Origin of the sequence: Marinoscillum luteum (assembly GCF_044005705.1) — a bacterium.
GTDB lineage: Bacteria > Bacteroidota > Bacteroidia > Cytophagales > Cyclobacteriaceae > Marinoscillum > Marinoscillum luteum.
Map to the genome: position 1 here is coordinate 225,857 of NZ_JBIPKE010000017.1, position 230,686 is coordinate 456,542.

Genomic DNA, 230,686 nt, shown 5'->3' on the forward strand with positions numbered 1-230,686 from the left:
TTACCTTTTGCATGGATTATCAAAAGGATAAGCTCGATGGGTTGAGGGATTTTCTACAGCGAGACTTTCAGCTGCTATATAATGAAGGGCTGCAGCTAGCTACCATTAAAAACTATCAGGAAGGTTCTTTTAGTTTTTTACCTGAGACCACAGAGGTGATTTTGGAGCAAAAGACCAGAAACAATTATCAGGTACTTTACCGGCCTATAGAAAAAGTTTGAGCGTACGCCGGATGCCAGTGAGGTAGGAGGGGCCAAAAAGGTTCACATGCACCAGCATGGGATACAGATTGTACAGGTCAGCCCGTTCTTCGAATCCTGGCTCCAGGGGATACTGCTGGTCATACGCTTCGTAAAAGTCGGGTTCGAACCCCCCAAAAAGGCGTGTAAATGCCAGATCCATTTCACGGTGGCCATAATAGACTGCCGGATCGTAGATATAGGGCTCTCCGCCTGGTCCCGACATGAAATTTCCACCCCACAAATCACCATGGAGCAAAGAAGCTGGCTCTGCGGGAATAAGGCTTTCCAACTGTCCGTATAATTTCTCAAAACTCCCAAGGAGGTCCGTGGTGATCAAACCTTTTTCGTGTGCCAGCCGAATCTGTACCTCCAGGCGGTTTTCAATAAAGAAATCAATCCAATCGGAAGTGGGTTGATTCATCTGAGGAAGTCGCCCGATGTGGTTGTCATGATCCAGGCCATAGTAGTCTGCCGTATGCTGGTGCAGCCTGGCGATGGATTGGCCAAAGCTTTCCCAGAAATGATCCTTTTGAGGAGCGGGGTGGAGGTATTCCAATACCAAGTACCTGCGATCGCCGATCTGGCCATGCTTGAACGCTTGCGGTACACCCACACACCCGCACTCCCGGAGGAGGGATAAGCCGTGCAATTCCCTTTCAAACAGATTTTCCGAATAGGTATTCCATTTGACGAAGTAGGTATGTTGGTCAGTGGTTACTTTCAGGGCTTCGTTAATGTCACCGCCAGAGATGGGTCGTATTTCTCTGATGAGGTGGTTTGTTCCTGTGGATTGAAAGAGAACTGCTGCCAGAAAGAGGTTTTCGGACCCTGACATGGTTAGAGATGGTGTTTTTCCACAAGGAAGTCCAAAAAAGCATCTATCGAACGATCAAGTATCTGGAAAACCTTCTCGAAACCATCTTCACCACCATAGTAGGGGTCGGGTACGTCCCCGCCTTGGCCATCTGGGTCAAAGTCACGCATCAGAAACAACCCCTCAGGGCGATCTGATGTGGCGTGAATAATGTCACGATGGTTGGAGGCATCCATAGCCAGGATATAGTCAAAAGTAGCAGCGTCTTTGAAATGATACTGTCGCCCTTTGTGCGCGATGGGAACACCATGCTTCACCGCTACTTGTATGCTGCGGGAGTCAGGGTCTTCACCGATGTGATAGCTGGCAGTACCTGCAGAATCAGCTTTGATGGACTGATTTAGTCCGCGCTCTTTCACTTTCTGATTGAAAATAGCTTCGGCCAAAGGGGACCTGCAAATGTTACCTAGACAGACAAAAAGAATATTTAACATTTTTTTATTCTGGGTTGGTTACCTTTTATAAAGATAAAGTATATACGAATGCATAACACAAATTTTATATTCATACACCTGTTTGACATCTTTGAAGAGTCCCGATTTTATCGGGACTTTTCTTTTTTACCGGTAGGGAATCAGCGCCGGCTTGTATTTGAAGATGTTGTCAAACGAGATGGGAATAGAGGTGGATAGTGAAAACACTGTTTTCTTGGCTCCCGGGGGGCTTTTAGGGAAATGTGTCAACCTCACCTCTAGTGTGTTGAATACCAAACTTTCGTTTCTGATCCTGATCCCACCACCTGCACCCTGATAGCCATAGCTTGTTTTTTGATTAGGCCTGTAGTCCCAAACCTCGCCCACGTTGTAATAAAAAAACGGAGCAAATCTAAATCCATAGAAATACCAGGGTGTGAATAGAATGGACTCCACACCAAGCGCAAGAATGTTGTTGCCCGAAATGCGTTCTCCTTCGATATCTCTGATTCTGCCTTCCAGCGAGATGGTTTCCTGCGGGGGCTGATCGATTCCCTTGGTGAACGACATTTTCATGAAATTCCGAATATGGTACCTGCCAGAGGAGAGCAAAGGACTGAAGTAACTGGCCCTTACTTTCACCACGCCTTCATTGATCCCCGTCCGGTCAAAAGCGCCTATTTCCTGATTGAGCAGGAGGTACCCGAAATTCTTGATATAAGAACTCCAGAAAAGCTGGAATCCGAGATAATTTTGCTGGTAAAATTCATTGAAATCACGGCCGGTAATGAATGAAACCCTGTAGCCCAGTGGGATATCCTCTGAGATACCGAAAGCTGCTATGTAGTTACTCTTGAGAAATTTCCGGCTGGAGAGGCTGACTTCACCCATTAAAAGTTTCCGGTTGTAGTAGAGAAAATTACTGTCCTCAGCAACAAACGGTCGGCTGGCGAAGGAGTTATTGAGTAATCGGGCTGCTACGATCAGATTTTTGCGTTCGTAGCTGGAGGGTAGGGCAAATGACCGCCCCGCCCAAAAATCCTGGTAGTGGAGGTGGTAGTATTGGTGGTCAGACTCTTCACCATCCAGGGTTATGGTGGAGTCTCGGATGGTGCGAATGTCCAGGCCACCGCCGTACTTAATCCCCGGTGCCACAAATTCCTTCTGGAGGTCTATGCCCCAGGACTCCCTATCCCCGATATTGGTATGATTGAGCTCCCAGTTGGTGATGGCCTTGTCAATGTTTTGACCACCCGTGCGTATTTCATAGCCGGATGCCGGAATGCTCTGGGTATCAAAAAACCAGGTAGCTGATGCGTACTTACCCCAGCCAGCTATGTTCCTGTTGAAGAGGGCCAGGTTAAATTCATCGAAATCAGTGATGTTGAGAGCGGTACCCCAGGAAAAGCGGTCTTTTACCGCTACGATCACTTCTGCGTAGCCATCTGGAAGGGGTCTCACATATATTCTTACGTCTTCAATGAAGCGCAGGCGCCTGAGGATTCGTTCATTGTCCGCCATCAGATAGGGGTCTATCTCTTCGTTTTTATCAATCAGCAGGTTATTTCTGATCACGGTGTTCCAGGTGTTTATGTGGACCTTATTGACCATGATACTCAGTGGGGAGGACGCTTGCCGCAAGGTATCATTGACGCTTCCTTCCAGCAGGTCGATGTGTTTTATCCGTATGTTTCGGATCCGCATACCCTCATAAGGCATAAAAGGCGTGTTGGAGGTACGACTGTTTTTAGAAGGAGCCAGTTCGGATCTGGCGTTGGGACTTACATATAGCAGATCAAATAGCTGAGCCGTCACTTTATTTTGCCCGGTTTTCTCTCGCATTTTTTGATAGAAGTCTTGAGAAGACTTATAGGGGTTGCTTCTGACCCGATATTTTTCAGCGTCCACGAAGTATACGGTGTCTTTGTCGGGGGCGAAAATGGTATCTCTCAGGATGAGAATCTCGTTTTTTGAAACCCGCACAGTATCAGTAAAGGCCAGGGCCTTTACTGAGGTGAGCAATACGATGAGTAGCAGGAGAGTTCTCATGGAACGGGTAAACATAAAAAAAGCGGACTAAAGCCCGCTTTTTCTAAAAAGAAGTTTTCTGAATATTATCTGATACTGATTCCAAACCCGGCAGTAAGCGTGTTGTACTTCTGCACGGCGTATTCTGCATGGAAGGTGAAGATTAACAGCTTCAAACGTGCTCCCACATTGGCCCTCAAGCCACCATTTTTATACTCAATGTCGATTGGGTCTACTTCAGGTATACCGTCGTAAGTTCCCTTCATCTTAAAGTTTACCTTGCTGGTGGAGAAGCCCACACCTCCGTACACAGTAAGGACTGATAGTTTTTTGGAGATGATACCCTGGAGCGTAGTACCAGATACATTGAACTCACCAATTTGATCTGGTACATCAGCGTTGATTTCCATCGAGTTTTTCATGGTGTTGAACGCGAAGAATCCAGAAAGATCAAACGGGAGATTTTTGATTCCCGGGATCCACTGCTTTACATCGTGAAGTACCCCAAGACCGAACATTTTGGTCGTGAATTGTTCACCTGGATCACCGAATGTCTGCTCTGGCAACAACCTAAGCTTCAGCTCGGTATTTTTGATCAGGCCAATCCCAATCTGTACAGAGGGCGCCGGTACAAAATTGCTTCCAATGGATTCTTCCATACCCAGTCCGGTAGGTGCTGTGATGCGAATTTCATCTTCTGTACCTTCGTCGAAAACCAAATAAGGGATGTCATCAGCTTCCAGATTAGGCCCCATGATAGTAGGATAGCTTGTCTGACCATTCTCAGCAGGTGCTGTGGTCATGTTGTTGTAGTCAGCAGGATTGATCTTAAAAAATTGAGCATCCTGTGGTACATAAGCCAGGTTGGCGTTGATCGTGAGGTCAAATCCAGCCACCTTGTGAGGTTTTCCTGTGTTATACCAGCCGCTGTTCAGGGCATATCCGAAACCAACGAAAGCCGGTTCCAGGTATCCTTCCAAGAGTTTTTCTCCATTCTCAGCACCTCCTTCAAGAAATTTATCCAAATCCTGAGCATTGGAGGATGTAATGAATGCTCCAAGAATAAATATTAGTATGATTTTTTTCATGATTCTAAAGTTATCGGTTAGGCGGATTATAGGTCTCTTACTTTGGCTACTACATCAAAGTACAGCACGAATTCAAAATTAACATCTTCGTTAGGTACTTCGCCAAAGTCGAAGATTACATCTGTGGTGATGTCTTCCTGATTAGCAAGTGCCGATTCCAGCGCAGCAAGACCTGCTGAATTGGAGATTGAAGTTTTGGTAACATTTGACAGTTGAGGAGTGGTCACAGAGATTTGTGCTATGGTGGCTCCCGATTGAGCAACCAAATCGATTTCAATACCATCCAAATCAAATTTTTCGAAATCGTCAACACCTGTGATTTCAAAGGATAGACCAATCACTTCTACTGCATCCAGAGCATCCAGATCGTCGTATCCGGCTCCTGCCAGGGAATATTCTTCAGATCTTTTAACCGGAGGCGGATCACCTGGTATAGTTCCAATCAATTCGGGAGTACCATTTGGTAAGTCCACCGGAATAGATACAGGGAATTCCTTTCCAATATTGAAACCAACTCCGGCTTCTCCACAGGAGAAGGCCAGAAAGGCCAGAGCAGCGATAGAAATATAATTTCTCATTGTAATTGTTTGTTTGAGTTTAAAACAAAAATAGGGATAAATACCTGTTATTTTCATTGACCTCAAAGGTAATTAACTCGGAGACCGCACCATATACCGTATTCTCGGTATTCTTTTCAGAAATTTTTGGGCAGTTCGGTTGGTTGTTTTAACTTCGCACTCAAATAGGAATAATTCTCATTTAAAAGTGATTAGCAATTCATATCAGCGAATAAAGGAACTTTTGGTGGAGTCGGGCTTAAAAGCCACACATCCCAGAATAGCCGTACTGCATGAGCTGACGAAGGATGAGCACCCCAGTGCAGAGCAGCTTCATGAGAAAATCAGGGAGCAGAATCCGAGCATCTCGCTGGGTAGTGTCCATAGGATCCTGGAGAAGTTGGTAGAGGCTAATCTGGCCTATCGTGTGGCTACCAGAAGTGGAACCAAACGATATGACGCGAACCTTGAGCCTCATAGCCATATCTACAGTGTGAATACTGAGGAGATACAAGACTATCACGATCCTGAGTTGAATGAACTGATCCGAGATTATTTCGAGAAAAAGCAGGTTGGCAATTTCAAGATTACAGACATCAAGCTCCAGATTAACGGAGAAAAAGCTGACCCAGATCAACAAGTAACAATTTTATAAATCATAAAAGACAAATCAACAATTATGTCATTAGTAGGTAAAAAAGCGCCTTTATTTAATGCTCCGGCAGTAATCAACGGAGAAGAAATCGTAGAAAATTTCTCACTGGAAGAATTTGTAGGGAAGAAAGAAGTGATGTTCTTTTTCTATCCTAAGGACTTCACTTTTGTATGTCCTACAGAGATTCATGCTTTTCAGGAAAAACTCGCTGAGTTTGAGAAAAGAGGCGTGCAGGTAGTGGGAGCGTCATGTGACACAGAAGAGACTCACCTGGCGTGGTTGATGACAGACCGTGACAAAGGTGGAATTGCAGGTGTAACTTATCCATTGGTAGCGGATAGTTCAAAAACAGTAGCTAATAACTACGGTGTATTGGCTGGAGACTGGAACTACAACGATGAAGGTCAGTTGGTGTTTGAAGGAGCACCTGTAGCATATCGTGGTACATTCTTCATCGACAAGACCGGTGTGGTGAGACATGAGACTATCAATGACCTTCCATTGGGTAGAAACATCGACGAAATGCTCAGAATAGTGGATGCATGGCAGCATGTGGAGAAGCATGGAGAAGTATGTCCTGCTAACTGGGAAGAAGGAAAAGATGCAATGCAGGCTACAAGAGACGGAGTGTCTTCTTACCTGGCGTCACACTAAGAAATAGTTAAATATCCAGTACTGAGAAGAGGCCACCATTGCGTGGCCTTTTTTCTTATATTCATATTTTCCATGAAAATATTCATATTTGCGGCTGTAACTTTTATAGCCTAAAATATGAAACTACTCACTACTTTATTCTTCTTGACCTTTACAATGGTCAATACCGCTTTTGCACAAATACAACTCAAGGAGAAATTATCCAAAAAAGCCAATCAGGAGATTGATAAATTCCTTTTTGGCAACAAGAACAAGAACCAATCGGATGACACCAATACCAATACAGATGATGAAGTGTTGGATACTTACGAGCCTTCCGATAGCTCTGATCCGCTTGGAGGCTACCGGAGAGAATCGGTAAACTATGGCACCATGAGCCCCTCAGAAGTGGTGGGTTTTCGTGACCTGATCAATTTTTTGCCGGATGAGCTGGGAGATTACCGCATTGCTGAAAAGCCAGAAGGCTCTACCACCCGGTATGGGGAGTACCGATATAGTTTCGGTAGCAAGTCATACAGCAAGGGTGACGAAGAACTCAAGGCCAGCATTTTCGATTATGCCCAAACGGCTTCATTGCTCGGACTCTATGCCAATCAGTACGAACATGAGTCTACGGACGGTGTGATGAGATCGATAGAAGTAAACGGTAATCCTGGCTGGTATTCGGCTAATTACGACAGCAACGAAACGAACCTGGCCCTGGTGGTGAATGGGCGGTTTCTGATCACCATCAGTGGAAATGGCCTGGAGGAAGCTACTCTTAAGCGCTATACGGCAGGTATGGACCTGGATCAACTGCCCGAGGCACCCCCTGCTCCCGAGGAAGAAGATTGAGTATTTAAGGATTGTTTGCCTACATTAGCGCATACCGTAATTACCATGAAACGGTACAGAAGTTCTCTGCCGTTCAAAACGAAATAGTATGTATAGGCTAACAATACTTATCCTATGGCTAGGCCTGGGCTCCTGCGATCTTGGTTTAGACTCTCCCAATGACGTAAGCGGGGATTACTATAATAGTGATTTGATGATCTCTTTTAGAGATTCATCGGGACAGGACTTACTTGATCCGGATACGCGAGGTTATTACGATACAGCTCAGATGAGCTTGTTTTATGAGGTTGACGGTGAGTTGGAGGAGGTTTATCTGGAAAACAATGATCTACCTAAACAATTTACGCTTCTTGAAAATGTACCACAGAATGAGGAGCCATTTAGGCTTTATGTAAGTGCGGATCTGCGATTGACTTCTGGTAACGCGATGACCTATTTGCAACTTTCTCCTGCGGATATGGACACCATAGTGTGCGAATATGAAGCGGGGAGTGGTAAAAATGAGAATTACAGCTATATCATAAATGTCTGGTATAATGGTGAGCATGTGTTCCCAATTAATGATAGTGACATTGCTTATTTCACTATTGAGAAATAATTTCTCCTTCCGTCTTGAATGATGCATTAAGCATTTAGAGGATTGATTGTCTACATTCGCTTATGCTGTTATTGTACAGAATGAGCGTGTGGCTCTATGCCCTGATCGTCAGGGTGATTGCCCCATTTCATCGTCGGGCGGGGCAATTTATCAGCCAGCGCAAGGGAATTTTTGAGCGTCTGGAGTCGGACTTCAGGAATCACGAGGGTAAGTTGATCTGGATCCACTGTGCTTCGCTGGGTGAATATGAGCAGGCCAAACCTATTCTGGGCCTGCTTCAGGAGAGAAGACCATCGGTGAAAGTGCTACTTACTTTTTTCTCACCTTCCGGCCTTTTAGCATTTAAAGATCAAGAGTTGGTCGATTACCTGCATTACCTGCCATTAGATGCTCGCGGCAATGCTTCCAGGTTTTTGGAGACTGTGCGTCCGAATTTGGCCATTTTTATCAAATATGAGTTGTGGTACTATTACCTGATGGCGCTGAATGCGAGAAACATTCCGCTTTTGTTGGTTTCGGGTATTTTCAGGCGCTCGCAGATTTTCTTTCATCCTATGGGAAAGTTTTATCTGAGGGCACTGAGCACTGTCAATCATTTCTTTTTGCAGGATGATTACTCCGCTGCCTTGTTGCGGTCCAGGAGCATTCGGGCGTATACTGTGGCCGGTGATACCCGGTTTGATCGTGTCCTTGAGGTGTCCAATGCGGCCGGTGAGGCTCCTCATGTCGAAGCATTCAAAGGAAATGAAAAACTCATTGTGATGGGGAGTGTCTGGCCATCTGATATGAAATATCTACTGCCCATTGTTGAAGCTAATCATGATCGTTTTAAATTTATCATTGCCCCTCATCAGGTAGGAGATCTCCGTATTTATCAGAAAATTCATGCGTCCGCAAAGTACTCCGAGTTGAATAAAGGCAGTGCTTCCACTCTGCGAGTGCTGATTATCGACAATTACGGGATGTTGTCAAAGCTTTACCGCTATGCGGACTATGCCATAGTGGGTGGAGCATTCAGAGGTGCGCTGCACAATGTACTGGAACCTGCTGTTTATGGTATTCCCGTGTTTTTTGGAGCGGATGCTTCCAATGAAAAATTCATAGAGGCCATTGAGCTGGTGAAACATGGCGGAGGGTTTACTTATGAAAATTCTGCCGACCTACAATCAAAATTGGATGAAATGACCAATGATGCCGATCTTTATCAGGAAGTTTGCAGGCTGTCACGTGCGTATGTCTCGGCCCGCACCGGAGCCTCTGGGCAGGTGATGAAGAAAATAGAAGAACTGATATGAAAGGATTGGTGATTAAATCCACCGGATCGTGGTATAGAGTGAGAACGACCAATGGAGAAGAGGTTAACGCTCGTTTGAGAGGGAAATTTAAGCTGGACAACAAGAAAATCACCAACCCGATTGCTGTAGGAGATGAGGTAGTGATGGAATCGCAGCAGGATGAGTGGGTGATCAACGAAATAGAGGAGCGTAAAAACTATATCATTCGAAAATCACCTAAGAAAAAGCATTTTGACCACCTGATTGCTGCCAACGTGGATCAGGCACTGATGATTGCTACCTTGAAGGAGCCCCGCACTTCATTAGGATTTATAGATCGTTTTCTGGTGACTTTGGAGGCCTATAGAATTCCCGGTGTGATTGTCTTCAATAAGGTGGATTTGCTGGATGCGGAAGGACTGGAAGAAGCTGATTATCTCAGTTTTATTTATGAGAAAAAGGTGGGCTATCCTTGTATCAAGACTTCCTTTATTGGCGGCAAGGTACCTGAGGAGCTTTCAGCATTGCTTCGGGGAAAGCGAACCCTGTTGTCGGGGCACTCCGGGTCAGGGAAATCTACACTCATCAATCTGCTCCTGCCAGAGATCAGTCAGAAGACCTCTGAGATTTCTTCGTTTAGTGAGAAGGGTACCCATACCACCACTTTTGCTGAGATGTTCTTTTTGGATGGTGAAACAGCCATCATTGATACACCCGGTATCAAGGAGCTGGGTCTTTCAGAGATAGAAGGAGGAGAACTGGGTCACTACTTTCCTGAAATCAGGGAAGTCATGAATGATTGCAGGTTTCATAATTGCCAGCACGTGAATGAACCAGGATGCGCGGTGAAGAAGGCACTCGAGGAAGGCGGTATCACTCAGGAGCGCTACTATAGCTACCTCTCCATGCTGGAGAGCGATGACAACCGGCGCTGAGTTTGCCCAATGAGTTTGCCGTATTTCAGGATCAACTCAAAATTGAAAGTTTTCACGCATTGTTTGATTTCATATCGGCACCTACGGATGAGGGCCTTGTCTTCAGAAACACTCTGATTGAGGTTAAATATTTTCTCGCACACCTGGTAGGTAGAGGCCAGATGCCTGCTACGGAAGCCAAATTGGCGGGTGGAGAGTGAGTTTTTTACCACTCTTTTTTTCACCAGTGGGGCAGGGTTGAATAGGTATTCGTAGGTTCTTCCAGACCTGATCCAGAAGTCAAAGTCCTCATAGCTCAGGTTTTCGTCATACCCTCCCAGGTCGTCAAAGACCTTTCGTCTGGTCATCATGGATGGTGGACATATAAAATATTTACGGATGAGGTTTTCGTAAACATTTCCAGACGGGATTTTCGCTCGCATGCCTCCGTCCTGATTTCTGGGATAATGAGTATTGAGCACGTTGCCAGACTCATCGGTGATGAAGGCATCAGAGAAATGTACACCTGCCTGTGCCGGTCCGTTGGTAAAGTCATTAATGCCCAGCTCCACCCTGGTGGGCAGGAGCAGATCATCTGCTGCCAGATCGATGAGGTATTCACCTTTGCTGGCCCGATAGCCCACATTGAAAGCGGCGCAGTTGCCAATGTTTTTTGGGAGGTCAATGAACTGAATGGAGGTGTCTTTGATGATTGCTGAAATTTCTTCTTTGCTACCATCCGTGCTGCCATCATCCACCACGATGATCTCCAGGTTCTGGTATGTTTGAGCCAGCGCAGACCGGATAGCCGGGCCCACAAAAGCTTTTTGATTATAACAGAGGCAGATTATTGAAACTAAAGGCAGAGAATCCATAAATTTCCGTTCTGATCACAAATATGAGAAGAATAAAACTAGCCAGAACACTTCAGCGTATTTCGGATTTTCTACCCAGAAAATATCCGGTCAAAAGTAGGGCAGGCCTGGCTGAGCAACCTTTTTTCGTCTTAGGGTCAGGGAGAAACGGGAGCACACTCCTCAATAGAATGCTGAACCAGCATAGTGAGCTTTTTTTACCATCTGAACAGTATTTTCTGGGAAACAGCATCATTAAGTACAAGCTTTATAATTTCCTGATATGGCGGGACCTCATGAAGGTAATTGCCGGAGAGTTGATGAAGGTGACCGGTAGTCACACCTGGGATTTCAGTGCAGAGGAGATCTTTGATGTACTCAACACGACAGATGATAAGAGTTTGCAAAGTGTTTTGGAGGTTATTTTCAGAACCTATGGGTTAAAGAACAAGCCGACATTTAGTCAATGGGGAGATACCACGCCCCTCAATACATACTATGTGCCGGAGTTGCTGAGTGTTTTTCCAAAGGCGCGATACCTGTTCCTGCTAAGAGACGGCCGGGATGTGGTGGCTTCCTACAAGCGTGGAGGCGAAGCCTACCTGGGGAAGTTGGCTCAGCCACAGCAAGCTGCCATTCACTGGGTGCACGCTCTGGAGCAATATCAAATGCTGCGGAAAAAGAGTGAGGTTTTACTGATTAGATATGAAGATTTGGTCACTCAACCTGAAGTGGAATTGATGAAAGTTTGTGATCACCTGAAGGTGGATTATGAGGATAGAATGCTGACGTACCACCAGACAATCCCCACCGCACCCATGTATCAGGAGCCACAGCATGCTAAAATTGTGAAACCTGTGGACACGTCTTCTATTGGAAACTGGCAGAAAGTTCTGAGTGAGGAGGATTTGCAGAGTTGTATCATCATGGACCCCTGGCTTGCTAAATTTGATTATCGATGAATGTCTTCGTGATACCTTCTTGGTACCCTTCTGAGCAATATCCCTCCACCGGAATCTTCTTCCGGGAGCAGTCGCGCCTCCTGGCGACACACCGTCCCAACTGGAACGTTGGGATCAGTCTTTGGGGGTCTCATGAACCTAAGCTGTGGCTGAAAGCCTACGCGCCATTGGGCGGCTTCATCAAATACAATTCCAAGCCGCCTATTCGTAAATATGAGAATCAACTGGAATACAATTGCGTGGAGTTTTTCACCCCGGCTTTCACGTGGACCCGAAAGTTTCGCAATGGCAATATCCGCGGGATCATTGCGGCCAATCGACAAAACTTCGAGCGCTTTACTACACACTTCGGAAGGCCCGATGTAATCCACGCACATGTATCCTATCCTGCGGGAGCCATCGCCAGGGCTCTATCTGAGGCCTATCAGGTACCTTATGTGATCACCGAGCATATGAGTCCTTTTCCTATGGCTTCTTTCAAGAAGGACATTCAAAAAACCGTACTTCCGCCCTTGCGTGCAGCCGGTCAGGTACTTGCTGTGAGTCAGGCACTGATCAAGAGGCTCAGTGAATTCGGGGTAAGGGCTGATCGTATTTCCAACTTTCTGGACGATCGTTTTTTTACACCAGGAAGTGCTCAAACGGGGCGGTTTACGCTTGTGGCCGTTGGCCGATTGGAGGCACAGAAGAATTATGAGGCGCTGCTGGAATCCATCGCGCATGTGCAGAAGACTGGTGTGGATTTTGCACTGAAGGTCATTGGCACAGGCTCCAGGGAAAAACACCTGCGAAATCAATGTAGTCAGCTTCACCTTGACGGAAATGTGGAGTGGCTGGGAGAATGTAATCAGAATGAGGTACGCCAGGCCTTAAGGTCGGCCAATTTGATGGTGAATACAAGTAGGCACGAAAATCAGCCGGTGGCCATCCTGGAGGCGATGGCCTGCGGAGTACCCGTGCTTACTTTCGATTGGGATGGGGCGGATGAGCTGGTTTTTGGGGATGCTGGAGAGGTATTGCCATCTGACCCCATTCTGCTGGCTGAAAAAGTGAAGTCTTTGGCTCAGAAAAATCCATATGATCCTCAAAAGGTAAGAGCCACTTTCGAAGATCACTTTGGCACTGTTGCTCAGGTACAAAAGCTGGAACAGTATTACCAAAGGCTATTGGAGTGATTTGATGAAAGTGCTTCTGGTGGTTCTGATACCACCCATTCTTTCTTTGAAGGTGATCAGGCTCTTTTGAGGCGCGGTATTGACAGACGAAATGCCAAGGTCGATGAATTGAAACCCACGCTCCTGATAGTACTGGTACAGGTAAGCTATGAGGTGAACCATCGGGCTTTCTGTTTTATAGGCTGGGGCAGTGGCTGGTAGGAAATAATAGGTGATTCCTTCAATAGGAATCACCATAATAGCGGCAGCAAGCAGCGTCCCATTTCTTTCGGCAGTGAAAATCTGATAGCGATCCGGGAATGTCCGGAACAGTCGCTCTAAGATTTCAAAATCCATATTGATTTCCAGACCCTGATTTTTTCGGCATTGTGCGATGAAGTCGTAAACAGACCGCAACTCTGATACATTGACCAGCGATAGATCAAAAGTGGGAGTTTGCTTGAGTTTTCTCTGTTGCATAGTGTGGATTTTTTCCCACAACGGCCCATTGATGGGAATGTAATGAGCAATTTCACTGACCCGCTCAGAAAAACCGAGCTGCTCCAGCCAGCTTCTATCCGGAACCCCCGTATAATAGTGGGGCGGAAGTGTGATTTCCAATGAGGAAATACCGTTTTGAGTAAGTGACTTTTCTGATTTTTCGTAAAATTGTAAGAAATCTGATTTCCGGCCGTTAAAACATGTAAATCCACCAATGGGGCTTTTGGGAAGACAAATGGCCTTATTATCGATACACTCAACACAAAAAACTATATGGTCAGAATGAAATCGGTGATAACTTTGAAAGTGCTGTACCTTCGCGTAATCTTCATGACAATAAAGCATAAACCCCAAATCCTTATTCATAGACCATCTATTCTTACATTCATTGTGTCCCTAAAGTTAGTCAGGTGATCGTTTCCAGTTCTACCCGGCTTGCTTTAAATTACCCTTCATTTTGTACAATTAAATCTACTTTTAGCACAAATTGAAAACAGTAATCATCGCCACATTACTATTTATTTGTCAGGTATCTTATGCCCAGCTGTTCGATAATCCTGTCAATATGCAACTGGTACAGAAAGGCGTATACTTCATTTACAATGTAGAGGAGGACTCTGCCGATGTGTACATTGAAAAAGTAGAAGCCAGACTCCCTAAACATCCCACTGTGCCAATGATGCGTGCCCTCAAGGTGCTCTGGGCTAATATACCCCTTGTGACTGTAGATTCGGTATTTAAGGTATTTAGCGGGCATCTCAGGGAGACCATCCGGTTGGCGGCTTACCTGGATGGCGGCCGACAGACACACCCGGAGGCCATATTTTTTGAAATGGCGGCCCGGGGACTCCTGGCAGAATACTTCGCCGATGATGGGCACTACATGAAAGCCCTGAGTGAGGCAAGCAAGGCTTATGATCTTATCAAAAAAGGATTTGACCTCTCTGAGGAGATTCCCGAGTTTCTTCTTACCACCGGGGTATACAACTACTTTCGCGAAAAATATCCTGAAAAATACCCTGTGTACAGACCGCTGCTCTGGTTTTTCAGAAGTGGAGATGTGGAGTTGGGGATTCAGCAAATCAATGAAGCCACCCAAAAGGCAGTGCTGACCAGGGTGGAGGCCTATGTCTACATGTCCTATATCTATCTCCGCTACGAATATCAGCCTCAGAAAGCCCAGTCGTATTTGTGGGAGCTGACCAAAGCGTACCCCAATAACCTTTATATCAAGGCCAAACTTCTGGAGTCACTTACTCCAAAGAATGATTTTGTGCAGGCTCCCGTGCCGGTGATTAAGGAGTTGTCCAACTCTGACCGGCCCTACTATCAGATGGCAGGCGCATCCTTCATGGGCATCTATCACGAGAAGGTAAAAGGGCAGCCAGATAAGGCTTTGAATGATTATCAAAAGGCTCTGAGGGTAGGTCAGGAAATACCCGGGCACGGGACTTATTATCGTACCCTGGCTTACCTGGGTTTGGGCAGGGTATATGCCAAGAAAGGAATGAAAGGGCAGGCTGAGTATAATCTAAGGAAGGTGTTGGAGTCGGGTGAGTCTGAGGATCTTCTCAGCGAGGCGCGGGACTTGCTGGATCAGCTTTAAGCATTTTAACCTAATCTGACTTTCTTTGCGCCGTGATCAACGAGTTTCAGACCATTGTCCATCCCACTGAAGGTTTCTACAAGGAGAAGGGGAGTAAGTTTTTGTCATTTGCCTACCATGTGAAAACCGAAGATGATATCAAGGCACACCTTGAGGCTTTGCGCAAGCAGTACTACGATGCCCGTCACCATTGCTATGCGTATATCATCGGGCTCAAAGAGCAGGCCTATCGAGCCAATGATGATGGAGAACCCAACCATTCAGCCGGAGATCCCATTCTGGGACAGATCAGATCCAAAGAGCTAACCAACTGCATGGTGGTGGTAGTACGGTATTTTGGTGGGACCAAATTGGGTGTGGGCGGGCTCATCAGTGCCTATAAGATAGCTGCCGAAGATGCCCTCAATAAGGTGGAGGTGGTGAAGATTTATAGCCAAACGCGCTTTTCTATCAGTTTTGGCTATGAGCAGACCTCAGAGGTGGAGGGTGCGCTGGCTGAGTTTGATGTGGATTATGAGGATAAGGTGTACACAGCAGACTGCCAGTTTGTGGGGTTGCTCCGGGATGAGGATGTACCCGTGCTTGCTGAGAAGGTGAGCCTGCTAAAGGGAGTAGACTTTCAAGTATTACAGGGGTCTATATGACGCCCTTGTCCATCAGCATCCGGTAGATTTTGATACACACCCAGGCATCAGTGGCCGCGTAGGAGAGCTGACCCGGACTGAGCTCCTTGGTCTCCCAATTAGACGTTTGCTGGCTTTTAGAAATCCTCGCTTTTAGAAAAATGCCCGTTAGGCTCTTCATCCCGATCTGGGTGATTCCTAATTCTTTAGCTACTTCATTAAGGTCCAGAAATCCACCAGCCTTGAATGCCCTCATTGCTTTCAACTCTTTGATGTCATCACGGATACTAATCCCCACTTTCAGAATGCCCTGATCTTCAAGAATGTCTTTGAGCTGATCAGGAATGCCAATTTCGCTAATGCGAATGATGAATGCGTCGGTCATGGTGGAGAGCTGGATGATCGCAGTATGGTTATAGTCTCCTTTGGTAAAAGTGGGCTTGGTCTCTGTATCAAACCCCATGATTTCCTGAGTGCGGATGATTTTCAGGGCCTCATCAAGGGCTTCCATAGTTTCCACAGTGTGGATAGTTCCCTCAAATTTGATGAGGGGTAAGTGCTTGATGTCTTCTTTTGGTATCGAACTTGCAAACATTAGGTTTATTTAGCGGGATTTAGTTTTTTGATTTTATACCCCAGATATCCAACCAGAATGGACATAAAGGGGCTGATGATATTGAAAAAGCAAAAAGGCGCATAGACCAGCGTGGACACACCCAGTACACTTGAGTGGTAGGCTCCACAGGTGTTCCAGGGGATGAGTACCGAAGTTACCGTACCGGAGTCCTCCAGCGTTCTGCTGAGGTTTTCGGGGGCAAGTCCTTTCCTTTTGTAAATGTCTGCATACATACGGCCAGGTACTACGATGGCCAGGTATTGGTCAGATGCCGTGACATTAAAAAACACACAGGTACCTACTGTAGCTGTGATCAAAGCCCCTGTGGAGTTGACCAGACTGATCAGGGCTTTGGCAATTCTTTTGAGCATTCCGGAGCTTTCCATTACCCCACCGAAAATCATAGCCGAGAGGATCAGCCAGATGGTACCCAGCATGCCTGCCATACCGCCAGAGCTCAGGAGTTCGTTGACCATGTCGTTGCTGGTGGCGATGGATATATCGCCATAAAGGGACTTCATCGTGCCTATGAACATGCCTGATGCTGTAAAGCCTTCACCTACTTCTGCCACCAGTTGTGGCTGAAAGAAGAGTGCGAAAACGGAACCCAGCAGGGTGCCAATAAGCAAAGCCGGAATGGCTGGCATTTTTCGTACGATAAGTACGACCACCACTACGGGGACTATGAACAACCAGCCAGAAATGTAGAATTTATCGTCTATGGCATTAAGTATGGCCTGTGTATCCACCACAGAGGTACTCGTTTCATTGGTGAAGCCCAGCACCAGAAAAATCGTGAGGGCGATACTGATAGAAGGAACAGTGGTAATGGCCATGTACCTGATGTGTGTGAAAAGGTCAGTGCCCGCCATGGCCGGGGCCAGGTTGGTCGTGTCGGAGAGGGGAGACATCTTATCTCCAAAATAGGCGCCTGAGAGGATGGCCCCTGCCACCATTCCCTCAGAGATTCCAAGGGCCTTACCTATCCCAATGAGGGCGATGCCCACGGTGGCTGCGGTGGTCCAGGAGCTTCCTGTAGCCACAGAGACTATGGAGCACACAATGCACGCAGCAACAAGAAATATGGTGGGATTAAGAATCTGCAAACCATAGTAGATCATGGCAGGCACGATGCCACTAAGCAGCCAGGTACCAGCCAGGGAGCCAATGAGCAGAAGAATAAGCAGAGAGGTCATGGCTGAGCTAATACTTCTGACGATTCCATCCTGAATTTCATCCCATCGATAACCCAACCTGATGGCCACGATGGCAGCAACGCCCGCTGATAGGATGAGGACGATCTGATTGGATCCATCCAGTGCAGCATCACCAAAGATGCCCACATTAAAAGAAAGAAGAATAATTAGAAAAAGTACAGGTATAAAGGACTCTAAAAGTGTAGGGTCTCGCTTAATCGCCATCAGTTGTTTTTTTGCCAAAACGAAAAGATAATACAATTTTCAAAAACCATCCCTAACTATCCGCTCTGCCAGTTCTTCACCCAGAAGGCTGCCAAGGGCCACACCCATGCCACCAAGTCTTACCCCCAGGTATATTCCGGGTTGTACCTTTTGCAGAATAGGCTCTTTGGTTTGGCCAAAGGCCATTATTCCGGACCATTTGAGGTCCACAGTGTAGGCGTTGCCCGGTAGGATGATTTCTTTCAAAATTTGATGCAACTTTTGCTCGATTTTTTCATTGAATCCAAACTCCGTGGTGGTCTCCTCTTCAAACGCCAGATTCCTACCGCCTCCGAAAATGATTTTATCTTCAAAATCGCGGAAGTAGTAGTACCCCTCGTCGTAGTGAAAAGTCCCGGAAATAGTGGAAGGACGCTGCGGAGAAATGACCATGACCATGCCGCGTCCAGGGGTGAGATCCAGTGGTGTTTGGATCAGCTCTTTGGTGAATGCGTTGGTACACACGGCTACAGCACCCGCCCTGAATGCATAGTTCTTGGTTTGCACAGTCACTTGTTGACCCTGGGAGTGTAGTGCAGTCACTTCTGTGCCGGTAATGATCTGGATGCCTGATTGCGCACAGTACTGCCAGAGTGATCGGATGAGCTTGCCGGTATGGAGTTGACCTTCGTATTGATTAAAAATAAGGTGCTTTGTCCCTGCAAAACCAAAAGTACCGATGGCTTCATCTGCCTGAGAGAAAACAGGCTGGTCAAAAACCGGGCGGAGTAGTTCATTCAGCGACTCCATATCGTCCAGGTAGTGGCTATTGGCTTCTGTCAGGAGCTCGTAACCCCCCTTTTGCAAAAAACCGATTTGGTCCCTGCCCAGGCGCTGGATGGTTTTCTGCAGGCCATCCCAACGCCGTTTCACCAGCCTGGTCATGCCTTCATCGCCCAGTGCCTTCCGGTCCTGAGCCAGTTCGGAGATGCTACCGAAGCACGCAAAGCCTGCATTTTTGGTACTGGCACCCGTAGGTAGCGATCCCCGCTCAATGACCAGTATGTTCAGATTTGGGGATTTTTCCTTAAGGGAAGCTGCGGTGGAGAGACCTGTGATACCTGCCCCAATTACGATGACATCATAGGACAATAAAGATTGCTGCTCCCAAAAACTTACCATGCGTTATCATTGTTATCTTCTACAAAACCCCAAAAGTAATGAGGAAAATAGATCAGCTACTGACAGAGTATGGTGAAAGTCATCAAAATCAGACTAATAAGCTTATTCATTGGATTTGTGTTCCGTTGATATTTTTGAGTATTGTGGGGCTGCTATGGTCAGTTCCATCTGACAACCTAAGGTTTGTGCTGGGTACCGGACCTTTTAACAACTGGGCCACTATTGCGCTCTTCGTCACGGTATTATACTACATGAGGATTTCCTTCCCGCTGTCCATCGGGATGGCGGCTTTCTCGATGTTTTGCCTCTGGTCTGTCAGGCTGATCGAAATGAATGTGGCTTTGCCCGTGTGGCAGGTAAGCCTGATCATTTTTGCACTGGCCTGGATAGGCCAGTTTTACGGTCACAAAGTGGAAGGCAAGAAACCATCTTTCTTCAAAGACCTTCAGTTTTTGCTGGTGGGGCCTGCCTGGCTAATGCATTTCATCTACAAAAAACTAGGTCTCAGGTATTAAAATCGGTTTTTATACCTTTTCGTACCCCTTTTCTATCCGCTTCACTGTATTCTCCCATGTAAGCTTAAGGGCTTCCTTCAGGCAGTTTTCTGTGACCTCCTGTCTGTATTGGTCTTCAGTCATCAGCCGGACGATCAGCTTATTGTAACTGTAGTGATCCCATCTGTCTACCTGAGGCATACTGGGGATAAACTCACCCACCCCAGATCCTGTGGCAGCAGCTACCGGAATTTTCTTCATGATCGCCTCCAGCGCCACCAGCCCAAAAGGCTCGGATGCAGAGGGCATCACCAGGAGATCCATTTCATTCAACTTTTGCAGCAGACGAGTTCTTTCCAGAAAGCCGGTGAAAGTGACCCGGTCAGAGAAATTGGATGACTGCACCTTTTCTTCCAATTCGGCACGCAGATAGCCATCTCCCATAATGAAGTAGTGGAAATCGTAGCCCAGGGATGTCAGCTCTCTGGCAATGTCCAGAAAAGTAATAGGGCTCTTCTGGGGAGTGAGCCTGCCCACAAATGCGATATTCATGGGTGTTCTTTTGACGGGATGTTCTGGGGCACTCAGCGTGAGGGCATTGGGAGCCACTGTGATTTTCCTGGCGGCAATACCGTATTGAGTGATGATGGTATTTTTTAATTTTTCGCTTACGCAAAAGATGTGATCACAGGCCTGAAAACCCAGCTGTTCTTCTTCCAGAATAAAGGGCTGCGCATAAGATCCGTTCCGGTCATATTCGGTACTGTGTACATGCAGACAAAGCTTCTTTTTGAGTAGCGATTTGATCATTCGCCCGGCACGAAAGGTGATCCAGTCGTGGGCGTGAATCATCTTTGGCTTCTCTTTGATGGCCACTTGTACAGACAGCATGGCATATTTGATGAGCTCATCATTGAGCTGACCTTCGTACTCCCCTGTGAGGCGGATGCGCTCTAGCAGCTCGGATTCTTCTGTTGGTTCCAGCACCACTTTCTTGACTTTGGTTTCTTTCACCTGCTGGAAGGCCTGAGCGGGTAGGTAAGGGAGTACCCTTTCTCCCATTTCCACATCTTTGATGATTTGCTCGTAGGTTTTTTTCTCTTTCCAATAGTCCAGGTCGGGTGTGAGCGCTGAAGCGTCTACCAGCTTCACGAGTTTACTTACCTGGTTTTTGGTTTTTTTGGGTAGGAGAAAGGTGACTTTATGACCTGCTTTGGCCATCGCTTCCGAAAGTCCCTGACTGGCCACTCCCAGCCCTCCTGATATCTTGGGAGGAAATTCCCAGCCCAACATGAGTATTGTCATAGTTGATTTCTTTTGAAGCAATAATTTAGGAATAAAATCAGGTATCCGTTGACCAATGCGGAGCTATTTGCAGGTAGAATGATAAAACTTTTTGATTGGAGGTAAAGTCACGAAAATATAGGGGAGACTCACTGATACTTTACCCTGAGGATATCGGCTTTGATGTTGTGCGTATTGAAGAAGTCGATCCAGAAGAGCTGCTGAGCAGACAGGTGATCGTTGGGTGATTTGATTTCATAAAAGTGATAATCTTCCTGTGTCCAGATGAAGAGGTCCGGGAATCCGGAGCTGTTGTCTTTTACGTTTTTGGCCATTTCCATGAGGATATTGAAAAGGCTCTCCAGTGGCAGGTGATGAACACAGGCCGTCACCGTAGGGAGGAGGCTCTCGTGCCAACCCACCAGTGAGTTATTGATGTGTTGTTTTTGTCTGTGAATTTCCTCTAAGTAGGCTTGTAATTTTTTCTTGGTTTTGAAGGCGTTCACTTTTTCCTGCAAAAGCGGTGCCCGGTTCTCAAAGAAGGTGTCGCTGTGCAGGTCACTCGGCATACGCTGCAGCGGATGGTGAAAGGAGGCGTGCTCAGCGGCGAAAAGTTCATCCCAGAAAAACAAACCAAACAGCCCACGCCAGAGGTAGTTTTCCGTATGTATCCCTTCATAGCCCTGCTTAGCAAAATAGGCCAGGGCATGGGCTTCCACGCGTGGTCCCTCAGGATTTTCAATGATGATTTCCGGGCTCAGGTTGGCTTTGGCCGTTGTGCTTCGGTAGTTTCGTTTACTTTTTTTGGACAGATAATCCTGGGCAAAAATCTTCTCTGAGGCATTGTATGGACTGTCAAAAGCCACCTCGGCAATTTCGCGGGCAGCATCCGGATCATCCATCTTTTCCAGAATTCGGATTCTCCGCTCACGCGCCGGATGTTTGCGTGCCAGACTGTAGTAGTCCAGTGCCTCGGTGAGGAGGCCGCATTTCTCAAAATATTCTCCGAGGTGGAGCATGAATTTGTCCCCGATTTTTCTGGCTTTGGGGTGTTGCAGAAAATTGCTCCAGTTGACCGGGGCGATGAGCTCCAAAATCTCCTCCGGCAGCAGTATGTGCATGGCTTTTTTGACGAGCCGGTTCCATCCATGGAGTTCGAATACTGCTCTGGCCTCCGCCTGGGTCTCAAACCAGGGAGTAAACTCATGGTCATCCAAATTTTCCAGCTTGATATTGCCAATGTCCCTGATGACAAACTCCGTCATCATCCCATGGGTGTGGCCAAAGAAGAGCATTTTCAGGTACTCCACCTGCTCTTGTGCCAGGAAGTGGAGTATGGTATAAGCTGATCTGAGGGTTTGAAAATCTTCGGGATGGTTTTCTTCTGCTAACTCTTCCAGCACCTCTTCTTTTCGACGCTTGTTAAAACCCCTGTCCGGATAGAGTTGGTGGAGCTCCGCTTTGGTGAATAGCCCAAAGAGCAAAAAGTCATCAGGAGGATCAAGAGAAGCAAGACCAGATGCTACCAGCTCCTCAGCGGCTTGCGGAATGCTTCCAATTTCCTCATAAGCCAACTTATCCAGTCGAAAGTAGGCACCCTTGCGATTCATCATGCGCACCATCAGACATTGCGCATCTTCGGAGAGGGCTTCGAATAGCTGAATGAAAATGACGTCATCTGCACTCAGCAGGTGCGATGAACCCTTTTGGATAAACGCCAGCAGGTCCCTGAAGTAGTCCAGATAGTATTTGGGGGGAAGTATGATTTTATCAGATTCAGGCATTCCTTCACGAGCGGGTTTCCGGGGCAAATGAAAACATTTTTTAGGTTTATCAGATTCGCTGGTTGTATTTTGCTACTTTCATTTCGATCGACTCATTTAATAACCTCAACACATTGTCCAGGGTTTCCATTATTGTCACGGTTTATAACAGGGTGGCCTTTCTCAGAGCTGCGCTGACCTCCGCCCTTGCACAGTCACTGCCTCCCTGTGAAGTGCTGGTGATAGATGATGGATCCGATACAGAGCAAGCTGCCGAGATCGCAGCAATTGTGGCTGAATTTGATCAGGTGAAGCTCACAAGATTGGAAAGAAATGGGGGAGTGTCTGCTGCCAGGAACTATGGGGTAGGTTTGGCTACTGGTGATTACCTGCTGTTTCTGGATGACGATGATTTGCTGGAAGAGCACTTTTTGAAAGGCGCTGTTTCATACCTTGAGCAACACTCCACGGTGGATGTCTTTATTTCCAAAACTACACTGTTTGCCGAACGTTCATCTGCCCGATTTGAAAGGTTGAGACGCTACTACACTTATATTCAGCAGAGAGATCATTTGAAGTCAGCGAGTCACCCTGCATATTTTTTGATCTATTGCCCTGCCATACATTCCATGGTTTTCCGAAAGGGCACTTTTCAGCAGCGCAGATTTCCTGAAGACCTCACCTATGGAGAGGACAGGTATTTGCTCATGCATATGCGGAGCGAAGGAGTGACTTTCCATTCAGCGGATGTGGTGGGTGGCAAGTATCGCATACATGAGCAGGAGCCCCCGCTGGTTGCTCGTCAGCTGACTTTTATCCAAAAGCTGGAGCGATCTGGTTGGCTCAGAAGCCCTTTTGAAAAGGCTTATCTGCATTTACTCGAGGCTTATTTTTTGATGAAGGCGGGCCAATGGTTCAAAGCACTGGGGGCCGGTTTATATGTTTTGCGAAGCCCGAGGGTGATGGGCAAGGCTGTGATCGCATTTGTCCGATCCAGGTTTTAAGGTGTATCAGAAAAGGACAGTATTGACCGTATTCGGTCACTCTCTGCAATAGGGAATCTTCTCCTATGGCCCTGTAGGGCATTTTTTTGCTTACGGCACAAAAATTGGCACGATGTGCTCATATCACAAAACAATAACCTATGAAATACTTAGCTATCCTGGTTGGTGTCATGTTTGGGCTCCTTGGAAACCTCCATGCACAGACCGTGACCATTGACGATGTAAATCCTGAAAATCTTGAGATCAAAGCATTTAACCTATCTAAGAGTGCAACTGTGAAAATTAGTGGTTCTGGTGGCGTTTTCAGAGATGATTACAGGTTGCTCTTGTACTATGGCTGGATTTTGGACGCTGACACCCGCGAGGTGGTTTGGCATTTGTTTGACGAGATGAAGGACGATGAGTTTCGCAAGAGTGATGGGGTGTATGACTTCTCAGTGGAGTTGCCATTGAAGCAGGGTAACTACGAGCTCTATTTTACAGGAGCGTATGATACTCGTGGGTGGGGCAACAACTTCACCATGAGCGACTGGACCATCGATAGTTTTGATGCCCTGGTGGATGAAATTTTTGACTCCAGAGATAAGGAAAAGTTCAGAAGAAGCCTGCAGGACGATTTGATGATCTCTGTAAGTGGAACAGGGGTGTCCTCAGTGAGTGTGGATGCACTCTTTGATGCGAAGGTGAAAAAAGCTCCGGTTTATTTTTTGAAAGCTGAAAACAAAGAGCGCTTTGAGCAAGGTTTTACGCTCACAGCTTCTACAGATATTCGTATTTATGCTTTAGGCGAGGGCCGCAAGGACGAGATCTTTGACTATGTATGGATCTACAACGCAGCCTCCAGAGAGCGGGTCTTCGAGATGAATTATAAAAACACAGACTTTGCAGGTGGAGCAGATAAAAACCTCAGGGTAGATGAGCAGATCACCTTGCCAGCAGGGAGCTATATCGTGAGCTACCGCACGGATGATTCTCACTCTTTTGAGAAATGGAATGCCTTGCCGCCAGACGATCCTCAGTTTTGGGGAGTGGCGCTTTTTCCGGCCACGGAAGCTGATCGTAAAAACTTTGCCACGTTTAAGGCTCCTAAATCTATGCAACCTGTAGCGGAGTTGGTGAAGGTGCGCAATCATGCCCTGGTCTCCAAAGGCTTTTCCCTGAACAAAGAGATGGATGTGCGGGTGCTTTGCCTGGGTGAGAGCTCCAGCTATGATGACATGGCTGACTATGGGTGGATTGTGGATGCCAATACCCGAAAGACCGTATGGAAAATGCGTGGATATAAAACGGAGCATGCCGGAGGCGCCAGCAAAAACAGAAGGTTTGAGGATGTGCTGACGCTTGATAAGGGTGACTACATCGCCTATTACACCACGGACGGATCTCATGCATACAACTCATGGAATGCAGCCAGCCCACATGAAGAAGACCGGTGGGGGATGACCCTCTGGGCCACTAATGATAACGAAGTAGGGCTGGTAACGACTTTTGAGGTGGAGGACTTTGTAACCAAGAACCTGATTGCTGAGCTCTTAATGCCCAGTGATAATGCCTATCTCAAAAAGATTTTTGTTCTGGATAAGGATACCAAGGTAACCATAATGGCCATAGGCGAAGGCTCCGACAACCGGATGTACGACTATGGCTGGATCAAAAACATGAACACCGGCGAGGTGGTTTGGGAAATGGACTACTACGACACGGATCACGCAGGGGGTGCCCGCAAGAACCGAATGGTTGTGGAGAACCTCAGACTTCCAAAAGGTGAATACCGCTTGAATTATGAGACCGATGGGTCGCATTCATTTAACGACTGGAATGCGGATCCCCCAAACGACCCTCAGAGCTACGGTATCAGAGTATTAATAGCTGAGTAGTAGAATAACAAAAGCTGTTTTGTGTGAAGGGCACGGAGTGATCCGTGTCCTTTTTTAGTTTTCAGGCCGGAGATACTTAGGCAATCTCCTCTATCACTGATTCGCCCTTTTCTCCGCCATCATTCCACTGCCAGGCTTCATGGAGTTGAATACGGCCATCTTCCAGTATTTCAGGCCGGGAGATACACTTCCCACTGCGAATATCACCCTCAGTATTCACATGCTGATAGGCAAACTCCAGCGAGCCGTCCGTTTTCACCAGGCCCGTGATGGTGCCCAGTTTGATGCTGCTGCCCTGATAGACTGCCCATAGTACGTCACCTTCCTGTGAGTAATGAAAGATGGTTTGTGGGTCTACTTCGCCGTGTTCACTATTGGTTACGGCCTTAAAACGTTTCTTGTGATAATTAATCTTCAATGATTCTCAATTTTGCAAAACTCAATAATAATGTCTTCTCTCCCGCGGTATCAAATTCCACTTTTGCTTTTTTATTGGCCCCCTCAGCATCTATGACGGTCACTTTGCCAAAGCCAAATTTGGCGTGCTCCACTCGCATCCCTTCCTGCAGGCCACTCGTGTCGCTGGGCTGAAAATCCGGACTGGGCTTGTGCTGAGGAGCTGAGGCAAACTTTCGGTTGCTCTGGTCCTTTTTCAGGTTATTTACAAAGTTTTTGGTGACATAGCTCTCCGCGCTGGACAGTGCAGCCCTGCTTCCAAATTTCTTGTTGACTTTGATGAACCGGGGGTCTATTTCCTCCAGAAATCTACTTGGCTCACAATTTTTCAGCCTCCCAAAGCGGTACCTGTTGAGGGCGTAACTCAGGGTGAGCTTCTTTTTGGCCCTGGTGATGGCCACATAAAACAATCTGCGCTCCTCCTCTAGGTCGGCGCGGCTGCTTAGCATCATCTGAGAAGGGAAGAGGTCTTCTTCCATACCCACGATGTACACGTGATTAAACTCCAGCCCTTTGGCCATGTGAATGGTCATGAGGGTGACAGCTTCTTCATTAGAGTCACTTCGGTCCTCATCTGTGAGCAGGGTGACCTCCTGTAGGAAAGCACTCAGACTCTTGTCTTCACGCTCCTTGTCGTCCGTAAATTCCTTGATGGCGTTGAGTAGTTCCTGTACGTTTTCGTACCGGCTCATGCCCTCTATGGTCTTGTCCGCATAGAGTTCCTTTAGCAGACCTGAGTTTTTGGCTACCAGAGCCGCTGTGTCGTAGGCGTCTTTTTTCTCCGCAGTGAGTCTGAAACTCTTGATCAATGTCACGTACTCATCTACCTGATTGCCACCGCGTCCGCCCAGATAGCTCTTGGCATTTTCCATCACATTCCAGAGGGGCTGGTTCTCCTCTGAGGCTACTACCACCAGCTTTTCGATGGTGCCTGGCCCTATCCCTCTTTTGGGCAGGTTGATGCTTCGCCGCATGGCCTGCTCGTCATTGGGGTTCACGATAAACCGCAGGTAGGCGATCAGGTCCTTGATTTCTTTTCTTTGGTAAAATGACAGCCCGCCGACTACCCTGTACTTGAGGTTGTTTCTGCGGAGGGCTTCCTCCATGGCCCTGGACTGGCTGTTGGTTCGGTACAAAATGGCAAACTCGGCGTTGCTCGACTGGGTTTGCATTTTGGTTTCAAAAATGGCTGACGCGATGAGCTTACCCTCTTCATTGTCGGACGTGGCTTTGATCAGTTCGATCAGGTCACCTTCGTCGTTGTCCGTCCACACATTCTTTTGCAGCTGGGCAGTGTTTTTATTGATGACCGAATTTGCTGCATTGACAATGGTCTTAGTGGAGCGGTAGTTTTGCTCCAGCTTAATGACTTTAAGGTCCGGGTAGTCCCGCTCAAAGTTGAGAATGTTTTGTATGTCTGCTCCACGAAAAGCATAGATACTTTGGGCGTCATCTCCCACTACCGCAATATTTTGACGCACTGCGGCCAGTCTTTTAGCGATGAGGTACTGAGAGATGTTGGTATCCTGAAACTCGTCGATGAGCAGGTATTTGAATCGCTGCTGGTATTTGTTCAGTACATCCGGATGCTCCTGAAAAAGCACATTGGTATTGAAGAGCAAATCATCAAAGTCCATGGCATCTGCGCTGAAGCAGCGCATCACGTAGGTCTGATAGAGTTTCCCCATTTCAGGGCGCATATTGTCTGCGTCATCCTGTGCATAGATGGGATTGTTGAGGTAATCCTGCCATGAAACCAGCCGGTTTTTGGCTGCTGAGATCCGGTTGAGCACCACATTGGCCTTGTAGAGCTTGTCGTCCAGTTTCATTTGTTTTACGATCTGCCGAATGAGTGTCTTGGAGTCGTCAGTATCGTAGATGGTAAAGTTGCTGGGAAAACCAAGTCTGGAAGCTTCAGACCGAAGGATACGGGCAAACACCGAGTGAAAAGTGCCCATATAGAGGTTTCTCGCTTCATTGCCCACGATTTTTTCAATACGCTCGCGCATTTCCTTAGCGGCCTTGTTGGTAAAGGTAAGCGCCATGATGCTGAAGGGCTCTACATGGTGATGTTGGATAAGGTGCGCGATCCGATAGGTGAGTACACGCGTTTTGCCCGATCCTGCGCCTGCTATCAGCATGGTGGGTCCTTCTGTGTTTACTACGCCTTCTCGTTGGGGGGGATTGAGCTCGTTGAGATAGTCTGCCTGCACTTCACTTGCCATTCGGCAAATCTAATTTAAACCCTCAAACTTCGGGGTTGGAAAGTGAAAAATGACGCACCCTTTTTTGGTGATTAACTGTATGAAGGATCAGAGGAGAAACCTGAAGAAGTAGTTGAGAACTACGATGGCCAGAAACCCAATCACCAGCCCGATCTCGATCATCAGAATGATATTTTTCCAGTTATTTTTGCCCTTCCTCACAAGGTTTTCGGTAGTAGAATCCAAATTTTTCAAAATGTATGGGGCACCCACATGGAGTGATCGGCTAAAATAATAAAACATTATTCAAATATTACGGCAACATTACTCAAAGAGTGGCTGGGAAAATGAAGAAAAGTCAGTTGGTACCAAAACCTTAATTTCGCTAGATGGACACTGAGCAGGAGATTTACTTTCATGTCGGGCTGGGTAAGGTAGCCTCCACTTACCTACAGCAGGCGGTTTTCCCCAGACTGCAGGGTGTGCATTATATTTCTACCCATAGTTACCGCAAGTCCAAGGCGATCATACCCAGGCTAAGTGCAGAGAAGGTTCTGGTTTCCCGGGAGTTTGATCGTCAGCTGGAAGAGGAGGTGCGCTGGTTCACCAGTACCTATCCGCATGCGCGGGTGATTATCCTTCTGCGGCAGCATGCCGACTGGATCGTTTCACAGTATAAGCGACATGTGAAGAACGGGTGGTTTGGAAGTTTTGAAGCGTTTTTGGATTTGGAAAATGATGCCGGGTACTGGAAGCAAAAAGACCTGTGCTATGCCCCAATGCTGCAGGTGATCTCTGAATGCTGCACGCATCCGCCCTTGGTGTTGTTTTACGACGATTTAAAAGCGAATCCGGAGGCATTTCTGAACTCACTGGCGGGCTTTATGGGCGTGCCTGCGCCCCAGGTGACGGACAAGATCATTCATCCTTCTTTCAGTGAAAAGCAGCTCAAAGTGCTGCGCACGTTTTGTAGAAAAGTGGTACGCCGTGTTCCGGTCAATTATCAGCATAAGTGGAAACACTGGCTCCTTTACCGGCCCGTTTGGGCATTTTATCATCTGGTGCTGTATGGTGCTGCCCTTCTTCCCGACAGATGGGTGGGTGAGGAGCCATTGATTGATCCTGCTCTATTGGAAGAAGTGAACAGGAGATTCGAATCGGACTGGAAGGCAGTAAGGGAATGGTGATCCGTCTGATTTTGTTTTTATACCAGGGTCAGTTATGTTTGAAAAAACGGATAATAGAGCAATTCAGGAGTAAACTGGAACTAGATATGAAGGTATTTTTATTACTGTTTTTGCTTGGTTTGCTCGTGTCATGTGAAAGGTATGAGGATCAGGTTCAGATCTTTGAAATCCAGAATATCACTGATCACCATGTCTATCTGGAGTATTTTAGATCAGGAAGGTTTAAACAAACAGCAGAGGTCGGATACGGTGGGGACAATATTGTATTCGAGGTAGAGTCATTGCGTGGACCTAGAGGAATTGCTGAGGGGATTAACGCTGATTCAATGCTGATTATCTTCGATAGCACCATGGTTTCATACCATGTATTCAATCCTGGAAGGGGATATTGGAGTCCTCACTCGGGAAACATTCTCGATGATCGGTCCTATGCGGAAGACCCGGAACACTACTTTACCTATCTCATCAGGGAGCAGGAGTACGAGCGGGCGGTTCCATTGGAGGATTGAATAGGTAAGGTATTTGAGCAAAGGACGCCCCAATGGCTTCAAAATACCGGCGATGAAAGAGTTCAATTTTTTCACTTAGAATAGCTATATTTCTCCATCAACTAACCTTAGAAATTATGGATATTTCATCATTGAACTGGCTGGCTGTGATCGCATCAGCAGTTATGACTTTTGTAGTAGGCGGCATCTGGTATGGCTCACTTTTCGGGCAGACCTGGATGGACGAGATGGGCTTCACCGAAGAAGAGCTCAAAGAAGCGAATATGGTTAAAATCTACGGGATAGCCTTTGTGCTCGAGTTGATTATGGCGATAAACCTGGCGATGTTCATCGGAGAGGCCAGCGTGAGCGAAGGGGCTTTGTACGGCTTTCTGACAGGCTTTGGTTGGGTGGCTCTGGCCATGGGGGTGAATGCGCTGTTTTCCAGAAGCTCCTTCAAGCTGTGGTTTATCAACTCTTTCTATTTCGTGATCACCTTCACATTGATGGGTGTGATCCTGACTGCCTGGAGGTAGGGAATGGGGCCTTGAACTCCATTGGTTCAAGGCCTTGTCTTTTATTCCTTCACCCTCACAAAGACCGGCCCTTGTTGATAGGTAGAGTCTGAGGTCAGCCTGCTGATGTTGCCGGTTTCGTATTCCATCAGGTAGATGTCAAAATCCCTGTCACCTTCATATTCCCTTGGGTATCCATCAAAGGTGATCCATTGCCCGTCAGGAGACCAGGCATGCCATGCTGCATACAGTGTGTCCGGGGTGATTCTTTTGGGTTCTTTGCCAGCTGGGTCTGTCATGAAGAGGCTGCTATAGCCGTCCTGCACCGAATTGTAAGTAATGATGTTGCGAGTTGGCTCCCAGAAGGGCGGTCCGGCATGATACTGATACCACTCAGATAGGGTGTCATTCTTAGGGTACTCAGTGATTTTTCTCAGGCCGCTTCCATCTGCCCCGATGATATAGAGCTCATCTAGATAACCACTTTCCTTCTTGAATTTTTTTGTAGCCCCACGAAAGACCACTTCACTACCATCCGGCGAAAAGAAGGGGTCGTTGTAATAGACCAGGTTGGTGTATAGTTTGGATACCAGTTTTCCATTCAGGTCAATGATGTGAAAAGCACTGTCTTCAGGTACTCTGGGATCTACGATCAGTTCTGAACCATTTTTTCTGGAGCTGAGCCAGCTATCGTTGAGTCTTTGGTCAGATACTTTGCGCAGGTTCTGTCCGAAAGCATCCATTTCATAAAGAAAATACATCCTGTGGGTGGTATCCCGGTCAGAGATGAAATAGACTTTGTGATCATAGGCGTAATACACCCAGTCCACGCCTTCCCAGTTGGAAATATTCCGACGGTCTGTGCCATCGGGTTTCATGCTGAATACTTCGTAATCATCGTTTTCCCGATCGTGCCATACATTGTACACAATGCGATAGGTCTCCTTAGAAGTCGTTTTTTCGGCGGACTGACAGGCCGTCAGGCCCAGCAAACCAAGTATGATTAGGTTTCTCATCTCCATATGCCCAGGATAAATCCGATTAAAGTAAAATAGACAGTAATATACCCTCCGTTGATTAAAATATATCGCCATGATTTGAACTCATACATGGCAATGATGGCAAAAATGATGGCTGCCCAGCCGAATCCGGCCAAAAATCCGGCGGTGGTCCCCCATATCCAGTCTGTTTTCGCATCACCCAGGAAGAAGGCCAGGTTGTAGCAGATGATTAGTGAAAGAAGTGTGGAGATTCCATACAATTTGACCGGATTGACGGTCTTCAGTTGATCATCTGTCAGTTGGTTTTCTGATTTCCAGGCTTTGTAAAACAAGACTGGTGAATACCAGATGGCTCCAACAACTAAATTGGCCAGGGCGGCGACTATCACAGCCCAGTGATTGATTATCATGTCTTCCATTTCGTTTTTTGATTTCAAATATAGAGTGGCACCTGAAGGCTGTATTGTAAAAAATTTACCTGACCGGTATATAATTCAGGAAGTCCCCTTTTTGAGAAAGATATTGCTCCGGGCTGAAGCCAGAGAAATTCTTGAATTCTTTGATGAAATGTGCCTGGTCATAGTAGCCACAGTCCAAAGCCAGCCTGGTCCAGTCGATACTGCCATAGGTTTCGATTTCCCGTATGACCCGCTGAAACCTCATTACTTTCAGAAACTCCTTTGGTGACATACCTGCATGTTTTTTGAAGAGACTAATGAAATGTTTGTGGCTGTAGCCTGATTGGTCTGCGAGAAGTTTAATAGAAGTATTGGAGGGGGAGTGTACCAATTGGTGAAAGGCAAATGTGACTACCGGAGGCAAATCAATTACACCTACACATCTCGCGAAGATAAAATCTTCCATGATCTGAATTTTGGTCTCCACAAAGTGCGCTTCCAGGATTTTTGTACGAAGGTCCTCAAAAGGGCTTCCAAGGATCAGATCTGCTTCATAGACCTTATCGGTGAGTTCCTCCTGTGGAATATTGAAGATGTTGTAGGCGGCCCCGAATTTGAGGCGAACGATCATCATGCTGTCATTTTGGCCACCAGCATCTATGGATAGTAATTTTTTTCTTGCCCCGGAGAGCCATCCCTTTTTGAATGTATCATTGACTTTGAGGGTGGTATTGTCAAAGGTATGTTTGGGCGCCTCTGTCAGGTTCACAATAAAGTCCGCATGTCCATCTGGCAAGAGTCTCTCGGCAAAGTGCTCCACCGAATAGTTAGAATAGTAGGTGATGCTTTCTACGAGCTGATTGATAGGGTATGTGGGAATATGGACCGTGAGAAACATTTGGCTTTTATTTGATCATTAACCTGATCAGCTCCTCCGGGTCTTCCGAGATGGTGAGTTCATTGCGTTGTTTGGCGGACAGGAATCCTTCTTCCACCATGTGATCAATAAAGCCGAACAGCTTATCGTAGTAGCCATCGGTATTGAGGAAGCCACAGCGCTTGTTGTGATACCCGATCTGGTGCCAGGTGAATACTTCTATGATTTCTTCGATGGTGCCAATGCCACCAGGGAGAGCGATAAAACCATCTGATAGCTCTGCCATGATTGCCTTGCGCTCATGCATGGTGGCTACTACGCGCAGTTCTGTAAGCCCCGTATGTCCCACTTCCCTGGTCATCAACTTTTCGGGGATCACCCCGATCACTTCTCCACCATGGGCCAGGGCAGCATCGGCCACCACTCCCATCAGGCCTATTTTACCACCTCCATAGACCACCCCTATTCCTTGCTCACTCATAAGCTTACCCACGGTACTGGCTGCCTGGGAATAGCTGATGTTTTTTCCGGTACTGGAACCACAAAATACGGCGAGTCGTTTGGTCATGGGGATGAGGGATTTTTGGTGCAGGCTAAAAATAGGTAAACTATCTCTGAACCCCGAAATCTTTAACCCGCAAGACTTTCATTTTTCGAAGGGAGGGTAGAAATTGCCGACGAACAATTTTCGGAGTTATTCATTCAGTACGCTAAAACACAAAGGCCCATGCAATATCGAATTTTAGGAAAAACAGGTCTCAAAATTTCAGAAATCTCCCTGGGCACCTGGCAGGTAGGAGGCGGCTGGGGTGGTGAGTTTGATCAAAAGGCTGCCGAAAGCATCATCAGCACTGCTATAGAAAACGGGGTGAATTTTCTGGATACTGCAGATGTGTATGATGATCAGCAAAGCGAACGTGCCGTGGCAGGGTTTGTCAAGGAAAACCGGGATAAACTGATCATAGCCACCAAAATTGGCCGAAGGCTGAACCCCCACGTGGCGGATGCTTATACACCAGAAGCCATGGAGGCTTTCGTGGATGAGGCATTGAAAAATACCGGGCTTCAATACCTGGACCTGGTGCAGCTTCACTGTCCTCCTACACCCGTTTATCAATTTGATGACGTGTTTGCCAGGTTGGAGAAGATCAAAGCTTCAGGCCGGGTACGGCATTTTGGAGTGAGTGTGGAGAAAGTGAAGGAAGCGAGGATGGCAGCGGATTATGATGTGGTGGAGAGTGTTCAGATCATCTTCAATATGTTTCGCCAGAAGCCCGCCGAGGATTGTTTTAAGCTATTGAGTGAGCGCAATATTGGCATCATAGCCAGGGTGCCACTGGCCAGTGGGCTACTGAGTGGCAAGATGTCTGCCGATCGGGAGTTTGACAAAAACGATCACCGGGCTTTCAATAGAAATGGTGAAGTATTCGATAAGGGCGAAACCTTTTCAGGCGTGCCATTAGATCAGGGACTTCAGGCGGTCAGTAAGTTAAAGTCTGTTTTTGGACAGGAGGCCCTGTATCAATATGCCTTGAAGTGGATTTTACAATTTCCAGAAGTGAGCACGGTGATACCCGGTGCCAGCAGACCCGAGCAAGTGATCTCCAATTTGAAGGTGGGTGATTTGCCAGCGTTGGATGATGAGCAGATGACAGCTGTGAAAGATATCTATGATGAATACATCCGAGCGGAGGTACATCACCTGTGGTAGACGAAAAAAATTACGCACCAAAAAGGTGCGTAATCTGAAGAGGATTGATGAAGTATGTACGCTACTCAATCGTTTTACTAAGGTCGGCAAAAGCTGGGCCAATCACAATACCATTTATGAGGTATTTGCTCTCCCTACTTTTTGAGTTTGATATTGTAAAGATCAAGCCTTCTGTCCTTTAGGTTTCTTACACTGCCAAACTCGTGGAGCTCCTTGAGCAGCTCCAAATCCAGATCCCCAATCACCGTCATCTCGGTGTTTGGCGTAGCTTCTGCCTTGATGGCATTGGTGGGGAATGCAAAGTCAGAAGGAGTGAAGATGGCACTTTGGGCATACTGGATGTCCATGTTGTTCACCTTGGGCAAATTGCCCACGCATCCCGCGATGGCCACATAACACTCATTTTCTATCGCCCGGGCCTGTGCACAGTAGCGCACCCTGTTGTATCCATTCTGTGTGTCTGTAAGGAAGGGGACAAACAGGATTTGCATGCCTTGCTCTGCATATAACCTGGAGATTTCCGGAAACTCCGAATCGTAGCAAATGGTGATTCCGATTTTTCCGGCATCTGTATCGAAGACCTTTACTTTGTCACCGCCTGTCATTCCCCAGGAGTTTTGCTCTGAGGGTGTGATGTGAATTTTCTTGTAGCTGTCCCATGAGCCATCACGTCGGCAGAGATAAGAGACATTGTAGAGTTTTTCATTCTCTATCTCCGGCATGGAGCCTGTGATGATGTTCACATTGTAAGAGATGGCAAACTCGGTAAACTTTTCGCGCAAAGCGTGGGTATACTTGGCCAGTCCTCTGATGGCTTCCGGCTCTCCCAGGTGGTTAAACTCCGCCATGAGTGGAGCATTGAAGAGCTCCGGGAAAAGGATGAAATCTGACTGGTAATCGCCAAACGCATCAATGAAGTACTCCATCTGCTCCACGAGTGACTCCAGGTCTTTGAAAGGACGCATTTGCCACTGCACCAGACCTACACGCACGTAGGTTCTGGGAGCGTTGATGAGCTTTTCCGTCTCAGCGTAATAGATATTGTTCCACTCCAGCAGGGTAGCATAGTCTTTGGATTTGCTGTCTCCGGGCAGGTAGTTTTTGAGAATCTTCTTCACGTGAAAGTCGTTCCCAATCTGAAAGTTCAGGATCGGGTCATTGATTTCACGATTCTTCACCGCGTCTATGTATTGACGGGGCGTCATGTCCTTGGCATACTTCTCATAGTTGGGGATGCGGCCGCCGGCTACTATGGACTTGAGGTTCAGGTTTTCGCAAAGCTCCTTTCGGCTATCATATAGTCTACGGCCCAGCCTGAGCCCGCGGTAGTCAGGATGCACAAATACGTCTATTCCATACAGGACATTTCCAGCATCGTCATGCGTGCTGAAGGAGTCATTGCCCACGATTTGCTTATAAGTGTGGTTGTCACCAAATTTCTTATAATCCACTATGATGGCTAGCGCTGCAGCCACCATTTTGCCATCCACCTCTACACAGAGCTGCCCTTCCGGGAAAATTTTGAGCAACCGCTTGATGTCCATTCTTTCCCAATAGGGCTCATCAATCCCCTTATAGGCGAGTTCCATGATTTCGCGCAGCTCGGGATAGTCAGAGAGTTGCAAGTGTCTGAGTTGTACATTGAGTTCTCCAGAGAGAACGGGTTCCTTTTTATTCGTCATATCTATATGAATTAACCAGCATACGACAGTTTTGATTGAAAGTTCTTGAAAAAGAATCTTTTACTTCAGGCTGCGCGTTTCCTTATTCCATAAATTTGCGCAAAATAAACAACAGACACACATGCGATACTACAATACGCTGATAGAAACCATTGGGAACACGCCCCTTGTGAAGCTCAACCGGGTGAATAAGGGCATCAAGGGGACTATACTGGTGAAGGTAGAATATTTTAATCCGGGCAATTCTGTAAAAGACAGGATTGCGCTCAAGATGATTGAGGATGCAGAGAAATCAGGGCAGCTAAAGCCTGGTGGCACCATCATCGAGGGTACTTCGGGCAATACAGGGATGGGACTGGCACTGGTGGCTCAGGCCAAAGGCTACAAATGTATTTTCACCTTGGCTGATAAACAGTCGCAGGAAAAAATGGACATCCTACGGGCTGTGGGCGCGGAGGTGATCGTTTGCCCCACCAACGTCTCACCAGATGATCCCAGGTCATATTACTCCGTTGCCAAAAAACTCAATGAGGACATTCCGAACTCGATTTACCCCAATCAGTACGACAACCCCTCCAATACACTCGCCCACTACGAGTCTACCGGGCCTGAAATATGGAATGACACGGATGGAAAAATTACCCACTATGCAGCTGGAATGGGCACCGGAGGAACCATTTGCGGGACTTCCAAATACCTGAAAGAGCAGAAAAAGGAGGTAGTGTCGGTTGCCATTGATTCTTATGGTTCGGTTTTTAAGAAATATAAGGAGACAGGCATTTTTGATGAAAAAGAGATTTACCCTTATCTCACTGAAGGGATCGGCGAGGACATCCTGCCAAAGAATGTGGATTTTGACATGATCGATCACATCGTGAAAGTGACAGATAAGGATGGAGCAGTGATGGCCAGAAGGCTGTCCAGAGAAGAAGGCCTGTTTTGTGGTTGGTCTTGTGGTTCTGCAGTGCATGGAGCCCTGGAGTTTGCCAGAGATCACTTGAAAGAAGATGATGTGATGGTCATCCTGTTGCCTGACCATGGCACACGTTACCTGGGCAAGGTCTACAACGACAACTGGATGAAGGATCATGGTTTTCTGGAGACCAGGAAGTTTGCCACTGCCAAGGATATCATCAGCAGCCGTAGCGGAAGTTCTGGCCTGAAGACCATCGATAAAAACCTGAAAGTGGGAGAAGCCATTCTCACCATGAACCAATACGGGATAGATCAGGTGCCGGTGGTGGATGGCGATGAGTTTGTGGGCAGCCTGAATGATACCCATGTCCTTAAGAGTCTACTGCAAAACCCGGATATCAAAAATCAGCCGGTCAGCGACATTATGGATTCTCCGTTCCAGTTTGTGGGGATGGACAATACCATCGATGTGCTGTCGTCATTGATTCAGAAAGAGAATAAAGCGTTGCTGGTAAGGGATCATCAGAATGAGGTACACATTGTCACTCAGAGTGATCTGCTGATGGCCATTAGCGAATAGGCTGGCATTCATTTTTGAATCACTAAAGGATTTTCTACCTTTAGGTTATTATAAAATAAATACTAACTCTTTGCTTGCAGTCCCTCATCTGATAATGATGAGGGATTTTTTTGTTAAGAGGAGTTTATACACCCATCACTTCTTTGATCGCTGCCTCCAGCATCATGGCCGATTGTACCTCAGATTTGCTGATGTACCGGCTGATAGGAATTGCGGTATTCCGTGGTTGGTTCAGGTGTCCTGAGATCACGATGACCTTTGGTGGTACATCCAGGGTTTCCAGTGCTTCAAACCCATCCAGATAGGGCATTTCCAAATCGAGCAGCAGTACATCGGGTTTGGATTTCACAGTGGCCATCATACCCTCTACCGGATTGTTGTAGGTGGCAATTAGTTCTGCAGACTTGATGTCGTTGAACAGCACCATGAGCATTTTCAGGAAAAGCGGATCGTCATCAATAGCCAGGCATTTGATCATCTTGATGTTTTTTCTTCAATATTAGAGAATTTATGGCAATGTCAGGGAGAAACCCATAAGTCAATTTCAGGATCTTACCCGAATCGTTTTATGCACTGGGAATCTCAAACCCCATGAGCATCATCATTCGGCGAAATTCGTCTGGAAAGCCGGCCTTGATGGTGACAGGTACACTGCTCTGCGGGTGGATAAATGTAAGTTCATGAGCATGCAACATCATTTCCATCAGATCCCATTTTTCTTTGAAAAGTTTGTTCTGCTTGTTACACCCATGTGGTCGATCGCCGATAATGGGGTGGAGGATGTGCGCAAAGTGTTTCCTGATTTGATGCATTCGGCCGGTTTCAGGTTTCACTTTCACAAGCGAATAACGCGAGGTGGCATGTTTGCCAAAAGGAACATCCAATTCGGCTTTGGCCACACATTCAAAATGAGTCACGGCCTCTTGCTCCTTGCCATCTTCCCGCTTCAGTGGATAGTCTATGGTGCCTGCATCCGGGATGAATCCGCGTACGATGGCATAGTAGGTTTTGCTCACGGTCTTTTCAGCAAACTGGAGGTTCAGGGCGCGGTGAATGTCTTTTTCCAAAGCAAAGAGCAATACCCCGGAGGTCTTTCTGTCCAGCCTGTGGGCCGGATACACGTGCATTTCCAGCTGATCACGGAGCAGCTGCACCGCAAACTCTTCAGCATCTTTGGCTATGGGCGATCTGTGAACCAATAACCCGGGAGGTTTGTTGATCCCGACCAGGTGATCATCTTGATAAAGTATCTCTAACACGCTCTAAATTCTATATGAATTGCAAATCTTCAAATATATTTTGTGGTAATGCCCTTCCGCCTTTAGTTTTCACACTTCTTAGTTAACTTTGCACTTTAAATATACCATGACCCACTCAGCCAACATCACGTTATACCAACCCCTGCTGCAATCTATTGCATTCAAAATGCTGGGCTGCATGCACGATGCGGAGGATATGGTGCAGGATGCTTTTTTGAAGTACCTGGCGGTGGATCCTAAGAAAATAGAGAATACCAAGGCTTACCTGATTCGCTCGGTGACCAATAACTGCCTCAATCATCTCAATAGCTTGAAGCAAAAGAAAAAGGAGTACCTCGAATCAGTGAAACTGCCGGAGCTTTTTGAGAAAATAGACTTCTCCAGCCTGGATTTCAGACAGGAGCTGGATGCCATGCTGAGTGTGCTGCATAAAAAATTGGGGCCTTTGGAGCGTGGATTGTACCTGCTCAGAGAGGGTTTCGATTTTGAGTACGATGAGCTACAGCAGATATTCAATAAGAAGAAGGATCATTGTCGCCAGATGGTGTGCCGTGCTAAGGAAAAACTAGCCCGGGAGACTGAAAAGTTCACCTATTCTTTCGACTCTGAAAAATACTTTTCTGCTTTTCAAAAAGCCTGTTCTGATGGAAATTTCGATGATTTGATCAATCATCTGAATGATGAGCAAAAGGAAATAAAATAATTTCGAAAATATTTTTCGGATTTCTGTCACAAACCAGCCACGACTTTGTCTTTACTAATGACTGAGGGAAAGAACCCCTTCACAAAACAGAAGTAAAACAAATTAAATGGCAGTAATTATCACCTTTTTCATAGCGCACTGGTATTTGTCGCTATTCTTTCAAACGTTTTTCCTGCATAGATACGCAGCGCACAAAGCGTTCACTATGAGTCCTTTCATGGAGAAAGTATTCTTCGTATTGACCTGGTTATTTCAGGGCTCCAATTACCTGAGTCCTTATGGGTATGGTGTGATGCACAGAATGCACCACGCTTTTGCAGATACGGAAAATGACCCACACTCACCGAAGTACGATGAGACCATCTTTAAGATGATGTGGAAGACCAAAAGCATCTATTCAGACATCACTAATAAAAAAGTAGAAGTAGACAAGCGATTTACCGAGGGTGTGCCGGAGTGGCATGCATTTGATAAATTCGCCCGCTCATGGGTTTCCAGATTATTCTGGGCCACTTCATACTTCATGGTATATTGGTTTTATGCCGATGTATGGTGGTTGTGGTTGTTGTTGCCAGCACAGTGGTTGTTGTCTCCTATCCACGGAGCCATCATCAACTGGTTTGCACACATCTACGGATACAGAAACTTTGAAGTGGGAGATACTTCCAAAAACTTCCTGCCTTTGGACTTCCTGATGATGGGCGAGAGTTATCACAACAATCACCACAAGCATGGCTCAAGACCAAACTTTGGTGGCGTGAGATGGCATGAGATTGATCCTACCTATCAGGTGATCAAAGTGCTGAACGCTGTGGGAGTCATCCAGGTAGCGAAGCAAAAAACCGTGAAATTGGAAAAAACAGAAAAGAAAGCTGCAGCGTAGAGTTGCAGGTTTGAATATATTAAAGCCTGACTTGATCTTTCAAGTCAGGCTTTTGTGTAAATAGCCCTTTCATGATCAACATACTCCTCATTGCCCTTTTGTTGCTCACACCCAATGAAGTGAAGTTGGAAATAAGTGGGATTAAAAAGCCTATCGGGAATATGCTCATCGCCGCATACAACACACGCGAGAATTATCTGGATGAGTCCCAGATGACCCAGGGTTATGTCATTCAGGTGAGAGAGAGCGGTACTCTGACTTTCATGATAGATTTACCCGAAGGGGAATATGCTCTTGCGGTCATGCACGATGTGAATGAAGATGGCAAGCTCAATAAAAACTTTTTTGGCATCCCAACGGAACGCTATGGATTCTCCAATAACACCCGGGGTACCTTTGGGCCACCTTCATTTGACGATGCAAAGGTCTTTTTGACCAATGGCGATACCCTGAGGATAGCGCTACAGTAGCATCTAGTTGGCATCTTCGGGGTGCTCTATAAAGGCACGCAGATGCTCCAGCTGCCTGTCAGACATCTTTTCCAGGGTGTAATGTGGCATGTATTCCTTATGGCCATACTCCGCATAGGTACCCTTTCTGATGATTTCATAAATCGACAATTCTGAGTTGTCAGGAATGTGCTTTTTCAGCCACTTATAGGTAAGGTTACTGTTATCAAACACTACATCACTTTCCCCTTCAGGTCTGTGACAGTGCTGACATCCCAGTTCATAGATGCCCTTCCCTAGTTTGGGGTCTCCTTCATAAGGATATCCTTTTTTCTTGTTATCGGGCGGGTTCACAAAGGTGGCCGGGGATTTTTGCAGATATCGGGACTTGATCAGGGCTATTTTCTCTTCGTCGGTGAGGGTGGGTCCTGCCAGTTGTTTCTTTTCCGAATCGGAAAGGTTTAAATCTCCGATTTGCATCTGTAATGACCAGAAATAGGCCAATACACTTTGCATTTCCCAGTCTTCCAGTGGTCTTCCCTGAGCACAGACTGTCGCGCAAAGGTGTACAGACTCTTTGAGGCTTTTTTCTGCTTTCCGAACCAGATCACCATATTTCAGCACATAGTCATCGTTGTACCAGGTCTCACGATTCACCATCCCCCAGAAGGTAGATCCCTGGAGGTATGGGATGTTATTGGTCATGGCATACTCCAGTCGGGCATCCTGATCTACCACAGTCAGGTTCGGATCTTCACGTACCACATTGTGGCAGCTGGTGCAGGTGTAGTACTTACTTACGTAGCTGCTTTGTGAGCCATTGGGCGCTATGGTCCTGCCCAGTTTCACGATCTCTTCTCCACGCAGGATCGCTTCCGTGGTAGGTGCTTCTATAAAGTGCTCAGGCTTTACCTCTCCCAGGTCGAAAAGGAGGGTCGCAATGGGAGTGGAGGCATCCAGAGAACGTTGAAAGCCTGCTGGTATCATAGCTATGCTGAAGATGAGCAGCGATCCGAAAATGGTTAGGTGCTTTTTCATCTGACTCTCCTGCCTTTTACTGTGAAGTCACGGGTGATGTTGAAACCAAAATGGATGTCTCCCTTTTGCCATTTACCACCAGTCTCCGCCACAAAAAATTTCTCAATCATACCACGACTGTTGCCAAAGTGCAGCTGAAAAACGTGTCCTTTGGTGTCTATCTGCACCCCTAGCGCCATGGATTGAGAATACTCGGGACTAGCCCCCGACCCGTCGGGGAGCGCACTTCCGGGGGTGGCATAGTATTCCATGGAGAGGCTCCAGTTTTTAGACAGCTGGTATTGTCCGGCAAAACCAAGAGACAAAATATCATTTTGTTCGTCATCCTCCACCAGGTTGCGATGCAGGTAGGTGGGCATGAGCTGTGCGCTAAATCTGGGGCCAAATTTTCTGCTGATAAGCAGCTGTGATGTGTAGGAGAGCTTTTGCTGAAACGTCAGGTCAATCCCGTCAAACCTTTTGAGGGTTTTGAGGGCGGTGGTGCCCAGTAGGGTAATGGTAACGGGGACTGTCCGGTCACCACTTGATTGAGCCAGGAGCCTATATTTCAGGTAACCGTCTGCGGTTTTCTCAAAAGTGCTTCGCCCAATACCAATCATGAGGTTGTTGGTGAGGCCGTAGTCCAGCCCCATCCGCATGGTGGCATTGTCTAAGCCCCAGACTTCATAGGCACCCCGGTTGAGGGTGCCGAAGCGGTGCGAAATGATAAATGTGAGAACACCTTCCAGGTTGGTTTCAACCGAATGACCATTTACAACCCGGGTATCATCAAAGGTTTCGTAGGCATATTCTGTTTGAGAAAAGACCACTGAGGTCCACAGAGTTAAAAGAATGAGTAGGATTGGTCTCATAAATAAGTGTTTGTACATGAATAAATATAAGGATTATTCGAAAGACAACATTCGGGACTTACGGATATCGTTTGGTTAGGTACTTACGACCGGTCATTGTTATATGGATGCGCTTATAAAAGAATAGTGTCTTTGAAATCGCTGATCCCCGTATATTTAAAAACCACCAAATCCTGACAAATATGTTCTGGAACTACCTAAAAGTCACTTATCGATCCTTTCTCCGACAGAAGGTTTACTCACTCATCAATATCACCGGACTTGCGATAGGCCTGGCATGCTTTATTCTCATTTTTCTTTACATCCGGGATGAGATGAGTTATGATCGGTTTCATTCCAAATCTGACCGGACTTACCGAGTGATCGAGCACTTTGAAAGTGAAGGCATAGGGGAGCACTCCGCTTCTCAGCCTTTTCCTACTGGCCCCACCCTGGTGAATGACTTTGGCCGGCAGATTGTGCATCAGGTCCGACTTTTTAACTTTCAGAGCCCCAGTCTTGCGCTGGCCTATCGTGAAAAAGATAAAGCATTCAATGAGTCGCGAATCTTCTTTGCGGACTCCACCTTTTTTGATGTATTTGACTTTGAACTAAAAACAGGAGATAAGCAGACTGCCCTGGATGAGCCCAACTCCATTCTGCTCACAGAGGAGATGGCGCGGAAATATTTCGATGATGAAGATCCGATGGGAAAGGTGCTGGAGTTTCAGGGGAATCAGCATTTGCAGGTGACTGGTATATTGGCAAATGCGCCAAGGAATGCTCATTTTCAGTTTGACTTTATCGGTTCTTTTTCCACTCTGAAGCAATCTTTCGGGGGCAACTACCCCCGCACGTGGTACTGGAACCCCTGCTGGACTTATGTGGTGCTGGCAGAGGGGGTGGGAAAGGAGGAAATGGAGGCCTTCTTTCCGGACTTTGTCCAAAAGTATTTCCCCAAGTTTGTGGTGGATGATATCACCCTGGAGCTGCAGCCACTGGTGGATATCCATCTCCATTCCCGTCTGGACTATGAGATTCAGGCCAACAGCACCGCTGAAAACCTCAAGATTTTCGGGCTGGTGGCCATTTTTGTGTTGTTGATCGCAGCCATCAATTTTATCAACCTATCCACGGCCCGTGCCAGCAAACGAGCAAAGGAAGTAGGCGTGAGAAAGTCACTTGGGAGTGAGAAGCGGCAGCTGGTACGTCAGTTCGTTTTTGAATCGGTACTGTTAACATTCTTTGCAGTGATCATTGCCTTGGTGTTTGTGTGGTTGGCCATTCCGGCCTTCAATGAGCTCACTGAAAAATCGATTTCCATTGCCAGTTTGGTCAATCCTATGGATGTGGGCGGCCTCTTGGGGCTCACACTTCTGGTGGGGGTACTTTCAGGTTTTTACCCCGCATTTGTCTTGTCGTCTTTCAATACCGTGCTGGTCCTGAAAAATGCTTATCAGAAAGTCAGTGGGTTTAATTTCAGAAGGGTACTTGTGACCATCCAGTTTGCCATTTCCATCATGCTGATCATCGGTACCATAGTGGCTGTGAGTCAGCTTCAGCTCCTACAAAATGATGATCTTGGCTTTGATAAGGAGCATGTGATGATGATTCCCGTCATTCGTTCTCCCATGGGGCAGCACTATGAATCCTTTAAGAACGCTGCGCTTCAGAGCACCGTGATCCGATCCGTCACTGCGGTGGAGGAGATCGTGGGCAGCAAGCATCAGGTCAATAATTACCAGTTTGAGGGGATGGATCAGTCCAAACCTTTTCCTCATTTTCATGTTCGCCATGACTTCAGTGAGACCATGGAGCTGGAGATGGTTGCAGGCCGGGACTTTAGTTATGAGGTGCAGACGGATGACTCGTTGGCACTGATAGTGAACGAAACACTGGTCAGGAGTATGCAATGGGGCACTCCGGAGGAGGCACTCAACAAGCGATATTACTTTGGTGGAGAGCTTCGCGGAAAGGTGATAGGCGTGGTGAAAGATTATAATTTTGTTTCCAAACATCACCCCATAGCCCCACTGGTGATCACGCTCAATACTTTTCCGGGTGCATTTAATTTATTTATCAAGTATGTGGCGGTAAAAGTGGATGGCAACAACACGGAGCAAGCCATAGCCGATTTGGAAGCGGCCTGGAGAGGGGTGATGCCCACCCGACCGTTTGATTACTTCTTTTTGGACGATCGGCTGAACGATTCCTACAAGGCCGAAAGAAAACTCAGTACTGTAACCCTTATTTTTTCGGGCCTGGCCATTGTGGTGGCCTGTCTCGGTTTGTTTGGCCTGGCCACTTATTCGGTGGAGCAGCGAAAAAAGGAAATAGGAGTGAGGAAAGTCCTTGGCATCTCTTCGATGCAAATTCTGATGCTTTTGTCCAGGGAGTTTGTGCTGCTGATTGGGGTGGCCTTTGTGGTGGCCATTCCGCTCGCCTATTTGCTATTGGATGCCTGGCTCAATGGGTTTGCGTTCAGGGTGAGTATTGCGGCATGGCCATTCATCTTGTCCGGTGTGGTGGTTTTTGTGGTAGCGATGCTCACTATTGGTTTTCACGCATATAGAGCCACCCTCATCAATCCTTCCGATACCCTGAAATATGAATAATTTTGATTCAGACAATCAGAAAACTGATTGTCTGAATTTTCTTCTGGAAAACTTCTCAATCGTTAGGTATGGTCAATCCTGCGTTTTACCTTGAAAACACAAGCGTGTTGTATTTCTGGATTTGTTCGGCGAAAAAATGGATGCATTAATCAGGAAATCAACTATTTTAAGCTTTTATTACTAACCAAACCTAACTATAGCATGATTACTACCCTGAGGAGGATTGTATATTTTGGTGGGCTCTTCATTGCATTGATGGCCATTGTTCTGATTATGATTAAAAATGACATTGGCTACATACCCGAATATTTAAGCGTTTTTATGCTGAGTCTGATTTTTATCATGGGCGTGTTGCTCATATTTTTGATTGCTAAACGAGGCTTGGGAGGTTAAAAAGCGTTTGCGCGGATGTCAGAACTGATAAAAATCCTTTATGTAGATGATGAGCGGGGCAATATTGATTACTTCAGGTCTGTTTTCAGGCGGGAGTATGAGATTGTTACCGCCAATTCCGGTGAAGAAGGGCTGGATTTACTTTTTGAAAATCAGGACATCCCGGTTATTCTCACGGATCAGCGAATGCCTCGAATGAGTGGTGTGGAGTTTCTCCGACGATCCATTAATATCTCTCGTGACAGTATACGGATCCTGGTGACAGGATATGCTGATATGGAGACGGTGATCAACGCGGTGAACCTGGGCCATATTTACTACTATATTTCAAAGCCCTGGACCTACGATGAGATGAAAATCATCATCAAGAGGGCCATAGAAACCTATCGACTCAGGCTAATCAATAAGGAACTATTGATTAAATCTGAGCGGGTGGAAAAGGAGCGGGTGGTTGCCCAGCTGGAAAATCTCCGCAATCAGGTCAATCCGCACTTTTTATTTAATTGCTTAAATACACTCCATGCACTGGTGCATGACAATAGTCAGGCGCGTGATTTTGTGAAGAATCTTGCTAATACGTACCGATACCTGTTGGAGCATAATGATAACCTGGTGTCGTTGGAATCCGAAATGAACTTTGTGGAGAACTACATCTACCTCCAGAAGGTCCGATTCAAGGACGCACTCATGTTTACCCACAGTGTGAGTGAGCACCACAAGTACTTTAAGCTACCCAGTGCTTCACTTCAGCTATTGGTGGAAAATACCCTCAAACACAACATAGTCACCCGGGAAAACCCCCTGAAAGTGGAGGTTTTTATAGAAGGTGAATGGTTGATTGTGAAAAACAACTATCAACCGAAAGATGCCAGACAGGAGTCTACCGGCATTGGCCAGGACAACCTGAAGAAACGATTGTCCTATTTGTCATTGAGTAGCCCCGAGTTTTATCTGGAAGGAGAATTTTATTTTGCTAAAATTCCATTATTGCTGGATAAGTCTTAACTTTTAAAAAATGGATACTTATGTTAAGCGTCGCGATTATTGAAGATGAGCCTCTAGCTGCCGAAGATTTGGAGAAAACACTCATGGAGGTTTATAACGATGCCAGGGTGGTGGTGAAGTTGGATAGTGTGCATACCGCGGTGCAGTGGCTGGATGTAAATGAGGTGGACCTGATTCTGTCGGATATAGAGCTGGGAGATGGATTGAGTTTTGATATTTTCGACAAGGTGCGAAATAATACACCGATCATCATCACCACTGCTTATGATCAGTATGCCATCCGGGCGTTCAAGGAAAATAGCATAGACTACCTGCTCAAACCTATAGACAAAACCGAGCTGGAGACGGCCATCAAGAAATACCGAAACTGGAAGCAGAAAGGTCAGGAATTTGACGTTGATAACTTATTGGAAGCCTTGCGGCCGTACTCTGATCAAAAGTATCAGGAGCGCTTTCTGGTCACCCTGGGGGAAAAGATTAACTCCATACCGTCGGCAGATGTAGCTTATTTTTTCAGTGAAGACCGTTACACTTTTTTGGTGACCAAGAAGGGCACACAACACATCATCAATATGAATCTCGGAGATTTGGAAGGGAGCCTGGATCCTAAGAAATTTTACCGGATTAACAGGAAATTTATCATTTCTTATCAGAGCATTCAGAACATGGTGGCGTACTCTAAAAGTAGGGTCAAAATAGACCTGATACCGCCACCCCCCAATGCCATGGATGTGATCGTAAGTGTGGAACGCTCCGGGCCTTTTAAGAAATGGCTGAATGATTGAGCTCGGGAGTTGAACTTTTTTAAAACCAATCGTCGTTATATTCTTACTTCAGTAAGGTTAAGTTTTTTTGAGTTTTTGATGAAGCCCTGGTCAGTCTGGTCAGGGCTTTTTCATTTGGTTTTGCCAAAACCTCCAGCGCCTTTTGTAGTTAACTAAAATAAAAATAAACGAGATGTCACAATCGCAAGCCACCCTCGCGGATCCTGCTCTGGACTACCTGAAGAGGTTCAAAAGCATAAGAAAGCAAACCCTGAATCTGGTGGAGCCATTGGAGACAGAGGATTTGGTGGTTCAGCCGGTTTCAGACGTGAGTCCTCCAAAATGGCATTTGGCACATACCACATGGTTTTTCGAGGTGTTTTTGCTGGTACCCCATCTGGATGGTTACGAGCTTTTCCATAAAGATTTCCCTTTTCTTTTCAATAGTTACTATGTGGCAGCGGGTGATCGATGGGCCAGGGCTTCCCGTGGACACCTGACCCGACCTACCGTGCAGGAAGTGCTGGCCTATCGCACTCATGTGGAGGAGCACATGGAGCGGTTGCTTCTGCAGCAGCCCTTGAGCCCTGAGCTGACACACGTGATAGAGATAGGTTTGCAGCATGAACAGCAGCACCAGGAGCTTCTGCTCTATGACATCAAATATATCCTTGGACACAATCCACTTTTTCCACCTTATAAAGAAGAGCCTAACGAGGGTGATGATGGGAGTAGTCCATTAGAATGGTTGGCCGTGAACAAGGGCAACTACCATGTGGGCCATCAGGGAGAAGGTTTTTGTTTTGACAATGAACAGGGGCGTCATGAAGTGCACCTGGAGGCCTTTGAGATTGCCAGCCGAACGGTTACCAATGGTGAGTATTTGGAGTTTATGGAGGATGGTGGCTATACCAATCATCAATACTGGCTGTCAGATGGCTGGGACTGGCTGGGTAATCAGGCCGTGAAGGCACCAATGTATTGGATCAACGAAGAGGGCCATTGGCTGCATTACACCCTATATGGCCTGAAACCCATCGACCTGAATGCGCCAGTAATGCATTTGTCATACTATGAGGCTAATGCCTACGCCTCGTGGAAAGGTTGTCGGCTGCCTACAGAGTTTGAGTGGGAGGTGGCTGTAGGGATACATCAGCCGGATATTCCTGAGAATGGTAATTTCGTGGAAAGTGGTTTTCTGGCCCCGAAGGCCCAATCGGATCCTGGCTTCATGGGAAATCTGTGGGAATGGACCTCCAGCGCCTATTTGCCCTATCCATTTTACAAGGCTCCTGATGGAGCACTTGGCGAATACAACGGCAAGTTTATGATCAACCAAATGGTGCTGAGGGGCGGTTCGTTTGCTACCCCCAAAGCGCACATCCGCGCCACATATCGAAATTTCTTCGCCCCTCAATGTCAATGGCTTTTTTCAGGCTTGCGGCTGGCAAGACATCAATAAACGTTAAGAATCTATCATCACTAAAACAATCACAGTGCCATTGAATCAATTTGCCAGGGATGTAAAGGAAGGTCTGTCATCCAGCCCTAAGCGTCTGTCTTCTAAGTATTTTTATGATGCCCGTGGGGATAAGCTCTTTCAGCAGATCATGCATTTGGATGAGTACTATCTCTCCAGAGCGGAGCTTGAAATTTTTCAGACGCATAAGGAGGCGCTCCTCACCATCATGGATCATGGTGTCCCGTTTAGATTGGTGGAACTTGGTGCAGGAGATGGCTTGAAGACTAAAGTGCTTTTGAAGCACTTCCTTCAGCAAGGAGTCGACTTTTCCTATGCACCGGTGGATATTTCTCCCGATGTTTTGGAGCATCTGCAGGAAAATCTCTTAAATGAAATGCCAACCTTGAAAATCGAGCCGCTGGCAGGCGATTACTTCAAGGTTTTGGCAGACCTGAAGTTCAAAAATCACACCCATTCAGTAGCGTTTTTTTTAGGGTCCAATATTGGTAATTTCCTGAGTGATACGGCCATTGCTTTTCTGTCCAGCATTCATGATAACCTGCAGAAGGGAGATTATTTGATGATCGGTTTTGATCTGAAGAAAGACCCCAAAAGGATATTGAATGCTTACAATGATGCCGCCGGGGTGACTCGGGCGTTCAATATGAACCTGCTGGATCGCATCAATCGTGAGCTGGACGCTAATTTCGATACCTCCATGTTCGATCATAACCCTATCTATGATCCCATGACCGGGCAGTGTCGGAGCTATCTGATCAGCAAGCAAGCGCTGGAGGTGCATGTGGGAGCTCTCAATGAGACTTTTTCTTTCAGAGAATGGGAGCCTATTTTCATGGAAGTGTCCAAAAAATACGACCTGGAGGAAATCCAAGAGCTGGCCGGGAAAACCGGATTCAGACTTGTTCAGAACTTTTTTGATCAGGAGCATTTATTCTGCGATTCTGTCTGGGAAGTAATCTGATAAATTCTAAAGATTGGTGCTTCCATTTTAAATTATCCGGCTAAATTTGCCGTCGCATCTGCCCAGGTGCTGAAATTGGTAGACAGGCATGGTTGAGGGCCATGTGTTCGTTAGGACGTGGGGGTTCGACTCCCCCTCTGGGCACTTAAGGTCAAAATGATTATCATATTCGTTGCTTTTTTGGCAAAAAATAAGTCTTTCATGGAGATCATTTTCAGTGTTAAAATCTTTGAAGTCCGGTTGATACAGCCGGACTTTTTTTGTTAAATTCCAAATTATGAAGGTAGACGTAAAATTGTTGAAAGCCATCTGTGAGGCTCCCGGTGCACCGGGTTTCGAAAATCCCGTTCGTCAGTTGATCATCAAGGAGATACAGGCCCATGTGGATGAATATAGCATTGATAATATGGGGAATCTGATTGCCATAAAGAAAGGGGTAAAAAACCCTGAAGGCAAGAAGGTGATGGTGGCCGCTCACATGGATGAGATTGGTTTTTTGGTTTCGCACATAGATGACAATGGTTTTATCAGGTTTCAGACCCTGGGTGGTTTTGATCCGAAAACCCTCACCGCACAGCGTGTAATTATTCATGGACGTGAGGAAGTGATTGGGGTGATGGGTAGTAAGCCCATCCATGTGATGAAGGCAGAGGAGCGCAACAAGCCAGCGAAGATCGAAGAGTATTTTATCGACTGTGGGATGTCCAAAGAGGAAGTAGAAAAACGGGTAACCATTGGTGACCCAATTACCCGTCAGCGGGAGCTGATAGAAATGGGCAACTGTGTGAACTGCAAGTCCATCGACAACAGGGTGTCTGTGTATATATTGATTGAGGCCCTTAAGCAGATTAAAAATCCGGCTTTTGATTTCTATGGTGTGTTTACCGTACAGGAAGAGGTGGGTATAAGAGGAGCCAATGTGGCTTCACACACCCTCAACCCTGATTTTGGGATCGCTCTGGATACCACCATTGCTTATGACCTTCCTGGGGCTCAGGCGCACGAAAAAGTTACAGAGCTAGGCAAGGGTACAGCCATCAAAATCATGGATGCCATGACGATCTGTGACAGCCGAATGGTGAAATTCTTAAAGAAGACCGCAGACAGCCACCAGATAGAATGGCAGCCTGAAATTCTGGCCGCCGGTGGCACAGATACAGCGGGTGTGCAGCGCATGGGAAAAAACGGCTCCATTGCCGGGGCGATTTCCATTCCCACACGTCATTTGCATCAGGTAATAGAGATGGCACACAAAGATGATATCATTGCGTCAATTAATTTGCTCGTTTATGCGTTAGAAGAGATAGATACTGCCAGCTGGGAATATTGAAAACCAAATAAAGGGATCATGAAGACACTACTGCTGTTTTTCGGATTGATGTTATCCAATGTGCTTTTGGCTCAGGATTTCCTAAGATTTTCAGGAGTGGTGCTCGACAGAGAGCAGATCACGCCGATTGATGGCACCTATATTTTCAATCTTTCCGGAAACCATGAAGCAGTGACCGACAGTCTTGGTCTGTTTAGTATTGAAGCCCGGTCAGGAGATACTCTTGTCTTTCGTGATTTGAGATATCAGCCATCTACACTGGTCGTGCCATCTGTACTCCAGGCGTCGGATTATGGGATCATTCAGCTTCTACAGCCTTCTGCCGTATTGCTGAATGAGGTGAAGGTTTTCTCCTTTCCCAGTGAAGAGGAATTCAGAGAGGCTTTCCTGAAAGTGTCGCCAAAAACGGACATGGAAAGTCGCGCCCTGGAAGCCAAACGAGACCTCATGAAGCTGCTCAAGGATTCTTATAAGAATGACATTTACTACTATGATATGTGGGCTGATCGCCGGTTGTATGAGCTGACCGGGGTGGTGCAGCCTAATCATTTTCTGGATCCATTCCGATGGACAGAGCTCATTCGATCATTTGGCGCGAAGGACAAGTAGTGTTGGACTTTGAGCTCAATGTAAAAAACTAAAGCCGCCGCGATATCTATCGCGGCGGCTTTAGTTTTTAGTGTTTATTATTTTTTAATGATCCTCGTCGCCAAACTTCACGGCAGCAGCATGTCCATGCTTATAGCTGTGAGTGATTTTTTCTGTCTGCGCCAGTAGAAGGGCAGAGATGATGAAGACCATGTGAATAACGATTTCAATAATGATCCCTTCAGCTCCGGCTTTTTGCTCCGCTTCCCGGTAATCAATGAAAGTTTTAAGTAACTGAACCCCGGAGATTGATGCCAGCGAAGTAGCCAGCTTAATTTTCAACTGTCCTGCATCCAGATCCTCCAGCCAAAGCGGCTTGTCTTCGTGTGAGTCCACATCTATTCTACTGGTGAAAATAGAGTAACCACCTATTGTTACCATGACCACAAGGTTCATTACCATGGAGATATCCACCAAGCCCAGAATACGAAGCATCATCTCAGTTTCGTGAAGAGATGTGGTTTGTTGAAAAGTATGATAGAGTTCCTGAAAGAATTTAACCAGATAAAGGAAGGCTCCTATAGTAAGTCCTGTATAAAGTGGCGCTTGCACCCATCTACTCCAGAACATGAAACCCTCGAAGAAATTTTCAAATCTTTTAATACCAGAATCTTGTGCCATTTTGAATTGCTAATAGTTACAAAGGCGAAAGATACGATATTCTATAGTTTCCATTCGAATGAATAAATGAAAAATCAGTCAGTGGGAGAAAAAATAACGGAAGTTTTCATCACCAGATCATGGAGGCTTTTTTTCTGAGGGTGCAGTACAATGGTGAGGTAACCGATGAAAAGTGTGAGCACGGAGAAGGCTTTTACAAAGGCCCTCAGGGCGGACTTCCAGAGAGAGACTGGTGTCAGGTCATCATTGGTCACTTTTATTTTCATCATTTTCTTACCCAGGGTGCCACCCCAGGAGCTGGCGATGGCCATTACTTCATATAGATAAGTGACTACCAGACATAGCCAAATGAGGATCTGGTTTGAATCGATGAAGAAGCTCATCAGATAATAGACTGGTAGCATAACTATCAGGTCTATATTGTGCGCCATCAATCTCGTCCAAAATCCAACAGGATGCATCGTGCTTCTCTTAATTTTCCGCTATATTGAAAAAACTCAATCACAATCTCAAAGATGAAAGCAATTAAAATCGTAGGAATCATTCTGATGATTCTTGCCACGGTAGTGCTCATAACTATTTATTTGCTACCGGATAATGCTCACATGGAGCGTAAGATATTAATTGAAAGCCAACCTGAGGCGGTGTATACGGAGTTGATATCTTTCAGGACCTTTAACGAATGGTCGCCATGGGCCACAAAGGATCCTTTGGCAGAGTATCTGTGGGATGGACCGGTGATTGGTGTGGGAGCCAGAATTTCATGGAAGAGTACTGTGGTGGGCAATGGGTCTATGCAGATCGTTGAGGTGATGGAAAATCGCAAGGTGGTGAACCTGATGAAGTTTGATGAATACGAAAGTGACCCAACAGCGGCCTTTATTCTGAATCCCGTAGTGGGGGGCACTGAGGTGGTCTGGACCTATGACGAATCCGATGTGCAGGGATTGGCCAAAATTTTCATGCTGGGTATCGATGGATTTCTGGGAGAAGATTATGAGCAGGGACTGCTGGCCTTGAAAGAGCGGGTGGAGTCGGCGCCAGATTTCGATTTTCCCATGAATTTAAGAACCATAGCGCCTTTTCAGTATCTGGGCATCAGAGACTCTACGGTGAATGACCCGGCACTGGTATCTTCCATGATGGCGCAGAACTATGGAGAACTGGTCACTTATATGTCTATCCGCGGAGTGGAGGCCACCGGCAATCCCCTGGCTGTCTTCACGGATTTTGGTTATGCTGATCTATCCTTCATTTGCGGATATCCAGTGGCCGATCCGTTGAGCGGTAGCGGGCGGATTGAGCTGTTTAGCCAGGATGGTGGGCCGGCTATAGTCCTGAACTGCCAGGGTGGATATGAAAATCTGGACAAAGGGTATGACCAAATCATGGAGTTTGCAGCTTTTTATAACTATGATCTGGTAGATGATCCCTGGGAAGAATACATCACAGACCCTGAGACCAACCCGGATACAGCCACTTGGACTGCCAATATTTACTATCCGGTACAATAAAATTTGCATTTCTCTATATACCCCAAAAGAATGTGTAGGTAAACCGGCTTAAAATGAATTTTTGGACGGTTTTTCATGTAATCATTAGAATGTTTACATGAATGATAAAAATAATACAATGCAATCGGTCATCATAGGAGCTAAATGATCACATTTTCAATGAAATCGTTTTTGCATTACGCAAAGTGTAAATATTTATTATTTGACTATTAATTCATTCAATAAAAACATCATTTACTTGCGAATGATATTAGAATCTATTCAACTTTGTAATGTAATTCATAACGAAAAATGAATAGAACTATGAAACATTCAATCAAACACGTACTTGCACTATTAACAGTTTTTAGTGCATCAGTAGCCTACTCAGCAGACTCTGCTTACATGGCTACCATCTGTAAGGTTGTGGCCGAAGAGGATAAGTTATACAAAGTAATTTATCAGGCTGCAAATGAAGAGAATGTGACCATCCAGCTTTTCGACGAGAAACAACACTTAGTTTATAAAGAAAATTTAAAGTCAGCAGGTTTCTCCAAAAAGTTTGATCTCACGAACCTCCCCGACGGGGATTACCAGATCCAGGTAAAGTCAAGCGGATACGTTTTCAGTGAAGATCTGAAGATTGGAGATATCTCCAGCTTTGTGTTTTCATTTGATCAGAAAGCTGACCGTAAGATCGCCATGGTAGGGGCTAAAGAGCAAGGTAAGTCACTGACTCTCTACATCCTGGATGAAGCCAGAGATGTGGTATACAAAGAATCATTCGATCAGGACAATCAGGTGCACAAGAGCTTCAACTTCCAAAGCCTGAAGAGTGGAGATGTGACTTTCCTCCTGTATCACGACAGCAAATTGATCAAAGAAGAAAAGTTTGCTTTTTAAAATCTGAAACTCAAAAGAACTAATAATGGGGATGTCAGTTTTGACATCCCTTTTTTGTTGTATTAATTAAATCATTTAAATACTTTTGCCATCCGTTTATCGGCAGGGTCTGTGAAAACCCTGATGGAATTCAGTTCCAAAGAAGCCTGAGTGGCGGAACTGGTAGACGCGCACGACTCAAACTCGTGTTCCGCAAGGAGTGCCGGTTCGATTCCGGCCTCAGGTACAAAAACCCTTCTCCAAAAGAGAAGGGTTTTTTGTTTTGGGTGAGGGGGTTATTAATGATTCAATGAGGGTAGAACGAGTGTATCCGGGAGCGGTTAAAACTGGCAAATTCAATGGGTATGTTTTATTCACCGAATGTAGTGCTTTGTACTCTTCGTATACATAAATGTATAGTTAGTGGACAGTCTGGCAATTCTTTTAAAATGACTTCCTCAGTATGACTTGGGTTGAGTTAGGCTCTTGGGTCATATTGCCATTAGAGATCATATCTGCTGCATGAGTACCCATCAGTTTGAAATCTGTGCTGATGACTGTGATTCCTCCTTCCAACACTTCTTTAACATGAGTGTCATTGTAGCTAATTAGCCCGATCTCCTCTCCTAGGGTAAAATTGTTTTCTCGCGTGAGTTTAATCACTTCTACCAGATCACGATCGTAAGCATCAATGGTGATGTAAAGATTTTTTCTCTGAAATAGAGGCCGACCTACATGCTCTACCTCAATTAGCCGCAAGTTGTTCTTTTGGCAGAAAGTTTCCAGTCCATGTCTCACACTTTCACCATGAGGTGCTGTTTTGTGATTGACGAAAATGATTTGATCATACTTGTTTACTTTCTCCAGATTTTTTGACAAAAGGGTTAAGATATCCCTTTCAAAGTCCTGGTAGATCATCCCGTATTCTCCCTCAAGCCCAAATTCTGCCTTATCTAGTATGATTCTTTTATTTGCAGGTATTTGATTTAAGATCTCCGCAATATCTTCAGAGGGGTCGAGATAGGTTACAATGACGAAATGTGTGTAGTTTTTGAGATTTTGAAGAATTAGTGACTTGAATAAATCAATGTTTTGATGGTGAAAGAATAAATCTACTTTCGCCTTTGGGCTTAAGCCAGCAAGCACCGAGTTAAATAAGTCCTCTTTAAAAGACGTGAACTTATCCATCATGAAAAATACCTTGTACTCGGTTTCGGTGGCTGTATCGTTGACGAAATATCCGATTTTATCAACTGAACGAACGATTCCTTTTTCGCTTAGAAAATTCAGTGCTTTGAAGACAGTCTCACGGCTAAAATCTAAATCTTTAGACATTTTGTTGACTGAAGGAAGCTTTTGATCCAGGGTCAATTCTCCATCTTCAATTTTCTGTATAATGCTGTCAGCTAATTTTATGTACTTGGGGATTTTACCCTGATTACTTAAATGGAAATTTACTTCCTTCAAAATCTACTTTTTAACTGTCTTTGATTCGCAACATATGATCGTTACCTGATCGATCAAAAAAAATCATGAGTAATTTATAAACAATTCACTAGATGGATGAACACCTTTTTCCTTGCTTTACAAAATAGGCGAAAAGTGTGTTTTAACTTTAAATTGTTCATCTCAATGGTGAAATCATTTTCTTTTAGTTGTTGGGTTTGGATGGCTTGAGGTAATCCTGGCACTTATAGCGATTGAGCAAAACCTTGGTGACTTAAGGGTAGATATTGACTTTAACATGCTCATGAGCCGGTCGGGTGGTTCCGGATAATTATTGATCGCGCAGCAAAGTAGCCTCAAAAAAATAAATACGCTAAAAATTAGGCTTTATCGGAACCCGTAATTACATTTACCACAAGCAACCATACTAGACCATACCAGACCAATATCTGTAACAAGTCGAATGATCAATGGTGGTGCTATCGAAACATAGTTTATGAAGAGTATTTATATCGTTTTTTTTATTTCACTATCTGTGACCGCTTGGTCACAGAAAAATGTATCTGGGCGAGTGACTGATGCTGAAAGTGGGGAAGCAATTATTGGTGCCACGGTTTTGGTGGATGGCACTACTAAGGGCACCATTACTGATTTTGACGGCAACTATAAATTGAGTTTGGCCGAAAATGAGAATAGGCTTGTTTTCTCTTTTGTTGGTTATGAAAAAGAGATGGTAGATGTTGGGAATAAATCAATATTGAATGTCTCGCTCAACTTCGATTCAAAATTGATGTCTGAAGTTGTTGTGGTGGGTTACGGCGTGCAGAAGAAGGAGAACCTTACCGGAGCAATAGAAAATATTCAGCTGGATGATGTAGAAAATCGTGCAATTACGAATTCTGGTCAAATACTGCAGGGTAAAGTATCAGGTGTTCAGATCACTCAGAATTCGGGCCAACCAGGGGAAGATGGCGTGACCATAAGAATAAGAGGTGTTTCGTCGATTAATAATAATAATGATCCCCTGGTAATAATTGATGGTGTACAAGGCTCCTTGCAGGACATCAATCCAAATGATATTGCAACGATGACGGTTCTCAAAGATGCATCTGCAGCTGCGATATATGGAGCCAGGGCATCTGCTGGCGTAATCCTGATAAAAACGAAAGAACAAAAAAGTGAGCTGAGAATAAGCTACAATGGGACCTTTTCTTTTCAGGATGGAACCGCTTTACCAAATACTGTCAATTCCGCGACATATGCAGAAAGGTATAATGAGGCGCGTGTAAATACTGGATTCCCTGAGAGGTTTTCAGACGAGGATATTGAGCGCTATAGAGCCGGTGACGACCCTAGATTTCCAAATACTGACTGGTATGATTTGATGTTTGATGAGGGGGCTTTTATGCAAAACCACTATTTGACAATTGGCGGAGGGCAAGAGAATTACAATTTCACAATCTCCGCAGGTCATTTGGATCAGGATGGTATCCTGTTAGGAACGTCAAGTGAAAAACTCACCTATCGGACGAGGTTTAACTCCAAGTTTTTTGAAAACAAATTCAGAATCAACGCAATGCTAACGGGCTATAATAAGGTGGATGACGAGCTTTCGAGTTCTACACCTTCGGTATTGAGCAGTCTGGCTTTGAGAAGCCCTCTAGCTATATTCAGAGCCGTTGATTCTACAGGTGTAGAAGGTCTCTATGGGGGAGGAGCCCAGTATTTTGCTTTCCAGGAAGCAGGGGGTGGTATTACCAGAAAAACAGATAATCTTAAATATCAGGTTGAATTGGAGGTAGAGCCTATCGAGGGCCTTATAGGTTCATTGTTATACAGTAGGAATACGACTCATTTAGATTATGAAAGGTTAGTTCCATCAGTCAGCTTAGCCGGTAATGTATTCGATGATGTGGGCAGCATAACCCGATCACAGTTAAGCTCCATTTTGACTAATAACGTCACTGATCAAACGTCGCTGACTATCCGGTATAGTAAGACGTTGAATAAGCACAATATCAACATTTTGATAGGAGGTGAGCGACTCAAGCAATCATATGAGGATATGAGAGCGGAAATCTATGATTTGTCTGCAAATCAGCCGGTTTTTTCGTTGGGAGATCCTTCTACCTATTATTTGACAGGTTCGGCAAAAGCGAGAGCATTGCTGTCTTCATTCGGGAGGATCAACTATAATTTTGATGATAAGTATTTATTCGAAGCTAACATCAGGAGGGATGGCTCATCACGATTCACCAAAGGCAGTCAGTATGGCGTCTTTCCTAGCTTCTCAGTGGGATGGCGTATAGATAAAGAGTCGTTCTTTGAAAATGAGCTGATTTCAGACTTGAAGCTTAGAGCTTCATGGGGTCTTCTGGGTAATGAGTTTATAGGTGACTATTATCCACAGTACAGCAAGCTCACCCCAAATCAGAATTATTCTTTTGGTGGGACTATAGTACCAGGAACAGCCATTACTGAATTGGCCGCAAATAATGTAACGTGGGAGAAAGTACAGCAACTCAATCTTGGGCTGGATATGACCATACGTGACCGTTTTGATTTGCTGGTTAACTATTTCGAAAAAAGAACTTACGATAATCTGATAGCCATCACGGTACCGAAATCCCTTGGTATCAATGTAGATCCATTTCAGAATATAGGAGAAATGCAGAACAAGGGGCTGGAATTGAGCATGGAGTATCGCAGCGATCCAGCCAAGAAGTTTATTTATTCGGCCAATCTAAATGGAGCTTATATTGTCAATGAAGTAACAGATTTGGGATTTGTTGATTTCGTAAATCACTCTGATTTTATCACCGGGTATGCACCTGATCCTACCACAATCCGGTCTGTTGTAGGTCAACCGTTTGCTAATTATTATGGATATATAGCAGATGGAATTTATCAAATTGATGATTTCATATGGCAGGATGAAAGCAATCCGGAGATTGCTCACGACGAACGCAACTATCAGCTTAAGGAATCTATGCCGGATCCGTCTGGGCTTTTTGCAACACCAGCTCCAGGTGACATCAAATTTCGAGATGTTGATGAAAATGGAGTTTTAACTGCTGAGGACAAGCAAATCATCGGTAACTCTCAGCCCAAACTCACTTATTCGTTCACCTTTAACGCAAGCTATTCCAATTTTGATATCAGCCTTTTGGCTCAGGGAGTGGGCAATACTGATGCTTACCTCACCGGAGGATTAATTGCGCCGTTCTGGAATGGCTCGGGAAATATCTCTCAGGACTTAGCTGATAATAGATGGACATTTGAGAATCAGAGTACTGAATATCAAAGGCTTCATGTAGATGCTCAGAGATCAAACATTATCTCCTCATACTACATACAGAATGCAGCATACCTGAGGCTGAAAAACATACAAGTTGGCTACAAGGTGCCTGAGGAATTGATATCAAAAATGTCCCTGAGTTCATTGCGCTTTTTTGCAAGCATCGAAAATATTCTGACGATCACCAAATGCAAAGGTTTCGACCCTGAAAGAGCCTTCAATAAAATAACAGGTGATTTTCATCCGCTCATGAGGGTATATTCATTTGGTGTACAAGCAAGATTCTGAAACTGCTGAATTATGAAATTTAAGACTAAAATATATCTACTCCTGTTTCTAACGGCATTATGTTATATAGGCTGTGACGATGATCTGCTTGATCAGAAACCCATTGATTTTGTTTCGCCAGATGCATTTGCCACTGCCAGAGATCTGGAGCAGGCCCTCAACGGAGCCTATAAGTCACTTACCATGGCCGGAATTTATGAAAGTAATACATGGCCGATCTATACTGATTTTATGGTTGATAATGGATTTATGGATAAAACCTGGTCTGGAGAGGTGGAGTTTTGGGATCAATCACATAATCCCAATTCGCTGTATTCGGATAGGAAATGGACTCGCAATTACAACGGAATTCTCAGGGCAAATACGGTGCTTACATACATCGATCAGGTGAAAGATAATGATGAGTTGCAGCGTAGATTAAAGGGAGAGGCACTTTTTCTGAGAGCCTTGTACTATTATGATCTAACCGAATTTTATGGAGATGTTCCTTTTCGTGTAAAAGTCGATGGAATTGAGAATAAGGATATCCCAAGAACCGGTAAAGGGGTAATTATTGATCACATGCTGGTAGATCTCGATTCTGCAATAACAATACTACCAGAGGTATACGATGGTTCAAACAAAGGACGTGCAACTAAAGGGGCCGCAATGACCTTAAAGGCTCGTTATTATCTTAATAATCATCGTTACCAGGAGGCGGCAAAGGCATGCCAGGATGTTATTGACCTGGGGATTTATAGCCTCCATCCAGATTTTAGGGAGTTGTTTCAACTATCAGGAGAAAATACAACCCAAGAGGTCATCTTCGACATTCAATTCATCACCAACTCAGGTAATGATAATCTAACTGGAACTTGGTGGACGTACTTCTTCGCTTGGAGTTCTTATATGGCGACTGCAAATCTAGAGCACAATTACTACATGGCAAATGGACTGTCCATAGAGGACCCATCCTCTGGATATGACTCTCAGAAACCTTGGGTTAATCGAGACCCTAGGCTTGAAAACACCTTAGTACTTCCATTTACATTTAATGGGTACGATAAGAATGGAGGGGTAAAAATATACGATCCAAGTGCGGTTGGAGCTTCGAATTTTACAGGTCTGAGAATAAGAAAATATACCGATTACCTTGAGACTGACAATGATTACACTCATCGGAACTCTGGCGTAAATAATATACTCATGAGATACGCCGACGTTCTTTTGATGAGAGCAGAAGCCCTTGTAATGTCCGGATCCTATGTTGAGTCTGAAGTAGCCGGATTGATCAATCAGGTCAGACAGAGACCTACAGTGAATATGCCCACTGTAGAATCAGTAGAGGGGACAGGTCTTTCGGCCGAGGAGCTTTTGGAGATTATTAAGCATGAGCGACGTGTGGAGTTTGCTTTTGAGGGCCTGAGAATCCATGATATCAAGAGATGGCAAGAGGGCCGGGCAGCTTATTCTGACGGTATGGGGTACAAGCCGGAACTTCTGACAACTGCGTCATACCGATTAATACAACATTCTTTTGACAGTTTGCTCGCAAATGGTTTGCCAGCAGAGCACATAGATGCAATAAAGAATCTGAAGGATGTGAAATACACATCACAGAGTGCATACTTCAATTCAATTAGTAACCAAATAGGTCAAGAGGATTTGGAGTTGTATAGTGATCTTTTTCTTAAATATTCTTATCCCGCATATTATGAGACCTACACATTTAGAACTAGGCAATTCAATGAAAATAAAGGCTATTTATGGCCTATACCAATAGAGGAAACTTCCTCAAACCTAATGCTTGGTGAAAATAATCCCGGGTATTAATAATTCAAATAAACATTTTTCAGACTAAAGGCTATTATGATGAAATTTTACAAGCAATTCTTACTGCTTTCAGCAGTGGTCACTTCGTTTGCTGTTCATTCTCAAACGATTAATCCTACCACAAATGGATATGTACAAGAGTCTGATGGGGCTTATAAGGTAGAACAAATATATCTACGTACTGCCGGTGGATTTAACAGAACAGGTTTCGTTGTGTTCCCAATTAAAGATATAGGAGCTGTGTATAGTGCATCGTTGAATCTCGTGGTGAAGAATTTTCGCGAGGATTTGGGAAACCCAATTGCTGTGGATTTTCATATCGCATTAGGAGACTTAGTCAGTCCCTTAGCCAATGAAGCCAATGCGTATACCAGTGCGCCCGATACATCTGTAATGAGTTTAGCACATACGATGACATTTGATGGTACAAAAGATACAGATGACATTGTTTCTGTTGATATATCAAAAACCCTCAATGAACTGAATGCTGATGGCGCTGCAGAGTATGTTACGATCCGAATTAACTCCGATAGCAGCAATGCTTTCTTGCAGTTCTATTCTAATGCAGAAAGCGATCAAAGTAGATGGCCTTCTCTGGAGGTGGTATCTGAAGAGGATGTTGTGATTACTACTCCAGTAGCAGATGGTTTTTTACAAAAAGGTAAAGACTTTGTGACTTCCGATTTATACGTGAGAGGACAGGGCACCATTGAGGCATCATTTCATCGTGAAGGATATGTAGTTCTGGCACAAAACGAACAATTTGGAATACTGGATGCAAAGCTTAAATTAACCGCTCGAGTTGATGCAAAAGCCAATCCAGCACCTGACTCAATTCCACAATTTATAGTGAGCATTGCCGAAGGAGATCTGATATCGGGTATCCTGAATGATGGAACAACAGACTGGGATCAGAGACCAGCTGAGAGTAACTTTTCGGTGCTGGATACCTTGATTTTGAATGGGGTTTTGGCAGGAGAAACTGTCGAGATTGATCTGACAGATAAAATTAACAGCTTCATAGAGGGCGGTGCTGTGGATAAATACACTATTAGAATGATGGATACCACTGCCCATAAAGTATTGGCTAGATTCCATACAAGTAGTGACGCAGATGAAGCGAAGCGACCAAAGCTTGTGGTGATTGCATCTTGTGCGGCAGAGTTGGTAGAAATAGATACGATCGTATGTAGTACGTCCGTCCCGTTTACCCTAGTTGCAGAGGAGGCTGCCAATAATGTGAGCGTATCCGAAAATGGTGTGTATGACGTGTTATTCAAGACACCTTGTGGAGCGGACTTGACTAGACGATATACGGTTGATATTATTGATAGCGGAGATTTTACTGAAAACCCCGAAATTTGTGCAGGGGAGGAGTTTCTAGGTAGAACTGCAAGTGAGACATTTGTGATCGAAAAAGTAAGTAGCGATGCCTCATGCACTGAGAAGATTACTTACAATCTGACAGTGAATCCACTACCTGAACCAGATCTTGGTCAGGACTCTACCACCATTCTTGATGATGAATCAATTGTTCTGGACGCTGGTTCGTGGGAAAGCTACTCTTGGTCTACCGGCGAAACTACGCAAACCATCACAGTGGAGCTGGCTTCTGATCATTTTGTACTTGGGCACAATGCTGTTTCAGTGGATGTCACAGATGCCAAGGGATGTGTCGGGTCAGATGAGGTAGTTGTGGAAATCAAGGATCTATCACTATTCACGACCACCAAAGTTCCAACACTTAGGGAAGATAAGGATGGGTTTTTTGACTTAGGCACTCGAATCGAAATTAAAAATGATCTCTATGGAGACACTCAGACACCTGCGGGAGAAGGTCCATTTTATAACAGAATTATTTTGATGGAGTTTGACGCCTCGCCTATGACCGAAGTAATAGGAGAAGGAGTACTCACCTCAGCCTGGGTGCAGATGTATAATTATGGAAATGATGAGCTTCCACATAATGCTGATCTAATCCACGATACAAATGTGGAAGTGGGAGCGGCTGTTCAGCCAGTAGACGAAAATTGGACCTGGGAATCGCAACCGGTGCAAGGGGATTACCCTATTCAAGATGTCGCTTTGATAAAAGAAGAAAGTGTCCCAAGCTTTTACACCTGGGATCTCACAGATTTTCTATCGGAAGCTGTGATTGGAGCCAATGAAAATGTGTTCTCATTGAGATTCTCCGCAAGGGAAGATACTGCAAGCACTTTGATCAAATTTAGAAGCCCATCGCACAGCATTACAGAGGAGCAGCCTCGATTGATCTATGAATTTAGTGATAAAGAGGTTCTTTACACTGGAGAACTTAAGCCGAAGTTAATGGTATATCCAAATCCAAGTTATGATGAAATTAGACTTAACGCGGAGTTTTCGGTTTACAGTTACTCTATCGTGGATATGAATGGAAGGGTTATTCAGCAGAGCAAAATCAATGCTGATGATGTTAAGATTTCTGTGTCACATTTAGAAAGAGGTATCTATATCCTCCATCTGAAAACAGCAGAAGGAACAAAATCCTCCAGGTTTATTAAGAAGTAACGGTGGACTAGCGTGGGCTGACCATTTGTAGCCAGTCCATGCTTTCCAACCTTTTTATTTTGATGCTAAGCCAAATCAAATTGGGCCGGTCCCAATAGTTTGATTATTGCATAACATGAAGTAATACCAATACGATCAGAGGGTAAGCGCACTTCGATGATCTATCAGAAAATTGATTGCGAAAATAGTAAGTTCATTCACAACGATTAAATCACTATGAGTATGAATAAGTCCCTTATACTGTCCTTTCACAAAGAATCAATGTAAGTATGGAGTTTCTGGACTACATGTATATTGGATTATTTTCTATGATCATTCTCATTGCGGGACTGTCGTTCAGCAAGAGTGGATCTGATATGAAGTCCTTTTTTGCTGCTGGAGGTGGGGTTCACTGGTCTGTAAGTGGATTATCCTTATTTATGAGTTTTTTTTCGGCTGGCACCTTTGTGGTATGGGGGTCTATAGCCTATGAATCAGGCTTGGTAGCTGTGGCTATTCAATTAACCATGTGCGTGGCGGGATTACTTGTCGCTTTACTCATAGCTCCGGCATGGCGCAAAACAGGAGCGTTGACAGCTGCGGAGTTCATCAGAAACCGACTCGGTAAGCGTGTTCAAAAGTTTTATACCATTCTCATCCTATTTCTTTCTCTGGCTTACATGGGAGCTTTCTTATATCCCGTGGCGAAGATTGTAAATATATCCACCGGCTTTTCAATCGAATGGTCAGTGATTTTCATTGGCCTTTTGGTAATGGCCTACACTGTAGTAGGGGGCCTTTGGGCGGTAATCGTCACGGATGTTCTGCAGTTTGTCATTCTTACAGCTGCTGTATTGATGGTGGTGCCCTTAGGACTCGAAAACGTGGGCGGGTTTGCCAGGTTTACAGAGTTAGCACCAGAGGACTTTTTTAGTTGGGTGAATGAAGAATACTCCATCGTGTTTTTGTTTGCCTTCGGTATTTATAACACCATATTTATTGGCGGTAACTGGGCTTATGTCCAGCGTTACACCAGTGTGTCTACACCAAAAGATGCTCGTAAAGTTGGCTTATTGTTCAGTGGATTATATGTGATCAGTCCGATTATTTGGATGTTACCACCCATGATCTATCGAGTGGTCAATACGGATCTGGGTGGCTTGGAAAACGAGGGCGCATATTTACTCGCCTGCAAGGCTTGGCTTCCTGTGGGGATGTTGGGGCTGATGATCGGAGGAATGATTTTCGCCACCGCCAGTTCTGTCAATACGAACCTAAATCTGAGCGCTGCAGTATTTACCAATGACGTTTACAAATTATTTAGACCCAATGCTACCAATAAGCAAACGATGTGGGTGGCCAGGTTTTCAACCTTCCTTTTCGGAATAGGAACGATCATAGTTGCTTTAATGGTGCCTGCTCTTGGGGGTATAGTAGAGGTAGTGCTTACCGTTGGCGCGGTTACCGGCTGTTCACTATACGGTCCACCTATCTGGGCTATCTTTTCTAAGCGACACACAGGCAATTCCATTTTGGCTTGTACGCTAATAGGTTTGTCTATCAATCTGATTTTTAAATTCATCACGCCTTTTTTTGGCTTGGCTTTGGACCGTTCGTATGAGATGCTGGCTGGAGCAATTATACCGCTGGCTTTATTGCTCGCATACGAAATCTGGGCAAAAGTGACATCTCCAGAGACCAAAGTTATGGGCTATTCTAGTCCTGAAGTGAAGACAGATGATCAGGCGGATGACGATGGTACGGCCGAGCAGAATAGCTATGGGATGAAAGTACTATCGATTACCATGGTCATCATCGGATTGCTAGTGCTATCAATTAGCATTTTCTCACCCTCAGAAAGACCTCTGGTAATAGGCATGGGTGCTTTTATATCAACAGTCGCAATTTTAATACACCCGCGAGTTTCAATTTTAAAAAGATTAAGTAATAATGATTGAGGAGAATTTTAATAGATCGAGGCTACCGAAGCAAGAAAATATAGATACTGACCTAGTGGTAGTAGGGGGAGGTATAGCCGGGGTTTGTACCGCCATTACTGCAGCTCGGTCTGGTATTAAGGTTGTGCTGGTGCAAGACAGACCAGTGCTTGGAGGAAACTCTTCCAGTGAAGTAAGACTTTGGGTTCTTGGTGCCACATCCCATATGGGGAACAATAATCGCTGGGCACGTGAGGGAGGAGTTATAGATGAGATTTTAATTGAAAATACCTATCGAAATAAGGAAGGTAATCCTGTGATTTGGGACACCATTCTTCTTGATAAAGTATATAATGAACCAAACATTACACTACTTCTCAATACAGTAGTGCATGAGGTAGAAAAGAAGAATGATCATGAAATAGAAAAAGTATCTGCCTTTTGCAGTCAGACTTCTATTCAATATTATTTGAGCGCCAAATTTTTCAGTGATTGTTCTGGCGATGGAATAGTCAGTTTTCTAGCTGGCGCCTCCTTTCGAATGGGCGCCGAAAGTGCTGAGGAATTTGGAGAATTGGCAGCCCCTAACATCAAGGATTACGGAGAATTACTTGGTCATTCTATTTTCTTTTATACCAAGGATGTTGGGAAGTCTGTAAAATTTCGGGCTCCATCTTATGCCATGAAAAATCCCGCTGATTTGCCCAAAATACGCAATTTCAAATTGCAAGATCAGGGCTGCCGAATGTGGTGGGTCGAGTATGGAGGAAGGTTGGATACTATTCACCAGACAGAAGAGATCAAGATGGAGCTATGGAAAGTCCTCTATGGTATTTGGGATCATGTGAAGAATAGTGGCGACTATCCAGAAGCAGACACACTAACACTGGAATGGATAGGTACCATACCTGGTAAAAGGGAGAGCCGTAGGTTCATTGGCGACTACTTCATGATACAGCAGGACATTGTCGAAAGACGAAGACACGAAGATGCCGTAGCTTTCGGCGGGTGGGCGATTGATTTGCATCCTGCTGATGGAGTGCACAGCGAGAAGAAGGGATGTACGCAATATCACGCTAAAGGCGCATATCAAATACCATATCGTTGCTATTACAGTAAGGAAATAAACAACCTCTTTTTTGGAGGAAGGATCATAAGCGTTTCTCATGTGGCATTCGGATCCACACGTGTCATGGCTACTTGTGGTCATGGGGGACAAGCTGTAGGTATAGCAGCGTCATTGGCCGTCAAACATGGTTTAAAACCAAGAGATCTTTCCAAAGGGCCACATCTCAAAATGCTTCAAAGGGAATTGAGCAAAATAGGGCAGAGCATTCCTCATATACCTATCAGGGATGAAGCCAACCTCGTCAACTCAGCGAAAATCACTGCTTCTTCTACATTACAGCTCTCTAGTCTACCCACTGATGGTGATTGGATAGGGTTGGAATTTTCAGCAGCTCAGATGATCCCGATGCTGGTAGGTACTAATTATAAGGTGAAACTTAGGGTGAAAGCGAGTAGAAACACGACTTTGATCGCACAGCTACGAGCGCCTTCATGTGAGCACTACACACCTGATATTACCCATGAGGAGCTAAGTTTCGAGCTAAGGGTAGGTGAGCAGGACATCGAGCTAGACTTTGGCACTTCCGTGCCAAAAGATCAATATGGATTTGTGACACTCATGAAGAACGAAGCTGTTGCCGTTAAGAGTTCGAAAAGGCTTCTTCCCGGAATATTATCTGTTTACAACAAAATCAATCCGGCAGTTTCTAATTTCGGCAAGCAGGAACCAGAAGGAGATATTGGTATCGAAACCTTTGAATTCTGGTGTCCCAATCGACGACCAGATGGTAATAATTTTGCGTTTGAGGTTAGCCCTACTTTGGACAGGTTCAATCCATCAAATCTGAACCAGGGATTTGTCCGACCCACACCAGAGGGTGTGAATGCCTGGGTACCGGATGAAAATGACACTCATCCTGCCATTACTCTTGAATGGCCAAAACCACAAGAGATCAACATGATTAGGTTGTTTTTCGATGGGGATTTTGATCATCCGATGGAGTCTGTTTTGATGGGGCACTATGAGGATGTAATGCCACTCTGCGTGAGAAATTACACCATCAAAGATTCCAAAGGTGAGGTAGTGTTTACACAAGAAGGAAATTATCAATCAGTGAATACTATCGAACTGGAAAAGCCAATATCCACTGCCAAGCTCACCATTGAGCTAGAAAACCCTCCGGGACAATCAGCTGTGCTTTATGAAGTGCTCTGTTATTAAGGATTTGGAATGAATAGTCAACAACACCATAACTGTAATAATTAAGGAAAAATGTCTGATATCATCAATGTGTTTTTTAGATACCTAGTGGTTGCAAGCGTATTGCTACAGTTGGTTAGCTGTGGGAAAAATGAGGGTAGTGCTGGGTTCACTGTTCGAGATGAAAAGATAGTAATTTCTTCAGGGGACCAGGAGTATATCTTTTCGCCGAAGTTTACAGTATTGTATCGTGCGGATGACCCCAAGCTGGCCATGCGAAAGTCCGGAATCGACGGAGTTTCATACAATGTCATTACCTGGCTTACTCACGAGGGAGAAAAAGGGGACCTTGCGGATATAGAGCGAGATGAGAGCCAGGCAGGTGATGGTTTCGACCCCAGTGTCTTAGATGCTAAAAAAGAAAATCGCACACCAAATTTCTATAAATCAGGACAGTATATCATCCAAGAGGCATCTGAAGTTTTAGAGAGAGGAGACAGTGTTGTTTTTCAATTCGAAGAGCATGATTTGTTTGCGTTGAAAGCCTCGGTAACTTATTCCGATAATGGATATCCATTACTTGGCTATTCATTGATACCAAAGGTCGCTGGCTACTTTTCAGTAGGTTACTCTGGTGCACCTACTTTTAATGTGGACAAGGTTGAAGAAATCTGGCAGCCGCTTATCTGGCAGGAAAAACGCTTTCCTACCAGTTCGTATATGACCTTGGCGCTCAGGTGTCCAATACCAACTACAATGGTCAATGACGGCCAAAATACCATAGGGGTTTTAGCTGCTCCAGAGGAGTTTCCTTTTGATCCATTACCATTGGTTGATAACAGTCGTTTTGGTATTGTACTGCGTGATTTTGATGGAAAGGCTAAACCACAGCTATTTGCTCCGGTGCTGGGTGGTCAGGAGTCTCAGATGAAGCCTGGAGATGTCTTTTCGTTCTCTTCATACTTACTGGTAGAGCAGCAGTCCATTACAGGCACTTATGAAAAAATTGCAAGACAGTTTTTTGATTTTAGAGATTACCGGCACAATGAATTCGCTTCGCTCAATGAGACTTTTGAAAACATAGTGGAGTACTCCAAGTCTGATTATTCGCGCTATGTGGATTCGCTCAAAGGATTCGCCTATTCCACAGATGTTCCCGGAGCTGTGAAAAATGTATCAAGTCTTAATCCACTGGAAATCGCTTTGGTCACTGATGATCAGGAGGTATTTGATACCAAGGCCTATCCAATGATGGAATATATGATGTCAAGAGAGAAATTTCTTTTCAGCCTCGATCCAGAACAAAAAATCCAACACCCATCCAGAAAACTTACAGGGCCTATTGCTCCTATCTCTGAGCTAGTGGCTTTGTATAATATTTTTGGGCAGTCAAATGATTTTCTTGCCGAATTGGCCAAGACGGAATTGACCAAAGCTCGGGTACGTAATCTAGATGTAGCAGAAACAGGTGAAAACTGGATGAATTATATGCATCTCTATAGTGCGACAGGGGACAAGCAGCACATTGATAAAGCGGTAGAAGGTGCTAAAGCATACTTAGAGCGTAGAGTAGACAAGCGGCAAGGTGATTTTAAGGACCCATTATCGGGAGGTCCTTTCTTTTGGACTGGGTTTACCAATCGTTGGATAGAGCTGACCCAACTGTATGAGATCACAAAGGACGAAGCATTTCTCAATGCAGCGAGAGATGGGGCCCGGCATTATGCCATGTTTATCTGGATGTCTCCAAGGATTCCCGATACGAATATTTTAGTGAACGAAGGTGGGAAAGCTCCATTGTACTGGTACCTGCGTTCCAAAGGACATGAACAAATGTATTATCCTGAAGAGCGTGTTGAGGCTTGGCGATTGTCTGAAATAGGTCTTACACCCGAATCGTCTGGAACGAGCAATGGTCATCGTGCTATCTTCATGGCCAATTACGCCCCGTGGATGCTCCGACTTGGATATTATACCAATGATGTCTTCTTAAAGGAAATCGCTAAATCTGCTATTATTGGACGCTATCGCAATTTCCCAGGTTATCATATCAATACTGCCAGGACTACAGCTTATGAGAAAGAGGACTATCCCTATCATGAGCATAAGGAATTGAGTGTAAACTCTTTTCATTACAACCACATTATGCCGATGGCCTCCATGCTTTTAGATTATCTGGTTACAGATGTATTTGTCCGCTCGAAAGGAGCGATCCATTTTCCGGCCGAATACATCGAAGGCTATGCTTACCTGCGAAATAAGTTTTATGGAGCTAAAGAAGGGGAGTTTTACGGAGAAAAAGGAGTGCAATTGTGGATGCCCAGGAAGCTATTGACCGTAGATAATGTTGAGTTAAACTACATAACGGCACGCAAAGACGGTAAGTTGTACATCGCTTTTACCAACCAAAGCAGCCAGGCAGAACAAGCACAGGTAACATTGAATCCTGAATATGTTGAGAAAACCAGTTTCACTGGAAAAATTTGGAAGGATAATGTTGATGAAGGTGTATTTTCTGCATCAGGTTCTTTTGATGTGGAGGTTTCCCCAGATGGCATCACAGCGATAGTTATTGATGGGGTTGAACTAAAGAAGGGGTTTCAGCAGTCAGTATTGGCAAGTACAAAAGAGATTAAAAATAGCTACAAAGAACTGGCTTTTGGAAATACCAGAGCCATGGTCTTTAACCTCGGTGAGTACGCACAAAGTGCCTATATCTATCTGCAGGATGATGATTCAGTCTGGTCCCGTGTTTCATTGACTTACAAGGATGCCGATGGTGGTGAAAAGACTATTTCAGATCAAGATTATCCATTTGAATTCACCATTCCGCTAGATAGATCCAAATTAGAATTCCGAGTTGAAGGCAAAAGTATAAATGGCCCTGTTTCCAAAAGCGAATGGGAGATTTTAGGTGAATGAACGGAACTAAGGCAGCTATTTGAAAGGGGTAGCAACGGACGGCCTCAGGGGTCGCCCTTCTATAACTTTTGAATTCACTACTCTATTTGAGAATGATCAAAGTGGACTTTTGCTGGGGCTTTCAGAAGAAAATAGAATGACAAGAACAATAAACATGAGGATGAGAATTGAATGCGAAAGCAGGTCTAGATTCTCACATAAAAAAAGCTAATATGCTAAGAACTACTTCCATAATATTCTACTTGTTAATCTCATTCATGACCCAGGCACAGGTCAGTGATAGAGAGCTTTGGTATCGGTTTCCGGCTCGTGAATGGGAAGAGGCTTTGCCTGTAGGAAATGGTCGAATGGGGGGGATGGTTTTTGGAGGAATAGACCGAGAGCGAATTTCGCTTAACGAAGAAACGATCTGGAGTTTCCCATTTAAGCCGGTTAAGGCAACCTCAAAGACTCAGCTGTTGATTGAAAAACAAAGAGAGTTGATTTTTCAAGGGAAATATGCCGAGGCAGATCGACTTTCCCTCGAAGACTTGGAGATTCCTGAGGGTTTTGAGTTGGTAGAAAAGGAGATCGAAGGCATGTATACTGGACGGAGTATTTATAAACCGCTAGCTGACCTGTATTTGCACTTTGGTTCCTCTGAGTCTATTCCTTATGATTATAAACGATCACTTGACATAACCAATGCTGTCGCTACTGTTACTTACAAAGTTGATGATGTAACATTCAAAAGAGAGATTATTGCTAGTTATCCTGATCAAGCGATTATAGTGCGACTTACTGCTGACAAGCCAGGTAAGATATCAGTTTCGAGCAAAATGACGCGACGTGTTGATGTCAAGGATGATATGTATCGGTATGATGCAGAATTGGGAGCCAAGGTGGCGAGTATCACCCGGCCCCCGGATCCAATCATTAAGGTCTTAGGAGAGGATCATTTTAGCTTTAGCGGAAAAGCGGACCCTGAAGGGGTAAACTTTGTATCTCATTTTAAACTCGTCAATGAAGGAGGCAAGAAGATACCTATTGAAGGTGGGTTCAAAGTGGAGAGAGCAAATGCCGTGACCATATTTATTACTGCTGCTACAGACTATAATCATTTAAAGCCTGACTTAGTCGCGAGAGAGCAATTAGTGCGAGTATCATCCTATTCTTATCAAGAAATTTACGATCGACATGTAGCTGACTATCAATCACTATACAGCAGAGTAAAATTTGAAATGGAAAAGACAAAGAATTCCTCCATGTCTACTGATAGAAGGATCATAGCTCATCAGCAAGGTATCAAAGATCCGAGAGTCCAGCCAGGGACTCCACGTGATAATGATTTGTATGCGCTCTATTTTCAATACAGTAGGTATCTGATGATCGCTTCTTCAAGGGCAGGTACCCTTCCACCTTCGTTGCAAGGAATTTGGAATGATAGTCTGTTACCACCGTGGTTTGGTCACTACACCACAGATATCAACATTGAAATGAACTATTGGCCGGCTGAAGTATGCAATCTGTCCGAGTCACATGAGGTGCTCCTGGACTTTATACTTCCTGATATGGATAAGTTAAAGGAGGTGTCAAAAATTTCTTATGGATCACGCGGAATAGCTTACAATAGCATGTCTCCCTGGGGCCCGAGAAGTACATATAGCAAATGGAATGGCTATACGGGGTGGCTTGGGCAACATTTTTGGGAACACTATGCATTCACGCTGGATGAAGAATTTTTAGCGGAGAAGGCATATCCCTATATCAGAGAGGCAGCTCTGTTTTATGTGGATCATATGGTGGAATACCCAGGTCGGGGATATTTGGTTTCGGGCCCTGAATACTCTCCTGAGAATGCTTTTTATCTATCCGATGATCCCGAAAAGGAGAAAATCCATATTAGTTTGGGAACAACCATGTCACGAGCAATTGCCTTTGAAGTATTGGACAATGCTATCAAAGCATCAGAGATTCTAGGAGTAGATAAAGAACTTCGAAAGGAGTTTGTATATACAAGAGATCTATTGTCTCCTTATCAGGTAGGTAAGCACGGGCAACTACAAGAATGGTTAGAAGACTTTGAGGAAGTAAATCCAGGACATAGGCATTTGTCTCATCTCTATGGGCTGTTTCCAGGCAATGAAATCACTGAGGATTCTGATTCTGAAATTTTTGAAGCGGCTAGAAAGTCAGTTGAAAGAAGGTTGGATAACGATGGGGGATGGACAGGTTGGAGCAGAGCTTGGTTGATCGGGTTGGCCGCAAGACTGCAGGATGGCGAGTTGGCCAGAGAGCAATTGGAGCTGCTATTGGAGCGAACAACACTTCATAATCTCTTTGATACGCATCCTCGGATGGGAGGCAATACTACTTGCTTTCAAATAGAGGGAAATATGGGCGCCACGGCCGGGATGGCTGAAATGCTTATGCAGAGTCATCAAGGTTATATAGAACTATTACCTGCCAAGCCGAATAATTGGGAAAAAGGTCAGGTGAAAGGTCTTCGTGCCAGAGGAGCTTTCGAAGTGGATATAGAGTGGGACGAAGGTCAACTAAAAAGTACAATCATTTACTCTGAAAAGGGAGGCACTTGTAAACTTAAGTACAGGGACAGGCTGATCGAGATTGAAACCAAACCTGGTGAGAGATATTCATTAGATAGTGCACTTGAATTGATCAAGGGTTGAGTGAACAATATTCTCCAAAAGTCACATGGCAGATTTTAGGAGAATGAACGGAACTAAGGCAGCTACTTGTAAAAGGGTAGCAATGGGCGGCCCCAGGGGTCGCCCTTATTTGACCTTTTGAAGTAGTTAAGTGATGATAATTAAGAGGATCAACAGAGAACTTGACATTTGATTCTAATATGGATTGTGTGTCAAACCTCCGCTATTGAGCAACCGAATTGAAATTAATATCTAACTAAATATAAGAAGATGGAAGCAAAAAATTATTGCCCTTGGTTCAAGGGAACCACTGACTTATTCAATAAGCTTGGGTTGGCACCTTCAATAGGCAGGTACTTGGCAGCGCTATTTATTTTTTCTTATGGAACTGCTTTTGGTCAGGGATACCCGACCTTTTCAATTAGTGAATCAGGAGGAACAATCAATGTATCAGCTTATGGTGCTTATCCAGATGATGGTATCGATGATGAGGACGAAATCCAGGCAGCTATTGATGCAGCTGGCAACAATACGGTAGTTGTATTTGCAGCTGGGACATATAATTTTTCGGCCCCAGATGATTCATCTCGGGCGAGTACTTTGACCGGAGCAGAGGCTCACATTAGAGTCTCTGGGAAAACAAATATCACGCTAAGGGGAGCGGTTGATGGAACAACGGGTGAGCCTACAACGATTTTTGATAGAGACCTATTGTTTTATCCCAATCAGTCGATATCAGGTTCATATGATAGAGTTTCAATCCTTGATGCAAGGAACAATAGCGGAGTTAAAATTGAGAATGTTGCCTTCAAGAATAAGCTTCATTACACGGTTGGTAAGGTGCTTTCTATCAACAGCACTACAATTACGGTTGAGATTGTAGATGGCTATCCAGTGGAAGGTGGATGTCCTGTGGCATCGGCCAATGTGTGGACCTGGGATGAAGTTAATGAGGGAGAAGAGATTTTGAAGATCGGTGAACCATCTGTCACTTATGGTGACAATGCTGGTCATTACTTTACAGTACTGGATGCCGGGGCCAGAACGATGCAGTGTGTGAAAACGGGTAACGCATTTTATGGCAAAGCTTCGGTAGGTGATTACGTTTCATGGCACTATGGTTGGAATGCAAGAGGCACAGTCTACTTGACAGGTAATACAAATGTTCACCTTGAAAATGTACATATCTATACTGCACTTAGGTCTGCATTATTCATTTCTTATAACCACAACTTATACTTTAATGAACTTGAAATTCGACCTGAGAATGATCGCTTTTCCATGAGTCCACGCGATGGAGTCCATGCTTCAAGAAACACAGGTGAGTTCGTGTCTGAGAATATGTATATAAAAGGTGCTCGCTTGGATGGATACGTGGTGACAGGCACAGCTGCGGACGTTTACTCATTAACTGACTCCAGGAATTTTCAATACCTAACAGATCAGAGTGTGGGATCCTTTAATTCCACAAATGAGCCCATGTATTTTTATGATGACAATGTAAGGCATAAGGTAGAGGTACAAAGTGCTTCTTATGTAAGTCATAGCTCCGCAGGAAGTATATACAGTGTAGTTACATCCGAGGATATTCCATCTTTTGTAAATACAAGCACGAATTTGGTTCCGGGAGGTTTGAGCCCCGATACAGTGATTGTCCGAAATAGTACTTTCAAGAGTATAGGTGGAGCATCGGAGCTCTACTTCTGTGACAATGTGTTTTCTTCTAATAATTATCACGAAAACATCATGTATTCTCCAGTCCGCTTGGGAGCCAATCCTTCACGAAATCATACTGGCGGAAATCTAACGTTCTCAGGTAATGAATATGTCGACTGTGCTTGGGAAGGTAACTACTACAAAAGCAACCAATATGGCTACATAAGTGCATTCAATATTAGTAATGACTTCTCAAATATGTATTTGACGAACCTGGTGATTGAAGATAACGAATTCACCAGTACTACATCTGCTACCAATTTGCCACCCATTGAATTGGACGAGGTAGGTAATGCGCTAATCAGGAATAATACTTACAATGGTTTCTCACAGTTCGTCAAACTATGGGATGTGTATAATGTAACTAATGAAGACGCTGATTCTGTTTACCGTCTGAAAAATAAAGATTTTGGTAATTTCCTTAGAGGCTATGACCCTACTTCATCCAATACCAGTGGTGATCATGCCAATGTGACCCACGAAGCTTTAAATACGACTTCTCCTGATCAACAGTCGTGGGAGTTTTCACCTGTTTCTACACAGTTAGGCTACTATTACATCAGGAATATTGATAGCAATAGAGCGCTGCGGGCATATGATGTAAATAACTCCCCCACATCAGGTGACGGAGTGCCAGTTACAGTCTATCCAGTTACTGCGTGGGGTTCTATGATGTGGAAACCGATTCCAGTTTCCGGAGACTCAAATACCTATTTTTTGAAGAGTTTTAGTGGTGGTTATTTTCTGAAAGGAGCTTCAGTAAATGCTTCCTACGCGACATTAGAGACGGACTCTACCTCTACTGGTACGCAATGGGTACTCTATGATTTATCTGGCCCACTTCCAGATACATCTACTTCAACCTCGTATATCATCGCTCCTTCAGCGGATGCTTATGTGAAAGGAGGAACCGATGCTAATAACAATTATGGAACTGCCGCTACGTTGGCAATCAAGGAATCCAGCAATGCCAACTACGACAGGATGAGCTTTCTGAAATTTGATCTCAGTGGGATCTCAGGGACTGTATCTACGGCCACAATAAGGTTAAAAGTGAGCGCTGATGACGCTGGAGCAAGCCATAGCCTGCATTCCGTAGCTACCGATACCTGGACAGAATCAGGGATCACCTGGAACAATAAACCTTCGGCTTCCAGTCTCATCAGCACCCAAGCAGTCCCTTCTGCAAGTGGGTGGATTGTGTTTGATGTGACATCCCTAGTAAACAATGAGACGGATGGTACACTAAGTGTGCAGGTATCAGATGCAAATGCTGCAGAACATTATGTACAGTACCATTCCCTGGAAGCAACAAATACCGATGATAGGCCACAGTTAGTATATCAGCTAAGCACTACTCCTGATCCTTTGGTACCTACAGCAGATGCTTACGTAAAAGGAGGAACCGACGCTAATAACAATTTTGGAACTGCGACTGCATTGGGGATCAAGGAGTCAAGTAATGCCAATTATGATAGGATGAGCTTCTTGAAGTTTGACCTCAGTCCGATTTCAGGAGCAGTATCTACAGCTACAATTAGGTTAAAAGTGAGCACCGATGACGCTGGAGCAAGCCATAGCTTGCATTCCGTAGCTACCGATAGCTGGACAGAATCAGGGATCACCTGGAACAATAAACCATCAGCTTCCAGCCTCATCAGTACCCAAACAGTGCCTTCTGCAGGTGGGTGGATTGAGTTTGACGTGACATCCTTAGTAAACAATGAAACTGATGGCATCTTGAGCCTAAGAGTATCAGATGCCAACGCTGCAGAGCATTACGTTCTATATCATTCCAAAGAGACTTCAAATGCAGAAGACAGACCGCAGCTGGAGTATGCCCTGGATACAAGTAGTTCTCGACTATTGACCTCCAACAATATCGAAGCAGAAGACATGGTAGACAATAAAGGTGCTTTCACGTTTTACCCGAACCCAGCTCGAGATCAAATTAACATTGTTGGGTCCGGTCTAAATGGAGCAATAGTTGAGCTTACAGATCTTTCAGGTAAAAGCGTATTGAAAACACGATTGACTGAGGATACTTCTTCAATTCTGAAACTCAAGCAGGTGGAGAATGGAGTATATTTTTTCAAAATAACTAAGCTTGGTGGCGAGATAATTTCTCGGAAACTGATTGTCGAGTAATAAACTAAGATGGGTCCCATTGGTGGGAGCAATTGGGCGATCCATAGGATCGCCCTTTCTTTGAATTTAAGGTTCTTAAGGAACTCCTCCTTTCATTTGGATGAATGTTTAAATATCGTGAGGTACCAAACCCGATGAAAAATAAAACCAAACGATCAAATGAGGTCAAAAAATTCTTGATTCTTACTATTATCTTGGGTTGCTGGATCACCGCTATCAAAGCACAAGAGAAGGACATTTCAGAGATAAAGTCAGGCGTCCATTGGCTGGATTCTAAAGGAGAGCGAATTAACGCACATGGTGGTTGTGTTATTTTCCATCAAGGAATTTACTACTGGTATGGAGAAGAGAAAGTAAAAGGACTTTCCGAAAAGGAACACGCCGATGGTGGTATTCATTGCTATGCTTCAAAAAATCTTGTTGATTGGCATGATCAAGGAATGATTTTAAATCTTGATAGGCAAGATACTTTGAGTGACCTATCATTCGATTGCAATCAGGATCGACCCAAAGTAGTCTATAACAGTACGACCAAGAAGTTTGTCCTTTTTTTCAAACTATATCTTCGTAGAATGGGACATGCGGTGGCCTATGTAGGAGTGGCAGTATCAGATAGTCCATCTGGACCTTTTGAATATCAGCACAAGTTCTTAGGCGCAAACTCGCCAAATGGAACTGGGGATTTTGCCATGTTCAAAGATGATAATGGCGACCTCTATCACCTTACGGTCAGAAAACCTGACAAGGCTTTTGTAATCGGCAAGATGAGAGAAGATTACTTACTACCAGAGGGATTGTATCAAGTTGGGGATGGTATTACAAAAAATACAGAAGCTCCTGCTCTATTTAAAAAGGATGGTCTATACCACATGCTATCGTCTGGCTCTACAGGTTGGGCACCAAATGCTGCGAGATATTTTACTAGTCAATCGTTATATGGTCCTTGGGAATATCATGGAAACCCCTGCAAGGGAATAAATCCTTATAATGAGTTAGGTCCTGATAAAACGTACGGAGGTCAGTCCACATATGTGGTGAAAGTAGAAGGACTCAAAGATGCATATATTGCCTTTTTTGATATCAACAAGCCAGATCATCCTTATGATAATTTATACATCTGGCTACCTATCAATTTTATTAATGATAGGATATCCATTACATGGAAGGATTCATGGAATTTAGACTATTTCAAAAAACAATAATCAGTATCTAAACTGTGTAATTAATCGAATGGTGAAAAAGATATATTCACTTTTAATCATATACTCATATGCACTGAGCGTAAGTGCACTTGCATTGCCTCTGCTAGATCAGCAGCGCCATGAGCTGAAATTACCGAGCATTTTTGGAGACAGTATGGTAGTCCAACAAAAGGACAGTGTGGCTTTTTTTGGTAAGGCTGTATCAGGTCAAAAGGTTATCGTAGAAACATTGTGGGGTGCGGCAGATAGTACCTACGCCACCAGTGATGGATCATGGAAGCTAAGAATCCAAACACCAACCGCATCTTTCGATCCACAGACGGTATGTGTGCGCACAAGCACTGATACGATTCTATTTAAAGATGTGCTGGTAGGTGAAGTGTGGCTGCTTTCTGGACAGTCTAATATGGCATTCCGTTTAAGGTTTGACGATAATGGGGTATCAGAAATAGCCAATGCTAGTACCCCTTCCTTGAGATTATTCAAAGTACCATCAATTACTGCTGCAGAACCCAGAGAGAATATCCAACAGGTACAGTGGCAAGCTTGCTCGTCCTTATCAGTAAAAGACTTTTCAGCCGTGGCTTATTATTATGGAAGAGCATTAAGTACGTCACTTCCCAACACTCCGATTGGCCTAATTAGTGCAGCCTTCGGCAGTGCGACCATTGAGGCTTTTATGAGTAAGGAGGCATTACTGTCCAAAGGGTTCTTGGCGGATCATTACTACAACTACACCAACAAGAAAGAATCTAAAAATCCAGCATGGTGCTATAACGCGATGATTTACCCCTTGCAACCTTATACCATTAGGGGGGTGGTCTGGTATCAGGGAGAGTCCAATTGTGTGAGAGCTAGTCAATATGCTGAAGCACTTGAAACAATGATTCACTCATATAGGGCAGGGTTTGAAAATCCAGATATGCCTTTTTACATAGTTCAACTACCACCTTACAACTACAGCACACCGCAGCAAGAATCTGGAGATGAATACAGTGCAGCTATAGTTCGTGAAGCACAATTGCAGATTACCAACAACATTGAAAATACAGGCCTTGTAGTGACAACTGATGTCGGCGATGTAGATGACATACACCCGACCAATAAAAAGCCCGTGGGTGAAAGGCTTGCCAATCTGGCTCTTTATCAATGTTATGGGCAGCAGGATAAGGTATTTTCTGGCCCGAAATACAAAAGTCATAGTATCGAAGGGAATACCATTCGGTTAGCCTTCGATTTTGTACTGAACGGAATTAGAGATAATTATAAAGAACTGAGTTGGTTCACGATCGCAGGCAGTGATAAGAAGTTTTATCAGGGAAATGCATTTGTCAATGGCAACGATGTAGTAGTCAGCTCACCGTTTGTAAAAGAACCACAAGCGGTAAGGTTTGCATGGCATAATGCCGCAGAACCCAATTTTTTCAACAGTGAAGGATTACCTGCATCAGCTTTTAAAACAGATAACTGGACTGATTTCACTTATGCAGATGGCATTACTTCGTGGAGTAATTTTCCGGATATCAGAAATGTTCCCTTTGATCTGAAAGTACCAGAACTTACGGAAGAACAGCCAGCCGCAGGTAGGCGGGTAAAGCAAATTCTCCCTGAATATGCTGAAACTGACGTTTACCACACACTTTACTTGCCATCAAACTGGGAGGTGGGCAAGGAGTATCCTGTCATAGTTGAATACCCTGGAAATGGGCCATATCTCAATAAATATGGTGATGCTAATTCAGGAAAACCTGATGATGCAAGCCTGGGATATGGTATTTGTGGAGGTGAAGATTTTATTTGGGTCGTATTACCGTTTGTGAGTAATGATGGTCAGGTGAACCAGCTCAACTGGTGGGGGGATGTGGAGGCCTCAGTTAACTACACCATCAAAACCGTAAAGGATATTTGTGAAAAATATGGTGGAGATAGAGAAAAAGTAGTTGTTACTGGTTTTTCTCGTGGCGCTATTGCATGTAATTATATCGGGCTTCACAACGACCAAATTGCTAACCTCTGGAGTGGGGCAATTCCATTTAGTCATTATGATGGGGTACGTGAGTGGGGTTACCCAAACAGTGACAATACTTCTGCGCTATCCAGGCTGGATAGATTGAACGGAAAACCACAGCTGATCATTCAGGAAAATGGAGGTCCAGCTGCAACTAAAGCTTACATTGAAAAAGCAGGGATCGGTGGAGATATCACATATTTGACCATTCCATACCGAAATCACGATGCGAGATGGGTTTTGCAAAACATTCCAGAAAGAGGTGTGCTGCGTGATTGGGTAAATGCAGTAATTGGCAGGGATTAATATGTACTGACTCGTCCTAATTCGAAGAGTACTATAACTCCATTTGAAAATAAAAATATCTGTCAATGATAAAGTCATTTATTCTGTTGAGTATTTCCATCTTATTGGTATGCTGTATCCAAAAGAGGCAAATGAATTATACAATATTAGGCTTGGGAGACTCCATTACTGAAGGGAAGGGAGACAATAGGAGCTATTTACTTCCACTCAAGCACAAATTAGATTCTGCAGGTTATGCCATTGAATTTATCGGACCGAATGCTCATCAAAGTGATTCCGCGTATATCATGAATGCAGGTTTCAGTGGAAAAAATGCCGAATATTTAGATACTCAAATCGATAGTATTTACTCACTATATACTGCGGATATAGTTTTACTTCATGCAGGGCATAATCATTTTGCGAGTGAGCATCCGATAGAAGGAATCATAACCGCACACAAATCCATGATCCTGAAAATCACTGAAATGAACCCAAGAGTGAAAATTTTTGTCGCTCAGGTAATTACAGCAGGGAAGCTACCCAAGTACTCTTATATTCCAGCATTGAATGAGCAAATTCGATCATTAGGAGCTCAGATGAAGGAACGAGGGTTACCTGTAACCCTTGTCGATCAAGCCAAAGATTTTAACTGGGAGATACACTGCTTACTTGATAAAGTACACCCAAAAGATGAAGGAGCTGAATTGATGGCGACCGAATGGTTTATGGCCATAGATCAGGAATTGAAAAATGCGCAATGAAATTCAGAAACGCGTGGACGTTAACGAGGACTGGAAGTTTTGAATATGCCGAAATTCACTGTTCAGCCTTCTCAATATTTGAAATCTTTTAAACAAAAAAGCCCCGGAATTTTCCGAGGCTTTTTTGTGCAGCCTAAATCACCTGGTACAGGTAATCTGGGGCTAACTGTTATTTGGATTTTTACTTGCTCGCTACGATGTTCACCGTCAGTTCAAAGTCATCATAGATGGTTTTATCCCCCAGGTCATCAAAGAAGCTGCCTGATCCATATCTTACGTCAAATTTTGACCTGTCAATGGTCAAAGAAGCTGTGCCAGTCACCTTGCCATCTTTTTCTTCCAAAGTAGCCGGGAATTGAATTTCTTCAGTTTTGCCTTTGATGGTGATGTTACCAACCACTTTGTATTTGCCTGGCCCCTGTGGTACCGCTTTGGTAATGGTGAAAACGGAAGTAGGATACTTGGCTACACCAAAGAAATCGTCAGATTTCAGGTGACCTTCCAGCTTGTCTTTATATTCGCCTGTCATGTCAGAGTCTACTATAGTGGTCATGTCCACAGTGAAAGTACCCCCTGTCAGTACCCCATCTTTAAATTCAAATGAGCCTTCCTTCAGGTTGACCAGTCCATTGTGCTGTCCGGTCACCTTTTTGCCCAACCACTCTACAGTGCTGGCTTTTGTGTCTACTTTGTAATTTGCCTCAGTCCCTTCACCTGAAGATACCAACATGGCTAATGATAAAACGATTGATTGTAACATGGTTTGTTTTGTGTTTCTTTAGTTAATTTTAATGTACATACATATATGTAAGTACAAGGATAACGCGAGAATGGTTAAAAGGGTTTGGATTTTCAGAAAAAAATATTTCTAATCAATTTGAACTGGCATTGGAATACCTTTGTGGAGTTAACAAGAAGGCATGATACAGATAGATCAAACACTCATTTCAGACGATATCAAGGAGCAATTTTTCGTTTGCGACCTTGACAAATGCAAGGGTGCCTGCTGCGTGGAGGGCGACCTGGGCGCTCCTCTGGATAAAGATGAGCTGGCTGATATGGAGGAAGTTATTGACGTGGTAAAGCCCTACCTGTCTGCTCAGGCAATCGCCGCTTTGGAGGCCAATGGTGCCTATTTGTTGGATGAAGAAGGGGATTTTAGTACCACCACCATCGATAATAAGGAGTGTGCCTTTGCCTTCTATGATGAGAAGGAAATATTGAAATGCAGCATAGAGCAAGCCTGGCGGGATGGGAAGACCTCTATTCAGAAGCCGATCTCTTGCCACCTGTACCCCATAAGAGTAGCCAAACTTCACGATTTTCTGGCATTGAATTATGACCGCTGGCACATTTGCTCCCCTGCCTGCGAACTGGGCGAAAAACTCTCGGTGCCGGTATACAAGTTTCTGAAGGACCCACTGATCAGAAGATTTGGTCAGGATTGGTATCAACGGCTGTGCGAGGAGATTGAGCATACTCAGGCATAATCATGGGTTGTATGGGCCCATTGAACGATATGATCATAGATGAGGCTTTGCTAATAAACTAGCTAGGGTGTTGCTATTTTATTACTGAATGCAATCAAATGATTCTGATTTAATAATCATTCGTCCCCTCCTTTGTCCAGTTCATAATGGAATTATTCGGGATAGGTCTAATTGTGGTGTAATTGTCCGCTAAAATGTCTTCTTTTATAAATGAGCAACCAGCAACTTGCTCCATGTGAAAATACAAGCTTTTAGGTATGAACTTTAATTTGACCATCAGGAGGAAGATGATGATTTTTATAGTGGGGGTTACGGTCCTTGTCTATATCATTTCATTGGGGTATATAAGTTTTCAATTGAGAGCCAATGCCATAGACGAGGCACAGAAACTGGCCGACTCCTACGCTCAGCAGAAGGCTAATGAGATCAAGGCAATATTGGATGAAGACATGGCCGTAGCTCGCAGCATGGCAGACATCATCAAAGACTACACTTCGATGAAGCGGCCGATTCGTGATACGCTCCGTAAAAAGCTGATGGTAAATATCCTGAAACAGTACCCTAAATATGATGCTACCTGGATGAGTTGGCAGCTATGGGCCATAGAGGACGGGTATGACAAGCCATACGGGCGAGAGCGGAAAAACTTTTACATGCGAGATGGCAAACTGAACTCTTCGGGTGAGCTTGCCAACCTTGATGGAGATCCAACATCGGGAGTTTACTGGTTTCTAAAATACAATCGTGATCACAGCGAAAAACTTTCAGAACCATACTGGTATCTGGATTACGACTATTCGTCTGGGGCTACGGACTCACTGCTGGGAATATCTCCTACAGTCAGCATAGAGGTTGATGGCAAGTTTGTCGGCGTTATCGGTACTGATATGACGGTAGATGATTTCAAGGGGGTAACTGAGGTAGATTATTACGACAATGGATTTGCTTTTCTCCTTTCCAATCAGGGTGTTATTATCTCTCATAAAAATGAGAGTCTGTTTAGCCAATCGATGGATACCTTAAGTATCGTGAAGAAAAGCCCTTACAACGTGAGGGAGAGAATTAAAAATGGAGATTCTTTTTCTTATACGGTGTATGATGAAGATCTGGGCGAGCAGGTGTACGTTTCCTTTGCAGCTATTCCCATTGGCAGATCTTCCTTTCCCTGGTCTACAGGCTTTGTGGTTCCCGTTTCAGAGATTACTGCCCAGTTCAATGCGGTATTTATGGTTACCCTGATTGTTGGGTTGGCAGGTCTCATCGTACTGGTGATTATTACCTATAAGATCTCCGCTGCCATTGCTCAGTCTCTTGAAAAATCGAGTTTCTTGCTTACCAAGCTGGCTGAGGGGGATCTGTCCTCCGAAAACCGACTGAATATTCAATCCAGAGATGAGCTCGGGGTATTGGCAGCTGCTGCCAACGAACTGATGGATGACCTGATCCGAAAGGCCGAATTTTCTCATTTGATTGGGAAGGGTAATCTGGATACCGAATTTGCCAGCTCGGGCAAGAACGATATGCTTGGAATCTCCCTTTTGCGCATGCGCGAAAACCTACGAACCGTAAGTCGGGAAACTCGCGAGGTGATCCAGAATGCTGGTGAGAACGGAGAACTGATGACTGCCAGGATGAAGACCGACTGGGAAGATGGTGCATGGAAAGAGTTGAGTGATTCAGTAAATAACCTGTTGGACTCCATTTCACTACCCTTTAATAAGATCAACAACATGGTGGATGCAATGGCTGCAGGTGATCTCACAGTGCGATATGACGAAGAGGCCAAAGGAGATGTGCAGATAATGGCTTCTAGTTTCAACAAAGCGCTGGATAATATCAATGAGTTGATCGAAAACATAGCCGGGATGGCCACCATAGTGAATGAGTCTTCAGTAGAGATGCGAACGGTGAGTGAGGAGATGACCTATAATACCCGGGAGATTGCTTCATCCATCTCTGAAATGAGCAATGGAGCTCAAAATCAGGTGGTAAAAGTAGATGAATCCTCAGGCCTGGTAGAAGGAATTTTGCGGTCTTCCAATGAAATGGGTGAGCAGGCAGAAAACATAAATGAAGCCGCACAAGGCGGGGTGGAGAATAGTGAAAAAGGTCAGAGCCTTGTGAAAAAGGTAGGCTTCAGTATGCGTGACATTGCCGCATTTTCATCTGATACACATGATTCTATTCAGGTATTGACCAGGCGCTCCAATGAAATATCACGTGCGCTCGGAGTGATTACTGAAATAGCTTCTCAAACCAACCTGTTGGCATTGAATGCCGCCATCGAGGCAGCCCAGGCAGGAGATGCCGGAAGAGGGTTTGCTGTGGTGGCCGAGGAGATCAGGAAGCTGGCAGAAGATTCTAAAAAATCTGCACGTGAAATCGAGCAGCTGGTAAACGACGTACAGAATGACGTAAGCACCGCGGCATCCGCCATAGAAATGATGAAAGCCAGTGTGAAGAGTGGTGAGGATGCCACCAACTTCGCCTCAGAGGCCTTCAATGAAATCACAAGCTCTTCTAATCATACTTTACTCATGTCTGAAGAGATTCGCAAGCGTGTGAAGCAGCAGATTGAGTCCATCAAGAATGTGGTGACCATTACGGAATCAGTGGTGGTAATTGCCGAAGAAACGGCTGCTGGCACCGAACAAGTGGCCAGTTCTGCGACAGAATTATCAGCAGGGATGGAGAGCTACGTGCAGAAATCTCAGAGTTTATCAGACGTGGCGGCTGAGCTTATAGAGCGGGTGAGTAAATTTCGTTTGAGAGGATAAGTTTTTCCTTAAATATTTAGGTTTTTTAGCAGGTGAAATTTATCATTTTGCTATTTTACGAATGTTTGAATAGTGTGGTTTGAGCCAAATATTATTTTTTAATATCAAAAAATATGGAAATAATAGGTCACTCAAAGTATTGGGTTTCCATGGGACAAGCCATTTGAGATTTGAATTAATGTGGTCCTGGTGAACACATCCCTATAGACAAGATTTTAACACAGCGAAATGGTGGACGGAGACTCTACAAAGTCACATGGCATTGCTCAGCCAGAAAAGAGTTGGGTAGAAGCAGCCGCTTTAGGTAAGCTCAATCAGGAGATTTCAGAGACTGGAGCGGTGGAAAAAAACGAAGTACTCGTGGTTTTCCCGGTAGGGCGTGAGCGCTACGCACTTCCCATTGAAAAAGTGCGTGAAGTGGTGAAGGCTCCCAAAATTGCGCCCGTACCTCAGGCCCCGGATTACATACTTGGTGTAGGCAATGTAAGGGGTAATGTTCTCGCCGTAATTGACCTTGAAAAAAGGATCAATCCAAAGGCCCCGGCAATGGAGGGTTTGGAGGAGGCGTTCATCATTGTGATCAAGGATGATACTTATCAGGCTGGCCTCATTGTACGGCAGGTACCTGATACCCTCCTTGTGCAATCTTCACAAATCAATACCAGTGCCGCTGTGATCAATAACCTCGCACCCGAAGATCACTTCATCAAAGGCATTGTCAAAAAGGACAAGTCAATGATCATATTGGTCGATATTTTGGAGATGATTGAGGTGAAAACCGAATAGCGTCATAGGTGAATTGTAAAGATCAGTTTCCCCATGTTTTGAATTCAACCCAACCCAACAGATGATAGAATTATTAAAGATTACAGGCTTTGTAGGTGCTATTTTGCTAGCGAGCGCTTTGGCTATTTACTTCAATTTTAAAGGATCTTTTCTTTTTAGAATTTGTATTTTTTTCGTGGCACTTTCCGCTGAGTTATGCATAGTCTCCTATGCATCCGGCATGTACGGGATTGCCTATTTTCTGTACGCTTCACCCATTATCATCCTGCAGTTTTACTTGGGGATGAGGTTTATCTTTAGGTATGTCCATTATCCGCTTTACAGGATTATCAAACGAATTAATATGATGTCTGATGGTAATCTGGACATTGATTTTCGGGAATTGAAAACAGAGAACAGGAAGGATGAAATTGGTCATATCTCCAGAGCACTTGATAGCCACCTGGTGTTTTTGAAAAATACCGCCGGACTGGCCAATGAGATCAGAGAGGGAAACCTGAATTCGGAGTTTAGTCTGAAAAGCAACAATGACCTATTGGGACAGTCATTGCTGGACATGAGAGACAACCTGCGCACTATGCTCGGTGGTGTGGATGAGGTAGTGAGTATGGCCGGAGATGAGGGCAAGCTGGATGTGAGGATTGACAATCAAAACAAATCCGGTATTTGGCTCCAGTTGGGCAACTCTATTAATGAGCTGTTGGAAAATGTTTCAAGGCCATTCTATTCCATCAATAAGATCGTCAATGCCATGGCTTCCGGTGACCTCACTCATCGATACAAGGAGGAGGCCAAGGGAGATATTCTGAAAATCACCAATAATCTCAATCTGGCACTAGATAACCTCGATGGGCTGCTTCATCAGATTTCACAAAATGTCCTCACCATTGAGGAGTCTACAAGTGAAATGCGAGTGACCGGTGAGGAGATGAATTCCAACACCAACGAAATTGCTTCTGCCATTGCGCAAATGAGTAGCGGAGCTCAAAACCAGCTGGCCAAAGTAGATGAGTCATCCAGCCTGGTTGAAGAAATCCTTCAGGCCTCTCAGCGGATGGTGCAGAAGGCTGAAGCCATCAACAACGCCGCAAAGATCGGTGCTGAAAGCAGTGAGAAGGGAATTGGTATAGTGAATGGCGTGGTGAGCAGCATGGTAGAGATTTCGGAGTACTCCACCAAAACAAACCAATCAATTCAGGTGCTCACCCAGAGGTCTCAGGATATCTCCAGAACGCTGAGCGTGATCACCGAAATTGCCTCACAAACGAACCTGCTGGCACTAAATGCGGCCATCGAAGCAGCACAGGCGGGCGATGCTGGTCGCGGGTTTGCAGTGGTAGCCGAAGAAATCCGCAAACTGGCCGAGGATTCCCGAAAGTCGGCCAAGGAAATAGAGATATTAGTTGGTGACGTGCAGACAGACACCGAAGTGGCTGCCAAAGTGATGTCCAATATGAATATGGTAGTGAAAAGTGGTGAGGAAACTTCCAGATCCGCCGCTGAGTCCTTTAAGGAAATTCTCGATTCCTCCACCGAAACACTGCGATTCTCAGAAGAAATTCTCAATGCCGCCCAGAATCAGATTCAGAGTATTAACAATGTGGTTTCCATCACCGAAAGCATCGTGGTGATAGCGGAGCAGACCGCAGCGGGCACCGAAGAGGTGGCCAGTTCGGCCACTGAGCTTTCATCCGGTATGGGCAGTTACAATGATAAGACCCAAAACCTGGCGCAAATCGCCATGGAATTCAAAGAGGGTATCAGCATGGTGAGGCTCTCCGGCCAGGCCAAGGAGAATAACGCCCTCTTTCAGATGCGTGAGGCCTACGAAAAGGAGAAAAGTCTTTTGGATGCGTTGCTCTCCAATATTCCCGATTTTATCTACTTCAAAGACAGAGAGAGTAAATTCATCCGCAACAGCCTTTCTCATGTCAAGAGGTTTGGAATGGAAGACCCTAAGCAATTAATTGGCAAGAGTGATTTTGATTTTCATGGAGAACATGCAAGGGTATCTTATGAGGATGAGCAGAAGATCATGGAGACAGGCATCCCAATGATTAACAGTATTCAAAGAGCTGACCTTAAAAACGGCGAATTCAAGTATGTATCTACGACTAAAATGCCGTTGAAAGATGTGGATGGAAACATCATAGGCACTTTCGGAATTTCAAGAGACATTACCGAAATGAGGATTGCCCAGCTCAAATTCGAAGAGGAGAATAGGCTGTTGGCGACATTACTCGATAACATGCCTGATTTTATATACTTCAAAGATACTCAGGGACACTTCCTCAGAGTGAGCGAATCCATGGCTCCTAATTTTGGTGTAAAAGATGTCAGTGAGATTACCGGAAAAACAGATTTTGACTTCTTTGGAGACCATGCTAAGAAAGCATTTAACGACGAACAAACCATCATCAAGACAGGAGTGCCTTTACTGAATCAAATAGAGAGAGAAGACAAAAAGGATGGCACTACCACCTTTGTATCCACTACCAAGCTGCCACTGAAAGATCAGGATGGAAAGATCGTTGGCACCTTTGGGATATCCAGAGACATCACGGATCTGAAGTTGGCCCAGATCAAATCTGAGGAACAGGAGGCTGAGCTTGAAAATTTACAGAGACTGGTGAAGTCAGGTAAGGGAGACAATTCAAAGCTATTCAAACAGCAGAAGGCTTTTTTCGGTGAGGTACTGAAGCATGTTAATGATACCGTGCTGGTGAAAACGCCGGATGGTAAAAAATACCTGACAAGCGCCAATGGCACAAAAGTATCCAGTGAAGATTGGGCTGATGAAGTACAGATAATTAAGGATAGAAAGGCCGTGCAACGACTCGTGAAAGTGAAAACATCAAATGGTGACTCCTATCAGCTAGACAAGAAGGCTCCAATCTATCTTCCGGAGATTGAAGATTGGGGAATTTTGGATATTCAAAGTGAAATAGGTATTAATATTGAGGATAACGTAAAGCTTCTTGCAGATATTAAGAAGAAGTACCCCGAGATTTTGGCAGATATCGACTAATTTCTTTGTAGATTAAAAATGGTGAGCAATCAGAATACAATATGACAGCAGGACGCAACCTTAAGAAAAAAAGCGCCCACCCTTCTACGGAAGATAAGGGGAAGAAAGCCAAAAAAGGCGCTGAAAAAGTGGAGTCAGCGGATCAGTCCTGGTTTCTTACTCAGGAGGAGCTGGCCCGCAGGTCTGAGCTTCATAAGCGATTCAAAGAAGAGATCGATTCCCTCAAAGGCAAGCACGTACACCTCATTGTGTTTCAGCTTGGACAGGAGTCATTCGCCATGGAAATATCCAAAGTCAACGAAGTAGTGCCCAGCGTCCCCATTACTAAGATGCCTCAAACGCCCAAATACATCAAAGGGATCGCCACCATTCGCGGAAAGGGCATTATTATTTTGGACCTGGCCGATAAGCTCGGCCTGGTTGATGCGAGTGAAGACATCAAGACCCGCTCAGCCTATACCATGGTAGTGAGTACGGAGCGGTTTACCGTGGGGATTTTGGTGCCTGAGGTCCCGTCCAATCAGAAGGTTTCCGGAGATACCATTCAGTCTACTATTGACAATCTGTCCGAAACCTCTCTGGATGAAACCTACATAAAAGGACTAGTAAAGGTTCAGGGTGAGATGGTCTATTTCATCGACATTGATGAACTGATTGAGGGCGATAGATTGAGGGCCAGAATGAAAACCAGCTAAGCATTTGACAGGGAAGATAAAAATATTGGTAGTGGACGATTCAGCATTCATGAGATTGCTGATCTCAGATTTGTTGTCCAAAGACAAGGAACTGGAAGTCATAGGTTCGGCCTCCAATGGCAAGGAAGCAGTGGAGAAGGCCCGTGAGCTTAAGCCAGATGTCATACTCATGGACATCAATATGGACGAGTATGACGGATTGTATGCTGTGGAGCATATCATGAAAGCTAATCCCATTCCTATTGTGATTTTGAGTTCGGTGGGAAACACTAACCTCGATGTGGTTTTTGATGCACTGCGACTCGGAGCAGTTGATTATATTAACAAACCCCAGAAAGGGGGATCCAAAATCCGCGAGATCAATGTTGAGATTTTGGCCATGGTCAAGCGGGTGGCTCGGGCCAAGCCCCGACCTACACCGATTGAAAGTGATGGGTTGAGTAAGCTGCCTCACACTTTTGATAGTGAGGCGAGGTTCCATGTGATCGTTATTGGCGCATCTACCGGCGGGCCCTCCGCTTTGGAGAAAGTAATCACCTCCCTTCCTGCCAACCTGAACGTTCCGGTACTTATTTGTCAGCACATGCCACCTAATTTCATTTTGTCCTTTGCGGACAGACTGGATGCCCTCAGTTCGCTCAAAGTGGTGGTGGGTAAGCGGGGTATGGTTCCCCAGCCAGGCATGGTCATTATCGCACCAGGCAATGCCAACATGGTAGTGATGAAGGATGGAAAGGGAGAAAAAGTGAAAATTGGTTTCTCAAAAGAGGAATATAAGGAATATAACAACCCATCCATTAATGCCTTGATGGAATCTGTGGCTGAGTGCTATGGTGAAAAGGCCATAGGGGTGCTCCTCACAGGGATGGGGCGCGATGGGGTGAAGGGTATGAAAATGATTAGAAATAATGGCGGCATTACCATAGCACAGGATGAGTCATCCAGTATTATCTACGGTATGCCGAAAATAGCATTCGAAACTGGAGCGGCCGAAAAGGTCATGCATATAAAAGAAATTGGTGGATACTTGGTTAACTGTTTATAGACATTGAAATCTAAGGAATCAGAATATAAGGAACTCTTTCTCATAGAAGCGAAAGACCAGATAGAAGAGCTGGACAAGCTTTTCGTGGAGCTGGAAAAAGATCAGTCCAATCAGGATGCCATTGATGGCATTTTTCGGATTACCCATACGTTGAAAGGTAATGCCATGGGCCTGGGCCTGGATGGTGTGTCCGAACTTTCACATGCTATGGAGGACGTGATGATTGCCATCCGAAATAAGCAAATCACACTGAGTAAAAAGCTTTTTGAAATCCTTTTCAGAGCCAACGACAAACTCACCCAAGTGGTGCGGGCCCTCGAGACCAACCAAAAGGTCAGCTACCTCGGGATCAAAACCAGCCTTTCAATATTCCTAAAAAATGAATTAGATAAGGGAGCCCCTGCAGCACCCAAAGAAGAAGAGATAGACCATCAGGAAGAGGAAACCACCAAACAGGAAGGCCAGGCCCAGGTGATGTTTTCGGATGTCATTCAGATCCCCGTTAAGAAAATGGATGATTTGCTCAATGAGGTGGGGCAGCTCATCATAGAGCGCGACAGATTGATCGCCTTCAGTCAGGATATTGGGTTGGCTACTGCAGAGTTTGAGCGACTGAAGCGAATCAGTTCCAACCTCCAGTATAGCATTATGAATGCCCGAATGATTCAGGTGGGGTTTCTCTTCAATAAGTTCCATCGGGTAGTTCGGGATGCTGCGGCCATAGAGGTGAAAAATGTGGCTTTGGTGCTCAAAGGCACTGAGATAGAAATAGATCGCAACGTGCTCAAGGTAATCAGTGACTCTCTGGTTCATCTCGTCCGAAATGCCGTGAGTCACGGTATAGAGCCGGAAGCCAAAAGGGTAGAAAACGGTAAGCCTCCTGAAGGGTCCATTACACTGGATGCGCGCTACGAGCGAGATCGGGTGATTATCGTGGTGAAGGATGATGGCGCCGGTATCGATCATGAAGTAATCCGTAAGAAAATTGTTCAAAAAGGAATGGTGGCCGACGCTGTGGCCAAGGATCTCACAAAGGATGAAGTACTGCGGTATATTTTTGAGTCAGGCTTTTCCAACTCCGATAAAGTAAATGAAATTTCCGGGCGTGGTGTGGGAATGGACGTGGTGAAGAAAGCCGTAGAGTCTATTGGCGGTCAGGTGCGTATAGAGACAGAGGTGGGTACAGGCACCACTGTCAACCTCCACGTACCATCTTCACTGGCACTCAAGGGCACCTTGCTTTTCGATGTAGGGGGGCAAGAGTATGCCATGGCGCTTTCATACACAGAGGCCGTGGTGACCATTGCCCGGAGTGAAATCTACAAACTCAGTGGCGGGCTCATGGCCAAATATCAGGATGAAGCGATCTCCATTGTTTTCTTGAAAGATATCCTGGAAATGAAGAGTTTGGATGAGCTAGGCCAACGTGGCAGTCTTCAGAAGAGTTTCGAATTGAGTACTGACGATGATGATTTTAATGTGATCATTGTATCGTATATGGGACAGACCACGGGTGTGATTGTAGATAAAGTCCTTCAGCAGAAGGAGATCATCGAAAAACCTCTGGCCAAACCCATTAACAAAACTAAATTGCTAAGTGGCACCACCATACTGGGAAGTGGTAACGTATGCCCGGTAATAGATATAGCAGCTCTCACCGACCTGATTCATCTAAAAGTCCTCCAATCAAAATAATTCTAAATGAAGGAATCAGTGAGTATTTTCTCCGGTGAAGCAAAGCCCCTTGAGTTGATAACGGACGAAGAAATGAATGCCCTGATGGTGGCCATCAAAAACCGCTATGGGCTGGATTTCACCAACTACGAGAAGGCATCTTTGAAAAGAGGGGTGAATCGATTAATGATGAAGCATCACATGGATTCTTCCCTTGACCTCTGGGGACGGATACTTAAAGACCATGATTTCTTCATGAGCGCCATAGATGATCTGCTGGTGAACCTTACGGAGCTTTTTAGAAACCCTGATGTATGGATTAAGCTTCGAGACGAGATTCTCGAACGATTCAAGGGAGAATCACTCAAAATATGGCACGCCGGCTGCTCTACCGGAGAGGAGGTTTACACCATGGCCATCGTGTTGGAGGAAAAAGGGCTTTTGGGTAGGACAAAAATTGCTGCCTCCGATTTGAGTACCAAGGCACTGAAAAAGGCAAAAGATGGAGAGTACTCACTGGAGGTGATCAAGCCGTATCTAACTCCCTTTTTGAAATTTTTCCCGGATCGTAAGCTGGAGGACTATTTTGAGTTCCACGACAAGCATGCGGCCATTAAGCCTCACTACAAGCGCAGTGTTACCTTCGAAAGGCACAATCTTGTTCATGATCCGGTCACTGGAGAATACGATATCATCTTTTGTAGAAACGTGATGATCTATTTTGATGAGCAGCTCAAGCTAAAAGTCCTCAACCTGTTTTATAAAAGTCTGAAGCCCAATGGCTACCTGATTATTGGGTACTATGACATCATGCCAGATGCGGGAAAATTACTGTTTCAAGTAGAGGACATCAGGACAAGAGTCTACCGGAAAAAAGAAGAGAAAGGGAGTACACAAAAACCAAAATTTGAGAAAAGATGAGCAAGACCATACTCATAGTTGACGATTCTGGATACTCCAGATCTACCATCAAAGGAATTTTAGTGAACGCCGGCTATCAGGTCATTGGAGAGGCAAAGGACGGTGTGGAGGCCCTGGACAAAATAGTAGAGTTAGATCCGGATTTAGTAACACTCGATAATATACTGCCGGATATGACGGGTTTGGAAATCTTGCGAGCGCTAAAAGAACAGGGCATCTCACGTACCGTTATTATGGTGAGTGCCGTGGGACAACAATCTGCCATTCAGGAGGGGTTAGATCTTGGAATTAAGGCTTATATTACCAAACCGTTTGATCCGAAGGAGTTATTGGAGGAAGTGAAAAAATCTTTCGCTATCTCTGATTAAAATAGGTATAGGTAGGTTAGATTGGTAAGGTTACTGCACCAATCAACTGATTCAACGACTAATTAAGCCGTTCGATCAAAGAGACCTTGAACATTAAGAATAAATTAAACAGATTGCTATAGATAATTTTAATTTTGATGTTGGATAAACTGAACGAAAACGAACTGGAAATAGCCTCAAAGCTGGTCTTTGATGGGCTATCGATGGCAAAGAAATCGATGGAGCAGATTTTACAAAGCCCCATTTCCATAGAGAAGATCGACTACAGCAGTAGTGTGGATGTTCCCCTTCCCAAATTTGAGGACCTGGATGGCCAAAGTGTACATGTGATCAAAACCAAGCTGATTGGTGAGCTCAAGGGTACCAGCCATTTAATTTTCAGAGAAGATGAGGTGGCCAAAGTCTTTAAAGCCTGCCTACCTGCCAAATTGATAGACAGTGATACGCCAGAAAGCAGGATGATGAAAATTGGTTTCCTGACCGAAATCGATAATATGATGGCGGCCGCAGTGATCACAGAATTTTCAAATTTTTTAGGCTTGGAAATATACGGTCATGTACCTTCGCTGAATGTTGTGAAATCTACTGAGGTCAACAGCTATTTGGAGAAGGAAGCGGGTGAATTTGACGCAATTATTCGTTTCAAGGCCATTTTCCACGGTGTTGAATTAGATATTTCGCCTGATTTCGTTTGGATTTTTCAGGAGGAATTTGTGGATAAAATCAGAGATTTAGTTTGATTAAACAGGGTAAAATATCATGAGTAAGAGAGTACTAATAGTAGACGATTCAATTTATATGCGGTCTTTGATCCGCACAGCTTTAGAAGAAGCCGGGATGGAGATTGTGGGCGAAGCAAAAGACGGAGAGGGAGCTATCGATATAGCTCTGGAGCAGCAGCCAGATCTAATTACCCTGGATAACATCCTCCCTGACATGATGGGCTTTGAGATATTGAAAGTCCTCAGAGATGAGGGACTGGAGTCAAAAGTGATTATGATCAGTGCTGTAGGTCAGCAAACAGTTGTGAACAAAGGTAAAGAATTGGGAGCGGCTGACTATATTGTTAAACCATTTACGTCAGAAGAGCTGATAGCAGTGGTTAACAGAATAATGTAAAAAGTATGAGAATACTTTATGATCTTCCAATCAGGACCAAGTTTGCAGTGGTTTTGGTCCCTCTTATTGTCATCATCATTTGCTTTGATTACATACAAATCAAGCATAACTATTTGGATTATGACGATTCGCAGAGGCTGAACAAAACCATATTGCTGGGCGTGGAAATCAACCACGCCGTTCATGAGCTGCAAAAGGAGCGAAGCATTTCCGTTGGTTTTTTAACCAATGATGGTGAGGACTTTTCACAAGCCCTCTTGCATCAGAGGCATGTGACAGATAGTACCCTGGAGCGCTTCTACGAGGAGTTGGACCGGTTAGATCTCAAAGGCATTTTTGCCATTCATGCTAACGATGTAGAGTTGTTGAACTCAAATTTCTCTACGATCAACAGTATCCGTCAGAAAGTAGATCGTCGGGTATTGGATCCGATCCAGATTCTTGAGTATTTCTCAGATATCGATGAGGTAGCATTGAATACCGTTGATCAATTGATCAATGAAACACGGGATAAAGATATAGCGCAGCAGGTGCATGCGCTTATTTATTTCTTGAAAGCCAAAGAACGAGCCAGTATTGAGCGAGCCATTGGTACACATGCGTTTTCCATTAGTGAGATTGATGACGAGACTTACAGCTCGTTCACCGCGTTGGTCGCAGAGCAGGAGGCTTATACAGATGCTTTTCTCATCATTGCAGATGAAGCATCAAAAGGAGTATACAATAACCTGGTCACTGGTCATGATGTGAATGAAGTAGATCGACTCAGGTCTGTTTTGCATCTTAGGGATAATTTTAATCAGGATCCAGGCTACTGGTACGAAATGACCACCAGCAAGATCAATGCCCTTAAAAGGGTGGAGGATAGTATCTCTCAGAGACTACTTTCTCGTACGGAATACCTTGCCCGCACAGCCTTTCAGAAATTTTGGACGTTCATTGTACTGGATATCATCATTGGTATACTGGCTATGTGGCTAATGTCCATTATTGTGACCAACCTGCTGGCCAATGTGAAAATACTGGAACGCTTTACCATCAGGATTTCTAAAGGAGACCTGTCAAAGAAAGTGTTCATTGCTACCAAGGATGAAATTGGACAGTACGCCAAGACTTTCAATGTGATGGTGGATGAGATTGTGAAGTCCCATAACATCCTGAGAAAAGAGCGAGATAAGGCCAAATTCCTGTATAACAATATCTATCGAGTATCCCTTGTTGTATTTCAAAATATCCATCAGGGGATTTTCCTGTTAGATAGGAATTTCAAAATGAGCAAGCTTTATTCCAAATCCATGGAAAAGATCTTTGGGCTTTCTAAGATCTCCGGGGAGAACTTCGCCAACTTCATGAGACCATTGATTATCCCTCGCGATCTGGAGGCACTGGAGATGTTCATGCGTCATCTGTTCAATGAGGATATGGACGAGGATGTGGTCAATCAGCTCAACCCGATCGAGCAGGTAAAAATATACAGCGAGACCGATGGTATAGTTACCACCAAATACATTCGGGTCAATTTCACCAGAATCTGGAGAAGAGATCGTATCGCTAACATTATGGTGACGGTATCCGACGAAACGGAATCAGTGTTGCTCCAGAAACATCTGGAAGACGCGGAGAAGAAGAAAAAGCAGGAAACCGAACAGGTATTGAGCATTTTGAAAATAGATCCGTCATTGATCAGGGGCTTCCTGTATAATGCCAAACGCACCCTCAAAGGCATCTCGGAGCGCTATGAGGCCAATAAAGACAGAGACTTGAAGGCGTTGCTTGATTTCACCTTCGAAACCATCCACAACCTGAAAGGGAATGCCGTGGTGATTGGCCTTGACATCATGAGCGAAAAATTCCATGAGGTAGAGGAAGCCATTGAAAGTCTAAAGCTCAAGGAAGTGACTGGTAAGGATTTCCTCACCATCCTCTATGAGATTGATGATGCCGATAAGATGATCGATGAAATGAGCTCTATGCTCCGAAAGGTGGCAGATATCTATCGTAAGTACCCATCTGGTGGTCATGTGGTTTCCAATATCATGCTCATTGACAATCTGGAGCGATCAGTTAAGTTGCTGTCTGATAAAATGGACAAGCCGGTGGACTTTTTCTTTAAGAATGAAAGCAATCTGGTGCTTCCAAATGAGCACATTGATGCTTTTAGGGACATCATGATTCAACTGATTAGAAATTCCGTAAAGCATGGAATAGAGGATCGTGAAACCCGAACGTCACTTGGAAAATTGATCAGAGGAACCATTTCTATTGAGCTGGATCAGCCAAAGGATCAGCGATTCGAGATATGCTATATGGATGACGGCAGGGGACTCGATGTGATCAGAGTAAAGCAAAGGGCAGTTCAAAGTGGCATACTTACTGAATTTGAGGCTGAGAAACTCACACATGATCAGGTGATCAACCTCATTTATGAAAAAGGATTTTCAACCGCTACGGAAGTGGATGAAAACGCAGGTCGTGGAAGAGGCATGAATTTAGTGAAGACACTGATAGAGGAGATGAATGGAACATTTACCACCACTTTTGAGGAAGGTAAGTATTTCAAACTAATCATAAATTTACCCATCAGTGGTATTGTAGAAGACCAATCAAAAGAGCATGAGACTACTGATAGTTGATGATTCATCAATTATGCGTCGCATAATTGAGAAAAATCTGAAAGATTACGATATTGAGATCATAGGTATGGCTCCTGATGGGGCGAGTGCTGTGAAGATTGTTAAGGAAGAAAAACCAGACGTGGTAACGCTGGATATTACCATGCCGGGAATGGACGGTTTGGCTTGCCTGGATGAAATCATGCTTATGCACCCAAAATGCAAGGTTATGATCATCACGGCTCTATCAGATAAATTAACCGGCCTGAGAGCATTGGATAAAGGCGCACGTGGTTTTCTTTATAAGCCTGTGAATGCCGATGATCTCGCCAAAGCTTTTGACCGATTACTAAAGAGAAATGAAAACAAGCAAAGCGGAGTTTGATGCCACCTGTAGTCTGTTCATTAACTCAGTCAACAATTACTTCAGGCACCTGACGGAGATTGATTCCGAACTGAACGTACCTTATATCAAGCAATCCGAAGGTCTGATGTTGAAGGACTATACCGGAATGATAGGAATATCTGGAAATCGGAAGGGATTTGTTTATATTTCAGCTAACCGAATTATGTATGAGGATCTGATTAAGATTTTCATTGGGATAGATGATCCTTCGGAGGAGGATATCCTGGATATGGCTGGCGAAATCTCGAACGTGGTGGCCGGAAACGTCCGTGCGAACCTGGGAGCCAACTTTATGATTTCTGTGCCTGTCGTGTTTCAGGGGATGCCTTCCAAGTTGAAAATACCCGAAGATGTCTCCATATACGTAATTCCGATAGTTTGGAACAACCACGAAGCATTTGTGGTTATTGGTTTGCAGTAAAATTTCAGCATGCTTGATCAGGAACGCACGTACTATAACCTTGGAGTTTCGTCTTTAGAGGATGTAACAAAGAAGAACTATTTTTCTTTGTTTCCTGAGGAGGTCGTGGCAAGTTTTCTGGATGCTTTCATTATCAATCTCCCAATGAGTGGCAAGGTAGGGGGGGATGGCTTCTGGATTTTCAAAGACGGGGAAGATCTTTTCATTGCGCTCTTTGACTGTATGGGGCATGGCCACCTGGCCAGTATGATGACTCGCGTGTACAAGCAATCACTCCAGCGGGTGATGGAGTCCTATGAGACCCGTGATCCCGGAACTATTCTAAGATACCTTCATCACAAAATTGCCACTAAGTTTAGCGATAGAGAAAAACTCCAGGTGGGTACCGGTGCTGATGTGGGACTGCTTAAAATCAATTTAGCCATCAGGCATGTAGAATTCGCAGGTGCCAAAGTAGACTTAATGCATGTGAAGAAGGGTAAGATGGAGATCATCAAAGCCGATAGAATGCAGATTGGTGAAATGTTTGAAATGCAGCATACCTATCAGACCAGCACCATTGTGATGGAAGAAGGAGTGAAGTCTAACCTCTATCTATCCAGTGATGGCTTTCGTGACCTGATGGGTGGCGATAAGAATAAGAAGTTGGGAAGGAAAATGGTGGCTGAAGCCATTTTGGAGAATGCTGATAAACCAATTTTAGATCAAAAGACTTTGCTGACTACATTCATCGATCAATGGAAAGGCTCCAATGATCAGCCTGATGATGTCCTCATCATGGGATTTGCACTTTGATTCAACCCTGAATCACTCAACCTTCTGAAGTATTCAATTTTAGAATCCTCAAAAAATTATCGTCGAGTATCCAGATAAAAAAAGGAGCAACATTAACAGCAACTCCTTCCAGTACGGATTTGACATGAAAGGCTGTTTTATGAACCTTATTTTCCTTTTCAAAAAACTCGTTGATCAGATTGCCAGACATAATTTGGATCTGAGGCACCCTGAGTTCCAATTGCACGCCCAGATACTCAGATATTTCTTTCATAGACAAGGCTGCTATCACATTTTCGATTTCTGACATGAATCCATGCTTCATCAGCTTGGTTTCCGTGCGCTTGTCCGACTTGAATTCGGGTGGCAGGCAGACAGTATTGATCAGATCTACCTCATGATCCAGGATGACGAAATAGAAAGCCCCACGGATATCGCCACTGAATACCAGCTTGACCAGGTGCGCCTTGAATCGACCTAACAGGTCTAACTCTGGAATGGGGGTCAGTGGGCCTACACCATAGGTGATATGGCTGGCATTTACTCTTATTTTGAGCATTTGTTCCATAGACTGTACCGCTTTCTTAATCGCGTTGCCTATAAGCTCCGAAATAAGTTCCCTCTGTTCTTCTGTAAGGCGATTGTTTGGATGAGTAGCTGACAAAATGTGTTTGTTTGCCCAGTTAACGGCTGATATCAAAGATAGTATAAAACCTATGGTCTTTTGAACCTTTATACGGCATTATTACGAGCTTTTCTTGGATAGTTTTTAGGGAAAAGTGACCTATATCAAGCCCGATCCACCTCTAACTCAGCACTATCTGCAACCCTCATGAGGACTTTTCTGGTCTGTTTTACAGGCCAGAAAAGTCAAAGTCATCCAGAAATTTAGTGGTGAATTTTCCGGATTTGAAAACCGGGTCATCCATCAATCTGATATGGAACGGAATGGTGGTTTTCACCCCTTCTATGACCATTTCCTGCAGAGCTCTCTTCATACGTACGATGGCCTCTTCTCTGGTTTGCCCTGAGACGATCAGCTTGCCAATCATAGAGTCATAAAATGGTGGAATCACATATCCGGCATAGACGTGGCTGTCTACGCGAACACCATGACCACCTGGGAAATGTAGATTGGTGATCTTTCCGGGGCTAGGTCTGAAGCCATTGGCCGGATCTTCGGCATTGATACGGCACTCTATAGAGTGTAGCTGTGGATAGTAGTTCCTACCAGAAACCTCCACCCCAGCGGCTACCTTGATTTGTTCTTTGATCAGGTCAAAATCCGTTACTTCTTCAGTAATAGGATGCTCGACCTGAATACGTGTATTCATCTCCATGAAGAAGAAATCACCATATTTATCCACCAGGAATTCTACGGTACCAGCTCCTTCATATCCGATGGCCTCAGCCCCTTTGATGGCCGCCTGTCCCATTTTCTCACGCAGTTCCTGCGTTACGATCGGAGAGGGCGTCTCTTCTATGAGTTTTTGATGTCTTCTCTGGATGGAGCAGTCTCTTTCCGAGAGGTGACATGCCCGTCCTCTGCTATCACCTACTATTTGTATTTCGATGTGTCTAGGCTCTTCTACGAATTTTTCAAGGTACAGACCGTCGTTGCCAAACGAAGCGCCAGCTTCCTGGCGGGCATCATCCCATGCTTTCTTGAATCCGCTTTTGTCCTTCACGTAGCGCATGCCTTTACCACCTCCACCAGCGGTAGCTTTTAGCATTACAGGGTAGCCGGCTTCTTCAGCCAGTTTCATCCCTTGCTCCATTGACTCTAGCAACCCGTCTGATCCCGGTATGGTAGGTACTCCGGCTGCTTTCATGGTGGCCTTGGCGGTAGCCTTGTCACCCATGGCATTGATCATGTCTGCAGAAGCACCTATGAATTTAATGCCATACTCTTCACAAACTTTAGAGAATTCAGCATTTTCAGCCAGGAAACCATACCCAGGATGTATCGCATCTGCATTGGTGATTTCTGCCGCAGAGATGATCTGTGGTATTTTCAAATAAGAATCTTTACTGGCAGGAGGGCCTATGCAGACGGCCTCATCGGCAAACCTTACATGTAAACTGTCGGCATCAGCGGTAGAATAGACGGCCACAGTTTTGATGCCCATCTCTTTACAAGTACGTATAATACGAAGAGCGATCTCTCCGCGATTAGCTATGAGAATCTTATCAAACACGATTTTTTATTTTTTGGATTAAGAGGGGTCTACAAGGAATAAAGGCTGATCGTACTCAACTGGTTGAGCATCTTCCACGAGTACCTTCACTATTTTGCCAGATATTTCAGATTCTATTTCATTGAAAAGCTTCATGGCTTCAATGATACAAACCGGATCTCCCTGTTTAACAGCATCACCTACATTCACGAAAGCTGGTGATTCAGGATTGGCTGATCGGTAAAATGTACCAATCATTGGTGACTTGATGGTGATGAGGTGTGCATCGCTGGCAGGTGCGGGAGCAGCTGGTGCAGCTTTGGGAGCTTCACTGGCAGCAGCTGGTGCTGGTGCCGGAGCCGGTGCTGCTGGGGCAGCAGGCGCTGGTGCTGCAGCCACAGTTACCTGAGGTGAAGATCTTTTCACATTGATCTTGAACTCCTCTGTTTCTATGTTTACCTCTTCAAGGCCTGAGCCTGAAATAAAATCTATTAAATCACGAATTTCTTTTGCTTTCATTATTTAGCATTTTTGGTTGTCTATCAAAATGGGCGCAATAAGCACTTAAGATCGATTTTACTCTGGCGGTAAATAAAGGTAATTATTTTATTTAACTCGTTCCACGTAGGAATTTGTTTGTGTATTCACCTTGATGACTTCATCCTGGTTCACAAACAAAGGCACCTGAATGGTGGCTCCTGTCTCCAATTCGGCAGGTTTGGTAGTGTTGGTGGCAGTATCCCCCTTCAGACCGGGCTCGGTATACACCACTTTGAGAATCACGTGTTGTGGTAATTCTACTCCGAGTACCCTTTCCTCTTCAGCATGGAAAAGCACATCTACTTCTTGTCCGTCTTTCAGGAGTGCAGGTGCGTTGATCAATGAATCGGATATGGGGAGTTGCTCAAAGGTGGTGCTATCCATAAAATGGAAGCCCATGTCATCTTTGTACAGGAACTGGTATGCTCTTCTTTCCACCCGGGCGGTAGTCACCTTGTGGCCGGAAGTGAAAGTGTTGTCGATCACTCGGCCGGTCGAAAGGCTCTTGAGCTTGGTACGCACAAATGCGGGACCTTTTCCGGGTTTTACATGCTGAAATTCAATGATGGTGAAAAGGTCATGATTAAACTCGATAACAAGACCATTACGAAAATCTGCAGTTGTTGCCATGGTAAGTTTTTTGTGAAATTATTTTGGATCGTAGGCCCATTTAAGCCACGTTGCTCCCCAGGTAAATCCACCTCCGAAAGCAGCAAGAATAATATTATCTCCTTTTTTGAGCTGAGGCTCATAATCCCAAAGGCACAATGGTAAAGTCCCAGCCGTGGTGTTGCCGTATCGCTGAATGTTCAGCATCACTTTGTCATCTCCTACACCCATTCTGCGGGCAGTAGCATCAATGATGCGTTTGTTTGCCTGATGAGGTACCAGCCAGCTGATATCGTCGCTGGTCAGGTTGTTTTTTTCCATGACCTCTGCTGCCACATCTGCCATATTGGTGACCGCAAATTTGAAAACCGTAGAGCCCTCCTGGAAAGCAAAGTGCTCACGCTGTGCTACAGTTTCTACCGTGGCTGGTTTGCGGCTTCCACCTGCTTTCATGTGCAGATACGGTGCTCCAGAGCCATCAGACTTCAAAATGGAATCCATCACACCCAGGTCTTCTTCAGTGGGCTCTAACATCACGGCCCCACCTCCGTCACCAAAAATAATGCAGGTGGCCCGGTCAGTGTAATCTATAATGGACGACATCTTGTCAGCGCCAATGATCACCACCTTCTTGTAGGTGCCGGACTGTATGAACTGTGCTCCTGTGGCCAGTGCGTAGAGAAATCCTGAACACGCGGCACTAAGGTCATAACCAAAAGCATTTTTAGCACCGACCATATCCGCTACTATATTGGCTGTAGCCGGGAAAGGCATATCAGGCGTTACAGTGGCACAAATAATCAAGTCAACTTCTTCTGCTTTTGTGTTCGTCTTGGCCAAAAGGCCCTTAACTGCTTCAGCACCGATCACAGAGGTTCCCTGACCTTCGCCTTTGAGAATCCTACGTTCTTCGATGCCCGTTCTGCTCCTGATCCATTCGTCGTTCGTGTCGACCATGGTTTCCAACTCATGGTTGGTAAGCACATAGTCTGGAACGTACCCATGAACCCCGGTAATTGCCGCGCGGATTTTTGTCATGCTATATTGATTGTTTGGCTGTATTAAGCCAGAACTTCTTTTTCCATAACCACTTTACCTTTGTAGTAAAGCTTGCCTTCATGCCAGAATGCTCTGTGCGGAAGGTGTGGTTCACCAGTGGTTTGGCATATTACGTAGCTCTTTGGAGTAGCTTTCACATGCGTTCTTCTCTTGTCCCTTCTGGTTCTGGAAATTTTTCTCTTAGGGTGTGCCATCTTATTTTTCTATTTTTTTCCTTTAAGTTTTTTCAATGCTTCCCATCGTGGATCCACTTCACCGTTCTCTCGGTCCGTATCCTCATCTTCGGAAGTATATATCAAATCTGGCTCGTCATCTTCTGTCTCCTCATAACGTGGATGAAGCTTCTTCAGAGGCACCGCCAGGGTGATAAATTCATAAATAAACTCACTTACATCGATGGTGGCTGTGTCATCTTTGATCACAATCACATCATCGCTGAGTGAGTAATTGTCCTCACCAAATTTGATGATGAGTGATTCTTCAAGCTTAATTGGATAGTCAAAACTATCCAGGCTACGGTCGCAGATGAGTTCCACTTTCACATCAATATGAAAGTGAAGGTTCATCATGGTTTCGGATTTCTCCAGGCTGAGTTTACAAATACCACTGCCTTTTTCCACCAAACTGTGCTCATACATCCTCAGTAGACGGTTATCAATCTGAAATTCAAACTCGTGAAGCTTGTAGCCTAAATTGAAAATATCTATCTGAAATTCCCTGAGCCCTTTCATGCGCTTTCCTTCTGTCCGCTTAAAGAACCGCAAATTTAGGAATAAACCACATATAAAAAAACAAATTTCGTGGGGGATTGTCTATTGGTGCTCTGATCTGTTTTTGAATATATCTGCGGCCATATAGATGGCGTTTCTCATAGAGGTCTCGCTGGCCTCTCCTTTACCGGCGATTGGGAAGCCGGTGCCATGGTCCGGAGAGGTTCTGATGAAGGAAAGCCCTGCAGTGAAATTTACGCCCGTATCGAAGGCCATGTTCTTGAAAGGGATCAAGCCCTGATCATGGTACATGGCTAATATCCCGTCAAAACTTCTGAATTGATTGGTGCCAAAAAAGCCATCAGCAGGGTACGGACCAAACACGAGGTTACCCTTGTCTTTAAAGGTTTTGATAGACGGGCTGATAATTTTTTCTTCCTCTTCACCTAAAAGGCCATTTTCACCAGCGTGGGGGTTGAGCCCTAGCACGGCAATCCTGGGCTTTTTGATTCCGAAGTCCTTCTTCAAGGACTTAATCATCAAATTCAGTTTGGCTTCAATACGCTCCTGTGTGACTGCCTGAGCCACTTTTTTCAATGGAATGTGACCAGTAACCACACCCACTCTCAGGCCTTCTGCTACCAAAAACATGAGACTATCTTTAGCTCCATCTTCTTGCGTGAGGAATTCCGTATGCCCGGGAAATTTGAAATCATCGGACTGTACCATCTCCTTGCTCAATGGAGCAGTGGCAATGGCGTTTATTTTTCCTGTTTTCAGGTCTTCAAGCGCTCTTCGGAGCGAGGAAATGGCATATTCCCCACCGGATTTCCCAGGCTCACCTGGGGTTATTTCAATTTCCTGCTCGTTCAGGTTCAAAACATTTACCTTCCGCTGATGAATGCTCTCTATGCTTTTAGTCTGATTGTAAGTGAAGTTCTGGAGGTCGAGTTGTTTTCTGTAAAAGGAGATGACTCGTCCATCGGCATAGATCACAGGCGTGAGATGCCTCAGTATCCTGTTATCATTAAGGGCTTTGATGACCACCTCTGGCCCAATACCATTAAAATCTCCAATGGAAATACCTATTATTGGTTTATTCTCTCTGTTTTGAGAAGTATCACTCATATTTTGTCAAATTTACAGCGCCGAAAAGTTAATTCATTTTAAAATAATCAGACCCTTTGAAACAGGTAACTCCCAAAAAGCATTTAGGTCAGCACTTTCTGAAAGATGAAAACATCGCCAGGAAAATTGTGAACGGACTGGACCCAGGAAAGATGTCAACTTTGATAGAAGTGGGGCCGGGCACGGGAGTATTGACCAAGTATTTGTTGGATGAATTTCCAGATTTCATGGCGTTCGATGTAGATACTGAATCTGTGGCTTATTTGAAAGATCATTTTCCTGAACACGCTACTAAATTTTTGCATCAGGATTTCCTCAAATACAATCTGGCCGAAATGAATGGGCCTATAGGCGTCATTGGCAATTTCCCATATAACATCTCCTCCCAGCTATTTTTTAAAATATGGGATCATAGAGATGCCGTGAGCGAAGTGGTCTGCATGATCCAAAAGGAGGTGGCTGACCGCATCGTTTCAAAAGAAGGCAACAAGACCTATGGGATACTGAGTGTATTGCTGCAGGCTTTTTATGATATCGAATACCTCTTCACCGTACCGCCGCAGGTGTTCAATCCCCCACCCAAAGTACAATCCGCAGTGATCAGGCTTACCAGAAACGAAATTGCCCGGCTTGAATGTGATGAAGCCCTGTTTAAACGGGTGGTGAAAGCCGGATTTGGAAAAAGAAGGAAGACGTTGCGCAACGCTCTAAAAGACTTAAATTTGGATTTTGCTACTGATACCGAAGTTTTTGGCCAGCGAGCTGAACAATTGTCGGTGAGTGAGTTTATACAGTTGACAAAATACATTTCCGAATGACCACCGAATCCATCATGGAGTTTGCGCTGAGCAAAGAGTTTTTGGAGCGCTTCCAGCAAGCACTGGATGAGAAAGATGAGGCTTTCATCAGGCAGTCGCTTGAAGGAGTCAATCCGGCTGATATCACCGCGCTGCTTTATGAGTTCGACTCGGAAGAGTGCCACTATGTGTTTGGGCTTCTGCCCAAAGAGGTGGATGCGGCCATCCTGAACGATTTGGAGGAAGATGTGAGGGTGGATTTCATTGCGGAGTTCACTCCTGAGGAGCTGGCTAAGTACATCGAGTATCTGGATTCTGATGATGGAGCTGATATCCTTTATCAGATGTCTCTCAAGAAGCGGGAGGAAGTTATCCGATTCATAGACAACGAAGAAAAGGCTAGCTATATTCTTGATCTACTCAGGTATGAAGAGGATGTGGCTGGAGGATTGATGGCCAAGGAATTGATCAAAGCCAATATCAACTGGACCATCAAGCAGTGTATAGAAGAGATACGCAAGCAGGCGGAGAATGTGCAGAAGATCTACTCTGTATATGTGGTGGATGACCTTGGCAAACTGGTGGGGAAGGTGTCGCTGAAGCGGATCATTCTGGCAGAAGACAGTGCTAAAATCGCCGATATATATGATGATAATGTGGTTTCTGTGGAGACCTATATGGATGAGGAAGAGGTAGCCATCATCATGAGGAAATACGATTTGGAAGCAGCTCCGGTGGTAAATGCACGTGGAAAGCTGGTAGGTAGAATCACCATTGATGACATTGTGGATGTGATCACTGAAATGGCTGAAGAGGAACGTCAGATGATGGCTGGTATCAGTGCTGATGTGGAAGAAGACGATACGGTATGGATGCTTTCCAAGGCCAGATTGCCATGGTTGATTGTCGGTATGGTAGGGGGGTTGTTGGGCGCCCAGTTTATGGGGCTTTTCAGAGGCGATATTGTGCTCATTCCTGCGCTGGCATTTTTTATCCCACTCATTACGGCCACAGGTGGTAATGTGGGCATACAATCCTCGTCCATTGTTGTACAAAGTCTGGCTAATCCCAATGTATTTGCAGGAGGCATCGTGCAGCGACTGATGAAAGTGCTTTTTGTAGCAGTGGTCAATGGCGTGATTCTCGCTCTGATGGTATTTGGTGTGGTCATGATGGTGAATAGAAACGAACCCCTGGCTGCCACGGTGTCCATTGCGCTGTTTAGCGTAGTGCTCCTGGCTTCTTTCATGGGCACTATCACCCCACTGATTCTGGATAGGTTTGGGATCAATCCGGCACTTGCATCAGGTCCATTCATCACTACAGCGAACGATTTGCTGGGATTAGCCGTTTATTTTTCTGTCGCCCATTTGCTTTACAATTTATGAATGAAGAAGGTTTAAAGGTGCTCATCGTGGATGATATGCACGAGAGTATCACATCACTATTTGAGAATGCCGGCTTTGTTCCGGACTACCGGCCTCTGATCAGGCCTGAGGAAGTACGTGAGATTATTCATGAGTACCACGGTCTGGTGATTCGCAGCAAGATGAGTGTAGACCGTGAACTGATTGATCGGGCCGTGAATTTGAAATTTGTGGCACGGGCTGGTGCAGGACTCGACAAAGTAGATTACACCTATGTGTCTTCAAAAGGGATCAAATTGATCAATGCCCCGGAGGGCAATAGGGATGCCCTGGCTGAGCACACTGTGGGGATGTTACTCACTATTTTCAATAAGCTCAATACGGGCACTGAAGAAGTGAAAAGTGGGGTGTGGAACCGGGAGGCCAATCGGGGATGGGAGCTCATGGGACGAACAGTAGGGGTTTACGGATATGGCTATATGGGTGCAGCATTTGCTCAGCGGTTGAAGGGTTTTTCGTGCAGAGTAGTGGCCTATGATAAGTATAAGAGTGGGTTTTCCACTGACTATCTGGAAGAGGTGAGTTTACAGGAGTTTTTTGATGAAGTGGAGATTCTTAGTATTCACGTACCGCTTACTTCAGAGACCAGGTTTCTTTTTGATGAGAAGTATTTTGCTCGTTTTAAAAACCTAAAATTCTTACTCAATACCAGCAGGGGTGAAGTGGTGAAGTTGTCAGCGGTGAATGATTTACTGAAAAGAGGCGTGCTACTAGGGGCTGGTCTGGATGTATTGGAAAATGAAAAACTGGATAAATTAACGGAGGCACAGCGGGCAGATTTTGAAGAATTGATCAGCTATCCCAATGTGATCCTGACACCTCATGTGGCAGGATGGACGTTTGAATCTTACCGTAAAATCAATGAGGTGTTGATAAGGAAGCTTCAGGCGGGAGACCTTGCACAGTTAAGCTGAAATTGTAAATCATCCTCAAAAAAATTATATTTGCCTCTTTAGTAAGAGAAATAAAGAAACTATCGATACGAAGGCGGTCCTTATGGGGCCGTTCTTTTTTGTTTTAGTAGGTTAAAGAATAAAGGTATGTCAGCATTAAATTATTACACAAAAGAAGGTTTGGATCGTCTCAAGAATGAGTTGAACGAGCTTAAAACCAAAGGAAGAGCGGCCATGTCTAAGCAGATTGCTGAGGCACGTGACAAGGGAGATTTGAGTGAAAATGCCGAGTATGATGCTGCTAAGGACGCTCAGGGTTTGCTGGAATTAAAGATTTCCAAGCTTGAAGCGGTTGTAGGAAATGCCCGTGTGATTGATGAGTCCAGTTTGGATGCATCCAAAGTAGGCATCTTGTCTTTCGTGAAGATAAAGAATAAGAAGACGGGAATGGAGATGAAATATCAGTTGGTAGCAGAAGAGGAAGCTGACCTAAAGCAGAATAAGATTTCTATAAAATCCCCGATAGGCAGCGGGTTACTGGGTAAAAAGCCCGGAGATACGGCCAAAATCAATGTGCCGGCAGGGGAGATTGAATTTGAAATCATTGATATCTCCATCTGATGTCAAGTATTTTCTCCAGGATCGTAGCAAGAGAAATCCCCGCTCATATAGTGGCGGAGGATGAGAATTTTCTTGCTTTTCTAGATATCAATCCACTGGTGCAAGGACATACCTTAGTTATACCCAAGCAAGAGGTGGATTACATATTTGATCTGGATGATGAGGTATTGGCTGGGCTCCACATTTTTGCCAAGAAGGTGGCCAGGGCTATAGAAGCTGTGGTGACTTGTGAAAGGATTGGTGTGACTGTGATTGGGTTGGAAGTGCCTCATGCGCATGTTCATCTGATCCCGATCAATGCGGTAAATGATATGAACTTCGGGAAAGAAAAACTTTCTCTGGGTAAAGAAGACCTGATGGAAGTGGCAGAGAAGATTAAGGCCGCCTTTACGTTGGCGAAGTAGTTAGCCACGAGTATCCAAGAAATAAAAAGCACCCTGGAAAGATCTCCAGGGTGCTTTTTTTTATCGCTTGCTGATTTTGAACTGATACCTGAACTCGCCAGAGGAGTCATGTAAGATTAAGAAGTAGGTGCCCACTTCAAGGTGTGACAAGTCCAAACTCAGCTTATGTGCACCCAGTTCATCTTCCAGTTCCTGACTTAATAAGGTCGCTCCGGATATGGAAATTAGCGCAAGGCGAAGCTGATTGACAGACCGGTTAACCAAATATTCAGCGGTGAGTTGGTGATCACTTGGGTTGGGATAAATTTTCACATTGCGCAGATAGGGCAGAGGAGCTCCCAGAACCTCAGTGGACTCAACGAATATTCCATCCTCGGTGATCAGCGCAAATACTTCAAATTTCTGACTACTACCATCATCTCTGATAATGAACTCTATTTCAGCGCTGGGGTCCATTGGTACGCCCGGATACTCTATATTTAGTCTGTAAGTACCTGGTTCAATACCCGAGAAGTTGAATCGTCCTTCATCATCGGACTCTACATACGCGTATAAAATATACTCTCCATCCTGATCAGTTCTTCCTGCACGAACAAACCTCCTCATTGAGCAGCCGGCCTTTTTCACTTTCCTTCTGGCATTGACCCGAGCTTCTTCGTCACCTATTTCGGTTTCGTTCAGATCACTTTGCAGCTCTCCGGAAAGAGAGGCACCGATCTCCACGGGTGGTTCCACATAAAAGACCATTTGAATATCCACACCCTCCATTCTTTCTCTGACTTCCAGCACCGTTGCGTCTTCATAGCTTTCGGCCTGTTTGTAATACGTCTGAATGGTGCTAGGGAAGATGGCTCTATTGGGTTGGGTGAGAATGATGAAATCTCCCAGAACCAAATCAGTAAAGCTAAACTTACCAGATGCATCTACCTGAGCCGTGTCTTCCGGGATAAAAGGACCATCCTTCAATCGATAGATAATCACGTCACCATCGGTGAGTAGTGTGTTGTTATCGTCTGCATAAACTGTACCGAAGAGATCGGTTTTGGCCATAATGTTCACGTTCCTGCTGCTAATGGTCAGGCTTGGGGCTTGCGGATGCGTAGCCGTTAGTCTATAAGTCCCTTGCTTGCTCGCATTGATGTTCTCTATTTCATACACAGAATTTGTAGCTCCTGTGATGGGAGATACATTGTTGTTATAAGGCTGACCCGGTATCAGAGGTCCAAAATTCCATTGGTACACTGTGCCTTCGCCAAGATCCTGAATACTGACAACTCTGGTTTCTCCTGCAGGAATGGTGTCATAAACGGTTTCCCCAAACCTTTTTTGGGGGGTGTAGGTGAAGTTGGCTACAAAAGTATTGGGCACTATGTCTGCAAAAGTGAGTCGGTTTCCACTAAGATTGAGCGATGTAAGACTGGTGCCCGAGAGGTCAGGAAAGCTTCTGAGATCGTTGCTCGAGACATTGACATTCTCTAGTGAAGTCAGTCCGCTGAGTGTCGCAGGAACACTTCCCTGTAGTTCATTGACCGACAAGTCCAGTGTTTTTAATCCTGCAAGATTTCCCAGACTTTCTATGAGTGATCCGGCTAGCCCGTTGGTGGGGAGGGAAAGTTCGGAAACCCTTTTGGTCTCATCTATCTTCACTCCATGCCAGGTGTCTGCATTACCAGTCAGCCAGTTGGTTTTGTTATTCCAGTTATCGCCATCCAGGTTATTATAGAAATCTACCAGTACCAATGAGTCGGATTCTACAATCGTATTGGTCGCTCCTGATTTTTCTATATTTACGGATATGCCGGTTGCGCTCATTGTAGCAAATAATTCCCAAATGCCGCCAATATCCGTTTCAGCGATTTCAAATCCCACAGATGAACTTTCGTCCATGGGTATTCCCGGGTACTGTACATCCAGCTGATATGAGCCCACATCCAGTAGCCCAAAGTCGAAATGACCCGCTGCATCCGTGGATATGTAAATGTATGGTTCCGACACAGAATTGATTGACTTACTCAGATTAATAGCCAGATTTTCCAGATCTACATCTATGCCTGACACAGCTACATTACCTGCTACGCTCACACCTTCCGATATTTGAGGCGGTGCAGGAGCGTCCAGGAGGGTGATGTCCAGATTGGAGGAAGTTTGATTCAAGAAAATGGTATCGGCAGCAGACCAATTGTGGGTGTTGCCATAGTAAGTGTGAGTACTACCGGGACTTTGCGAAAGGTCTGGGTGGGCCAATACCATGAATTCACCAAGTATCAGTCCGGTAAAGGCGTAACCTCCAGTCTCGTTGGTAGTGGTAGTAGCCGCTAAAAAATAAGGCCCTTCCAGCACCCTGAATAAATCCACTTGAGCTTTACCTGATACCATACCGGTGATGTCTGCCTCGCCATACAGGGTGACTCTTTCGCTGGTGAGTGTAAGAAGGGGAGCATCAGGATGAGTAGCTTTCAGTTCATAAAATCCCTGATCTCCAATACTCATTCCAGCAATATTATAACTTTGAGAAGTGGCCCCTTCAATGGGGATAGGGGTTTCATTTATGGGGGTATCAAAGGTGTATGTGCTCATACTCCACTGGTATTGTGTGCCAACGCCCAGGTCTCCCCAGTCAAGAGTGTAGCTGGAGCCTCCGGGAATGGTATCTGTGGTGGCCATGCCCAGATTAGCCTGAGGACTGTAAGTGAAGGAAGAAATGGGAGCATTCGGAACGATACTCCCAAAGGTTAGGTGATTGTTTTCCAGCTTCAAAGTAGTGAGTGGTGTGATCCCTGAGAGGTCAGGGAATCCACTGAGTTGATTGCCTGAAACATCGATGTGTTCTGCATTTACCAGTTGGTCAAGCGGAGAGGCTGTTCCAGTCAGATTATTTCCTTCCAAAGAGAGAGATGTGAGTTCTGTGAGCAGGGCGAGTTCTTCGGGGATTTCACCCGTGAGCTCATTTGATGACAGAGCTAATTCGATTACCCGCTTGTTGTCAAGGTTGAGTGTCACTCCAAACCACTCACTCGCTTTTTCTACTTTCCAACCAACCTTTTGGATCCAGTTGTCACCGTCCAACTGATCGAAAATAGCCACCAGTGCCAGAGAATCCGAAGTAGTGATGGTGTTGCTGGTCGTTGGTGTATTCGTGGTGTTGAGTATCAGCCTGTTGCCTACATAATACTCCAAGGAGAAAATATCCATATCTCCGTCGTTATCTATGTCCCCTGCCACAGGGTGGTAGGAGCGGGTTCCCACTGTTCCGAGCAGGGTGAAGCCTCCAGAGCCATCACCAGCCCAAATCTCATCTTCATAATCTTCACCACCACCAAGGTATAGATCAAGATCACCATCCAGATCAAAGTCCTGAATCAGTACGCCTGCATAATTGGAGCTGGCAATATCCAATATGGAGCTTTCAAAAGTGGCGTCACCATTGTTGGAAAGTATATAATGATACTGTCCAGAGCTGATATAGTCATTCAGCGCGATAATGTCTGTGTCTCCATCACCATCAAGGTCGGCAAGTCCCAGGTTATCAAACCCTCCTGCATCAGCCAGGTAAACCGTGGGAGAGGCGATGGTTCCCGCCTCGTTGACAAAAATAATGACACCTGAATATCCACCGGAAATGATGTCCATATCCCCGTCACTGTCCAGATCTGCTGCCAGCAGTACATCGTCTATTTCATAGGAAACATTTAAAGTCTGATCGATGGTGAAATTTCCGGCCCCGTCATTGTTAAAAGTGATTAATAGATAGCCATTGTTATACCAGGTGCTTGTAACCAGATCCATATCCCCATCAATGTCAATGTCAATCGCAATGGCCTGTTCCAGGTCAGGATAGGGTGCAGTTTCCAGGGTAGAGGCCTGAGTAAATGATCCTGTGCCGTCATTGGTCCAGAGTACCAGTTCATCCGCATAGGAATTAGAGAAAACCACATCGATATCCCCATCTCCATCAAAGTCGCCGGTAGCCATGGCATAGCTAATGAAATTGGATTCTCTGGCTATGTTTTGTTTGATGGAAAGGTTGCCTGATCCATCATTTTCGATGATCATGGTGGTTCCGGAAATGATTATATCCAGATCATCGTCGTTATCTATATCTACCATTTCAGATTCGAAACCATAAACCACCTCCACCAGATCTTCATCCAGCAGGATAAAGTTTTGATTTCCATCGTTTGCGAATACCACAATATCAAAGTAATTGGATACCACCAGGTCCATGTCCAGATCACCGTCAACATCTAAGCCAAGCAGCGCTTCAGCTTCTCCAATATTTGGCTGGATGTTACCCAGAGAGGATTGGGTGAATGATCCGGATGTGTTGGTGAGCAGAAGATGACTTTGATGGTAGGTGTAGTCATTTCTATTTTCATAGTCAGATTCTATTAATAGGTCCAAATCACCGTCTCCGTCTATGTCGATAACCTCCGAAAGATAATAGCGTTGATATATCCCATCCAGATTGGTGTTGGAAAGAATGTGTTCTGTAGCTCCCAGTGAGATCATCGATACGCCGTTGAAGTCGTCAAAGACAATGTCAAGATTTTCATCACCGTTGAAATCACCAGATCTGGCTTCATTGAAGTTGAAGGGTACACTCTCTGATATGGTATAGGTTTCGTTGGCAAAGACGCCTCCTTCGTTGTTGAATATTTTTAGGTAATAATTCTCCACTGCTATGTCCACATCTCCATCATTGTTAAAGTCTCCTGTGACAAACCGACTACTCCCCAGCAGGTCCTCGGTTATGGTGAAGAGCCCGGTCCCATCGTTCGACAAAATACTAACTGCATTGCCATTGCCGGTGAGATAAGTGCCAGCCAGGAGATCCATATCTCCATCTCCATCTATATCCTGTAGTTCAATATCATCATCCAGCTGTACCCCTTGGAAGAGCTGGGAAGACTCTGTGAAGGTATTGTCCCCATTGTTTGCTAGGAGGTAAATACGGGTATTGGTGCTGCTTCCGTCGGCAATGCCATAACTATCTCCAATTAAGATATCCAAGTCCCCATCTCCATCCAGGTCTGCTACAAGCAGTTTACTGGGATCCATTGTTTGAGCGATATTGATAGGAGCACCAAAGTGTCCAGTACCATCATTTGGCAAAATACGAAGAGGCCCGTAATAAGAGGCAACCAGTAGGTCCTGATCCCCGTCTCCATCGAAATCTCCGAAATGCCGAACGCCATCACCAATGAGTGGGTCTCCCAGAAAGTCCTGTGGCTCGAAAAGACTGACGGTGGCCCCAGACCTAAATTTTGAACCAGAGCTTCGACGGGTAGTGTTTTCTTTAACGTCTTTTTTGAGGTGCAATTTTTCTTCCTTTGACTTTCGACCATCCTGGGCTGATGAAGCCACAGTGATAAAGCCAAGGGCAAGTGCCATAGCCCAATGTTTAAGCTTGGGATTTGATTTTAAACCCAACCGCAACTCTAGTTGCTTGAGCTTTTCAATCAGGTGACGTTTCTGTTTTTTAGTTTTGTTTTGAAGACTCCAGTTTTGAGACCTTTGATGAACCTGAATTTGAGTTTTCGATAGGTCGATTCTCGTCTCTGCTTTAGTACTTGTTCAATATTACGCATGGCGGTTGGTTGGGTTTTGTGCCTCGTTTGATTTGCGGATTCACAAGAGAGTTATCATCGTAATGGATGTCCCAAATCAAAAACACACTGAAAATACGAGAGTTAATCGGAAAATTCAATAGCGGATCTCAAAATACCCCTTTGTAGGTACTACCCGCGGCAACAAGGAAATGATCATTTAATCCTACCGGGATTTTCCGAAAGGAAAGCTTTCCAGCTTTTAGAGGACTGCTGGGGCTTTCCTCCCTGGTAATGATGACAAAGTGCGACTGCCAGGGCGTCAGTTGCATCCAGGAGTTTGGGTGCATCATTAAACTTGAGGAGCGTTTTGAGCATAGCCGCCACCTGTTCTTTGGAGGCATTGCCATTTCCGGTGACTGATTGTTTCACTTTCTTAGGAGCATACTCCGTGATGGGGATTTCTCTGGAGAGTGCAGCGGCCATGGCCACACCCTGAGCACGGCCCAGCTTTAGCATAGATTGCACGTTTTTGCCAAAGAAGGGAGCTTCAAGAGCTACCTCATCCGGGTGGTAGTCATCGATAATGCCAATGATGCGTTCAAATATTTTTTTGAGTTTTAGCTCATGACTGGAGTATTTACTAAGATGGATCACACCAAATTGCAAGAGTTTAATATCCTGCTTCTTAACTTTGATGAGTCCGTATCCCATTACACTTGTGCCGGGATCCAGCCCCAAAATGATCTTTTCTAATGAAGTATCTTTTGACATCAATGCAAATTAACCATTACACAGAGAGATATAAAAAATCACTGGAGTGGACTGTGAAGATAATTGTCACAGGTCTTTGCATTTATTTTATCAGTACGCGGGTGGATCTGTCTGATATTAGTCTCAAGGAGGCTTTTGATAAACCTGATGGCATAATTATCTACATGATAGTGTTGATGCTCATGCCACTCAACTGGGTGTTGGAGGCAGAAAAATGGCGTGTATCAATCCCCCATGAGACGAGTTCATTTCAAGAAGCGTGGCGGAGAGTGCTGGCTGGTTTGGCCCTCAACTGGGTGATTCCGTTCACTCTTGGGGATGTGGGGGGCAGACTACTGAATGTGCAAAATGCTAAAAAATCAGCGGGGGCACTCCTGATTAACCGAACCATCCTTTTATTGATCACCCTGCTTTATGGTGGGATTTCAGTGCTTTATTATTTTGACTGGTATAATCACTGGATGTTGGCCATCCCTTTTTTGGTGGTGGGAGTTGGGCTGCTGGTATTGAGTAGTCGGGGTAATGGCTCTATGTGGATACAGGTGTTGGCTTTATCACTTCTGCGTTATGTCATTTTCACTTTTCAATTTTATCTTGTTCTGAGTCTTTTTCTCCCAGAACTGGCATGGTATCTAATCCTCTTGGGTATTGGCTGGATCTTTCTTTTCAGGTCAGTTATCCCCTCTTTTTTTGGAAATTTCGGGGTGCGTGAAGCCAGCGCAATTGTTTTCTTTCAGGCTTATGTGCCCGATGTAAGCATTGTTTTGATTCCTTGTTTGATCATTTGGATGATAAATACTGTCATCCCTTCTATCCTGGGTACAGTCTATGTTTTTAAATTAAAACTTAACATTGCGCAATGATTATTTTCATTGCGTTTTCATTGATCTATTGCGGCTTTTTGTTGTGGGCCAGGTATCACTGGTGCCGGATAGATACCTCGGTGGAAGCGGATGATGGAGGGTTGTTGACCTTTTCTGTCATTATTCCGGTACGCAATGAGGTCGCAAACATTGCCTCCATACTCGCTGACCTGCAAGCTCAGGAATATCCTGCGGATTTGTATGAGGTTCTCGTCATAGATGATGACTCTGATGACAGGACACTGGAAATAGCCGCAGAAGTACTGCAAAAATCTTCCATGAAATACCATTTGGTTCGCTTGAAGGATTATGGGATGAAGGGGAAAAAACAGGCCATTTCCAAAGCATTGGAGCTGGCTAAAAATGAGATTATACTAGCCACGGATGGGGATTGCAGGGTAGGATCAATGTGGATTCGGGTGTATGCCCACAAATACACCAAGGACATTCAAATGATCACTGGACCAGTGCGGATGGTGGAGCATGATTTTTTCACCCATCTTCAGTCACTGGAATTTGCCGGTTTGATAGGACTGGGTGCAGCAAGCCTGCAATCTGGTAACCCGGGGATGTGCAATGGGGCCAACCTGTCCTATCGTAAGTCCGCTTTTCACGAGGTTTCCGGGTACGAGGGCAATCAGGAGATTGCCTCCGGGGATGATGAGTTTTTATTACAAAAAATATTCAGAGCTTATCCCAATGGTGTGTTGTTTCTAAAAGATAAACGAGCCATTGTTTCAACTCCGGCTAAAGACACTCTGGGCGAGCTGATCAATCAGCGCAAGAGATGGAGCAGTAAATGGAAATTTCACAAGAGCTATTACGTCAAGCTCATGGCTATTGCGGTCTTTTTTAACTACCTCGTATTTGCTTACATGCTCGTTGAAGGTCTTACTAATGAAGCGTCATTTGTAATATTCACATCTTTTTTCTTGCTCAGAGCCCTTGTTCTTAGTCTTTATATCAGGTCAGTGGCGATTTTTCTTGGAGTGCGAAATGTCATTTGGGCGTCTTTCGTGATGGAGATAATTTACCCTTTCCTCGTGCTATTCTTGGGAATAGCGTCTATTTTTGGACATTATTCATGGAAAGGCAGATACTATTCATGACCGACGAGGAGTTTGATGTTTTAGATGAGCTTTATTTTGTTACCCCTTTCGGAGTGCTCCGGGAGACTATAGGCTGGGCACCGGCCAAGTTGATTCCTGTGTTGGATAGTATTTACAGGAAAGGGTGGATCAAAATCATGAAGACCATCGATGACGAACTGCCTGAAGGACAGATCGATTTGAATAATCACGCAGACGAGTACTTCTTCCTTGCCACCAAAAGTGGTCTGCTCGCACATAATTCATAATATAAAAAATGCCGAACGGCCTGGACATAAAAGACCTGGAGCTCAATGCGCTTCTGGAGATCACTCAAGCAATCAACAACAACCTTGCTGAAGAGGATCTATTCAGGATTTACAAGTTTACACTGCTTGCGGATCTGAAGGTGCAGCGCCTTGCTCTTTATGTGAAGGATGACAACTGGGACTGTAAAGTTCATTTTGGAACCCAGACGGATTGGAATAAAGTGTTTTTGCCTCAGTTTTTCTGGGACTTGCGTGAGGTGCGGGAACTTGCTGATTGCGATGAGGAGTTTCAGGCATTTGAGTTAGCTATTCCGGTGACTCACAAGGATCGCTTGCTGGCCATTGTTTTTGTGGGTGGCAATGAGCGATCGGGCAAAAAGAGTAATACCACCTTTTTAAAGGCACTCACTAATATCATCATAGTGGCTGTAGAGAATAAGAAGCTGGCCAGAAAGCAGCTTCAGCAGGAGGCTTATAGAAAAGAGCTGGAAATTGCCAAAAAGGTTCAGAATTTCCTCTTTCCGAAAGAATTACCTAAGACCCACCGCCTGAAGATAGAGGCCGTCTATCTACCCCATCAGGATGTGGGAGGCGATTATTATGATTATCTGGCCATTGACAATGATCGCTTTTTGGTCTGTGTGGCAGATGTGAGTGGTAAAGGAGTGCCGGCGGCTTTGCTGATGTCCAATTTTCAGGCTTCGCTCCGCACACTCGTGCGTAAGACGCAGGATCCTAAAGAGATCGTGGCAGAGCTCAATCACATCATCACCGATAGTGGCAATGCTGAGAACTTCATCACTTTCTTCCTGGGTATTTATGACTTTCATGACAAGTCTTTCGAATATGTAAACTGTGGGCATAATCCCCTCTATTTGGTCACTAATGATGGTATTCAGGAGCTCAATGACGGGACAACTATCCTTGGGATGTTTGATCCATTGCCATTTTTGAAGACCGTTCGGATTGAAAACCTGAGCGATTTCTTCTTTTTTGGATACACTGATGGTCTCACTGAGACTTTCAATGCTGCAGATGACCAATATGGTGAGGAGCGTCTGAAGGCATTTTTAGAAGGAGGAATCCCCACAGATATTAATAAACTGCACCTCGATATTTTCAAAAGCCTTGATGAGTTCAGGGTAGATGTGCCCTATCGGGATGACATCACCATGCTATCTTGCCTGGTCAAGAATCCATGAGAAATTATTTTTTCCAAAACCCATTTTGGATGCGCTGGCTGTATCTGGGAGCTGTCTGGAAAGTCAGGACCAACAAAAAGGAGTTGTTCTTGACTTTTGATGACGGGCCGCACCCAGTAGTCACACCATATGTATTGGCACAGCTGAGAACCTATCAGGCCAAGGCTACTTTTTTTTGCCTGGGCTCGGCTATGGAGGCCAATCAGGAAGTGGTTAAGCAGATCAATGATGATGGCCATCTCATTGGCAATCATACTCAAAGTCATTTGAATGGTTGGGCCACGAATACACGCCGGTATATGGCCGATGTGCTGGCATGTCAAACCCTGCAGGATGAATATTCTAATAATCGTCTTTTCAGATCCCCCTATGGGAACCTGAAGCTCGGTCAGCTCAGAGCTCTGAAAAAGGCGGGTTATCGAATCATTATGTGGTCTCACTTATCCGGTGATTTTGATCGGGAATTGGACCGCAAACAATCATTGAATTACATGAAAAAGGCTGATCCCGGTTCTATTTTAGTTTTTCATGACAGTGAAAAAGCTTTTAAAAACCTGAAAGAAATGTTGCCCAAGGTGTTGGAACATTTTTCTACTTTGGGTTATTCATTTAAAACACTTAGCAACTTATGATTCTGGTAGACTCACATGCACACATCTATACAAAAGAGTTTAAGGCCGATATTGAGGAGGTGATTTCAAGGGCCCGAGAAGCGGGGGTAGATCGCATTTATATGCCCAACATTGACCATGAGTCGATTGAGGATATGCTTGAGTTGGCACTGAAGTACCCGGGTTTCTGTGTTCCCATGATGGGTTTGCATCCATGCTCGGTGAAAAAAGATTTTGAAAAACAACTCTATGAAGTGGAAGAATTTCTCTCCAAAGGGGGCTTTTGCGCAGTAGGTGAAATGGGAACAGATCTCTATTGGGACAAGACCTTATTTGAAGAGCAAAAGGAGGCTTTTCGCATCCAATGTGAGCTGGCCATAAGGCATCAATTACCCATAGTCATTCACTGTAGAGAATCCATTGATGAGACCATTGCTCTGGTGAAACCTTATGCAGATAGGGGGCTTACTGGCGTATTTCACTGTTTTACCGGAACTTTGGAGCAAGCCAATGAAGTGATTGACTTGAATTTTAAGTTGGGGCTGGGAGGAGTCGCCACCTTCAAAAATGGAGGAATGGAACCGGTGATCAGAGGGGTTGCTTTGGAACATATATTACTGGAAACGGATAGTCCGTATCTTGCCCCGACCCCTCACCGTGGCAAACGTAACGAGCCCGCCTATACAAAAATTGTGGCCCAAAAAATCGCGGAGATACTTGATAGAGAAGTCGCAGAAATTGGAGAAATTACCTCCCAAAACAGCAAAACCTTATTTCGTTAATGAATTACAAAATAGTCAACATAAGGACTACCGCCTCTGTAGACCCTGTTGATTCCATATTGATTATATACACTGGGGGTACTTTTGGTATGGCTTATGATGAGTCTGGCGCCCTTGCGCCATTCAATTTTGGTAGGGTCATAGACCGTATCCCCGAATTGAAAGGACTGGAACTGAGGCTTACCGTCATCTCTTTTCCCGAACCCCGTGACTCATCCAATATTAATTCACAGGACTGGCAGGATATGGCCTACATCATTTACGAGAATTATGCTCAGTATGATGGTTTTGTGATTTTGCATGGCACTGACACCATGGCTTACAGTGCGTCTGCGCTTAGTTATATGCTGCAGGGGCTAAACAAACCGGTGATTCTCACAGGAGCGCAAATTCCAATAGGATCTATCAGATCAGATGCGCGGGAGAACCTAATCACCGCTCTGGAGATTGCATCTGCCAAAAATGACAAAGGCCCGATCGTCAATGAGGTATGTATTTATTTCAATTACTATCTCCTGAAAGGAAATCGGTCACAGAAAATACGGAGTAGCACGTTTGCAGCGTTTCAGTCTCAGAACTACCCTTATCTGGCCGAGTCTGGTATTGATATAGAGTACAGGCTGAACTACATGTGGCCTCACAATGCCCGCAGTAAGCTGAAGATCAAGAAGGAGTTTGACGAAAATGTGGCCATTTTGAAGATTTTTCCAGGGATTAACCAACAGACTGTGGAAAGTATCTTTAATATTAAGGGATTGAGAGGGGTAGTGCTTGAGACCTACGGTTCTGGCAACACTATGAACTTCCCGTGGTTTATTAAGTCATTGCAAAAAGCGATTAAGAAAGAGATCATCATTTACAATGTGAGTCAGTGTAGTGGGGGAGAGGTGATCCAGGGACGATACGAGACGAGTAAGCGTTTAAACGATATAGGAGTTTTAAGTGGAGGTGACATTACGACAGAAGCCGCTATCACCAAGTTAATGTTCCTTTTGGGGACAGAAAAGAGCCTGGATGAAGTGCGCAAAAAGTTGGTCATTCCATTAAATGGCGAAATGGATAATTGAATATCTGCTAATTGCATTTAAAATTTGCATAAGCTTAATTTTCTTGATTTATTTGTTGCCCTGTATAAAAAATTCAAGTGAATTTAGGAGAGGTGGCCGAGTGGTTGAAGGCGCACGCCTGGAAAGTGTGTATACTCTTCACGGGGTATCGAGGGTTCGAATCCCTCTCTCTCCGCGAGTTCTTGAATAATTAATATATTTACGGATTGAAAAATAAATAAAACTTAACCGAAGACGACCACACAGATTATGAAACAGTTATTTACTCTTTTGATGTTAGCAGGTGTTTTCACCTTTTCTTCAGTGAATGCATTCGCACAAGATAGCCCCGATGTAGCATCGGATACTATAGCGGCTGAAGCTGATTCCGTTGAGGCTCCTGTAGAGGAAGAGCCAGTGGCGGCTGTTGTTGAAGAAATTGTTGAACCTGAAGAAGAGGCTGACGCAACCTTCCACCAAGTAGTGAAGGAACAATTTATCGATGGTGGACCAGAGTTCATGGGGATCGTATTGCTTTGTTTGATCCTCGGATTGGCTGTTGCAATCGAAAGAATCATTCACCTCAACCTGGCCACTACCAATGTTAAAAAATTGCTGACCAGCGTAGAGAGTGCGTTGTCTTCAGGTGGTGTAGAGGCAGCCAAGGAGGTTTGCAGAAACACCAGAGGGCCTGTAGCGTCGATCTTTGTACAAGGAATGATGAGAATGTCAGAGGGTATCGAAATGGTTGAAAAATCAATCATTGCTTACGGTTCTGTAGAGATGGGTAAATTAGAAAGAGGAATGGTTTGGATTTCCCTTTTCATCTCACTAGCTCCTATGCTTGGTTTCATGGGAACGGTAATAGGTATGATTGGTGCTTTTGATGCCATCGCAGAGGCTGGAGACGTATCTCCTTCACTTGTGGCCGGAGGTATTAAAGTAGCCCTTTTGACTACTGTTGCTGGTTTGATCGTAGCTGTAATCCTTCAGCTTTTCTACAACTACCTGGTGTCTAAAATCGATTCTTTGGTAAATAGTATGGAAGATGCTTCTATATCTCTGGTAGATATCTTGGTGAAGCATAATCTTTCTAAATAATATTTAAACTGACAGACACATGGATATCATAGATGTAGGGCTATACGCCAGTTATATTTTAATCGTGCTCTGTGCTTTGGCTGCAATAATCATTCCTTTGGCTCAGTCCTTAGGTGATCCACAGTCACTCATAAAGTCAGGGATCGGACTAGGCGCACTGATAGTGGTGTTTTTAATCGGATACATTATTGCGGGCTCAGATACAGGCTCTGCAGACATCACTGAAAGCACTTCGAAGCTGGTAGGTGGAGGAATCATATCAATGTATATATTCTTCTTTATTGCGCTGGCAGGGATTGTTTATACTGAAATCTCAAAATTGATTAAGTAATGCCAAGAGGTAAAAAACGACCACTACCTGAGGTTAGCTCAGGGTCTATGGCGGACATAGCGTTTCTCTTGCTCATTTTCTTTTTGGTAACAACTACCATAGCAAATGACAAGGGGATTACGCTCTTGCTTCCACCAAAACCAGACCCTAATGAGCCACCACCAGAGGTGACGAAGAACGATAAGAATATCTATAAGATCCTTGCCAACTCCAGCGACCAGTTATTGGTGGAAGATGAGCCATACAAGGGGACTATGGAAGATCTGAAGAGAGAGGTTAAAGAGTTCGTTTTGAACTTTGGTGACCCAACAGAAGAAGGGATAATAGTTTACAATAGCTTGCCATCACCCATGAAGGCGGAGGTGAATAGATTCGGTAAGAGACTCGACTCATCAGATGACCCCACTGAGTGTGTGGTATCATTCAAAGCTGCTCGAGGTACAAGCTATGAGCTATATATCAATGTACTTGATGCCATCAACGGAGCCTACAATGAAATCTACGCTCAGAGAGTAGGGATTTCTGTAGAGGAGTGGTTGGCATTAGATAAGGATGACGATATTCAAAAGGATATGTATAATCGGGCAAGATCTAATATCCCCCGTGCGATATCAATTGCTGAACCTGATAAATAATTTGAAGCATGTCTAAATTTAAGAAGAGTTCGAACACGCAACAGGAAATTCCTACTGCCGCTCTGCCTGATATTATTTTCATGCTCTTGTTTTTCTTCATGGTAACCACCGTGATGAGAGAGACTGATATCATGGTGAAGCAGCAGCTTCCTCGAGCTACACAGTTGACCAAAATTGAAAGAAAGTCCTTAGTAAGCTATATCTACATCGGTGAGCCGAAAAATACTGCTCAGTATGGTAATGAACCTAAGATTCAAACCAATGATGTTTTTGTAGAGGCTAATGAAATCGTTCAGTTTGTGAGTCAGGAGAAAGACAAGCTGTCAGAAGTGGAGCGCGATCAGATCACTATGTCTATGAAAGTGGATGTAGAGGTGAAGATGGGAATTGTTTCTGATGTGCAGCAAGAATTAAGAGAAGCCAATGCAAGAAAGGTGCTCTATAGTTCTGTGAAGAAAGCTGAAATTTAAGAAGAGTATTTACTTAAGAATATCAAAACCTGAAGGGACACCTTCAGGTTTTTTTTATTTCTTCTGTTTTTCAAGCCAGTCGTTAAACTCATTGCGGATATTGTCCAGTTGCTTTCCGGCATCTTCATAAACTCCTTTGGCTTCCTTACTCACTCGTTTGAGGTCTTTTTCAGAGGCGTTTTTTACTTTTTTGATCATTCTGCGCACTTTGATCCTTTCTGCCTGAAGTTTTTCCACGGCTTTGTAAGTTTGAAACCGCGCGTCTTCGGCGAGTTCACCAGCTCCTTCCTGGAGTTCGGCTATTTTCTTCTCAAGATCATCTTTAGTTTCTTCCAGATTTTTCTCAAGGGCCTGCTTCGAGAGGGTTTCTTCTGAGCTGGATTCTGTGGTTTGGCAGGAGAAACACAGAACAAGGGCAGAGAGGAGTAGTGATGTTTTTAATAGCTTCATGGGATTGGTTTTGTTGATACTGTAGTACGAACCTACAAAGATTGAGCGATTTATTCTTTTTATGTACGGCTAGGCGATTGCCTTTCTTTCCAGATAGGGTATCCAGTCCTCTCTGAGGCTCTTGGTGGTAGATCTTAAGAACATCACATAGGAGGGCCTCACAGGCTTACTGGTGAGCTTCAGTCCGACATCCTCTGGTCGGTAGTCGCCCTTGCGGGCATTACAGTTCTTACAGGCTGTGACCAGGTTAGTCCATGATGACTTCCCACCCTTGGATTTCGGTATCAGATGATCCAATGTGAGGTCTTTGCTGGCACCACAGTACTGACAGGAAAATTGATCCCTTTTGAATACATTGTGGCGGGTGAGTATGACCCCTTTGTAAGGGACATTCACATACTTATGAATCTTGATCACTGAAGGGTAAGGATATTCCCGTGAAACGCTCCTTAGGGTTTTTTCCTTCACTTGGCTAAGCGTATCAGCTTTTTGGAGATAGACCAGCAAAAATGCGCGCTCCACAGAGCATACTGTGAGGGGACTGAAATCCGCATTTAATACCAGTACAGTACTCATTTCAAATTTTTAACCGTTTGAGTTCCCTATCCTGATCTTTCTTTTTGATACTATCCCTCTTGTCAAAAAGTTTTTTACCTCTCGCCACAGCAATTTCCACCTTGGCAAAGCCCCGACTATTGATATACATCTTCGTCGGCACGATGGTCAATCCCTTTTCTTCGGTTTTTGTCTTAATTTTTTCTACCTCTTTTTTCTTAAGAAGCAGTTTACGATCCCGTGTGATCTCGTGATTAGCAAAGGAGCTATTCGAATAGGGAGAGATGTTCATACTCTTGATAAAAACCTCGTCATTCTTCAGGTAACAATAGGCTTCCTGCACACTTGCCTTACCCTCACGAATGGACTTGATTTCCGTTCCCTTCAATACAATGCCCGCTTCATATTTGTCTATGAATTCATATTCATAACTGGCCTTTCGATTTTTGATCGAAATGTTATTAGAAAAACGTGAGGTGTCTTTTGCCATGGTTTTTACTTGGTCAATTTTAAAAATAATGAAGTTGGAGGTCTAATGGAAAGTATTTGACTAGGAAAATGACATTCTCGGCTGAGGGCTGTCCCGGAGCGTACCGGTTTTACCTGCTTTCAAGTGGTAATAGCCTGCCGTGGCTATCATGGCCGCATTATCCGTACAGTACTCAAATTTGGGAATAAAAACCTTCCATCCATATTTATCAGCATCTGAGAGCAACCGATTTCTCAGGCCGCTGTTAGCTGAAACACCTCCGGCGATGGCTATGTTTTTTATTTTTTCTCTTTTTGCTGCCAGTTTGAGTTTCACAAAGAGCATATCGATGAGGGTGCCTTGCAGGCTTGCCGCCAGGTCGTTGATGTTTTCGTTGATGAACTGATCGTTCTTTTTCATGCCATCCCTCAGGAAATACATGAAGGCAGTTTTGATACCGGAAAACGAATAATCCAGGTCGGGAATGTCACTATGCGGAAAAGTGAACCTTTTAGCATCTCCTGTCTTGGCCAGTTGATCAATTTTTGGTCCGCCTGGGTATCCCACACCCAATAATTTCGCACACTTATCAAAAGCTTCACCAACAGCGTCATCTTTGCTCTGGCCGATGATGGACATATCCAGGTGGCTGTTTACCCTTACGATCTGTGTATGCCCTCCGCTAACCGTGAGGCATAGAAAGGGGAACTCCGGCATAGGATCTTCGATAAAGTGTGCAAGTACATGAGCCTGCATGTGATTGATAGGGATAATGGGTATGCCCAGCGCCATGGCTGCTGTTTTAGCAAAGGAGCTTCCCACAAGGAGCGCCCCAAGTAGCCCTGGCCCTTGGGTGTAGGCAATGGCATCTAAATCTGACATTTTTATATCGGCAGCCACCAATGCTTCGTTAATCACCGGAATGAGATTCTTTTGATGTGCACGTGATGCCAGTTCAGGGACTACCCCGCCGTAACTTTCATGGATGGATTGAGTTGCAATTATGTTATTGATTATTTTTCCATCTTTGCACACAGCAGCGGCGGTTTCATCGCAAGATGACTCTATACCTAATATCGTGGTACTCATCAGAACAGAATTTTACGGGATTTGAAGGGAAAGATTACATTTAGAAGTGCGGTTGTTTTGCTCAGAAAGCTGATTTTCTGGAGCATCACTGGCATTGCTATTTTTCTCGTCATCTTGATTTTGCTATTGCAAACCCCCTTCTTACAAAATTATCTTGCCAATGAGGTGCTGTCATTAATCAATGCAAACACCCGGCAAACCGCAAAGTTTACAAACATTAAGATCAAATGGTTTGATTTTGTGGAAATAAAAGGGCTGGAAGTGAAAGATTATCAGGACAATGTGATGATTTCGGCCAGTACCATTCAGGTGGATTATCAATTGGATCATTTGCTGGTAGAGGGGGATTTGTGGTTTGATCAGATTTATTTGAGAGACGGTGCCTTGCATATGAAAAAATATGAGGACACACTCAACCTCAACCTTATTGAGTTTATTAATGACCTAAGGGCGCTGGCCCCCAAAAAGCAGGATACCGTGTCCAAAGCTTCCGCGCCAAAGTTGTCTCTCGGCAAGATCCGACTCGATCAATTTCAGTTTTCATACGACAATCGATTGAATGATAGCCTACCTCAGGGGAAGTTTGATTACGGGCATTTCTTGCTGGAGATACCAGGAGCTACGTTTGCTGATTTCACGATAATACGTGATACCATTCAGGCCGAAATCAGATCCCTGGCTGCGAGAGATCCCGCTACAGGTCTGACAGTGGAAAAGTTGCAAACCATGTTTATGCTGAATAGTCATGAGATTGATTTGAGTGATTTGGTACTGGAGACTCGTCATTCTATTATAAGGGATCATTTTGGCTTAAAGTATTCAGATTTTTCAGCGCTTTCAGACTTCACCAATAGCGTAGCACTTGATGTGAATTTGGTGGATGCTCGCATTTCGAAGCATGACCTTGCTTTTTTCGTTGATTTGCCCACTGATGATTTTGAAGTGAATATATCCACTCAGATTTCTGGTCCCGTTCCCAGGCTTTCATTGAGTAACCTCCAATTGGATTTTGGAATAGGAACACACCTGGAGGGAAGTTTTGATTTTATGGGACTGCCGGCCATAGAGGAGACGTTTATTGACGCCAGGGTGAAGGAGGCGTTGATTTATCCACAGGATGTGCAGGTCTTCACTACTGCTTCGCTGAAGGAATTGGAAGAATTGGGTGAAATTAGTTTTTCCGGGAGATTCTTGGGATTTACCAACGATTTTGTTGCGAACGCCACTTTTGATACAAATGAAGGCAAGGTCTATTCCGATTTAAACCTGAAATTCCCAAAGGGATGGGAAGAAGCCAGCTATTCGGGAAAGCTGAAACTCGATCACTTTAATGTGGGCAAAGTCATTGGAGATACAATGCTGGTGGGGAGGGTGAACCTGGAAGGCAAAATAGATGGACAGGGCCTGACCCAGAAGAATGCCAAGTTCTATTTGGATGCAGAAGTGTTTAGATCTGAAATTTTCGGGTACGAGTATGAACATATCAAAGCCAATGGCCAGTTCTCTTCGCAGTTTTTTGAAGGGAAGTTGGAGATTACCGATCCTAACTGTAAGGTACTGACCGAAGGTAGTGTGGATTTGAAGCAGGCTCCTGAAAGGGTAAAAATCTACTCAGAGATAGATACACTTGACTTGTTCGCTTTGGGCTTTACCAGGACAAAATGGAGAATCAATGGAAGGGTGGATGCGGATCTTAGCGGGCTTAATCTGGATAGCCTGCAGGGTAGTGTGAGAATAGACGATTTAGGTTTGGTATGGTCGGATGATTCACTGAAACTTGATTCGGTGAAGCTCAACTCTTCCTTGATAGGGCGGCAGAGACGGATTGAATTGATCCTACCAGAACTGGATGTCCAGTTGGAGGGGGATTTTTACTTCTCACAGATATCTTCGGATATTGAAACAATGGCCTCTGAATTAGAGGCCTATTTCAGCCCTGATTACTCCAAAGATGTTGAGAAAGTTTCTGCGGAGCAGACCGTGAATAGCTACTCTATTGATTTTGAGGTCAGGTACCATGACATCTCCAGATATACCAATTTGATTTTCGATAAGGATCTCTACTTGTCTCCCAAAGGCATGTTCGAAGGAACTTATTACCAAAGGAAAAATGCCACGTTGTCCATCTTTTCAGAAATAGATTCAGTCTATTTCAATGGCTTTTCTTTTAATCAGAATACGATTGATGTGAACCTGTCAAAAGACCTGGATTCAGCCGGGATCATTGCCTCAGTCTTTATCGACTCACAAAAGCAAGCGTGGAAAGATAATCCACCTACCAAGAATTTGTCCATTGAAGCTGTATGGTTTGATGATAAGATCAATTTCTATACCAGCATTGCGCAACCGGAGAATAATAGTTCGGCCGACATCAATGGTGAAATGAAATTATCAGACGACCGACTTACCTTCAATTTCCTCCCATCAAAATTAGTAGCCTTTGGCGAACGCTGGTATTTTAACCCCTACAACAAGATCACCCTGACCGAGAAGGAATTGGTGTTTGATAGGATGGAGTTGTACCAAAATGATCAATCCATACTGCTAAAAGGCATCTATACAGACAGTGCCGCCACCAACCTGAATTTATCTTTTAAAAACTTTGATCTAAAGGCCCTGGGAGCACTACTCCCCGTCAGTCTGGGCGGTGTATTGGATGCCACAGTTGACCTCCTAAGAGAAGACATGGAAAGTCCATTTATTCTTGATAGTGACCTGAATGTAAATGCGTTCGAATTGAACGAATTTGTGGTGGGGAATGTAGCCGGGAGATCCAAATGGAACCCAGGTAGACGTGGGTTGGAAATTGATTTTGGAGTGCAGAGAGAAGCCATTAACACCATTACCATCGCTGGCATGTACATTCCCGGGGACTCTCTGGAGCAGCTGGATATTAAGGCAGAATTTAATCAAGCGAACTTGCAGTTGTTGGATCCATTCCTGCAGGGTTTGTTTTCGGATATAGGTGGGTTTGCGGATGGTGAGATTGCAATCACGGGATCTACCAGGTATCCTGTCCTGAACGGCTCCAGTAGCGTTTCCAATGGGCGATTTACTTTTGATTATCTGGGAACTACCTACTCTTTCGACGGGGATTTGTCTTTCGATAACAAGGCCATTAATTTCAATGGAATCAAGCTGAGAGATCGTGACGATGACAGGGCCACTTTGAGTGGCGCCATCTATCATCGAGGATTCCGCGAACTGGAAGTGGATATCAATATGGCCGTGAGGGATTTTCAGCTCTTGAATACCACGGCCTCTGAAAATAGTTTGTATTATGGTACCGCCAACGCGACCGGGGATATCAGTATCGCAGGACCTGTGGAGGATCTGATCATCAAGGCGAAAGCTACTACAGAGAAAGGGACCAAACTATTTATACCCCTTTCCGAAAGTAGTGAGATTACCCAAAAGGATTACATCTCATTCGTCGATTTCTCTGATACCACCAACACTTTTAATATTGATGAAATCGTCAAAAACAGCATTTCAGGCATTCGATTGGATTTTGAAATAGATGTGACTCCTGATGCATATGTGGAGCTGATTTTTGATATCAGAACAGGAGACATTATTCGGGGCAGGGGCAATGGTAACCTCAAAATGTTTTTGGATACCAATGGAGAATTCGAGCTGTTTGGCGACCTCAGCATTACTGAAGGGGCCTATAATTTCACCATTCCAGCCCTTGGTATCAACAAGGAATTCACGGTATCTGCCGGGAGTACCATTTCTTGGTATGGAGATCCCTATTCCGGTATTCTAAACCTCAATGCGAACTACAGACAATTGGCTTCTTTTGATGAGTTTGATGGAACTGCTGATGCGAGTGCAGTCAGTCAAAAGTATCCGGTGCTGGTAGTGTTGAAGTTGCAGGGTGAAATGCTTTCTCCACGTATCGACTTTGAAATCAAGCTGGAAGATTCTCAGTCTTCCCCTACCTCCGACGTGCAGCGCGCGCTGAGTGTTATGAATAACAATGAGCAGGAACTCAAGCGACAGGTATTTAGCTTACTTATTCTGCGTAAGTTTTACAGGCAGTCTAGCTTCAATGTGGGCGGTAGCGATGTGGGCGGTAGTCTCAGCGAGTTTCTTTCCAATCAGTTTTCTTACTTCATCAGTCAGGTAGATGAAAACCTGGAGGTAGATGTAGACCTCTCTTCTCTTGATGCCAACGCTTTCAATACGTTTCAGCTTCGGCTGTCATACACCTTCATGGATGGACGCTTGCGTGTAAGTGGAGGTGGGGCCATACCGAGTAGTGGAGCGGATGATCCCAGCACAAATGATGTGATTGGCGATTGGTCCATCCGGTATTTGTTAACGCCAGATGGTCACTTTAGGGTGAAGGCCTTTAGTAAGACCGAACAAATAGCGAACGATTTGCAGCGGGAAACCGGGGTGAGCTTTCAGTACATCAAGTCCTTTGATGACCTGAGGGAATTGCTCACACGCACCCGGGAAGCTGCCATCTCCAGCAAGCCTAAAGATATGAGCAAGGAACGGGCTGCCAATGAGGAGGGATAATCCTTCATTCCTAAACTATTCCAGCTGGTTCAGGTTTTTATTCCATGGCTAAGATTAACATTTTCTGGCATCGCAGAGACCTGAGGGGTCATGACAACACTGGGCTCCAATATGCTTTGACAGCCGGGCTTCCTGTTTTGCCCGTCTTTATTTTTGATACCAATATCTTGGATGAGCTCGAGGACAGAAAGGATCCAAGGATCACATTCATTCATGATCAGGTCACTCGACTGAACACCTACTATCGGGAGCATGGAGGTGCTCTGGATGTCTATCATGGCACTCCTCATCAGGCCTTTGAAGCTATCCTTGAAAATTATGAGGTGAATGGTGTTTTCACCAATCGGGACTATGAACCGTACGCCACAGCCCGAGATTCAGCTTTGGAGAATAGTATGAAGGCTAAAGGGGTGGATTTCTTCACTTTTAAAGATCAGGTCATTTTTGAAGCAGGTGAAATTCTTACAAAAGAAGGGGAGCCCTACAAGGTTTTTACTCCTTACAAGAATAGGTGGCTTGAGAAATTCAATCAGTTAGGTGTCTCAAAGCACGATAGTGAAGCGAATTTGAAAACCCTGGTGCCCGCGAGAGGTAGGGAAATACCTTCCCTCGCGGAGATGAATTTTGAACGTACGGAGATCGACTTACCCCCGGCTGAGATAAGTGATGCTCTGATATCCCAGTATGCGGCCAGAAGAGACTTCCCTGCTGAGCATGGTACTTCTAAGCTTGGTGTCCATTTGCGTTTTGGTACAGTGAGCATCAGGGATTTGGTACGCAGAGCACACGGCTTATCTGACACATGGCTCAGTGAGTTGATTTGGAGGGAGTTTTACATGATGATTCTGGCTCACTACCCCAGGGTAATAGATCAGGCATTCAAGCCACAGTATGATCGTATTCCTTGGATCAATGATGAGACTCAGTTTGAAAAGTGGTGCAACGGGATGACAGGTTATCCGTTGGTAGATGCAGGTATGCGAGAGTTGAATGCTACAGGGTATATGCACAATAGGGTGAGAATGGTGGTGGCTAGTTTCCTAACCAAGCATCTGTTGATCGATTGGAGGTGGGGAGAGCGTTATTTTGCCAGTAGACTTTTGGATTTCGAGTTGAGTAGCAACAACGGTGGCTGGCAATGGGCGGCAGGTACGGGTACAGATGCACAGCCTTATTTCCGGGTCTTTAACCCCTACAGTCAGCAGGAGAAATTTGATCCGAAACTAAAGTATGTGAGACGTTGGGTGCCAGAGTATGGAAGTCCTGACTATCCTGAACCGATTGTTTCTCATAAAGAAGCGCGCCTTCGGGCTATAGAAACCTACAAGCTGGCACTTTCTCAGAACTGATTTTTTTGTATATTTCCATAACCAAAAAACATCATGGACTTTAAAGATTTTAGTAAAAGATTTGCCGATAAAATTGGTGGAGAGTATCAGGAATATGATGATAACCATTCAATTTTTGTAATTCCGCTAAAGGATGATCGATTCCAGACTGTGATAGCCCGGCTGGTGGATCACGAAAAATACAACCGGAAGACTGTACAGGTGACCTCCAAGGTATGCAGTGTGGATCATCCTATAGACTACCCGGCTGTATTGGAAGCAAGCAAGGATTTTGTACATACCAATTTCATTGTGGAAGATGGCTTTCTGAAGGTGGATACTTCTATATTTTTAGATCATACCGATGAGAATCTTATCGAAGAGATGATCACAGAGGTAGCGTATACTGCCGATGAGTGGGAGTTTAAAATTACTGGTCAGGATGTCTTCTGATTTATCTATTTTTGCGTCATTGCAAGTCGGCTCATCGCTCTGATTCCATCATTACAGGAGTCAGAGAGGAAAGTCCGGGCAGCGTAGAGCGCCGCACTTCCTAACAGGAAGGAGCCTATTCAGGAATGGATAGGCGACAGATAGTGCCACAGAAAACAAACTTCCCTTTTGATTTTTCAGATGGGTAAAGGTGAAAAGGTGAGGTAAGAGCTCACCGGCTCTTGTGTGAGCAAGAGTGCATGGTAAACCTTGCGGGCTGAAAGGCCAAATAGGTTCTGCTCTAAGGGTTGCTCGCCCAAATGCAGAATGGGTAGGCTGATGGATCCTGATGGTGACGTCAGGACTAGATAAATGATGAGCATTCTGCTGCGGTGATTATCGGAGCGGGATACAGGACCCGGCTTACAGACTTGCTTTTTTTATTTTAACTCATTTACATGTCTCATATATTGATTGTTGACGATGAGAAAACTATTCGTCAGGCCCTGAAAGATATCCTCGAGGATGAATCTTATGAAGTGAGTGAAGCTCCTGATGGTGAAGCAGCCTGGGCACTGCTGGAGGAGCAAACGTATGATGTGGTACTCTGCGATATCAAGATGCCCAAAATGGATGGAGTAGAGCTCCTCTCCAAAGCAATGGAGAGTGGCATGGATGTTCCTTTCATTATGATTTCCGCACATGGGACTATAGAGACCGCAGTAGACGCTACTAAGAAAGGAGCCTTTGACTTCATTCAGAAGCCACCGGATCTGAACAGACTACTACTCACCGTCAGAAATGCGCTCAGCAACTCCACCTTACAGACAGAGACCAAACGGCTGAAGAAAAAAATCAACAGCCGATATGATATTGTGGGGGAATCTGCAGGTATTGTTGAGATCAAAGAGACCATCGAAAAGGTGGCGCCTACGGAGGCGAGAGTGCTCATCACCGGAGAAAATGGCACGGGGAAAGAGCTTGTGGCCAGGTGGCTCCATGAGAAGAGTCATCGAAGTGCCAGTCCGATGATCGAAGTGAATTGCGCCGCTATTCCGTCAGAGCTTATTGAGAGTGAACTCTTCGGTCACGAAAAGGGATCTTTCACCTCCGCACACAAGCAAAGGAGCGGAAAATTCGAGCAAGCTCAGGGTGGAACACTTTTTTTGGATGAAATTGGTGACATGAGCTTGTCGGCTCAAGCTAAGGTGCTTCGTGCACTGCAGGAGAACCAGATCACTCGCGTTGGTGGGGATAAAAACATCAAGGTGGACGTCAGGGTATTGGCGGCTACCAACAAGGATCTGAGGAAAGAGATTGAAGCAGGAAGGTTTAGGGAAGACTTATATCACAGGCTGAGTGTGATGATCATCCATGTACCTGCATTGAGAGATCGAAGCGATGACATTCCGTTGCTTGTTGACCATTTCCTCAATCAGGTGTCTCAGGAGTACGGTACTGCACCTAAAAAAATCACATCTGAGGCTATAGAATTGCTTCAGAAATACAAATGGACAGGAAACATACGAGAACTGCGTAATATCGTGGAGCGACTGATTATTATGTCAAATGCTCAGATTACGAAGGAGGATGTGATAAAATACGTAGAGATTTAGGGCTTATACCTTGGCCGCTTCTTCAACAGGCTGCTGCTCAACATCTACGTTAGCGTATGTTGGGCAGGTCTTTTGGGTACAGGCTGAAAAACCTAATATTACGAGTGCGATAATTACAAATTTCAATTTCATGAGCGGCTTTATTTTTCTAAAAGGATAGAACACTCTGGTTGGTTACCTTTCTCAAAAATATCACTTACTTTAGTTCTAAACAAAAAAAAACACTTAATTGTCGGCATTAATATTATTATACCAAGAGGTTGCAACCCCTTATATCTGAGTTGTCAAAGCGGCCAAGTACCTCAAAATGACCCGTTTTACTCTCCAGGCCGAGATCTTTTGTTTCCACAAATGCACATGAATTTATATTGGCAAGATCCACAATGTTGAGACCTCCGGTCCGCCCGACGGGTAGAAAACTGAATGGATCATTGATATCTCTCACCAGCGCCCTGGCCCATGGCGGAAAGGCGAACTGCCCTCCCATGGCGTAAGCCTGAGAAGTGAGCTCGGTCATTCCATATTCGGAGTGAATGTGCTCCACCGCGAAATTTTTCATCAATACCTCGTGCAGCTCAGTACGGATCATTTCTTTCCTGCGCCCCTTCATGCCACCGGTTTCCATCACAATCAGATTATCCGCAGATAAGCTCAATGCATCTGCCATGTCCAGTAACGCATAAGTTACGCCGATCAGCAATTTTTTACGCTCGGATGATGTGATGGCTTTTTGAAGGGATGTATGATCCCCTAGATAGTAGGCGCTGGCGGGATGAGCCTGACTCATGAAGTGGTCCACCATGCTAATGAGGGAAGAGTCCCCTTGTTCCAGATAGGAAGGCAAGAGCGCCATAATCTCTATGGACTGAAGGGCGCCATAAAGCCTTTCAAAAGTCACCTGAGCGATCTTGTGGTAGAAGCCCAGGTCACGTACATGGTGCTCACTTCTTTGCATTCCTGTAGTGCCGCTGCTCATGAAAACCTTCTCCGATTTCCATTTTCCGGTCATTACCTGGTGCGTTTTGAAGAACTCAATGGGTAAAAAAGGAATATCTTGTAATGAGTGAACGTTATCCGGAGATTTTCCCAAATGCTGGCAGTAAATTTGATAGGTAGGATTGTGGAGGTACTGATAGACAAAGACCTCCAGTGCGTAGGTCTGAAAATTTTCGGGCTGAATAGAAAATATTTTGGATTTGAAATTTTCGTAATCAAACATCGGTTATATCCACAATAAGGGAAAGAAATAATAGTTTTGTCTTTAACGAGTATGAACCTGAGAAAAGCTCAAATATCTATAATTTTAGTCACACTGCTGGTCAGTGGATGTTTTCCTCCACCAGAATTTCCAGATGTTCCGAACATTCGCTTTAGCAGCCTACAGTACATTGATTATGAGACTGCCAGAGACTCCATGGTGTTGAAATTTGAGTTTGAGGATGGGGATGGAGATATTGGACTCACTGCAGATGAAATTCGCACTCCTTATCATCCTTTTAACATTGTCATTGACTCCAGGGATTCTATCGTGCGATATTCAGACCCCGATGTAGTACCACCTCTTTACCTGGTAGATCCTCTTGGAAATGTCACTCCATTTAGTGAAACAGATAACAGGCCTCCTTTCAACTGTAGTAGTTATCAGGTGGGAAACTTTACAGATATAGGAACCGATACTTTTTACATTCAAAAGAATCCTTATCACAACAATCTCCATATTCAGTTTTTGAGGAAGAAAAATGGTGCATATACGAAAATAGATTTTGCTTCCGAATTTGGTAATGCTAGTTGTGATGTAGTGGATTTTAACGGACGTATTCCCATTTTTGACCGGGAGAATATAGGTCGATCGCTCAGCGGCACCATTAGTTATGCGATGCTCTCAGCGGGCTTTCCGATTATTCTCCGATCGGATACTTTCAAGGTCAAATTCTACATCTACGACCGGGATCTCAACAAAAGCAATGAGGTAGAATCACCAGATCTTACCCTGAGTAAAATCACACTCAGCCGGGACTAGAAGAGGTAAAAGATAACTACAAAATAGCCTTATATCGCTCAGGGTTTATCTCGTGCATCAAAGCATAGATTTTCTCGAAGACATCTTCTGTGCTGGGTTTGGAGAAGTAATCGCCATCCGTACCATATGCAGGCCTGTGTTCCTGAGCGGTGATGGTGATTGGTTTTGAGTCCAGATGGAAGAATCCGCCATCGCGCTCCAGTACATTTTGCATCATAAAGGCCGAAGCACCTCCCGGTACATCTTCATCAATGAAGGCAATTTTGTTCGTCTTCTTCAGTGATTCCACTATGTCCTTGTTTCGGTCAAAGGGGAGAAGTGTCTGTACGTCGATGATCTCACATGAGATATCAAATTCACTGAGTTGCTGGGCGGCATCCATCACGATGCGGCACATGCTGCCATAGGTGACCAATGTGATGTCGGTGCCCTCACGCAGGGTTTCGGGAATTCCTAGCGGCACCTTGATCTCACCAATGTTTTGTGGCATTTTTTCCTTCAGACGGTAGCCATTGAGCGACTCGATGATCAAAGCCGGATCATCGGAATCCATCAAAGTGTTGTAAAAACCAGCCGCCTGGGTCATGTTTCTAGGCACCAGTACGTGTATGCCACGTAGCGAATTGATAATCATACCCATGGGAGAGCCACTGTGCCATACGCCTTCCAGTCTATGTCCTCTGGTGCGTATGATGAGTGGTGCCTTTTGGCCTCCTTTCATTCGGTAATGAAGACTGGCAAGGTCATCTGATAGGGTCTGGAGGGCGTAAATCAAATAGTCGAGGTACTGGATTTCAGCAATTGGCCTCAGCCCCCTCAGAGAGGCGCCGATGCCTTGCCCGATGATGGTGAGTTCGCGAATTCCAGTGTCGGTAATCCTGATTTCTCCGTATTTCTCCTGTAGGCCTGCAAATCCCTGATTCACGTCGCCTATCCTCCCTACATCTTCTCCAAAGGCGATTACCCTTGGGTCTCGCTCAAAAAGGGCGTCGAAGCAGGCCTGAACCACCTCACGACCATCTACCAGTTTGGAGTCTTCTCCAAAGACGGGAGCTACAGCTTCGGTGTTTAATGGCGATTCGGCAGACTGACTATACAGATGGGAATTGTATTCATCCCTGTATTTCTCCTGTTTCTCTTTCAGCCAGTTCTGAAGTCGCTTCTTTTCTTCAGAGTCATTGTCAGTCAGGTACCTGAGGCTCTTTCTTACAGCCTTTGCAATATCGGCCTTCAGCGCATTCAGAGAGCTTTTCAGGTCATTTTTTATTTGCTGAAGAATCTTATTGTTATTAGAAGTCAGGGCAGCTTTACCTATCAGTTCTATCGCCTGATTTAGGTCCTCCTTGATTTCACTCATGTAATCTTTCCAGGCGTTTTCACGTGCCTTTTTGGCCTTGGCCCTGGCTTCTTTTTCCAAAGCGTCCAACTCGGCAGGGGTTGCTATCCCTTCTTCCTCCATCCACTTCCTCATCTTCAGTAGGCAATCATGGCCCTTTTCCCACTCCAATCGGTCTTTGGGCTTATAGCGCTCATGTGAACCGGATGTGGAATGTCCCTGAGGTTGGGTGAGTTCTTCCACATGTACCAGACAGGGTATATGTTCTTCCCTGGCTAGTTTCACGGCCTTGCGGTAGGTTTCTACCAGCGCCGGATAATCCCATCCTTTTACGGTAAATATCTCTATGCCGGCTTGGTTTTCTGTACGCTGAAAGCCAGCCAGTGCCTTGGAAATAGATTCCTTGGTAGTGTGGTATTTCTGCGGTACTGAGATGCCGTAGCCATCATCCCATACCGACATGACCATGGGGATTTGTAGCACCCCGGCCGCATTCATGGCCTCAAAAAAGTGTCCTTCAGAGGTAGAGGCATTCCCGATCGTGCCAAAAGCCACCTCATTTCCATTGATGGAAAAATCTTTAAAATCTTTAAGGTTTGGGTTATTCCTGTAAAGCTTGGAAGCCCACCCGAGCCCAATCAGACGAGGCATTTGTGCGGCAGTAGGAGAGATATCCGAACTACTGTTTTTGATATCTGTCAAGGTGCGCCACTCACCTTTAGCGTTAATGGATCGGGTACCGAAGTGACCGTTCATCATCCGCCCGGCAGAAGCCGGCTCTGCAGCTACATCCGTATGTGCATAGAGTTGAGCAAAAAACTGCTGAGAGGTCACCTGGCCTATGGCCATGACGAACGTTTGATCGCGGTAATATCCCGATCTCCAGTCTCCATTTTGAAAGAATTTGGCAGCGGCTATTTGTGCGAGTTCTTTTCCATCACCGAAGATTCCAAATTTGGCTTTCCCCATAAAGACCTCCTTGCGCCCAATCAAACTATCCTCACGGCTTTCAATAGCCAGTGCATAATCTGCGAGTATTTCTGCTTTTTTCAGGTTGGTCTTCTTGCTGGTTTTCACGGCACTCATAGTGAGAATTTAGGTAAAAATGAGAATGAAAAAGAACTATCACAAATTTAATAAATTAGCGGGAATTTTCTTTGAAATAACGATAGAAAGTTACTGAAAGGAGGAGTTTAATCGTTTTCATAAAATATAATATTCCGAATTGTGAGATTAAACAGAATATTATTTCAATAAAGAATGTAAGCGTGATTGCTTCTATCGAATTTCAAAACGGCTAATTATTTGTGATTTGGGCCATTTATCTTTGCTTAAATAAACACCCAAATTTGACTCAAAATTATGATTATCGGCGTTCCAAAGGAGATTAAAAACAACGAAAACAGAGTGGCTGTGACCCCTGCAGGTGTCATTGAGCTTTCAAAAAACGGACATCAAATATATGTACAATCTACTGCCGGTTTGGGGAGTGGATTTGCAGATGAGCAATATGAGGAGGCAGGAGCCACCATACTCCCTACCATAGAGGAGACTTATGCCATCGCTGAGATGATCATGAAAGTAAAGGAGCCGATAGAGCCCGAGTATAAGCTCATAAAGAAGGATCAATTGGTATTCACCTATTTTCACTTTGCTTCATATGAACCCCTGACTAAGGCCATGATGGCGAGTGGAGCGGTTTGTCTTGCTTATGAGACTGTAGAGAAACCAGACAGGTCATTGCCCCTTTTGGTGCCCATGTCTGAGGTAGCCGGAAGGATGTCTATTCAGGAAGGTGCCAAATACCTGGAGAAGCCTATGGGCGGAAGGGGTATTTTGCTGGGAGGTGTACCTGGTGTTCGTCCGGCCAAGGTGTTGATCCTCGGTGGTGGAGTAGTAGGTACCAATGCGGCTAAAATGGCAGCTGGTATGGGCGCCGATGTGACCATCATGGATGTGAGCCTGCCGAGATTGCGATACCTGGATGATGTGATGCCTGCCAATGTGAATACCTTCATGTCCAATGAGTTCAACATTCGTGAACTGATCAGGAACCATGACCTCATCGTAGGTGCGGTATTGATACCAGGTGCAAAAGCCCCTCACCTGATCACGCGAGATATGCTGAAAGAGATGAATCCAGGTACGGTGTTGGTAGATGTGGCTGTAGATCAGGGTGGCTGTATCGAAACCTGCCGACCCACCACACACCAGGATCCTACCTATGTGATTGATGGTATCCTGCACTACTGTGTGGCGAACATGCCGGGTGCTGTGCCTTATACTTCTACTTTGGCGCTGACCAACGCTACACTTCCTTACGCCATTCAGCTGGCCAATAAAGGATGGAAGAAAGCATGTCAGGATAATAGAGAGTTGCTCCTGGGACTGAATGTAATCAATGGAGAGATTGTATACGAAGGGGTAGCAAAAGCCTTTAACCTCCCTTTTGCTCCAGCTGAGAAGTTTTTATAGAAATAAAGCTTTGGTTAATAGAAGAGAAGGGTGCCTGCAGGCACCTTTTTTTGTTTATACGAATTTCGGAAATTCTTTGAGCTGATAATACTTATTCTCGTCGCTCCTGTATTCCCATATGAAATGAACCATTCCGTTGGTTAGCGCCACATACCGGGCCTTTAACTCTTTGTTGTAAACACTCACCTGATTGAGCGCCTTACGATCTATTTTCACGTCAGCAGCTTTGCACTCTACCAGCAAAAAATTACTTCCTTCTCGATCGCAAAGCATGATATCACTTCGCTTGGCAGATTTGAAATAAGCCAGGCCGGTTTCCACTTTTATCAGGGACTTGGGGTAGGCCAGATGATTCACCATCAGGTGAATAAAATGTTGTCTGACCCACTCTTCAGGGGTGAGCACCAGATACTTTTTTCTGACGATATCAAAAATAAACTGATTACCCTCCTCGCTTTTCAACTTGAAGTCACTAGGTGGTAGGTTAAGTTTTTGCATGCTGGTTTTTGGGCATTTTCACAAAGATCAAGAGCAAAAAACCAATGACAAAATAAGAAGCAAGAGCGAGTGTACTATTTCTCATGCTTCCGGTGATCTGCTCGATAAAGCCATAGCTAAAGGTGCCAAGGACTACGCTGATGTGGAAGGTCACATCGAAGAAAGAGAAATATGAAGCATGATCCATGGTGTCAGTAGGGATCAGTTTGGAAAATGTGGCCCTCGAAAGTGCCTGAATTCCCCCCATCACCAAACCAACGAGCACGGCAACAATATAAAATTCATTGACCGAGGTAATGGTGTATGCAAATACGCAAATGCCAACCCAGATAAAGATCATCAGACTGAGTGAGAAAATATTCCCCTTTCTATCGGATATTCTGGCAAAGAGCGTCGCTCCTCCTATGGCCACAAACTGAATGATCAAGATCACTGGAATGAGCTCACCGGATCCGAGTTTCAGCTCTTTTGTACCAAAAAGTGTGGCCAGAAGCATGATCGTTTGCACGCCCATATTGAAGAAAAAGAAGGAGAGAAGGTACTTCTTGATATTGGGCTGGTGCTTCAGGGCCAAAAAGACTTTTTTGAGTTCCAGGTAGCCATTGAGAAGGATTCTTCCGGTGGGCTTTCGATTAAAAACGTTGGCAGGCAGGTGCTTGAGTGGAATCTGTGCAAACCCAATCCACCACAGCCCTACAAGCAAAAATACCGTACGTGTGGCGTCACCCTTATTGGTAAAACCAAAAGACTCATAGAAAGTAATGAGAATAAGACTGAGGATAAGCATGAGCGCACTGCCCGCATACCCAAAGGAATAGCCCCGGGCACTGATCCGGTCTGTCATGCTGGCTGGAGCTATCTCTGGCAGGTAGGCATCGTAAAATACCAAACCTGAGCTATAACCCAAACTGGCCAGAAGCACACAGATAATACCCCACTCCAGGGTATCGGAGGTAAAAAAGAACATGCCCATGCAGGCGATGGCACCGAGCGTGGTGAAAATCCGCAGGTACTTCTTCTTCTCTCCAGTATAGTCAGCTATCCCTGAGAGTAGGGGAAGAATGAGAGCCGATAGCAGGTAAGAAAGAGAGAGTGCATAGCTATAAAGGACGGAATTGATCATTTCAAACCCGAAGAAGCTCACCTTGTCAGAGTTGGCTTCATTGGCCGTGACCGCCGTGTAGTAAATGGGGAAAATAGAGGTGTTGATCACCAGGTTGTATACCGAGTTGGCCCAGTCATACATACACCAGGAATTCACTACTTTTTTACTGCTTTCCATGTCTGAAAATTATTTTAAAAATATCATCATTCCGGGTGTCCATTCTTCTATGAATCTCGTTGTAATTTTGCGTGTTTAATAATGGCAAGGTTAATAAGATTTAACCTGATCTGATTAATAAAACAAAAGGCAAAGTGGAAGAATTGACCGAAGCACCCGTTCAAAGAAGGAATAAAATCACTGAAAGAATACCATGGACGGACATGACCCGCGTGGTGATCATAGGAGGAGGCTTTGCGGGTATCGAGCTGGTACGGAAACTGAGCAAGCAAAAAGTGCAGATCGTGATGGTAGATAAGCACAACCATCACACCTTTATCCCGCTGCTCTATCAGGTAGCCACGGCGGGACTAAGTCCCGGGGACATCTCCAGCCCGCTCAGGGAGTTTCTTCAGGATCACAAAAACTTCCATTTCCGAATGGCCAAGGTTACTCAGATCCATGCGGATGAAAAGAAGATAGAAACCAATCTCGGGTTTTTAAAATATGACATTCTGGTAATTGCTTCCGGTGCCACCACCAATTTCTTTGGTAATAAACTCCTGGAGAAAAAGGCCTTCAAACTCCGTGAGATGAGTGATGCCATTGAGCTGAGAACCAAACTCATTGCCAACTTTGAAGAAGCGCTGCAATTGGACGAAGCGGAGGACGAGGCCTTGGAAAAGTTTATGAACATCGTGATAGTGGGTGCGGGTCCTACGGGGGTGGAGCTGGCCGGGGCCATCGGTGAGCTTCAGAAGCACGTGTTGCCTTTGGACTACCCGGAGATTGATTTCACAAAAATGAAAATACACCTCATAGAAGGTGCGGACAGGGTATTGCCACCCATGTCTGATAAGTCTGGACGAAAGGCTGCCAAATACCTCACTCATTTTGGGGTGAATGTACAGTATGGGAAGCTGGTGGAGAAGTATGATGGCGAAACAGCCTACCTCAGTGATGGCACCAGCATCAAGACCAACTGCTTAATATGGGCAGCGGGTGTCAAAGGGAACACCATCCCCGGATTGAGGGAAGGTGCCGTGGAGAAAGGACGTATCCTGGTGGATAAATTCAACCTGGTGAAAGGACATGAATTTATCTATGCGGTGGGAGATGTGGCCATGCAGGTAGATGAAGAATATCCGAAAGGGCTGCCTCAACTGGCCCCCGTAGCGATCCAGCAGGCTCACCTTCTGGGTGAAAACCTGAAGCGGTTATTCAATAAAGAGCCGATGAAGCCTTTCAAGTATGTGGATAAAGGCACCATGGCTACCGTAGGGCGAAATAGAGCAGTGGTAGATGCTCCTTTGAACATTACGTTTGGAGGTTTTTTCGGGTGGTTTGTCTGGATGTTCGTACACCTGTTCTCCATTATTGGGTTGAGAAGAAAATTTTTGGTTTTCTTAAATTGGGTATGGAATTATTTTACTTACAACCGAGGAAACCGGTTGATTATCAATAAGGATTTAGAAGACGTTTAAAGCGTTGATCAAAAACCCCGAATTGGATGCCAGGACTTTAAGTTTGGACATCCACGCACAGCCCAACGACGAAACATGTGGGCCAACCTGCCTTCAGGCAGTTTATCAGTACTTTAATGACCCTATGCCTTTGGATACGGTCATTTCAGAGGTAAAAACCCTGAAGAGCGGTGGTACTTTGGCGGTCATGCTGGGAAATCATGCCCTGGCCAGAGGGTATCAAGCCACATTGTATACTTACAACCTCCACATGTTTGATCCTACCTGGTTTAGTTCGGGTGTGGATATTCGTGCCAAGCTGGAAGAGCAGAAAATTTATAAAACGGCGAAGCGCTTTCATGTGGCAGCCAATGCCTACCTCAAGTTTTTGAAGCTTGGCGGAGAAATCAAATTTGAGGAGTTGAATACCAAGCTCATCAAGAGGCTTTTGAATGAAAACAAGCCTATACTGACCGGGCTGAGTGCTACCTATCTCTATAACTGTTCCAGGGAGATCGGTGCCATCAATGAATATCATGACGTGAAAGGGGAGCCTACAGGCCATTTTGTGGTGGTGTATGGTTACGATCCGGTGAATAGGGTAGCGCACATTGCTGATCCATTGGAAGCCAATCCCATCAGCGACACCCAACATTATCGTGTATCACTTCAGCGGCTGATTAACTCCATTTTATTAGGAATTGTCACCTATGATGCTAACTTATTGATTTTATCTCCCAAGCACAATGGCTTATAAACTGATAGTAACAGAACGACAGGACGAGTGGAAGGACCTGCCGGATGATGTAGAATTGATTTCACCGAGTGATTACTTCTCCACCGATATTTATCAGAAGTCGCGAAAATATAAAGTGGTCAACCTCTGCAAGAGTTATCAATATCAGAGTGTGGGATATTATGTGTCCCTCCTGGCGGAGGCACGTGGCCACAAGGTGATGCCACAGATCACCACCCTGCAGGATTTCCGATTTCCGGCATTGGTGAGGGAAGATGCAGAGGACTTTGACGACATCATACAGCAGAGTCTGAAAAAACAAACCGGTGATAAGTTGGACCTCATCATTTGTCTGGGGCAGGTGTACCAGCCACAGTTTGCCAGGATCAGCACCTTGCTGTTCAATCTTTTTCAGGTGCCCATACTGAAGGCTTGCTTTACCAAAAAGGACAAATGGATGCTCACTCAGCTGAAACCATTGAACCTGAGTGAACTACCCGAAGATCAAAAAGGACTCTTGCGTACAGCGCTGGACGAATACCTCCAGGGAAAAAACAAATTGAACAAGCAATACAGCCGCAAGAAATACGACCTGGCTATTTTGATCAACCCAGAGGAGGAGACCCCTCCATCCAATAAGAAGGCCATTCAGAACTTTGTGAAGGCCGGAGAAAAAGTGGGGTTCAATGTGGACCTGATCACCAAAAACGACTTTGCTAAGCTCATTCAGTACGATGCTTTGTTCATTCGCGAAACCACCAATGTGAACCACCATACCTTCAAGTTTGCCAAAAAAGCAGCCTCCGAAGGACTGGTGGTGATGGATGATCCGGAATCGATCTTGCGTTGTACCAACAAGGTATACCTCAGTGAGTTGCTCCGGGCACACAGCATTCCTACACCGGCTTATTACATCATCAAGAAGGATAAAATGAGCCAAATCAATGCTTCAGCGTTCGAATATCCGATCATCCTGAAGCAACCCGATGGTTCTTTTTCCAAAGGGGTGAAAAAGGCGAAGAATGAAGCCGAGCTGATTAAAGTGCTGAAAGACTTCTTTCAAACCTCTGAGCTGGTCATTGGGCAGGAGTTTATCCCCACTGATTTTGATTGGCGGGTGGGGGTGCTCAATAAAAAGCCCCTGTATGTCTGCAGGTATTACATGGCGGCAGATCATTGGCAAATTGTGAATTGGAAGGGATCAGATACACCGGATGAGGGGGACGCAGACACCATTGCTGTGGAGGATGCACCGAAAGCCTTGATTGATCTGGCGGTGAAAGCTACTTCCCTTATCGGGAATGGGCTTTACGGAGTGGACATCAAACAAAGAGGTAAGAAATTTTATATCATAGAAATCAACGATAACCCCAACCTGGATGAAGGTGTGGAAGATGCGGTACTTAAACACCAGCTTTACCAGACGATCATGCAGGAATTTATGAACCGATTGGTTTAAGAACCATGGAAAAAACATCCCGCCTCCACTTGTTCGAGGGCTACGGCGTAGAACTCGAATACATGATCACCGATCAATCATCCCTGGATGTAAGGCCTATCGCCGATGTGTTGCTTCGCAATGCAGAAGGTGAAGTAGAAGGGGAAATGGATCACGGACTCACGGCCTGGAGCAATGAGCTCGTGAGTCATGTCATAGAGTTGAAGTCCAATGGCCCTACTGGCGACCTGGTGGCACTGAGAGATAAGTTTGTACTGGACGTGAGAGCGATTAACCGTCAGCTGGTTACCAACGGGGCCATGCTGATGCCATCGGCAGCTCACCCCTGGATGAACCCTGCTAAGGAGACCAAGCTATGGGAGCATGAAAGCCAGGAGATTTACCAGGCTTACGATCGCATTTTCAGCTGCAGAGGGCATGGTTGGTCCAACCTGCAGAGTACCCATATCAACTTGCCGTTTTACGATGACGAGGAGTTTGCCAGGTTGCACACAGCCATTAGGTTTATGATGCCCATGATCCCGGCCCTCACGGCTGCCAGTCCTGTTTTGGATAGGAAGTTTACAGGCTACATGGACAAGCGACTGTACTATTACGAAAAGAATCAGTCCAAGATTCCCGTGCTTACAGGTAAGGTGATTCCTGAGAAATTATTCAGCAAATATGCCTATCAAAAGCATGTTTATGATCGCATTGCAGCAGCGATCAAGCCATTCGACACTGATCATATTCTGAAGCCGGTTTGGCTGAATTCAAGGGGCGCTATGGCCAGGTTTGACCGAGGAGCCATTGAGATCAGAATCATTGACATCCAGGAGTGCGTAAGTGCAGACCTGGCTGTGGTGGCTTTGGTGACTGGCTTGGTCAAGCTTTTGGTGCGAGAAACACTGGTGCGCTTTGATGTGCAGGAAACGTTTGAAACGGAGGATCTGTATGATGTTTTCAAAAGCTGTGTGAAGTCTGGGAGTGCTGCGCTCATTCAGGACCCGACCTACCTCAGTGCGTGGGGCTATGATCAGCCCGTGACCGGCAGGCAGTTTTGGGCGGATGCCATACAGAAGGTTAGTCAGGCGTTGCCGGAGTATCTGATGCCATGGCTGGAAACCCTGAATCAACTCAATGCTCAGGGGACCCTTGCGGAAAGAATCATGACGGCACTGAATGGAGATTTCTCTGAAGAGAAGCTAAAAGAGACCTACTCCAAACTGGCACAATGCCTTCATCAGGATCAGCTTTTCATTCCATGAATAAGGTGACAGCTCTGATTACCTGCGAGCATGCAAGTAATCAGATACCTCCCCGGTACCGGGGCATATTCTCTGAGGCGCACACAGACCTTCAAACCCATCTTGGTTGGGACCCCGGCGCACTGGAACTGGCCAGAATTATTTCGGGCCAGTTGAAAGTACCGTTGACCACCTATGATTATTCACGCTTACTCATTGAGGTAAATAGGTCACTGGATCACCCTCAGCTATTCTCCAGGTATTCTGGTGGGTTATCTGAGGAGGAAAAGGAGCAATTGAAGTGCACATTTTACCAGCCCTACAGGGAGGGAGTGGAAGCCCAAATCTCCCACCTCATTGACCAGGGTCATCAGGTGGTACATCTTTCGGTACACAGTTTTACGCCTGTTTTTTTTGGTCAGAAAAGAGAAGTGGAAGTGGGTCTTTTGTTCGATACAACCCGAACCTCAGAGGCCGACTTTTGCCTGAAATGGCAGGAAGAGTTGAGAAGGATAAGGCCACAGCTCGTGATTAGGGATAATGAGCCCTATGCCGGAGCGGATGACGGATTTACCACGTATTTGCGTACCCGGTTTTCAGGAGCACAGTATTTGGGTCTGGAGTTGGAGGTGAGTCAGGCATATGCTGACCAAATGCAAGATGGGTTTGGGGCTGATATTTCCGAGAGTTTTTGTCAGACACTCGCTCTATGGCGTTCAGATTTGGACATGGATCAAAAGTATTTGTAACTTCATTTCGTTTTTATTAGCCAAACAACAAAAGTATGCGCATAGCCGGGGTGGAGATTCCTGTAGGGAAGACCAAAAAGATCGATGTTAATATTGCCAAACTTCCATCCGGTACACTGATTGACATCCCGATTATTGTTTACCGGGCGCCCAAAGAAGGCCCCACGCTCATGCTACTGGCAGGAATGCACGGCGATGAGATCAACGGAGTGGAGATCATGCGCCGGATTATCCGTGAGAAACTTTACAAAGTAGATGCCGGCACGGTGATTTGTATCCCCATTATTAATATTTACGGGTTTATCAATTTTTCCAGAGATGTACCCGATGGTAAGGACATCAACCGGTCGTTTCCGGGCTCCAAAACGGGCTCATTGGCCAGTCAGGTGGCGCACTTCATGATGCAGGAGATCATCCCTCATATAGATTACGGGGTGGACTTTCATACAGGAGGTGCCCGCATCAATAATTCCCCACAGGTGAGGGTGCAGACAGACGATGCACAGAACCTTGAGCTGGCACAGGCATTTGGCACCAGGTTTATCCTCAACTCTCCTTATCGGGAAAAATCCCTCAGAAAAGAGGCCTTTAAGCACGGCAAAAGAATATTGGTCTATGAAGGCGGTGAGTCGCTGCGTTTGCGAAAGAGTGCCATCGATGAAGGCATCAGCGGGATGCAGCGGGTAATGAAACACCTCAAAATGAAGGACTCAGCACCAAAGCCTGAGCGGGAAACCATTCTGATCAATAAATCCACGTGGGTTCGCGCCAAATCGGCCGGGTTACATTATTCATTCGTGAGAAACGGATCTAAAATAATTCCCAAGGAAATACTGGGCGAGGTATGCGACCCATACGGTACGTACCAGGTAAAAATTAAATCTCCGCTCGAAGGGTACATCATTGCTGTGAATAATCACCCGGTAATCAACAGGGGGGATGCCCTCTTTCATGTGGGGAATTGATGCCCGGGGCACCCACTTCAGTAGGGAGCTCTGATTGAAAACGTTTGTATAAAAAATGTATTCCTTTTTCTATTTGAGTTGTGGTTTAAAATCTTATTTTCGAGCCCTTTAGCATAAGATTTTAGACAAATGACTGAATATAACAAGTGGTTTCATCCCTATAAACCGGATAAGAAGTACAGTAAAAAAGTGGCCTATTTCAGTATGGAGTTTGCCATCGATCAGGCCTTGAAAATCTACTCAGGTGGTCTTGGGTTTTTGGCTGGCTCTCATATGCGCAGTGCCTACGAACTGCGCCAGAATATGATCGGGATCGGCATGCTCTGGAAATATGGATACTATGATCAGAGCCGGGCAGTGGATGGTTCATTGGAGGTAAAATCCATAGAGAAGTACTATCCGTACCTGGAGGATACCGGGATCCAGGTGAAAATACAGGTATTGGACAATGCCAATGTACATGTGAGAGCCTATGTGTTGAAGCCAGAAACATTTGGTACGGTGCCTATGTACTTTCTCAGCACGGACGTACCGGAGAATGACCACCTTTCCCGCACCATTACAGACAGGCTTTATGACGCCAATGACCTGACCAGAATATCTCAAAGCATCGTTTTGGGAATAGGGGGTGCCAAGGTAGTGGAGGAACTGGGCGGCGCTGATGTCTACCACCTCAACGAGGGGCATGGTCTTCCGGCATTTTATTACCTGAAAGACAAGGGCTACTCCAGAGAACATTTTGCGTTTACCACGCACACACCAGAGAAGGCTGGAAACGAGGAGCGTAGCGGTGATTTTCTGAATAAAATGGGCTTTTTCGGCAGGCACCTTTCGGCGGAGGAGCTGGAAACGCAAACAGTCAATGACGGAATGCTCAGCTATACAGTGGCGGCTCTGAGGCTGGCCAATCGGTCCAATGCCGTATCCAAACTGCACGCGAAGGTCTCGCAGGATATGTGGAAGGGGTATGAGGGCATCAGCGAGATTATCCCGATCACCAATGCTCAGAATCAAAAATACTGGCAGGATGAAGCACTGGCTGCTGCGGCAGAAAGTGGGGATAAGGTTGCGTTTGTCAATCGCAAAAAAGAACTAAAGACTCAGCTTTTCAAAGAGGTGGCCGATCAGACTGGTAAGTTGTTTGATCCTGAGGTACTCACCATCGTATGGGCGCGCAGGTTTGCCGGGTATAAGCGTGCCGATTTGCTCCTGAGCGATGAGGCCAGGTTTGAGAAGGTGCTGAGCAATACCAAAAAACCGATTCAAGTCATCTGGGCGGGCAAGCCCTATCCCAAGGATCAGGATGCCATAGACACCTTTAATAGACTTCATTTTTTCAGTAAATACCGAAGCAATGTAGCCGTATTGGTGGGGTATGAGTTAGAGCTCTCCAGGCTGCTGAAACTAGGCTCGGACATTTGGCTCAATAATCCAAGAGTGACCCGGGAGGCCTCTGGTACCAGCGGTATGACTGCTGCCATGAATGGGTCAGTGAACCTTTCTACGTATGATGGCTGGATTCCCGAGTTTGCCAAAGATGGTAAGAACAGTTTTGTGATACCACCGGCTGACCTGAAGCTGGATATGGAGGGTCAGGATCAGCAGGATCAGGAAAGCCTATATCATATTCTGGAAAGTAAGGTGATCCCTACTTATTATGGAAAACCTGATACATGGCACGACATAGTGGTGAATGGAATGAAGGATGTATTGCCAGAATTTGGGAGTAACAGAATGGCTGCTCAGTACTTCAAAGAGCTTTATTAATCCGGGGTAAGTTCGTTTTAGACGAAAATAGATTTCTCTGAGACGGTTTTTTCACTTATTTTCAAGTGAAATGAGTCCTGCACGGAAACGAAACCTGGTGATCTACATTGTAGGAGGAGTCCTTATGATCACTCTTCCGTTGTTTGCAGTTTGGATGGGATCCATTGTGAGTGGCTCCGAAGGCACAGTCATTTCTGATGAGCTCCAATTCTTTAGAAATGCGCTTTTGGTGGCGTCTGCTGTTGCTGCAGTGTTGCTTTTGGTGCTTTATTGGCACTTTCAGCAATTGCTTTCGGAGTATTTGCAGGAGAAAAGAAAAGTGGAGGAGAAACTGGAAACTTATTCGGCGCGTCTTACCTCTTACATTGAAAGTCCTGAGTATGTGAGCATTTTTTCCCTGGATAGGGATATGTGCTATACCGGGTTCAACTCCCTCCATCAGAAGGAAATGCGGCTATATTTTCATGCGCATGCGGAGGAGGGAGCCTATATCGTGGACCTTTTACCCCAGGAGGTCAGAGAGCGCACTGTTCGAAACTTTAAACGGGCTCTTAATGGAGAACACTTTTCTGTCACCAGCCTGTATAACCATAGGTACTATACTCAGATTTTTAATCCTGTGTATGACGATCATGATAACGTCGTGGGGCTTACGAGCAACGTTTTTGACGTGACGGATCGCATTCAGGCCGAGCAGGAATTGGAAAATTACAAAGACCAGCTGGAGGAACTTGTGAGACAGCGAACCGCTCAGCTGGAAGAACAATCAGAATTTTTTCAAAAGATCATTGATAATTTGCCCAATCTCATTTTTGTCAGGGATGCCCAGAGCAAATATGTGCTTGTGAATCAGGCCATGGCTGATTCTTTTGGGTTGAAAATAGAAGAGTTTATCGGGCGAACGATAGCGGAAACACATCAGAATGCTGAGGATGCTGAAAAATTTGCAGCGGAGGATGTGGAAATTCTGGCCAATAATAAAACAGTGGAGGAGGAGTCGTTGCATAAATACCCGGATGGCTCCGAAAAATGGCTTTTTCTCAGCAAGCGCAGGATGCAGATAGGTGCCGAAAAGTACCTGCTAGGCGTACACAATGATATCACTAACCTGAAGCAGACGGAGTTTAAGCTACTGGAGGCCAACCATGAGCTGCAGCAGACCCTCAATAGGTTGCGTGCTACCCAGATGCGCCTGATAGAATCCGAGAAAATGGCTTCACTTGGCCAGCTTACTGCGGGCCTTGCCCACGAAATCAATAACCCCATTAATTATGTGGCGGGCAATATCGGGCCAATTAGAAGGGACCTGGGAGAGTTGAAAGAATTTCTTATCAGCCTGAACAATAACCACCATGAACAAAGCCCCGCCGTTGAAACGCAGAATTTTGAGTTGCTTTTTGATGAATTGGATTCTCTGCTGGAAGGGGTAAATGAAGGGGCTGACAGAGTGAAGACCCTGATGAACGACCTCAATACTTTTTCGCTGCCGGAAGGCGCCAAAAAAGTGTATTGTGATGTCAATGATTCACTCAAATCAACCATTAACCTTGTTCGCCATCACCTCAAAGACAGAATTCGCCTGGAGTTGGACTTTGGAGAGTTACCCGATATTTTGTGCAATCCCCAGCAACTGAGCCAGGTGTTCTTGAACATTCTGAATAATGCCATTCAGGCTATTACCCATGAAGGGGTAATCACAGTGAAGACCAAAAGAAAAGATGGGCATGTGGTCATAGAGCTGTCGGATACCGGGCATGGGATCTCCAAAGAGCATATCAACAAAATTTTCGATCCCTTCTTCACCACTAAGGAGGTAGGTGAAGGCACCGGCCTGGGCTTATCCATTTCATACCGGATCATAGAGGAGCACAAGGGGAAAATAGAGGTGTATAGTGCTCCGGGCAAAGGGGCCAGATTCAGAATATTCCTGCCCCTTGGTTCGGATTCATAAATTCCCATCCATTCGTCGTTTTTACCGGTTCATTGTTCGTAATTAGGATGTCTTTGGCGGAATTCTAACTTTGGTTTGGATATTATCTGCTAATGGAACAAAATCTCGCCTCGAAACTTTCGGGAAAATACCTTGGAAACATGGTCTATTCTGCCTCACGCAGAGTGGTGAGAACCTATGTGGAGGTAGTGAGATTAAATCACATCATTGTAAAGGTGCTTTTTAGCCTGGAAGGACAGGAGTTCGTATTTCGGGCGATGCTCTCAGAGCAGGAAGAAGGTCTTTTGATGATCATTCAGGATCGTGTGACCAAAGATCATATCCTTTCTGGTGTGAGCGGTTTTCTTTATCAGAAACCCAATGTGCATGGGGGATATATCCATAAACTCAACTCTTTTTACTTTCACATCCGTGTCAAAGGATTTGAAGGGGACTTCACGGAAGTCTACTTCATGGGAAAAGAGGAGCTTGAGTACCAGCTGCTGGATCAGAAGCGTTCTCAGGATATTCTGAAAGTCAAATCTTTGTCTTAGGCTTCCGCCAAAATCCACTTGGCTACCTGCTGCATCACTTCCTCCTTGCCCAAATCCTGAAAGGGCTCATGTAAGACTCCATCCAATTCCGTCCATGACAGGAGTTCATTACTTTCCGCATAGTTTTTGGAAGCTTTCCAGCTGACGATCGGATCTGCATTCCCATGAATGACCAGCCCTTTGATTTTCACCTCCGAAGCCCGCTGAAGCGCCTCTTCGCCAGCGGCAGTGCCCGATGTGAACAACCCGGCGGAAATTACCCGATGCACCAGCGGATCATGATCATAGGCTTCTACCACTGCGGGATCCCTACTAAGATCAGCGGCATTCAGGTCGTTGGGCTGTGTGAGTGCGGGGAGGATGCCAGAGACCAATTTACCGAGAGTCACTTTCCATTTGGGGGGCTCGAAGGCCAAACGAAACCAGGGGCTGGTGAGCACAAAACCTGACAGCTCGGTGGTGTTCATTTTCAGTACATAGTTAGCCACCAGATTACCACCCATACTTTGTCCCAGCAGGTACATGGGGAGCTCCGTGTACTCCGCACGGGCAGTTTTCAGAAGTTCTTCTATATCGCTGAGCAGAAGTGGATAGCTTCGGGCGTGTCCTCGCTTGCCATGTGAAAGTCCGTGGCCACGGAGGTCCATGGCAAACACGGTAATCCCTTGTGAATTGAGGAAAGTGGCCAATTCCTGATGTCGATTGCTGTGCTCACCCAGTCCATGAATGATGCAGAGCATTTTGCTGGGATGTTCGCAATCCCAGTGGCGATAATAAAGTCTAAGGCCATCCTGGCTTAAAAAATATTCTGTTTCGCTATCCATTCTCAATCTTTGAAGCCGAATTTATATAAATTATCTGGATCAAATAGGGTGCCCCGATTATGCGAGAAAAGTTTAACTCATTCATCTATTCCTTTCCTGTACAATTAGTTTTTCATCACATCAGGAGAAATCTCGCTCTGGTCATACTGTGGATCCTCTTTATCGCTACCCTGGGAGGGGGCATTGGTAAGATTTATGGCATCCATTATTTGTATCTGGATCCTGAATACATGAACAAGGTGGGGTTTTGGAGCTTTTTTCTGGTAGGTCTGGCTTTTGGCAACTTTACCATGGCTTACCACATCACCTGTTATATTCTGGACAGCCACCGTTTTACCTTCGTGGGTATTCTGGAGCGCCCTTTTGCCAAGTTTTCGGTGAATAACAGCCTGATTCCGCTCATTGCATTCGTGGTATATGTCGTACTGATTGTTCGGTTTCAGGTGAACAATGAATTTGCCGGAGCCACCAATGTCATCATGGACCTCCTGGGGCTACTGCTGGGGATCGCCAGCATGCTTTCGGTCTTTTTCATCTACTTCAGGTTTACCAATAAAGACATTTTCAAATACCTGGCCGGGTCTGTGGACAAACGCCTCAGGAAGGCTAAAATCAGCCGGGAGCGGATGATGAACAAGCTCACCGAAACCAGAGAGCGAAGGTATACGGTGCATTCTTACCTGGACCTGAAGCTGAGGGTCATGAGCTGCAAGAATTTGCAAGACTTCTATGATAAAGAGGCCGTTTTGAAGGTTTTTGATCAGAATCACTTCAATTCGGTGGTGATTGAACTGGCGGTGATTTTTCTCATTCTGTTTTTGGGCACCTTCATGGACAATCCATATTTCCAGATTCCGGCGGCTGCCAGCTCACTTTTGCTTTTTTCATTTTTGGTGATGCTCATCGGAGCTTTTTCCTACTGGCTACGAGGCTGGGGCCTGGCTTTTGTTTTTGGCCTGTTTCTGTTAGTGAATGTACTGGTGCGATGGGGTGTGATCAAAGGTGAGTATCAGGCGCGTGGATTGAGCTACGATTCTCCCAAGGTGACGTACTCGCTCAGTAAACTGAATGCGATGAATAGCCAGGAGGTGTTTGCTGCGGATAGTCTCAGGATGATAGAGGTTCTGGAAAACTGGAAAGCAAAACAGGACAGTGATCAACCACAAATGGTGTTTCTGTGTGTGAGTGGCGGCGGTCAGCGGGCTGCTTTGTGGGCGGTGAATGCCCTTCAGAAGATCGATAGTACCATTGGGAGCCCCATCATGGATAAAACTGCGCTGATTACGGGAGCTTCAGGAGGGATGATTGGTGCGGCGTATTACCGTGAGCTGGAGCTGATGCGCAAACGAAAACAGGCCATTCCTTCAGAGCCAGAGCAGCTGGCCAGAATGGGGCGCGACAATCTGAACGCAATTATTTTTTCACTGCTTGTGAATGACGCTTTTTTCAGGGTGAGGTCTTATGAGTACGCCGGAAGAAAGTACCTCAAGGACAGGGGAGTGGTGTTTGAAGAGAACCTCAATAATAATTTGGGTCGGGTCTTTGACAAAAGGCTGATCGATTATGAGGGGCCGGAGGCCGAGGGGCTGATACCACTGATGCTGATGTCACCTGTCATAGCCAATGATGGGCGCAAGCTTTACATTTCCCCTCATTCGGTTTCCTTTATGAACATCAACAATGAGGAGCTACGCGATAACGACTATAAGATCCGTGGAGTGGATTTCAATCAGCTTTTTAGTGGTCATGGAGCCAATGACCTGAGTTTTCTCACGGCACTCAGGATGTCGGCTTCCTTTCCATACATTACCCCCACCGTGTCGCTTCCCAGCCATCCGCCCATTGAGATCATGGATGCGGGTATTTCCGACAACTTTGGGGTGGGAGATGCCTCACGGTTTATCTATGTTTTCAGAAAATGGCTGGAGGAAAACACCAGTGGGATCACGCTGCTCATCATCCGGGATACCCGTAAAAATGCCCCGATTGAGCCCAGAACCAATTCATCGCTCGTGGACAAGCTGACTTACCCCATTGCCAGTGTTTACAACAACCTGGGGAACATTCAGGACATCAACAATGAATCTAAAATAGAGGGTTTGAGCACCTGGCTGCACCTGCCGGTGAATGTGGTGGAGATCGAGTACAACACCTATACGAACATTAGCGAGCAGTACCTTGTGACCTCAAAGGAGCTGGAACGAAAGCAGCTGGAAAGGGCCTCGCTGAGCTGGCATTTGACCACCAGAGAGAAGCAGAACATCATTCAAAACATCGAGCTACCCAACAATCAAAAAGCATTGATGAAGCTCAGGGAAATACTCGTAGAGTGATGGTCATTTCATTTTGATTGATTTCACAATTTCATAAAGAGCGGCTTGCTGGCTGTCATCGGTGAAGGAGAGAATGCATGAAAGGGCGTATCCATTGACGACTTTTGTGGCATAATGTTGTTTGATTTTCATTCCCATATAGGCCAGTTCTGCAGATAACACAGCAAAGCCATTCATCTCATCATATTCCTCCCCGAAGGTGTAATCCATCCCCGTTTGTTTTAGAGCGTTTTTGGTATGAAAAAGATAATCCTCACCCTTTTTCACCCCAGGTGCATTGCTCAGGTTTTCTGCTAGCATCAGAAAGGACGGATTGTAATCCACAGGCGCTCCCTGCTCGTACTGTGAGAGCCCAAAAAGGTATACCGTTTGCAGCATGGCCAGGTCCAGCATTTCACCAAACTCTGCGTTTTTGGATTTAATGAGGTCCTTACCAGCATTGGTCATGGCCTTGAGCTGTTCCTGATCCATGGTGAACCAGGTGGTGTCAAATTTCAGAATCAGATCAAAGTATTCGTTGGAGTATTGATCTCCTTGCAGTTCACCAAAAGTGAGTGGCTGGTCTTTTTGACCAAATGCAATGCATGCGAAAAGGAGGAATGCGAGAAACAGGGAAGCCTTCATGGTTTGAGATTTCGGGTTAAGATATAAAATATTCTCGCATCACGAAAAGTCAATCTCCAAACAATGGTCATGTTTTCCATAAGTATGAATAGCGGGGTAGGGTTAATGCAGGGTTCCCCGTTGTATCTTTCAAAGGAGGGATGCCCTTCATTGGTTTGATTTAAATGAATATTACTATGAGTGTAAGAGACCTTATGAAACAACTGGCCATGCTGCTCCTGATGGGCTTTTTGACCTTCACTGTGGCTTGTGATGAGTCCCCGGTAGACGAGCCTGATCCGGAAGAGCAACTGGAGGAGGAAGAGGAAGAGGAGGAAAATAAAGAAGAAGAAGAAGAAGAAGAAGAGGAGGAGGAAGAAACCAAAGTGGATATCAGCATACTCGCCTCCAAATTTTACCACACCAGCGCTGTGTCGGTTACCGTTACCGACGATCATGTGATTATTTCATCCAGCGATCAGCCGGATCACAAGAGTATGTATTACTCACCCAACAATTCATTGTACGAAGACTATGATGAACCGAATAATCCAGATTTTAAGAAAAACCCGAACAGTATTGAGATTCAAAATTTTGTCTACACGTTGCCCAGGTTTCCTGAAGAAGCGACCAATAAAGAAGCGACTGATTTTGGACCCATGGGTGTGGCGGTCAACAGTGTGGCCTTTTATAATCAGAATGCTGGGCCCGGAGATGATATCCTGGAGGAGCTCAATACCTTTGATCAGTATGAGGGTCATCCGGCACAGTCTGGGGATTACCATTACCACTTAGAGCCCATCTGGCTGACCGAGACCATCAGTGATGATGCCTTTCTGGGGTTGTTGTTGGATGGATTTCCCGTGTACGGACCTGTGGAGGGAGGCAAGAGACTGACCAATGCTGACCTGGATGACTACCATGGGCATATTTCGGCAACTGCCGAATTCCCTGATGGCATCTATCATTACCACATCACAGATGAGCTTCCATGGATCAATGGTGATGGCTATTTCGGGACACCTGGCAGGATTACCAAGTAAAAACAGCACGCTAAAATGCGAGTACCTTTCCTGTTTCTTTTATGTAGTTTGTTTCTTGCCCTCTCCTGGTACGAAGGGGGTGAGGAGCATGATGGAGCGGTGGTGGGGGCTGCTGAGAAGCAAATCCCCAACACTCAGCTCGTCAGTACACACGAAGGGCTGCGGAAGGATTCATCCGGTGTGCTACTGTATCGTGAGGTGCCCTATTCCGGTTATCTGCTGGACCTGGACTCGGAAGGCCAGGTGATATTGCGACAGGGGTACTTTGAGGGGAGACTGGAGGGGGAAATACTGGCGTATTATGCCAGCGGAGCCCTCTGGTTCAAAAGACCCTATCGGGATGGTCAAAAACATGGGGCGCATATGGCCTGGTATGAGGATGGACAAATGAAGTTTCTTTATCACTTTGATCAGGGCAAGAGCGTGGGCAACCATAAAGAGTGGTACCCCGATGGCAGCCTTTTTCAGGACTTAAACTATCAGGATGGGCGACCGTTTGGCCCTCAGAAAATATGGAGAAGCGATGGTAAGATACGGGCCAACTACGTGATCCGTGAAAATGGGAAGCGCTATGGTTTGATGGGAATCAAAAGATGCACAAAAATAGATGGAGAAAAAGAAGAAATTGACCCTTACAAAGGTGTTGAGAACTAGCCTGGCACTGCTCAGCTTGATTCTGGTGGGATCAGCATGTCAGCCGACAGCCAGGAAGGAAGTAGCGGAAATTCCGCTTCCTTTTTTCAATGAAGCCACTTTTACACCCGTGTGGGTGGAGGCGGGTGCGCCTGACTACAAGACCATTCACACCGTTGCTCCTTTTCAGTTTGTAGACCAGCAGGGGGACACTGTGACCAATGCGCTGACCGATGGAAAGGTGTATGTCGCCAATTTCTTTTTCACGCTTTGTCCGAGTGTTTGCCCCCGGATGTCCAAAAACCTCCTGAGGGTACAGGAGGCATTCGAGGCGAGTGAGGTGCTTATCCTCTCGCATACGGTGATGCCCTGGGCGGATACCGTGGAGCGGCTACAGGTATATGCTGAGCTGAATGACATCCAGAGTGACCAGTGGCACCTGCTGACGGGTGACAAACAGGAGATCTATTCCCTGGCCAGGGAGTCCTACTTCGCTGATGAGGGGTTTGGTAAAACGGTGACTGTGGAGGCTGATTTTTTGCACACCGAGAAGGTTATTTTAGTGGATCAGCAGCGACGTATCAGAGGGGTCTACAATGGTACTATCCCGCTGGAACTGGCCCGGATGATTGAGGACATCCAAACATTGCTATAAACAGGCGGCAGGTCGCTCCTTCCACCATCTGTCTGGTGGTGCGACGGAGCTCACCATGACAGATGGAAAAGGGATGCATTTTCTCTACGAATGATTCTTACACCAAGAGATTCCCGCCTGCGCGGGAATGAACTGGGCTTAAATCACACAACCTCCAAGGTTTTCAAAACCTTGGAGGTTCTCACACCAACGGAAAATAATGCTTGACTCGTAATGGTTATATGGCTATTTTGGGTGATGCTTTGGTGGGTGTGTGGAGGTTGTGCTTATCAGGTATTGTTGTGTGTCATAGTAGGACTTATGCAAAGAATTTATTTTGATTGGAATATTTTTTCATCGCTGAAACAGCTGAAAGAAAAATCAGAGCCTTATAAAACCATTTTCTCTATAATCAACAAGAACAAAGACAAACTAATTTTCCCATACTCTCCAGCCCACTTGAATGATCTGAATAGAAGTTTCAACAAATCTGAGAAAGCGAAAAAATTAACTTATGACGATCTTGACTTTCTTGGGAATCTTTCTGGAAATCTGTGCTTCTGCGAAGATTACAAGACTAAGACAGTTTCTCCAATGGTTAGGAGCCCCCGAGACTACTTCGATGAACAGCAAGAACAGCAAGGAATAGATTATTTTGATTTTGAAAATCTTTTTTTAGAAGAGGATGATCCTGCAATTCAAAAAATGTGGCAAGCACTAATTAGTCTTTTGAAGAGTATGCCAAGTGGGATTGATTTAACCCAGATAAATGAATTACCACCTGAATATAAGAAAGTTCAAGATCTATTTGAACTCACTAAAAAGGAGAACAATTTCCTGAATTTCATGAAAGACATCTCGAAGGTCTTGCGTAATCCTGGAGAATATTCAGATGTTTATCGATATTCAACAAATGCATCTATAAAACAAATGAAAGTTGATACAAATCCTGAAAATTGGGGCGATCCTTTCGACTATTTAGATAATGTTCTAGCCAAAGCTAAGGTTGGAAAGACCTTCAGAGAGATGATGGACTCAACTTTAAAACAGACTAGTAAGGGAAAGCCAGGATCCCGATTCGACCATTTTGTTAACTACTACATTTCATTAGACACTTTCGGCTTTCATCGAGATTCCAAATTACCAAACTTAATAGATGACGCGACCCATTCGTATTACGGAGCTTATTGTGATTATTTTGTTTCAAATGATAAACGAACGTGTGCAAAAGCGAAAGCAGTCTATGAGCAAATGAACATTTCGACCAAGGTTTGTGATGCAAAAACATTCCCTTCTGAGTTTTATAAACTCAACTATATTCAAAAAGATACCGCCAAATCAATTTTCGAAGAAATTGCAGAAGTAATTGAGAATTCTCTCATATTACTAAATACAGTCGATGATGAATTAAACCCAAGTTCGGTTCATAAAATTGACCAACCTGTCTTGGGCTTTTTTGACAGGCTTCAAATTACTGATTACGGTGACAAGCTTGCGATATATCTCTATAAGAAAAAAAGTAATTATTCCAACTTCATGTTCTGGATCGAGCTTGAAAGCCTTGTTAATAAGGTTGTAGCGGAATTGGGTGTGGACAACCAAAATAGAGACAGGTTTTGCGAAGAAGATAGAGAAGAGCTTAATAACCAGAATTGGAAAGGGAGAACTTGGGGTAATCAAGATAAATTCATGTCTCTTTTTTATGGAGATGAACCGTTTGGGTTTTCACTTCAATACCAAGTGAAGAGGAATAACTAAATAGAAATACAGACAACGAAAACTAAAATAAAAATGCGACCGAGCACTTTCGAGAGGTTCAAAACCTCTTGAATTGGAAATACTGTTTTAAGTCTTAATAATAATTTTATAGCACCCCCCCTACAAATAACTCAGCCACCACTGGTTCCGGTGGTTTTGCTTGTACTGATAGTACCACTTGCACACAGGGTACAGCCCCACAATCAGCAGCAGCCATAGGGCATACACCACCCACAGTCCAAAGCCATAGCCGTCCAGCTGTGGCTCCTCGGTGACCCACACATTGATCACCATATCAGAAAGCGAGAAGCCGGTGAGCATGGCGGCAATCGCCCCACCGATGTGAATGATGTAGATATGAATGATGTAATAAAACATAGGTACCCGGCCTACGGTCACCATGTAGCTGGCCAGGGTTCCCTTCCATCTTTCGGCCAGGGAGAGGAGGTAGATGGCCGGTCCCAGCGTCACCAGCAGGTAGAGCAGCGACGGGGGGTATTTGGAGACGTTGAAAAACGACATAATGGTGAACCCCAGATTTTTCTGTACGGTCCAGATGACAGGATCACCATAGAGGTTGGTGAACCGGATGATCACAAAAAGCAGAAAGGCACCAAGCCCGATCTGCCGGAGTTTGGCTATGCGGTATTCTGGGTCCGTGCCGGGAGTGTAGAGCTGCCCCAGATAGTAGCCCAGTGGCATCACGAAGATCCACGGGATCATGGGATAGCCCACAAAAATGGCTACCGAACCCACGGGGACAATCGAAAAAACATGCAGGAAGGACCAGACGCCACTCCAGCTTTCTGAGGGCTGAAAGTTATTAAAGGCATCGTGCCCGAAGACCACCAGCAGACAGAGGGCAATGGTGAGTTTCCGGGGCAGGTGAATGATCCCTGCCAGGAAGATCATGGAGATCCCCAGCACCCAGATGACCTGAAGCACGATCAAGGAAAAGTCTAACTGGAAAAACCAGCCCAGCTTGATGATGGTAATCTCAGCAATGATCAGCCAGACACCACGCTTAATCAGCCAGCCGGAAAGCACTTTTTTGCCTCTGCGCTCGCCCACCAAAAAGGCCGAGGTGCCTGCCAGAAAGACAAAGACCGGGGCGCAAAAATGGGTGATGAATCGTGTGAAAAAGATGGCTCCGTTGGTCTGGGTAAGGTCCGTAGGATCGTAGAAAAAAGCGTCGTAATGAAAGTAGTCCCTCACATGATCAAGGGCCATCAGTACAATAACGACTCCCCTGAGCAGATCAATAGAGGTGATTCTTGAGTGGATAGGTGTGGCGGTCATAAGTGTAATTTCCTCTCAAATTAAGGAAACAAAATTCGGCAACCAAGCCTTTTGTCTATCCACACGAATAACAGGGGTGGGTGCATCAGCACCCACTCCCGATGATGTGTGATTTACAGCTGACTATTGCTGACAAAAGCGATTTTCTTACCATCTGGTGACCAGGAAGGCACGTTGATGGTGCCCTGTCCGCCATAGAGGTAAGCTATTACTGTTGGCTCGCCACCTTCTACAGGCATGATCCTGAGGTACACACGTTTATAAAAGGGATGATCCGCCGGGTCTATGTCTGTAGGATACGAGATGATCACCATGCTTTTACCGTCTGGCGAAATGTGCGGAAACCAGTCGTTGTATTCATCAAAGGTCATCTGCTGCTGCTCGCTACCATCCGGCTTCATGCGCCAGATTTTCATTTTGCCTGAACGCGTAGAGTTGAAGTAAATGTATTTACCGTCTGGGGAGTACTCAGGGCCATCATCCAGGGTGGTGAGGTCGGTGAGCTTGGTTTCTTCACCCCCTTTTTTAGAGATTTTGTAGATGTTGTAAACATCGTTTCTTCCACCGGTATACACCAGCTCTTTCCCATCGGGCGACCAACCATGAAAGTAGGAGGGCCCTTTGGGGGTCACGCGCACCGGGTCTCCACCCTTGGTGGGAAGGTAATAGATGATAGACTGGCCATTATCGTCCTCGCTGTGGTGGCTGATGCCAATGGTTTTTCCATCAAAAGTGAGCACATGGTCATTGTTGTTTCTGGTAGCAAAGCCCGTGTAAAGCTCCGAGGACGTATTAGTGGTCAGGTCAAAGTTGAAAAGTTTGCCTTCGCTGTTGTAGATGAGGGTTTTTCCATCCAGTGTCCAGTTCGGAGCTTGTATGGAATTGGGAAATTGCGCCAGGATTTTCCTTTGGCCTGTGGCTATGTCCATCACTTCCAGGTTGCTACCAATGTAGTCCCTGTAAGGAGTGAAATCATCCGGAGCAGGGAGCACAATGCGCACGTTGCTGAAAACAGCTTTTTCAATCACCTCGGCATTGTGTGAGCAAACGAAAATTCCTGCAAAGACCTCATCACCCAGGTCTACATTGTTGAGTGTGATACTGGTAAAGGTTTTTCCGTATTGAGCGGTGGACATAATGTAGGTCCCTGCTTTTCGCTCTAGCTGGATCACATCCGGAAAGCTGTCTGTGGAGTTAAGACTTTCAGTAATTCCTCCTATTTCGCTGCGGCTCTGGAGGGAGGTGAGTCCGTCACCATGGAGCTCGGCACTCACATGAGTGCCGTTGCCTTCCAGCGTAGGCCGGACCGACCACCCTATTTTGCGGTGAGGATCCACCCCTTCACCTATCAATTTCACATGAGCACGGAGGATAAAGTCCCCTTTGAGTTTTTTATAAGCAAAATGAAATTCGTCTTTTTCGCCCCACATATTGGTGCCACTGCCTGTGAGGGTGTATTGCTGTGTGGTGGCGTTATAGGAGGTGCTTCCCGTGTTTTTGGGTGCACCCACATCGGTGGTGGCTTCCAGCACACCTAGCTTAGATGTTTGCACTTGTGCCAAAGTGGTGATGCTCAGCATCAGTAAAGCACTTATGAATAGTCCGGATTTCTGCATGACTGGTTTGGGTTTAGTCTTTAAAACAATAGGGAAGGAATTTAATGGTTGTGCGGGTCATAAATGAAATGTATGACCATTTGAGCCTTCACATATAGACATTCCGATCCCTTTCAGACCCATGTCCTACACTTTTTTATAAAAGCCGAGAGATGATTTAGTCGATGAGTGACCTCAGGGTGAGCGAAACAGATTTTTCCTGGCCGTCTTGTTTGATCACCAGGTTCACAGTCTCACCTTCTTTTTTCAGCAGGTCCTTGATGTCCGGCAGGTCAAATTCAGCTACAGACTGATCATTGATGGTGATCAATTCGTCATTGAGTTTGATTCCCGCATCGGATGCAGGGCTGTCCTCAAACACCTGATGGATAAGCACACGCTTTTTGTCGGGGGTTAGCTGAAGGTCTATGCCACTACAGTTGACCGAAAGCTTTTGTCCGAAGTTCGCGTTTTTCTCAAAGTAGAGCATTTTGGCAGGTACATCGATGGTGATGTTGTACATGCTTAAGATTTTGTTGCCAATGATGCCTGATACCTCCGGGCTGGCTTGTATTCCATGGTTGGCCTGGCTGATGCCAATTGGCAAATCCTTGATCACCTGATTGCCAAAAGAAAGAGAAAGCACATGACCTTCATAGTGCAGGGTTTCTTCTTCGGTGATCCCCTTTACCAGATAGGAGTAGTGTTTTCCGGTTTTGTGAATCACATCATATTTTTGCGCATAAGGCGAGTTAAAGTCGAGGGTGGTGCCCGCACCAGACATGATAAAGAAGGTGCCGGTGTGTGGTTCTTTGTTATTCAATACCACCTTTCCGGAGATGGTGGGGATAGAGGTGTTGAGCACAAAAGGTACAGCATCACCACTTTTGGGTCCCTTGCCGTGCTCGTAGATGTCCATGGTCTTATTCTCATAATTGATGCGGATGGTGTGGTGGTGCATCAGGTCGTAGCCCACTATGCCGTCTATATCCCTTCCAAGGCTGATTTCCAGATGGTCAAGATCCGTAGCATATACTTTGATGTTTTTCTCCATCGGAAAGCCATCAATCTCGATCTCATTGTGCTTGATGAGCTCCACAGTGGTGGTTGCTTCATTCATTTTGATTTTTTTACCGGACAGCTTCAGGCCCTCAGCCACATCACTATCTATCACTGTGAGGCCGGAGCCCGTGTCGAAAATGAAATCCAGTGGCTCTGAATGATCTACGCTCACCTTGATGAGCATATGGTCCCCGAATAATTCAAAAGGAATACTCGTGATGGGGGATTGAGCAAAAGCAAATGAGCAAACTATGAGACTACAAAGAGAGGCGATTGTTTTCATGTTTTTTAGGGTGGTGAGTTTGAGTAATGAAATTATCAATTCTTATGGACAAATGGAAAGATTTGGGGAGCTAAAGACCGGATTCACGGGGTTGTGCTCGTTATGCTGTTGACAAAATCCTTGAAAGGAGATGGTTTTTATGTAAGCTTCATGACGTTTGCACCTACACGGTCTTGATGGAAATAGAATGAAAAACTATCTTCATATCATGATAAAATACTTTGGCGGTTTGTTTTTGATCATTGTGGGTTGCACGTCCCCGAAACTGGATGGGAGCGGCGGTACAGCAGCGGTGCCGGTTGCACTTCAAAAGGTGCTTCAAACCCACGGTGGGCTAGACCGGTGGAAAAGCTTTCAGTCCATGGAGTATGATCTGGAAGGGGAGCATCATCAAATCAACATTTCTGACCGAAAGACCAGAATCAATAAGGAAGGGGGAGGCATTGTTGCATTTGATGGGGAGAATGTTTGGGTGACGGATTCTGCCGATTTGGAGGGCGCCCGGTTTTACTACAACCTGTTTTTTTACTTTGGAGCAATGCCCTTTGTGCTGGCTGATCCCGGCATCAGCTACGATACTGTAGCCAGGAGGCAATTGCTGGGAAACTCTTATGAGGGTATCCGGATTTCCTATGCTGACGGTGTGGGGCAGTCATCCAAAGACAGCTATATTTTGTTTTACGATCAGGATAGTCATCAGATGGAGTGGCTGATGTACGAATCTACTTTTCACAGTGGCCAGGCGCGCAATGAATACAACCTGATTCATTATCGGGATTGGGTTTTAGTCAACGGGCTCCAGATGCCTTCTAAAATCCAATGGCACTATTTTGATGGTGATAGCGTGGGCGGAGTGACCGGAGATGCCACCTTTGAGCAAATGGAATTAAGGGAATCTGCATTGAGCGATTCCCTCTTTGTCATGCCTGCAGATGGATTGGTAGCACCTTAGACCCCTTTCAAGACTCTGAAGGGAAGAGTTAAAATAGCTCCAACGGTTCGGAATACTACCTCCAGTGTGAACCCGACAATTCTGAACGGGAGCAAAATGAGCCAGAAGAAGCCCAGAAAGAAAAACAGAAATACGGCTAGTGGCCAGGAAAGGCTGAAAAGGATGAACCAAAGAATAAGGGCGATGACTGTTTTCATAACTTAGGTAAGTTGCAGGTTCTTCTGCAAAAAACAAACCATACTTTTAAGTGATTGATAGTCAGCGGTGATAGGTATTCACGTAGTTTCATGGTTATCCGCTTGCGGACATTTGTGACCAGTACCGGACATGGATGAAGAAGTCTTAGGGGATGAGACAGGGTTGGATTTTGAAAGCGCAATTGGGTCTCACCACCGATTCGAAGCGAAAAGTCCCTGATCAGACATTTATTTTGAAACCAGTCAATCTACTTTTCGTTCACAAGGAGAATTTTATTTCATTTTTTCGTGAGAAAAGTCCTCCTGCTGTTGATTTTGATGCCACAAGTGGTGGTGTCCCAGCGAAACACCTCATTTTGGAACGTATTGGAATCCAAAGCCGATCCTCAGGCCGTTCATTTTGATATTGCGATTGATCCGGTCAGCGATGAGATCTATCTGGCCACTGACCATGGGTTATATAAAAGCCGGCCCAATGGGGATGACTGGCAAAAGTTGAGTGCCCCGACTATCTCTTTTTTTCAGATCAGGATTTCCGGACAGTATCGTTATGCGGTAGCTGCACAGGGTGTGGTTTACCATTCGCAAGATGGGGGAGTCACCTGGGAGGAGAGCCAGCTTCCGGATGTGCAGGAGATCAGAGATTTGGAGGTACTGCCCAATGGAGATGTGTTGGCAGCCACTGGTCACATGTTAGTGAAGGATGATGTGGGATATTTTCGGGGCAATGGCCTTTTCAGGTCTGCTGATCATGGAGCCACCTGGCAAAAGTTGGATATTGGGAGCTTCAACAACCGATACGTGGCGCATATTGCACAGGATAGCCAGGGTAATCTTTTCGCCTCGCTCAATGAATACAATTCCCAGGATGGTGCCATTATTTACTCACCGGATCATGGCAATACCTGGCAGAGAATTCCAAATCCAAAATTTAACGGAGGGGACACTGAGCTGCTCACCACCAATATAGTGCAGGTGACCAGCCTGGAGGTGGATCAGCGTGATCAGCTGCATGTTAGTTTGCAAGGCAGTATTGGTTTTATGGCCACGGCCCTCAACCTGACCAACAGCCTCTCCGGGGCGCTCGATCAGGAAGAATGGTCGCACCTGAAGCTGACTCCAAATGGGTACGATTGGTTTTACAATGAGGGCTATGACCTGTTCTTTGCTGAAAATGGGGACATTTACGCGCCCAGGCTGGGATTTTCCTTTCGGCTGTCCAGCATTTTCTACCTGGACCATGATGAGCGGGAGAGCTTTGAGCGAATGTCGCTGGATCCGGTGATGATCAATGACTCCCCCTATTTCAACTTTTGCCGGTTTGCTCAGCGCAGGGATGGGCGGGTGTTTGCCGTACAGCAACTGGATGGCCAGGTGTATTACACGGACCATAGCCTGAATCCCGAACCTGTATTGGGTGTGGAGGATCCAGAGACCTTGAAGGTGTTCATCTACCCCAACCCCGCACAAGACAGGTTAAGACTTGTTTTACCTGAGACTCAGGATACCAGAGCAGTGGTGATCTATGATTTTACTGGGCGAATGGTTCAACATTATGAACACCTGGAAAACCAGGAGCTGGACTTGAATGTTAGCTTTTGGCCACGGGGCTTGTATACCATTCAGGTGCTGATGGAGGACACCTCCAAATCTCAAAAAGTGCTGCTCAGGTAGATTTGATGTTTAAAACTGAGTAAACATCAAATTATTCATTATTTAATGTTTACTCTAAAGTAGACTCATTCCAGGCCTGCAAATGCGAGATAAGTTGGCAAGTAAATCAGGACTTCCTGTTGATGAAATATTGGGCTACAAAGAGGTTGGGTACCCAGGAGAGCCATGAGATGATGGTGTAAGAATCATCGAATCCCATCCCTAAGGCGATATCAAAGAAGGGAAGCCACAATCGCAGGGTGACTGCTGCGAAAGCAAGCGAATAACTCCGAATCATCCAGATCCTATGGTGCTCGATGTTCAATTTCAGGATGGCCAGGTAAGCCAAAATGGAAGTGGTAAGCCAGGACAGCGCCATCCCGCTAAATCCCACTTGTGCGATCCATCCTCCATTGGCGTGAAGTGCAAGATAGAGACCGGCGGTTCCCGCAAATAGAATGCTGATCAGGTAGATTTTTCCAAGCACTCGATGGAGTCGGATATTTTTGGCACGTATTTTCTTACTGAACTGCGACCAACCCGTGAGCAGCGCAAAGGCACCAAATGAGATATGGACATAAAATGCCACCCACCAGATTTGATTTTCGAGCACCGCTGTTGATTTGGCAGTGAGTAAGCCTACCCGCTCACTGACCACAAAATAAAGGATAGGGTAGATGCCCACACCGATGGCCAGAAACACAAAAACGAACCAGACTAATCTTCTCATTTAATTATTTATTGGTTAGGGCGGGTTCCCACCGATTCAGGTAGGAAGATACGCTATCCTGTGCCTCTCTAGCACATTTTTTCCTATTAGAGGATCCAGTGACCATCATTCTACTACAGGCAGATTAGCCTACCAGACAAAAATAACACTTGACTTGCAATGGTTATTTTCCTATTTTAATAGTCCTAATGTAAATGTCAACATGCTGTTTATCAGAGTGTTGATGTACCCTCGTGCGACACCAACCAATACTAATATGAAACCACTTAACTTTTTAATTGTAGGTGGAATGGCCCTCCTGCTTTACGCTTGCACCGGAGATACCGGAACCCACTCCCATGGTCCAGATACTCACACTCATGGCTCTGCCACGGAAACCTTTTCGATTGAGGGGTTGGTGAATGAGATCAAGACCGTCCCTGATTCTATCATCGAATACCTACATGCCCAACACCATTCGCATAAGGTACTGGAAAGGCGAACAGTGCCCCCGGGCTATGCGACCCGAGAGCTTAAGAACTGGAAGGAATATGCTGCCCGGCTGGATGAACTACCAGTCATTAATCCAGGCCCCGGAGAATATGTGCATGTAATGGAGGGCTATAAAAATGGCTATCAAAACCTGGTGATAGGGATTACGGAGACCTTCCCGGGAGGTGCTCCTCCAATGCACACCCACAAGGGCGAAGAGTCCCATGTGCTGCTGGAGGGCACGATTCTTTACGCGCTTGGAGATACGCTTTTTACCATCGAGGCGCCATACATTGTGAATATCCCCCCAATGGTGCCCCATGCATTTAAGAACATAGGCGAGAAAACGTCCAATCTGGTGGTGATATTTCCCACGAATGTCTGGGAATATGACGTGCTCGATTACTTCCCGTTTGAAGAGAAGTGAGTGTTATGTGATGGGGCCCTTTTTTTTCTGCCATAGCGAAGAGATCTTTTGAAGAATTTTTCAAAATCAAAGAGATGATTAAATTAGGATCACGTTATGAGGAAAAAATGGTCGTTGTTTTTGGCAGGCATAGCTTGGGTAGCTGTATTGACTCAATACTTTTTAATGGTTGAGAACAGGGTAGCTTCGGTGGGTGAAACAACCATCCGATTCTTTAGTTTTTTTACTATTCTGACCAATTCGCTGGTGGCGATTTATTTCACATGGTGGGTTCTCCAGCATAAAAAGGGAAATCCCTCGATCCTCAATAAGCCCGGTACCCTAACTGCCCTCACGGTTTACATTACCATTGTTGGACTTGTTTATCAAATTCTTTTGCGGCCTATTTGGGAGCCTACCGGCATCCAGCTGGTAGTTGATGAGCTCCTTCATTCTGTGATACCCGTTGCGGTCATTGTTTGCTGGTATTTGTTTGAGGACAAATCATTGGTGTCCTACCGACAAATACCACAATGGCTCATTTATCCTTTGATTTACCTGGTGTACATACTCATCAGGGGCAATGGCTCTGGGTTCTACCCCTATCCTTTTGTGGATGTGGGGAGTCTCGGCCTTTCGAAAGTATTGATCAATGCCATGGGCCTGATGGCCTTATTTGTCGGGATATCGGCATTGTATATTAAAGTGGGGAAGTCAGTAAGGCGCAATCAGTAGGTTTTTAGATGTGTGATCTCAACTTTCTGAGAATACCCCCCTAATCCCCAAAACCTTCCATTTCAATTTCCTTCATTTTCAAAACAGGAATTACCCAATTCCTTAGCATTCCAAACATCCTTTCCCCTTTCACCAAATCCCCGAAATGGACACCTTCACAGTGGGGTTTTACTTATTTTTGTAGTTCAGTAGACCAAAACAACATTAAAAAATACCCCAAAACATAAACCAATCATTTATGTCTCAGACCATTGCTCCTTACAAACCCGTCAATCACATTAGGATCGTCACTGCTGCCTCGCTGTTTGATGGCCACGATGCTGCCATCAACATCATGCGTCGGATCATTCAGTCTACGGGCTGCGAGGTGATCCACCTGGGCCACAACCGCTCCGTGCAGGAGATCGTTGATTGCGCCATTCAGGAGGATGCGCAGGCCATCGCTATCACCAGCTATCAGGGTGGGCATGTGGAGTACTTCAAGTACATGTATGACCTGCTGAAGGAGCGTGGTGCCAGCCAGATCAAGATCTTTGGCGGTGGTGGAGGTACTATTCTTCCCGAGGAGATCAAAGAACTTCATAAGTATGGGATCACGCGCATCTATGCGCCAGATGATGGACGCGAAATGGGCTTGCAGGGCATGATCAACGACCTGGTAAAAACCAGTGATTTCCCGGTAGGAGAAAACCTTAACGGGCAGCTCAAAAAGCTGGACAAAAAGGATGTCAATGCCATAGCCAGGGTGATTTCGGCTGCTGAAAATTACCCGGAGGAAAACATAGGGCTGCTGGATGAAATTCGCAAGAGCATGGATGCGAAGAAAATCGCCCCGGTCTTAGGAATCACCGGTACCGGGGGTGCAGGTAAATCTTCCCTGGTGGATGAGTTGGTGCGTAGATTTTTGCTGGATTTTGAAGATAAAAATATCGCCGTGATCTCTGTCGATCCGTCTAAGCGGAAAACCGGAGGAGCACTGCTTGGTGACCGTATCCGGATGAACTCGATCTTCAGTGATCGGGTATATATGCGCTCACTGGCCACACGCCAGTCTAATCTCGCACTTTCCAAATATGTGAAAGATGCCGTGGACATCACCAAGGCGGCCGGCTTTGACCTGATCATCCTCGAGACCTCCGGTATCGGTCAGTCTGATACCGAAATCACCGATCACTCAGACATGGCCCTGTATGTGATGACCCCCGAGTATGGAGCAGCCACTCAGCTGGAGAAGATCGATATGCTCGACTTTGCGGATGTCATTGCGCTCAATAAGTTTGACAAGCGTGGCGCGTTGGACGCGCTTCGGGATGTCAAAAAGCAATACAAGCGCAACCATGGGCTTTGGGAAACACCGGATGAAGAACTACCCGTGTATGGAACCATCGCCAGCCAGTTTAACGACCCGGGCATGAACCAACTTTACCGGGCCATCATCGATGCGCTGGCCAAAAAGACAGGTGCCGATCTGAAGTCACGCTTTGAGTCCACTCAGGAGATGTCAGAGAAGATCTACATCATTCCACCAAAGCGAACCCGCTATTTGTCGGAGATTTCTGAAACCATCCGGGATTTCAATGAGACGGTAGAAAAACAAAAAGAGATTGCTCAGAAACTTTACGGATTGGATAAATCCCTGGAGGTGATGAGGGCGATGGATAAAGAAGCCGCCATACAGGCCATAGAGGAGGCTAAGTCACAGCTGGAACTCGATCTGGATCCACACAATAAGAAACTACTGGAAGAATGGGAAGCCAAGAAGGCCAACTATGCCGGGGAGCAATTTACCTACGAAGTACGAGGCAAGAAAATAGAGGTGGAAACCACCAGTGAGACCCTTTCGCATACCAAAATCCCCAAGGTGAGCCTGCCGAGGTACGAGGCCTGGGGTGATGTGCTGAAGTGGAGTCTGCAGGAAAATGTGCCTGGTGAATTCCCGTACACGGCCGGAGTGTTTCCGTTCAAAAGGAAAGGGGAAGACCCCACCCGGATGTTTGCGGGAGAGGGTGGACCCGAAAGGACCAACAAGCGGTTTCATTATGTATCCCATGGATTGCCTGCGGCGAGATTGTCTACCGCTTTCGATTCGGTGACGCTTTACGGAGAAGACCCGGATCACAGGCCAGATATTTATGGCAAGATTGGTAACTCAGGAGTGAGCATTTGCAGCCTGGATGATGCCAAGAAATTGTATTCCGGATTTAACCTGTGTGATCCTACCACCTCGGTTTCTATGACCATCAATGGCCCTGCAGCCACCATTGCAGCATTTTTTATGAATGCCGCCATCGATCAGCAGTGTGAGCTGTACATCAAAGAAAAAGGACTGGAGCAGGAAGTAGAGGCGAAGATCAAGAAGATATATGATCAATTGGGCAGTGAGCGCCCTACTTACAAGGGTGATTTGCCGGCAGGTCACGACGGGCTTGGCTTGATGCTTCTTGGAGTCACAGGAGAGGATGTCCTGCCCAGGGAGGTTTATGAAGAGATCAAAGCAAGAACGCTTTCCAGTGTGCGCGGTACGGTGCAGGCAGATATCCTCAAGGAGGATCAGGCACAAAATACCTGCATTTTTTCCACAGAGTTTTCACTGCGTCTGATGGGAGATGTGCAGCAGTATTTCATTGATCATGCCGTACGTAATTTTTATTCGGTATCCATTTCCGGATACCACATAGCCGAGGCGGGGGCCAACCCCATCACTCAGCTCGCCTTTACCCTGGCCAACGGGTTCACTTTCGTGGAATATTACCTTTCCCGCGGAATGGATATCAACAAGTTTGCTCCAAACCTGAGTTTCTTCTTCTCCAATGGGGTAGATGCTGAATACGCGGTGATTGGACGTGTAGCGCGAAGGATTTGGGCGAAAGCCATGAAAATAAAATACGGTGCCAACGAGCGTTCGCAGATGCTGAAATACCACATTCAGACTTCTGGTCGTTCGCTGCATGCTCAGGAGATTGATTTCAATGACATCCGTACCACCTTGCAGGCTTTGTATGCGATATATGACAACTGTAACTCCCTGCATACCAATGCCTACGATGAGGCCATTACCACACCTACCGAGCATTCGGTGCGCAGGGCGATGGCCATTCAGCTGATCATCAACAATGAGTTGGGGCTGGCGAAAAATGAGAATCCAATGCAGGGTTCATTCATTACCGAAGAATTGACTGATCTGGTGGAAGAAGCCGTGATGGTGGAGTTTGACCGGATCACAGAAAGGGGCGGTGTGCTCGGGGCCATGGAAAGCATGTATCAGCGTGGTAAAATCCAGGAAGAAAGTCTCTACTACGAAACCAAGAAGCACAATGGTGACCTGCCGATTATCGGAGTGAACACTTTCTTGTCTTCCACCGGATCGCCGACTATCACTCCAGACGAGGTGATTAGGGCTACAGAAGACGAAAAGCAGGCTCAGATCACCAATCTCAATGCACTTCATCACCGCAATGAAAGCAAGTCTGCTGAGGCCTTGCGTAGGTTACAAGATGTGGCCCTGAACAATGGAAACACCTTTGCGCAGTTGATGGAGAGTACGAAGTATTGCTCTTTGGGTCAGATTACCCACGCCATGTTTGAGGTAGGAGGTCAGTACCGAAGGAATATGTAAAAATGGTTTTTATTCAGTAGGACTCCTTGGGTCAGGTCAACACCCTCATTGTTAGGTAGATCACTGTTTTACTTGAGGTAAGCAGGAGTTTGGAGGGTACCATTGAGTGGGTAAAAATGAAGAGTCAGGCAGCTTTCTGTTTTGACTCCCATCATTTTTTCTTTAGCTTCATCCACTCAATTTTTAAGAACCCAAAAATATGAATCCAACCCGAATTATGCTGAGTGCAGTCATGTACCTGGTGTTGTCAGCCCTTCTTTTTGCCCAGAACAGTGGCATGAAACCATTGCCATTCGAAGATCTTTCTGCTTTTCAGAGCCAATCCGGCAACTGGCAGATCGTGGGTGATGTGATGATGGACCCCACCGTAGATATTCATGCTCAGCCACCTTTAGACAAGAAAAAGAAAAAGAAAAGTGAAGCCCCTCTTCGCCCGATCACCTCAGTTTCAGGGACGGGCGTGCTTCTTAACATGCCGGATGATGACAAGAAGAGTCATTTGGTCACCAATTGGGAGCATGGGGACATTGCGCTGGAGGTGGAGGTGATGATCCCCAAAGGCTCTAACTCCGGCCTTTATCTTCAGGGTAGGTATGAGGTTCAGCTTTGCGATAGCTGGGGCGTAAAGACCGCCCGTTTTTCAGATATAGGAGGTATTTATCGCAATTGGGAGCAGAATCCTGAAACCAGTTATATGGGAAAAGCACCTTTGGTCAATGCGGCCAAGGCCCCCGGTCTCTGGCAGAAACTGGAGGTAGTTTTTAAAGCACCAAGGTTTGATGCGAGTGGAAATAAAATAGCTAATGCACGTGTTATTTCCACCACCCTAAATGGAGTGAAGATTCATGATAATGTGGAAATCCCCAGACCGACAGGCGGTCCATTGGTGAATGACGAGGTGGCCCTGGGGCCAATCATGATTCAGGGTGATCATGGGCCTGTGGCTTTCAGGAACTTCCAATATAAGCTCATTGGCGATCTGGATATACGCATGGAAGACCTGAACTATGAGGTGCATCACGGCCCCTTTGAGACAGAGTCGGAAGTGAAGGAATCTGCCGTGGTGAAAAGCGGAAGTATCTCCGCACTGACCTATGAAGTGGCCGGGAAAGAAAACGAATATGGGATAGTCTTCACCGGGAAACTTACAGTGCCGGAAACCACCGATTATTTCTTTGATATGGTATATGGGGGGATTGGAAATCTTAAGATTGATGGAGTATCCATCGGTGATGGCTGGGGAGGCTTGTCGGCAAGTACTTCTCTGCAAGCAGGATCACACTTCATAGAAGTGGTGCTTTTCAAAGCTCAAAGTTGGGTGCGGAGCAGTCTAAGCTTGGTGGTTTCTACAACCAATTCTTACCCGGTGGCTTTGCATAGCTTCAGTTCTTCTCCTCCGGGTAGCAATCTGGTACCACCTATCCTGATCGAACCGAAGAGTGAGGTAAGGTTGCTTCGGGCATTTCTAGACTTCAAAGGAGATAGAAGTCAGCGACTTACCCATACCATTGGAGTGGGCGAACCGGACAGGATTCACTACATCTATGACCTGAATGCTGGCAACCTGGTGTGTGTATGGAAGGGTGATTTTGTGGACGCTACGCCTATGTGGCATGATCGGGGTGATGGTTCATTTCGACCAATTGGGATGCTGCAATACCTGTTTTCAGGGCCATCCTTGGCAGTACTCGATGCTCCTGGTCAGGGATTTCCCTCGTCATCGACGGACTTTATTTCTAAGGGCTATAAGCTGGATTACGCTAGTCGGCGCCCCACTTTTTTGTATGAATACAAGGGCGCCGAAGTGAGCGATCAAATTGTTCCCGATGAGGAGGCAAAGTATTTCATTCGGAAGGTGATTGTATCCAACCCAAGACCTAATACTTACCTGAAAGTGGCTGAAGGGCGAAAGATTGAGTTGTTGCCTAATGGATGGTATGCCGTGGATGACAAGCAGTATTATATCAATATTCAGTCGGGTCAGGTACCATCTGTCAGGAGTATAGGTGATGTCAAAGAGTTGATCTTGCCTGTTGATACCACTCCGATCCAATATTCATTAACCTGGTAAGCCCAATCATATGAAAACTTTAAAATATCATTTCGCACTTATTTTAGCCACCTTGTGGGTTTCATTGGTGGCTCAGCCAAAGGAAGAAGATTACTACAAGATCATCACCATGCCGGTGCCTGAAGGTATCCTACTGGAGGTGGGGGGTGTGACCACCTTACCTGATGGGCGGGTGGCTTTGTCTACACGAAGGGGGGATGTATGGCTGGTAGAAAACCCTTATCTGGCCGGAGGTGAATTGCCGAAATACACCTTGTTTGCCTCTGGTCTGCACGAATCTCTGGGCCTGGCCTATTATCAAAATGCCCTGTACGCTTCCCAGCGTGGAGAGCTCACCAAGCTGGTAGATACCAATGGTGATGACCGGGCAGATGTTTACGAAACGATTTACTCTTGGCCACTTTCGGGTCACTATCATGAATATTCCTACGGTCCTAAGATCGCTGATGATGGCAGTTTGTTTGTGACCGCCAATGTGGCTTTCGGTGATCAGGAATGGTGGCGCGGTGAGAGCCGGGTACCCTGGAGAGGGTGGACGATGAAAATTTCTCCATCCGGAGAAATGGAACCCTGGGCTACCGGCATGCGCTCACCCTGTGGTATTGGTATGATTGATGGCGAGTTTTTCTATGCCGACAACCAGGGCGACTGGATGGGCTCGGGCGGTGTCTGGCATGTCGCCAAAGGGAGTTTTACCGGACATCCTGCAGGGCTCAGGTGGTCAGGTGAGTCGGATTCCCCGGTGAAGCTTTCACAGAAGGCATTTTTTGATGAAATAGACGAACGAAGGAGGTTTGAAGAAGGTAGATACATCAAGCCCGAGAATATAATGGACGAGGAGAATCCCCTCACTTTAGCCACCGCAAAGGAGAAATTTCCCGAGATCAGGTTGCCGGCGGTGTGGTTGCCACACGCCATTTTGGGGATCTCCAATTCTGAGATTTTGAAGGATGACACTGAAGGCGCATTTGGGCCATTTGCAGGTCAGGTGTTTGTGGGTGACCAGGGTCAGAGTAAGATTATGCGCGTGGTGATGGAGAAAGTCAATGGCGAATTTCAAGGTGTGGCGTTCAATTTTAAAGAGGGTTTTCAGTCCGGGATTTTACGAATGGACTGGGGGAATGACGGATCACTTTTCATTGGTGAGACCAATAGGGGCTGGGGATCAGCGGGAAATCAAAACTCCGGTTTTGAGCGACTGATTTGGACAGGAAAAGTGCCCATGGAAATGCAGACTGTTTCGGCCCGGCCAGATGGATTTGAAATAGCTTTTACCAAGCCCGTGGATCGCAAACTGGCAGAAAACCTGGATAGCTATAGGGGTCAGAGCTTTACCTATAAGTATCATTCGGTCTACGGTAGCCCCACTATCAATGCAGAGCCGCTGAAGATTAAAGGGGTGCAAGTGGCTGAGGATGGATTGAGTGTGCGGCTGGTGGTGGACAATCTGACCCGGTACTATATTCATGAAATTAATGTGCCAGGCATCCGGTCAGCAGATGAGCAGCTTCCTGTTTTGCATCCTACGGCCTATTATACGCTCAATAGCATTCCTGAAGGGGACAAACTGCCTGCCTCAGCGCTGAGCACCAAAAGAACTTCAGCTGTGGTGCCGAAGAAACCGGCTCCTCAAAAACCCGTGACTAAGTCAACTACTGAAGTGCTCACCTATGAGCAGGTGAAGCCGCTGCTGGATAGGAATACCTGCAGTGCCTGTCATCAGATGAGCAAACGCGTGGTGGGACCGGCCTTTAGTGACATTGCCAAGCGACGCTATACGGATAAGAAAATTGTGGAGTTGATCTATAATCCTCAGCCTGAAAACTGGCCGGATTACTCCACCCCTATGGCCCCGATGCCACAGGTGCCAAAGGACGAAGCAATGAAAATCGCAGCCTGGATCAACTCATTGAAGGCGGGTGATTGATTTTAAATCTGTGTAAGTATTTGATAATGAGTTTGTTGTTATTGTTTGGGTCAAATTGGCATCATACTTGGTAATATCTCCGCATAACCAAATATGTGGAGCCATGAAAAGAGCAATAATACTTTCCGTTTTGAGTGTCATCCTTTTAGCCTCTAAAAGTGAAGCACAGCAGTTTAGGTTTGTCACCTCATTGGGAGTGCAGCAGCACTGGGAGATTCCTTATGAGGTTTATCATTCCATCGAGCATGAATACCGTGGATTTGACCTGGTGCATGCCAGACGGGTGCCGTTCAGACGTGGCTACACTTTTGAACTGATCATGAGAAGGGGAGATGTGTTTGTGGTGGTGGACATTGAACGAAATGGTCGTATTGTCCGACAAGTGATAGATTATAACTATCCACTCTACGATCACCATTGCAGTACTTTTTGTGGTTTTCATACCACGTATTATGCAAGCCAAAGCTTTCATCACTACCATCACGGGCCGCGTTACCGCCCTGTGGCCATTCATTATCAAAACTATAGCCAGCCCAAACATGGACACGGGCATTATAAATATGACAAAGGGCATAACGGGAAAAACCATCACCAATCCAACAAGGTGGATTATGGGGTGAGCAGGCGAGAAAGTGTAAAGTATTCCTCTAATGAAGGCAGGTCCAGGTTAAATGCAGGGACTACCCAAAGGAGTACTTCGGATCGTGGCGATGAACAGCCTACTTATAAGAGCCGATCCGGAAGATCTAGTACAGACTGATTTTGGAATAAATAAGAGCCAAAAGAGGCTGCCATTGGCAGCCTCTTTTGTTTTAGGGTTTCTTTAGTTTCCAACGCTTGTGTGTCCAAAGCCAGTATTCTGGGGACTCATGGATTTGCTGCTCCAGCAGATGAGTCATTCGCTCGGTGATAGCCCCCTCATGAGCTTCAGGTGCATTGGCCTCTATTAGCTCAAATCGCAGCTCATAATGCCCTCTTTTGACCTTGCGGGCACTTCCGTAGACCACTGTGTAATGATAGTCTTTGGCATATTTCTCGGCACCGAAGTGCACTGCCGTGTCCTGACCAAGAAAGCGGGTCCAGTATACCTTCTGACTTTTTCTCGGGCTTTGATCGATGGCAAAGGTGGTGACCGTAAGGTGATTTTTGTAGTGTTCAAAGGTTTCTTTCACCTTTTTCTTAGGCACCAGCACCAGTCCAAATTTTGAACGTGATTCGGAGAATTTTTTCTCAAAAAAAGCATTGGTAAGTGGAGTGTAAATACCCAGTAACTGGTGGGGAATCTGAGGGTCTGTGGCTACAGCAAAAAGCTCCCAGTTGTTGTAATGACCACCTACCAGCAGGGCACTTTTGGATTGCAGGGCCAGTGCGTCGAGTACTTCAGGGTTGACCACTTTGAATCGCGCGATGGCTTCTTCCTTTGAAATACTAAAAAGTCGGACAGATTCGGCTAAGAGGTCGCAAAAGTGGCGGTAAAATTTCCAGGCGATCGCTCGGATTTCCTCATGAGGTTTATCAGGGAATGCAAGGGAGAGATTACTGAAAACCACTTTTTTCCGATAGGTGAGCCCGCACCGCATGATTAGGTACAGCAGATCTGACAATACATACAACGCCCACATCGGGAGAAACGAGAGGGGTTTGATGATGAGGTAATAAAATATCCTTGCCATGGGAGCGCCAAAGTAATAAAGAACCGCATTTTCAATAGGTTTCTTTAGATTTAATGATCCAATAAAAACTCAATTCATGAAAACACTTTTTTCAATTTTCTTCATCACACTTTCAGCCACACTGGTGGCGCAGGACATACCTCAGCCCAACTGGGACGAACTCAATAAGACCAAACCCTGGGAAATCACCGAGCTCTACAAGGACGTACCCACCGTTACTCCCCGCGCCAACTCAGGAGCACCCTCAGATGCTATTGTGCTATTCAATGGGAAAGATCAAAGTCAGTGGCAAAAGGCTCAGTTTGGATCTCCGGTGAAAATGGATGGTTTTAAGGTCATGATTCCTCTGATCGATCCCGATTACAAAGGAGCGCCGGCTGAATGGACGATCATTGGAGATGCCCTGGAAGTGGCCCCTGGCACCGGAGCCATTGCTACCAAAAAAGCTTTTGGCGATGTGCAGCTTCACCTGGAATGGAGAGCCCCCAAAATGCCGGCTGATAAAACAGGCCAGGCCGGAGGAAACAGCGGAGTGATATTCATGGGGATGTATGAAGTACAGGTACTCAATGGATATGAAAATCCCACTTATAGCAACGGTCAGGTAGGGTCTGTCTACAAGCAGCACATTCCATTGGCCAATGCCTCTACCCAACCCGGGGAGTGGCAGACTTATGATATCATTTTCATGGCACCCAAGTTTTCTGAGAAAGGCGGGGTGGTAAGTCCGGCCAAAGTGACTGTTCTTCACAATGGAATCCTCGTTCAGAATAATGTGGAACTTTTGGGTCCTACCTGTTTCATCGGCACCCCCTATTACATAGCGCATCCTGAGAAGCTGCCATTGGTACTACAGGATCACAGTGACCGCATGCAGTTTAGAAACATATGGGTTCGTGAATTGTAGCTCACACAAATCTCTCTGAGATTGCTATTTTTTTTGAATTATTTTCCTTTCAAAAGCCTCCAAAATGATCCATTTGGAGGCTTTTTTGATAGAGGGATTTTTTAGTTGATTTCTGTGTTGAAATAACTGAACCCTCATATGATTGTTGCGTATATGCATCATCTCTAAAAAAATGAAAACGAAAATTATAGGAATCGCACTCATCGTATTACTGGGCAGCTGTAATACCAAGGTGAAGAAGGAAAATGAAAACCTCAAAGCGGAAACGTTGAAGCTGAAGCAGGAAAATGAGACGTTTCAGTCTCAAAACAAGAAACTTAATGCCTCTATAGAAGGGTATAAAGTGTTTTTGAAAGAAGTGGATGAAAACCTGAAGTCTATTGATGTCAATGCGACCATGGTGGGTAAAGTGGGTAAAGATGGAAAAGGCAACGCGGACACCAAAGAGATGATAAGGGCACGGATTGCTTCCATCAAAGCTTTGATGGATAACTCCAAGCTGAAACTGATCGCGCTGGACAGAAGCCTGAATGAGATGAGGAAAAAATACGGTGACCAGAGTGAGGAAGTTTTGGCCCTCAACAATGAAATCAAGGCTCAGGCTCGAATGCTTTTAGAAAAGGAGGCGGAATTTGTAGTACTGAAAAGTGAATTGGAAGCAGACGTGGAGGAGCTGGAGCTGGCTTATGAGAAGCAGTTGGCTCTTACACAGGAGTTAAATAATATCCTGAATCGCGCCTATTATTTTGCTGGATCTTCCAAGGACTTGAAGCAAAAAGGAATCGTGGATAAAGAAGGTGGATTCATTGGCCTTGGTCAGGTGAAGGTACTCAATGCCAATAGCGAAGATCAATTGTTTTCTGCTATCAGAAAGGACAGCACCAGTGCTTTGGAGTTTAACGCCAAATCGATCAAGCTCATCACCGAGCATCCCGAAGGTAGCTACAGCCTTACTTCTACCAAGGATAAAACTCAGCTGGTGATTTCGGATAAAAAGCTCTTTTGGAAGAGCACCAATTACCTGGTGGTGCAACTCTGAGTTGACAAGTCGAATTGAACAAAAAAGGCTGCCATTCGGCAGCCTTTTTTGGTTTTATACTGTTACAGGGAGCTCTTTCTTATAGTGCTTCCTGATTTCCCAGATCTGGTGGATGTCCTGGATCAGCTTTTTCAATACATCCGGAGTGATGGCTTGTTTAGGGTCATCACCAATACCTTTTTTAGGATCGCAGTGTGATTCCACAATCACCCCATCGGCTCCATAAGCCATGGCGGCCATGGCGGCAGAAGGTACATACTTGGCTCTACCCACCGAATGCGAAGGATCCACAATCACCGGTGCCCATGTTTTTTCTTTCAGGAGCGGTGTGATGCATTCGTCAGGATAATTTCTATATCCGTCCATAGTAGGTGATGTACCTCTTGGGCAAAGCATCACGTCCGGGTTGCCACCTGCCGCGATGTACTCTGAGGCCGCAATGAATTCATTGACAGGGCCCATACCCATAGATCTTTTAAGCAACACCGCGATTTGCTTATCGGCAGTTTCCTGACCTACTTTTTTGAGCAGGGAGTAGTTCAGTGCGTTTCTTGCACCGATCTGCAGAATATCTACACCTGCCTCCACAGCGATGGACAGCTGATGCTCATCCATCACTTCAGTGTCCACGGGCAAACCAGTTTGCTCTTTGGCTTCAATCAATATTTTCATGGAAGCATCGTCACCCTGAAATGCGTAAGGCATAGTTCGTGGTTTCCATACCCCACCTCTGATAGCCGCTGCTCCCGCTTCCTTCATGGCGTGTGCCGACTCGATAAACAAGTTGGGATTTTTTGGGTCGATGGTACAATGACCAGCGATGATAAACGGAGCTTCACCAAGAATTATGTTCCCGATCTTAATTTTATGGTGTGCCAGCTCAGATTTAATGTCCATTAATTTAAATGGAGTATCCACTGCATCAAACCTGTCGATATAATCCAAACCGAGAATACGGGTGACCATGATGGTTTCCCGCTCATCACCCAGCACCGCATATATCGTTCTGTGGTGTCCTTCTATTGGTTGTACTCGACAGCCGTACTCTTCTACGATCGAAACGACCTCTTCAAACTGCTCTTTTGTTAACTTTGGCTCCTTTGGAATAATCATGACCCTGACTTTGTTACTATTGAATCGGCAAAAGTAAGTCACTCAGGACATAAGCCAAGAAGATTGGGGAAAATGTTACTTATAAATGGAAATATTTAGGATCAACCGAATATTTGCCGCCGTAAATTTTAAAAATCACAAAAAGGACAAAACATTAAACTAATTAGCATAACCGAGTATGAGCACGATGAAAATTAAGATGGGTTTTAAATCCGACCAGGAATATTTTGCAGTGAATGAATCCGGCAATAGGATAGAAATAGACATGTTGGCCGCTGAAGATAAAAAGGCCATGTCGCCTATGCAGCTCCTTCTTGCGGGGGTGGTTTCCTGTGCGGCTGTTGACCTGGTGGCCATGGTGAAGAAAAGAAGGAAAACCCTCGTGGCGTTTTCTGGTGAAATAGACGGTACGAGACGTGAGGAGTACCCCAAGAAATTTACAGATATCCATGTGAAGTACACATTCACTTCACCGGATTTGCAGGAGGAAGAGGCCGAGAAGCTGGTGAACCTGGCGGTAGAAAAATACTGTTCGGTGGCAGCTACGATCAACGAATCCACCAAGATTACCCATAGCCTGGAGATTTTGAGACCGTGAGATGAGCCAGTCTGATCTACTCAAAATAGCCATTGCGCAGATCGCACCGGAGTGGCTTCATCGGGAAGCCACTCTGCAGAAGGTAGTTCACTGCGTCAAAGAGGCTGCTGGCAGCGGAGCAGGGCTTGTGGTTTTTGGAGAGGCTCTGGTGCCGGGGTATCCTTTTTGGGTGGAGAAGACAGACGGAGCAGTTTTTGAAAGTGCGATTCAGCAGGAGATTTTTGCTCATTATGTGAATGAGGCCGTTTGTATAGAGCATGGGGATTTGGATAGCCTGTGTGCAACTGCCTCTGAGTGTAAAATTGCCATCTATTTAGGTGTCATTGAGCAGCCTCGAGACAGGGGACGAAGCCTGTATTGTACGCTGGTATACATAGATCAACAGGGTATCATTCAATCTGCTCACCGCAAAGTAATGCCCACTTATGAAGAACGGCTGGTGTGGGCCATGGGTGATGGAAATGGTCTGGTAACTCATTCATTGGCTCCATTCACAGTAGGTGGACTCAATTGCTGGGAGAACTGGCTGCCTTTAGCCAGGGCTACTTTATATGCTCAGGGCGAAGATCTACATGTGTCTGTTTGGCCGGGTAATGACCGCAATACCAGGGATCTCATTCCGATGATTGCCAGGGAATCAAGATCATATGTGGTGGCAGCCTGCGGACTTTTTACAGATAAGGACATCACGGATGATTTACCACAGTCTCATTTGATGAAGGATCAAATGAGCGGAACATTGGCCAACGGCGGAAGCTGCGTGGCAGCACCGGATGGTAGCTGGCTGTTAGAGCCAGTGATCGATCAGGAAGGGATCTTCTATGTGGAGATTGATCATCAGAAAGTACGGGCAGCCAGACTGAGTTTGGATGTATCCGGGCACTACAGTCGACCTGATATCTTTCAGCTGGAAGTGAATCAGCAAAGGGCCTCTATTTTGAAAAAGCCACAAAAAAACCCCTGACGTTAAAGTCAGGGGCCAGCAATGATTAAAATACTTTTATGATTAATTATTAAGCAAGCTTAACATCAACTGCATTTAATCCTCTTTTACCTTCACGCAACTCGAAGGTTACTTCGTCATCCTGTCTGATCTCGTCGATAAGACCGGATACGTGTACGAAGTATTCTTTTTCTGATCCATCTTCTTTAATGAAACCATAACCTTTAGAATCATTGAAGAATTTTACTTTTCCAGTACTCATTGTAATAAAATAAATTGTTAAAAATTGGATCAAATGTAGTGAATAAATTCTTTCAAACCACAAAGTGGAACAATGTTTGGTAAAGTCTACCTGAATCAAACATTAATATTATGAAAGCTACCGTACAATTTTTCGCATTAGGCCTACTGGTGATGCTAAGTTCTTGTTACTCAGAGACCAGTATTGGACCACAGGGTCCCACAGGTCCTCAAGGCCCTATCGGTCCCAAGGGAGCTGACGGTCAGTCGGGGTTCGTTTTTGAATGGGAAAACATCAACTTCACAGCTCCCGACTATGAAGTAATACTGGCTTATCCGGACAACTTCGAGGGGTTTGATTCTGACGTAGCACTGGTCTATTTTTTATGGGATACTTATACCAATGCCAATAATGAAGTGGTGGAAGTATGGCGCCAATTGGATCAGACGCTAATCACCGATGATGGGCTGCTGATCTACAACTACGACCACTCTAAATATGATGTGAGGTTATTTCTGGATGCTGAGTTTCCGCTGGATTGGCTGGGAGCAATAGATACGGATGCCTGGATAGCCAGGGTAGTGGTGGTGCCCGGCGAATTCTGGAATTCGGGTCGAGTGGATTTCTCGGATTACGCGGCAGTAGAGGCAGCTTTGGGATTGCCAAATCTCACCCAGGAGAGAGCAATTACAGATAGGAGAGAATGAAAGACTTTACATACTCAAACAAAAGGCGCCCGCAAAATTGAAAATTTTGCGGGCGCCTTGTTTTCAGTCAATCCAATTTGGATGAATAGCCTTTTAAGAGCTTATTTATCTGGTTGAGGAGTCATCCTCAAATAAGGCTTAATGATGGTGTGTCCTTTCGGGAATTTTGCCGGAATGTCTTCCGTCTTGATCGCCGGTGTGATCACCACATCCTGTCCCTGTATCCAGTCTGCAGGAGTAGCCACACTGAAGTTGGCAGTCAGCTGCAGAGAGTCAATGACCCTCAGGATCTCCGCGAAATTACGTCCGGTGCTGGCCGGGTAGGTGAGCGAAGCCTTGATTTTCTTATCTGCACCAATGAAGAATACCGAACGAACGGTCGCAGTAGCGGAGGCATTTGGGTGGATCATATCATATAGATTGGCCACCACTCTATCCGGATCAGCAATGATCGGGAAGTTTACTTCGGTGTTTTGCGTCTCATTGATGTCTTTGATCCAGCCCTGGTGAGACTCCAGATCGTCCACGCTCACTGCCAGAACTTTCGTGTTTCGCTTGGCAAATTCCGGTGCCAACTGGGCCGTTCTTCCAAGCTCTGTGGTACACACAGGGGTATAGTCAGCAGGGTGTGAGTAGAGGATTCCCCAACTATCTCCCAACCATTCATGAAAATCAATCGCACCTTCAGTGGTTTCCACCTGAAAGTTGGGTGCATCATCTCCAATTCTTAAAGCCATAATTTGATGTAAAGTTTATTATTGAAAATTTAGGTTTGGCAAGTTTAACGCCGCTCCTCTAAAAGAAGTTTACGTAAACCGTATAATTATTGGAAAACTTAATGCTGAGGGAAACAATCAATCAAATATCATGGATTTATGCATACGATGTTGTGATGATTGAACTCAAAACTCTACGATTTCAAATTCCGTTCGGCGGTTTTTGGCGCGACCTTCCTCCGTGCTATTGTCGGCGATGGGCTGTGTTTCTCCATAACCTTTGGCTTTGAGGCGGGTTTCTTCAATTCCCGCCAGTTTCAGATATTCCATCACGGCATTGGCTCTTTTTTGTGAAAGAGAAAGGTTGAGTTCATCTGATCCCAGGTTATCCGTGTGGCCACCTACTTCTATGATCATGGTGGCATTGTCCTTTAATAAGTCCGCGGCTTTGTTGAGCTCTACATAGCTGATGGGTTTAAGTTCCGCTCGCCCACTTTCAAAGAATATATTGTTCAGTACTACCTTGGTTCCCTTCTCAATTGGCTCGAGCATGATATTGAGGCTGATCTCCTGATAGGTGGTATCCTTAGGTAATTCAAAACTCTGCGAATAAAAGAAAAAGCCCTTACTGCTAGCCGAAACGCTGTAGTCTCTGCCGGCAGGCAACACCACCAGGTATTCGCCACTGGATGAGTTGCTTTTGTTGACACTGATGAGCTCTCCTGAGTTGATGTCTTCTATGAGCACCACTGCTTCCAGCGGTGCACTGGTTTTGGCATTGGACACGATCCCCTGTACCACCACGGTTGGCTTGGGTTTCAGGTGATCAGGAAGTTCTATCTGAAAGATTTCATAGTCTTCTCCATTTAGCCGTGAGGAAGAGAAATAACCCATGCCCTCTGCCGATATACTAAAGTTGGTGTCATCCCCGGAGGAGTTGAGCGGAGCACCCAGGTTGATGGGTTTGGACCATTTACCATTTTCAAAAATGCAATAGAAGATGTCCATTCCTCCAAATCCCGGGTGGCCGTTGCTGGCATAGTAGAGGGTTTTACCATCGGGCGCCAGGTAGGGGCTGTTTTCGTTGAAAGGTGTATTCACTGTACCTCCCAGATTTTGCGGGACGCCCCATTCGCCCAGATGATTTTTTTCCACCATATAGATATCAGAGCCGCCATAGCCACCCGTTCTTGCGGAGGTAAAGATGATGCGGTTACCGTCCGAACTAATGGTAGGCTGCGAGTCCCAGTCGTCACTATTGACCACATTTCCCATATTCATGGGTTCGGACCAATCAGTGCCTACGAGCTGGGTAATGTACAGGTCACAATTGCCGATGCTCTCTTTGTCTCCACAGCGCACATAGACCATCATTTGTCCGTCGCCGGTAAATGCCGATCCAAAATCATCCCCCATGGAATTCAGTGGTTCTGGAAGTAGTTTCGGAGCACTCCAGGTGCCGTTTTCGAGGATGGAAAAATAAAGGTCTTCGCCAAAATCCATCATGCGCGTACTGTCGTCCAGGTTGTCAAATCCGCCCTGCCGCACACTGGTGAAGTAGAGTCTTGTGCCTGTAGGGTTCACCTGCGGCATGTAGTCTCCCGATGGGCTGTTGATTGCACTCAGGGGCACAGGGTCCGTCATGCTCTTTGGAAGCATTCTCAGGCCGGGACTTTCTCTGGCGTATACCAGTTTGGTAAGAGCCTGGTGTCTGCTGAGCTGATCTTTTGGTTTATTGGGATACTTTTCTAAAAATGCTGTTGCCGCATTCTGTGCGTCTGGTAGTTTGTCCAGTTCGATCAGTGCTCTGCACGCCTCGTAGTAAAACCACGGGTTGTAATTGGGGTTGAGCGCTTTGAGTCTGGAAAAAGAGTAGACGGCTTCTTCCCACCTTCTGGCGTAGTTGAAGGTGAGCCCTAGTTGATACCAGGCGTCCTGATAGTCGTTTTTCAGATTGACCGCTTCTTTGAAGTCAGCAATGGCTTTGTCCAGATTACCCTGGCTCAGTGCTTTGTTGCCATTCAGAAATGATACTTTAGGATCCTGTGCCTGCACAGTGATCGTGAGCATCATACAGATAGATAGTGCTAGTGGTTGGATGAGTTTTTTCATGGTTCTAAGAATGATTCAAGAAATTACTTAATTAATCCCATAAACCAAAGTCTAACTCAAACCATGTCACTTTAAGACCCGAAGTAACTTATCCATGATACCGGCATCATGTGGATGGGCGCTACTTTCGGCAAGCTGATAGGTGGTGAATTGCCCACCATATACCCGGGCCTTGGCGTGTTTTTCTGCCCCTTCGGCCAGTAGGAGATTCACCATTTCAGGCAGGTTGTCGGGGACCACCTGCCTTCTCATTTCCACACCATTGCTACCGCAGTATATGAGTAGTGTGGCCTGGTGTCCAAATGGTGACCTGGCTTTGATCAATTCCGGATGAGTGCGGAGTAATTGACTCAGGTGCTCCACCTCTCCACCCAGTAGCAGATCTACCGCTTTTTCAAATTCCAGGTTGAAAGAATTTTCAGAATGCCGCTCTACCTCTTCCCAATCCTCAAACCCATGGAGTCTGGCCACCGTGGTACGTGCGTCCAGCATGGTAAAGGCATAGTTGAATATTTCACTTATGCTTTTACCTGCGAACTGAGGGAGGCCATTGCGGATTTCCACGAAGGCAGCATGGAGGTTGGTTCGGTGTGCATGTAACAGTTTTTCGGCCGAAGCGGTCAAAAAATCAATCACCAAAGGTGTGGCCGATAAGTCCTCTGTGAGGTCTGAATAGAGCTCCTGAATAGAGGATATATCCTCATGAATGTAAACGTGAGATGCAGGCGGCATTTCGTAAGTAACAAAATTTATCCCTGTAAATCAAGAGGTTAGGGTTACCACCCGGATTGTAATCCGCTCAGTATAGCGTTGTTGTACTTTTCCTTGTCAAACTTATAAAGCAGCGGTGCCTTATGAGCCCCTCCCTTACGCTGAAGGTCAGTTTGAATCAGAATATCGTAACTCAGCATTTTCCTTCTGAAGTTTCTCCTGTCCAGGGACTTCTCCAGTACGGTTTCATACAGGGCTTGTAGCTCTGGCATGGTAAAGTGCTCGGGTAGAAGATTGAGCCCTATTGGTTGATCATTAAGTTCTTTTTTCAGAGTTTGGTGAGCTTTTTTCAGGATTTGAGCATGATCGAGCATCATTGGCGGAAGGTCACTGAGTGGCCGCCAATCGCAGCGCTCGCTGGTGAGGTCAGGAGTGGGGGCCTTCACCCGAGAGTATTCTACCAGTGCATAATACCCCACGGTAACAAATCGTTGATCAAACCATCCTTTCAGTTCCGGTGGGATCACCCCTTTTTTGACCATGGTGTCGGAGTGGCTCGGTTCGATCCTATCGACATCTCCAAAGAGGTGAAATTGCTTGAGGAAAATATGATCCAGACCAGTTCGCTTTTTTAATACACGTACGGCTTCAGAGTCTACGTCTTTATCCTTCTCCACAAATCCTCCTGGCAATGCCCACCGGTCGTCCTTTTTGAGCTTCAGAAGTAAAACCTTCAGCTCGTTTTCGTGAAATCCAAAAATCACACAGTCAATAGATAAACCAGGGTGGAAATTTTCTGTCTGCATACGCACTTATCCTTTTCGCAGGCAAAGTTGATGAAAAATAATGATTAAGTATTATGTTTGTGTCATAACGACGCAATAAGGAAACATAGCTATGAATAAATTTTATACCCTCAGTCTGCTCATCCTGTTGGGATGCGGCACTGAAAATCAGGAGTCAACCTATTCTGATTTAAATAAAAATGGGAAAATGGATCTCTATGAGAATCCCAAAGCTTCCCTCGATGAGCGTGTGGCTGATATCATGCCACGGCTTTCTCTCGAAGAAAAAGTGGGGTTGGTCGTGGGCATGGGTATGAACATTCCTGGTATGTCCATGGCAGAGCGTAAGGATAAAGTGCAGGGTGCAGCGGGCAGTACCTTGGAACTTCCATCTTTGGGTATTTCGTCTATTGTGCTGGCAGATGGGCCTGCGGGATTGAGAATAGACCCTGTTCGTGACAGTTTGGATAACAACACTTACTACTGTACTGCATTTCCGATCGCGACGGTACTGGCTTCCACCTGGAATCCTGATCTCGTGAACCGGGTGGGACAGGCTATGGGCAATGAAGTGAAAGAATATGGGGTAGATGTTTTGCTGGCTCCGGCTATGAATATCCACAGAAATCCTCTGGCGGGTAGAAATTTCGAATATTTCTCAGAAGATCCGGTATTGAGTGGGAAGATGGCGGCCGCCATTGTGAATGGAGTAGAGTCAAATGGTGTAGGTACCTCTGTGAAGCATTTTGTAGCCAATAATCAGGAGACTAACAGAATGCAGATCAACACTATAGTGAGCGAGCGGGCGATCAGGGAAATCTATTTGAGAGGATTCGAAATTGCAGTGAAGGAAGCCCAGCCCTGGACCATCATGAGTGCTTATAACCAACTCAATGGAACGTACGCTTCACAGAATGGTGAGCTTCTAAATACTGTATTGAGAGAAGAGTGGGGCTTTGAGGGCCTGGTGATGACTGATTGGTTTGCGGGTAAAGATGCGGTGGCACAGATGAAGGCGGGGAACGATCTCTTGATGCCCGGAAGACCAGATCAGCGCCAGGCCATTCTCGCAGCTGTATCGGATGGGGTGTTGAATGAGGCCGTGCTGGATGAGAATGTTCGTCATATTTTAAAGATCGTATTACAGTCTCCATCATTTTTAGGATATGCTTATAGTGATCAGCCAAACCTCAAGGCCAATGCTGAATTGGCACGAGAAGCAGCTGCAGAAGGGGTGGTTTTGCTTAAGAACGATGATATATTGCCTCTGAAAGACCCCAGTATAAAAATTGCCGCCTTTGGAAATGGTTCTTATGATTTTATTGCAGGAGGGTCGGGTAGTGGTGACGTGAATGAGGCCTACACTGTTTCCCTGGTTGAGGGGCTGGGCCGAGCTAAGTACCTGGTGAGTGGGGCACTTAGGGAGGATTATCAAAAGTATATCGCACAGGAGAAGGCCAAGCAGCCGGAAAAGAAATTTTTCTTTGAGTTACTTCCACCCATAGCGGAGCGACCCTTGCAAAAGGCAGAAATAGCCGCCCATGCAAATGAAAGTGATCTGGCACTGATCACGATAGGTAGAAACTCTGGTGAGTTTCAGGACCGAACACTGGAGGGCGATTATTACCTCACTGATGGTGAAAAGGAGCTTATTCGCAATGTATCGGCCGCTTATCATGCGGTAGATAAAAAGGTGGTATTGGTGCTCAATATTGGCAATGTGATCGAAACAGCCAGCTGGAGGGATCAGGTAGATGCGATTGTGCTGGCATGGCAAGGGGGGCAGGAGGCTGGCAATGCACTGGCGGATGTGCTGATTGGTGCAGTTAACCCGAGTGGAAAATTGCCTACTACCTTTCCGATGGCCTATGAAGATATTTTAAGTACCAAAAACTTTCCGGGTGAAGCACTGCCTGGCGCAGAAGAAGTGATGATGGGGCCTATGTCGCTGGGCAAGGCTTCGGAGGTGGTATACGAAGAGGGGATTTATGTCGGATATCGATATTTCACAACGTTCGGGGTGAAAACAGCATATCCATTTGGATATGGACTTTCGTACACCTCATTTTCTTATGACGGGCTTGCATTGGGTTCAGAGTTTTTTCAAGAAAGGATGTTTGTGGCGGTGGAGGTGATCAATACCGGCGATACTCAAGGAAAGGAATCTGTGCAATTGTATATCACTGCTCCGGGGACTTCTATGGATAAGCCTGCGCTTGAGTTGAAAGCTTTTTCAAAAACCAGGGTTCTAAAGCCCGGTGAACGTGAAGCACTCAACTTCAGTCTTGATGCCCGGGATCTCGCTTCATTTGACAGTGACCGCTCAGTATGGGTGGTAGAACCCGGTGAATATAGTGTGAAAATAGGGGCTTCCAGTGAAGATATAAGAGCAGAAGCCAAATTTCAGGTGGTTGAAGAAATCATCGTGGAAAAAGTAAATAAGGTGTTGGTTCCGAATAGGGCCATTCAGGAAATCACCAGGAAATAGTTGTTGTTCAAATTAGTAGATTGAAGGCCCGGCTCGGAGAGCCGGGCCTTCTTTTTGTCCCAACGAATTATTAGATTGAAGTGTCTTTTTTGAAATCCAATTAAGATACACAGCCATGACCTCCACCCGCCCATTATTCCTTGTACTCCTGATGTCTTTGATTGTCTGGACTTCCTGTGAGTCTGAAGATGCTGCAGATGTCAATCAGCAGCGAATTGAAACCAATTATACACTTGCTTATAATGCCGGAGACCGTAAAACCACGGCCTCTGCGAGTTTTTTGTTTGGCTCTACTTTTTTGAAGATCAACTCCCCGAGTAGTATCACTTTTGATGATGATCGTATGAAGGAAACCGAGATCCTGGGGATAGTAGATTATCAGAAGAGCTATGGTACAAAGGTGCCCAGCGGTACTTTTGTTTATACCAACAATGATGGTGTGGTGTATAGAAATACCTTGTCGCTGCCTGCTGATATTGATTTGCCGTCCTCTTTGACCGAACTATCCATTGCAGAAGGAGCCAGGATTACCTGGGAGGGAGCACCTCTGAAGTCAGGTGAAACCATCACTTTTCACCTATCAGGTGATGGGGGTGATTTTTATGCTTCCATAGGCCTGGTCAACGCCACCTTCATTGAAATCGATTCTGCGGATATTCAGGCGACCTTGTTGGGACAATGCGGAATGAGCATATCCAGATCTTTTTCAGGTTCTTTGGCAGAAGCCACAGAAGAAGGAGGAGTGGCACATTCACAGATCACTTCTGAAACCTATGCGGTGAATGTGGTGGACTAGGGTTTAAAGCTGATTTCTCCATCGCATCTTTACGGCAGAGAGTTTTGGAGTCTCCAGTCGGGTGAGGTTCAGTATTTCAAACCCATTTTTTAAGTAAAAAGTAACCGGAGAAAGGTAAGGCTGGCCATTGGATTTTTTGTAGTCTTCATGATCAATTACCCAGCCATTCAGGGTGTCATGCTTTTGTTGAGCTCGCGAAAGCAGCTGTGAACCTAGCCCCTGACCTTGTACGTCAGCACTCAGAATCATTGCAAACCATTTTTCAGCATCCCGCTCGAAAGTAAAGAACCAGCCCACGGTTCGGTTCTGGTCGTCTATCACCAGCAGATGATTGTGATTAATCAGGTTTTGGAGGTAGGCATCAAAATCCGCTACAGTGGTCACAGCAAGTGTGGTTGGATATTCTTTGTTCCAAAGTGCCATTACAGCTTCCTTTTGGGCTGTGTTGAGGGCTGTGGTTTCGAGGAAGGTCATATCTCTTGATCTTCCTCAAAAGTAGAAGATTACACGGTCTTTCGGTAATTCCAAATAGCCAGTCCATTGATGATTATGGCATACAATCCGATAACCACGAATTGGAGGCTAACATCCTGGAAGACTGCCCCCTTCAGCATGACCAGACGAATGACTTCTATGAAATATCGAATGGGATTGATGAGTGTCAGGTTTTGAGCCCATGGAGGCATGTTTTCGATCGGCGTGAATAGCCCACTCATCAGGATAAAAATCACCAGAAAAAACCAGGATATGAACATGGCTTGCTGTTGGGTATTGGTGAAGGTAGAAATGAGCATCCCAAGGCCGAGGATCATGACCAGGTAGATCGCCGTGAATCCATAGATAAGAAAAAGACTTCCTATGATGGGGACATGAAAGGCCAGCTTGGCCACCACCAGACCAACAGTGAAGATGAATAGTCCAAGAATCCAAAGTGGGATCAGTTTTCCAGCAATGAACTGATACTTTCTGATGGGGGTGACGTTCAGTTGCTCAATGGTTCCCAGCTCCTTCTCACGCACGATGTTCATGGCGGATATGAACGCCCCGATCATGGTGACAAGCATCACCAGAATACCGGGAACCATGAAAGTCTTATAGTTGAGGTGCTGGTTGTACCAAAAGGAATAGGTGGGCACGATGGAAGGCATGGATGCGGCTTGTATGTGAATGTTGGTTCCATAGTTGGCCAGCCAATCACGACTGAAATCCTGAATCAGCAGATTGGCGTAGTAAGTCCCCAGTCCGGCCTTGGTGCCGTCTATGGCATCAGCAGTCAGTTGGATATCAGCATGTCCTTCTGTGAAAAGGTTGTGTTCAAATTCCTGAGGGATGTGGATCACCAAATCTGTTTTGCGCTGCTCCAGGGCCAGATCCGCAGCTTTCGGAGAAAAGGATTGATCGACCAGCTGAAAATAGTCGGATGCCTGAATTTTCTGAAGCAGCATCCTGCTGGAGGTACTCTGGTCATCATCCATCCAGAAAACGCGCACATTCCTGATTTCGAAATCTGCGGCATAGGACAGTATGAATAGCTGGATCACAGGCATCACCAGTATGAGCGGCAAGATGCTTTTGTTTCGGAATATCTGTAGGAATTCCTTTCTGATAAGAAATAGTATAACCCTCATTCCAGTCTGATTTTGAATTTTCTAACACTTACGGCAATAAAAAAGAGGATGAATCCAAACATGATCAGGATCTCCTTCCAAAGGAGCAAGAATCCGGATCCTTTGAGCATGATGGATTTCACAGCGATGATAAACCACCTGGCGGGGATGATATTGGAAATGACCTGCAGGGGCAAGGGCATATTTTCTATCGGGAAAATGAATCCTGAGAGCAAAATGGTAGGCAACATCAGCCCCATTAGTGAGAGGAGCAGTGCCGTTTGTTGATTGGGTGAAACGGTGGAAATAAGGATGCCAAGCGACAGTGCCAGGAGAATGAATAGTAAGGTCACCCCGAGGAGCAAGCCGAGGCTCCCCAGGATGGGCACACCGAACACAAATTTGCCAAGGGTGAGAATGAGCACGGCATCCAGAAAGGACAGCAGGACATAGGGCACCACCTTGGCCAGGATAATCTGTGCGGGCTTCATGGGTGAGGCCAGCAGTACCTCCATCGTGCCGGTTTCCTTTTCCCTTGCGATGGAGATAGACGTCATCATGGCTGATACCAGCATCAGCAGAATGGCGATAAGTCCGGGCACGAAATAATAAACGCCGTTGAGTTCCGGATTGTAGCGCATTTGTGACTGCACATTGATTAATGGGGTACTCTGTTGGGGTATTAAGTTCCGGGTATAATCCAGTATGATGGCCTGCGCATAATTGACTACCGTACTTGCCGTGTTGGGGTCGGTGGCATCTGCAATCAGCTGGATATTGGCCTGGCCATCTTTTTCTAACCTTTGTCCAAAATCACTTTCGAAAACCATCACCAGCTTGGTTTGACCATCCCTGAAAATGTCTTCGATTCCGGCTGGAGAGTTGATTTGTCCGGAAAGAGAAAAATAGGGGGAGGCCAATATTTTTTCCTGAATGGCCAGGGTCTGTGGGTCGTTGGAATGGTCGAAAAAGGCCACTCGGGCCTCTTTGAGTTCATTGGTAATGGCAAAGCCAAAGAGCATGATCATGACTGTGGGCATCCCGATCAGAATAACCAGTGTACGCTTATCCCGCAGGATGTGGTAAAACTCTTTCGTGATAAATGCTGCGAATCGTTTCATTGTCCTATCGGTTGGGTATGTCGTGCTACTTTGATGAACACCTCGTCCATGTCTTTGGCCAGAAATTGTTTTTTGAGATCATCCGGGGTGCCCAATGCGGTGATTTTTCCATCTACCATCATGGAAATTCGATCGCAATATTCAGCCTCGTCCATGTAGTGGGTGGTGACAAAAATGGTTTTGCCCAAGTCGGCAGCTTCATAGATAAGGTCCCAAAACTGCCGCCTGGTAATAGGGTCTACTCCCCCGGTAGGCTCATCCAGAAAGACAATTTGCGGATCATGAAGCATGGCCACCGAGAAGGCTAGCTTTTGCTTCCACCCCAATGGCAGCGCGCTGATGAGCTCATGCTCGGAATCTGTCAGAGCCAATCTGGAAAGGAGTTCGATTCGTTTTTCCCTGATGTGACGGGTACTAAGGCCATAGATTCCTCCAAACAGCTCGATGTTTTCTTTCACAGTGAGGTCAGCATAGAGGGAAAATCGCTGACTCATATAGCCAATGCTGCGTTTGACGCTTTCCGCCTGAGTGAATACATCACAACCAGCCACCGTGGCTTTGCCGGAAGTAGGTTTCCAGAGCCCGGTAAGCATTTTCATGGCGGTGGTTTTCCCTGCACCATTGGCACCCAGGAAACCAAAAATTTCACCACGATAGACATCAAATGAAATGTCATTGACCGCATGGAAGCTGCCAAAGGTCTTCATGAGATTTTGGACGGAAATTACGGCTTCATGAGTCATGGCTGGTCATTAGTTTCATGAATGAATCTTCTATGGAAGGTGAAATTTCTTCTATGGTAATATCGGAGTGTCCTTGTGCCAGAAGTGAGAGGAGCAACTCCTCGATATCCATCTGCTGGCGGCTGTCAGTGTAGTGGATGCTGGAGCCAAAGGAATACGCAGACTGGCAGTGCTCAAAGGACTTCAGTGCATTGAGTAGTGCCCGCTTATTACCTCCTTTGATGGCATAGAGATGCCTTCCGAAGGTTTCATTAATATTTTCCGGGGTATCCACAGCCAGTATTTCGCCAGCCTGGATTAGCGCCACTCTTTCGCAAAGTGAGGCTTCATCCATATAGGGTGTGGATACGAAGATGGTCAGTCCGCCGGCATTGAGTGTTTTGAGCATTTCCCAAAACTCCTTTCGGGAAACCGCATCTACGCCGGTGGTGGGTTCATCCAGAAAGAGAATCTCTGGCCGGTGGATCATGGCACAGCAGAGTGCCAGTTTTTGTTTCATACCTCAGGACAGGGCCCCGGCCCGGCGGTGTTTGAATGGTTCAATCTGCTGGTAGATGTCCTTTACCAGGTGGTAGTTTGCTTCAATGGTGGTCTCGTAAATACTGGCAAAGAGGTTCAGGTTTTCTTCTACCGAGAGATCCTGATAAAGCGAAAACTGCCCCGGCATATAACCTATCTTTTGTCTCAGGGCCTTGTATTCCGTTTGGGGATTCAGGCCCAGTACGCTCACCTCTCCTGCGGTGGCAGTGAGGAGGCTGGTGAGGATGCGGATCATGGTAGTTTTACCCGCACCATCGGGCCCTATGAGTCCATAGAGTTCCCCTTGAGCCACTTCCAGGCTCACTTCTTTCAGAGCGGTTACTTTTCCGAAATCTTTTTTCAGATGGTTGATGGTGATGGCTTTCATAAGACGAAGGTTACGTCCACAGGCATCCCGATTTTCAGGCTACCATCGTTTTTCATTTCCAGTTTTACGGCATACACCAGATTGACACGCTCGGCTTTCGTCTGAATGGACTTGGGGGTGAACTCTGCCCGGTCAGAAATCCAGATGATTGTGCCATCGTAGACAATATTCCCCTCTGTACCGTCGATGGAAACCTTTGCCTGGCCGCCGAGCTTTATGGACGACAGTTGATCCCCTGTGATGAATATTCGGGCTTCCATGCGCTCCAGGTTGGCAAGCTTGGCCACTGGCTGGCCGGGCATCACCATTTCACCCGGTTCTTTGAATTTCTGAAGTACCGTGCCACTGATGGGGGATTTGATGGCACTCCTGGTGATCTGATCCTCCAACTGCAGCAATTGCCAGTTGAGGGGTTTGATTTCCGACAGAATACTTCTATTGGTGGTGGATAGCTGACTTTCCAGGGCTTCGCTTTGTCGGGTGATCACCTCCAGTTCACCGGAGAGGTCGTCGAGTTGCTTTTGGGTGGCAGCTCCGGCTTCCAGCAGATTCTTTACACGTTGCACTTCACGCCGGAGCAGCTGTTCCTTTTTTTGATACACCTCCAGCTGAATGGGTATGTTTTGAAGCTTTTCTCTGAGGGCAGAGATCATGGCTTCAGTTTGGCCTTTTTTCAGGTAAAGCTGCGTGGTGTCTACGGTGAGTATGATTTGGTTTTCTTCCAAAAGACTGCCTTCCCGGATGGAGGATTGAATGATTTTTCCACCAACTTCGGCTGACACAAAAACTTCTGTGGCTTCCAGGTTGCCATAGGCATCTGGTGTTTGATCTGTGGAGGAGCAGGACAGTGTGAAGGCTCCCAGGAGTAATATGCTTAGTTTTTTCATGGTATGTTTCCGGATATGGTCAATAGTTCTACACCCATTTGTGCGAGGGCTATGGAGTGTATAGATAAGTTCATTTTCAGCTGTGCCTGCTCGTGAAGTGTGGTGAGCAGGTCAGTAGAGGAGCGGGTGCCATTTTCATATTGTTTTTCGGCTTCAGCTACAATTTCGTTTTGCATTTGCAGGATTTGTTCATCCAGCACAATGGTGGCTTTCATTTGCTCGATTTCCGATTGCTTTTTGATCAGGTCATTGTTGATCTGACGAAGAAAGTTTTCCTGTTCGGTCAAAGTCATTTCCTGGGAGATCAGGAGTATTTCCTTTTGGTATTTGGAGGCCCCCCAGTCCAATCCCCAGGTGAGTCGTGCACCCACGAGGTAGTAGCTGTTCCAATCAGTGTGGTAGAAGTTGAGCGGATTCGGCTGTGCATACCCTACATTGGCAAACCCATAGAGCTTGGGGATATTTTTCGTGGAGGTTAGGTCGGCCATGGCCGATAGCTTTTCATTTCTGGTGGCGAAAAGTAAGAGCTCCGGCCTGTCAATGGATTCGAAGCTTTGATTCTCGACTGGGCTGGGTAGTTCCAGTTGCTCTGCACTGATTTCCCGATTGATCCAGGTGGATAGAATGGACAGTGTTGCGGCCTTGGCATGACTCACCTGCACCAGTTGCTGGCTCACTTTCAGTTGTTCTTTTGCCAGTTCGTTCAGCTCGCTTTTGAGGAGCACACCATTGTTGAAGGCCGCGCGTGCGGCGCTGGTTTTGTTTTCAAACTCTGCCAGCAAACTGATGAGCACGGCCTCCTGCTGATGAAGCCGGAGGCTCCCGAAGTAGAGTTCGTTGATGATATTTCTGATTTGATAAAGGGAAACATCCAGTTCATTTTGCTTCACTTGCTCATCCAGAGCCTCAATGGCTTTTGAGGCTTTGGAGACTCCACCATCGAAAATTTTTTGCTTCACTTGCAGTGACATGTTGTACTGATCTCGAGGGATCGTAGGAAAATCCACGCCTGGAATACGAGCGGGTAGCCCAAACACATCCGATTGGTAGGAGGCAGAAGCCTCCAGGGTTACTCTGGGAAGGTTGTGGGTGTTTTGTATGAGCTGGTTCAGACTATTGATGGAGCTGAGGTAGATTTCCTTTTGTTTGAGAGGGCTCAGGTCTTCAGCCATTTCGTAGCAAGAGTATACTGTCACAGACTGACCCTCAGCGACAGTGGAGGCGAGGAGCATGAGTGAGAGTATTCCTGGTTTAATTGTTTGGTTTAACCTTTTGGTTAATTTCATGACAAATTTTTTTATGGTCTTAATGCATTCATGATAAATTTGGGAACTTCGGTTCTTCTGGCTTCCATGATCTTTTGAAATTCCTCTTCTGAGACGCCAAAGATGCCAGTGAACATATGGCCAGCGGCGAAGGGGAATACCATCATAGAAACAAAATTGAGCATAAACTGTGGTGCAGTAATCGGGCGAATATTTCCTTTCGCCACTTCTTCATCTATCTGGCGCTGAATGACCGATAGGTCTATCAATCCTCCAATATTTAGGGCTTGTATAAGCTTCAGGGGGCCTCTTCTGAGCTCCGTGAGAATAAAAAGAGGCATTTCTCTATGTTCGGAGAGGAAGTCCACATACTTATCGGCCATTTGATACACCTTGGCTTCCAGGGGGAGGTCGCTGGTGAATAACTGCAGCATCTTTGGAATAAATGCTTTGATGATCCCTTCGAAGACTGCTTTGAATAGCAGCTCTTTGCTGCGATAGTAGTAATGCAGGAGCGCCTTGTTGATGCCGGCTTTATCCGCAATTTCCTGCATGCGGGCTCCGGCCATCCCTTTGACCATGAAGACATCTTTGGCGGCTTCTTTGATTTTGTACTCGGCAGTTTCCTGTGTCATACTGCAAATATACGGGAATATGGAAATAAAGTTAACCGTTTGGTTAATTTTTTTGAGTACACTAAAAAACTCATGACCTTTCGATCATGAGTTTTCTGAAAAATAAATATGAGAACTGAATTAATACAAATAGTCCAGGGCTACCTGGTCGTTGCTGGTGAATGGCCGGTCACCTTCGGGAGTCCCACAGGCCAGCATCCATGAGTTTGCATCCGGACCGGTAGGGGTACCAGGGATGTGATTGGCACCTACACCGCCATCTCCTTCGTTGTCCGGTACTCCACCGCAGCTATAGCTTCTGTCCATATAGTCGGTGTGTCGCATGCCGATGCAATGACCCATTTCATGAGCAATGGTAGTCGCCAGTCCATTGATATTGCTCACATTGTCATAATAGGCACGTGTCATCAGAATGGTGTGATAGGGGTTACCATTTTCCGGGAATCCGGCCGACCCCAAAATGCCTAGGAAACGATAATACCAGGGAGAGGCCTTGATGGTAATGTCTGCACCTGAGGAGCTGGTGACCCGCTGAAAGGTGAGGTTAAGGCTTTCCGCATTGTATCTGGCATTGGCAATGTCAGTAGCATCTTTGTACTTCTGAGGCATGTCTACAAATACGTTGATGGTACGCGGATTGCCAGCCACCAGGTTGTCAGTGCTATACTGTTCCTCCGTAGGGATTCGTTGTCCGGGTTTCATTTGATCAAGTTTCGATACCGGAATGGCAATGTCTCCTTCGATGAAGAGGGTGCCATCGTACATGCGCACTTCGTTGGCATTGAAGCCGAGGGCATCTACTTTGTCGAGTATTTCATTGGGGACATCTTCCAGTTGTGGTTGCTCTGGAGTGTTCTGATCCTGGCAGGAGGCCAGCAGGAGTAGCAAGAGCGCATAGGCGCTGATTTTAAGATAGTTTTTCATGATTGTTTTGAATTAGGTTTAAAAGGATAATTTAAGAAACATCATTTTCAATTGAAAGAAATCAGGCATAAAAGATGTGTGTGCTAAATACATGTGATTCGCTCAGGATTTCATCCGAGTTCAGAACCAGAAGGTCGCAGTAATGCAGTTTCGTGATTTGGTCAGGAGCTTCTTAGTTGATTAATATGCCATTTTTGCATTTACCGGCACACGAGCCGTTTGCGAACAGAAAAAGTCAATAGGAGATCATGTTTTTTCTTTTCATTATCCTGCCTGAATTTGAAGAGCATGCGTAAATTGACGAACCAAAACTTTTAAAATGATGAATTTTCGACACCTGACCGCCCTGCTATTGGGCATTTTTGTTCTTTCCTGCACTCAAAAAAGCACTAAAATGGATTTGCTGATTGGCACCTATACCGACCAGACAAGTGAGGGGATTTATAAAGTCTCCTTTGATCCTCAGACTGGGGAGCTTTCGGATTTGCAGTTGGCTGTAGAGGCGGCTAGCCCATCTTATCTGTCCATTAGCCCGGATCATAAATATGTGTACGCTGTAGGGGAGCGCGGAGATGGTGCTGTGGTGTCCTATGCCTGGGGCAAGGATGGGCTGCAGCGGATCAATCAGGTGTCGTCCATGGGGATCAATCCCTGCTATGTGGACTTCAGCGCTGACAAGAAACTGGTGGCAGTGGCTAACTATTCTTCTGGTAACGGAGCGGTGTATGCTGTGGCCGAGGATGGCAGTATAGTAGGGGAGCCCTCTACTTATCAGCATGAAGGTGTTGGGCTGGACTCTGCCAACAGGCAGGAAGCTGCTCACGCACATTGTGCGCTATTCTCCAAAGACAGTCGTTTCGTCTATGTGGTGGATTTGGGGATCGATCAGGTGGTGGGTTACCCGGTAGTGGATGGAGCCATAGGGGAGGGTTTTACAGCTTTGCAACTTACTCCGGGCGATGGCCCTAGGCATATGGTATTTCACCCGACTAAGAACCTGGCTTTTTTAATCAATGAGCTTTCGAACAGTGTGATTTCCATTGATGTGGATACTGAGACAGGTAGGCTTACGGAAATAGATCGGGCTAATACAGTACCTGAAGATTTTACGGAGCATAGTCAATGCGCCGATATTCACCTGTCCAGCGATGGCAAATTCCTGTATGGATCCAACAGAGGGCATGACAGCATTGCCATTTTCTCAGTAGGCGAAAGTGGTGAGTTGGAGCGCATAGGTGTGGAGTCTGTACAAGGTAAATGGCCCAGAAATTTCACACTTTCTCCAGACGAAAAGTTTCTTTTGGTGGCCAACAAAGACACAGATAACATTACCGTGTTTTCCAGAGATCCCAAAACCGGATTACTCTCTTATACCGATCAGGAGATTGAAGTTTCACGGCCCGTTTGCCTGAAGTTCTGATTAGTCCAGAAGGAGTATCCAGAGCTGAATCATAAAAAAAGCCAACAGAAAGAGCGCCAGTGTGAGCTTGGGATCCAGGGAGGTGACTGCATATCGGTAAAGTGCCAGAAAAAGAAGTATAGCAGGAATCAGGAATCCGAACACTCTGTAGATACTATAAATCTGCTCGTGTCTTTCTTCATTTCCTGCGATACTGATGTAGGCAGCGATAGGCGTGTGGAACAGTCTGGTGGTGACTACACGACCTGTAGGCCCCAGATCCTTGAGGGTGGTTACTTCGCCCCTGTCAAAAAGCATGGTGACGGTTTCAAAATGAATTTCGTCATAGCGGTAGGTCTTTTTGCTATGGCGTCCTGACTCGTATACTCTGTAGATACTCAATATTTCCTGAGTTTCTTCCTTTTTGGGGAGGATATAGTCCACAATAAGAACCACATTTGTCAGGAAAATGAGGAGCGCAACCACGTTGAAGCCCTTGAGAATTTTGACAATCATTTCCTGCTGCATTCGCTCTTGCTCTTTGGCTTTCTGCCAGGCCCTGCGGCGGGCTTCCTTGCGCCATTGGTCATACTCTGATACGTAAGGGTTGTAGTTATAGGAGACCGTTTCCTGATGTGGAGTGGGACCTACTTTGGTGAGGAAATTATAGGCTTCATTGATTTCAATAAACTTCTCCTTGGCGTTGGGATCCTTACTGATGTCTGGGTGGTGTATTTTGGAGAGCCGTCTGTAGGCAGCCTTTACTTCCGCCTTGGTGGCGCCGGGCTGGAGTCCCAGCGTATCGAGGTATTCGTTTTTCACCCGGAAAAATTAGGGAAAGTAGAGGACAAAATACCCAAGCGGGATAACATGGGGGTTAAAGAAATAGCAATGAAAACAGAATGAGCCCCGTTGCCACTGAACCTGCTAGCACCAGCTTTCTGATTCTTGAGGTTCGTAGGTTGTCAGCCAACAGTTGATTTCTGAGCTGCTTCATATAAGCTTTGGAGGCTTGATTGTACTGGGGAGCTTTTCTTTTTTTTGGTTTGGTCAGGTAGGCCTCTCTGTCAAAATTGTTGTAGACCCCTGTTTCATTGCTTTTAACTAGCGCCCTATTACCCCTTGTGGAGTTGATCATGTCTTTGATGAATCCTGATCCTATCATGATACGATTAATCGTGAAAAAGGGGTGTTAGGTTGCTTTTAAGTCAATTAGACTAAAAATCTATTCTCCGTTAACAATTCGCTTCACCTCGTTCAGGAGCAGCGGAAACGCCGGGTAGGTCATGCCGTGCCCGTAACCATCCATCTCATACAAGATGGTTTGCTGATGGCCGGCCACCTTCATCATGCGCATCATGTAGGCATTCTCCTCATATCTCCCGAGCATTTCCAGCTCCCGGTCACCGGTGATGAGCAGCAAGGGGGGAGCATCTGCCCGTACATGATAAAGAGGGGCCAACTCATCCACGATCGCCTGATGTCCGGGGATGCCACGTTCTTCACGTATGGTGAAATGCGTGATGGTATGACCACTGAAAGGAATGAGTCCGGCAATGTCATTGGCGTCTATCCCGTAGGCCTGCAGGTATTTCTTGTCCAGTCCTACCATACTGGCCAGGTATCCCCCGGCAGAGTGTCCGGAGACAAAAATTTTTGACGGATCTCCACCGTACTGTTCAATGTTTTTAAACACCCAGGCTACTGCCGCGGCAGCATCCTCTATGCAGGTGGCAGCCCTGACCTTCGGGCTGAGCCGATAGTTGACACCCACGATGGCGATGTTTTTTTGTTGGAGAGCTTCCGGTAACTCCTTATTCCCTCCGGTGAGCCCTCCGCCATGAAACCAGATGACCGTGGCAAATCCACTGGAGGCAGGGTGATAGAGGTCCAGGACACATCGCTCCGAAATGTAAGGATCACTGTTCCGCTCCGTTTGATTTCTATAGGGGAGGTTGGTCAGGGTGGTGTATTCCTGTGCAAGGCATGCCAGGCTGCAAAATAGGAGAAGGAAGGAGGTAAGCGATCGGTTCATAATTGTATGGTCACTCTGGTTGGAATGAAAAATAGCATTTTGATGAGTCGTGAAACTAGCATTTTCAGGGGTTGATGCCAAATCAAAAGGAAGTTGGTTGAGGGGGTGAACGATAGGCATAGGGCTGTGATTCGGGTTATGAGCTTCGGAGAGATTTAGCTAGTTTAGTGCTGTTCGCTGGCTGAGGGGATACACCACATTCGCAAAATCACATTGAAATGGAAGAAGACAAGAAATTATTTACTCAAAAGGGGATTTCCATAGCCACTTTTTTGGGCGGCCCACTCGCCGCTGGCTATCTGGTTCGACAGAACTTTCGGGCTCTGGGAAAGGAGACAGAGGCGCTGATTTCGATCATTCTTGGTATACTATTGACTGCTGCTACTTTTATCCCGTTGTTCATGCTACCAGAGGATATCGTTGATAAAATCCCCAATCAATTAATTCCGGCTATTTACACGCTGATAATTTATGGGGTTGTGGAGCTAGTTCAGGGAAAAGATTTAAAAAGATACAAGGAGGAGGAAAGACAATTTGAATCTAACTGGAAAGCCACAGGCATTGGATTACTCTGGATGCTGGTGTTGGTAGGTGTTTTCGCTGTTTATATTTTCACCTCCCCGGAAATGTCTGCTGAAGTCGACTCGGAGATCCATCGAAAAATGGAGCAAATAGCTATTAATGAAGATAAGGCATTAAAAATTTATCGAATGGATCCGAATACCGTATCCAGAGAAGACCTTATCAGGGTAGTTGAGGACGAGGGAATCTTTTATTGGAATACAAACCTTCAACTCCTGGAAGAAATACAACATTACGAGTTGGAAGAATCGTATGTCAGGTATGTAAGGAAGTTGATGGAGTATACCAGGATCAGACTGGCAACCTACGTTCTAATTAAGAAATCTATTGATGAAGGAACCAACAAGTATAATACCGAGATCGAAAGCAAAAACACGGAGATTGAGAGATTGCTTCAGGAGATTGATCAAATGTCCTTATGAAGGCCCCTATCATGCTGATTTATAGGCGATTGTTCTGCTTTTTTGGCGATTTAAGTTGAGATAAATTATGAAAATATATTTGAAAATACTGGTCTATATAGCCTTTTTGGTTTCGTTATCGATGCATCAAGTGACTGCTCAGAATGTCACAAAAGCACATATGGACTCGCTGGATGCCATGGTGATTGAATATTATGATTTAAACATCAAAGTATTTCAGGCCAATTCGACTGTCGAGGATATTGACAAGGTGTTTGAACTTTTTGCAGATGACTTTACCTATGTTCATCCAAAATACGGAGGGGTCTACACACGAGAGGATTTATATAACGGATATGTAAGGAATCAAGAAAATGGAGGCTACAACGGGGATGTTACCGATATAAAAATACTTAATAAAATCATCGGGCTGAATGCTGTCACCGTTTACAGAATATTTGTAGAGAAAGATGAGGCTGGCGTTAAGGATGGTGAGCCAGCCATGACTCTTTTTGAATTCAGTGACGGCAAGATCTCCCGCATATTCGAATATTGGTAGGTTGCTCCTAAAACAGAAATGCCCCCCGACTGTTTCAGATAAGAATAAAAACCAACAATATTGCGTTTAGTTAAAATCAAACAGGAGAATGGAGCATTTGAAGGGTAAGAGAGCCATAGTGACAGGAGTGAGTAAAGGAATAGGATTGGAAATGGCCCGGCAGCTACTGGATGCAGGCGTGGAGGTAGCCGGCTGGAGCAGGTCTCAGCCGGAGCTGATGGATGACCACTTTCATTTTATAGAAACTGATGTGGCGGATTTTGATTCGGTGGCCAGTGCCTATCGGGAGTCCGTTTCCCGCATGGGGTCAGAGATTCACATCCTCATCAATAACGCCGGGTATGGGGTGATGGGGCCCGTGGACGAACTGAATGTGGAAGACTGGAAAGGAATGTTTGATGTGAATGTACACGGCCTGATGTACTGTACCAAAATGGTGGTGCCCCAAATGAAAAAGATGGATCAGGGCCATATCGTCAATATCAGCTCGATTGCCGGTCTTAATGGCGTGAAAAACATGAGCGGTTATGTAGCCACCAAGCACGCAGTGCGCGGGTTTGGCCACTCCCTGATGATGGAGCTGCGGGACTGGGGCATCAAAGTCACCAATGTTTATCCGGGGAGCATCAAGACCGGATTCTTCGATCAGATAGATTCCATAGCCGCCAATGACAACATGATGCGCCCGGAAGACGTAGCTAAGTCGGTGATTGATCTTTTAAATACACATCCTAATTATCTTCCTGTAGATTTGGAACTCAGACCACTCAGACCAAAAGGCAAGCAGTAAAATCTATGGCCGTATCTATCCAGCATTTAACAAAAGTCTTCGGGACACAGCGGGCAGTCAGCGATATTTCTTTCGAAGCTGAAAAGGGGCGAATTACCGGCTTTTTGGGTCCTAATGGTGCAGGAAAGTCCACCACCATGAAAATGGCCACCGGGTATATCCGGCCTACAGCTGGTCAGGTGCTGATAGAAGGGCTGGATGTGACAGATCACCCCCTGCAAACCAAGGCACTCACCGGCTATTTGCCGGAGCACAACCCCCTGTATCTGGATATGTATGTCAGGGAGTTTTTGCGATTCATAGCCAGTGCTTATGGACTGAAAAGCGCAGGCAAGCGGGTGGACGAAATGATTGAGCTCGTGGGACTGCAGCGGGAGCGAGGCAAGCGACTCAGTGCCCTTTCGAAGGGGTATCGCCAACGAGTGGGCTTGGCCAAAGCCTTGATTCACAACCCCAAAGTACTTATTCTGGATGAGCCCACATCGGGCCTCGATCCCAATCAGATTTTGGAAATTCGTCAGGTGATCAAAGACATTAGTGTGGACAAAACGGTGATCCTTTCCACCCACATCATGCAGGAGGTGGAGGCCATATGCGACCATGTGGTGATCATCGATCGTGGTGAGCTGGTGGCCAATGATCAGCTATCTGTGCTCAAAGAAGGGCTCAATCATACCAATGGAATAATCATCGAATTTGAGCAACCCGTAGATCAGAGTGTGTTTATACGAGCCGGTTTCGAACCTCAGCCTTTTGGGGCCAGCGCCTATTTGATTGAGTCTGATCGCTCAGACCTGAGGGCGGAGCTCCTTCGGCTCACCTCCGAAAATGACTTGCCGTTGGTGAGCCTCACCAAATCACAGCAGTCACTGGAAGAAATTTTTCATCGCTTAACGCAAAAGACGGAAGCATGATCAGCATTTTTTTAAAAGAAGTCAATGAATTTCTGGACTCCCTGATTGCCTATGTGGTTATCGGGGTTTTTCTCATAGGAATCGGCCTGCTTATGTGGGTATTTCCGGATACCAATGTGCTCGACTATGGCTATGCCAGCATGGAGCCGCTCTTTAGCCTGGGGCCATACATGTTTATGTTTTTGATCCCAGCCATCACCATGAAATCTTTTGCCGAAGAGAAGCGCTCCGGAACCATTGAGCTTTTGCAGACGCTGCCCTTCAGGGATTCTCAGATCATTATGGGAAAATTCCTTGCCGGATTTTTTCTAGTCCTGTTTTCGGTGCTGCCCACCATCATCTATTACTACTCGCTGAGTTATCTCAGCAACCCGGTTGGCAACCTGGATACACCAGGAATCATCGGCTCCTATATAGGCCTAGTGTTTCTGGGAGGTGTCTTCACGGCCATAGGCATCCTGGCCTCAGCCCTTACGGGAAACCAGATTGTTTCCTTCATTTTGGCGGCTTTTCTGTGTTTCTTTTTTTATGCCGGATTTGATGCCGTAGCGGAGATCAACCTCTGGGCAGACTGGTCCTATTACATCGCTGATTTGGGCATTATGGCGCATTATACGTCTATCAGTCGCGGTTTGCTGGATTTTAAGGATGTTGTCTATTTCGGGAGCCTGATGGCTCTGATGTTGCTATTTACACAATTAACCCTGGGATTCGGAAAATGAGGAAAAGTGGTTACAGATTGGGTTTGTGGTTGCACCTGGGCATAGGGGTACTGATTATTGTCTTGCTTTTTCAGATAGCAGATCGCTATCGATTTCGCCTGGATATGACTGAGGAAAACCGGTACAGTATTTCTGATCCTACCAGAAACCTACTAAAAAGATTGGATGCAGATGTGATTGTGGAGGTATACCTGGCGGGGGAGCTACCGGCTAATTTCATTCGTTTTCAAAAGTCGATCCGTGAATTGCTGGAGGAGTTCGCCATTTATACGGATGTGAATTTTGATGTGAAATTCGTGGACCCGGGAGAAGCAGCGAGCACCCGTGCCCGCAACCAGTATTTCCAGGGATTGATCAATCAGGGCCTGCAGCCTACCAATCTTAATTATACCATCGATGGCAAGAGCACTCAGAAACTGATCTTTCCGGGAGCGATTATTTCCTACGGCGGCCGGGAACTCGCTCTTAATCTGCTGAAAGGTAACAGGGCCAGTGGGCCGGAAGAGATTATCAACCAGTCCATCGAGGGACTGGAGTATGAGTTTGCCAATGCCCTGCAGCAGTTGGCTGGGACTGGCCGCAAAAGGGTGGGGCTGATTACCGGTCACAACGAGCCGGATACCAGTCAGTTGGCCGGATTGAATAACCTCGTTCTTACCAAATATGATTTGTTTAGGGTGAACCTGCCCACTCGCACCACGCCGATTACTGGTTATGATTTGCTGCTGGTGACCAAGCCTACCACTGCATTTTCTGACCGGGAGAAGTATCTACTGGATCAGTTTGTGATGAAGGGTGGAAGCGTTGCTTTCTTTCTGGATGCCCTAAGTGTAAATATGGACAGTGCAGCAGGTGATGGCACGGTGGCCATTCCATATGATACCCGTTTGGCGGATTTACTTTTCAAATATGGGGTGCGCATCAATCAAAACTATGTAGCCGACCTCAACTGTGGTGACTTTCCGGTGGTGGCAGGAAACCTGGGCGATCAGGCCCAAATACGCATGCTGCCCTGGCCGTACTTCCCCATCATTACCAACTATGGCAAACATCCTGTGGTGAAAAACATGGACGCGGTGATGATTCGCTTTGCTTCTACGATTGACACGGTGAAAGCCGTGGGTGTGGAGAAGATTCCCTTGCTGATGACTTCTGCCCATAGTAAAGTGATGGGTGCGCCGGTCACTGTGAGTTTCAATGACCTGCAGTCTGACCTGATGCCTGAGAAATTTCAAAGTGGGCCACGAACCGTGGGCTATTTACTGGAAGGAACGTTTACCTCGCTCTATAAAAATCGGTTTCCACCTCAAGGATTCAAAAAGGAAGAGATGGTAGAAGATGGGGTGAAAAACAAAGTGGTGGTCATTGCAGATGGAGACCTGGTACGCAATGAGCTGAGCCTGGAAGATGGCAAGCCGCTGCCTTTGGGAGTGGAACCCTATAGTCAGAAGACCTATGCCAATGAGGCCATGCTTATGAACCTGATAGACTATCTGGTGGACGAGGACGGGCTGGTGGAGACCCGGGCCAAAGAGGTGAAGATTCGCCCGTTGGACAAAGTGAAAGTGAAGCAGGAACGTACCAAATGGCAGGTCATCAATCTGGTGATTCCCATCGTGCTGCTGTTGCTTTTTGGGGTGCTCAAGATGATTTGGAGAAAACGCAGAAACAAGTACTAACATGACAACACATAATCGTAATCTGTTGGTGATTTTTATGGGACTGCTGCTGGTCAATGTCTTGTTTTTCTTTTTGGGAAGCCAGCGAACGGGTGTCTCTTTTGACGAAAACAAATTCATACTGGCAGATACTGCGGGAATAAGCAATATCCAGATCGGTGAGGGAGTGGCATTATCCAAAAACACGGGAAAATGGCGTGTGAATGATCAATATCCTGCTGACCCGTCTGTTCGGCAGCTGCTCTTTTCCATCCTGACGAGGGTGAAAGTGAAGAAACCAGTGGATATAGAGCCCGAAGAAGGTATTGAAGTAGCTGTAGGGGGGGCGAACCCGTTGAATTTCAGGGTTTGGGGAAATCCTACCAAGACCAAGACCTATTTTGCACTGACCGGAAGTGAGGAGGTTTATGAGGTACACATCCCTGGATACAATGAGTACCTGGGGGGACTTTTCGAGCTGAAGCCTGCCCAATGGCGCGATCGCCTGGTGGTGGATGCCAGTTGGAGGACAATTCAAAAACTGACTTTGGATTATCAACAGTCAGATGACTCGGATTTTACCATCAATTTCGACAAGGACTTCTTTGTAGTAGAGGACATTGCCCCCATTGACTCCAATGCAGTGGTCAACTATCTCAACCTGTTTCAACTCTTTCAGACCAACGAATGGTTGAGTGCCGGTCGGTTTGAAAAATACGACAGTCTCGCTAAAATGCCACCACTTGCTACCCTCACCATTGAGGCCATCAATCAGGAGGCACCTGTGGTTATAGACATTTTTCCGAAGTTATCCGGAGATCGCTTTTATCTGCTAATGACCTATGAAGGATCCATGCTGGTGGTAGATGACAGGCGAATGAAGGAGATTTTATTGAAAAAGGAGGATTTTAAGTATAAAAAATAGGACCCAGACCACATTGAGGGACCATTCAATCGAAAGATTATTATTAGGGAAACCAATTCTCCGGTATATTTTTTTCCAATGACAATTTCGGGTTAAATTTGACGCCCAATTGAAATCGTGAATCCATGAAATTTATAGTATCATCATCTTATCTGCTTAAGCAACTTTCTGCCATCAATGGTGTGATCACAACTAATCCCGTGGTGCCTATTCTTGAGAATTTTCTTTTTGAAATCACAGATGGTACTTTGACGATCACTGCATCTGATCTTCAGACAAGCATGATCACTGAGCTGGAAGTGGAAGCTAAGGAGAATGGAAGTATTGCCATTCCTGCCAAGATTCTTTTGGAGACACTCAGAAACTTGCCTGAGCAGCCGGTGACCTTTTCCATCGATGCGGATACTTATAGCATAGAGATCAATTCGGATAACGGTAGATACAAGCTAAGTGGCGAGAACGCAACGGACTTCCCAAAGATTCCTACAGTGTCTGATGGGTATGCGGTGAATATGTCATCGGGCGTACTGGCCCAGGCCATCAACAGCACCATCTATGCCACCAGCAATGATGAACTAAGACCTGCAATGACAGGGGTATACATCAAACTGGATGAGACCAATACCACCTTTGTGGCTACGGACAGTCACCGACTGATCAGATACCGACGAGTGGATATTGCCTCTGATATGGCGCACAATATGATCATTCCAAGGAAGGCCCTGACGCTTTTGAAGTCTACACTTCCTTCTGAAAATACCAACGTTAACCTTGAGTTTAACGCTTCTAATGCATTCTTCAGCTTCAACAATGTGAAGATGATATGCCGACTGATCGATGAGCGATTCCCGGATTACGAGAACGTGATTCCTTCAGACAATGAGAATGCGATGAACATCAACAAGAGTGAGCTCCTGAGCTCTCTGAAGCGGATTGCCATTTACGCCAATAAGACCACTCATCAGGTGCGGTTGAAGATCACAGGTAGTGAATTGTTGATCTCTGCTGAGGATTTGGACTTCTCCAACGAAGCCAGTGAGCGGTTGTCTTGTGAGCATGACGGAGAGGATATTGAGATTGGCTTCAATGCCAAGTTTTTGATCGAAATGCTCAACAATATGGACGCGGAAGAGATCACCTTGAAACTCAACGCACCCAACAGAGCAGGTATTATTCTACCTGTAGAGAAAGACGAAAACGAAGACATTCTTTTGCTGGTGATGCCAGTGATGCTGAACAACTACGTGTAAGTAGATTCGGTCAACTTTATAAAAAAGGGGCTCCTGAAAATTTTCAGGAGCCCCTTTTGTGTTTTTTGTCTATGATTATTTTTTCTTCCTGGCTCCGCCACCCCGGCCTTTTTTCTCGGGCGTTTTGTCTGCCAGTTCTTTACACTCGGCATAGGTAAGCTCCTCAGGTACCTTGTCTTTCGGGATTTTCACATTCTTCTTCCCAAACTTGATATAAGCTCCATACCTACCATTGAGTACCTGCACTTCAGGGTCTTCATCAAAGGTTTTGATAAACTTGTTGGCATCTGCTTCCCGCTTAGCCAGGATCAGCTCTATGGCTTCTTCTTCTGTCACCGTGAGGGGATCCATCTCTTTTGGAAGGGAGACAAACTTGCCATCGTGGCGGATATATGGACCAAAGCGACCAATGGCTGCAGTCATCACCTTGTCTTCAAACTCACCCAGGTTACGAGGTAGCTTGAAAAGTTCAAGGGCTTCCTCTATGGTGACATTTTCAAGAAACTGACCTTTCTTCAGGCTGGCGTACTGTGGTTTTTCGTCATCTTCCTTTTCGGGTGATTCCCCCAACTGCACGTAAGCGCCGTATTTGCCCATCCTTGCGTAGATGTTTTTGCCGGTCTTAGGGTCTGTGCCCAGCTCCCGCGCCGCAGAGATATCCGCACGTTCCAGACTATCGGTGTTTTCCACTTTCGTGTGAAACTTGCCGTAAAATGACTGGATCATTTGCTCCCAGGCTTTGGTGCCATTGGCTATGTCGTCAAACTCCTTCTCCACATCTGCGGTGAAAGAGTAATCCACTACATTTTCGAAATGTTCTACCAGAAAATCGTTGACGATCATGGCAATATTGGTAGGGAAGAGTTTGTTTTTCTCTGCCCCGGTCATTTCCGTTTTTGTGGTTTTGTTGATCTGCCCTTTGGCCAGTACCAGCTCCACATACTGTCGCTCCTTGCCATCCCGTGACTCTTTGATGACGTACTCACGTTTCTGTATGGTAGAGATGGTAGGGGCATAAGTAGACGGTCGGCCGATTCCTTTTTCTTCCAACTGCTTCACCAGACTGGCTTCAGTATATCTGGCCGGAGGTCTGGTAAAACCTTCTTTACCCAGCATTTGCTGTAGGTCCAGTTTCTGCCCTATAGCCAGGGGCGGGAGCATCGATTTTTGTTCTTCGTCTTCGTCATCATCCGTGGACTCCAGATACACTTTTAGGAATCCTTCAAACTTGATCACTTCACCACGTGCCACGAGCACTTCGTCGGTGGTGGAGATACTTATGGTGGCGGTTGTTTTTTCCAGCTGAGCATCAGCCATCTGCGAGGCGATAGCCCGCTTCCATATGAGCTCATAAAGTCGGCCTTCTGCCGAGCCCGCACTCACCGACTGCACATGGAAATCTGTAGGACGAATTGCTTCGTGAGCTTCCTGTGCAGATTGCGATTTGGTTTTGTAAGACCGGTTTTGAATAAAGTCTTTGCCATAGGAGCCGGATATTTCCGAATTCGCACTAGCGATGGCCTCTTGTGACAGGTTTACAGAGTCAGTTCTCATATAAGAGATCTTACCCGCCTCGTAGAGCTTTTGCGCTAGTGACATGGTATAGGACACTGAGTAGCCCAGTTTCCTACTGGCCTCCTGCTGGAGTGTAGAAGTGGTAAACGGAGGAGCCGGACTTTTCTTGGCCGGTTTGGTCTCCAGGTTACTGATTTCAAAATCGGCACCCGTACAAAGATTGAGAAAAGCCTGTGCTTCTGCTTCAGTTTTGAAGCGTTTGCCCAATTCTGCCTGAAGCACTTTTCCCTGATCCAGGTCAAACAAGGCCGAGATCTTGAAACTAGACTGAGCTTCAAACTGATCTATCTCACGCTCTCTTTCTACCACCATGCGGACAGCCACGGACTGTACCCGACCGGCAGATAATCCCCGGCGTACTTTTTTCCAAAGGACAGGGGATAACTCAAAACCTACCAATCTGTCCAGAATTCGTCTGGCTTGCTGTGCATTGACCAGATCTATATCAATTCCCCGAGGATTCTGTATTGCGTTTTGAATCGCATTTTTGGTGATCTCACGGAAAACAATTCTTCTTGTATTGGAGTCATTGAGGTTCAGTGCTTCTTTCAAATGCCAGGAAATGGCCTCTCCTTCACGGTCATCATCACTCGCGAGGTAGATGGTCTCAGCTGCCTTCGCCAATTTCTTGAGTTCTCTGATGACCTCCTTTTTATCTGCTGAAACCTCATAGGTGGGTTTGAAGCCGTTGGCAATGTCTATGGCCTTATCTCCTTTGGGGAGATCTCTTACATGACCGTAAGATGACTTCACTTGGTAATCGCTACCCAAATACCCTTCTATCGTTTTTGCTTTTGCCGGAGACTCTACTATTACCAGGTTTTTTGCCATGCTCAGATTTTTTAAGGTGGTAAATATCTTGAAATTTTATTAATTACCTAAAGAATAGCACCTTCTGGGTTTAAAGGTTTCTTTAGCTTTAGCTGGTGAGTTAACCAAAAAAAATCGAAATGGTTAAGAATCTTTATTTATTGCGGCACGGACAGGCCGAGTATGGTTTCCAGGGATCTGATTTTGACCGATCATTGACTGTGAATGGTGTGATTCAGCTTCGGTCTTTGGGTCAGGCCATGAAGTTGAAGTCTTTTTATCCTGACAAAGTGTACTGCAGTACCGCCAACAGAACCCAGCAAACAGCCGAGATATTCACTGAAGAACTGGATTACACATTGCCGGTGCATTACATGGAGGAAATATATGAAGCCTCAGTGCGCACGCTCTTCGAACTGATCACCAAACAGGATGAAGCAGATAGCGTGATATTGATCATTGGTCATAACCCCGGCATTTCCTACCTCTATGATTACCTCACAAGTGCCAACTTTGGAGACATGACTCCCGGGGAGCTGGTCAGGATCGAGTTTGAGGACCTGGCTTGGTCAGAGATCTCCAAAGGGGTGGGCTTTAAGAAAACCATCTAACTACTTCGGTGTGAGTGTGGAGAGAAATGCCCTAAACTCTTCCGTGTCATATTTAGCCATGCCGTGGCGGGTGAGCACTACCTGACCATCCGGAGAGATGACATAGGTGGTGGGGATGGAGCTGGGGTTGTACGGTGAGGGCAGTGGAGACTCCAGGAAGTATACCGGGAGCTCAAATCCTTTTCTGTCAACGAACCTCCGGGCCTTGTCCCGATCTTCATCCAGTGAGATCATCACGAAGGTCACGTCCTTCCCCATTTTCTGGTAGAGGTCTTCTATGTCTGGCATCTCCGCAATACATGGTGGACACCAGGTCGCCCAGAAATTAAGAAAGATCGTTTGGCCCCGAAAGGTTGAAAAACTGACTGGTTTGCCGGCGATATTAGAAAGCCTGAGATCGTAGCTGGCTGTTGCCTTCTCATCATCTGCCTCGGGCTGCATGATTCCTGTGGCCAGAACCACCCGCTGAATTTGTCCGATCACCTCGGTATGCAGTCCGGTGACATAAAGTGTCAGACCCACTACCACAATAATGGTCCATTCTATCAGTTCTTTTCTGTAAGATTTCTTGCTCATTTTTCTGCTTCTGAAAATATTCTCATTTATCTAACGCAATCTTTCTGATAAAATCAGAGAAATGATATTTTTGGCGCCCGATTGTCGGGACCACGCCTAAACGAATTACGTTAGAACAAAAATTACCGAATGTTTTCTCCTTTTGAAAACATCAATTATAAAACAACAACATGATCAATTACGCTGCTAAGATAGCCCAGGAACTCTCATTACAACCCCGCTTTGTAGAAGCCACCACCACCCTATTGGATGGGGGTGCCACTGTGCCTTTTATTTCCCGATACCGGAAGGAACTCACAGGTACCATGGATGAAGTAGAAGTGGCGGCGGTAAGGGATCGACTGGCCCAGCTAAGGGATTTGGATAAACGCAGGGAGGCGATTCTTAAGTCCATAGAAGAGCAGGAAAAGTTGACTCCCGAACTAAAGAAGAAAATAGAAGCTGCTGAAACGATGGCTGCCCTGGAAGACCTTTATCTTCCTTACAAACCCAAGCGAAAGACCAAAGCTTCCGTAGCCAAAGAAAAGGGACTGGAGCCCCTGGCCAAAGTATTGTGGCAGCAGGGAAATGTATCACCTGAGCAGGAAGCGGAGCAATACATCAGTGAGGAGAAAGGTGTGGAAGATGTGAATGCCGCGCTACAGGGTGCCAGGGATATTATGGCTGAGTGGATCAGTGAGGATGCGGAGGCCAGACAGAAGATCAGAGACCTGTTTAAGGCCGAGGGGATGATTAGCTCCAGAGTACTCAAGGGAAAAGAGGTAGAAGGCCAGAAGTACAAAGATTACTTCGAATGGGAGGAGTCATTGAAGACCATCCCATCTCACAGACTACTGGCCATCCGTCGTGGTGAGCGGGAGGGAATCCTGATTATGGACACATTTGTGCCTGAAGAGTCAGCCATTGATCGGTTAAGCCGACAGTTTGTGCAGGGCTCCAATGCCGCGGCTGAACATGTAGCTACAGCCCTCAAAGATTCATACAAAAGACTCATCAAGCCGAGTATAGAGACCGAGGCACGGATGGAAAGCAAGAAAGCTGCCGATACCGAGGCTATTTCGGTATTTGTAGATAACATCAAGCAGCTCCTAATGGCCGCTCCACTGGGACAAAAAGCAGTATTGGCATTAGACCCGGGCTTCAGGACGGGGTGTAAAGTGGTGTGTTTGGATCGTCAGGGGAAGCTTTTGGAACATACGGCTATTTATCCCAATGAGCCCCAAAAAGACATTCATACTTCTGCGGCCATTATCGGTGCCCTGTGTCAGAAGCATAACATAGAAGCCATCGCCATAGGCAATGGAACTGCCAGTCGGGAGACAGAGCAGTTTGTGAAGGGCATAGGCTTACCCGCCAGTATCATCGTGGCCATGGTCAACGAAAGTGGAGCCTCTATTTACTCCGCTTCGGAGGTGGCTCGTGAAGAGTTCAAAGATTATGACCTTACCGTACGTGGAGCGGTGAGTATCGGCCGCCGAATGATGGATCCATTGGCGGAGCTGGTGAAGATAGATGCCAAATCCATCGGTGTAGGACAGTATCAGCACGATGTAGATCAGAATGCCCTGAAGCATTCTTTGGATGATACTGTAATGAGTTGTGTGAATGGCGTGGGGGTAGAGCTCAATACGGCGAGCAAGCAGCTTTTGACTTATGTATCTGGTTTGGGGCCACAGCTGGCTGAAAACATTGTCAAGCACAGAAACGAAAATGGGGCATTCAAAAGTCGGGAGGATCTGAAAAGCATTCCCCGACTTGGAGATAAAGCATTTGAACAGGCGGCAGGTTTCCTAAGGATCAAGGGGGCTAAAAACATACTGGATGAAAGTGCCGTGCATCCGGAACGCTACAATACGGTGTACACCATGGCCAAGGACCTGGGCTGTACGGTGGAGGATCTTGTAAAAGATCAAAACCTGAGGAGCAGGATCGATTTGAAAAAGTATGTATCTGACGATCTTGGTTTGCCTACCTTGAAGGATATTCTGGCGGAGCTGGCCAAGCCGGGGCGTGATCCTCGTGAGCAGTTCGAGACTTTCGCATTTGCAGACCATGTGCATGAAATCAAAGATTTGTCTGTGGGTATGAAACTTCCAGGTATCATTACCAATATCACCAAATTTGGGGCGTTTGTGGATGTAGGGGTGCACCAGGATGGTCTGGTACATGTGAGTCATCTTTCGGATAGCTTTGTGTCTGATCCCACCAAGGCGGTGAAACTGCAGCAAAAGGTGATGGTGACGGTGCTGGAGGTAGATGTGCCCAGAAAGCGGATTTCACTTTCCATGAAGTCGGACCCTTATGGTAAGTCGGCACCTAAACAGGACCGTAAAAAGAGAGAAGAAAAAGAACCGGAAGGAGACTTGCAAGCCAAACTGGCGATGCTCAAGGGTAAATTCGGTAAATAAATATGAAAAGAACGCTACTCCTTTGGATGACATTTTTCATAGCCCTGATGGGTTGCGAAGATGAGACCTATTATCCACCCGGCTTATATGGCTACCAGGTGGAGCGTCTGATATCCGGAGGAGAAGACAAGGTTTGGGCCCTCGCAGGTTTAGAGGTAGATGGCCAGACTCAGAGCATTGAAGGCTGTGCCAATGCGGTGGAGCTACATGTTTACCAGGGGACTACAGCCATCGACGTATATCAGATCACTACCTGTGAGGTGCCGGATACTTTATATTATGGCGAAATGACGGCTTCAGAAGCGGGCTCATCTGCCTCAAATACGAATGTGTTCACAGACTCACTCCTTTTTGAGAACGGAGAGGTGAATTATGTAATAGTGAAAGAGGTGACCTCCCTCAGACTAAAATTCGACCGGTACTTTGGTGGTGTGAAGTCCACCTATCAGTGGGTGGCCCGCTAGTTTTTAATATTCATTCACCACATTCACCATATGGGCGGCCATGAGGCCGGCAGTTTCTGTGCGAAGTGTACTCTTTCCGAGACTTATTTTTTGAAATCCCTGATTCAACGCTTCGGTTACTTCCACTTTCGAAAAGTCACCCTCAGGCCCGATAAGGGTGATGACCTTCTGACTGGATTTTAGTTCGTTGGAGAGATAAGGCAAATCCGGCTCCACCACTGCGATGAATTTTAGTCCGTTGTGATCGGCTTTTAGGAAATCCTTCAGTTTGACCATGGGATTGATCCTCGTCAGAAATCCACTTTTGGATTGTTTGAGAGCACTCACGGCTTTTTTCTCCAGCCGTTCAGTCCGCATCTTATTCCTTTCGCAGTTGTCAGTAAGGACAAAACTGATCTCATCTACACCCAGCTCGCACGCTTTCTCTACAAACCATTCTATCCGGTCAGTATTCTTAGTAGGAGCAATGGCGATGTGATTGTAAAAGGGGCGCGGCTCCAGTTGCGTTTTTTGGGTGATTTCAAATTCACAAAGCTTTCCGGTAATGGACGTAATCACCGCTTGATAAGCCATTCCCTTGCCATCGAAGATGCCTATTTCATCCCCTGCTTTTTTGCGGAGCACTTTTACACAATGCTGGTACTCATCATCTGAGAGATGGAATACCCCTTCTGATGTTTTGGGCTGAAAGAAATAGAGCATCAAACTGTTTTTGGAATGGCTAAATTAGGAAATCCTAAGTACTTAATGCCGATCGTCAGAGGAATGGACTTCTTTGAAATATTGGCGTGGGGTGCACCCTTTGATTTTCTTAAAGGCCCTGTTGAATGTGGGCTTGGAGTTGAACCCCACGCTGAAGGCAATCTCCAAAAAGGACGCCGAGTCACCTGAAGCTTCCACTTTTCGGATAAATTCATCTACACGGTAAGTATTGATCAGTTCGGTGAAGTGCTGGTCAAATTGCTCATTGATCACCCGGGAGAGCGTATGCGAGGCGGTAGGGATCATGTGGGCCATACTTTCCAGAGTGAGTTCCGGTTTCAGATAGATCTGATCGGTTTCCAGTAGTTTGATCAGTTTGTTTTTGATGCTGGAGATCTCATCCTGATTAATTTTTTGATCCTGATATTTCTTTTTCTCCCGGAGCACTTCCGGATGCTTCACGGCATAGTAAGCCAAAGCAAAGATGATGAGTGAAAAGAGCAGCCAGAGTACGTCTATGAGGTTTTCGGAAATGTAAAGGAGATCCGTGTTCAAAATCCGCCCCGAAACGTAGATCACCACCACGATGAGCCACAGGCCGAGATAGATGGCTTTGATGTTTAAGACATAGTCCAAAAATCGCAGGTACTTTTTTTGTTTCTCGTTGAGGTGCTCCTGTGTGCTGTAACCCGCGAGGATTCGCTTACAGATGATCCAGTAGGCACTATTGAAAAGCAGGGCCAGTACACCGGTGATGGCGAAATAGGGGAAGAGCTCTTTGTCCAGTACTTTGTAGATAAAAGTCTGCCGCTCCAGCGCCAGGTAAGGCAGGTAAAGGGCAAACTGCACGAGAAACGGAATGAACTGGGGCCAAATTCGGGACCATTTGACTTCTATGACCAGCAGCTTGTGAATGTACAGATAGAAGATGGGTCCATAGGTAAATAGGATCAGCTCCGGAACAAAGAGCAATTTTGGCTCCCAATTGAATACATCAGGATCAAAAGTGGAGGCCCTGCCCAGTACCGAAATGGTGATGAGAACCAGCAGGACACTCAATATTGAATTGGCTGTTTTGTTTTGGTTGCGAATGGTATTGATCGCCACTACCAGCAGCAGGCCCTGAATGGCTGCAATGATGAGAAAATACATGTAGATGGTGTAGGAGTGAGATGAGATGTCCTCCCACGACTCTACAGTCATGTGGACCGTTTGCTCAGATGCCGTGCTGATCAGTAATCTGTTTGGTCTTGCACGTCCGTTTTTGCGAGCCTCTACAGAACTCCATGTGCCTCTGGTGATTTTATATTGGAGCGTATCACTGCTGTGGAGCAGGTGCAGGACAAGTGTGCCATCAGGGGATCTTTGAAATTTTCGCTCTGCCTTATCGGTGACCCAACCATCTATATCGGTGACCAGGTAGATAGAAGCATCATGTGGAGTGTTGGCTGGTACTGCGTCCACAATAAAAGTGGTGTGGTACTTTGGAGCTTCATCCGCACCAAAACCAGTAAGGCTCCACACACAGCAGAGCAACCCCCATAAAATTACCTTTCTGTTCACCGCTGACAAGGAAATTATGATTTCGCAATAATATAAGATTTTCGAAACTACAATCTATTGATTTTTCAAAAACAACGAACCTTTATTTTAAAAGTGTCAATTTATAAAATGAAGCGAACGGATCGTTTTATTAAAGGAGATTGGTTTTCACATTAAGCGAAATATAGGGACGTAAGTCCCATCCACCAACCAATTACCTATGAGCTTCAAAAGTATTTTTTTCACCCTGTTCTTTGCCTGTTCCGGAATCATGGTGTTCTCTCAGGGAGTGACACTTTCTGAGGATGAGGTGCTCCCTCATATTGTGGCCAGGCACTATGCTGATCACCCGGGAAGTCTCGCAGTGGGCTGGCAGCAAATAGAGATGGAGGGAGCCAACAGATACATGGCCACCTATGCCGAAGATAAGATACGGCGTGAGACCATTTATAATAAGAGCGGAAGACCTCTGTTTGAATCCACCATACATGAGGGTGATTTACCACTTATGATGAGTTATTATGTCGAGGACCGATTTGGAAAATTCAGGGTGGTAGAGTTTAAAAGCACTAAAGACCTCTCAAACGAAATCATGCGATACACGCTAGTGGTGAAGGCCAAGGAATATGGAGAGCTCGAGCTTGCTTTTGATAATGAAATGAACCCTATTGAGTCGCGGACAGCCCTGGCTTCCTATGACTAATGTTACCCGAATGTAAACCAGATTTAATAACAACCTAATTCAAAAACTACTAATCCATTTCCAACTTATGAAAACTACCTTTAGAATGATGAAAACCAAACATTTAAGTCTGCTGCTTGCCGTTTTGGCAGGTGGTTTTTTGCTGTCCTGCGAAGAGGATGATGGTGCGGAAAACGCACTGCTCGATGCCCAAAATGAAATCAATGTGGTGGATGTGACCACCCATGATGGCCGTCCGTTTTCTACCGGAGTAGAGCCTCAGTCCAACGCCAAGTATGTAGGCGGACCCGGCGGAGGTGTGATGATGCAGGGTTTCTACTGGGATGTGCCAGCCGGTGGTACATGGTGGAACACCGTGAAGAACAAGACTACTGCCTGGGCCAATGCCGGGATCAAAGCTATCTGGCTGCCGCCTGTCTCTAAGGCACAGAATGGTCCTTACTCGATGGGCTATGATCCTACAGACTACTACGATTTTGGAAATTACAACCAGAACGGTACTGTTGAAACACGGTTTGGTTCAAAAACAGAGCTTCAGGCATTGATCACTGCAGCACACGGTCAGAGCATGGAAGTATATGCTGATATTGTTATCAACCACAACAGTGGAGGACAGTCTGAAGCTAACCAGTACACTGGTGGCAACACGTGGACTGATTTCACAGGAGTAGCTTCAGGCAAGTTCCCCCGGTCTCAGCATGATTTCCATCCCAACTGGGTACATAGCAATGATGGCGGTAGTTTTGGTGGCTTCCCTGATCTGTGTCATGATGTGCCTTACGTACAGGATTGGCTATGGGGCCGCTCAGATGCTGTTGCCAAGTACTACAAAAACACCATGAAATTTGATGGTTGGAGATTTGACTATGTGAAGGGATTTGAGCCCTGGGTAGTGAGTTCATGGAACAGTGCAGTTGGCGGATTCTCAGTAGGAGAGCTGTGGGATTCGGATGTAAACTACCTCAACTGGTGGGCAAATAATGCGAATAGTTCGGTATTCGATTTCGCCGCTTACTACAAAATGAATGATGCTTTTGATGGTAACAACCTGAATAAGCTGAACGATGACATGATGTGGAAGCGAAATGCTTACAAAGCGGTGACCTTTGTGACCAATCATGATACGGATGAAATCTACAACAAGATGCTGGCCTATGCCTACATCCTTACCCATGAAGGGTACCCCTGTATTTTCTATCGGGATTATGAAACATGGTTGGATAAAAACAAGCTCAACAATCTGATCTGGATACATAACCAAAAGGCTACTGGTAATACCAGCATTCTATACACCGATACTGATGAGTATTTGGCCCGTAGAAATGGCTATGGCGGCAACCCAGGTTTGATCGTTTACATCAATAACTCCAACAGCTGGCTGACACGTTGGGTACCTACCAACTGGAACAATACCCAGATCAAAGATTTCACAGGTCACTCCGGCTGGTACCCTACCACACAGAGTGGTGGCTGGGTAGAGATTCAGTGTCCTCCGAAGAGCTACAGTGTGTGGTCTCCAAATATTTAGAATATACAATCGTTTGTATTAATACTTCTTCAAAAAGGCCACCCGTTTGGGGTGGCTTTTTTGCGTTTCTGAGCTATATTCAAGGCTATGAGGTATTTTTTCTTAATCGCCGGGCTCATGCTCATCGGCCAGCTGGCAGTTACCGGTCAGGATTTCAACCTTTCAGGAACAGTAGTAGATGAGAGGGGAGAGGAAATTATCGGAGCGGGGGTGCTGTTGGAAGAGCTCGGGTTGGGTACTTCTACAGACCTAAACGGGAAGTTCAAACTCTTTGCTCCCAAGAGAAATTATACACTGATCGTGCAGTATCTGGGGTACAAGGAATACAGAAACACCATTTACCTCAATCGTCACATTGACCTGACCGTGCGGATGGAGAGCACCTTCACCCAGCTACAGGAAGTAGTGAAAACTGCACGGGCAGAGGATTATCGGATCAAATCCATCCCCGGAGTGGAGCGCCTCACCATCAAAGACGTTGAGGACGTGCCCCTGCTAATGGGCGAGCTTGATATTGTGAACTCCATACTCTTATTGCCGGGGGTGTCCAATGCCGGGGAAGGTTCCACGGGGTTCAATGTACGTGGCGGAAAGGTGGATCAAAACCTTATCACCCTGGATGGATCAGAGGTGTTCAACTCCTCACATTTGCTGGGATTCTTCTCCATTTTCAACTCTGATGTCATCAAGGATTTCACCTTGTACAAGGGGCATATGCCAGCTACTTTTGGTGGACGACTATCGTCGGTGCTGGATGTGAATACGCGCGAAGGCAGCTATGAGCAAATGGAGGGATCTGTGACGGTAGGCCCCGTCACCAGCAAGCTGTCTTTCGAAACCCCGATCATTCAAAACAAGCTTTCTGTGCTGGCCGCGGCCAGGTTTGCTTACCCCAACTGGGTGATCGGCCAAATGAAAGATTATGATGTGAAGCGCAGTAAGGCCGTTTTCGATGATCAGAACCTGATTTTGGGCTACCGAATTAATGATCGGAATAAAGTAAATCTATCGTTCTACAGAAGCTTTGACCGCTTTCGCTTTAGCGACGATTTTGAATTCAACTGGGGCCATGTAATGGGTAGCCTGACCATGCAAAATGTAATTTCGGATGTGTTTCTCCATGAACTGAAGATCAATCATGTGGACTATCACAACCGGCAGTATGATGTGGCAGAGGACTATGAGGTCCAGAATGGAATCGCCAGCACCTCACTGAAGGATAATTTTCTCTATGAGGGCTTTACCAACCATCAGATCAACATGGGATTGGAAATCAAAGACTATCATCAGAAACCGGAGGAGCGTCTGGCGGGAGCCCGATCTGGTGTGGTACCTGCCCATGTAGAAAAGGATAGGGGGGTGCTGGGCAGCATATATGTAGACGATGAGTGGGCCCTTGGGAAGCTGACGCTTTCTGGTGGGCTCAGGTACAACTACTATGTTATGTTGGCCCGAAATGAATTTTTGCTCTACGAATTAGATCAACCAAAATCACTGACTAATATCGTAGACACGGCCCACGTGTCACCCGGAGATGTGAACTATGCCAATCTGGAACCCAGGGTGGGGCTCAATTTTCTGATGACCCCCAACATCTCGCTGAAAGCCAGTTATAACCGGGTGTATCAGTACCTTCACCTGATTTCCAATACCACCTCTGCCACACCGATAGATTTGTGGCAGGTCAGCACCTTTCATATAGAACCCCAGCAGTCGTCTAATTACAGCCTGGGCATGAGCTTCACCAATGACCGTCGGAGGTGGCAAAACTCCGTGGACGTATTTTACAGAGATATCAGTAACATTTACGATTACCGCGACTTTGCTGATCTCCTGCTCAACAATCACCTCGAAACGGAATTGCTGCAGGGGCAAGGCAGGTCTTATGGGCTGGAGTTTCTCTTCGAAAAGCAAAAGGGAAAGTGGACCGGTTGGCTGGCTTACACACTTTCCAAATCTGAAAACCTGGTCAATGGACCTTCTGAGACAGAGCGAATCAACGACGGAAAGTGGTACCCGTCTAACTATGACCAGCGGCATAACCTCTCCGTGGTGGCCAAACGTGATCTGGGAGGCGACAAGGCTTTTTTCTCTGTGAACATGGTTTATAACAGTGGTCGTCCTTTCACAGGCGTGGAATCCAGTTATTACTTCAACAATGCCGTGGTGCCACTCTATAGTTCCAGAAACAAATACAGGATTCCGGATTATGTCCGCTTTGATGTTGGTTTGGGATTTAATTCGGTTTTCAAAAAATGGGAGGATCAGCTGAACTTTTCAGTATACAACCTCTTTGGTCGGGCCAATGCTTATTCCATTTACTACAGAAAGCCGACTAGCACGGCCATTATCCCGTTCAGCTATAAACTGACTGTACTCGGTCAGGCATTTCCATCTATTACCTATACCGTCAGTTTCAAATGAGAATTACCTGTTTTATGAAGTTAATGAGTCGTTGGCTGATGGGGGTACTGATCCTTTGGGGATGTGAAGAGCCCTATGATTTTGAAGAGGATAAGGACATTGAAAGGCCCATCATTATCACCGGATATATCGATCAGTCCAGTGGGCCCTATTTTGTGAAAGTAAGCCAGGCCAGTGCCACGGGTTCACTGCCTGCCAATGTGCTGGCAGCATGTGTCATCTTGTACGATGAAACCGGACCTTCAGAGGAATTTGAAGAGGTGGGTGACGGTGTCTACAGGTGTCCGGGAAACACCGTCCATGGGGAGCCGGGAGGTAGTTATTATATCGAAGTGAAATTATCCACAGGTCACGTTTTTCGGTCTGTCCCTGAAACCATGCCAGCACTACAGGCATCTGATTCTCTGAACTGGAAGGAAACCCTCGATGTACGCACGGCCAGTACAGGACTGGATTTTAAGGTGCCGGTGGTGAGTATTGACATGACCACCAGCATCCCTCAGACCAGTGAGCCTCTGTATTTCAACTGGGTGGGTGCCGAAAGTTTTTCCATTATCCCCACGGATTTTCCGGATCCATTTGGGTCCATACCACCACCCTGCTATGTTACCCGGTATTTTGGGTCTGAGAAAATCAATCTTTTCAGCAACCTCCAAAATAAGGCACCTTCCTATACTTTCGAAGGATTTTGGATCAGGGACATTGACGACTCGTTTCTGACCAAACACATCTTCACGGTCTATCAATATGGAATCTCCAAGGGGTACTATAGTTACCTGCAAAGTGTTAAGGTACTGGTGGAGAACAACGGGTCATTGTTTGATTCGCCTCCGGGCAGGGCTGTTGGTAATATCTATCCTTTAGAGGGCGATGCCCTGGTGCAGGGATATTTTCATGCTTCCGTTGTAGACACTACCCGAATGGCCGTTTTTCCCAATGAACTGATAAGCTTCATCATTGACGATTGTGAGTACACTATAGGCAAGCCTTTTAGTGAGTATGATGCCCATTGTCTCAATTGCCTCAACTATCCCGGGAGTACATATGAGCGACCCGAGTACTGGACCAAAGTGTATTGAAATGAAATATTTTACGCACTTGATTGTCTGTTTGGTTCTGGTTTCGGCTTGTGAAACGCTATATCTTCTGGATGAGGACAAGGATGTGGCCCGGCAGATTGTCATTTCGGGATATATCAATCAAGGGCCGGGGCCCTATCATGTGAAGATTCAGCAGACTTCCTTCACCGGTGAAGCACCCACAGATGTATTCAATGCGCAGGTGACCCTCGTGGATGAGGGAGGGAATAGAGAGGATTTTGTAGCCCAAACCTTCATTCAGGATAATAAATCCAAAGTGAATTACCGATGCCCGGCCAATATAGTGAAGGGATATCCTGGCCGATCTTATCACATAGAGGTGGTACTGGCAGATGGCAGGAGATATGAAACCGAGCCGGATCGGATGCCTTTCTACCAGGGCCAGGACGAAATCAGCTGGGAGGAGACGGAACTGATCACTACCTCCACTTTAGGGCTGGATGTGTCGGTGCCTGCGGTGAAATGCCACCTGACCACCCGTTTTCAGCAGCATGATGAGCCCATTTTTCTCACGTGGTTGGGTGAAGAAACCTATGCCTTTTTCCAAACAGATTTTCCGGATCCGTTCAACAATACACCACCTCCGTGCTACATCATCCGGCCTATTGGTGCCGAAGACCTCAACCTGTTTACCAACGTGGGATATACCAAAAGCGAATTTGAGGTGCCAGCGATCATCACCAGGGCCATCGACAAATCCTTTCAGATCAAGCACATCTTCACGCTGTATCAGTACTCCATGTCAGAGCGAAATTTTCAATACATGCGGAGCATAGAGGCTCTGACGGAAAACTCAGGCTCTCTCTTCGATACTCCACCCGGAGTGGCTTACGGCAATGTGATTCCTGATCAGGAAGACGAAAATGTTCAGGGCTTTTTTCAGGCTGTGCTGATGGATACCACCCGCATAGCAGTATTTCCCAATTTCCTCAACACCCAGGTCTCGGACGACTGTGCCTATCTCAGCGGCACCTTTGAGTATGATTACCCCAATATATGTAAGAACTGCACGCTCCTGCCCAATGCTTCCTTAGAAAGACCCGATTATTGGGTGGATACGAATTAATCACAACTTCTCGCACAGAGTGGGGATCAATTCCGCAAAAGCCTTTTGAAGCCGCCCTCTGAGGAGTTGTCCCGACTTGTTTTCGATCTTTCGTCCGTCGATTTCATGAATCGGGGTGAGCTCTCCCATGGTTCCGGTGGCAAAGACCTCATCGGCATTGTAAAACTCCACCAGCGACAGGTTTTTTTCAAAAACCGGAAGGTCAAGTTTCCGAGCCAGATCCATCACCAATCCACGGGTGATTCCATGTAGGCAGGCATCGGCATAGGGGGTATACAGCACGCCCTCCTTGGCCATGAAAAGGTTCGTATCATTCAGCTCTGCCACAAATCCCTGATGATCCAGCATGATGGCCGCATCCACGTTCGCAAAGTTGGCCTGCACCTTGGCCAGAATGTTATTGAGCAGATTGGCATGGTGAATCTTGCTATCCAGGTATTGCGGGTTGTTTCTGCGCTGAGTGCTGGTGATCACTTTTATACCCTTTTCATTGTCGTAAACAAGCGGTTTCCACTCTGCCAGCACAATCAGACATGGCCCTTTTTGATTCAGACGAGGATCCATTCCTGAGGTGACTTTTTCACCCCGTGTAAGGGTTAGCCTGATGTGGGTGTCTTCTGTCATTCCATTGGCCTGCAGGGTAGCTTTGATGGCTGATTCGATGGTTGGGTCTGAAGGGACACTTTCAAAAGCCAGTGCTTTGGCTGATTCGCGCATCCTGCGCAGGTGATGATCCAGGCAAAAGACACCTTCCTTATATACCCGCAGACCTTCCCAGATGGCGTCTCCGCCCTGTACAGAGGAGTCAAATACGGAAACTTTGGCTTCTGAGCGATCCATCAGGCGGTCACCCACCCAGATCTTGATGTCTTCGTTTTTGGGATTATATTTTTGTAGCATTCGTTTTGTTAAATTGGGGTTTGACACTTGAAAATTATGCGAATTTTTCCATTAATCACCCTGCTTTTACTGTTTATCACTGCGTGCAACCCGGAGCAGAAGGTCCCAACGGACTGGCAACTGACTGGCTTCATCAAGATGGACGCCAACAACCCTGTGCTCACTCCGGACACCACTACTTTATTTGTGGATCCCATCAAAGGGGATACCGTCAAATGGGAGGGGAAGGATGTCTTTAATCCGGCCTCTGTAGTCAGGAATGATACCCTGTTTTTGCTCTACCGTGCGGAGGATTTTGTTGGAAGATACAACGGAACCTCACGTATCGGGCTGGCTTATTCACTGGATGGGCTTCACTTCATCCGATACCCTCAGCCGGTGTTTTTCCCTCAGGAGGATGAAGCTAAAATATATGAATGGGAGGGTGGCGCTGAAGATCCCCGCATTGTGGAGGATGAAAATGGCCGCTACATCATGACCTACACGGGGTATGATGGAGACCTGGCCCGGTTGCTGTTAGCCACCTCCAATGATCTGATCAATTGGACAAAATATGGGTCTGCTTTTGCCAGGCAGGAAGACATAGACCACTGGTCTAAGTCGGGGTCCATTGTATCTGAAATGAGCGACGGGCGACTCATGGCAAAGAAAATCAATGGTCAATATTGGATGTACTTTGGAGATACGGACTTGTTTTTGGCAACCTCTGACGACCTGACTAAATGGACGCCAGTGAAAGATGCCGATGGGGAATGGATCAAGGTGCTAAGTCCCCGTGAGGGAAAGTTTGACAGTGACCTGGTGGAACCCGGTCCGCCAGCCATGCTGACGAAAAATGGGATTTTGCTTATCTACAACAGCCGAAATGCCCTGGATGATCGATATGATCCCACTTTGGCTCATGGTACCTACTCTGCGGGCCAGGTGCTGTTTGATCCTGAGCATCCAGAGCAGATTCTTGCGCGTGCGGAGGATTACTTTTTCACCCCGGACAAGGACTATGAGATCACCGGCCAGGTTAACAACGTTTGCTTCCTCGAGGGACTGAGTTTGTACAAAGGTCAGTGGTTTGTGTACTACGGTACCGCCGATTCTAAAATA

The 230,686-nt window shown here is 45.7% G+C and carries 205 protein-coding genes, 3 tRNA genes and 1 other RNA gene (2 of these 209 cut by a window edge); 131 read left to right on the forward strand and 78 right to left on the reverse strand.

All coding sequences use genetic code 11. The features are described 5' to 3' along the window. Nucleotides 1–221: the 3' portion of an aspartate kinase gene (locus ACHKAR_RS12195; protein WP_395417598.1), read on the forward strand. The gene continues 1,030 nt to the left of window position 1, outside the view; only the last 221 of its 1,251 coding nucleotides appear in the window; the start codon falls outside the window, past its left edge; the stop codon is at nucleotides 219–221. Here ACHKAR_RS12195 and ACHKAR_RS12200 read toward each other — a convergent pair. The 5 genes from ACHKAR_RS12200 to ACHKAR_RS12220 form a co-directional block, all read right to left on the reverse strand. Then, nucleotides 205–1,077, reverse strand: a complete 873-nt coding sequence (locus ACHKAR_RS12200; protein WP_395417599.1) for a fructosamine kinase family protein — start codon at nucleotides 1,075–1,077, stop codon at nucleotides 205–207. The genes ACHKAR_RS12195 and ACHKAR_RS12200 overlap by 17 nt on opposite strands. Nucleotides 1,078–1,079: 2 nt before the next feature. After that, nucleotides 1,080–1,550 carry a low molecular weight protein-tyrosine-phosphatase gene (locus ACHKAR_RS12205; protein WP_395417600.1) on the reverse strand — a complete coding sequence of 157 codons (471 nt, stop codon included), beginning with the start codon at nucleotides 1,548–1,550 and terminating at the stop codon, nucleotides 1,080–1,082. A 126-nt stretch (nucleotides 1,551–1,676) separates the two neighbouring features. Beyond that, nucleotides 1,677–3,578: a BamA/TamA family outer membrane protein gene (locus ACHKAR_RS12210; RefSeq protein ID WP_395417601.1), complete on the reverse strand. Its 1,902-nt coding sequence runs from the start codon at nucleotides 3,576–3,578 to the stop codon at nucleotides 1,677–1,679. A 65-nt stretch (nucleotides 3,579–3,643) separates the two neighbouring features. Beyond that, nucleotides 3,644–4,645, reverse strand: coding sequence for a DUF6588 family protein (locus ACHKAR_RS12215; RefSeq protein WP_395417602.1), 1,002 nt, complete (start codon nucleotides 4,643–4,645; stop codon nucleotides 3,644–3,646). A gap of 26 nt (nucleotides 4,646–4,671) precedes the next feature. After that, complete coding sequence (locus tag ACHKAR_RS12220) at nucleotides 4,672–5,223, reverse strand: hypothetical protein (RefSeq protein WP_159585013.1); 552 nt, start codon at nucleotides 5,221–5,223, stop codon at nucleotides 4,672–4,674. Nucleotides 5,224–5,410: 187 nt separating this feature from the next. On the opposite strand from ACHKAR_RS12220, the gene ACHKAR_RS12225 reads away from it, so the two are divergent. From ACHKAR_RS12225 to rsgA, 6 genes are all read left to right on the forward strand, one after another. Continuing rightward, nucleotides 5,411–5,857, forward strand: coding sequence for a Fur family transcriptional regulator (locus tag ACHKAR_RS12225; protein WP_395417603.1), 447 nt, complete (start codon nucleotides 5,411–5,413; stop codon nucleotides 5,855–5,857). 24 nt (nucleotides 5,858–5,881) lie between these two features. Continuing rightward, nucleotides 5,882–6,511 (forward strand): peroxiredoxin, encoded by a 630-nt coding sequence (locus ACHKAR_RS12230; protein WP_159585011.1) that lies wholly within the window; start codon nucleotides 5,882–5,884, stop codon nucleotides 6,509–6,511. A gap of 117 nt (nucleotides 6,512–6,628) precedes the next feature. Further along, the gene (locus ACHKAR_RS12235; RefSeq protein WP_395417604.1) at nucleotides 6,629–7,345 is read left to right on the forward strand and encodes a hypothetical protein; all 717 of its coding nucleotides are present in this window, start codon (nucleotides 6,629–6,631) and stop codon (nucleotides 7,343–7,345) included. Between the two features lie 88 nt (nucleotides 7,346–7,433). Beyond that, on the forward strand, nucleotides 7,434–7,943 hold the full coding sequence (locus ACHKAR_RS12240; protein WP_395417605.1) for a hypothetical protein: 510 nt from the start codon (nucleotides 7,434–7,436) through the stop codon (nucleotides 7,941–7,943). A gap of 62 nt (nucleotides 7,944–8,005) precedes the next feature. Further along, nucleotides 8,006–9,238: a 3-deoxy-D-manno-octulosonic acid transferase gene (locus ACHKAR_RS12245; RefSeq protein WP_395417606.1), complete on the forward strand. Its 1,233-nt coding sequence runs from the start codon at nucleotides 8,006–8,008 to the stop codon at nucleotides 9,236–9,238. Continuing rightward, the gene (gene rsgA, locus ACHKAR_RS12250; RefSeq protein ID WP_395417607.1) at nucleotides 9,235–10,152 is read left to right on the forward strand and encodes a ribosome small subunit-dependent GTPase A; all 918 of its coding nucleotides are present in this window, start codon (nucleotides 9,235–9,237) and stop codon (nucleotides 10,150–10,152) included. Before ACHKAR_RS12245 ends, rsgA begins: the two co-directional genes overlap by 4 nt. Here rsgA and ACHKAR_RS12255 read toward each other — a convergent pair. After that, nucleotides 10,113–11,006, reverse strand: coding sequence for a glycosyltransferase family 2 protein (locus ACHKAR_RS12255; protein ID WP_255465587.1), 894 nt, complete (start codon nucleotides 11,004–11,006; stop codon nucleotides 10,113–10,115). The genes rsgA and ACHKAR_RS12255 overlap by 40 nt on opposite strands. A gap of 23 nt (nucleotides 11,007–11,029) precedes the next feature. Here ACHKAR_RS12255 and ACHKAR_RS12260 point away from each other — a divergent pair, with 23 nt between their 5' ends. Both ACHKAR_RS12260 and ACHKAR_RS12265 read left to right on the forward strand, forming a co-directional pair. Beyond that, a complete protein-coding gene (locus ACHKAR_RS12260) occupies nucleotides 11,030–11,947 on the forward strand; it encodes a sulfotransferase family protein (RefSeq protein ID WP_395417608.1) in 918 nt (305 codons plus the stop codon). Next, a complete protein-coding gene (locus ACHKAR_RS12265) occupies nucleotides 11,944–13,122 on the forward strand; it encodes a glycosyltransferase (protein WP_395417609.1) in 1,179 nt (392 codons plus the stop codon). Before ACHKAR_RS12260 ends, ACHKAR_RS12265 begins: the two co-directional genes overlap by 4 nt. On the opposite strand, the gene ACHKAR_RS12270 is transcribed toward ACHKAR_RS12265, so the two are convergent. Beyond that, on the reverse strand, nucleotides 13,111–13,722 hold the full coding sequence (locus ACHKAR_RS12270) for a GNAT family N-acetyltransferase (RefSeq protein WP_159585003.1): 612 nt from the start codon (nucleotides 13,720–13,722) through the stop codon (nucleotides 13,111–13,113). The genes ACHKAR_RS12265 and ACHKAR_RS12270 overlap by 12 nt on opposite strands. Before the next feature lie 367 nt (nucleotides 13,723–14,089). Between ACHKAR_RS12270 and ACHKAR_RS12275 the strand changes: the two genes are divergently transcribed. Then, the gene (locus ACHKAR_RS12275; RefSeq protein WP_159585002.1) at nucleotides 14,090–15,208 is read left to right on the forward strand and encodes a tetratricopeptide repeat protein; all 1,119 of its coding nucleotides are present in this window, start codon (nucleotides 14,090–14,092) and stop codon (nucleotides 15,206–15,208) included. A gap of 32 nt (nucleotides 15,209–15,240) precedes the next feature. Further along, nucleotides 15,241–15,852 (forward strand): IMPACT family protein, encoded by a 612-nt coding sequence (locus ACHKAR_RS12280; protein WP_395417610.1) that lies wholly within the window; start codon nucleotides 15,241–15,243, stop codon nucleotides 15,850–15,852. On the opposite strand, the gene ACHKAR_RS12285 is transcribed toward ACHKAR_RS12280, so the two are convergent. From ACHKAR_RS12285 to ACHKAR_RS12295, 3 genes are read right to left on the reverse strand one after another with little or no spacing between them, the layout of a single operon-like run. Continuing rightward, nucleotides 15,845–16,426 (reverse strand): 3'-5' exonuclease, encoded by a 582-nt coding sequence (locus ACHKAR_RS12285; protein WP_159585000.1) that lies wholly within the window; start codon nucleotides 16,424–16,426, stop codon nucleotides 15,845–15,847. The two genes, ACHKAR_RS12280 and ACHKAR_RS12285, sit on opposite strands and share 8 nt — an antisense overlap. A 5-nt stretch (nucleotides 16,427–16,431) precedes the next feature. Further along, nucleotides 16,432–17,868, reverse strand: coding sequence for a Na+/H+ antiporter NhaC (gene nhaC / locus ACHKAR_RS12290; protein WP_185155837.1), 1,437 nt, complete (start codon nucleotides 17,866–17,868; stop codon nucleotides 16,432–16,434). Nucleotides 17,869–17,907: 39 nt separating this feature from the next. Further along, the gene (locus ACHKAR_RS12295) at nucleotides 17,908–19,029 is read right to left on the reverse strand and encodes an NAD(P)/FAD-dependent oxidoreductase (protein WP_395417611.1); all 1,122 of its coding nucleotides are present in this window, start codon (nucleotides 19,027–19,029) and stop codon (nucleotides 17,908–17,910) included. A gap of 38 nt (nucleotides 19,030–19,067) precedes the next feature. On the opposite strand from ACHKAR_RS12295, the gene ACHKAR_RS12300 reads away from it, so the two are divergent. Further along, nucleotides 19,068–19,544, forward strand: coding sequence for an Mpo1 family 2-hydroxy fatty acid dioxygenase (locus tag ACHKAR_RS12300; protein WP_395417612.1), 477 nt, complete (start codon nucleotides 19,068–19,070; stop codon nucleotides 19,542–19,544). Between the two features lie 9 nt (nucleotides 19,545–19,553). On the opposite strand, the gene ACHKAR_RS12305 is transcribed toward ACHKAR_RS12300, so the two are convergent. Together ACHKAR_RS12305 and ACHKAR_RS12310 are read right to left on the reverse strand one after the other, a co-directional pair. After that, nucleotides 19,554–20,828, reverse strand: coding sequence for a glycosyltransferase family 4 protein (locus ACHKAR_RS12305; protein WP_395417613.1), 1,275 nt, complete (start codon nucleotides 20,826–20,828; stop codon nucleotides 19,554–19,556). A 128-nt stretch (nucleotides 20,829–20,956) separates the two neighbouring features. Then, nucleotides 20,957–22,591, reverse strand: coding sequence for a VRR-NUC domain-containing protein (locus ACHKAR_RS12310; RefSeq protein WP_395417614.1), 1,635 nt, complete (start codon nucleotides 22,589–22,591; stop codon nucleotides 20,957–20,959). Nucleotides 22,592–22,653: 62 nt separating this feature from the next. Here ACHKAR_RS12310 and ACHKAR_RS12315 point away from each other — a divergent pair, with 62 nt between their 5' ends. After that, nucleotides 22,654–23,574, forward strand: a complete 921-nt coding sequence (locus ACHKAR_RS12315; RefSeq protein WP_395417615.1) for a glycosyltransferase family 2 protein — start codon at nucleotides 22,654–22,656, stop codon at nucleotides 23,572–23,574. A 140-nt stretch (nucleotides 23,575–23,714) separates the two neighbouring features. Continuing rightward, nucleotides 23,715–25,451: a hypothetical protein gene (locus tag ACHKAR_RS12320; protein ID WP_395417616.1), complete on the forward strand. Its 1,737-nt coding sequence runs from the start codon at nucleotides 23,715–23,717 to the stop codon at nucleotides 25,449–25,451. Nucleotides 25,452–25,527: 76 nt separating this feature from the next. On the opposite strand, the gene ACHKAR_RS12325 is transcribed toward ACHKAR_RS12320, so the two are convergent. The 3 genes from ACHKAR_RS12325 to ACHKAR_RS12335 form a co-directional block, all read right to left on the reverse strand. Continuing rightward, nucleotides 25,528–25,869, reverse strand: a complete 342-nt coding sequence (locus tag ACHKAR_RS12325) for a n-acetylglutamate synthase (protein ID WP_395417617.1) — start codon at nucleotides 25,867–25,869, stop codon at nucleotides 25,528–25,530. After that, a complete protein-coding gene (locus tag ACHKAR_RS12330; protein WP_395417618.1) occupies nucleotides 25,859–28,132 on the reverse strand; it encodes an ATP-dependent helicase in 2,274 nt (757 codons plus the stop codon). The genes ACHKAR_RS12325 and ACHKAR_RS12330 overlap by 11 nt, the downstream gene beginning before the upstream one ends. Nucleotides 28,133–28,219: 87 nt before the next feature. Continuing rightward, nucleotides 28,220–28,414: a hypothetical protein gene (locus ACHKAR_RS12335; RefSeq protein ID WP_159584992.1), complete on the reverse strand. Its 195-nt coding sequence runs from the start codon at nucleotides 28,412–28,414 to the stop codon at nucleotides 28,220–28,222. Nucleotides 28,415–28,500: 86 nt separating this feature from the next. Here ACHKAR_RS12335 and ACHKAR_RS12340 point away from each other — a divergent pair, with 86 nt between their 5' ends. From ACHKAR_RS12340 to ACHKAR_RS12350, 3 genes are all read left to right on the forward strand, one after another. Then, nucleotides 28,501–29,298 (forward strand): sulfotransferase domain-containing protein, encoded by a 798-nt coding sequence (locus tag ACHKAR_RS12340; RefSeq protein ID WP_395417619.1) that lies wholly within the window; start codon nucleotides 28,501–28,503, stop codon nucleotides 29,296–29,298. An 86-nt stretch (nucleotides 29,299–29,384) separates the two neighbouring features. Next, a complete protein-coding gene (locus ACHKAR_RS12345; RefSeq protein WP_395417620.1) occupies nucleotides 29,385–29,807 on the forward strand; it encodes a hypothetical protein in 423 nt (140 codons plus the stop codon). A 116-nt stretch (nucleotides 29,808–29,923) separates the two neighbouring features. After that, nucleotides 29,924–30,322 (forward strand): DUF1761 domain-containing protein, encoded by a 399-nt coding sequence (locus ACHKAR_RS12350; RefSeq protein WP_395417621.1) that lies wholly within the window; start codon nucleotides 29,924–29,926, stop codon nucleotides 30,320–30,322. Nucleotides 30,323–30,363: 41 nt separating this feature from the next. Here the strand turns inward: ACHKAR_RS12350 and ACHKAR_RS12355 are convergent, their stop codons facing one another. The 4 genes from ACHKAR_RS12355 to ACHKAR_RS12370 are packed head-to-tail and all read right to left on the reverse strand — an operon-like array spanning nucleotide 30,364 to nucleotide 33,145. Further along, complete coding sequence (locus ACHKAR_RS12355) at nucleotides 30,364–31,317, reverse strand: TolB family protein (protein ID WP_395417622.1); 954 nt, start codon at nucleotides 31,315–31,317, stop codon at nucleotides 30,364–30,366. Continuing rightward, a complete protein-coding gene (locus ACHKAR_RS12360; protein WP_395417623.1) occupies nucleotides 31,314–31,721 on the reverse strand; it encodes a DUF1761 domain-containing protein in 408 nt (135 codons plus the stop codon). The genes ACHKAR_RS12355 and ACHKAR_RS12360 overlap by 4 nt, the downstream gene beginning before the upstream one ends. Before the next feature lie 55 nt (nucleotides 31,722–31,776). Beyond that, entirely contained in the window at nucleotides 31,777–32,598 is an 822-nt protein-coding gene (locus ACHKAR_RS12365; RefSeq protein WP_395417624.1) for a helix-turn-helix domain-containing protein, read from the reverse strand. A gap of 7 nt (nucleotides 32,599–32,605) precedes the next feature. Then, the gene (locus ACHKAR_RS12370) at nucleotides 32,606–33,145 is read right to left on the reverse strand and encodes an LOG family protein (protein ID WP_395417625.1); all 540 of its coding nucleotides are present in this window, start codon (nucleotides 33,143–33,145) and stop codon (nucleotides 32,606–32,608) included. 159 nt (nucleotides 33,146–33,304) lie between these two features. Here ACHKAR_RS12370 and ACHKAR_RS12375 point away from each other — a divergent pair, with 159 nt between their 5' ends. After that, nucleotides 33,305–34,288: an aldo/keto reductase gene (locus ACHKAR_RS12375; protein ID WP_395417626.1), complete on the forward strand. Its 984-nt coding sequence runs from the start codon at nucleotides 33,305–33,307 to the stop codon at nucleotides 34,286–34,288. Nucleotides 34,289–34,422: 134 nt separating this feature from the next. Here ACHKAR_RS12375 and ACHKAR_RS12380 read toward each other — a convergent pair whose 3' ends face one another. Beyond that, nucleotides 34,423–35,970: a bifunctional GNAT family N-acetyltransferase/carbon-nitrogen hydrolase family protein gene (locus ACHKAR_RS12380; RefSeq protein ID WP_159584983.1), complete on the reverse strand. Its 1,548-nt coding sequence runs from the start codon at nucleotides 35,968–35,970 to the stop codon at nucleotides 34,423–34,425. A gap of 121 nt (nucleotides 35,971–36,091) precedes the next feature. On the opposite strand from ACHKAR_RS12380, the gene ACHKAR_RS12385 reads away from it, so the two are divergent. Further along, the gene (locus tag ACHKAR_RS12385; RefSeq protein WP_395417627.1) at nucleotides 36,092–37,465 is read left to right on the forward strand and encodes a cystathionine beta-synthase; all 1,374 of its coding nucleotides are present in this window, start codon (nucleotides 36,092–36,094) and stop codon (nucleotides 37,463–37,465) included. Between the two features lie 124 nt (nucleotides 37,466–37,589). On the opposite strand, the gene ACHKAR_RS12390 is transcribed toward ACHKAR_RS12385, so the two are convergent. Then, nucleotides 37,590–37,943 carry a LytR/AlgR family response regulator transcription factor gene (locus ACHKAR_RS12390; RefSeq protein WP_395417628.1) on the reverse strand — a complete coding sequence of 118 codons (354 nt, stop codon included), beginning with the start codon at nucleotides 37,941–37,943 and terminating at the stop codon, nucleotides 37,590–37,592. A gap of 88 nt (nucleotides 37,944–38,031) precedes the next feature. Beyond that, nucleotides 38,032–38,724 carry a pseudouridine synthase gene (locus ACHKAR_RS12395; protein WP_395417629.1) on the reverse strand — a complete coding sequence of 231 codons (693 nt, stop codon included), beginning with the start codon at nucleotides 38,722–38,724 and terminating at the stop codon, nucleotides 38,032–38,034. Between the two features lie 106 nt (nucleotides 38,725–38,830). Here ACHKAR_RS12395 and ACHKAR_RS12400 point away from each other — a divergent pair, with 106 nt between their 5' ends. The 3 genes from ACHKAR_RS12400 (at nucleotide 38,831) to ACHKAR_RS12410 (ending at nucleotide 40,780) form a co-directional block, all read left to right on the forward strand. Beyond that, nucleotides 38,831–39,427 carry a sigma-70 family RNA polymerase sigma factor gene (locus ACHKAR_RS12400; RefSeq protein WP_395417630.1) on the forward strand — a complete coding sequence of 199 codons (597 nt, stop codon included), beginning with the start codon at nucleotides 38,831–38,833 and terminating at the stop codon, nucleotides 39,425–39,427. A 106-nt stretch (nucleotides 39,428–39,533) separates the two neighbouring features. After that, nucleotides 39,534–40,310, forward strand: coding sequence for an acyl-CoA desaturase (locus ACHKAR_RS12405; RefSeq protein ID WP_395417631.1), 777 nt, complete (start codon nucleotides 39,534–39,536; stop codon nucleotides 40,308–40,310). A gap of 71 nt (nucleotides 40,311–40,381) precedes the next feature. Then, entirely contained in the window at nucleotides 40,382–40,780 is a 399-nt protein-coding gene (locus ACHKAR_RS12410) for a DUF2141 domain-containing protein (protein WP_395417632.1), read from the forward strand. Between the two features lie 3 nt (nucleotides 40,781–40,783). On the opposite strand, the gene ACHKAR_RS12415 is transcribed toward ACHKAR_RS12410, so the two are convergent. Both ACHKAR_RS12415 and ACHKAR_RS12420 read right to left on the reverse strand, forming a co-directional pair. Continuing rightward, nucleotides 40,784–41,797 (reverse strand): c-type cytochrome, encoded by a 1,014-nt coding sequence (locus tag ACHKAR_RS12415; RefSeq protein ID WP_395417633.1) that lies wholly within the window; start codon nucleotides 41,795–41,797, stop codon nucleotides 40,784–40,786. After that, entirely contained in the window at nucleotides 41,794–42,648 is an 855-nt protein-coding gene (locus ACHKAR_RS12420) for a DUF5777 family beta-barrel protein (RefSeq protein WP_395417634.1), read from the reverse strand. The genes ACHKAR_RS12415 and ACHKAR_RS12420 overlap by 4 nt, the downstream gene beginning before the upstream one ends. A 182-nt stretch (nucleotides 42,649–42,830) precedes the next feature. Here ACHKAR_RS12420 and ACHKAR_RS12425 point away from each other — a divergent pair, with 182 nt between their 5' ends. From ACHKAR_RS12425 to ACHKAR_RS12465, 9 genes are all read left to right on the forward strand, one after another. Further along, entirely contained in the window at nucleotides 42,831–45,242 is a 2,412-nt protein-coding gene (locus ACHKAR_RS12425) for an ABC transporter permease (protein ID WP_395417635.1), read from the forward strand. A 201-nt stretch (nucleotides 45,243–45,443) separates the two neighbouring features. Next, on the forward strand, nucleotides 45,444–45,635 hold the full coding sequence (locus ACHKAR_RS12430) for a hypothetical protein (protein WP_159584973.1): 192 nt from the start codon (nucleotides 45,444–45,446) through the stop codon (nucleotides 45,633–45,635). A 15-nt stretch (nucleotides 45,636–45,650) separates the two neighbouring features. Further along, nucleotides 45,651–46,640 (forward strand): histidine kinase, encoded by a 990-nt coding sequence (locus tag ACHKAR_RS12435; protein ID WP_395417636.1) that lies wholly within the window; start codon nucleotides 45,651–45,653, stop codon nucleotides 46,638–46,640. A 20-nt stretch (nucleotides 46,641–46,660) separates the two neighbouring features. Then, nucleotides 46,661–47,425, forward strand: a complete 765-nt coding sequence (locus tag ACHKAR_RS12440; protein WP_159584971.1) for a LytR/AlgR family response regulator transcription factor — start codon at nucleotides 46,661–46,663, stop codon at nucleotides 47,423–47,425. 172 nt (nucleotides 47,426–47,597) lie between these two features. Next, nucleotides 47,598–48,866 (forward strand): ergothioneine biosynthesis protein EgtB, encoded by a 1,269-nt coding sequence (gene egtB, locus ACHKAR_RS12445; protein ID WP_395417637.1) that lies wholly within the window; start codon nucleotides 47,598–47,600, stop codon nucleotides 48,864–48,866. 34 nt (nucleotides 48,867–48,900) lie between these two features. After that, the gene (egtD, locus tag ACHKAR_RS12450) at nucleotides 48,901–49,848 is read left to right on the forward strand and encodes an L-histidine N(alpha)-methyltransferase (protein ID WP_255465581.1); all 948 of its coding nucleotides are present in this window, start codon (nucleotides 48,901–48,903) and stop codon (nucleotides 49,846–49,848) included. Between the two features lie 60 nt (nucleotides 49,849–49,908). After that, nucleotides 49,909–49,992, forward strand: a tRNA-Leu gene (locus ACHKAR_RS12455). Between the two features lie 133 nt (nucleotides 49,993–50,125). Beyond that, nucleotides 50,126–51,178: a M42 family metallopeptidase gene (locus tag ACHKAR_RS12460; RefSeq protein ID WP_395417638.1), complete on the forward strand. Its 1,053-nt coding sequence runs from the start codon at nucleotides 50,126–50,128 to the stop codon at nucleotides 51,176–51,178. A gap of 18 nt (nucleotides 51,179–51,196) precedes the next feature. Continuing rightward, nucleotides 51,197–51,787, forward strand: a complete 591-nt coding sequence (locus tag ACHKAR_RS12465; RefSeq protein ID WP_395417639.1) for a peptidase associated/transthyretin-like domain-containing protein — start codon at nucleotides 51,197–51,199, stop codon at nucleotides 51,785–51,787. 84 nt (nucleotides 51,788–51,871) lie between these two features. Here ACHKAR_RS12465 and ACHKAR_RS12470 read toward each other — a convergent pair whose 3' ends face one another. Both ACHKAR_RS12470 and ACHKAR_RS12475 read right to left on the reverse strand, forming a co-directional pair. Next, nucleotides 51,872–52,447: a TIGR00645 family protein gene (locus ACHKAR_RS12470; RefSeq protein WP_395417640.1), complete on the reverse strand. Its 576-nt coding sequence runs from the start codon at nucleotides 52,445–52,447 to the stop codon at nucleotides 51,872–51,874. Between the two features lie 74 nt (nucleotides 52,448–52,521). Further along, nucleotides 52,522–52,908 (reverse strand): RDD family protein, encoded by a 387-nt coding sequence (locus ACHKAR_RS12475; RefSeq protein ID WP_395417641.1) that lies wholly within the window; start codon nucleotides 52,906–52,908, stop codon nucleotides 52,522–52,524. A 54-nt stretch (nucleotides 52,909–52,962) separates the two neighbouring features. On the opposite strand from ACHKAR_RS12475, the gene ACHKAR_RS12480 reads away from it, so the two are divergent. The 3 genes from ACHKAR_RS12480 to ACHKAR_RS12490 all read left to right on the forward strand — a co-directional run bounded on the left by ACHKAR_RS12480 (nucleotide 52,963) and on the right by ACHKAR_RS12490 (nucleotide 55,069). Beyond that, nucleotides 52,963–53,961, forward strand: a complete 999-nt coding sequence (locus tag ACHKAR_RS12480) for an SRPBCC family protein (RefSeq protein ID WP_395417642.1) — start codon at nucleotides 52,963–52,965, stop codon at nucleotides 53,959–53,961. A gap of 303 nt (nucleotides 53,962–54,264) precedes the next feature. Further along, a complete protein-coding gene (locus ACHKAR_RS12485; RefSeq protein WP_159584964.1) occupies nucleotides 54,265–54,843 on the forward strand; it encodes a hypothetical protein in 579 nt (192 codons plus the stop codon). 144 nt (nucleotides 54,844–54,987) lie between these two features. After that, nucleotides 54,988–55,069, forward strand: a tRNA-Leu gene (locus ACHKAR_RS12490). Between the two features lie 197 nt (nucleotides 55,070–55,266). Here the strand turns inward: ACHKAR_RS12490 and ACHKAR_RS12495 are convergent. Continuing rightward, complete coding sequence (locus ACHKAR_RS12495) at nucleotides 55,267–56,289, reverse strand: GntR family transcriptional regulator (RefSeq protein ID WP_395417643.1); 1,023 nt, start codon at nucleotides 56,287–56,289, stop codon at nucleotides 55,267–55,269. Between the two features lie 475 nt (nucleotides 56,290–56,764). Between ACHKAR_RS12495 and ACHKAR_RS12500 the strand changes: the two genes are divergently transcribed. From ACHKAR_RS12500 to ACHKAR_RS12550, 11 genes are all read left to right on the forward strand, one after another. Further along, a complete protein-coding gene (locus ACHKAR_RS12500; protein WP_395417644.1) occupies nucleotides 56,765–59,854 on the forward strand; it encodes a SusC/RagA family TonB-linked outer membrane protein in 3,090 nt (1,029 codons plus the stop codon). A gap of 12 nt (nucleotides 59,855–59,866) precedes the next feature. After that, complete coding sequence (locus ACHKAR_RS12505) at nucleotides 59,867–61,666, forward strand: RagB/SusD family nutrient uptake outer membrane protein (RefSeq protein WP_395417645.1); 1,800 nt, start codon at nucleotides 59,867–59,869, stop codon at nucleotides 61,664–61,666. A gap of 36 nt (nucleotides 61,667–61,702) precedes the next feature. Further along, nucleotides 61,703–64,213, forward strand: a complete 2,511-nt coding sequence (locus tag ACHKAR_RS12510) for a DNRLRE domain-containing protein (RefSeq protein ID WP_395417646.1) — start codon at nucleotides 61,703–61,705, stop codon at nucleotides 64,211–64,213. A gap of 308 nt (nucleotides 64,214–64,521) precedes the next feature. Continuing rightward, complete coding sequence (locus tag ACHKAR_RS12515; protein ID WP_395417647.1) at nucleotides 64,522–66,150, forward strand: sodium:solute symporter family protein; 1,629 nt, start codon at nucleotides 64,522–64,524, stop codon at nucleotides 66,148–66,150. After that, the gene (locus ACHKAR_RS12520) at nucleotides 66,143–68,419 is read left to right on the forward strand and encodes an FAD-dependent oxidoreductase (protein WP_395417648.1); all 2,277 of its coding nucleotides are present in this window, start codon (nucleotides 66,143–66,145) and stop codon (nucleotides 68,417–68,419) included. Before ACHKAR_RS12515 ends, ACHKAR_RS12520 begins: the two co-directional genes overlap by 8 nt. A 51-nt stretch (nucleotides 68,420–68,470) precedes the next feature. Further along, nucleotides 68,471–71,320: a glycoside hydrolase family protein gene (locus tag ACHKAR_RS12525; protein WP_395417649.1), complete on the forward strand. Its 2,850-nt coding sequence runs from the start codon at nucleotides 68,471–68,473 to the stop codon at nucleotides 71,318–71,320. 212 nt (nucleotides 71,321–71,532) lie between these two features. Then, on the forward strand, nucleotides 71,533–73,989 hold the full coding sequence (locus ACHKAR_RS12530; protein WP_395417650.1) for a glycoside hydrolase family 95 protein: 2,457 nt from the start codon (nucleotides 71,533–71,535) through the stop codon (nucleotides 73,987–73,989). A gap of 249 nt (nucleotides 73,990–74,238) precedes the next feature. Further along, on the forward strand, nucleotides 74,239–77,832 hold the full coding sequence (locus ACHKAR_RS12535) for a CBM96 family carbohydrate-binding protein (RefSeq protein ID WP_395417651.1): 3,594 nt from the start codon (nucleotides 74,239–74,241) through the stop codon (nucleotides 77,830–77,832). A 134-nt stretch (nucleotides 77,833–77,966) separates the two neighbouring features. Beyond that, a complete protein-coding gene (locus ACHKAR_RS12540) occupies nucleotides 77,967–79,034 on the forward strand; it encodes a family 43 glycosylhydrolase (protein ID WP_395417652.1) in 1,068 nt (355 codons plus the stop codon). Between the two features lie 28 nt (nucleotides 79,035–79,062). Beyond that, the gene (locus ACHKAR_RS12545) at nucleotides 79,063–81,348 is read left to right on the forward strand and encodes a sialate O-acetylesterase (RefSeq protein ID WP_395417653.1); all 2,286 of its coding nucleotides are present in this window, start codon (nucleotides 79,063–79,065) and stop codon (nucleotides 81,346–81,348) included. Nucleotides 81,349–81,479: 131 nt separating this feature from the next. Further along, nucleotides 81,480–82,091: a GDSL-type esterase/lipase family protein gene (locus ACHKAR_RS12550; protein WP_395417654.1), complete on the forward strand. Its 612-nt coding sequence runs from the start codon at nucleotides 81,480–81,482 to the stop codon at nucleotides 82,089–82,091. Nucleotides 82,092–82,272: 181 nt separating this feature from the next. Here the strand turns inward: ACHKAR_RS12550 and ACHKAR_RS12555 are convergent, their stop codons facing one another. Beyond that, nucleotides 82,273–82,851 (reverse strand): YceI family protein, encoded by a 579-nt coding sequence (locus ACHKAR_RS12555; RefSeq protein ID WP_395417655.1) that lies wholly within the window; start codon nucleotides 82,849–82,851, stop codon nucleotides 82,273–82,275. A gap of 160 nt (nucleotides 82,852–83,011) precedes the next feature. Here ACHKAR_RS12555 and ACHKAR_RS12560 point away from each other — a divergent pair, with 160 nt between their 5' ends. From ACHKAR_RS12560 to ACHKAR_RS12630, 15 genes are all read left to right on the forward strand, one after another. Further along, the gene (locus tag ACHKAR_RS12560) at nucleotides 83,012–83,581 is read left to right on the forward strand and encodes a DUF3109 family protein (RefSeq protein ID WP_395417656.1); all 570 of its coding nucleotides are present in this window, start codon (nucleotides 83,012–83,014) and stop codon (nucleotides 83,579–83,581) included. A 257-nt stretch (nucleotides 83,582–83,838) separates the two neighbouring features. Further along, nucleotides 83,839–86,358 (forward strand): methyl-accepting chemotaxis protein, encoded by a 2,520-nt coding sequence (locus ACHKAR_RS12565; RefSeq protein ID WP_395417657.1) that lies wholly within the window; start codon nucleotides 83,839–83,841, stop codon nucleotides 86,356–86,358. A gap of 228 nt (nucleotides 86,359–86,586) precedes the next feature. After that, nucleotides 86,587–87,144, forward strand: a complete 558-nt coding sequence (locus ACHKAR_RS12570) for a chemotaxis protein CheW (protein WP_395417658.1) — start codon at nucleotides 86,587–86,589, stop codon at nucleotides 87,142–87,144. 61 nt (nucleotides 87,145–87,205) lie between these two features. Continuing rightward, nucleotides 87,206–90,172 (forward strand): methyl-accepting chemotaxis protein, encoded by a 2,967-nt coding sequence (locus ACHKAR_RS12575; RefSeq protein ID WP_395417659.1) that lies wholly within the window; start codon nucleotides 87,206–87,208, stop codon nucleotides 90,170–90,172. Nucleotides 90,173–90,213: 41 nt separating this feature from the next. Beyond that, entirely contained in the window at nucleotides 90,214–90,867 is a 654-nt protein-coding gene (locus ACHKAR_RS12580; protein WP_395417660.1) for a chemotaxis protein CheW, read from the forward strand. Between the two features lie 4 nt (nucleotides 90,868–90,871). Beyond that, entirely contained in the window at nucleotides 90,872–91,912 is a 1,041-nt protein-coding gene (cheB, locus tag ACHKAR_RS12585; protein WP_159584956.1) for a chemotaxis-specific protein-glutamate methyltransferase CheB, read from the forward strand. A 3-nt stretch (nucleotides 91,913–91,915) separates the two neighbouring features. Next, entirely contained in the window at nucleotides 91,916–93,607 is a 1,692-nt protein-coding gene (locus tag ACHKAR_RS12590) for a chemotaxis protein CheA (RefSeq protein ID WP_395417661.1), read from the forward strand. Between the two features lie 6 nt (nucleotides 93,608–93,613). Continuing rightward, nucleotides 93,614–94,507, forward strand: a complete 894-nt coding sequence (locus ACHKAR_RS12595; protein ID WP_159584954.1) for a CheR family methyltransferase — start codon at nucleotides 93,614–93,616, stop codon at nucleotides 94,505–94,507. After that, the gene (locus ACHKAR_RS12600) at nucleotides 94,504–94,875 is read left to right on the forward strand and encodes a response regulator (RefSeq protein ID WP_159584953.1); all 372 of its coding nucleotides are present in this window, start codon (nucleotides 94,504–94,506) and stop codon (nucleotides 94,873–94,875) included. The genes ACHKAR_RS12595 and ACHKAR_RS12600 overlap by 4 nt, the downstream gene beginning before the upstream one ends. A 137-nt stretch (nucleotides 94,876–95,012) precedes the next feature. Beyond that, complete coding sequence (locus ACHKAR_RS12605; protein WP_395417662.1) at nucleotides 95,013–95,615, forward strand: hypothetical protein; 603 nt, start codon at nucleotides 95,013–95,015, stop codon at nucleotides 95,613–95,615. Between the two features lie 19 nt (nucleotides 95,616–95,634). Further along, on the forward strand, nucleotides 95,635–95,994 hold the full coding sequence (locus tag ACHKAR_RS12610; protein ID WP_159584951.1) for a response regulator: 360 nt from the start codon (nucleotides 95,635–95,637) through the stop codon (nucleotides 95,992–95,994). Nucleotides 95,995–95,999: 5 nt separating this feature from the next. Beyond that, entirely contained in the window at nucleotides 96,000–98,627 is a 2,628-nt protein-coding gene (locus ACHKAR_RS12615; protein ID WP_395417663.1) for a nitrate- and nitrite sensing domain-containing protein, read from the forward strand. Then, on the forward strand, nucleotides 98,608–98,991 hold the full coding sequence (locus ACHKAR_RS12620; RefSeq protein WP_159584949.1) for a response regulator: 384 nt from the start codon (nucleotides 98,608–98,610) through the stop codon (nucleotides 98,989–98,991). Before ACHKAR_RS12615 ends, ACHKAR_RS12620 begins: the two co-directional genes overlap by 20 nt. Beyond that, nucleotides 98,966–99,433: a chemotaxis protein CheX gene (locus tag ACHKAR_RS12625; protein WP_159584948.1), complete on the forward strand. Its 468-nt coding sequence runs from the start codon at nucleotides 98,966–98,968 to the stop codon at nucleotides 99,431–99,433. The genes ACHKAR_RS12620 and ACHKAR_RS12625 overlap by 26 nt, the downstream gene beginning before the upstream one ends. Before the next feature lie 9 nt (nucleotides 99,434–99,442). After that, entirely contained in the window at nucleotides 99,443–100,228 is a 786-nt protein-coding gene (locus tag ACHKAR_RS12630; protein WP_395417664.1) for a PP2C family protein-serine/threonine phosphatase, read from the forward strand. 16 nt (nucleotides 100,229–100,244) lie between these two features. On the opposite strand, the gene ACHKAR_RS12635 is transcribed toward ACHKAR_RS12630, so the two are convergent. The 8 genes from ACHKAR_RS12635 to pdxA form a co-directional block, all read right to left on the reverse strand. Then, a complete protein-coding gene (locus tag ACHKAR_RS12635) occupies nucleotides 100,245–100,871 on the reverse strand; it encodes a hypothetical protein (protein WP_159584946.1) in 627 nt (208 codons plus the stop codon). A gap of 190 nt (nucleotides 100,872–101,061) precedes the next feature. Beyond that, a complete protein-coding gene (accC, locus tag ACHKAR_RS12640; protein WP_159584945.1) occupies nucleotides 101,062–102,405 on the reverse strand; it encodes an acetyl-CoA carboxylase biotin carboxylase subunit in 1,344 nt (447 codons plus the stop codon). An 18-nt stretch (nucleotides 102,406–102,423) separates the two neighbouring features. Then, complete coding sequence (gene accB, locus ACHKAR_RS12645; protein ID WP_159584944.1) at nucleotides 102,424–102,903, reverse strand: acetyl-CoA carboxylase biotin carboxyl carrier protein; 480 nt, start codon at nucleotides 102,901–102,903, stop codon at nucleotides 102,424–102,426. 87 nt (nucleotides 102,904–102,990) lie between these two features. Beyond that, the gene (efp, locus tag ACHKAR_RS12650; protein WP_159584943.1) at nucleotides 102,991–103,554 is read right to left on the reverse strand and encodes an elongation factor P; all 564 of its coding nucleotides are present in this window, start codon (nucleotides 103,552–103,554) and stop codon (nucleotides 102,991–102,993) included. 18 nt (nucleotides 103,555–103,572) lie between these two features. Continuing rightward, the gene (locus ACHKAR_RS12655; protein ID WP_395417665.1) at nucleotides 103,573–104,571 is read right to left on the reverse strand and encodes a beta-ketoacyl-ACP synthase III; all 999 of its coding nucleotides are present in this window, start codon (nucleotides 104,569–104,571) and stop codon (nucleotides 103,573–103,575) included. Nucleotides 104,572–104,594: 23 nt separating this feature from the next. Then, nucleotides 104,595–104,786, reverse strand: coding sequence for a 50S ribosomal protein L32 (gene rpmF / locus ACHKAR_RS12660; protein ID WP_159584941.1), 192 nt, complete (start codon nucleotides 104,784–104,786; stop codon nucleotides 104,595–104,597). Between the two features lie 9 nt (nucleotides 104,787–104,795). Next, nucleotides 104,796–105,323: a YceD family protein gene (locus ACHKAR_RS12665; RefSeq protein WP_395417666.1), complete on the reverse strand. Its 528-nt coding sequence runs from the start codon at nucleotides 105,321–105,323 to the stop codon at nucleotides 104,796–104,798. Nucleotides 105,324–105,404: 81 nt separating this feature from the next. Next, entirely contained in the window at nucleotides 105,405–106,430 is a 1,026-nt protein-coding gene (pdxA, locus tag ACHKAR_RS12670) for a 4-hydroxythreonine-4-phosphate dehydrogenase PdxA (RefSeq protein ID WP_395417667.1), read from the reverse strand. Between the two features lie 56 nt (nucleotides 106,431–106,486). On the opposite strand from pdxA, the gene rsmA reads away from it, so the two are divergent. The 5 genes from rsmA (at nucleotide 106,487) to ACHKAR_RS12695 (ending at nucleotide 110,572) form a co-directional block, all read left to right on the forward strand. Continuing rightward, nucleotides 106,487–107,248, forward strand: coding sequence for a 16S rRNA (adenine(1518)-N(6)/adenine(1519)-N(6))-dimethyltransferase RsmA (gene rsmA, locus ACHKAR_RS12675; RefSeq protein ID WP_395417668.1), 762 nt, complete (start codon nucleotides 106,487–106,489; stop codon nucleotides 107,246–107,248). Further along, nucleotides 107,245–108,615, forward strand: a complete 1,371-nt coding sequence (mgtE, locus tag ACHKAR_RS12680) for a magnesium transporter (protein ID WP_255465569.1) — start codon at nucleotides 107,245–107,247, stop codon at nucleotides 108,613–108,615. The genes rsmA and mgtE overlap by 4 nt, the downstream gene beginning before the upstream one ends. Beyond that, the gene (locus tag ACHKAR_RS12685; RefSeq protein WP_395417669.1) at nucleotides 108,612–109,568 is read left to right on the forward strand and encodes an NAD(P)-dependent oxidoreductase; all 957 of its coding nucleotides are present in this window, start codon (nucleotides 108,612–108,614) and stop codon (nucleotides 109,566–109,568) included. The genes mgtE and ACHKAR_RS12685 overlap by 4 nt, the downstream gene beginning before the upstream one ends. Nucleotides 109,569–109,694: 126 nt before the next feature. After that, complete coding sequence (gene greA / locus ACHKAR_RS12690; RefSeq protein WP_159584936.1) at nucleotides 109,695–110,168, forward strand: transcription elongation factor GreA; 474 nt, start codon at nucleotides 109,695–109,697, stop codon at nucleotides 110,166–110,168. Beyond that, entirely contained in the window at nucleotides 110,168–110,572 is a 405-nt protein-coding gene (locus ACHKAR_RS12695) for an HIT family protein (protein ID WP_395417670.1), read from the forward strand. Before greA ends, ACHKAR_RS12695 begins: the two co-directional genes overlap by 1 nt. A 60-nt stretch (nucleotides 110,573–110,632) precedes the next feature. On the opposite strand, the gene ACHKAR_RS12700 is transcribed toward ACHKAR_RS12695, so the two are convergent. Continuing rightward, a complete protein-coding gene (locus tag ACHKAR_RS12700; RefSeq protein ID WP_395417671.1) occupies nucleotides 110,633–115,963 on the reverse strand; it encodes an FG-GAP-like repeat-containing protein in 5,331 nt (1,776 codons plus the stop codon). A gap of 371 nt (nucleotides 115,964–116,334) precedes the next feature. Next, nucleotides 116,335–116,892 (reverse strand): crossover junction endodeoxyribonuclease RuvC, encoded by a 558-nt coding sequence (gene ruvC / locus ACHKAR_RS12705; RefSeq protein WP_159584934.1) that lies wholly within the window; start codon nucleotides 116,890–116,892, stop codon nucleotides 116,335–116,337. Between the two features lie 53 nt (nucleotides 116,893–116,945). Here ruvC and ACHKAR_RS12710 point away from each other — a divergent pair, with 53 nt between their 5' ends. The 12 genes from ACHKAR_RS12710 (at nucleotide 116,946) to ACHKAR_RS12765 (ending at nucleotide 125,290) form a co-directional block, all read left to right on the forward strand. Continuing rightward, on the forward strand, nucleotides 116,946–117,755 hold the full coding sequence (locus tag ACHKAR_RS12710; RefSeq protein WP_159584933.1) for a lysylphosphatidylglycerol synthase domain-containing protein: 810 nt from the start codon (nucleotides 116,946–116,948) through the stop codon (nucleotides 117,753–117,755). After that, nucleotides 117,752–118,864: a glycosyltransferase gene (locus ACHKAR_RS12715; RefSeq protein WP_395417672.1), complete on the forward strand. Its 1,113-nt coding sequence runs from the start codon at nucleotides 117,752–117,754 to the stop codon at nucleotides 118,862–118,864. Before ACHKAR_RS12710 ends, ACHKAR_RS12715 begins: the two co-directional genes overlap by 4 nt. Then, nucleotides 118,840–119,112, forward strand: a complete 273-nt coding sequence (locus ACHKAR_RS12720) for a hypothetical protein (RefSeq protein WP_159584931.1) — start codon at nucleotides 118,840–118,842, stop codon at nucleotides 119,110–119,112. Before ACHKAR_RS12715 ends, ACHKAR_RS12720 begins: the two co-directional genes overlap by 25 nt. Before the next feature lie 8 nt (nucleotides 119,113–119,120). Further along, nucleotides 119,121–120,314, forward strand: a complete 1,194-nt coding sequence (locus tag ACHKAR_RS12725) for a PP2C family protein-serine/threonine phosphatase (protein WP_159584930.1) — start codon at nucleotides 119,121–119,123, stop codon at nucleotides 120,312–120,314. Nucleotides 120,315–120,343: 29 nt separating this feature from the next. After that, a complete protein-coding gene (locus ACHKAR_RS12730; RefSeq protein WP_395417673.1) occupies nucleotides 120,344–120,946 on the forward strand; it encodes a polysaccharide deacetylase family protein in 603 nt (200 codons plus the stop codon). Further along, the gene (locus ACHKAR_RS12735; RefSeq protein WP_395417674.1) at nucleotides 120,943–121,707 is read left to right on the forward strand and encodes a TatD family hydrolase; all 765 of its coding nucleotides are present in this window, start codon (nucleotides 120,943–120,945) and stop codon (nucleotides 121,705–121,707) included. The genes ACHKAR_RS12730 and ACHKAR_RS12735 overlap by 4 nt, the downstream gene beginning before the upstream one ends. Further along, nucleotides 121,707–122,774, forward strand: coding sequence for an asparaginase (locus ACHKAR_RS12740; RefSeq protein WP_159584927.1), 1,068 nt, complete (start codon nucleotides 121,707–121,709; stop codon nucleotides 122,772–122,774). Before ACHKAR_RS12735 ends, ACHKAR_RS12740 begins: the two co-directional genes overlap by 1 nt. 86 nt (nucleotides 122,775–122,860) lie before the next feature. Beyond that, nucleotides 122,861–122,949 (forward strand) — tRNA-Ser (locus ACHKAR_RS12745). Between the two features lie 74 nt (nucleotides 122,950–123,023). Then, nucleotides 123,024–123,854 (forward strand): MotA/TolQ/ExbB proton channel family protein, encoded by an 831-nt coding sequence (locus ACHKAR_RS12750; protein WP_159584926.1) that lies wholly within the window; start codon nucleotides 123,024–123,026, stop codon nucleotides 123,852–123,854. A gap of 19 nt (nucleotides 123,855–123,873) precedes the next feature. Beyond that, nucleotides 123,874–124,185, forward strand: coding sequence for a hypothetical protein (locus tag ACHKAR_RS12755; protein WP_159584925.1), 312 nt, complete (start codon nucleotides 123,874–123,876; stop codon nucleotides 124,183–124,185). Beyond that, nucleotides 124,185–124,820 carry an ExbD/TolR family protein gene (locus ACHKAR_RS12760; RefSeq protein ID WP_159584924.1) on the forward strand — a complete coding sequence of 212 codons (636 nt, stop codon included), beginning with the start codon at nucleotides 124,185–124,187 and terminating at the stop codon, nucleotides 124,818–124,820. Before ACHKAR_RS12755 ends, ACHKAR_RS12760 begins: the two co-directional genes overlap by 1 nt. Nucleotides 124,821–124,828: 8 nt before the next feature. Next, nucleotides 124,829–125,290 (forward strand): ExbD/TolR family protein, encoded by a 462-nt coding sequence (locus ACHKAR_RS12765; RefSeq protein ID WP_159584923.1) that lies wholly within the window; start codon nucleotides 124,829–124,831, stop codon nucleotides 125,288–125,290. Nucleotides 125,291–125,344: 54 nt separating this feature from the next. Here the strand turns inward: ACHKAR_RS12765 and ACHKAR_RS12770 are convergent, their stop codons facing one another. The 4 genes from ACHKAR_RS12770 to tsaD form a co-directional block, all read right to left on the reverse strand. Then, nucleotides 125,345–125,740, reverse strand: coding sequence for a hypothetical protein (locus ACHKAR_RS12770; RefSeq protein ID WP_395417675.1), 396 nt, complete (start codon nucleotides 125,738–125,740; stop codon nucleotides 125,345–125,347). A 69-nt stretch (nucleotides 125,741–125,809) separates the two neighbouring features. Further along, nucleotides 125,810–126,316 (reverse strand): HNH endonuclease, encoded by a 507-nt coding sequence (locus ACHKAR_RS12775; RefSeq protein WP_395417676.1) that lies wholly within the window; start codon nucleotides 126,314–126,316, stop codon nucleotides 125,810–125,812. A 1-nt stretch (nucleotide 126,317) separates the two neighbouring features. Further along, nucleotides 126,318–126,785: an SsrA-binding protein SmpB gene (gene smpB, locus ACHKAR_RS12780; RefSeq protein WP_159584920.1), complete on the reverse strand. Its 468-nt coding sequence runs from the start codon at nucleotides 126,783–126,785 to the stop codon at nucleotides 126,318–126,320. Between the two features lie 60 nt (nucleotides 126,786–126,845). Beyond that, nucleotides 126,846–127,853, reverse strand: coding sequence for a tRNA (adenosine(37)-N6)-threonylcarbamoyltransferase complex transferase subunit TsaD (gene tsaD / locus ACHKAR_RS12785; RefSeq protein ID WP_395417677.1), 1,008 nt, complete (start codon nucleotides 127,851–127,853; stop codon nucleotides 126,846–126,848). Nucleotides 127,854–127,874: 21 nt separating this feature from the next. Between tsaD and ACHKAR_RS12790 the strand changes: the two genes are divergently transcribed. From ACHKAR_RS12790 to ACHKAR_RS12810, 5 genes are all read left to right on the forward strand, one after another. Beyond that, nucleotides 127,875–132,383 (forward strand): translocation/assembly module TamB domain-containing protein, encoded by a 4,509-nt coding sequence (locus ACHKAR_RS12790; RefSeq protein WP_395417678.1) that lies wholly within the window; start codon nucleotides 127,875–127,877, stop codon nucleotides 132,381–132,383. 44 nt (nucleotides 132,384–132,427) lie between these two features. Then, nucleotides 132,428–133,732: a cryptochrome/photolyase family protein gene (locus tag ACHKAR_RS12795; protein WP_395417679.1), complete on the forward strand. Its 1,305-nt coding sequence runs from the start codon at nucleotides 132,428–132,430 to the stop codon at nucleotides 133,730–133,732. A 33-nt stretch (nucleotides 133,733–133,765) separates the two neighbouring features. Next, a complete protein-coding gene (locus tag ACHKAR_RS12800; RefSeq protein WP_159584916.1) occupies nucleotides 133,766–134,164 on the forward strand; it encodes a hypothetical protein in 399 nt (132 codons plus the stop codon). An 18-nt stretch (nucleotides 134,165–134,182) separates the two neighbouring features. Then, nucleotides 134,183–134,585: RNase P RNA component class A (gene rnpB, locus ACHKAR_RS12805), an RNA gene on the forward strand. Nucleotides 134,586–134,601: 16 nt separating this feature from the next. After that, a complete protein-coding gene (locus tag ACHKAR_RS12810; protein ID WP_395417680.1) occupies nucleotides 134,602–135,759 on the forward strand; it encodes a sigma-54-dependent transcriptional regulator in 1,158 nt (385 codons plus the stop codon). A 247-nt stretch (nucleotides 135,760–136,006) separates the two neighbouring features. Here the strand turns inward: ACHKAR_RS12810 and ACHKAR_RS12815 are convergent, their stop codons facing one another. Then, the gene (locus ACHKAR_RS12815; RefSeq protein WP_395417681.1) at nucleotides 136,007–136,978 is read right to left on the reverse strand and encodes a LuxE/PaaK family acyltransferase; all 972 of its coding nucleotides are present in this window, start codon (nucleotides 136,976–136,978) and stop codon (nucleotides 136,007–136,009) included. 51 nt (nucleotides 136,979–137,029) lie between these two features. Between ACHKAR_RS12815 and ACHKAR_RS12820 the strand changes: the two genes are divergently transcribed. Then, a complete protein-coding gene (locus ACHKAR_RS12820) occupies nucleotides 137,030–137,779 on the forward strand; it encodes a hypothetical protein (RefSeq protein ID WP_159584913.1) in 750 nt (249 codons plus the stop codon). A gap of 16 nt (nucleotides 137,780–137,795) precedes the next feature. Here the strand turns inward: ACHKAR_RS12820 and ACHKAR_RS12825 are convergent, their stop codons facing one another. Beyond that, on the reverse strand, nucleotides 137,796–140,201 hold the full coding sequence (locus ACHKAR_RS12825) for an alpha-ketoacid dehydrogenase subunit alpha/beta (protein WP_395417682.1): 2,406 nt from the start codon (nucleotides 140,199–140,201) through the stop codon (nucleotides 137,796–137,798). A gap of 276 nt (nucleotides 140,202–140,477) precedes the next feature. Here ACHKAR_RS12825 and ald point away from each other — a divergent pair, with 276 nt between their 5' ends. After that, nucleotides 140,478–141,590 carry an alanine dehydrogenase gene (ald, locus tag ACHKAR_RS12830; RefSeq protein WP_159584911.1) on the forward strand — a complete coding sequence of 371 codons (1,113 nt, stop codon included), beginning with the start codon at nucleotides 140,478–140,480 and terminating at the stop codon, nucleotides 141,588–141,590. 54 nt (nucleotides 141,591–141,644) lie between these two features. Here the strand turns inward: ald and ACHKAR_RS12835 are convergent, their stop codons facing one another. Further along, complete coding sequence (locus ACHKAR_RS12835) at nucleotides 141,645–142,088, reverse strand: type I restriction enzyme HsdR N-terminal domain-containing protein (protein WP_395417683.1); 444 nt, start codon at nucleotides 142,086–142,088, stop codon at nucleotides 141,645–141,647. Beyond that, nucleotides 142,075–143,370 carry an MFS transporter gene (locus tag ACHKAR_RS12840; protein ID WP_395417684.1) on the reverse strand — a complete coding sequence of 432 codons (1,296 nt, stop codon included), beginning with the start codon at nucleotides 143,368–143,370 and terminating at the stop codon, nucleotides 142,075–142,077. Before ACHKAR_RS12840 ends, ACHKAR_RS12835 begins: the two co-directional genes overlap by 14 nt. A gap of 134 nt (nucleotides 143,371–143,504) precedes the next feature. Here ACHKAR_RS12840 and ACHKAR_RS12845 point away from each other — a divergent pair, with 134 nt between their 5' ends. The 9 genes from ACHKAR_RS12845 (at nucleotide 143,505) to ACHKAR_RS12885 (ending at nucleotide 154,198) form a co-directional block, all read left to right on the forward strand. Beyond that, the gene (locus tag ACHKAR_RS12845) at nucleotides 143,505–144,833 is read left to right on the forward strand and encodes an NAD(P)/FAD-dependent oxidoreductase (protein ID WP_255465563.1); all 1,329 of its coding nucleotides are present in this window, start codon (nucleotides 143,505–143,507) and stop codon (nucleotides 144,831–144,833) included. A gap of 4 nt (nucleotides 144,834–144,837) precedes the next feature. Further along, the gene (locus tag ACHKAR_RS12850; protein ID WP_395417685.1) at nucleotides 144,838–145,569 is read left to right on the forward strand and encodes a C39 family peptidase; all 732 of its coding nucleotides are present in this window, start codon (nucleotides 144,838–144,840) and stop codon (nucleotides 145,567–145,569) included. Further along, nucleotides 145,559–147,007 carry a RimK family protein gene (locus ACHKAR_RS12855; RefSeq protein WP_159584908.1) on the forward strand — a complete coding sequence of 483 codons (1,449 nt, stop codon included), beginning with the start codon at nucleotides 145,559–145,561 and terminating at the stop codon, nucleotides 147,005–147,007. The genes ACHKAR_RS12850 and ACHKAR_RS12855 overlap by 11 nt, the downstream gene beginning before the upstream one ends. 5 nt (nucleotides 147,008–147,012) lie before the next feature. Continuing rightward, on the forward strand, nucleotides 147,013–148,254 hold the full coding sequence (locus ACHKAR_RS12860; RefSeq protein WP_395417686.1) for a carboxylate-amine ligase: 1,242 nt from the start codon (nucleotides 147,013–147,015) through the stop codon (nucleotides 148,252–148,254). Beyond that, nucleotides 148,221–148,982, forward strand: a complete 762-nt coding sequence (locus ACHKAR_RS12865; protein ID WP_395417687.1) for an N-formylglutamate amidohydrolase — start codon at nucleotides 148,221–148,223, stop codon at nucleotides 148,980–148,982. Before ACHKAR_RS12860 ends, ACHKAR_RS12865 begins: the two co-directional genes overlap by 34 nt. A 35-nt stretch (nucleotides 148,983–149,017) precedes the next feature. Then, nucleotides 149,018–149,947 carry a succinylglutamate desuccinylase/aspartoacylase family protein gene (locus ACHKAR_RS12870; protein WP_159585250.1) on the forward strand — a complete coding sequence of 310 codons (930 nt, stop codon included), beginning with the start codon at nucleotides 149,018–149,020 and terminating at the stop codon, nucleotides 149,945–149,947. Between the two features lie 129 nt (nucleotides 149,948–150,076). After that, the gene (gene glgP / locus ACHKAR_RS12875; RefSeq protein WP_395417688.1) at nucleotides 150,077–151,714 is read left to right on the forward strand and encodes an alpha-glucan family phosphorylase; all 1,638 of its coding nucleotides are present in this window, start codon (nucleotides 150,077–150,079) and stop codon (nucleotides 151,712–151,714) included. 70 nt (nucleotides 151,715–151,784) lie between these two features. Then, nucleotides 151,785–153,665, forward strand: coding sequence for a PAS domain-containing sensor histidine kinase (locus tag ACHKAR_RS12880; RefSeq protein ID WP_395417689.1), 1,881 nt, complete (start codon nucleotides 151,785–151,787; stop codon nucleotides 153,663–153,665). Nucleotides 153,666–153,757: 92 nt separating this feature from the next. Beyond that, a complete protein-coding gene (locus ACHKAR_RS12885; RefSeq protein WP_159584903.1) occupies nucleotides 153,758–154,198 on the forward strand; it encodes a hypothetical protein in 441 nt (146 codons plus the stop codon). On the opposite strand, the gene ACHKAR_RS12890 is transcribed toward ACHKAR_RS12885, so the two are convergent. Further along, nucleotides 154,195–155,022, reverse strand: coding sequence for an alpha/beta hydrolase (locus ACHKAR_RS12890; RefSeq protein WP_395417690.1), 828 nt, complete (start codon nucleotides 155,020–155,022; stop codon nucleotides 154,195–154,197). The two genes, ACHKAR_RS12885 and ACHKAR_RS12890, sit on opposite strands and share 4 nt — an antisense overlap. Before the next feature lie 59 nt (nucleotides 155,023–155,081). Between ACHKAR_RS12890 and ACHKAR_RS12895 the strand changes: the two genes are divergently transcribed. Then, complete coding sequence (locus ACHKAR_RS12895) at nucleotides 155,082–157,355, forward strand: patatin-like phospholipase family protein (protein ID WP_395417691.1); 2,274 nt, start codon at nucleotides 155,082–155,084, stop codon at nucleotides 157,353–157,355. A gap of 3 nt (nucleotides 157,356–157,358) precedes the next feature. On the opposite strand, the gene ACHKAR_RS12900 is transcribed toward ACHKAR_RS12895, so the two are convergent. After that, nucleotides 157,359–157,979, reverse strand: a complete 621-nt coding sequence (locus ACHKAR_RS12900) for a hypothetical protein (protein ID WP_395417692.1) — start codon at nucleotides 157,977–157,979, stop codon at nucleotides 157,359–157,361. A 176-nt stretch (nucleotides 157,980–158,155) separates the two neighbouring features. On the opposite strand from ACHKAR_RS12900, the gene ACHKAR_RS12905 reads away from it, so the two are divergent. From ACHKAR_RS12905 to ACHKAR_RS12920, 4 genes are all read left to right on the forward strand, one after another. Next, entirely contained in the window at nucleotides 158,156–159,001 is an 846-nt protein-coding gene (locus ACHKAR_RS12905) for a YHYH protein (RefSeq protein ID WP_395417693.1), read from the forward strand. Between the two features lie 15 nt (nucleotides 159,002–159,016). Beyond that, a complete protein-coding gene (locus ACHKAR_RS12910; RefSeq protein WP_395417694.1) occupies nucleotides 159,017–159,655 on the forward strand; it encodes a toxin-antitoxin system YwqK family antitoxin in 639 nt (212 codons plus the stop codon). After that, nucleotides 159,609–160,289, forward strand: a complete 681-nt coding sequence (locus ACHKAR_RS12915; RefSeq protein ID WP_395417695.1) for an SCO family protein — start codon at nucleotides 159,609–159,611, stop codon at nucleotides 160,287–160,289. The genes ACHKAR_RS12910 and ACHKAR_RS12915 overlap by 47 nt, the downstream gene beginning before the upstream one ends. A 213-nt stretch (nucleotides 160,290–160,502) precedes the next feature. Continuing rightward, nucleotides 160,503–162,026: a hypothetical protein gene (locus ACHKAR_RS12920; RefSeq protein ID WP_395417696.1), complete on the forward strand. Its 1,524-nt coding sequence runs from the start codon at nucleotides 160,503–160,505 to the stop codon at nucleotides 162,024–162,026. Nucleotides 162,027–162,146: 120 nt separating this feature from the next. Here the strand turns inward: ACHKAR_RS12920 and ACHKAR_RS12925 are convergent, their stop codons facing one another. The 3 genes from ACHKAR_RS12925 to ACHKAR_RS12935 all read right to left on the reverse strand — a co-directional run bounded on the left by ACHKAR_RS12925 (nucleotide 162,147) and on the right by ACHKAR_RS12935 (nucleotide 166,265). Next, complete coding sequence (locus ACHKAR_RS12925; protein WP_395417697.1) at nucleotides 162,147–163,325, reverse strand: DUF1624 domain-containing protein; 1,179 nt, start codon at nucleotides 163,323–163,325, stop codon at nucleotides 162,147–162,149. A 113-nt stretch (nucleotides 163,326–163,438) separates the two neighbouring features. Beyond that, complete coding sequence (locus tag ACHKAR_RS12930) at nucleotides 163,439–164,941, reverse strand: TolB family protein (RefSeq protein ID WP_395417698.1); 1,503 nt, start codon at nucleotides 164,939–164,941, stop codon at nucleotides 163,439–163,441. A gap of 157 nt (nucleotides 164,942–165,098) precedes the next feature. After that, complete coding sequence (locus tag ACHKAR_RS12935; protein ID WP_395417699.1) at nucleotides 165,099–166,265, reverse strand: PDZ domain-containing protein; 1,167 nt, start codon at nucleotides 166,263–166,265, stop codon at nucleotides 165,099–165,101. A 208-nt stretch (nucleotides 166,266–166,473) separates the two neighbouring features. Here ACHKAR_RS12935 and ACHKAR_RS12940 point away from each other — a divergent pair, with 208 nt between their 5' ends. Further along, nucleotides 166,474–167,217: a hypothetical protein gene (locus ACHKAR_RS12940; protein ID WP_395417700.1), complete on the forward strand. Its 744-nt coding sequence runs from the start codon at nucleotides 166,474–166,476 to the stop codon at nucleotides 167,215–167,217. Here ACHKAR_RS12940 and ACHKAR_RS12945 read toward each other — a convergent pair. After that, complete coding sequence (locus ACHKAR_RS12945; RefSeq protein ID WP_221413411.1) at nucleotides 167,214–167,414, reverse strand: hypothetical protein; 201 nt, start codon at nucleotides 167,412–167,414, stop codon at nucleotides 167,214–167,216. The genes ACHKAR_RS12940 and ACHKAR_RS12945 overlap by 4 nt on opposite strands. A gap of 288 nt (nucleotides 167,415–167,702) precedes the next feature. Between ACHKAR_RS12945 and ACHKAR_RS12950 the strand changes: the two genes are divergently transcribed. After that, nucleotides 167,703–169,088 carry a T9SS type A sorting domain-containing protein gene (locus tag ACHKAR_RS12950; RefSeq protein ID WP_395417701.1) on the forward strand — a complete coding sequence of 462 codons (1,386 nt, stop codon included), beginning with the start codon at nucleotides 167,703–167,705 and terminating at the stop codon, nucleotides 169,086–169,088. 106 nt (nucleotides 169,089–169,194) lie between these two features. On the opposite strand, the gene ACHKAR_RS12955 is transcribed toward ACHKAR_RS12950, so the two are convergent. Beyond that, nucleotides 169,195–169,797, reverse strand: a complete 603-nt coding sequence (locus ACHKAR_RS12955) for a DUF2306 domain-containing protein (RefSeq protein WP_395417702.1) — start codon at nucleotides 169,795–169,797, stop codon at nucleotides 169,195–169,197. A 256-nt stretch (nucleotides 169,798–170,053) separates the two neighbouring features. On the opposite strand from ACHKAR_RS12955, the gene ACHKAR_RS12960 reads away from it, so the two are divergent. From ACHKAR_RS12960 to ACHKAR_RS12985, 6 genes are all read left to right on the forward strand, one after another. After that, entirely contained in the window at nucleotides 170,054–170,695 is a 642-nt protein-coding gene (locus ACHKAR_RS12960; protein ID WP_395417703.1) for a cupin domain-containing protein, read from the forward strand. A gap of 165 nt (nucleotides 170,696–170,860) precedes the next feature. Continuing rightward, nucleotides 170,861–171,409 (forward strand): Pr6Pr family membrane protein, encoded by a 549-nt coding sequence (locus ACHKAR_RS12965; RefSeq protein WP_395417704.1) that lies wholly within the window; start codon nucleotides 170,861–170,863, stop codon nucleotides 171,407–171,409. A 238-nt stretch (nucleotides 171,410–171,647) separates the two neighbouring features. Next, nucleotides 171,648–175,025: a methylmalonyl-CoA mutase family protein gene (locus tag ACHKAR_RS12970; RefSeq protein WP_395417705.1), complete on the forward strand. Its 3,378-nt coding sequence runs from the start codon at nucleotides 171,648–171,650 to the stop codon at nucleotides 175,023–175,025. Nucleotides 175,026–175,224: 199 nt separating this feature from the next. Further along, nucleotides 175,225–177,096: a 3-keto-disaccharide hydrolase gene (locus ACHKAR_RS12975; RefSeq protein ID WP_395417706.1), complete on the forward strand. Its 1,872-nt coding sequence runs from the start codon at nucleotides 175,225–175,227 to the stop codon at nucleotides 177,094–177,096. Between the two features lie 10 nt (nucleotides 177,097–177,106). After that, nucleotides 177,107–179,023, forward strand: a complete 1,917-nt coding sequence (locus ACHKAR_RS12980; protein ID WP_395417707.1) for a DUF7133 domain-containing protein — start codon at nucleotides 177,107–177,109, stop codon at nucleotides 179,021–179,023. Between the two features lie 103 nt (nucleotides 179,024–179,126). Beyond that, entirely contained in the window at nucleotides 179,127–179,783 is a 657-nt protein-coding gene (locus ACHKAR_RS12985) for a hypothetical protein (RefSeq protein ID WP_395417708.1), read from the forward strand. Nucleotides 179,784–179,835: 52 nt separating this feature from the next. Here the strand turns inward: ACHKAR_RS12985 and ACHKAR_RS12990 are convergent, their stop codons facing one another. Continuing rightward, nucleotides 179,836–180,696 carry a lysophospholipid acyltransferase family protein gene (locus ACHKAR_RS12990; protein WP_395417709.1) on the reverse strand — a complete coding sequence of 287 codons (861 nt, stop codon included), beginning with the start codon at nucleotides 180,694–180,696 and terminating at the stop codon, nucleotides 179,836–179,838. 76 nt (nucleotides 180,697–180,772) lie between these two features. Between ACHKAR_RS12990 and ACHKAR_RS12995 the strand changes: the two genes are divergently transcribed. Then, entirely contained in the window at nucleotides 180,773–181,603 is an 831-nt protein-coding gene (locus ACHKAR_RS12995; protein ID WP_395417710.1) for a 3-keto-disaccharide hydrolase, read from the forward strand. A gap of 172 nt (nucleotides 181,604–181,775) precedes the next feature. Then, a complete protein-coding gene (locus ACHKAR_RS13000) occupies nucleotides 181,776–182,642 on the forward strand; it encodes a Cbp1 family collagen-binding glycoprotein adhesin (RefSeq protein ID WP_395417711.1) in 867 nt (288 codons plus the stop codon). 54 nt (nucleotides 182,643–182,696) lie between these two features. On the opposite strand, the gene ACHKAR_RS13005 is transcribed toward ACHKAR_RS13000, so the two are convergent. Next, nucleotides 182,697–183,755 (reverse strand): 3-deoxy-D-arabino-heptulosonate 7-phosphate synthase, encoded by a 1,059-nt coding sequence (locus ACHKAR_RS13005; RefSeq protein ID WP_159584878.1) that lies wholly within the window; start codon nucleotides 183,753–183,755, stop codon nucleotides 182,697–182,699. 187 nt (nucleotides 183,756–183,942) lie between these two features. Between ACHKAR_RS13005 and ACHKAR_RS13010 the strand changes: the two genes are divergently transcribed. Both ACHKAR_RS13010 and ACHKAR_RS13015 read left to right on the forward strand, forming a co-directional pair. After that, on the forward strand, nucleotides 183,943–184,353 hold the full coding sequence (locus ACHKAR_RS13010) for an OsmC family protein (RefSeq protein ID WP_255465555.1): 411 nt from the start codon (nucleotides 183,943–183,945) through the stop codon (nucleotides 184,351–184,353). A gap of 1 nt (nucleotide 184,354) precedes the next feature. Then, nucleotides 184,355–185,317 (forward strand): carbon-nitrogen hydrolase family protein, encoded by a 963-nt coding sequence (locus ACHKAR_RS13015; protein ID WP_395417712.1) that lies wholly within the window; start codon nucleotides 184,355–184,357, stop codon nucleotides 185,315–185,317. A gap of 49 nt (nucleotides 185,318–185,366) precedes the next feature. Here the strand turns inward: ACHKAR_RS13015 and ACHKAR_RS13020 are convergent, their stop codons facing one another. Further along, nucleotides 185,367–185,558: a cold-shock protein gene (locus ACHKAR_RS13020; RefSeq protein WP_159584877.1), complete on the reverse strand. Its 192-nt coding sequence runs from the start codon at nucleotides 185,556–185,558 to the stop codon at nucleotides 185,367–185,369. A 110-nt stretch (nucleotides 185,559–185,668) separates the two neighbouring features. Here ACHKAR_RS13020 and ACHKAR_RS13025 point away from each other — a divergent pair, with 110 nt between their 5' ends. Continuing rightward, nucleotides 185,669–186,244 (forward strand): collagen-like triple helix repeat-containing protein, encoded by a 576-nt coding sequence (locus ACHKAR_RS13025; protein WP_395417713.1) that lies wholly within the window; start codon nucleotides 185,669–185,671, stop codon nucleotides 186,242–186,244. 101 nt (nucleotides 186,245–186,345) lie between these two features. Here ACHKAR_RS13025 and ACHKAR_RS13030 read toward each other — a convergent pair whose 3' ends face one another. The 4 genes from ACHKAR_RS13030 to ACHKAR_RS13045 form a co-directional block, all read right to left on the reverse strand. Beyond that, nucleotides 186,346–186,981: a peroxiredoxin gene (locus ACHKAR_RS13030; RefSeq protein WP_159584875.1), complete on the reverse strand. Its 636-nt coding sequence runs from the start codon at nucleotides 186,979–186,981 to the stop codon at nucleotides 186,346–186,348. A 165-nt stretch (nucleotides 186,982–187,146) separates the two neighbouring features. Continuing rightward, entirely contained in the window at nucleotides 187,147–189,072 is a 1,926-nt protein-coding gene (locus ACHKAR_RS13035; RefSeq protein ID WP_159584873.1) for an OmpA family protein, read from the reverse strand. A 66-nt stretch (nucleotides 189,073–189,138) separates the two neighbouring features. Beyond that, entirely contained in the window at nucleotides 189,139–189,804 is a 666-nt protein-coding gene (locus ACHKAR_RS13040) for a low molecular weight phosphatase family protein (RefSeq protein ID WP_395417714.1), read from the reverse strand. A gap of 44 nt (nucleotides 189,805–189,848) precedes the next feature. Next, the gene (locus tag ACHKAR_RS13045) at nucleotides 189,849–190,589 is read right to left on the reverse strand and encodes an NUDIX hydrolase (RefSeq protein WP_159584871.1); all 741 of its coding nucleotides are present in this window, start codon (nucleotides 190,587–190,589) and stop codon (nucleotides 189,849–189,851) included. Between the two features lie 91 nt (nucleotides 190,590–190,680). Between ACHKAR_RS13045 and ACHKAR_RS13050 the strand changes: the two genes are divergently transcribed. Beyond that, a complete protein-coding gene (locus ACHKAR_RS13050) occupies nucleotides 190,681–193,056 on the forward strand; it encodes a glycoside hydrolase family 3 N-terminal domain-containing protein (RefSeq protein ID WP_395417715.1) in 2,376 nt (791 codons plus the stop codon). A 115-nt stretch (nucleotides 193,057–193,171) separates the two neighbouring features. Next, nucleotides 193,172–193,852, forward strand: a complete 681-nt coding sequence (locus ACHKAR_RS13055) for a hypothetical protein (RefSeq protein ID WP_395417716.1) — start codon at nucleotides 193,172–193,174, stop codon at nucleotides 193,850–193,852. Between the two features lie 3 nt (nucleotides 193,853–193,855). Here the strand turns inward: ACHKAR_RS13055 and ACHKAR_RS13060 are convergent, their stop codons facing one another. The 10 genes from ACHKAR_RS13060 to ACHKAR_RS13105 form a co-directional block, all read right to left on the reverse strand. Next, nucleotides 193,856–194,326: a GNAT family N-acetyltransferase gene (locus ACHKAR_RS13060; RefSeq protein WP_395417717.1), complete on the reverse strand. Its 471-nt coding sequence runs from the start codon at nucleotides 194,324–194,326 to the stop codon at nucleotides 193,856–193,858. Nucleotides 194,327–194,355: 29 nt separating this feature from the next. Next, nucleotides 194,356–195,480 carry an ABC transporter permease gene (locus tag ACHKAR_RS13065; RefSeq protein ID WP_395417718.1) on the reverse strand — a complete coding sequence of 375 codons (1,125 nt, stop codon included), beginning with the start codon at nucleotides 195,478–195,480 and terminating at the stop codon, nucleotides 194,356–194,358. Next, nucleotides 195,477–196,580 (reverse strand): ABC transporter permease, encoded by a 1,104-nt coding sequence (locus ACHKAR_RS13070; RefSeq protein WP_395417719.1) that lies wholly within the window; start codon nucleotides 196,578–196,580, stop codon nucleotides 195,477–195,479. Before ACHKAR_RS13070 ends, ACHKAR_RS13065 begins: the two co-directional genes overlap by 4 nt. After that, nucleotides 196,577–197,323: an ABC transporter ATP-binding protein gene (locus tag ACHKAR_RS13075; RefSeq protein WP_395417720.1), complete on the reverse strand. Its 747-nt coding sequence runs from the start codon at nucleotides 197,321–197,323 to the stop codon at nucleotides 196,577–196,579. Before ACHKAR_RS13075 ends, ACHKAR_RS13070 begins: the two co-directional genes overlap by 4 nt. Further along, on the reverse strand, nucleotides 197,313–197,822 hold the full coding sequence (locus ACHKAR_RS13080) for an ATP-binding cassette domain-containing protein (RefSeq protein ID WP_395417721.1): 510 nt from the start codon (nucleotides 197,820–197,822) through the stop codon (nucleotides 197,313–197,315). The genes ACHKAR_RS13075 and ACHKAR_RS13080 overlap by 11 nt, the downstream gene beginning before the upstream one ends. A 3-nt stretch (nucleotides 197,823–197,825) precedes the next feature. Then, a complete protein-coding gene (locus tag ACHKAR_RS13085) occupies nucleotides 197,826–198,230 on the reverse strand; it encodes an ATP-binding cassette domain-containing protein (protein WP_395417722.1) in 405 nt (134 codons plus the stop codon). Beyond that, nucleotides 198,227–199,117, reverse strand: coding sequence for an HlyD family secretion protein (locus tag ACHKAR_RS13090; RefSeq protein WP_395417723.1), 891 nt, complete (start codon nucleotides 199,115–199,117; stop codon nucleotides 198,227–198,229). Before ACHKAR_RS13090 ends, ACHKAR_RS13085 begins: the two co-directional genes overlap by 4 nt. Further along, nucleotides 199,114–200,403, reverse strand: coding sequence for a TolC family protein (locus tag ACHKAR_RS13095; RefSeq protein ID WP_395417724.1), 1,290 nt, complete (start codon nucleotides 200,401–200,403; stop codon nucleotides 199,114–199,116). The genes ACHKAR_RS13090 and ACHKAR_RS13095 overlap by 4 nt, the downstream gene beginning before the upstream one ends. An 11-nt stretch (nucleotides 200,404–200,414) precedes the next feature. After that, a complete protein-coding gene (locus ACHKAR_RS13100; protein ID WP_395417725.1) occupies nucleotides 200,415–201,017 on the reverse strand; it encodes a TetR/AcrR family transcriptional regulator in 603 nt (200 codons plus the stop codon). Between the two features lie 120 nt (nucleotides 201,018–201,137). After that, entirely contained in the window at nucleotides 201,138–201,941 is an 804-nt protein-coding gene (locus ACHKAR_RS13105; RefSeq protein WP_395417726.1) for a M57 family metalloprotease, read from the reverse strand. 319 nt (nucleotides 201,942–202,260) lie between these two features. On the opposite strand from ACHKAR_RS13105, the gene ACHKAR_RS13110 reads away from it, so the two are divergent. Then, entirely contained in the window at nucleotides 202,261–203,361 is a 1,101-nt protein-coding gene (locus tag ACHKAR_RS13110; protein WP_395417727.1) for a lactonase family protein, read from the forward strand. Here ACHKAR_RS13110 and ACHKAR_RS13115 read toward each other — a convergent pair whose 3' ends face one another. From ACHKAR_RS13115 to ACHKAR_RS13125, 3 genes are read right to left on the reverse strand one after another with little or no spacing between them, the layout of a single operon-like run. Continuing rightward, a complete protein-coding gene (locus tag ACHKAR_RS13115) occupies nucleotides 203,362–204,162 on the reverse strand; it encodes a DnaJ domain-containing protein (RefSeq protein ID WP_395417728.1) in 801 nt (266 codons plus the stop codon). A gap of 55 nt (nucleotides 204,163–204,217) precedes the next feature. Further along, entirely contained in the window at nucleotides 204,218–204,505 is a 288-nt protein-coding gene (locus tag ACHKAR_RS13120) for a hypothetical protein (RefSeq protein WP_395417729.1), read from the reverse strand. A gap of 60 nt (nucleotides 204,506–204,565) precedes the next feature. After that, the gene (locus ACHKAR_RS13125; protein ID WP_395417730.1) at nucleotides 204,566–205,375 is read right to left on the reverse strand and encodes an alpha/beta hydrolase; all 810 of its coding nucleotides are present in this window, start codon (nucleotides 205,373–205,375) and stop codon (nucleotides 204,566–204,568) included. A gap of 218 nt (nucleotides 205,376–205,593) precedes the next feature. Here ACHKAR_RS13125 and ACHKAR_RS13130 point away from each other — a divergent pair, with 218 nt between their 5' ends. The 8 genes from ACHKAR_RS13130 (at nucleotide 205,594) to dnaN (ending at nucleotide 213,176) form a co-directional block, all read left to right on the forward strand. Continuing rightward, on the forward strand, nucleotides 205,594–206,379 hold the full coding sequence (locus ACHKAR_RS13130) for a hypothetical protein (protein WP_395417731.1): 786 nt from the start codon (nucleotides 205,594–205,596) through the stop codon (nucleotides 206,377–206,379). 67 nt (nucleotides 206,380–206,446) lie between these two features. After that, the gene (locus tag ACHKAR_RS13135; RefSeq protein ID WP_395417732.1) at nucleotides 206,447–206,917 is read left to right on the forward strand and encodes a nuclear transport factor 2 family protein; all 471 of its coding nucleotides are present in this window, start codon (nucleotides 206,447–206,449) and stop codon (nucleotides 206,915–206,917) included. An 88-nt stretch (nucleotides 206,918–207,005) separates the two neighbouring features. Beyond that, the gene (locus ACHKAR_RS13140; RefSeq protein WP_159584854.1) at nucleotides 207,006–207,707 is read left to right on the forward strand and encodes an SDR family oxidoreductase; all 702 of its coding nucleotides are present in this window, start codon (nucleotides 207,006–207,008) and stop codon (nucleotides 207,705–207,707) included. 5 nt (nucleotides 207,708–207,712) lie between these two features. Then, the gene (locus ACHKAR_RS13145) at nucleotides 207,713–208,621 is read left to right on the forward strand and encodes an ATP-binding cassette domain-containing protein (RefSeq protein WP_395417733.1); all 909 of its coding nucleotides are present in this window, start codon (nucleotides 207,713–207,715) and stop codon (nucleotides 208,619–208,621) included. Continuing rightward, nucleotides 208,618–209,343: a gliding motility-associated ABC transporter permease subunit GldF gene (gene gldF / locus ACHKAR_RS13150; RefSeq protein ID WP_395417734.1), complete on the forward strand. Its 726-nt coding sequence runs from the start codon at nucleotides 208,618–208,620 to the stop codon at nucleotides 209,341–209,343. The genes ACHKAR_RS13145 and gldF overlap by 4 nt, the downstream gene beginning before the upstream one ends. Further along, on the forward strand, nucleotides 209,340–211,022 hold the full coding sequence (gldG, locus tag ACHKAR_RS13155) for a gliding motility-associated ABC transporter substrate-binding protein GldG (protein ID WP_395417735.1): 1,683 nt from the start codon (nucleotides 209,340–209,342) through the stop codon (nucleotides 211,020–211,022). Before gldF ends, gldG begins: the two co-directional genes overlap by 4 nt. Before the next feature lies 1 nt (nucleotide 211,023). Continuing rightward, nucleotides 211,024–211,926 (forward strand): hypothetical protein, encoded by a 903-nt coding sequence (locus ACHKAR_RS13160; protein WP_395417736.1) that lies wholly within the window; start codon nucleotides 211,024–211,026, stop codon nucleotides 211,924–211,926. A 125-nt stretch (nucleotides 211,927–212,051) separates the two neighbouring features. Continuing rightward, the gene (gene dnaN / locus ACHKAR_RS13165) at nucleotides 212,052–213,176 is read left to right on the forward strand and encodes a DNA polymerase III subunit beta (RefSeq protein WP_159584849.1); all 1,125 of its coding nucleotides are present in this window, start codon (nucleotides 212,052–212,054) and stop codon (nucleotides 213,174–213,176) included. A 75-nt stretch (nucleotides 213,177–213,251) separates the two neighbouring features. Here dnaN and topA read toward each other — a convergent pair whose 3' ends face one another. Further along, nucleotides 213,252–215,582: a type I DNA topoisomerase gene (topA, locus tag ACHKAR_RS13170; protein WP_159584848.1), complete on the reverse strand. Its 2,331-nt coding sequence runs from the start codon at nucleotides 215,580–215,582 to the stop codon at nucleotides 213,252–213,254. A gap of 119 nt (nucleotides 215,583–215,701) precedes the next feature. On the opposite strand from topA, the gene ACHKAR_RS13175 reads away from it, so the two are divergent. Beyond that, the gene (locus tag ACHKAR_RS13175; RefSeq protein WP_159584847.1) at nucleotides 215,702–216,172 is read left to right on the forward strand and encodes a SixA phosphatase family protein; all 471 of its coding nucleotides are present in this window, start codon (nucleotides 215,702–215,704) and stop codon (nucleotides 216,170–216,172) included. Here the strand turns inward: ACHKAR_RS13175 and ACHKAR_RS13180 are convergent, their stop codons facing one another. Next, the gene (locus tag ACHKAR_RS13180) at nucleotides 216,173–216,748 is read right to left on the reverse strand and encodes a TlpA family protein disulfide reductase (RefSeq protein WP_159584846.1); all 576 of its coding nucleotides are present in this window, start codon (nucleotides 216,746–216,748) and stop codon (nucleotides 216,173–216,175) included. A 170-nt stretch (nucleotides 216,749–216,918) separates the two neighbouring features. Between ACHKAR_RS13180 and ACHKAR_RS13185 the strand changes: the two genes are divergently transcribed. Together ACHKAR_RS13185 and ACHKAR_RS13190 are read left to right on the forward strand one after the other, a co-directional pair. Beyond that, entirely contained in the window at nucleotides 216,919–219,156 is a 2,238-nt protein-coding gene (locus ACHKAR_RS13185) for a Tex family protein (protein ID WP_395417737.1), read from the forward strand. A 2-nt stretch (nucleotides 219,157–219,158) separates the two neighbouring features. Continuing rightward, nucleotides 219,159–219,620 (forward strand): hypothetical protein, encoded by a 462-nt coding sequence (locus tag ACHKAR_RS13190; protein ID WP_395417738.1) that lies wholly within the window; start codon nucleotides 219,159–219,161, stop codon nucleotides 219,618–219,620. A gap of 3 nt (nucleotides 219,621–219,623) precedes the next feature. Here the strand turns inward: ACHKAR_RS13190 and ACHKAR_RS13195 are convergent, their stop codons facing one another. Both ACHKAR_RS13195 and ACHKAR_RS13200 read right to left on the reverse strand, forming a co-directional pair. Then, nucleotides 219,624–220,322 carry a 16S rRNA (uracil(1498)-N(3))-methyltransferase gene (locus ACHKAR_RS13195; protein ID WP_395417739.1) on the reverse strand — a complete coding sequence of 233 codons (699 nt, stop codon included), beginning with the start codon at nucleotides 220,320–220,322 and terminating at the stop codon, nucleotides 219,624–219,626. A gap of 42 nt (nucleotides 220,323–220,364) precedes the next feature. Further along, complete coding sequence (locus tag ACHKAR_RS13200; protein ID WP_395417740.1) at nucleotides 220,365–221,885, reverse strand: helix-turn-helix domain-containing protein; 1,521 nt, start codon at nucleotides 221,883–221,885, stop codon at nucleotides 220,365–220,367. 199 nt (nucleotides 221,886–222,084) lie between these two features. On the opposite strand from ACHKAR_RS13200, the gene ACHKAR_RS13205 reads away from it, so the two are divergent. The 5 genes from ACHKAR_RS13205 to ACHKAR_RS13225 all read left to right on the forward strand — a co-directional run bounded on the left by ACHKAR_RS13205 (nucleotide 222,085) and on the right by ACHKAR_RS13225 (nucleotide 228,685). Then, a complete protein-coding gene (locus ACHKAR_RS13205) occupies nucleotides 222,085–222,567 on the forward strand; it encodes a hypothetical protein (RefSeq protein ID WP_395417741.1) in 483 nt (160 codons plus the stop codon). Between the two features lie 85 nt (nucleotides 222,568–222,652). Continuing rightward, entirely contained in the window at nucleotides 222,653–224,095 is a 1,443-nt protein-coding gene (locus ACHKAR_RS13210) for an alpha-amylase (RefSeq protein ID WP_395417742.1), read from the forward strand. 87 nt (nucleotides 224,096–224,182) lie between these two features. Then, entirely contained in the window at nucleotides 224,183–226,519 is a 2,337-nt protein-coding gene (locus ACHKAR_RS13215) for a TonB-dependent receptor (RefSeq protein WP_395417743.1), read from the forward strand. Next, nucleotides 226,516–227,598, forward strand: coding sequence for a DUF4249 family protein (locus ACHKAR_RS13220; RefSeq protein WP_395417744.1), 1,083 nt, complete (start codon nucleotides 226,516–226,518; stop codon nucleotides 227,596–227,598). Before ACHKAR_RS13215 ends, ACHKAR_RS13220 begins: the two co-directional genes overlap by 4 nt. Before the next feature lies 1 nt (nucleotide 227,599). Next, complete coding sequence (locus ACHKAR_RS13225; protein ID WP_395417745.1) at nucleotides 227,600–228,685, forward strand: DUF4249 family protein; 1,086 nt, start codon at nucleotides 227,600–227,602, stop codon at nucleotides 228,683–228,685. Here the strand turns inward: ACHKAR_RS13225 and ACHKAR_RS13230 are convergent, their stop codons facing one another. Beyond that, the gene (locus ACHKAR_RS13230; RefSeq protein WP_395417746.1) at nucleotides 228,686–229,585 is read right to left on the reverse strand and encodes an aminotransferase class IV; all 900 of its coding nucleotides are present in this window, start codon (nucleotides 229,583–229,585) and stop codon (nucleotides 228,686–228,688) included. A gap of 36 nt (nucleotides 229,586–229,621) precedes the next feature. On the opposite strand from ACHKAR_RS13230, the gene ACHKAR_RS13235 reads away from it, so the two are divergent. Continuing rightward, nucleotides 229,622–230,686 carry the 5' portion of a glycoside hydrolase family 130 protein gene (locus ACHKAR_RS13235; RefSeq protein WP_395417747.1) on the forward strand. The gene runs 42 nt beyond the window's last position, so the window shows 1,065 of its 1,107 coding nt (coding positions 1–1,065); its start codon is at nucleotides 229,622–229,624; the stop codon falls past the right edge of the window.

Excerpts from the sequence above, each read along its gene's own strand:
- ACHKAR_RS12200 (WP_395417599.1), bottom strand. The coding sequence starts at position 1,077 with ATGTCAGGGTCCGAAAACCTCTTTCTGGCAGCAGTTCTCTTTCAATCC.
- ACHKAR_RS12205 (WP_395417600.1), bottom strand. The coding sequence starts at position 1,550 with ATGTTAAATATTCTTTTTGTCTGTCTAGGTAACATTTGCAGGTCCCCT.
- ACHKAR_RS12210 (WP_395417601.1), bottom strand. The coding sequence starts at position 3,578 with ATGAGAACTCTCCTGCTACTCATCGTATTGCTCACCTCAGTAAAGGCC.
- ACHKAR_RS12215 (WP_395417602.1), bottom strand. The coding sequence starts at position 4,645 with ATGAAAAAAATCATACTAATATTTATTCTTGGAGCATTCATTACATCC.
- ACHKAR_RS12220 (WP_159585013.1), bottom strand. The coding sequence starts at position 5,223 with ATGAGAAATTATATTTCTATCGCTGCTCTGGCCTTTCTGGCCTTCTCC.
- ACHKAR_RS12230 (WP_159585011.1), top strand. The coding sequence starts at position 5,882 with ATGTCATTAGTAGGTAAAAAAGCGCCTTTATTTAATGCTCCGGCAGTA.
- ACHKAR_RS12235 (WP_395417604.1), top strand. The coding sequence starts at position 6,629 with ATGAAACTACTCACTACTTTATTCTTCTTGACCTTTACAATGGTCAAT.
- ACHKAR_RS12240 (WP_395417605.1), top strand. The coding sequence starts at position 7,434 with ATGTATAGGCTAACAATACTTATCCTATGGCTAGGCCTGGGCTCCTGC.
- ACHKAR_RS12245 (WP_395417606.1), top strand. The coding sequence starts at position 8,006 with ATGCTGTTATTGTACAGAATGAGCGTGTGGCTCTATGCCCTGATCGTC.
- rsgA (WP_395417607.1), top strand. The coding sequence starts at position 9,235 with ATGAAAGGATTGGTGATTAAATCCACCGGATCGTGGTATAGAGTGAGA.
- ACHKAR_RS12255 (WP_255465587.1), bottom strand. The coding sequence starts at position 11,006 with ATGGATTCTCTGCCTTTAGTTTCAATAATCTGCCTCTGTTATAATCAA.
- ACHKAR_RS12260 (WP_395417608.1), top strand. The coding sequence starts at position 11,030 with ATGAGAAGAATAAAACTAGCCAGAACACTTCAGCGTATTTCGGATTTT.
- ACHKAR_RS12265 (WP_395417609.1), top strand. The coding sequence starts at position 11,944 with ATGAATGTCTTCGTGATACCTTCTTGGTACCCTTCTGAGCAATATCCC.
- ACHKAR_RS12285 (WP_159585000.1), bottom strand. The coding sequence starts at position 16,426 with ATGTTTGCAAGTTCGATACCAAAAGAAGACATCAAGCACTTACCCCTC.
- nhaC (WP_185155837.1), bottom strand. The coding sequence starts at position 17,868 with ATGGCGATTAAGCGAGACCCTACACTTTTAGAGTCCTTTATACCTGTA.
- ACHKAR_RS12295 (WP_395417611.1), bottom strand. The coding sequence starts at position 19,029 with ATGGTAAGTTTTTGGGAGCAGCAATCTTTATTGTCCTATGATGTCATC.
- ACHKAR_RS12300 (WP_395417612.1), top strand. The coding sequence starts at position 19,068 with ATGAGGAAAATAGATCAGCTACTGACAGAGTATGGTGAAAGTCATCAA.
- ACHKAR_RS12305 (WP_395417613.1), bottom strand. The coding sequence starts at position 20,828 with ATGACAATACTCATGTTGGGCTGGGAATTTCCTCCCAAGATATCAGGA.
- ACHKAR_RS12310 (WP_395417614.1), bottom strand. The coding sequence starts at position 22,591 with ATGCCTGAATCTGATAAAATCATACTTCCCCCCAAATACTATCTGGAC.
- ACHKAR_RS12320 (WP_395417616.1), top strand. The coding sequence starts at position 23,715 with ATGAAATACTTAGCTATCCTGGTTGGTGTCATGTTTGGGCTCCTTGGA.
- ACHKAR_RS12330 (WP_395417618.1), bottom strand. The coding sequence starts at position 28,132 with ATGGCAAGTGAAGTGCAGGCAGACTATCTCAACGAGCTCAATCCCCCC.
- ACHKAR_RS12335 (WP_159584992.1), bottom strand. The coding sequence starts at position 28,414 with ATGTTTTATTATTTTAGCCGATCACTCCATGTGGGTGCCCCATACATT.
- ACHKAR_RS12340 (WP_395417619.1), top strand. The coding sequence starts at position 28,501 with ATGGACACTGAGCAGGAGATTTACTTTCATGTCGGGCTGGGTAAGGTA.
- ACHKAR_RS12345 (WP_395417620.1), top strand. The coding sequence starts at position 29,385 with ATGAAGGTATTTTTATTACTGTTTTTGCTTGGTTTGCTCGTGTCATGT.
- ACHKAR_RS12350 (WP_395417621.1), top strand. The coding sequence starts at position 29,924 with ATGGATATTTCATCATTGAACTGGCTGGCTGTGATCGCATCAGCAGTT.
- ACHKAR_RS12355 (WP_395417622.1), bottom strand. The coding sequence starts at position 31,317 with ATGAGAAACCTAATCATACTTGGTTTGCTGGGCCTGACGGCCTGTCAG.
- ACHKAR_RS12360 (WP_395417623.1), bottom strand. The coding sequence starts at position 31,721 with ATGGAAGACATGATAATCAATCACTGGGCTGTGATAGTCGCCGCCCTG.
- ACHKAR_RS12365 (WP_395417624.1), bottom strand. The coding sequence starts at position 32,598 with ATGTTTCTCACGGTCCATATTCCCACATACCCTATCAATCAGCTCGTA.
- ACHKAR_RS12370 (WP_395417625.1), bottom strand. The coding sequence starts at position 33,145 with ATGACCAAACGACTCGCCGTATTTTGTGGTTCCAGTACCGGAAAAAAC.
- ACHKAR_RS12375 (WP_395417626.1), top strand. The coding sequence starts at position 33,305 with ATGCAATATCGAATTTTAGGAAAAACAGGTCTCAAAATTTCAGAAATC.
- ACHKAR_RS12380 (WP_159584983.1), bottom strand. The coding sequence starts at position 35,970 with ATGACGAATAAAAAGGAACCCGTTCTCTCTGGAGAACTCAATGTACAA.
- ACHKAR_RS12385 (WP_395417627.1), top strand. The coding sequence starts at position 36,092 with ATGCGATACTACAATACGCTGATAGAAACCATTGGGAACACGCCCCTT.
- ACHKAR_RS12390 (WP_395417628.1), bottom strand. The coding sequence starts at position 37,943 with ATGATCAAATGCCTGGCTATTGATGACGATCCGCTTTTCCTGAAAATG.
- ACHKAR_RS12400 (WP_395417630.1), top strand. The coding sequence starts at position 38,831 with ATGACCCACTCAGCCAACATCACGTTATACCAACCCCTGCTGCAATCT.
- ACHKAR_RS12405 (WP_395417631.1), top strand. The coding sequence starts at position 39,534 with ATGGCAGTAATTATCACCTTTTTCATAGCGCACTGGTATTTGTCGCTA.
- ACHKAR_RS12410 (WP_395417632.1), top strand. The coding sequence starts at position 40,382 with ATGATCAACATACTCCTCATTGCCCTTTTGTTGCTCACACCCAATGAA.
- ACHKAR_RS12415 (WP_395417633.1), bottom strand. The coding sequence starts at position 41,797 with ATGAAAAAGCACCTAACCATTTTCGGATCGCTGCTCATCTTCAGCATA.
- ACHKAR_RS12420 (WP_395417634.1), bottom strand. The coding sequence starts at position 42,648 with ATGAGACCAATCCTACTCATTCTTTTAACTCTGTGGACCTCAGTGGTC.
- ACHKAR_RS12425 (WP_395417635.1), top strand. The coding sequence starts at position 42,831 with ATGTTCTGGAACTACCTAAAAGTCACTTATCGATCCTTTCTCCGACAG.
- ACHKAR_RS12430 (WP_159584973.1), top strand. The coding sequence starts at position 45,444 with ATGATTACTACCCTGAGGAGGATTGTATATTTTGGTGGGCTCTTCATT.
- ACHKAR_RS12435 (WP_395417636.1), top strand. The coding sequence starts at position 45,651 with ATGTCAGAACTGATAAAAATCCTTTATGTAGATGATGAGCGGGGCAAT.
- ACHKAR_RS12440 (WP_159584971.1), top strand. The coding sequence starts at position 46,661 with ATGTTAAGCGTCGCGATTATTGAAGATGAGCCTCTAGCTGCCGAAGAT.
- egtB (WP_395417637.1), top strand. The coding sequence starts at position 47,598 with ATGTCACAATCGCAAGCCACCCTCGCGGATCCTGCTCTGGACTACCTG.
- ACHKAR_RS12460 (WP_395417638.1), top strand. The coding sequence starts at position 50,126 with ATGAAGGTAGACGTAAAATTGTTGAAAGCCATCTGTGAGGCTCCCGGT.
- ACHKAR_RS12465 (WP_395417639.1), top strand. The coding sequence starts at position 51,197 with ATGAAGACACTACTGCTGTTTTTCGGATTGATGTTATCCAATGTGCTT.
- ACHKAR_RS12470 (WP_395417640.1), bottom strand. The coding sequence starts at position 52,447 with ATGGCACAAGATTCTGGTATTAAAAGATTTGAAAATTTCTTCGAGGGT.
- ACHKAR_RS12475 (WP_395417641.1), bottom strand. The coding sequence starts at position 52,908 with ATGCATCCTGTTGGATTTTGGACGAGATTGATGGCGCACAATATAGAC.
- ACHKAR_RS12480 (WP_395417642.1), top strand. The coding sequence starts at position 52,963 with ATGAAAGCAATTAAAATCGTAGGAATCATTCTGATGATTCTTGCCACG.
- ACHKAR_RS12485 (WP_159584964.1), top strand. The coding sequence starts at position 54,265 with ATGAAACATTCAATCAAACACGTACTTGCACTATTAACAGTTTTTAGT.
- ACHKAR_RS12500 (WP_395417644.1), top strand. The coding sequence starts at position 56,765 with ATGAAGAGTATTTATATCGTTTTTTTTATTTCACTATCTGTGACCGCT.
- ACHKAR_RS12505 (WP_395417645.1), top strand. The coding sequence starts at position 59,867 with ATGAAATTTAAGACTAAAATATATCTACTCCTGTTTCTAACGGCATTA.
- ACHKAR_RS12510 (WP_395417646.1), top strand. The coding sequence starts at position 61,703 with ATGATGAAATTTTACAAGCAATTCTTACTGCTTTCAGCAGTGGTCACT.
- ACHKAR_RS12515 (WP_395417647.1), top strand. The coding sequence starts at position 64,522 with ATGATCATTCTCATTGCGGGACTGTCGTTCAGCAAGAGTGGATCTGAT.
- ACHKAR_RS12520 (WP_395417648.1), top strand. The coding sequence starts at position 66,143 with ATGATTGAGGAGAATTTTAATAGATCGAGGCTACCGAAGCAAGAAAAT.
- ACHKAR_RS12525 (WP_395417649.1), top strand. The coding sequence starts at position 68,471 with ATGTCTGATATCATCAATGTGTTTTTTAGATACCTAGTGGTTGCAAGC.
- ACHKAR_RS12530 (WP_395417650.1), top strand. The coding sequence starts at position 71,533 with ATGCTAAGAACTACTTCCATAATATTCTACTTGTTAATCTCATTCATG.
- ACHKAR_RS12535 (WP_395417651.1), top strand. The coding sequence starts at position 74,239 with ATGGAAGCAAAAAATTATTGCCCTTGGTTCAAGGGAACCACTGACTTA.
- ACHKAR_RS12540 (WP_395417652.1), top strand. The coding sequence starts at position 77,967 with ATGAAAAATAAAACCAAACGATCAAATGAGGTCAAAAAATTCTTGATT.
- ACHKAR_RS12545 (WP_395417653.1), top strand. The coding sequence starts at position 79,063 with ATGGTGAAAAAGATATATTCACTTTTAATCATATACTCATATGCACTG.
- ACHKAR_RS12550 (WP_395417654.1), top strand. The coding sequence starts at position 81,480 with ATGAATTATACAATATTAGGCTTGGGAGACTCCATTACTGAAGGGAAG.
- ACHKAR_RS12555 (WP_395417655.1), bottom strand. The coding sequence starts at position 82,851 with ATGTTACAATCAATCGTTTTATCATTAGCCATGTTGGTATCTTCAGGT.
- ACHKAR_RS12560 (WP_395417656.1), top strand. The coding sequence starts at position 83,012 with ATGATACAGATAGATCAAACACTCATTTCAGACGATATCAAGGAGCAA.
- ACHKAR_RS12565 (WP_395417657.1), top strand. The coding sequence starts at position 83,839 with ATGAACTTTAATTTGACCATCAGGAGGAAGATGATGATTTTTATAGTG.
- ACHKAR_RS12570 (WP_395417658.1), top strand. The coding sequence starts at position 86,587 with ATGGTGGACGGAGACTCTACAAAGTCACATGGCATTGCTCAGCCAGAA.
- ACHKAR_RS12575 (WP_395417659.1), top strand. The coding sequence starts at position 87,206 with ATGATAGAATTATTAAAGATTACAGGCTTTGTAGGTGCTATTTTGCTA.
- ACHKAR_RS12580 (WP_395417660.1), top strand. The coding sequence starts at position 90,214 with ATGACAGCAGGACGCAACCTTAAGAAAAAAAGCGCCCACCCTTCTACG.
- ACHKAR_RS12595 (WP_159584954.1), top strand. The coding sequence starts at position 93,614 with ATGAAGGAATCAGTGAGTATTTTCTCCGGTGAAGCAAAGCCCCTTGAG.
- ACHKAR_RS12600 (WP_159584953.1), top strand. The coding sequence starts at position 94,504 with ATGAGCAAGACCATACTCATAGTTGACGATTCTGGATACTCCAGATCT.
- ACHKAR_RS12605 (WP_395417662.1), top strand. The coding sequence starts at position 95,013 with ATGTTGGATAAACTGAACGAAAACGAACTGGAAATAGCCTCAAAGCTG.
- ACHKAR_RS12610 (WP_159584951.1), top strand. The coding sequence starts at position 95,635 with ATGAGTAAGAGAGTACTAATAGTAGACGATTCAATTTATATGCGGTCT.
- ACHKAR_RS12615 (WP_395417663.1), top strand. The coding sequence starts at position 96,000 with ATGAGAATACTTTATGATCTTCCAATCAGGACCAAGTTTGCAGTGGTT.
- ACHKAR_RS12620 (WP_159584949.1), top strand. The coding sequence starts at position 98,608 with ATGAGACTACTGATAGTTGATGATTCATCAATTATGCGTCGCATAATT.
- ACHKAR_RS12625 (WP_159584948.1), top strand. The coding sequence starts at position 98,966 with ATGAAAACAAGCAAAGCGGAGTTTGATGCCACCTGTAGTCTGTTCATT.
- ACHKAR_RS12630 (WP_395417664.1), top strand. The coding sequence starts at position 99,443 with ATGCTTGATCAGGAACGCACGTACTATAACCTTGGAGTTTCGTCTTTA.
- accB (WP_159584944.1), bottom strand. The coding sequence starts at position 102,903 with ATGAAAGCAAAAGAAATTCGTGATTTAATAGATTTTATTTCAGGCTCA.
- efp (WP_159584943.1), bottom strand. The coding sequence starts at position 103,554 with ATGGCAACAACTGCAGATTTTCGTAATGGTCTTGTTATCGAGTTTAAT.
- ACHKAR_RS12655 (WP_395417665.1), bottom strand. The coding sequence starts at position 104,571 with ATGACAAAAATCCGCGCGGCAATTACCGGGGTTCATGGGTACGTTCCA.
- rpmF (WP_159584941.1), bottom strand. The coding sequence starts at position 104,786 with ATGGCACACCCTAAGAGAAAAATTTCCAGAACCAGAAGGGACAAGAGA.
- ACHKAR_RS12665 (WP_395417666.1), bottom strand. The coding sequence starts at position 105,323 with ATGAAAGGGCTCAGGGAATTTCAGATAGATATTTTCAATTTAGGCTAC.
- pdxA (WP_395417667.1), bottom strand. The coding sequence starts at position 106,430 with ATGAGTGATACTTCTCAAAACAGAGAGAATAAACCAATAATAGGTATT.
- mgtE (WP_255465569.1), top strand. The coding sequence starts at position 107,245 with ATGACCACCGAATCCATCATGGAGTTTGCGCTGAGCAAAGAGTTTTTG.
- ACHKAR_RS12685 (WP_395417669.1), top strand. The coding sequence starts at position 108,612 with ATGAATGAAGAAGGTTTAAAGGTGCTCATCGTGGATGATATGCACGAG.
- greA (WP_159584936.1), top strand. The coding sequence starts at position 109,695 with ATGTCAGCATTAAATTATTACACAAAAGAAGGTTTGGATCGTCTCAAG.
- ACHKAR_RS12695 (WP_395417670.1), top strand. The coding sequence starts at position 110,168 with ATGTCAAGTATTTTCTCCAGGATCGTAGCAAGAGAAATCCCCGCTCAT.
- ACHKAR_RS12700 (WP_395417671.1), bottom strand. The coding sequence starts at position 115,963 with ATGGCACTTGCCCTTGGCTTTATCACTGTGGCTTCATCAGCCCAGGAT.
- ruvC (WP_159584934.1), bottom strand. The coding sequence starts at position 116,892 with ATGTCAAAAGATACTTCATTAGAAAAGATCATTTTGGGGCTGGATCCC.
- ACHKAR_RS12715 (WP_395417672.1), top strand. The coding sequence starts at position 117,752 with ATGATTATTTTCATTGCGTTTTCATTGATCTATTGCGGCTTTTTGTTG.
- ACHKAR_RS12720 (WP_159584931.1), top strand. The coding sequence starts at position 118,840 with ATGGAAAGGCAGATACTATTCATGACCGACGAGGAGTTTGATGTTTTA.
- ACHKAR_RS12725 (WP_159584930.1), top strand. The coding sequence starts at position 119,121 with ATGCCGAACGGCCTGGACATAAAAGACCTGGAGCTCAATGCGCTTCTG.
- ACHKAR_RS12730 (WP_395417673.1), top strand. The coding sequence starts at position 120,344 with ATGCGCTGGCTGTATCTGGGAGCTGTCTGGAAAGTCAGGACCAACAAA.
- ACHKAR_RS12735 (WP_395417674.1), top strand. The coding sequence starts at position 120,943 with ATGATTCTGGTAGACTCACATGCACACATCTATACAAAAGAGTTTAAG.
- ACHKAR_RS12740 (WP_159584927.1), top strand. The coding sequence starts at position 121,707 with ATGAATTACAAAATAGTCAACATAAGGACTACCGCCTCTGTAGACCCT.
- ACHKAR_RS12750 (WP_159584926.1), top strand. The coding sequence starts at position 123,024 with ATGAAACAGTTATTTACTCTTTTGATGTTAGCAGGTGTTTTCACCTTT.
- ACHKAR_RS12755 (WP_159584925.1), top strand. The coding sequence starts at position 123,874 with ATGGATATCATAGATGTAGGGCTATACGCCAGTTATATTTTAATCGTG.
- ACHKAR_RS12760 (WP_159584924.1), top strand. The coding sequence starts at position 124,185 with ATGCCAAGAGGTAAAAAACGACCACTACCTGAGGTTAGCTCAGGGTCT.
- ACHKAR_RS12765 (WP_159584923.1), top strand. The coding sequence starts at position 124,829 with ATGTCTAAATTTAAGAAGAGTTCGAACACGCAACAGGAAATTCCTACT.
- ACHKAR_RS12770 (WP_395417675.1), bottom strand. The coding sequence starts at position 125,740 with ATGAAGCTATTAAAAACATCACTACTCCTCTCTGCCCTTGTTCTGTGT.
- ACHKAR_RS12775 (WP_395417676.1), bottom strand. The coding sequence starts at position 126,316 with ATGAGTACTGTACTGGTATTAAATGCGGATTTCAGTCCCCTCACAGTA.
- smpB (WP_159584920.1), bottom strand. The coding sequence starts at position 126,785 with ATGGCAAAAGACACCTCACGTTTTTCTAATAACATTTCGATCAAAAAT.
- tsaD (WP_395417677.1), bottom strand. The coding sequence starts at position 127,853 with ATGAGTACCACGATATTAGGTATAGAGTCATCTTGCGATGAAACCGCC.
- ACHKAR_RS12795 (WP_395417679.1), top strand. The coding sequence starts at position 132,428 with ATGGCTAAGATTAACATTTTCTGGCATCGCAGAGACCTGAGGGGTCAT.
- ACHKAR_RS12800 (WP_159584916.1), top strand. The coding sequence starts at position 133,766 with ATGGACTTTAAAGATTTTAGTAAAAGATTTGCCGATAAAATTGGTGGA.
- ACHKAR_RS12810 (WP_395417680.1), top strand. The coding sequence starts at position 134,602 with ATGTCTCATATATTGATTGTTGACGATGAGAAAACTATTCGTCAGGCC.
- ACHKAR_RS12815 (WP_395417681.1), bottom strand. The coding sequence starts at position 136,978 with ATGTTTGATTACGAAAATTTCAAATCCAAAATATTTTCTATTCAGCCC.
- ACHKAR_RS12820 (WP_159584913.1), top strand. The coding sequence starts at position 137,030 with ATGAACCTGAGAAAAGCTCAAATATCTATAATTTTAGTCACACTGCTG.
- ACHKAR_RS12825 (WP_395417682.1), bottom strand. The coding sequence starts at position 140,201 with ATGAGTGCCGTGAAAACCAGCAAGAAGACCAACCTGAAAAAAGCAGAA.
- ald (WP_159584911.1), top strand. The coding sequence starts at position 140,478 with ATGATTATCGGCGTTCCAAAGGAGATTAAAAACAACGAAAACAGAGTG.
- ACHKAR_RS12835 (WP_395417683.1), bottom strand. The coding sequence starts at position 142,088 with ATGCAAAAACTTAACCTACCACCTAGTGACTTCAAGTTGAAAAGCGAG.
- ACHKAR_RS12840 (WP_395417684.1), bottom strand. The coding sequence starts at position 143,370 with ATGGAAAGCAGTAAAAAAGTAGTGAATTCCTGGTGTATGTATGACTGG.
- ACHKAR_RS12855 (WP_159584908.1), top strand. The coding sequence starts at position 145,559 with ATGGCTTATAAACTGATAGTAACAGAACGACAGGACGAGTGGAAGGAC.
- ACHKAR_RS12860 (WP_395417686.1), top strand. The coding sequence starts at position 147,013 with ATGGAAAAAACATCCCGCCTCCACTTGTTCGAGGGCTACGGCGTAGAA.
- ACHKAR_RS12865 (WP_395417687.1), top strand. The coding sequence starts at position 148,221 with ATGCCTTCATCAGGATCAGCTTTTCATTCCATGAATAAGGTGACAGCT.
- ACHKAR_RS12870 (WP_159585250.1), top strand. The coding sequence starts at position 149,018 with ATGCGCATAGCCGGGGTGGAGATTCCTGTAGGGAAGACCAAAAAGATC.
- glgP (WP_395417688.1), top strand. The coding sequence starts at position 150,077 with ATGACTGAATATAACAAGTGGTTTCATCCCTATAAACCGGATAAGAAG.
- ACHKAR_RS12880 (WP_395417689.1), top strand. The coding sequence starts at position 151,785 with ATGAGTCCTGCACGGAAACGAAACCTGGTGATCTACATTGTAGGAGGA.
- ACHKAR_RS12885 (WP_159584903.1), top strand. The coding sequence starts at position 153,758 with ATGGAACAAAATCTCGCCTCGAAACTTTCGGGAAAATACCTTGGAAAC.
- ACHKAR_RS12890 (WP_395417690.1), bottom strand. The coding sequence starts at position 155,022 with ATGGATAGCGAAACAGAATATTTTTTAAGCCAGGATGGCCTTAGACTT.
- ACHKAR_RS12895 (WP_395417691.1), top strand. The coding sequence starts at position 155,082 with ATGCGAGAAAAGTTTAACTCATTCATCTATTCCTTTCCTGTACAATTA.
- ACHKAR_RS12900 (WP_395417692.1), bottom strand. The coding sequence starts at position 157,979 with ATGAAGGCTTCCCTGTTTCTCGCATTCCTCCTTTTCGCATGCATTGCA.
- ACHKAR_RS12905 (WP_395417693.1), top strand. The coding sequence starts at position 158,156 with ATGAGTGTAAGAGACCTTATGAAACAACTGGCCATGCTGCTCCTGATG.
- ACHKAR_RS12910 (WP_395417694.1), top strand. The coding sequence starts at position 159,017 with ATGCGAGTACCTTTCCTGTTTCTTTTATGTAGTTTGTTTCTTGCCCTC.
- ACHKAR_RS12915 (WP_395417695.1), top strand. The coding sequence starts at position 159,609 with ATGGAGAAAAAGAAGAAATTGACCCTTACAAAGGTGTTGAGAACTAGC.
- ACHKAR_RS12920 (WP_395417696.1), top strand. The coding sequence starts at position 160,503 with ATGGTTATATGGCTATTTTGGGTGATGCTTTGGTGGGTGTGTGGAGGT.
- ACHKAR_RS12925 (WP_395417697.1), bottom strand. The coding sequence starts at position 163,325 with ATGACCGCCACACCTATCCACTCAAGAATCACCTCTATTGATCTGCTC.
- ACHKAR_RS12930 (WP_395417698.1), bottom strand. The coding sequence starts at position 164,941 with ATGCAGAAATCCGGACTATTCATAAGTGCTTTACTGATGCTGAGCATC.
- ACHKAR_RS12935 (WP_395417699.1), bottom strand. The coding sequence starts at position 166,265 with ATGAAAACAATCGCCTCTCTTTGTAGTCTCATAGTTTGCTCATTTGCT.
- ACHKAR_RS12940 (WP_395417700.1), top strand. The coding sequence starts at position 166,474 with ATGATAAAATACTTTGGCGGTTTGTTTTTGATCATTGTGGGTTGCACG.
- ACHKAR_RS12945 (WP_221413411.1), bottom strand. The coding sequence starts at position 167,414 with ATGAAAACAGTCATCGCCCTTATTCTTTGGTTCATCCTTTTCAGCCTT.
- ACHKAR_RS12955 (WP_395417702.1), bottom strand. The coding sequence starts at position 169,797 with ATGAGAAGATTAGTCTGGTTCGTTTTTGTGTTTCTGGCCATCGGTGTG.
- ACHKAR_RS12960 (WP_395417703.1), top strand. The coding sequence starts at position 170,054 with ATGAAACCACTTAACTTTTTAATTGTAGGTGGAATGGCCCTCCTGCTT.
- ACHKAR_RS12965 (WP_395417704.1), top strand. The coding sequence starts at position 170,861 with ATGGTTGAGAACAGGGTAGCTTCGGTGGGTGAAACAACCATCCGATTC.
- ACHKAR_RS12970 (WP_395417705.1), top strand. The coding sequence starts at position 171,648 with ATGTCTCAGACCATTGCTCCTTACAAACCCGTCAATCACATTAGGATC.
- ACHKAR_RS12975 (WP_395417706.1), top strand. The coding sequence starts at position 175,225 with ATGAATCCAACCCGAATTATGCTGAGTGCAGTCATGTACCTGGTGTTG.
- ACHKAR_RS12980 (WP_395417707.1), top strand. The coding sequence starts at position 177,107 with ATGAAAACTTTAAAATATCATTTCGCACTTATTTTAGCCACCTTGTGG.
- ACHKAR_RS12985 (WP_395417708.1), top strand. The coding sequence starts at position 179,127 with ATGAAAAGAGCAATAATACTTTCCGTTTTGAGTGTCATCCTTTTAGCC.
- ACHKAR_RS12990 (WP_395417709.1), bottom strand. The coding sequence starts at position 180,696 with ATGGCAAGGATATTTTATTACCTCATCATCAAACCCCTCTCGTTTCTC.
- ACHKAR_RS12995 (WP_395417710.1), top strand. The coding sequence starts at position 180,773 with ATGAAAACACTTTTTTCAATTTTCTTCATCACACTTTCAGCCACACTG.
- ACHKAR_RS13000 (WP_395417711.1), top strand. The coding sequence starts at position 181,776 with ATGAAAACGAAAATTATAGGAATCGCACTCATCGTATTACTGGGCAGC.
- ACHKAR_RS13005 (WP_159584878.1), bottom strand. The coding sequence starts at position 183,755 with ATGATTATTCCAAAGGAGCCAAAGTTAACAAAAGAGCAGTTTGAAGAG.
- ACHKAR_RS13010 (WP_255465555.1), top strand. The coding sequence starts at position 183,943 with ATGAAAATTAAGATGGGTTTTAAATCCGACCAGGAATATTTTGCAGTG.
- ACHKAR_RS13015 (WP_395417712.1), top strand. The coding sequence starts at position 184,355 with ATGAGCCAGTCTGATCTACTCAAAATAGCCATTGCGCAGATCGCACCG.
- ACHKAR_RS13020 (WP_159584877.1), bottom strand. The coding sequence starts at position 185,558 with ATGAGTACTGGAAAAGTAAAATTCTTCAATGATTCTAAAGGTTATGGT.
- ACHKAR_RS13025 (WP_395417713.1), top strand. The coding sequence starts at position 185,669 with ATGAAAGCTACCGTACAATTTTTCGCATTAGGCCTACTGGTGATGCTA.
- ACHKAR_RS13030 (WP_159584875.1), bottom strand. The coding sequence starts at position 186,981 with ATGGCTTTAAGAATTGGAGATGATGCACCCAACTTTCAGGTGGAAACC.
- ACHKAR_RS13035 (WP_159584873.1), bottom strand. The coding sequence starts at position 189,072 with ATGAAAAAACTCATCCAACCACTAGCACTATCTATCTGTATGATGCTC.
- ACHKAR_RS13040 (WP_395417714.1), bottom strand. The coding sequence starts at position 189,804 with ATGCCGCCTGCATCTCACGTTTACATTCATGAGGATATATCCTCTATT.
- ACHKAR_RS13045 (WP_159584871.1), bottom strand. The coding sequence starts at position 190,589 with ATGCAGACAGAAAATTTCCACCCTGGTTTATCTATTGACTGTGTGATT.
- ACHKAR_RS13050 (WP_395417715.1), top strand. The coding sequence starts at position 190,681 with ATGAATAAATTTTATACCCTCAGTCTGCTCATCCTGTTGGGATGCGGC.
- ACHKAR_RS13055 (WP_395417716.1), top strand. The coding sequence starts at position 193,172 with ATGACCTCCACCCGCCCATTATTCCTTGTACTCCTGATGTCTTTGATT.
- ACHKAR_RS13060 (WP_395417717.1), bottom strand. The coding sequence starts at position 194,326 with ATGACCTTCCTCGAAACCACAGCCCTCAACACAGCCCAAAAGGAAGCT.
- ACHKAR_RS13065 (WP_395417718.1), bottom strand. The coding sequence starts at position 195,480 with ATGAGGGTTATACTATTTCTTATCAGAAAGGAATTCCTACAGATATTC.
- ACHKAR_RS13070 (WP_395417719.1), bottom strand. The coding sequence starts at position 196,580 with ATGAAACGATTCGCAGCATTTATCACGAAAGAGTTTTACCACATCCTG.
- ACHKAR_RS13075 (WP_395417720.1), bottom strand. The coding sequence starts at position 197,323 with ATGACTCATGAAGCCGTAATTTCCGTCCAAAATCTCATGAAGACCTTT.
- ACHKAR_RS13080 (WP_395417721.1), bottom strand. The coding sequence starts at position 197,822 with ATGAAACAAAAACTGGCACTCTGCTGTGCCATGATCCACCGGCCAGAG.
- ACHKAR_RS13085 (WP_395417722.1), bottom strand. The coding sequence starts at position 198,230 with ATGAAAGCCATCACCATCAACCATCTGAAAAAAGATTTCGGAAAAGTA.
- ACHKAR_RS13090 (WP_395417723.1), bottom strand. The coding sequence starts at position 199,117 with ATGAAAAAACTAAGCATATTACTCCTGGGAGCCTTCACACTGTCCTGC.
- ACHKAR_RS13095 (WP_395417724.1), bottom strand. The coding sequence starts at position 200,403 with ATGAAATTAACCAAAAGGTTAAACCAAACAATTAAACCAGGAATACTC.
- ACHKAR_RS13100 (WP_395417725.1), bottom strand. The coding sequence starts at position 201,017 with ATGACACAGGAAACTGCCGAGTACAAAATCAAAGAAGCCGCCAAAGAT.
- ACHKAR_RS13105 (WP_395417726.1), bottom strand. The coding sequence starts at position 201,941 with ATGAAAAACTATCTTAAAATCAGCGCCTATGCGCTCTTGCTACTCCTG.
- ACHKAR_RS13110 (WP_395417727.1), top strand. The coding sequence starts at position 202,261 with ATGATGAATTTTCGACACCTGACCGCCCTGCTATTGGGCATTTTTGTT.
- ACHKAR_RS13120 (WP_395417729.1), bottom strand. The coding sequence starts at position 204,505 with ATGATAGGATCAGGATTCATCAAAGACATGATCAACTCCACAAGGGGT.
- ACHKAR_RS13125 (WP_395417730.1), bottom strand. The coding sequence starts at position 205,375 with ATGAACCGATCGCTTACCTCCTTCCTTCTCCTATTTTGCAGCCTGGCA.
- ACHKAR_RS13130 (WP_395417731.1), top strand. The coding sequence starts at position 205,594 with ATGGAAGAAGACAAGAAATTATTTACTCAAAAGGGGATTTCCATAGCC.
- ACHKAR_RS13135 (WP_395417732.1), top strand. The coding sequence starts at position 206,447 with ATGAAAATATATTTGAAAATACTGGTCTATATAGCCTTTTTGGTTTCG.
- ACHKAR_RS13140 (WP_159584854.1), top strand. The coding sequence starts at position 207,006 with ATGGAGCATTTGAAGGGTAAGAGAGCCATAGTGACAGGAGTGAGTAAA.
- ACHKAR_RS13145 (WP_395417733.1), top strand. The coding sequence starts at position 207,713 with ATGGCCGTATCTATCCAGCATTTAACAAAAGTCTTCGGGACACAGCGG.
- gldF (WP_395417734.1), top strand. The coding sequence starts at position 208,618 with ATGATCAGCATTTTTTTAAAAGAAGTCAATGAATTTCTGGACTCCCTG.
- gldG (WP_395417735.1), top strand. The coding sequence starts at position 209,340 with ATGAGGAAAAGTGGTTACAGATTGGGTTTGTGGTTGCACCTGGGCATA.
- ACHKAR_RS13160 (WP_395417736.1), top strand. The coding sequence starts at position 211,024 with ATGACAACACATAATCGTAATCTGTTGGTGATTTTTATGGGACTGCTG.
- dnaN (WP_159584849.1), top strand. The coding sequence starts at position 212,052 with ATGAAATTTATAGTATCATCATCTTATCTGCTTAAGCAACTTTCTGCC.
- topA (WP_159584848.1), bottom strand. The coding sequence starts at position 215,582 with ATGGCAAAAAACCTGGTAATAGTAGAGTCTCCGGCAAAAGCAAAAACG.
- ACHKAR_RS13175 (WP_159584847.1), top strand. The coding sequence starts at position 215,702 with ATGGTTAAGAATCTTTATTTATTGCGGCACGGACAGGCCGAGTATGGT.
- ACHKAR_RS13180 (WP_159584846.1), bottom strand. The coding sequence starts at position 216,748 with ATGAGCAAGAAATCTTACAGAAAAGAACTGATAGAATGGACCATTATT.
- ACHKAR_RS13185 (WP_395417737.1), top strand. The coding sequence starts at position 216,919 with ATGATCAATTACGCTGCTAAGATAGCCCAGGAACTCTCATTACAACCC.
- ACHKAR_RS13190 (WP_395417738.1), top strand. The coding sequence starts at position 219,159 with ATGAAAAGAACGCTACTCCTTTGGATGACATTTTTCATAGCCCTGATG.
- ACHKAR_RS13195 (WP_395417739.1), bottom strand. The coding sequence starts at position 220,322 with ATGCTCTATTTCTTTCAGCCCAAAACATCAGAAGGGGTATTCCATCTC.
- ACHKAR_RS13205 (WP_395417741.1), top strand. The coding sequence starts at position 222,085 with ATGAGCTTCAAAAGTATTTTTTTCACCCTGTTCTTTGCCTGTTCCGGA.
- ACHKAR_RS13210 (WP_395417742.1), top strand. The coding sequence starts at position 222,653 with ATGATGAAAACCAAACATTTAAGTCTGCTGCTTGCCGTTTTGGCAGGT.
- ACHKAR_RS13215 (WP_395417743.1), top strand. The coding sequence starts at position 224,183 with ATGAGGTATTTTTTCTTAATCGCCGGGCTCATGCTCATCGGCCAGCTG.
- ACHKAR_RS13220 (WP_395417744.1), top strand. The coding sequence starts at position 226,516 with ATGAGAATTACCTGTTTTATGAAGTTAATGAGTCGTTGGCTGATGGGG.
- ACHKAR_RS13225 (WP_395417745.1), top strand. The coding sequence starts at position 227,600 with ATGAAATATTTTACGCACTTGATTGTCTGTTTGGTTCTGGTTTCGGCT.
- ACHKAR_RS13230 (WP_395417746.1), bottom strand. The coding sequence starts at position 229,585 with ATGCTACAAAAATATAATCCCAAAAACGAAGACATCAAGATCTGGGTG.